Source organism: Dyella sp. NPDC103356 (assembly GCF_055584465.1).
In genome coordinates this window covers 1-230,686 of the sequence record NZ_JBVJLZ010000003.1, presented here as the reverse complement: position 1 = coordinate 230,686, position 230,686 = coordinate 1, and the positions used below count along the sequence as shown (strand labels likewise).

The following is a 230,686-nucleotide window of genomic DNA, read 5'->3' as shown; positions in this document are numbered from 1 at the left end:
GTGGCAGGTCCGGGCGGCGTCGCCGCGCGCCTGAGCGGCCGTCCGTTGCTGGTGCACGAGCAGAACCGCGTTGCCGGTTATACCAATCGCAAGCTGGCCGGCTATGCGCGTCGCGTACTGGCCGGTTTTGCCGACGCCTTGCCGAACGCCGAATGGGTGGGCAACCCGGTGCGTGCGGCGATCGGCGCGTTGCCGGCGCCCGCCGAACGTATGGCTGGCCGCAGCGGTCGCCCGCGTTTGCTGGTGTTGGGCGGCAGCCTCGGCGCGCGCGCCTTGAACACAGTGTTGCCGCAAGCGCTCGCACAACTGGCGCCGGCGCAGCGCCCCGAAGTGCTGCATCAGTGCGGCAACCGTGGTATCGACGAAGCGCGCGAAGCCTATGCCAAGGCCGGGGTGGACGCGCAGATCGTGCCGTTTATCGAAGACATGGCCGGCACGTATGCATGGGCGGATCTGGCCATATGCCGCGCCGGCGCCTTGACCCTGGCCGAATTGACCGCCGCCGGACTCGGCGCGGTGCTCGTGCCGTTTCCGCACGCGGTGGACGACCACCAGACCCGCAACGCCGAGGCGCTGGTCGCCGCGGGTGCGGCCGAATTGATTCAGGAGCGCGATCTGGACGTACAGGCTTTGGCGCAGCGCATTGAAGCGCTGCTGGACAACCGCGGCAAGTTGATCGCGATGGCGCAAGCCGCGCGTACGCTGGCCAAGCCCGACGCCGCGCAGGTGATCGCGCGCGCCTGCATGGAGGTGGCCGCATGACGCCGCGTCGCCTGCATGCTCACGAAGAACTGATGTCCACGTTCCAGCGGGTGCACTTCATCGGCATCGGCGGTGTCGGCATGAGCGGTATCGCCGAAGTACTGCATAACCTTGGTTATGCCGTATCCGGTTCGGATCGCTCCAACTCGCCGACCGCGCAGCGTCTGCAGAACCTCGGCATCACGGTTCATGTCGGTCACGCCGCGGAACATATCGGCGATGCTGACGTTGTCGTGACGTCCAGCGCCATTGGCCAGGACAACCCCGAGTTGGTCGCCGCACGCGCCGGGCGCATTCCGGTGGTGCCGCGCGCGGAGATGCTTGGCGAGCTGATGCGTTTCCGTCGCGGCATCGCCATTGCCGGAACCCACGGCAAGACCACCACGACCAGCCTGGCCGCCAGCGTGCTGGCCGAGGCCGACTACGATCCGACCTTTGTGATCGGCGGCCAGTTGAATGCCGCCGGCGCGAATGCGCGCCTGGGCACGGGGCAGTACATCGTGGCGGAGGCGGACGAGTCCGATGGTTCGTTCCTGCTGCTGTCGCCGGTGATCGCGGTGGTGACGAACATCGACGCCGATCATCTGGAGAACTACGGCGGTGACTTCGCCCAGGTGAAGAAAGCCTTCGGCGATTTCCTGCATCGCCTGCCGTTCTATGGCCTGGCTGTGCTCTGTGTCGACGACCCGGAAGTGGCCGAGCTGGCCAAGCACACCACGCGTCGCGTGATGACCTACGGCATCGACACGCCCGATGCGGACGTGCGTGCGTCGAACCTGTCGCAGAGCGGCTTCGAGATGCATTTCGACCTGCACCTGCCGGGCCGCGAAGGCAGCCTGCCGGTGACACTGAACCTACCGGGCCGCCACAACGTGCTCAACGCGTTGGCCGCGGCAAGCATTGGCTGGCAGCTTGGCGTGGAAGCCGAAGCGATTGCGCACGCACTCGCCGGTTTCCAGGGCGTGGGCCGTCGTTTCCATCGACGCGGCGAGATCGCGCTGGACAAGGGCAGCGCTCTGCTGGTCGACGACTACGGTCACCATCCGCGCGAACTTGCGGCGGTATTTTCCGCTGCGCGCGGTGGCTGGCCGGATCGTCGCCTGGTGGTGGCATTCCAGCCGCATCGCTATAGCCGTACCCGCGATCTGCTCGACGATTTTGCCAACGTGCTGGCCGATGCCGACGTGCTGGTGTTGACCGATGTCTACCCGGCCGGCGAAGCACCGATTGCCGGTGCCGACGGTCGCGCACTCGCGCGTGCGGTGCGCGCGCGCGGCAAGGTCGATCCGGTGCTGATCGAGCATCCACGCGAATTTTCCGAAACCCTGCCCACGCTGTTGCGCGACGGCGATCTGCTGTTGCTGCTTGGCGCCGGCGATATCGGTTCGGCCGCAGTAGAGCTGGCCAATGCCGGGCATTTGAGGACCAAGAAGTCATGAAGACGATCAACGATCCCGCCCAGTTCGGTCGCGTCGCCGTAGTGATGGGCGGCAGCTCGGCCGAGCGCGAGGTATCGCTGGATTCGGGTCGCGGCGTGCTGGCCGCGCTCAAGGCACGCGGCGTCGACGCGCACGCGATCGACGGTATTCCGGCCCTGCTGGACGCCGTGCGTGCCGGTCATTTCGCGCGCGTGTTCAATATCCTGCACGGCGGCGGTGGCGAGAACGGCGAATTGCAGGGTGCCTTGCAGTCGCTGCGTGTGCCGTTCACCGGTTCGGGCGTGCTCGGCTCGGCGCTGTCGCTGGACAAGATCCGCGCCAAGCAGGTGTGGCTGTCCATGGGTTTGCCGACGCCGCGCTACAAGGCGTTGCCGCGCGGTGCCGATGTGCATGCCGCGGCGCGCGAAGTGGGCTTTCCGTTGATCGTCAAACCCGCCTGGGAAGGTTCCAGCGTCGGCGTCACGCGCGTTTTCAAAGCGGAAGATCTCGATGCGGCCGTCGAGCTGGCGCAGCGTTATCCCGGCGACATGCTGATGGAGACCCTGATCGAGGGCGATGCGCGCGAAGGTGGTGAATTCACCGTCGGCGTGCTTGGTCGCGACGTCCTGCCGACGATCAAGATCGTGCCCAAGGGCGAGTACTACGACTACAACGCCAAATATATCGCCGAGGACACGCAGTACATCTGCCCCGGTCTCGACGGCGCGGCCGAGCAGGAAATGCGCGAGCTCGCGCTGACCGCGTTCGATGCGTTGGCCTGCTCCGGCTGGGGACGCGTGGACGTGATGCGCGACAAGCACGGCAAGAACTGGCTGCTGGAAGTGAACACCGCGCCCGGCATGACCTCGCATTCGCTGGTGCCCAAGGCCGCCAAGGTCGTCGGTATCGACTACGAGACGCTGTGCTGGCGCGTGCTGGAAACCAGTTTCGATCGCGACGGAGGTAACGCGTGAGGGGAGCAGTCCGCCTCGTTGCCTGGTGCCTTGCGCTTGCGCTGGTCGCGCTGCCGATCGTCGGCGTCCTGCGTGGCTGGTTTGCGGTCAATCGCTGGCCGGTGACGGAGTTGACCGTGCAGGCCGAGTTCAAGCACCTGACGCCCGAGCAGATTCGCACTGCCGTGTTGCCGAGTCTCGGCAAGGGCTTCTTTGCGCTGGACCTGGATGCCGTGCAGCGCTCGATCGAGGCGATGCCCTGGGTCGAGTCGGTGGAAGTGCGCAAGCATTGGCCCGACACGTTGCTGCTGCGCATCTACGAGCGCCAGCCCTTCGCCAAGTGGAACGAAGGCAAGCTGATCAGCCGCCAGGGCATGGTGTTCGACGCGCCCGATGCCGCCGCCAGTGCGAACCTGCCGGATCTGCACGGCCCCGACGCACGCCTGGCCGAGGTGGTGAGCTTCTACGCGGAAACGCAAAAAGCCTTCACCAACACCAAATTGAAAATCACCGGCGTTGCGCTTACCGAGCGCGGCAGCTGGAGCCTGACCACCTCGACTGGCGCACAGATCGTCGTCGGCGATCGCGATCAGGCGGGCCGGCGCTTGCGCCGCTTTCTCGACGTCTACCCACAGCTGATGGCAGGCCACACCGATGGCTTTGCCTACGCCGATCTTCGCTATACCAACGGATTCGCCGTGCGATGGCCTTCGCAGGCGCCTGCCGTCAATGCTGGAGGCACGCCCCGCACATGAAACCCAGGAACGATAAGCAACTCGTCGTCGGCCTCGATATCGGCACCTCGAAAGTGGTGGCGATCGTCGGCGAGTACGAACCGGGTGAACCGATCGAGGTGATCGGCATCGGCACGCACGTGTCGCGCGGCTTGAAGCGCGGCTCGGTGGTCGATATCGAATCGACCGTGCATTCGATCCAGCGGGCGGTCGAAGAGGCCGAGCTGATGGCCGGCTGCGATATCCGCTCGGTCTACGCATCGATTTCCGGCAGCCATCTGGAAACCAGGAACTCGCACGGCACCGCGCCGATCCGCGATCGCGAAGTGACCCCCAGCGATCTGGACCAGGTGCTCGAAGCGGCCAGCGCCGTGGCGATCCCGGCCGATCGCAAGGTGCTCTATAAGGAGTCGCAGGAATATCGCATCGACGGCCAGGACGGCATTCGCTCGCCGGTTGGCATGAGCGGCGTGCGCCTGGAAGCCAGTGTGCATCTGGTCACCGGTGCCGCGGCCGCCGTGCAGAACATCAGCAAGTGCATCCAGCGCTGCGGCTTGTCGGTCGACGAACTGGTGCCGTCCTCGGTGGCCAGCGCGAAGTCGGTGCTGACCGATGACGAACGCGAGCTGGGCGTGTGTCTGGTGGATATCGGTGCAGGCACCACGGACATTGCGATCTACACCCAGGGCTCGATTCGCTATACCAAGTCGTTGCCGGTCGGCGGCGATCAGGTCACCAACGATATTGCTTATGGCGTGCATACACCGACTGCACACGCCGAAGAAATCAAAATCAAATACGCCTGCGCTCTGGCGCAGCTTGCCCATGCTGAAGAGACCATCCAGGTCCCCAGCGTAGGCGATCGTCCGCCGCGTCGCCTGGCTCGCCAGTCGCTCGCACAAAGCGTGCAGGCGCGTTACGAAGAGATCTTCGAAATGGTGCAGGACGAGCTGCGTCGCTCGGGCTACGAAAGCCTGGTTGCCGCGGGCGTGGTGCTCACCGGTGGCGCTTCGCGCATGGAAGGTGCGCTGGAGCTGGCCGAAGAGATCTTCCACAAGATGGTTCGCATCGGTGTGCCGCAGCATGTCAGCGGTCTCGGTGAAGTCGTCGCCAATCCGTTGCATTCCACAGGCGTGGGCCTGCTGTTGCATGGCGCGCGCGCAGGCGGCATGCGCTCGGGCGGACCGGTGGGCGGCAGCGTGGGTGGTCTGGTCGAACGCCTGCGCGGTTGGTTAGCAAAGAATTTCTAGTTTTGGAAATCCGACGGCGCGGGATGCGCTGTCCTGGGCACAGGGAAAAAGCCCGACACCACGGACCGGCAGGAGGTGTCGTAGCCGTGGTTACAACGACAATGATGCGTCTCTACGGAGGACGGGAAATGTTTGAACTGATCGAAAAACTCGCACCTAACGCAGTTATCAAGGTCATCGGCGTGGGCGGTGGCGGCGGCAATGCCGTGGCACACATGCTCAATGCCAATATCGAAGGCGTCGAATTCGTCGTCGCCAACACTGATGCGCAGGCGATGAAGAGCTGCGGCTCGCGCACGCACCTGCAGCTGGGCGGCAACGTCACCAAGGGTCTTGGTGCCGGCGCCAACCCGGAAGTGGGTCGTCAGGCCGCACTGGAAGACCGCGAGCGCATCGAGGAAATGCTCGAAGGCGCGGACATGGTCTTCATCACCGCCGGCATGGGTGGCGGTACCGGCACCGGCGCAGCGCCAGTTGTCGCACAGCTGGCCAAAGAGAAGGGCATCCTCACCGTAGCGGTGGTGACCAAGCCGTTCCCGTTCGAAGGCCGTCGCCGCATGCAGGTCGCCCTGAAGGGTATTGAAGACCTGTCGCAGCACGTCGATTCGTTGATCACCGTGCCGAACGAAAAGCTGCTCTCGGTGCTGGGTCGCGAAGTGACCCTGCTCAATGCCTTCAAGGCAGCCAATGACGTTCTGCAGGGTGCGGTGCAGGGTATCGCCGACCTGATCACGGCCCCGGGCCTGATCAACGTCGACTTTGCCGACGTGCGTACCGTGATGTCCGAAATGGGCATGGCGATGATGGGCTCGGGCACCGCTCGTGGTGACGATCGCGCCCAGGCGGCCGCCGAAGCGGCGATCAACAACCCGCTGCTGGAAGACGTGAACCTCAACGGTGCCTGCGGCATTCTGGTGAACGTCACCGCGGGTCCGAACCTGACGATGCGTGAGTTCGACGAGATCGGCCGCGTGATCCACGACTTCGCCAGCGAAGACGCCACCGTCGTGATCGGCACCTCGCTCGATCCGGAAATGCAGGACGACGTCCGCGTCACCGTGGTGGCCACCGGCCTGAACCGTGCCGCCGCCGCCCGTCAGCCGGGTCGCCATCAGGCACCTCAGCAGGTGGAAATGCGCCAGCGTCCGCGCCCGGTCGTGCTGCGTACCGGTACCGGCAACGAAGTGGTCGACTACGCCCAGCCGGAAACGGTGGCCAACCATGTCCGCACCGAGTCGGCGCCGGCCAAGAGTGCCGATCCGAGCTTCGACTACCTGGACATCCCGGCCTTCCTGCGTCGTCAGGCCGATTGAGGTCTGGATACCGAGAAATACTGAGGTAAAAAAATCTTAGAAAAAAGTGAACAAAAGCTCGAACTGACTGTCAGTAACCTGTCGTGACGGGTGTCGAGGTTTTCCTCGCGCCCGCGCTGACTCTCCGTGTGAGGGTTGGTCAGGGTCCGCTGACGCAGCTTTGAAAGAAGCGATTTCATCCAGTTGTTAGGTGAACGCTTTCCCAGACTGTGCGTTTTCGGATGACGCATGATGAGCGGCGTACGGATTACGACCGCTGGATCCGACCCCTTTGCTGGACTTTCCCGTCCCGGCACAGGGGTCGAGTCGATTTTTAATCCATTGATGGAATTGAGATTTTTGTCTGCTTGGCGCTGAATGACTTTCATTCACAGATGAAAGAAGTATGAAAGTGCGAACAGACTGTACGGTACGGTTTGCTATTTTATAGGTTAAGACTGTGTTAGCATCCGTACCCTGTTGGCTGCTGCCCCTATAGCTAGGTACTTAAAAAATGATCAAGCAGCGTACGCTCAAGAACATCATTCGCGCCACTGGCGTCGGTCTGCATACCGGCGACAAGGTGTACATGACGCTCCGCCCCGCCGCACCGAACACTGGCATCGTTTTCCGTCGCACGGATCTTTCGCCGCCTGTTGATATCGCCGCGCGTCCCGACAAAGTCGGTGATACGCGTCTGTCGACCACGTTGGTCAATGGCGACGTGCGCGTGTCCACCGTGGAGCATCTGCTCTCCGCGATGGCGGGTCTGGGCATCGACAATGCCTACGTCGATCTGTCGGCACCTGAAGTGCCGATCATGGACGGCAGTGCCGGTCCGTTCGTCTTCCTGCTGCAATCGGCTGGCATCGAAGAGCAGCCTGTTGCCAAGCGCTTTATCCGCATCAAGAAGCCGATCAAGGTGCAGGAAGGCGATAAATGGGCCAGTTTTGAGCCATTTGAAGGCTTCAAGGTCGGCTTCTCGATCGAGTTCAATCACCCGATCATCAGCAAGCGCACTTCGCGCGCCGAGATCGATTTCTCGACGACCTCCTTCGTGAAGGAAGTCAGCCGCGCACGTACGTTCGGTTTCATGCGCGACATCGAGATGCTGCGCGAACACAACCTCGCGCTCGGCGGTTCGATGGATAACGCCGTGGTGCTGGATGACTATCGCGTGCTCAACGAAGACGGCCTTCGCTACGAAGACGAATTCGTCAAGCACAAGATCCTCGACGCGATTGGCGATCTGTATTTGTTAGGTCACAGCCTGATCGGTGCGTACTACGCGCACAAATCCGGTCATGAGCTCAACAACAAGCTGCTGCGCACCTTGATGGCCGACGCTTCCGCCTGGGAAGAAGTCAGCTACCAGGACGATCCGGCGACCTCGCCGATCTCCTACGCGCATCCGGCTCAGGCGATCTGATTCGCCCTGGCATCTGACGCAGCGGCTCCGGCCGCAACAAGAAAGGCCGCGCCTCTGAGCGCGGCCTTTTTTATTTGGGGTGCGCTAACTGCCTGATGCCACAAAAAATAACAAACGGACGTATGGTTTTGCCTGTGCGGGGCGATTGAAGTCGCCCTCCGAAAATCCGGGCGTCTCAAGGTGGGGTGAGCCGTCTGGAAAGCGTTCCGCATTGGCGCGACTTTTTCCTTTTGTGATATACCTCGCCCTTTCGCACGGCCGCGGTTCACGTACCGATGACATCGCCACTTGGTCAACGGGGTTCGCGTGGTATAAACCTCCCTCGCCACCGGGGGTGGCTGGTCGAATCGGCGCGGGAGCGCCGCGTGTCGGAACGAGCCGGGATGTCGGCTAGGGGGTTCCGCCGGTCCGGGAAGCAGAAATATCGGCGACGGACGCCAGTTCCAGGAACAGTTCCCGTAATTCGGGGTCAGAGGTTGATGCTGCAGCAGCCTTTAGGTGATTGGCGGCGGCAGCAGAAAGCGGTTTTGTCCGGTCCGGCTCGGTTTGAGTTGGCGGAAGGGGGGCCACTTTCACGGTAACCACGTTGGCGTGCACGCCTAGGGCGTGTGCGGCTGAGAGTATCTGCGCCTGAGAAAGACGCAGTCTCGATGCCCAGGCCGGCGAGGGAGCCAAAAAAACAAGGCGGCCGTCGCGCAGGTTGGCGAAACGAACCTGCTCGCGGAGCGGTGACGGCAACGTCTGGCGCAGTGCACGATCCAGCGCCTCCAGCTCGCCGGCTCTCTTTGCGAGAGCCGCGACGGGGCCAAATTCGGTCACGGACTTGGGTCCGCGACTGACAGGGCCGGAGGAGGGTGGGTCGTTACGCTGCATGTGATGCCGACATCTCGGATGTGGAAATTCAATGCAAATCATACTTGTATCACGCACCAAGAAGGTGCCGAAAACTTTGGATCTGGCTGATCGGCGCCTGCGCTATCGGCTACTGGGTGTAGCAGTCGGTGCCGTCGTGGGCTGTGCGGGTTTCGGTGCGCTGGTGGCCTTGGCGCTGGCCAGTCCCCGTGACGGGGCGATTGCCGAAATCGGACAGCTACACAAGCAGGTCACCCAGCAGAATGCCCAACTGGCCGACATGCGCAAGGATGCACAGCGTGAAGTCGACGCCCTGGCCATCAAGCTGGGCCAACTGCAAGCCCAGTCCACCCGGCTCAATGCCCTGGGCGAGCGTCTCACCCAGGTAGGCAAGCTGGACGACGGCGAATTCAATTTCGACGAGCAACCGCCGGTCGGTGGCGTCGAAGATACGTCCGACAGTCCCTATGCGTTGCCGCAGACGCTGGACAAGAGCATCGACGAGTTGGCCAAGCAGTTCGACCGGCAGCAAGCCCAGCTTTCGGCGCTGCAGAGCTTCCTGCTCGACGCCAAGATCGACTCCAATCTCAAGCCGACCGGCATGCCGCTCGACGGCTATATCTCCTCCTATTTTGGTGGCCGCCCCGATCCGTTCAGCGGGCATGCCGCTCATCACACCGGTATCGACATCGCAGCCCCCACCGGCACGCCGGTGCAGGCCGTGGCCGAAGGCATGGTCACCTACGCCGGTGTTCGCAATGGCTATGGCAACGTGGTCGAGATCGACCATGGCAACGGCTATATGACCCGCTACGCTCACAACAGCCAGCTTGAAGTTCATCCGGGTCAGCGCGTGCATATCGGCGATGTCATCGCCAAGGCCGGCTCGACCGGGCGTTCTACTGGCTCGCACCTGCATTTCGAGGTCTGGTACGACGGACGGGTGGTCAATCCGCTGGCGTACGTAAAAAGTCACCGATAAGCGAGGCCGGCGGCTACGCCGCCTGTGAAGCCGCTCGCTTCGCGTCGCTGTAAAGCCGGCCTCTGCGCGGCCTGAAAAGGGGAGGAGCGAGAGCCGCACTGGCGCTTTAGCTCTTCCCCTTTACTCTTTCCAGGTTGCGTAGCAACCGGCTTTACAGCGACGCGAAGCGAGCAGCTTCACCCCCGCAACCCTTGAAAACCCTCGACTTTGCCGCCACCCCATCCCCAGGAAAAAGCGGCAAGTTGGGATCGTCGCCTGACCCTAGTATCATCAATCCTTTCGTCCCGGCCGCTTTCATAGCTACCGGGCGTTCCTGTCTCCAGATCCGGAAGATCGATGTTTAATCGTGCCTTGACGAGCCTTTTCGGTAGCCGCAACGAACGTGTGCTGCGCCAGCTGTCCAAGACCGTAGCGCGTATCAATGCGCTTGAGTCGGAGTTCGAAAAGCTCAGCGATGAAGCGCTGCGCGGCAAGACCGATGAATTCAAGCAGCGTGTCGCCGCGGGCGAGTCGCTGGACAAGATCCTGCCGGAGGCGTTTGCCACGGTGCGCGAGGGAGCCAAGCGCGTGCTCGGCATGCGCCCCTACGACGTGCAGTTGATCGGCGGCATGGTGCTGCATTCGGGCCGCATCGCCGAAATGCGTACGGGTGAGGGCAAGACCCTGGTGGGTACGCTGCCGGTGTATCTGAACGCGCTGGAGAGCAAGGGTGTTCACGTGGTTACCGTGAACGATTACCTGGCACGTCGCGACTCCGCGCAGATGGGCAAGCTGTACAACTTCCTCGGCTTGTCCGTGGGCGTGGTGTGGCCGGGCATGGATCACAGCGACAAGCACCAGGCCTATGCTGCCGACATCACCTACGGCACCAACAACGAATTCGGTTTCGACTATCTGCGCGACAACATGGCCCTGTCCAAGGACCAGCGTTATCAGCGCGGCCTCAACTACGCCATCGTCGACGAAGTCGACTCGATCCTGATCGACGAGGCGCGCACGCCGCTGATCATTTCCGGCCCGGCCGAAGATTCGCCGCAGCTGTATCTGTCGGTGAACAAGATCGTGCCGAAGATGATCCGTCAGGAAAAAGAAGACGGTGCCGGCGATTACTGGGTCGACGAAAAACAGAAGCAGGTGCATCTGTCCGAAGAGGGCATGTCGCACGCCGATGAGTTGTTGCGTCAGACCGGCGTGATCGATGCCGACAGCGGCTTGTACGACTCGAAGAATCTCGCTGTCGTTCACCACTTGAACGCTGCACTGCGCGCCAACGCGATCTATCAGCGCGACGTCGACTACATCGTGCGCGATGGCGAAGTGATCATCGTCGACGAATTCACCGGCCGTACGCTGCCGGGCCGTCGCTGGTCCGACGGTCTGCATCAGGCGGTCGAGGCGAAGGAAGGCGTGCCGATTCAGCGCGAGAACCAGACGCTGGCCACGGTGACGTTCCAGAATCTGTTCCGCATGTACAAGAAGCTGGCCGGCATGACCGGTACGGCCGATACCGAAGCCTACGAGTTCCAGCAGATCTACGGCCTGGAAGTGGTGGTGATTCCCACCCACAAGGCGATGATCCGCAAGGACAATTCGGACATGGTCTTCCTTGGCCAGGAGGTCAAGTACCGTGCCGTGATCGAAGACATCAGGGATTGCCACAAGCGCGGTCAGCCGGTGCTGGTCGGTACCACCTCGATCGAAGTGTCCGAGCTGCTGTCGAACCTGCTGCGCAAGGAAGGCATCCCGCACGAAGTGCTCAATGCCAAACAGCACGAGCGCGAAGCGCACATCGTGGCCCAGGCCGGTGCGCCCGGTTCGGTCACCATCGCCACGAACATGGCCGGCCGCGGTACCGATATCGTGCTCGGCGGCAGCCTCGAGGCGGCGCTGGCCGCGTTGCCCGAAGACGCTAACGACATCGATCGCAAGCGCGCCAAGGCCGAGTGGCAGAAGCGTCACGATCAGGTACTCGAAGCGGGCGGCCTGCACATCATCGGTACCGAGCGCCACGAGTCGCGTCGTATCGACAACCAGCTGCGCGGTCGTTCCGGCCGTCAGGGCGACCCGGGTTCGTCGCGCTTCTACCTGTCGCTGCAGGACAACCTGCTGCGCATCTTTGCCGGCGATTGGGTCGGCCGCTGGATGCGTATGTTCGGCATGAAGGAAGACGACGCGCTGGAAGATCGCATGATCAGCCGGCAGATCGAGAAGGCGCAGCGCAAGGTCGAGCAGCACAACTTCGATATTCGCAAACACCTGCTGGAGTTCGACGACGTCGCCAACGATCAGCGCAAGGTGATCTATGCGCAGCGCGACGAGCTGCTCGAGACCGACGACGTCTCGGCGACCATCAACGACATCCGCGAAGACGTGGTCGACAACCTGGTCCGTCGTTACGTGCCGCTGCACAGCATCGACGAGCAATGGGATGTGCAGGGCCTCGATCGTGAGCTGGAAAGCGAATTCGGTGTTCATGCCGACTTGCGTCATTGGCTCGAACAGCAAACGGAAGCCGATGACAACACGCTGCTAGAGCATGTGCGCCAGAGCGTCGACAAGCTGTTCAAGGACAAGGAGCAGCAGATCGGTTCCGAGCCCATGCGCCAGCTGGAAAAGCACATCATGCTGAGCGTGGTGGACAACGCGTGGAAGGAACACCTGGCAAGCATGGATTACCTGCGTCAGGGCATCTATCTGCGTGGTTACGCGCAGAAGCAGCCCAAGCAGGAGTTCAAGCGCGAGTCGTATGAGCTGTTCTCCAGCATGCTCGATCGCATCAAGGCCGAAGTGGTGCAGATGCTGGCGCGCATCCGTATTCGCAGCGAAGAAGAGGTCGCCGCGATGGAAGCCGAGCAACAACGTCTGGCCGAGCGCTTGCAGCAGCAGATGCAGGCGACGGGCGGCGGGGCTCCGCTGGGTGCGCTGAGCGCACCGGAGCTGGGCGAGATTCCGATGCCGTCGATCGAGAACGAAGTGGTGCAGCGTGACGGCCCGAAGGTCGGCCGCAACGATCCTTGCCCCTGCGGTTCTGGCAAGAAGTACAAGCACTGCCATGGGCAGCTGAGCTGAGTCCACGAAAAAGCCGGCGCAAGCCGGCTTTTTTTTATGCTTCTCTGTAGGAGCGACTTCAGTCACGACAAGTCGTTTAAGTCACCACGGTTAGGGACTAAAGCAAAACTCTAATAACCTCAGTGTTCCCATCGTCATCCCGGCGCAGGCCGGGATCCAGTGACTTTGTGGTCAGTTGTCGCGAGAACCCAAAGAGTCTGCTCTATCGCTAGAACCGGAGCCTGACGCCACTGGATCCCGGCCTACGCCGGGATGACGGCTAGGGAGAGTTTCCCGAGGTGCCCGGTCGTCGCTACTGCGGCAGCGTCTTTAACGCTGAACTTCAATCGCCCCCGGGCATCTTCTTCCGATGCGGCTCTGCATCCACCGTGATGTACGCCGGCTCGTCGTTCGCCTCCAGGCGAATGGCGGTGAGCTTGCCGCCCCAGACGCAGCCGGTGTCGATGGCGTAGATGCCCAGGCCGGAAAAACGGCCGAGGGTCGACCAGTGGCCGCAGACGATGCGCGTTTCGCGACGACGCATGCCGGGCACTTCGAACCAAGGGTACATGCCGGGCTTTTGCGTGCCGGGGATGCCCTTGCTTTCGAAGTCGATGCGGCCGTGCACGTCGCAATAGCGCATGCGGGTAAAGGTGTTGATCGATGCGCGCATGCGTTCGATGCCTTGCAGGCGGCTGGACCATGCCGCCGGGCGGTTGCCGAACAGGTTTTTCAGGATGCGTGGATGGCGTGGGCTCGACAGCTCGCGCTCGACGTCTTGTGCCTGGCGCAATGCCTGACGCAGCGTCCAGATCGGCGCCAGGCCGGCATGCACCATGGTCCAGCCCAACTGCTCATCGTGATGCATGAGCTTCTGGCCGCGCATCCACTCGAACAGTACCGGCGCATCTTCGGCAAACAGGACTTCGCGCAGCTCCGGGTTCACCTTGGACTGCGCATCCGGTCGCCGTTGTCCGATCGCCAGCAGGCTGAGATCGTGGTTGCCCAGGGTGACAATGACGTTGTCGCGCAGGCTATGGATCAGGCGCAGAGTGTCGAGCGACTGCCCGCCGCGGTTGACCAGGTCGCCGCAGAACCACAGCCGGTCGGAAGCCGGGTCGAAACGTAGTTTTTCCAGTAGACGTTGCAGCTCGGGATAACAGCCTTGTACGTCGCCGATCGCATAGGTAGCCATCGGCGCTAGTGCAGCGTGCGCGGAATGGATAGCGTGAAGGCGGGGATCGGCGCTTCGAAATGCGTGCCGTCGTCGGCGAGCATCTGATAGCTGCCCTGCATCGTGCCCACCGCAGTCTCCAGCACCGCGCCCGAGGTGTACTCGTAATCGTCGCCCGGCCGCATCCACGGCTGTTCGCCGACGACGCCATCGCCACGCACTTCTTCGATCTTGCCATTGGCATCGGTAATCAGCCAATGGCGTGTCAGGAGGCGCGCGGGTACCTCGCCGTTATTGCGCAGGGTGATGGTGTAAGCGAACACGTAGCGATTGTCAGCGGGCTTCGATTGATCGGGGACGAAGCGGGAAGCGACCTGCACGTCGATCGTGTAGGGGGATTTGTCATTCATGAGGCGATTGTAAGCGTTGCTGCCATGCATGGCGCAAGCATGCCTCATGCACGGGGGAATTCCGTGCGGATCGACGCCAGGCGGCGGGATTACTGAACCGGGACCTGGGCCAGCCGTACGAAGTCCGCTGGCGAGAGCGCCTCGGCACGGGCCTTGGGGTCGACATCGGCCGATCTGATCGCCTCAGCGTCCATGACCTGCTTGAGGGCATTGCTCAAGGTCTTGCGACGTTGAGCGAAGGCGGCCTTGACCACCGCGTAGAGTCGGGCCGGGTCCGCCTGAGGCAGGCGCTCGGGCGGCAAGGGGACCATCCGGACGACAGCCGAATCCACCTTCGGCGGCGGCCGGAACGCGCCGGGGGGGACTTCGAACAGCGGCTCGATCCGACAGACCAGCTGCAGCATCACGGATAGACGTCCATACACCTTGCTGCCCGGTTCGGCGGCCATACGGTCGACGACCTCTTTCTGCAGCATGAAATGCATGTCTTGGATGGCGCCTGCGTGCTCGACGCAATGGAACAGGATCGGGCTGGAGATGTAATACGGCAGGTTGCCGGCCACGCGGAGCTTGTCGACGCCGCGTTCGCGCGCGAGCGCGGTGAAGTCGACCTTGAGCACGTCCGCGTGAATCACTTCGAGCTGGCCCACCGCTGCCGCGCGGGCCTTGAGGTCGGGGATCAGGTCGGTATCGAGCTCGATCGCCGTCAGCTTGCCGGCCGCGGCGAGCAAGGGCAGCGTCAAGGCGCCTTCGCCTGGCCCGATCTCGACCACCACATCAGCCGGCTTGGGCGATATCGCGCTGACGATGCTCTCGATGTAGCGCTTCTCGTGCAGGAAGTGTTGGCCGAAGCTTTTCTTGGGGCGAGCAGTCATGGGGCGTCAGGAGTCAGGTGTCAGGAGTGAGGAGCTAAGGCCGGCACATCGGCAGGCTTTATCGCGCGGACTTGATCAAGCTAAGCGCCATCTTGGCCGCCGCAATGAGACTGGCCGGGTCGCCGCGCCCGGTGCCGGCCAGATCCAGCGCGGTACCGTGGTCGACCGAGGTGCGGATAAACGGCAGCCCCAGGGTCAGGTTCACGGTGCGGTCGAACGCTTCGCTCTTGAGTACCGGCAGGGCTTGATCGTGATACATCGCCAGCACCGCATCGTAGCGCTCGCGCTGGGCGGGGACGAAGGCGGTATCGGCAGGCAGGGGGCCAAGCAGGTCCATGCCTTCGCCGCGCAAGGCATCCAGAGCGGGAATGATGGTGTCGATTTCCTCGTGGCCGAGATGGCCGCCTTCGCCGGCGTGAGGGTTGAGGCCCAGCACCGCGATACGTGGCGATGCGATACCGAATTTGGTGCGCAGTTCGCGATGCACGATGCGCAAGGTTTGATGCAGTAGGTCCGTGGTGATCGCCGCCGGAACCCGCGCAAGCGGCAGGTGGGTAGTCGCAAGGGCGACGCGCAGCTCGGGACTGGCCAGCATCATCACCACGTCGGCGCTGGCGCGCTCGGCAAAGAATTCGGTGTGCCCGCTGAAGGGGATGCCGGCATCGTTGATCGATGCTTTCTGCAGCGGCGCGGTGACGATGGCGTCGTAGCGATCGGCCATGCAGCCATCGGCGGCTTCGGCCAGGGTGGCCAGGACATGCCGGGCGTTGCGCGGGTCGGGCTTGCCTGGAATCTCCTCGATGCCCAGCGGCACGTGGCGAATGCGCAGGCTGCCTGGCTGCCGCTCGGCCACTGGTGCGCCATCGTCGTCGATCAGTTCAATGGTTGTGCCGCAGCGTGCCGCGGCTCGGCGCAGCAGGTCACGATCGGTGACTGCAACGAAATTGGCCGCCAGCGAGCTGGCGGCCAACCGGATCAGCAGTTCCGGTCCGATCCCTGCCGGTTCGCCGGCAGTGACCGCGAGCCGGGGCAGGGGCGGACGGTTGCTCATGCGAACATCAGGACTTGCCCGTGCCGCTCTGGCCGCCATTGGGCAGGTTCGGATCGCGCAGTTCGGGCACCAGCACGTTGATGTACGCGCTGGAGCGCATTTCGCGCAGGTAGTCGTCGTAAGCCTGCTCGGCCTTGCGATTGCCGATGGCCTGACGCGCCTGATCGCGCTCGATGTCGTTGGTACGGTCGCTCTGGCGCGTTCCCAGCAGCTGAATGATGTGCCAGCCCGCTTCGGTCTGGAACGGCTGCGAGACCTGGTTGTCCTTCAGCGAGGTCAGCTGCTGCGCGATAGCGCCGCCCCATGCCTGCTGCGGGAACCAGCCCATGTCGCCACCGGCGTTGGCGGTGGTGTCGTCCTTGGAGTTGTCCTTGGCCAGCTTGGTGAAGTCGCCCTTCTTGGTCGTGATCTGGTTGTACAGATCCTCGGCCTTCTGGCGCGCCTGCTCCGGGGTCATCAGCTCGCTGGGTTTGATCAGGATCTGGCGGGCGTGGTACTCGGTGATGACCTGGCGGCTCGGTGCGCGCTGGTCGATCAGCTTGAGGATGTGAAAGCCGGTCGGGCCGCGCAGGGCCGCGGTCACGTCGCCGGGCTTGAGCGTGCTGATCGAATCGACGAAAGCCGGCGGCACTTCGTCCATACGGCGCCAGCCCAGATCGCCGCCGTCCAGGGCGTCCTGGGCGTCGGAGAAACGGATCGCCGCTGCCTTGAAATCCATCCCGCCCTTGATCGCATCGACGGCCTGCTGGGCCTTCTTTTGCGCCGCTTCGATATCGGCCGAGTTGCCGCCCGAGGGCACGCTGATCTGAATGTGCGATAGGTGGACTTCGCCGGCCTTGTAGGTGGGGCTGGCGAGCAGGTTGTTGATCTCGCTATCGCTGATACTGACCTGGTCGCGCACCACGCTTTCATGCAGGCGCTGGGCGACCAACTGGTCGGCGAGTTGCTTGCGGAACGCCACGAAGCTCGAACCGTCCTGCTCGACGGCGGCGCGCAGCTGCTCCGGCGACATCTTGTTCTGCTGTGCCACGGCGGCCACGGCCTGGTCGATATCGGCGTCGGACACATGGATGCCCTGGTCGTCGGCACGCTGCACTTGCAGCTTCATCAGGATCAGGCGGTCGAGCACCTGGCGGGCCAGGACGTCCTGCGGCGGTAGCTGGCTGGGGTCGCTGGCGTACTGCTGCTGGACCGAGCGCATCGCCTCGTTCAGCTCGCTCTGCAAGATGATGCCATCGTCCACCACCGCCACGATGCGGTCGAGCGGCTGATTGCCCTGCGGCGCCTGCGACTGCGGCAGCAGCTGGGCGTGGGCGGGCAGGACGGTCGCGGTGGCAATCGCGAACAGGAACAACGCGAGGGGCTGCTTCATCAGTCGGGGGCCTTCAAATCGCCCCTGTGGGCGATGCGGGTGGCAAAAAGGGAAGTTATTGATAACCAAGGATACCACGGCGGAGGATGCCTTCCGTCTGACCGTTGAACGCGCCCAGGCCCTTGAATTCGAGTTCGACCATGATGGCCGTGTTGGCACTCGCGGTCGTGGGATTGTAGAGATTGACGTTGTTGACGTAGTGGCGCCCGACCAGGCGAACAGCTACGCAGCAACTGTCGTACTCCACCCCGGCCAGCGCCTGCACGGTCTTCTTGTCCAGTACCGAGTACGTCCAGTCTCCCACCAGACGCCAGCGATCGGAGATCGGATAGACAATCGAGGCGTCGTATTGTTCCAGCAGGACCTGCGTGGTGCCGGGTGTGCGACGGAAACGATAGGAGAAGTTGAGTACGCCATCGGTTTTGATGCGGCGTTGCAGCTCGAACGCACCCATATCGGTCTGGCGGGTATTGGGATTCCACTGGTACGAGGCGTTGGCGCGCCAGTCGTCGTTCAACTGCGAAGTGATCTGAGCGACGTAGTCCGAGCCGTTGTAGTTGGTCGCCGTCGGGATATCGATCGCTGAATTGCCCACCGGCAGCTGGACGCGCTGCTGAGTGAAATAACGAATCTGGCCAAAGCTTACCGACAGACGCTCCACGCCATTCTCGTCGAGCAGGCGCGAGGTCAGCGCAGCGGTGAGGTTATTCGCGTTCATCTGCCGGTCTGCGCCGGAATACTGGTTGGGCGAGAACAGCTGCCAGTAGTCGAACGACATCAGCGAGGTATCGAACAACGGCAGGTTGTTCTGGTTGCGATAAGGCACGTACAGGTAATACAGGCGCGGCTCGAGCGTCTGCGTATAGTTGCTGCCAAACAGGCTGGTATTGCGGTCGAAGATCAACCCGCTGTCCAGGCTTACGACCGGTAGCGAGCGGCTAGGCGTGCGACTTGTGAACGGCGAAATATCGCCCGTGCCCAACTGCTGGGTATAGCCGAACTGGCGGTAATCGCCATCGAGCTGATAGGTCGTGTAGCGATACGCTACTTTCGGACGCACGAACCAGTACGAACCCTGGAAGTCTGCCGAGATATACGGATAGATATCGATGCGCTTGCCGTCCAGCGCATTGTTTCCCGGGCCCACCGTGACGCTCTGGTTGACCGGATTGACGGTGAAGTTGGACCACGAACTCTTGCTAAAGGCTACTGCCTCGGTTTGCGCGCCAACGTCAAACCAGCGATTGAGTGGGATATCCAGATTCAATGTTGCGCGAGGCAGGCGCTTATAAGGTTCTATCGAATCGGGCAGCGTCGGGTCGACGTTCTGATAGATGTCGCCGCCGAACGAGGCATTCCACCAACTACCACCCGCGTTCAGATAAGCGTTCGAGGCCAGGATTTCAGTGGAAGACTGGTAAATGTCGTTGCCGAAATCGCGCAGATAGTTACGGTCGGACGTACGGTTGATGTTCAAACCCAGGGACACCGGTCCCCAGATATGCGAGCTGTTGACCCACTTGATCAGGTAACGATCTTCACCCTTGGTCTGATCAACCACGCCCACGTCGTTCTTGCCCGTGTCATTGGGCATGTATTCCAGGTTCAAGATACCCGTGGTGCCCGGGAAAATGTTCAGGTAGCGAAACTCGGTCGCCAGCAAAAAGCCACGGTCGCTGTAGATGCGCGGGTCCAGCGTCGCATCGTAGTTCGGTGCCAGATTCAGATAATACGGCGTGCTGACCATGAAGCCCGAGCGGCTGGAGTTGCCGAGCGTCGGATACAGAAAGCCGCTCTTGCGCCGGTTGTCGATCGGGAAGGTGAAATAGGGCAGGTACAGGAACGGGACATTACCTACGCGCATGGTGGCCTTGCGCGCCACGCCCACGCCGGTGTCCTTGTTCAAGGTCATGTCCTTGGCCTTGAAATCCCACAGATGGTGGCCGACGTCGCAAGTGGTATAGACCGCGTTCGTGTAGTGGCTGTGCTGGGCATCGAGCATATGCCCTTGCGTCGCCGTGCCGTTGCCGCGCGACTGCAGCAGCTGGTAGGTGACGTTATCCGCGGTGCCGGTGCTGGCATCGTTATTGCCGCGCATGTGGTCGGCTTTGATCAGCTCGCCCGCTTCCTGGTAGCGGACATTGCCTTTGGCGTCGTAGTCGGTCGTATCGTCGTTATAGTCAGCGGTATCCGACTCCATACGCTGGTCCGCACGCTCCATCTTGACCCGGCCTTCCAGGTGATAGACGGTCTGGTCGGAGCTGTCGACCTGTTCGGCCCACGCATGCGTATTGGACGTGTTGCGTAGCGTGGAATCCTTGGTCAGCGTGGGGTCGTAGAACTCCAGCATCGCGTTGGGCCGGCAGATCGCGTAGTTGTCCGGGCGCGGCGGGCACAGGAAGGTCCCGAGCGGGCAGACCGGTACGGTGCCGTCCATCGACGCCTTGCGATGCTGTCCCTGGCTGTTCTTTGCCTCAGCACCGGGGGCGCCGATCAAGGCGAGGGCAGCGGCTACTGCCAGGAGGCGGCGCGGGGGCAGAGGGCGTCGTGTCACGATGGGCAGTCTGTCGGCTTGTGAAGGGTCGTAAAGCTAGCAGAAAGCCCCCATTTAAGGCAGAGAAGCTTTAAGCCAACCTAGCGGGAGATTCAGCCATGAGCGATTCAAAACTGAACAAGACCGATGCCCAGTGGCGCGAGGAACTCAGCCCCGAGCAATATGCCGTCTGCCGTTGCTCGGCCACCGAGCCACCTTTCAGCGGCAAGTGGTATGAGCACAAGGCCTCAGGAACGTATGTTTGTGCGGCCTGCGGGGCCAAGTTGTTCGAGTCCGATACCAAGTACGACTCCGGCTCGGGCTGGCCGAGTTTCTATCAGGCGATGGATAAAGCCGCCGTCACCCTCCATGAGGACGAAAGCCACGGCATGCGCCGGGTCGAGGTCCGCTGCGCCCAATGCGATTCGCACCTGGGGCATGTATTCCCCGATGGTCCGAAGCCGACGGGTATGCGGTATTGCATCAATTCGGTGGCGTTGGATTTCACGCCCGAGGGCTGAGAACACCATGGATCGGGCGACGCTCATCACGTTCACTTTTGTATTGATTTGTCCGAGAAAAAATCGTCCTAAAAATCAATAGGTTTAGGGAAACTCCAAGGCCCTCGCGCTTACACTTGTCAAGCCTTTTGGGGCTGTTACAACAAGGAGTTTTACCTATGGACAAACGCTTAGTTTTTGCTGTGCTTCTTGGTTCAAGCTTGACGGGGGCGCTTGCACAAGCGTCCTCTTTTGCCTGGTCGGGAACACCGGGGCTCACCCGGTCGGGCGCGATCAGCGCCACCATGAGTCGCGGTCGCCTTTGCATCGAGGTAAAGGATGGCAGCGCGGAAAATGGCGCGACCATACAAGTCGCGCCATGCGATGCGTCAAGCGCGGGTCAGCAATGGATGGCTTACGACCCGCTCGATACCGGTGAGCAATATCATCTTTGGTCGATGGCGTCCGGCGCGTGCATGCAGGTTCAGGATGGTTCGCCAGAGAACGGCGCAGGCATCAGCCAGGAGGAGTGCAACGGCGACTGGTCACAACGCTGGATCCTCAAGCCCTGGGCTCAAACAGGTACGCCGCGCTTCCCGGGCCCGATGACGATCGTCAACGCCGCTACCGGAAAATGTCTGGAGCTCTCGTCGCTCACTCCGCGGCCAGGTCAGGAAGTGTCCCTTGTCCAGCGCACCTGTGCTTCTCCGGTGACCATTCGGGGTGCGTTTCAGGTCTGGTCGGCAGATAGCTGGTTCTGACAGCACGCTGCCGTCAGGTCTGCAGGCTTTGAATATGAGCGCTGGCGCTTGCCGCCAGTGCTCTAAGGTTATAGCCGCCCTCGAGACTCGACACGATGCGCCCCTTGGCATGCAAGCGAGCCAGATCGACCAGGCGCTCGGTGATCCATGCGTAGTCCTCGCTCCCGAGGTGCAGGTCGGCAAGAGGGTCGTCGCGATGGGCATCGAAGCCTGCCGAAATCAGCAGCAATTGCGGCTTGAACCCTGTTATGCGCGGCAGCAGCACGTTCCCCCACAATTCGCGGAAGGCGTATGAGCCGTCGCCTGGCGACAGCAGTCCATTGACGATGTTGCCGACACCGCGTTCGTCTTCCCGTCCGGAATCGGGGTACAGAGGAGACTGGTGGCTGGATACGAACAACACCCGGGGGTCCTGCTCGAAGATGGCCTGCGTGCCGTTGCCATGGTGAACGTCGAAGTCGGCGATGGCGACCCGTTTCAGACCGTATGCGTGAATAGCGTGGGCGGCTGCCACCGCAATATTGTTGAACAGGCAAAAACCCATCGCCTGATCGCGGGTGGCGTGGTGGCCCGGTGGGCGCACGGCACAGAAGGCGTGCTCGCCCTCGCCATTCATGACCGCGTCGACGGCAGCCACCGCAGCGCCGGCAGCGCGCAGGGCGGCTTCGGCGGACGCGGGCGACATCAGGGTGTCTTCGTCCAGCCGCAGCGTGCCTTCGGCAGGCGCGCTGCCAAGAATGCGATCGATATGGCCGGCGTCATGTACGCGAGCGAGTTGTTCACGCGTGGCGCGCGGCGCCTCGATACGATCCAGTGCGGCGAAGCGATCATGGTCGAGCGCATCGAGTACGGCGCGCAGCCGCGCCGGCGATTCAGCGTGGCCAAGCCCCGGATCGTGCTGCAAACAGATCGGGTGCGTGTAAAGGCGCAACACGATTACCCGGCTTTGGGTTTGCGACGGCGTTCGTGCTGCCACAGCACTTCGCCATGGCCGCTGGCGCGCGCCAGCACCCGGCACAACACAAACAGCAGGTCGGAAAGGCGATTGAGATAACGCTGCGCCTGCGGACGGATGTCTTCTTCGCGGCCCAGCGCAATCACCTCGCGCTCGGCACGACGGCACACCGTGCGAGCCAGATGGCAGCACGAGGCGGCCATGCCGCCACCTGGCAGGATGAAATCCTTCAGTGGCGGCAGGGGATCATTGAAGCGGTCGAGCACCTGTTCCAGGCGATCGATATCGGCGTCTTCGATCATCGCCATGCCGGGAATGCACAGTTCGCCGCCCAGGTCGAACAGGTCGTGCTGCACCTGGGTGAGTACTTCGCGCACCTCGTCGTCGACGCCATCGTTGGCCAACACCATGCCGATCGTGCTGTTGAGCTCGTCCACGGTGCCGTAGGCGGCAACGCGCAGCGAATCTTTGCCGACGCGGGAGCCGTCGCCCAGGCCGGTGCTGCCGTCATCGCCGGTGCGCGTATAAATCTTGGAAAGTCGATTGCCCACGATGGATTACTGCTTCGCGTCGTGCTGCTGCCCGGCCTTGAGCGTGCCGGCCAGCTGAGTTACCACCACGTGCAGCACGGCGCCGACAGCCACATAGATTGCGGTCGTCTTGAGGAACAGCAGGTACCAGTCGCCGAAGTTGGCGAACCAGTTGGCCATGCTGCGCGGCTGCGGCACGGTGGCGCTCATCCAGTAGTAGCTGCCGTTGGTCAGCAGATAGCAGACGAACTCGCTGACCAACAGGGCGGCGATGGCCAAGCCCAGGGTGCGCAGGCCAAGGCCGCGCTGATGCTTGGCCAGCCAGCTACCGCCGATCCACAGGCTGAGATACGCCGGCGCCAGCATCCAATAGGCCGCCGACACGCAGTAGTGGTCGAAGAAGCTGATCCCGGCATGGGTGATGACGAAAAAGTCGACCAATACGGCAAGCGCCATCAGGATCGGGAAGGCCCAGCGGGTCGAGCCACGCAGCCAGTAGCCGCCCAGGAAGAACACCGCCCAGGACGCGTCCGGCAAGGCATCGAAGTGGTGCAGGCGGGTGGCCGACATGACCAGCGCGAGCGCCAGGAAAATGCCGATGCGTTGCGTTTGCTTGGGTGCCATGAGCGCTCCGGGTGGGGTCTTCGATCGTACGGTTAAGGCGGCTAGTTTAGCTCACATCGGGCGTGTGCTCGGCGATGGAGCCCAGTGACGTGCGTAACGCGTATCATCGCCGCCATGCATGCCTCGGACTCTCCCCCCTTTGCAGCCCCGGTCCTGATTGTCGGCGGCGGCCTGGTCGGCGCCAGCCTCGCCATCGCCCTGGACACGGCCGGTTGTGCGGTCACCCTGGTCGAAGCGGCCGCGCCGCGTGTCGATACCCAGCCCAGCTACGACGAGCGCAATCTCGCCTTGGCCCGGGCCACGGTCAACGGGCTGACGTCGATCGGCGTCTGGCGCCACGCGGCCGATCGCGCCACGCCGATCCGTCATATCCATGTCAGCCGGAGCGGCGAATTTGGCAGTGTGCGCATGGACGCCGAGCGCCAGGGCGTCGATGCGCTGGGCTGGACCCTGCCGGCACGCGAGCTCGGCCAGGCGTTATTGCGCCGGCTGGACGAGTGCCGCCACCTGACCCGCCTGGCACCGGCCACGTTGCGTTCGCTCCAGTTGCAGGCCGATGGCTGGCTGGCACATATCGATACGCCGGAAGGTCCGCGCCAGTTGCATGCGAAGCTGGTGGTGGGCGCCGACGGCACGCAGTCGTTTGTGCGCGAGCAATTGGACATTCCCGCCGAATCGCTCGACTACGAACAGACCCTGTTCGTTTGCACCGTCACGCCTGAGCGCGAACATGGGAACCGGGCCTTCGAACGCTTTGCCGACAACGGGCCGATCGCTTTGCTGCCGTTGGCCGAACGTCGCTGCGGGCTGGTGCTGACGGTGCCGGCCGAGGAAGCCGGCGAAGTGGCGTCGATGGACGACGAGCGTTTTGTCGCACTCGCCCAAGAGCGCTTTGGCTGGCGTCTGGGGCGCCTGAGTCGTCCGGGCAAACGATACCCGTACGCGATCCATCGCGTTGCGGCGGAGCGCCTGGTCGGCAACCGCGCCGTACTGGTTGGCAATGCGGCGCAGACGGTGCATCCGATCGGCGCCCAAGGCTTCAACCTGGGCTTGCGCGATGCGCTGACGCTTTCGGAACTGATTGCCGAAGCGGGCGACCCGGGCGATGCGGCTTTGCTGCGTCGTTACGCCGAGCGCCGTGCGGAGGATCGCGAGGGCACCATGGCCATGAGTCATGGCTTGGTGCGTCTGGCCTGCCTGCAGCAGCCGTTGCTTGGTCCGTTGCGCTCGCTGGCGATGCTGGCATGCGATCGTCTGCCGCCACTGCAGGATCTGCTGGCGCGTCGGGGCATGGGTTTTCGTGGTCAACCGCCTCGCGCTGTATTGGAACGCCTGCCATGAACAGCAGTTTCCGCAGTGATGCCGCGCGACGTCGTGGCCCGGCGCTGGATGTCGCCATTGTCGGTGGCGGTATGGTGGGTGCGGCCGCGGCCTTGAGTCTGGCCCGCGCCGGGTTTGCCACCGCCTTGTTGGAAGCGCGTGAGCCGGCGCCGTGGAAAACAAGCGACGAAGTCGATCTGCGTGTCGTAGGTCTGGCCCCTTCGTCCATAGCCTTGCTCGACGAGCTGGGCGTATGGCCGTCCATTCGCGATGCACGCTGCGGTCCGTACTCGCACATGCATGTATGGGACGCCGAAAACGGCGCGGCAATCGATTTCGACGCGGCCGACGAAGATCGTCAGCTACTCGGCTATATCGTTGAGAACAATCTTGTGCAGTGGATGCTCTGGCAGGCGTTGGAGCCGGCCGGCGTACGCCGGCTGTGTCCGGCCAAGGTGCACGGCTTCGAGGTACGCGAGGATCGCGTGCAACTGGAGCTGATCGATGCCGAGCCGGTCGCAGCACGGCTGCTGGTTGCCGCCGATGGCGCCGGTTCGCCGCTGCGCGACATGGCCGGCATCACCACGCGAGGCCGCGACTACGGCCAGCGCGCCATCGTCGCCCACGTGCGTACCGAACGTGCGCACCAGAACACGGCATGGCAGCGTTTTCTTCCGACCGGTCCGCTGGCGCTGTTGCCGTTGGCCGATGGTCGCAGCTCGATCGTCTGGTCCTTGCCCGAAGCCGAAGCGCAGCGTGTGCTGGCGCTGGATGATGTGGCATTTTTGAACGAGCTTGGCATCGCCAGTGATTTTCGCCTTGGGCCGATCCTGGCGACGACGCCGCGCGCGGCATTTCCTTTGAAATTGCAGCTCGCCGAACGCTATCAGTCCGAACGCTTCGTGCTGCTCGGCGACGCTGCCCATGCAGTGCATCCGTTGGCCGGACAGGGCGTGAACCTGGGGCTGCGCGACGTCACCGAATTGCGCGACACCTTGCGCGTCGCGCGTGATGCCGGCCGGGATATCGCCGCCGAACACGTATTGCGCCGCTATGCGCGCCGCCGTCGCAGTGCCGACACGCTCGATGCGCTTGGTTTCGACGCGCTCGCTCGCGTCTACGCATGGCAGGCGTCGCCGGGCGTGGCGGCGCGCGGTCTGGGCGTACGGCTGCTCGATCGCCTGGGGCCGCTGAAGCGGCGTATTGCGGCACACGCCGCGGGGCGTTGAACCATTTGTCGCTGTTTCGCTATTGACTGAACTTTCGCCACCCGAGGACAGAACCATGCGTATGGCTCGTTTAGCTTGTCTGTTGTTGCTGGCCGGTTGTTCCTTCGCCGCGCAGGCGAAGATGGTGCACAAGCCGGTCGAATGGACACAGGACGGCACGCGTTTCCACAGCGTGCTGGTGTATGACGATGCGGTCAGCGCCAAGCGGCCTGGCCTGGTGATGGTGCCGAACTGGTATGGCGTGAACGATCAGGCGCTGGAAAAGGCCGACGGCATTGCCGGTAAGGACTATGTGATTCTCGTTACCGATATGTACGGCGAGAAGATTCGCCCGACCAACGATAACGAGGCGATGGCGGCGGTAAAGCCACTTTATGGCAATCGCGCCGAGATGCGTAAGCGTGTGAATGAGGCACTCAGTCAGCTCAAGGCACAGGCCAAGAGCGCGCCGATCGATCTGGCGCATCTGGCGGCGATCGGTTTCTGCTTCGGCGGCTCGACCGTGCTCGATCTTGCGCGCAGCGGTGCCGATGTAGCGGCCGTCGTGTCCTTCCATGGCGCCTTGCAGACCGACGACCCGTCGCTGGCCAAGAACATCAAGGCACGCGTGCTGGTCATGAACGGCGCCGACGACAAGGGCACCATGCCCGACGCGGACAAGTTCATGGACGAGATGCGTTCAAGCCCGGCCGATTGGCAGTTCGTCGTGCTCGGCAATGCAGTGCATTGCTTTACCGAGAAAGGTCAGAACTCGCCGGGTTGCAAATATGACGAGCGTGCGGCGCAGCGCAGCTATCGGTTGATGCGCGATTGGCTGCATGGCGCGTTTGCCGGCACGCCGTAAAACATCGAGGACTTTCTCGATCTTTGTAGGAGCGACTTCCGTCGCGACTGAAGTCGCTCCTGCAAGAACTTGCTGGCCTTCTGAGATTTTATCGAAGCTTTCTTCAGGCGGTCTGCAGTGCCTGTGTCAGAACTTGCGTTCTACCGAATAATCGGCCAAGGCGCTGAGTGCATCGCGATAAGTCGATGGCGGCAGGTGATCGAGTGCGCTACGTGCGGCATCGGCATGCATGACGGCACGCTCGTGCGTGCGTTCCAGTGCACCTGAGTCGCGGATGGCGGCAATGATGCGATCGAGCGAATCCAGGCCGCCATGTTCGATCGCATGGCGCAGCGATTGCGCCTGCTCCGGGCTGGCGTTCTTCAGCGCGTAGATCAATGGCAGGGTAGGTTTGCCTTCGGCCAGATCGTCGCCGATGTTCTTGCCCAGGGTATCGGCGTCGGACACGTAGTCGAGCAGGTCGTCGGCGATCTGGAAGGCGTAGCCCAGCTCCATGCCGTAACGGCGCAGCGCGGCCACCTGAGGGTCCGGCAAGCCACCGAGAATGCCACCCAGTTCCGTTGCGGCCGCGAACAGCACGGCCGTCTTGCGTTCGATCACGGCGAGGTAGGCTGCCTCGTCGACGTCGGCATTGCCGATGTTGAGCAGCTGCAGCACTTCGCCTTCGGCGATCGTGTTGGTGGTGTCGGCGAGAATGCGCATGATGCGCATATCGTCCAGCTCGACCATCAGCTGGAACGAGCGCGAATAGAGAAAGTCGCCGACCAGTACGCTGGCTGCGTTGCCCCAGAGCGCATTGGCAGTCTTGCGGCCGCGACGCAGGTCCGACTCGTCCACCACGTCGTCGTGCAGCAGCGTCGAGGTATGGATGAATTCGATAACAGCGGCCAGCTTGATGTGTTGTTCGCCGCGATAACCTGCCGCCGCCGCGGAAAGTACGTGCAACATCGGGCGCAGGCGCTTGCCGCCGCTGGCGATGATGTGGTCGGCGATCTGGTTGATCAGGACCACGTCCGACGAGAGACGTTGACGGATCAGCGTATCGACGCGCTGCATGTCGGCGGCGGCGAGCGCGCGCACGGCGGCGAAGTCGGCGGTACGGATGGCGTCGGCAGGTATCGTGGTCATGTGGGAGTCGCAGTTACGAATGAGCCAGATTATAGACGTAGAGCAAGGCCAGTCCGCGACTGAGGCTTTCTGTCCGGAACTATTAGGTGGGTGCTGTTGCGGCGCGTGGGCGTTGCAATAGCTTAAACTTGCGCCATCGGAGGGCTGGGGCCGGTACGCAGGAAAGCGACCTGGTAGGGTCCGTTACCGGCGCTAATCCAGCGTTTGCAATTCGGCCGCCGCGCCCCCAGATGGGGCGAAGCGGGGGGAATAAACCGATCGAGGCGTCTGCCGATGGCCAGCCAAATTATCGCTCTGATTGCGGAGTACGGCGCCCTCCTGGTGTTTTTCAATGTCCTGGTCGAGCAGGCCGGCCTGCCTGTGCCCGCCGTGCCGACCATGGTGGTCGCCGGTGCCCTGGCCGCCAATGGCCAGCTGCCCTTGGCCACGGTCGTGGCGGCTGCGGTGCTCGGCTGCCTGCTTAGCGATCTGGTCTGGTACTGGGCCGGACGTCGTTATGGATCCGGCGTCATGCGCACCATCTGCCGCATTTCGCTCTCCCCCGATTCCTGCGTAAAACAATCCGAGCTGCGCTTTCAGCGCTGGCGCGGGCGCGTGTTGCTGATCGCCAAGTTCGTGCCGGGCCTGTCGACGGTGGCGCCCCCCCTGGTGGGCGCCATGGGGTTGCGGCCCTGGGCATTCATAGCGCTGGACGTGGCCGGCTCGCTGATCTGGGCGGGTGTCGCCATCGGCCTTGGCTACGTCTTCTCGGCGCAGATCGATCATGTGCTGAACCTGCTGGCCAGCGCCGGCACGGTCGCGCTGGAAATCATCGCTGTACTGCTTGCTCTTTATATCGCCGCCAAGTGGTGGCAGCGCAGGCGCCTGCTGCATTCGTTGCGGATGGCGCGCATTACGGTCGACGAGCTGTCCGGCGCGATTGCGTCCGGGGCGTCGCCGATCGTGGTCGACGTGCGCTCCTCGGCGGCGCGGGTGGTCGACACGCGGATCATTCCGGGAGCCGTCCTGGCCGACCTGAAAAGCATGGAACAGGCGCTGCACGATATTCCGACCGACCGCGAGCTGATCATCTACTGCAACTGCCCGAACGAGACCTCCGCCGCGATCGCGGCCAAGGCGCTGATCGATCGGGGGTATCGTCATGTGAGGCCGCTGCTTGGCGGCCTGGATGCGTGGGATGCCGCCGGTTACGCGATCGAGCATCTGGCGCCTGAGAAAGATGAGGGTGTGATGATCGTGCCGACGCATACGGTGGCTTGATCTAGGGCAAGAGCGCCCCCTCACCCCAGCCCTCTCCCCCGGCAAAGCCAGGGGAGAGGGGGCACACTGAGGTGAGTTTGGATATTGCGCGCTTTTAGCTCCCTCTCCCCTGGCTTTGCCGGGGGAGAGGGCTAGGGTGAGGGGGGGGTTTTTACATCCCCGATGTAAAAATTTACGCGTTCTATACGCCACCCGCCCAAACCGCTACCCCTTTCTTATGTGCCGATTCCTATAGTGCGCGTCGTTGCACTACCTCCTTCGATCGGCATCCCATGGATATCGTCTATCTGCTGTTTTGTTTAGTGCTCAGTGCGGCCAGCATCGGCTTTCTGCTGATCTGCGACCGCCTCGGCAAACGTCCCTGACGCGAATCCTCGCGTAAGCCACCAGGAATTCCCATGACCTTTGTTTATGTCGTGGCCACCGTTATTGCGGTGGCGCTGACGGGCTACCTGTGCGTGGCCCTGCTCAAACCGGAGTGGTTCGAATGACCACGAACGATATTCTTCAGGTAGCCATCTATCTGATCGTGCTGTTGCTGCTGGTCAAGCCAGTGGGGCAGTACATGGCCTTGGTATTTGCCGATACGCCCAATCGCGTCAATCGCCTGGGTGCGGGTGTGGAGCGCCTGTTGTATCGCGCCTCGGGCATTCGTGCCGAGGACGACATGGGCTGGCGTCGCTATGCGATGACCATGCTGCTGTTCAACATCGCCGGCCTGCTGGTGGTGTACCTGTTGCAGCGCGTGCAGCAGTGGCTGCCGCTGAATCCACAGCATTTCGTGGCAATCACGCCGGACTCGGCCATGAACACGGCCATCAGCTTCGCCAGCAACACCAACTGGCAAGCGTATTCCGGCGAGAACGCGATGAGCTATCTCACGCAGATGCTCGGCCTGGCGGTGCAGAACTTCCTCTCCGCCGCGACCGGTATCGCGGTGCTGATTGCGGTCATTCGCGGCTTCACGCGCAAGAGCTCGTTGAGCATCGGCAATTTCTGGGTCGACATGACGCGCAGCGTCTTGTACATCCTGCTGCCGTTCTCGCTGGTCATGGCGTTGCTGCTGGTTTCGCAGGGCGTGGTGCAGAACTTCAAGGCCTACGTCGACGTGCCGCTGACCCAGCACATCGTACAGGTGGAGCAGGTCAAGGATGCCCAGGGCAATGTGCTCAAGGATGCGGCCGGTCATGACGTGACGAAAGAGTCGCCGGTCGATACGCAGAGCTTGCCGATGGGGCCGGCCGCATCGCAGATTGCAATCAAGCAGCTGGGCACCAACGGCGGCGGCTTCTTCGGCGCCAACTCCGCGCACCCTTACGAGAACCCGACGCCGCTTGCCAACTTTATCGAGATGCTGGCGATCTTCCTGATTCCGGGCGGTCTTTGCATCACCTTTGGCAGCATGGTCGGCGATCGGCGACAGGGCTGGGCAATTCTCGCCACCATGCTGCTGATCTTTGTGCCGCTGGCCATCGGTGCGGTAGCCGCCGAGCAGGCTGGCAACCCGGCACTGCATGGTCTGGCTGTCGATCAGCAAGCCACCGCGTTGCAGCCGGGTGGCAACATGGAAGGCAAGGAAACGCGCTTCGGTATCGCCGCCAGCGGCCTGTTCACGGCGATCACCACGGCCGCTTCCTGCGGCGCGGTCAACAATGCTCACGACTCGCTCACTCCACTGGGTGGCCTGGTACCGATGTGGCTGATGCAGTTGGGCGAGGTGATCTTCGGCGGTGTCGGTTCGGGTCTTTACGGCATGCTCGCGTTCGCAGTCGTCGCGGTGTTCATCGCTGGCCTGATGGTGGGCCGTACGCCCGAATACCTCGGCAAGAAGATCGAAGCGTACGAGATGAAGATGGCCAGTCTCGCCGTGCTGTTGCCGTGTGCTCTGGTCGTGATCTGTACTGCGATTGCGGTGATGGCACCAGCGGGTGTCGCCGGTGTCAGCAACCCCGGTGCGCATGGCTTCAGCGAAGTGCTCTATGCGGTCAGCTCGGCCTCGAACAACAACGGCAGCGCATTTGGTGGTCTATCGACCAACACGCCGTTCTGGAACGTCTTGCTGGGCGTGTGCATGTTCTTTGCGCGCTTTCCGCTGGCCATCGCGATGTTGGCCATGGCCGGCTCGCTGGCCGCCAAGCGCCACGTACCGCCGTCGGCTGGCACCTTGCCCACGCATACGCCGCTGTTTGTCACCTTGCTTGCCTGCGTGGTGATCGTGGTTGGCGCGCTTACTTTTCTTCCGGCTCTGGCACTTGGCCCGATCGCCGAATACCTGATGTCAGGGCATTGATTCGATGACTACTCAAACCCATGCCGTGCGCGGCTTCGACCGCGACTTGATTCTCAAGGCCGTGGCCGATTCGTTCCGCAAGCTGTCGCCGCGGCTGCAGTTCCGCAACCCGGTGATGTTCGTGGTGTTCGTATGCAGCGTGTTGACCACGCTGCTATGGATCCAGGCCCTGGCCGGCCACGGCGAGGCGCCGACCGCGTTCATCTTCTGGGTCAGCGTCTGGCTGTGGTTCACGCTGCTGTTTGCCAACTTCGCCGAAGCGCTGGCCGAGGGCCGCGGCAAGGCCCAGGCGGCCGCATTGCGCAGCTCGCGCAAGAACGTCATGGCCAAGAAACTGGCCGGTCCGCAGCGCGATGCGGCGATCACCTTTGTCGAGTCGAGCGAGCTGCGCAGCGGCGACCATGTACTGGTCGAAGCCACCGAATTGTTGCCCGGCGACGGTGAAGTCGTGGTCGGCGCGGCCAGTGTCGACGAAAGCGCGATTACCGGTGAATCCGCGCCGGTGATTCGCGAATCGGGCGGCGACCGCAGTGCAGTCACCGGCGGTACGCGTGTGCTTTCCGACTGGCTTGTCGTGCGCATCACTAGCAATCCGGGCGAGAGCTTTCTCGACCGCATGATCGCGATGGTCGAAGGTGCCGCGCGCCGCAAGACGCCGAACGAGATTGCGCTGACGATCCTGCTGGCCAAGTTCACGCTGATCTTCCTGCTGGCGTGTTCCACTTTGCTGCCGTATTCGATCTATAGCGTTCAGGTCGCCGGCAAGGGCAACCCGATCACGCTGACCGTGCTGGTTGCGCTGCTGGTCTGCCTGATTCCCACCACCATCGGTGCCTTGCTGTCGGCCATCGGTATTGCGGGCATGGATCGCATGATCCGCGCCAATGTCATCGCCACCTCGGGACGTGCGGTGGAAGCGGCCGGCGACGTCGACGTGCTATTGCTGGACAAGACCGGCACCATCACCCTGGGCAACCGCCAGGCGGTCGCCTTCATGCCGGCACCGGGTATCGAAGAAAGCATCCTTGCCGACGCGGCGCAGCTGGCCTCGCTGGCCGATGAAACACCCGAAGGCCGCAGCGTGGTCGTGCTGGCAAAAGAACGCTTCGGCTTGCGCGAGCGCCAGCTCGAAGCCGGTCACGCACAGTTTGTTCCGTTCACCGCGCAAACCCGCATGAGCGGCGTCGACATCGGCGAGCGTCATATTCGCAAGGGTGCGCTCGATGCGGTTGAACGCTATCTGGATTCGCTGGGTAGCCATCTGCCTCCGCTGGTCAAGCGGATGGCCGAAGACATCGCGCGTCGTGGCGCCACTCCGCTGATTGTTACCGAGGGTTCGACGGCGCTGGGCGTGATCGAGCTGAAGGACATCGTCAAGGGCGGTATCCGCGAACGCTTCGCCGAGATGCGCCGTATGGGCATCAAGACGGTGATGATTACCGGCGACAACCCGCTCACTGCCGCGGCGATCGCCGCCGAAGCCGGCGTGGACGATTTCCTTGCCGAGGCGACCCCGGAAGCCAAGCTGAAATTGATTCGCAGCATCCAGGCCGAAAACCGCCTGGTCGCCATGTGCGGCGACGGTACCAACGACGCTCCGGCGCTGGCCCAGGCCGACGTGGCGGTGGCGATGAATACCGGCACGCAGGCGGCCAAGGAGGCCGGCAACATGGTCGATCTGGACTCCAATCCGACCAAGTTGATCGAGGTGGTGGAGATCGGCAAGCAGATGCTGATCACGCGCGGCGCGCTGACGACCTTTTCGATCGCCAACGATATCGCCAAGTATTTCGCGATCATTCCGGCGGCGTTCGCCACCACCTATCCGGCGCTCAATGCGCTCAACGTGATGCATCTGGCTACGCCGCAGAGCGCCATTCTGTCGGCCGTCATTTTCAACGCATTGATCATCATCTTTCTGATTCCGCTGGCACTCAAAGGCGTCAAGTACCGCGCATTGGGCGCGGGTGCGCTGTTGCGTCGCAATTTGCTGGTCTATGGCCTCGGCGGCATCGCCGTGCCGTTCGTCGGCATCAAATTGATCGACCTGTTGCTGGTGCTGTGCGGTCTCGCCTAATTCCCGACAAGGATCAAAGCAAGCGATGAATACCCTGAAGCTCTCGGTTTCCCTCCCCGACGAAACACACCCCGATATGGAGTTGCGTCTGTCGGCCAACGACTCGCCCTGCGATGTGGTGATTGCACTCCCCATGCACGCCAAGGTACGCGTCGCGCCAAACGATAGCGAGGCGACGCAGCAGGACGATGAATATGTACGGGGCGGGTACGCCGGGATCTAACGCGAAGGCTCGATAGTGGGCGCGTCTGAAACCGCGCTCGCCAAAAGCTTCGGATTGTTGTTTCAACCACCAGAGGCGGTCCGTTGCGGGACCGGATTCGAATTACTATGTCTGTAAAGAAAGTTCTAGCTGTTGCCGTGATGATGGCGCTGATCCCCGTTGGCAAGGCGTTGGCCGATGACGCGCCACAGGCGGCGAGCCAGGCCTTGGGGCCGCCTGCCGCAAGCCAGCCCGCGAGCGACGATTGTTCGCACGGGTTTGGCTCGCGCCTCGCCGCGGCCTACCGTGAAGATGCTCAGCCGTCGGACCCGAACGCTCCCGCCGCTCAGCGCCGCGCGATGGATGCGCCGCTCGACTCGCCGCCGTTCCCCAATGGCGAATGGCAGCTCGGTGGCGTCGCTGCGCCCATCGGCGTGCCGGTGGCCTACGGCCAGTACCCGCTGCAAAAAGCGCTCGCCTGCACCAGCCTCGGCAACTGGATGAAGCGCAACCGTGTCGAGATCAACGGTTGGATCAATCCGTCGGCCAACGTGAGTTCGTCCAGCTTCACGAACTATCCGTTGTCGTATGCGACGCGGCCTAACCGCGTGGAGTTCGATCAGCTCGTCATCAACCTTACCCGCGTGGAAGACACGGTCCAGACCGATCATGTGGATTGGGGTTTCAACATTTCCACCTTGTATGGTTACGACTACCACTACACCGTAACCAAGGGCGTGTTCAGCAACCAGTTGCTCAACCACCCCAATTCGAACGGTCCGTTGGCTGGCAAGGTCTATGGCATCGATCCGATGCTGTTCTATTACGACCTCTACATCCCCTCCGTCGCCGAGGGCATGGTGATTCGTTTCGGCCGTTACTTGTCGCTACCCGACATCGAGGCGCAGTTCTCGCCGCAGAACTACCTGGTCACGCATTCGATCCTGTACACGGTCGATCCGTATACCCAGACCGGCATCATGACTACGACGCGGCTCAGCCAGCAGTGGACGTTGCAGCTTGGCATCAATGGCAGCAACGACACGGCGCCGTGGAATCATTCGGCACGGCCGGCATTGCAGGCCTGCGTACGTTGGGTGTCCAAAGACAACAACGACATGCTGTATCCCTGCGTCAACAACTGGAACACGTCCGACTACAACTACAACAACGTGCAGATGTACGTGATGACCTGGGGCCATCGCTTCAGTTCCAAGGTGCATATGCAGACCGAGGCCTACTACATGTACGGCCGCAATATTCCGGGCTTCGGGCCGGATGGCGAGCCGGGCGTCGTGGCTTCGTCGCCGTATCCGGGCAAGGCGGGCGAATACGGTGCGGTGAACTATCTGAACTTCGAGTTGAACTCCAGCAACATGCTGACGTTCCGCAACGAGTTCTACAACGACCAGAAGGGTCAGCGCACCGGGTATGCCACGAAATACAGCAGCCACACCCTGGGCCTGACGCACTGGGTATCGTCGGATCTGGAAATTCGTCCGGAAATCCGCTACGAGCATTCGTATGAGGTGAACGCATACAACGCCGGCAAGAAGAACTACCAGGCAGTCGCCATCGTCGACGCCATCCTGCACTACTGAGGTAAACACCGTGAAGCAGCTACGCCCCATCGTTACGATGCTTTTGTTGATGACGCTGATCACCGGCGTCATCTATCCCCTGGTCGTCACCGGTGCGGCGCAGCTGCTGTTTCCGGCCAAAGCCAATGGCAGCCTGATCGAGCATGACGGCCATGCCGTCGGTTCGAGCCTGATCGGCCAGTCCTTTACCGACCCGAAGTATTTCTGGGGCAGGCCGTCGGCGACCGCACCGATGGCCAATAACGGCAATGCATCGACCGGTTCCAACCTTGGCCCTACCAATTCGGCGTTGACCGATGCCGTCAAGCAGCGCATCGATGCGTTGCATGCGGCCGATCCGGGCAATAGCGCAATCATCCCTTCGGATCTGGTGACCGCATCGGGCAGTGGACTCGACCCGGAGATCACTCCCGCCGCGGCGCAGTATCAGCTCGCACGTGTGGCCCGGTTGCGTGGTTTGAGTGAGGATCAGGTGCGTGGCCTGGTGGCAGCGGCCAGTTCGGGTCGTCAGTTGGGCGTGCTCGGCGAGGCTCGGGTGAATGTGCTGCAGCTCAACCTTGCACTGGACGACCTGCAAAAGCGTTAGACTTTTTGGAAACTCGCGCTTTGCGGGAAAAGCTTAACCCTACGGACAAGGCCATGCAGCCAAAAAACAGAGATTCATCCTGCATGGTCGCTTCCCGGATTGCGGGGGCATGATGGGTACGTCCGGGCCTTCCCGCGAAGCGCGAGCCGACGCTTTGCTCGATGCCGCCAGCGAAGATCGCGAGCGTCGCCTGAAAGTCTTTCTGGGCGCAGCTCCTGGTGTCGGCAAGACCTTTGCGATGCTCTCTGCGGCAAGAGAGCTCAAGCGCCAAGGCATCGACGTCGTCATCGGCCTGGTCGAAACCCATGGCCGCGCGGAAACCCAGGCCTTGCTGGAAGGGCTGGAAGAACTGCCGCGCCGTCCCGTCGAATATCGCGGCAAATCGTTTACCGAATTCGATCTCGATGCGGCACTCGCGCGGCGACCGGCGGTGGTGCTGGTCGACGAACTCGCGCACCGCAACCTGCCTGGCAGCAGGCATGAGCGGCGCTGGCAGGACATTGCCGAGCTGCTCGAAGCGGGCATCGAGGTCTATACCGCGCTGAACGTGCAGCACCTGGAAAGCCTCAATGACCAGGTGCGGCGCATTACCGGCGTCACGGTGCGTGAAACGGTACCCGATGCGTTTCTCGATCGCGCACGCGACATCGTGCTGGTCGACCTTCCGCCACGTGAATTGATCCAGCGCCTGAAGCAGGGCAAGGTCTATGTGCCGGAAACGGCCGCTGCCGCGCTGGATGCGTTCTTCTCACCCACGAATCTCGTCGCTCTGCGCGAACTGGCGGTGGACACGGTTGCCGGGCATGTCGACAGTGACCTGCGCGAACACATGCTGGCGCGCGGTGGCGTCATGCCGGTCCGCCGGCGTGTTCTCGCGGCGATCGATGGCCACACGCAAAGCGAGTATCTCGTACGCATCGCGCGACGTATCGCCGAACGTCGCGGCGCGCCGTGGAGCGTTGCCTTCGTCGATACCGGTAGCACCCTGGACAAGGCACGGCGTGAACGCCTCGACAGCGCGATGCGGCTGGCACGACGCCTGGGCGGCGATGCCGTAGTGTTGCGCGGACATGCCATTGCCGATGAGCTGATCTCACATGCGGACCGCGAAGGCATAGGCCAGATCATCCTGGGACGCACGCGCGAGCGGCCGTTGGCGCGCATGCTGGGCCGCTCGTTGACGCAGCAGTTGCTGCGCTACGGCGCACACCTTGAATTGACCATCATTGCCACACCGGCCGAACGCGCGCAGTCGCGCCGACGCCTGCGCATGCCGGGTGGGCGAGGGCGGCGCGGCGAGTACGTCTACGCCACGCTCGCCACGCTGGTGGCGTTCGGTTTGTCGTTTATCGCTGATCGTTATCTGTCCGTAGCGAATCTGGCATTGATCTTCCTCACCGCTGTTCTGGTGGTGGCGGTGCGTACGCGCATGGCCGTGGCGGTCTACACCGCCGTACTGTGTTTTCTTGGCTACAACTTCTTCTTCGCGCCGCCGCGCTACACGCTGGCGATCTCAAATGTGGACGATCTGCTGGCAGTAACCCTGTTTCTGGTCGCTGCGCTGGTGTGCAGCCGGCTCGCTACCCGTTTGGCCAGTCAGGTCGAGTCGATGCGCGCTGCGCATGCCCATGCGCGTGCCTTGCTGGCGCTCGGACAGCGTTTGTCGACCAGCACCGATGCGTCCGGCATTCGTGAAGTGGGCGCCGCGGCATTGGCGCATGCCCTGCGTTGCGACGTGGCCATACTCGCGCGAGACGCATCCCAGATACTGCACGTGATCGCTACCGCACCGCGCGATTTTCATCTCATCGCACAGGATCTCGCCGCCGCCGAGTGGAGCGAGCAGCATGCCGAGCAAGCCGGTCGTTATACCGATACCTTGAACGCCGCGCCGTGCTGGGTGCTTCCCCTCGGCGGTGAAGGCACGCATCTGGGCGTGGCTGCATTGCGCTTCGACGCCGAGGCGGGTGAACCCGATCCGGACAAGCGCAGCCTTGCCCTGGCGATGGCGCAGGATATCGGCCAGGCGCTAGAGCGTGCGCGCTTGACCGATGAGCTGGAAGGCGCGCGTGTGCAGGGCGAAACCGAGCGCCTGCGCAATGCGCTGCTCTCGTCGGTGTCACATGACTTGCGCTCGCCGCTTGCCTCGATGATCGGATCGGCCGGCACCCTGTCCAGTTACGGCGATCAGTTGCCGAAACAGGAACGCCAGGAACTGCTGGACGCTATCCTGGGCGAAGGTCAGCGGCTGGATCGCTATATCCAGAACCTGCTCGACATGACCCGTCTGGGCCACGGCACGCTCAAGCTCAATCGCGACTGGACCGATGCGGCCGAGATCGTCGCCGCTGCGGTGAGCCGCCTGCGCAAGCTGTTTCCGGATCTGCGCGTGGAAACGGCCCTGCCGCCGGATACCGTGCTGCTGTTCGTGCACCCGGCACTGATCGAGCAGGCGCTGTTCAATATCCTGGAAAATGCAGCGCGCTTCTCGCCACCCGATCAGCCGGTACGCGTACTGGTGCGTGCTCATACGGACAAGCAGCAGATCACCATCGACGTGATCGATCGTGGTCCGGGCATTCCCGAAGACGAGCGCGCGCTCATCTTCGACATGTTCTATTCCGTCTCGCGTGGGGACCGCGCGCCGCAAGGCACCGGCCTGGGGCTGGCGATCTGCCGGGGCATGATCGGCGCCCATGGCGGCAGCGTCGAGGCCTTGCCTGGCGACGGCATCGGCACGACTATCCGCATTACGTTGCCGCTACCCACACCGCCATGACCGCTGCCATTCCCTGCGTGCTCGTGATCGACGATGAGGCGCAGATCCGCAAATTCCTCGACATCGGCCTGCGCGCCGAGGGCTACGAGGTATTGCTGGCGGCCAACGGCGAAGAGGGATTGGCGCTGGCGGCCACGCGCAGCCCGGATCTGGTCATCCTGGACCTGGGCCTGCCTGACCGTGAGGGCCACGAGGTGCTGGCCGACCTGCGCCAATGGAGCCAGTTGCCGGTACTGGTGCTTTCCGTGCGCGACACCGAGAAAGAAAAGGTGCGTGCACTGGACGCAGGCGCCAACGACTATGTCACCAAGCCTTTTGGCATCCAGGAGCTGATGGCGCGCCTGCGCGCATTGCTACGCAATCGGCCGGGCGAGGTCGAGGCGCTGCCGCGTTACGACGATGACCGCCTGCATGTCGACCTGGCCCAGCGCGAGGTGACTCTCGACGGTCAGGTATTGTCGTTGACGCGCAAGGAATACGCCGTGCTGGCGATGTTGCTGCGCCACAGCGGTCGCGTGGTGACGCAGCAGCAGTTATTGCGCGAGCTATGGGGGCCGACACATGTCGAGGACACCCACTACCTGCGTATTGTGATCGGCAAGCTTCGCCAGAAGCTGGGCGACGACCCGACGACGCCGCGCTGGCTGAAAACCGAGCCTGGGGTGGGCTACCGGTTTTTGGCGTGAGTCTGGAGCGGGGCGGGAAGCTCCATCCGCGACTAGTGCTTGCCCGCCGCCACAGCGTCTGCATGCAACTTGAGTATCCGTCGCAGTTCGAGAATGGCGGCTGACGTCTCCTGCACGCTATGCCATGCCGGTATCGCCAACTCGGAGTCGGCGCCGTCCAGGTGTGCGCTCCGATACGGCACCACGCCATCGCTGGAGTCGACCAGTGGGCCGTTGGGCTTATACACGCCGACGATCGTGTGGTAATGCACCGCCGGCGAGATGGGCAGATCCGCAGCCGCCTTGACGAAGGGATCGCTGTCACTGAGGTTGTCGATGCTGGTGGGAATGCGTGCAGGCGTACCGTCGGGCGTATCGTTCTTGAGCAAGTCGGAGAAACTGGCGACTTCCTTGATCACATTGACGGGCAGTCGAATCAGGTTGACGATCAGGCGCGCAAGGCGATATTTCGCCACTGGCGTGCCTCGATGCGGGGAGGCCATGAATACCGCGCGTGTGACCTGCGGCATCGGCTTAAATTGCAGATAGGGGGCTAGACGCTGGCGCAGCCGCGCCTGCTTGGCGGGAGACAGATCGGAGCGGGTCGGGATGACGTTCCACAAGTGATCGCCGCTGGAGGACACCAGCAGTCGCGCGATCACGCCGCCCATGCTGTGTCCCACGAGTACGACGTTGTTCGATGCGCGCGCCTTGCCGCCCGGATCGAAATGCCGGAACGTGGCGTCGAGCGCCTTGCGAATGCCGGCAAGGTTGACCGCGATCGGCGCATTGGTGGGGTAGTAGACCTCCCACACCTGGTAGTTCTTGCGCAACGCCTCATCACCCATGACCTCGTTGGCCACATTGATCCAGGCCTCGGGGCTGCTCGCCAGGCCGTGCAGCATGACGACGGTAAGCCGGTTCGGATCATAGGGCTGCATCAGCAGCACGCGCGGCGTCGTGATGCCGCCTTCCCTGCCAAGCAGGGAACGGATCGACTGGCTGGCGAAGCCGGATCGGGCCAGCCAGATGCCATACGGGGCCGTGAAATCCGCGGCGAGCGGGACCGAGCGGCCGCCGACGGCAATCGTGTCGTCGCTGTAGGGATTCCTGGCCATGAGTTGGATGCGCCGGGTTGCCAATACCGCATCCAGCGTCGTGCCATCGAACACCAGGGCACCGGTGGCCGGCACATACTCCGGTTCCCGCCACGGGATGTCGTCATTGGCGGTGACGGGCGGTGTGACGGCCACGAACTCGGTGCCGAAGCCGTCGCGTCGATAGACGTTGCGCACGCCGTTGAACCGCAATGTCGAGGCGGGGATCAATTCCGATGGCGCGTTAACACCGCCGGCCAGGCGCAGGTCGGCCTGAGGCGGCAAAAAGGTCCAGTTGGCCAGTGAAGCCTGCGTCCACCCCGGTGCAAGGTGCGGCAATTCCTGGAAGAGTCGTGCAATGGCGCGCTGGGCGGAAAAATTGTAGAAGCCGATGACCTGTACCTGGCGCAACTCGAATACGCGGTCTTCAGGGCGGCGCTGCGTATAAAAAAGATACGCATAGGCATAACGCGACGCCTGCAGGAACGCATCCAGGGTCGAGTCGTCCATCTCGGCGTCCTTGTCGGCGCGATCGTTACGAATCGCCTTGCCCAGCCAGAGTTCGGAGAGCGCGGAAAGCCGTTGTTCGTCGTTGAGCCCTGCCGACGCCTTTACCGTATCCACGCAGGCGTCGAAAGTCTTTGCGCAGGTATCCGGGTTGAGTGCGACCACATTGAGCGACTGCAGGGTCTGGTCGCTGACCCGACCGGTAGCGATCACATCGTTGCGTTGGCCGCTGATGTATTCGTGTGATTTGACGCGACTCACCCCGACCATCGCGCATGCGCTCAGGCATAGCGACATCGCGAGGACAACGTATCGTGCGATCCAGGTCCTCGATCCAGGTGTCATGGAGCCCTATGCCGATGTATTCGGGGAGTGGGCGGATTCTAAGCCAATCATGCATTGCCTTGATGTCTTCAACATTGCACCCTTGTCAGGGGCGTCCACACACCGCGGGAAAGAGACGATGAGCATAGGGCGGAGGATGGGCAGGGCGGCGCTGGCGGGCCTGGTGGTGCTTGTCACGGTACTGTCCGGGCTATGGGGCGCCCTGGCGCTCTGGTATCAACTGCCCCTGGGGTCGGTCATGCGAACCGTGGCGGCCGCCGTCTGGCTGATCGGCGCGATTGCGCTGCTGGTGTTCGCCGCTATCCAGCGCAGCTGGCTGCCGCTGGCGGCTTATGGTCTGGCCTATCTTGTTCTGCTGGGATGGTGGGCGACGATCAAGCCGTCCAACGACCGGGTCTGGTCCGACGACGTAGCGCAGCTACTCAGCGGCACGGTGCAAGGCAGCCAGGTCACGCTGCAGCATGTGCGCAACTTTACCTGGCGTACGGACGACGACTATGACGTTCATTGGGAAGCGCGCCAGTACGATCTGGAACATCTGGTGTCGGCCGATGCAGTGCTGTCGTACTGGGGAAGTCCGGCGATCGCGCACGCGATGATTTCCTTCGGCTTCGACGACGGACGGCATGTGGTCTTTTCCGTCGAGATTCGCAAGGAGCGTGGGGAGAGCTATTCGCCGATAGGCGGGTTCTTCCGCCAGTTCGAAACGATTCTTGTCGCAGCCGACGAGCGCGACATCATCCGCGTGCGAACCAATGTGCGCGGCGAAGACGATTACCTGTATCCATTGCAGATGGACAAGCAGGCGATGCATGCGCTTTTTCTATCGTATGTGCAGGCGGCCAACGAACTGGTCGGCACACCGACGTTCTACAACACCTTGACGTCCAACTGCACCACGATCGTCTACCGCATGGCCAGGCAGATCAGCACGGATCTGCCGCGAGACTATCGTTTGCTGTTGACCGGCTATCTTCCCGAGTATTTCCATGACGTGGGTGTCGTGGATCGGAGTATCTCGGTCGATCAGCTCCGTCAGCGTAGCCGGATCACCGAGCTGGCCAGGCGCAGCGGTCCGGCGGATGATTTTTCAAAAGCGATTCGCGCGCGCGCAGAGTGATCCGTACCGATGCATCTACGGCGGCGTCAGGTGTAGTTCTGCTTTTTTTGAATATTTGTCATCGAATAATTTCGTGATTAAAATCAAATATTTAAAATAAATTCTAAAGAACTGTTTGCGGTGTGCGAGGAGAATTCGCCTACGGAACGCGGGGTTATTCTCCTTCACTCGAAAGACCCGCGTCCGTAGGTCGGTAGCTACCGACTTTCATTCCCACAGGATTGATTGGATGAATCTGAAGCTTCTCTCTTCCGCACTGCTGGCTGCGGCGCTGGCTGCGCCGTCCGCGTTTGCCGCCGATGGCATCATTACCTTCAATGGCGCGATTACTACGACATCGTGCCTCATCAATGGCGCTGCGCCCGGCGCGCCGGCATCGAGCTTCACCGTTACCATGCCGACCGTGAACACGTCTTCGATGCCAAACATCAGCGATACCGCCGGCGCGACGGGCTTTCGCATTCGGATCGGCGGTGCTGGTGACACCAACTGCACCAACGGTACGAGGGTGTACGCTCACTTCGAGCCTGGTCCGACCGTGGATCCCACGACGGGATCGCTGATTCTGCAGGGCGCAGGCGCTGCGGCCGGCGTGCAGATCGAGTTGGCCAATAAGCTCGGCAGCAAGATCGACATCTTCAATGATCAGGGCAGCTCGCAGATCAAGGAAGTTGTCGCAAACAATGAGGCGACGCTTGCGTACATCTCGCGTTACGTGCGTACCGGCGCCGTTACGGCCGGTCCGGCGAACAGCTCTGTGATGTACACGGTCAGCTACGAAGCTGCGCCGTCGCCGTAAACGCGCCGCCAAGCGTCTTTACTCGGGTGGCCGGCCCATTCGGCGGCCTCCCTTTTGCAAAGCATCGATCATCTTCCTGATGTTGGATATTGTGTCGTGAAAAAAAGGAAGATCGCACTTAAGTGCGTGATGGCATTGATCTCGGGGTTTTTCATTGCCAATCAGCCGGCGAACGCGGGCGTGGTGCTTAACGGTACGCGATTCATCTATGCCTATCAACTCGCGGCTTGGCGACTGCGCGGGCACCTGCACGAGGACAGGGGAGACATCTGGACCCGTGTCGCCAACTACCACTCGCGGACGCCTCGTTTCAACGAGCGGTATCGCGCACAGTTAATGCGCAGGGCATATGACTGGGAACAGTGGCTGAGTGCGCAATTTCCCGTTCGCATCGTCAACGAGATTGCCAAGGCTGCCGAGTAGCGGCAACGGCCAAGCCAGCTAATCGTTCAATCATTTGAGAAAACAAGCATGAGTCATCCCTTTTTCTTCAGGCGTCATCGCATGGCGCTCGTGTTGCTGGCATCCACTGCGTTCCAGATCGCCCCCGCCTGGGCAGGCTGTTCGATCGCCAGGACGCAACAATTTCCGATTCAGCGAAGCAGCGCTCTGATTGTGGGAAGCGGAGTTCAGGTGGGGGAGGTTGTTTCGGAGAGCGTGGTCAGCGGGCCCAATCTAACGCAGCTGATCTGTTTTCCGGGGGATGCGCGCTTCTACAGCGGATTGATGGCGTCCGCGCCAAGCGATCCATCCGTGATCCCGTTGAAAGTGAATGGGCGGGATTCCGGGTTTGGCGCACGCTTTGCCATCAAGGAAACGGGCGATCCTGATTTTCAGGTCTTGCCCATCGACCGGCGCCAGACATTCACGGTTCAAACCACGATCAATGGCAACGCCCAGCTACGCTACCAGCTTGTACGACTGCCTGGACCTATCCAGTACGGCCAATTTGAGCGGGGAGTGCTGGCGCAATCCGTCGTCACGCTGGCGGACAACGTCAGGCGTGGCGCGTACCGCACCATAAGTATGGATAACCTGACCATCGCGCGGCCAAGCTGTTCGATCACCAACGACTCGCTGACTCAGTCGGTATCGCTGGGCACGCATGCCATCGGCAGCATGCCACGAGTCGGCGACGGGTCTCCCTGGCGTCCTTTCCGGCTGGTCATGAAGGAGTGCGACGATCCGCAACATGTCATTGCAGATATCACTTTCGGCAAGAGCTCTGACGCCGATCGAACCAATGGCTCTTTGTTCTCGCTCGACGCCAATAGCGCGCAGGGCGTGGGCATCGAAATAGAAGGTCCCGCAAATGTCGCCGTTGTACCCGGGAGGATGACATCGTTGCCCGCGGTCGGTACTGGGCAGGACTTTGGTTTCCGTGCGCGCTATCAACGTACGACAGCAGCAGCCAGGGCGGGTACGGCGAACAAGGCGCTGACGGTCACGGTAGAGTTCCGTTGAATCTTCGCCGCGGTTTGAGGGTAAGCGGCGGCTGCGCCATATTCGCCCTGGTGCTGACCTGGTCGGTGCTCGGCGTGGGCTATCTGACCGGCATGCGCCTGAACTTCACCGGTAGCTTGCCCAAGGGCCTGTACTGGACGACGGATGCGCCGGTGGGCCGAGGCAGCTACGTCATGTTCTGCTCTCCGCCGGAGAACGCGTTCGCGGAGGCTGCCGCCCGTCGTTATTTCTCGCCGGGCCATTGTCCTGCCGGGTATCGCCCACTGCTCAAGCGCGTGGCCGGAGTTTCCGGGGATAGGGTGGCAGTGGCCCAAGACGGAGTACGCGTCAATCGACGTCTCCTGCCCTGGAGTAGGCCGCTGGATGCTGACCTGGGCCAACGGCCGCTGCCGCACCTTGCCGGCAAGGATTTTCTGCTTGGTCCGGACCAACTTTGGGTGATGTCCGATACGCAGCCTTATTCTTTCGATAGCCGTTATTTCGGGCCGATCGAGCGCGGTTGGATTCGAGCGATCGTGCGTCCGGTGGTGACCTGGGGCCCGGGTGGCATGTTCGGCCCGCCCGCGATCGACCCTGCTGTTGCCCCGTTGAGGATTTTTTCAATCCGATGAACAGCTTGGGATACCCATGCGGATCCCCGGGCGTTCGCCCACAAAGCCCGTCTGCCGTCCAGTCTATATTCGTGAGACGGCCTGCCCGTATCATGACGGGCCAAACCATCCCGGCCGCAAAAGCCCCTCAAGCTGCGGCCGGCTCACAGAGGACATCCATCCATGGCACGTGGCATCAACAAGGTCATTATCGTCGGCAACCTGGGCGCCGATCCGGAAACCCGCTACACCGGCAACGGCACTGCGATCACCAGCATCCGCATCGCCACGTCCGAGTCGTGGACCGACAAGCAGAGCGGCGAAAAGCAGGAACGCACCGAGTGGCATCGCGTCAAGCTGTTCGGCCGTCTGGCCGAGATTGCCGGCGAATACCTGAAGAAAGGCCGTCAGGTCTACATCGAAGGCTCGCTGCGTACTGACAAGTACACCGACAAGGACGGCGTCGAGCGTTTCAGCACCGACATCATCGCCGCCGAAATGCAGATGCTTGGCGGTAACGCCGGCGAAGGCGGTGGCACGGGTGGTGGTGGCGGTGGTGGCGGTGGTGGAAACTATCAGCGCTCGCAGGGCGGCGGTGGCGGCGGTCAGCGCCAGGGCGGCGGAAACTACGGTGGCAATCAGCGTGGTGGCGGTGGCGGCGACTACGGCAATCAGCGCGGCGGCAACGATGCACCGCGTAGCGCGCCGGCACCGGCTGACAATAGCTTCGATGACGACGATATTCCGTTCTGATGCATACCTGAGACACACAAGGTAGATTTTCAAACAAAGCCCCTGATCCTTCAGGGGCTTTGTGTTTGCAAAACACGCTTGTTCGCCTTCCCGGCCGGGTGCTGGTCAGAACAGGTCGGCCGTAATGGTGAAGTTGAAGTTGCGCGCCGGAATGGTCCAGTACAGCGGCGTGCTATCCGCGGCCGTGGTGCCGGCCAGCGCATTGATGGACGTGTTGTTGAACAGGTTGTTGAGCTGTACGCCGATCTTGATATCCCTGACGTCACTGATGTGTGGATCGAACCGGTAGCTGGCCGCCAAGTTGGTGATCGCATAGCCGCCGATCGGCGTGTCGTCGGTATTGTTGGCCGTGTAATAGGTCTTGCCGACAAATTTGTCGATCAGCGACGCATACACCGACCCATTGCTATAGATGACGCCCAGCGCGGCGGTCTTGTGCGGAGTATTCGCGTTCCACAGATTGTCGGTGGTCTGGATGGCGCGGTTGAGCGAACCGTTGGCGTAGACGCTGAAACCGCCACCCAGCATGTAGGTGCCTTCGAGCTCCAGGCCTTTGTAATGCACGCCACCGCCGTTGTAGTACTCCGTGATGCCGCCAACATGTTGGCTCTGCACGAAGTTGTTGAAGTTGATCTTGTAGACGTCGCCGGACAGCGTCAGGCGGTCGCTGCTCCAGGTGGTGCCAAGCTGGATATTGGTGGTCTTTTCCGGTTGCACGATGCTGTCGGAAGCTGCCGGATTGGGGACATAGAACAGATTGAGATTCGGCGCCAGGAAACCCTTGGCCCATTGCACATAGGCCGTCCAGTTTGAGTTGAACGCGTAGTGGAATGCGGCCGAGGGCAGGGTGGCGTTCCAGTCCTTGGAGTAGTTCAGCGGGGTCTCCGTCTTCTGGTTGACCGGTGCGTCGATGGTGCGCTTGAAGTAGTTGTACTTCACGCCGCCGACAAAGTAGGCGTTGTCGGTAATGTTCCATTGGTATTCGACAAACGGCTGGATGGTGACCAGCGTGTTATTCATGATGCGATCGGCCGAGGCCAATGCCAGCGAAGGCGCGCCCGGTGCAATCACGGGGTTCAGTGCATCGAGCGTGTCGTCGAATTCATACAGCCAGCGCAGATCGGCCTGATGGTCGTACCACACGCCGGTGCGCACTTCGCCCGGTCCGAGGTCTTTGCTCAGGCGGAAGATGTCGCCCCACGAACGGTTGGTGTTGCGCATGTGCTGGCCGGGGACGTTGTCCGGCGCATAGACGGTTCCGTTGGGTGTTTCGCCATTGGGATCTTCGCCATTGAAGCCGAAATGGTTGTAGCCGTAGGTATAGGCCTTGTTGTCGATCGTCCAGCCGGCAAACTCCGAGTGCAGGCCGATGTAACCCAGATTGGTGTTGATCTTGTCCTGGTTATACCGGTAGTAGGCCTGGCTGGTCGGGTCGTTATTCAGCGCATAGTTCGAGCCGAACTGCGCTATTTGCGCCTTGGTGGCGCCGAACGGAACATACTGGTTGAGTTTGTTCCACAGGGCGGCGAAGGTCAGCGTGGTGTTGTCGCCCAACGGCTGCACGATCTTCGCAAACACGCTTTGGCGGCGCTGGCCGGCATTGGTCAGGTAGCCGTCCGAGTCGCTGTTCTGCACGTTGATGACGGCGCTGGTGCCGCTGTTGGTGAAGTGGCCGGTATTGATGCGAGCGCCCTCCACGGCAGTTTCCCAGCTACCGAGGCTGAAGTATGGGCTGATACCGAACTCGTTGCGCGGATCGAGCGTATCGACCGCAATCGTGCCGCCGAACGTGGCATTGCCAAGCGTGCCGGCCGTACCAGGGCCACGATCGACCAGCACGCTGCTGGTTTCCTGGCTGGTGAAATAGGACGTGGAGTGATGCGTGAAGTCGTTGGAATCCATCCACGGGATGCCATCGAATGTCACGTTGTATTGACCATCCTGGAAGCCGCGTATGGACACCACGGGTGCTTCCATCAAGCCGGAGCCATTGGGCGTTACGGCATATACGCTCGGTGCGATGGAGGCAACGTCCGCGTAGTCGCCCGTCGGCGCAATATTCTCCTGAATATACGTGCTGCCGATAATTGACTGCGGCTGTGTGGCGATCGTGGAACCCTGGGTCGGTGCAATATCGGTGACCGCCGAATTCGCCGTCACTTGCATGCCGGCCAGTGTTTTGGCGTTGGTTGATGAGTTGTTGTCGTGTGAATTATGCGAGGGAGTTGAGCCACTCGCCGTAGCGCTGCCGTTGTTGATCACATCCTGTGCCGAAGTCGGGTCAGCCATGGCCATGGCAACGCACAAAGCGAGATAAGCCGGCGCACAGCGGCGCAACGCGTGATTCGATCGTGTCATTGTTTTTCCGGTGTTGGCGGGGTGTGGAAGGGCCGACACCGTAGGGGTGCTATATGACGTTTGGATAACAAAAAGATTAATTGGCCACTTTTAAAGTGCGAAAGATAATGCGCTAAGTTTAAACTAAGTCTTGCCTTATTTATGCCATGAAAAACTCGATTATTTAATAATATTAATATTAATGTAAGGAGATGCTAAGGGGCGAGCAAGCCAATCATGATAAATAATGGAGTTTTTTCATCGTGCAGATGAAAATTAATTGATCCGCAATTTTTTGGTGCGATTGCGCGGCGCGGATGGGCCCTTGCGCGCGGGTGCACGGTCCAGATATCCAGATAGGCATGCCGGAACACCCCTTGTGACGCATACAACGCCCGGCGACTCTTGGTGCTCCTCGCGCGCATCCCGAACGATGGGCCATCGACATGGCGGGCGTGCTTTAGAAAATTTTGACGCGCGGCGCACATTGTCCTGAAGCCTGCCGCCGGGGCGTCATCGCCGGTTCGACTCATCGGCGCGGCGATGAGTGCTTCGGGTGGCGTGTCGATCTTCCAGCGAAGAACGACGCCTCCGAGCGACCGTTCGTTCGGCTTCCCGTCATGCCCTTTTTAGACGCGATGAACGGGAAATCGAGTTGGCCACGCCACGTCGCGTAGCTCGATATTTTGCCCCTCAGAATAGATGACGCCTCGTATTCAACCTGCTATAAAGCTACATACGAATATTTGTATGACAAATAGCTGCATGGCCGCTGGTGAAACGGCACACGCGGCGCCCGGTGAGTCGAAGGGCAGCGCAATGTCATTGATAACGGTTCTTATTTTGGAACAGAGCCAGCTGACTTGATTCCGCCACGTACCTCGCCTCGAGGCTATCCCGCCATGGGGAACGCACCCGAAAGGAAACACAGCGAATGGTGAAACTCGGAACTGTACGCAGTTTGCATCATCAGGTGATCCAGGAGCTGGGGCGGTTAATCGTCAGCGGTGAACTGGAGCCGGGTAAAAGCCTGCCTCGCGAGGAAATCCTGGCCGAACGCATGAGTGTCAGCCGCACCGCGTTACGTGAGGCGATGAAGGTGCTTTCAGCGAAAGGACTGATCGAATCGCGCCAGAAGACGGGCACGCGCGTACGCGAAGAGACGTACTGGAACCAGCTCGACTCGGATGTGCTGGCCTGGCGTTGTGCCTCGATGCCTACCGAAAGCTTCGTCGACAAACTGGTGGAGATGCGCGAGATCATCGAGCCGGCTGCCGCGGTCAATGCCGCGCGGCGGCGCAGCGACGAACAACTGGAGGCCATCGCAAACGCTTACCAGGCCATGGCTGCCGCCGAGGATCTCGAGGCCTGGACCACCGCCGACCTGGCTTTTCACGAAGCGGTGTTGCACGCGACGAACAACGAATTGCTTACGTCGCTGTTCTCGGTGATCGAGACGGCACTGGGTACCTATTTTGTGCTGTCGGCGCGTAACTCGGCCAATTTCAAGAACGCGTTACCGCAGCATTTCAAGGTCTACGAGGCGATTCGTCGCCGCCAGCCGGAAGTGGCTCGCCAGGCGATGATCAAGATGGTTTCCGACTCGCGCAGCAATATCAAGAAGCAGCAGACGGAACGTGCGGCCAAGGCCGCTTCCGCGGCAAGTGCAACGTAAGTCGCTCCCGCAAACCAGCAATGCTCGGCTAGTTTGTAGGAGCGACTTCGCAGAACCTCGGAAACTTCAACAAACCTCAGTTTTTCCTATCGTCATTCCGGCGTAGGCCGGAACCCAGTGGTATCGGTTTTTAGTTTTCGCGATGGAGCTGCCTCTTGCAGGCTCTCGCGACAACCGATCGCAAAGCCACTGGGTTCCGGCCTGCGCCGGAATGACGAGTAGGAAGGAGTTTTTCGAGGTTCCCTTCAATCGTGGAAAGCCGCGACTTTACCGAGCCGCGGCTATAAGATCCCTCGACGTCCTTATTGCCCGATGCGATACATCACGGTCGCATGCGGCGCCAGATCCGTCTTGATCGAGCCATCACCCTTCGTCTGGGTGTGTGCCCACAGATCCCGTACGTTGTAGCTCTGGCCGGCTTTCAGGCCCAGCTCGCTGGCTTCAACGGTGACGCCATGCGCCGCATCGGTTTCATTGAACACGGCGACAGCACGGCTGCCATCCTTGAGTGGCTTGACGATGACGTGAATGCCGCCCGCGTCGCGCACCTGATGGCCCTGGACGCCGAGCGCATCCTGGTCTACTGCAATGACATCCTTGTTGAGCAGGATCTGCAACGCATCGGGCTTGATCGTGCGCAGATCCGTACCGATCAGCAGCGGTGCCGCCATGATCGACCACAGGCTGAAATGACTACGGTATTCGACGTCGGTCATGCCGCCATTGCCCACTTCGAGCATGTCCGGGTCGTTCCAATGGCCAAGGCTTGCATAGCGGTCCAGCACCACGTTTTCCTTGAAGTTTTTCAACATCGAGGCGTAGCTGTCGCTGATGTCTCCGGTGGTGCGCCACGAGCCGGCATCGACTGGCGGCTTGCCGGCCCACAGCCAAGGCTTGTTCTCACCCCATTCGCACATGCTGAAGAAAATCTGCCGGCCGCTTCCGCGCAGCGCCTCCGCCATGGCGGTATAGCGTTTATGGGCATCGACTTTCTGGTTGTTGCAGTTGTCGTACTTGAGGTAGTCCACGTCCCAGGAGGCGAAGGTCGCCGCGTCGTCCTTCTCGTGGTCAAGGCCGCCGGGAAAGCCACGGTTTTCCTTCAACGGCTCGCACGTGGAAACGCCGGCACTGGAATACAGGCCGAACTTCAGTCCGTGCTGATGGATATAGGCGGCAAGCGCCTTGATGCCGCTGGGGAAACGCTTGGGATTGGGCTGCAGGTGCCCGTCCTTGTCGCGCTGCCAGTTCGCCCAGCAGTCGTCGATATTGACGTACTGATAACCCGCATCGCGCAAACCGAGGCTGATGAACTTGTCAGCGACGCCGCGAATCATCGCCTCGTCGAACTCGTCGCGACAGTGGGTGGAATTCCAGTTGTTGAAACCCATCTGCGGCAATGCAGGCGCGCCCGCGTCCGCGTGTGCCGGCATGGCAGTCACCGCAGTGGCAGCAACGAATGCGAATGAAACTGCCGTACGCAACAAGCTCGGAATGGAATCTTTCATCGATGTTCCCCGTGACTGTTTGAACGAAATCGGATCATGCGTCATGGCATCGGCACGGTAGGCGTGCTGAGCATGGGTTGCTTGAGCGTGGCGAGCGTCGGCTGGCCTTCCACCAGCAGATCCAGCACCACCAGCTGATTCCCGCTGGGCTTCAGCCAGACACCGGGTATATACAAGGTGCGCTGTGGGCCAATGCTCCAGGTGCGGCCCAGCGGGTGCCCGTTGAGCCAGACGAAGCCCTTACCCAGGCCGGCGGTATCCAGGAACGTATCTGCAGCAGCGCTTCCGGAAACCGGCGCATTGAATGTGCCGTGATAGAAACACGGGGCGTGCCGGCAGGGGCCGCGGGTGTAGTGCAACGCGCTACTGTCGTTGAATGGCAACGAATAGATCTGCCAGTCCTGCAATGCCTTTCCTTGCAGGGTGACGGATCCCAGAATGCCCTTGCGCTCGGTGAGCAGCTTCTCGCCGAAGTTGATGCGTCCGTCGTTCTGCACGAGCAGATCGAGCGTGTCGCCCTTGGCGAGCTTGAGTGTCAGGCGATCCTGCTTCAGCCGGCGGTCGAGCGTGCCGACGCGTTTGCCGTTGACGTAGACCTGGGCATAGTCGTGCAGACCATCGACTCGCAGTTCGCCTGAGGCATCGGTGGCCACGCGCTTGCGATAGAGAATGTCGCCGTACGCCTGGTCCAAGGCTTCCATGGTCTTGAGTTCGTGCGATGCGGTAGGCGTCGGCAAGACGTCCCACAGTGACACGGCCTCATCCAGTTTGATGCCATCGATCGCCTGGGTGGGCGGTGTGGCCGGTACCGGGGGTAGGGTGGCGCCGGTTTCCTTGGCGATCACCTGGCGCGCGGCATCGTACTTCGGCGTGGGCCGTCCGCTTTCATCCAGCGGGCTGTCGTAGTCGTAACTCGTTACGTCAGGCTGGTAATTGTCGTCGTCCCAGTTGGCGCCGTTCATCCAGCCGAACGAGGTACCGCCATGGAACATGTAGAAATTGACCGAATAGCCTTGCTGCAATATCCAGGTCAGCTCGCCGGCGACTTTCTTGGCATCGGCGACGTGATGCGGCGCGCCCCAATGATCGAACCAGCCGACCCAGTACTCACCAGCCATATAAGGCCCGGTGGACTGCCACGTATGCAGCTTGGCGAACTTCTCTTGTGCGTGACCGACGCCGAAGTTGATCACCTCGAGCAAGCCCGGGAGCGAGCCCGGCTGCTCGGCGCTATCGGAGGTAAACAGCAGTGATTTATCGAAGCCGCTGTCGACAATATCGCGACGAATCTGCTGCAGATAAGGGCTATTGTCCTTGCCGAAGCTGCCGTACTCGTTCTCTACCTGCACGGCGATGATGTTGCCGCCATGCGTCAGTTGCAGTGGCGCCAGTTCCTGGCCCAGCCGGTGCAGCCAGCGCTGTGCAGGCTCCATGAATTTCGGATCGGTGCTGCGCACCTGGGTACCCGGATCCTTCAGCAGCCAGGCAGGAAACCCGCCGAACTCCCATTCGGAACACACGTAGGGACCCGGGCGAAGAATCACATACAGGCCTTCCTGCTGCGCCTCGCGAATGAATTCGGCTACATCGTTTTGCCCGCTGAAATCGTAGTGGCCCGGTGTCGCTTCGTGCGCGTTCCAGAACACATAGGTCGTGATGGTGTTGAGCCCCATTGCCTTGGCCATCTTCAGACGCGCGCGCCAATACTCACGCGGTACGCGCGCGTAATGCATTTCGCCGGAGATGATTCGGAACGGCTTGCCGTCGAGCATGAACTGGCCCTGCTCGATGGCAAGGGCATGATTGGAAGGCGTCGGTGCCGCAGACAGGTTGCCGGCGAACAACGCGCCAAGCAGCGCACCGGTTAAGACGTGCCTCAATGAACTCACTGGCATACCTCGTTGACCCAGGAGAAAGCTTGATATCCGCCAGGGGCGGCACCGACTTCGGCCCCGGGATCATCCGCGGGGCCGAAGTCAGTCAAGCAGCGCTCATTCCATCGAGCAAGTTAGAAGGTGCCGCGAACACCGACCGTGTACACCGTGCCATCCGCTTCGGCATAGAGGAACCGGTTCGGATAGACGGAGTAGTCGTACAGGTGCTGATGGGTCAGGTTGGTGCCAGACATGAACACCGTCACGTGCTTGTTGATGTCGTAGCTCGCGCTCAGGTCAAGCTGGCCATAGGCCTTTCGTGTGTCCGGCTGTGCACCGGCGCCGTACGAAATGCTGTTCAGATACGCGCCGCGCCAGTTGTACGCAAGACGCACCTGGACCGGGCCCTTCTCGTAGTACAGGCTCGCGTTGGCCGAGTTGCCGATGCCGGGCACTGCGAACTTGCCCGACGCGGCGATCGTGCCCGGATTCAGGTTTGTACTGCTGGACACGTGCGTGTAGTTGGCCAGGAAGCCCAAGCCATCGAACGGATCGGGCAGGATGTGCGTGAACTGGTAGTTGAAGGTGAACTCTTCGCCATAGATCTTCGACGAGTTCAGGTTGATCGGCTGAGTCAGCGTCCAGATCAGCGGCTGTCCGTTGGCCTGGTTGGTCAGGAATTCCACCGGCGTGCTGACCAGCGTGCTGAAGTTGCTGACCTTCTTGTAGAAGCCTTCCAGCGCGATGTAGCTCGCGTCGTCGATGTACCACTCCAGACCCATGTCGAAGTTCCGCGAGGTATACGGCTGCAGCTGCGGATTGCCTTGCGAGATGGTCAGCGAGTTCGGGCGGGTGCCGAAGCTGCGGTTGTAGTACAGGTTGCTCAGTTCCGGCGGGGTCAGTGTCTTGGATGCCGAGAAACGATAGATCAGGTTATCGAGCAGGCTCAGCTTGAAGTTCAGCGACGGCAGCCACTTGTGATAGCCGCCATCGGCGGACTGCGGCGCCAGCGGGCCATAGGCGACCTGGCCATCGCTGGTGTCGTTCGGATCGATGTAGTAGCTGATCGGCGGCTGGCCGATCGCCGTGGACGTGGAGTTGATGTCGAGATAACGCACACCCACATCCAAGGCCCAGGGCTTCTCCCACATCGTGCCTTCGAAGAGCGCCTTGCCGAAGAACGTCTTCTCGTTCTCCGACACCTTGTTGTAGCTGCCCGGGTTGGGCGCCGCGTTCAAGGTGCCGCCGTTGGCGGCCAGGCCGGCAAGCAGCGCCGCGCGCTTATCGGGGGTCAACTGGTTGTACGCCGCAGGCGTAGTCAGCCAGTTGAGATAGGCACGTGGATCGTACTGGATCCACTGCGCCGGCAAGCCTGGTGAGGACACGCCATGGATCTTGTCGGGCGCCGTGTAGACATACGCACCCACGGCATCGGGCGGAACGGAGATGCTGTAGCCGCAGTAGGCGTTACACAGGATGCTGTTGGGCGTGCTCCAGTTGATCGACTTGACCGAATCGTCGGTGACCCCCGCGCCAAACGCCAACTCGGAAAGCACGCCATCCTTGAAGCTCTTCGTCAGCTTGAGCTGATACTGGTTAACTGTATTGGTGACGTTGCTACCGGAGCCGGCATTGCAGCAGTGCGCATTCAGGTTTCCAAAATCCGTCGTCGACAGGATATTGGAATAACTCGGCGGTTCACTGCTGCCGCCATTGGTCCAGGTCGGATTGGTTCCAAAGTTCTTCGCGCCGATGACAAGAAAGTAACCATCGGGACTCTGCTTGTTCCAGGCCTTGGAGTTGGAGATATCCAGGCTGAGCTTGGTCGATTCATCGATATCGAAGCCCAGGTTCAAGCCATTCTGCGTGCTCTTTTCGTAGCTTGGGTTGTACGACATGACATAGTCGTTCGCCATGACGTTGGGGCCGGAACCCATGCGCACCCAGCTCAGCGCCGTGTTGTTGGCATCGGTCGTGATCGACTGGATATCGGCGGTGTTGCCGTACTCGCCGAACTCGTGCTCGAGCGGGTCGACCTTATAGCTCGAATACAAGGTGTCGAACTGAACGGTCAGCCGATCGAACGGCTTCCAATCGATGGCGCCGCTGAAACCCTTGCGCGTACGCGTCTCGTCGACGACGTTGCTGGCCAGGGTCTCGGGCACCGCGACGTTGGTGTAACCGGCAGTGCCGGGGCCAGGAGAGAGCTGGGAAATGTTCTGGTTGGTGTACCAGGAGTTGGCCTGCGTATTGAGCTGCGTGTCGCTGCGCTTGTAATACGTTGCCGAAGCGATCCAGCCGAAGGTGTGGTCCGAGTTCGTCCAGCCGAAGACACCCGATGCCTTGGGCGTGGTCTTGCCCTGCCAGTCGCCGGTCAGGTTGCTGTTGACGCCCGCCGCGCTCCACGCGCCATGGATGCCGGTGAAGTCCAACGGCCGCGCGGTCTGAATATTGACCACGCCACCGATGTCGACCTCGGGAATGTCCGCCGATGAGGTCTTGTTGACCTGGGCGACGCTGATGATTTCAGAAGGCAGCACATCGAAGTTGAAGGCGCGCGAGCCGGATGCCGTGGCCATCTGGCGATCGTTGACCGTGACGGCGACAAATTCGGGTCCAAAGCCGCGGATCGCAATCTGGCTCGATTCGCCACCGCTGCGATTGACCGATACACCGGGCACGCGCTGCAAAGCGTCAGCCACGTTGGGGTCGGGGAACTTGCCCGTCTCTTCGGCCGAAATCGAGTCGACGACGTTGACGGCGTCCTGCTTGATCGCCTGTGCTTTGCGGATCGCGGCCAGCTGACCCGTGACGGAAACCGCATTCAGCTCGGTGACCTTCTTGTCCTTATCGTTCGTCTTGCCTGACGCGTCCGTGCTGGCCTGATCGGGCGAGGAGGAAGATGGCGTGCCGGCTGGCGGCGGTGTCGGACTCGTTTGCGCGTGTCCCTGCATGCTGTAACCGGTCAAGCAGGCGACTCCCGTCACCATCAGCGCTCGGCGAATAACGATCGCCAACTTCGTATGTTGCATGACAACCCCTCCCCAATCTATGTGGAATACCCGTCAGACATGCACGCAATGCTTCGTTGTCCCTTTTCTGCCGGGCCGAGGCTATGCGCAATCCAGGCTGTCGGCGCCCCCTGCGCACCTAGCCGTCCATCTATCCTGTAAGACAGGCTGCGGCTGCCCGCGGCCAATTGTCTTATTTTAAGATAATACTAAAGAGGGGTGGCTCAACAAGCTGCGCCGCAGCATGGCCTGGCGCCGTCCGGGCCTCCTTAACTTATGGGGCCAAGACTCCGGCAAGGTGCCCGGCGCGTGGGGTGCCGCGAAGGTCGGCGCTCGCTCTTGCCGGGGTGGATGGGTCTGCGTCTGGAGCACGACACGAGAAGTCGCCTTCCGGTGTCCGCTGCGTTCTTTGAGCAGCAGCCCATGGGTTTTGGCTGAGTCCAGTTTCAAATGGCACCGAATGTGCAAGAGCCATGAGGCCAGCCAGGATCATGCACTCGAAAGATTGGCCACTTTTCATATTTGGCTTGCGTTGTAATGAGCGGGGAATATATGCCGCCTTTTTTACTTAACTACAACGTCATTGATTGATTGCACAAATAACAAGCCCCTAATCCCGGGGGCATTTCTCAAAAGGGGATACGCGATGAGTTACGGAATTAATAGGTCCCATGCCCGCACGAAGATGTTGGTGAGAGCAACCCTGTTCTTCGCCGGCGCCGCGATGATGTCCAGTGCCATGGGCACCACGCTCTATGGCGGCGGATCCACGCTGCCTGTCGGCGCCTACTTTGGATGGAATGCCCCCAATCGTCTGATCTTGCCGGCCGATGTGGATGCCAGCTCAATATTCGGCGCGTGGGCTGGTGCGTCCAATCATGTGCAGTACTGTCAAACCGGCAGCGGCAATGGCAAGCGCGTGATCAACGGCGACACCAGCGGATCGCCGTCTCTGACCGCCACCGGCATCTGCGATAACAATGTGTTGCTGCTCACCGGGTTCAGTGTCCCGACGACCGCCGTGGTGCAGCCGGATTTCATCGATTCGGGCGTGCCGTACTGGTCAGCGGAGTACGCGACATTCATAGCCAACAAGGGGACGGCGCGCGGCGAGCCCGTCCAGTTCCCGGCGATCGCGGCCTCCATCGCCATCGTCTATAACAACTCCAGCCTGTCCAGTCAGCTGAACCTGACTCAAGCACAGGTCTGCGGCATCTTTGCTGGCACCATTACCAACTGGCACGACTTGAACTCGGCCTTTATGTCCAAGGCCATTAAGGTTGTCTATCGTGCGGACGATAGCGGCAGCACGTTCAACTTCTCCAATTACCTGACTGCCGTTTGCGGCATTATCGGTGGCGGCCACTTTCAGACCAGTCAGAATTTCTTTTCGCCCGCATCCGGTTCGGTGATCGCTCTGGTTCCCCTGAATACCGCTACGTCCAAGATAGGCGCCAACGGCGATGCCAACGTCATCGTCGCCGTCAATGCAACCGACGGTGCGATCGGTTACGCCGGTACCGGCGACGCGCTCGATCATTCCGGTATTGGCATCAACCCGGTGGGTCACGCGACTATCGATGGCAAGGATCCGGTGACTGATTTTCCAGCCACATTCCCGGTCACGGTCCTATATGACCGAGTCATCGTTAGTACGAGCCCCACTGTCATGCTGGGCACGCAGACGCCGAACTCGACGGCGAACTGCCTGGGTATCGTCGATCCGAATACCTATGCGATACAGCCGTCGACCCGCTACCCGATCGTCGCGGTGACCTACCTGATCGCTAACCAGAAGGGCAACGCGACGGATCTGACGGCACTGCGCAGCTTCATGATCTATGCGCAAAACCATGCGATCGTCGAACCGGGTTTTGCCCAACTTACAGGTACAGGCATCAACACGCTCAAAGCTCTCAGCTGTCTAGCGAATTAGTTCAGATAAACGATTCCTGCTTCCAGGGAGAAGGGGTTATCCCTTCTCCCTTTTCGCTCCTGTGAAGCGTCTAAAGAGGGGCGCGTGATGATGGGTGACGATCAGAGTGGCTCTCACATTAGTGCCTGATAATCGTGGTGCAAGTCACAATAGAAATAATGACCGACTTTATTTTTGATGTGTCGCTCACAACACGCATGGTTGTAATGCGAGAGGCTTAATGGGCTTTAAAAAAGCCATTTCTCATTAACCATCAACGCGGAATCCGTGTGCCCACGGAGGGCCAGTCATGTCCTCGATAAATACCGTACTCGATCACTTTCGCTATCAAGTCGACCTGCACCCTGATGCACCCGCCCTCATCGATCGCCGTCGCCTATTGACCTATGCAGAGCTCGATAAGCGCAGCGATGCTGTTGCAGATTTCCTGATCCAAAGAGGCGTAAAGCCCGGCGATCTTGTGCCGCTATTGGCCGGCCGCTCGTCGGAGGTCATCATTGGATTGCTCGGGATCGTCAAGGCCGGTGCCGCCTACGTGCCGATCGACGAAACCTATCCGGCGCTAAGACAGCACTACATTGTTGAACAGACGGGTGCTTCCCTGGCGTTATCTACTGCGGGGTCATCTGCGATAGGGCAGTGCAAATGCGTTGCCATCGAAGCGTGCAGCGCCATCAGCGAGCCGAGTGGCAAACCGGTCGAGCGCCTGCGCGAGGCGCTTGCGCCAGAACAAGCGGCCTACGTGATTTTCACGTCGGGCACCACCGGAATGCCGAAAGGCGTGGTTATCGAACACCACTCATTAGTCAATCTGGTTACGTGGCATAACCGGGAGTTTTCGGTCTCGTCGCAAAGCCGGCTCACGTTGATGGCGAAAATCGGCTTCGACATATCTCAGTGGGAGATATGGTCAGCCTTGTGCGCTGGTGCACCGCTCTATCTGCTGGACGACGCCTTGCGCATCGATGCCGACATGCTGGCAGATTTCTATGCGCGCCATGCCATTACCCATGCGTTCGTGCCGACGGTGATGGTGCGCGATGTCGTCAACGCGACCTCCGCGGTACAGACCACCCTGAGTTATTTGTTCACCGGCGGCGAGAAGCTCAATCCCATCGATACCGATCGCGTGGACTATCAGCTCGTCGACTACTATGGCCCCACCGAGGCCACCATCTTTGCCACCGCCAGCCGCGTGATCAGCGCCAGCCGGGGTATGCCGTCCTCCATTGGCCTGCCGATTGCCGGCGCGGAGGTCCTGATTCTCGATGACGTTCTGTCCGACGTCCCGGCTGGCGATCCTGGCGAGCTCTTCATTGCAGGCCCGGGGCTGGCCAGGGGCTATTTGAACAACAGCGCATTGACGGACGACAAGTTCATCGTCCGCGATGGGAAGCGTCTCTATCGCAGCGGTGATCTTGCCCGTTTCCTGCCCGACGGCAGCATTCAGTTCCTCGGTCGGCGCGACGAACAGATAAAGATCCGCGGCAACCGTGTCGAACTTGGCGAGATCGAAGCTCAGCTTTCGTTATTGCCGCAAGTCAGGAAGGCCGCCGTCGGAGCGACCTCGCCACGTGATCCTTCCAGGAAAGAGATCGTTGCGTTCCTGATCGTCGATAGATCCACGGGTGACAACGACAGCGCATTGATTGCCGCCATCAAGGAAGAGGTAAAGGTCGTCCTTCCCGACTACATGCTTCCCGCCAGTTACCTCCTGGTCGATGAGTTTCCTCTCACCTCGAACGGAAAAACCGACAAGCAGGCCTTGCTGCAACGCCATGCGATGAAGCTTGCTCCCGTATCGGGTGCCAGGAAGGCGGCTTATGAAGGAGGGCAGGCGGTCATCGCCGACATCTTCAGCGAATTGCTCGGGCATGACGATTTTGGTCCAAACGACAGTTTCTTCGAGATTGGCGGTCATTCGCTGCTTGCGGCTCACTTGATCAAGGACATCTCGGACAAGCTAGGCATCAAGGCTTATATACGCGACATCTACGAACACCCCAGTGTCAGCGCGCTGCACGCCGAGCTGCAACGCAGAACGGGAACTTCGGCCCCTGCTGTCGATGCGGAGCCGATTCGTGCCTTGCAGGATGATGTCTATCTGCCAGAGGGCGTGGTGTTCGATCAGCCCAGTCAACCAGGCCAGATCGCCGCGCCCAAGCACGTCTTTCTCACCGGCGTTACCGGATTTGTCGGCATCCATCTTCTGCAGGAGTTGCTCGCTACCACTCGCGCGGCGATCCATTGTCCCATTCGAGCGCAGAGCGAAGAGCATGCGCAATTGCGCCTGGAAGAGGTGTTGAGCAAGAACGATATCCAGCTAAGGCCGACGGAGCTGCTTCGCATTCGAGTCTATGCCGCCGATCTGGCTCAGCCGGAATTCGGCCTCGCCTCATCGGACTATCGGTACCTGTGCAGCACAGTCGACATGGTCTATCACTCGGCCAGTGCCGTGAATTTCATCCAGCCGTACTCCTATATGAGGAGGGACAACGTGCAAGGGCTGAGGGAGGTCATTCAGTTCGCAGCAGCGGGGAAACTCAAGCCGCTGGCGCTGTTGTCGACGATCTCCGTCTACAGTTGGGGCCACTTGCACACGGGCAAGCGCGTGATGCTGGAGAGCGACGATATCGACCAGAATCTGCCGGCCGTCATCACCGACATCGGTTATGTGCGCAGCAAGTGGGTGATGGAAAAGGTTGCCGATCTGGCGGCAAAGAAGGGGCTGCCGCTTATGACCTTCCGGCTCGGCTATGCCACATTCCACAGCAAGACGGGTGTCTGCGCCGAATACCAGTGGTGGTCGCGGCTGGTCAAGACCTGCCTTACGCAAGGTACCGTGCCGGCGTTGCGTGACCTGCGCGAAGGCCTGACCACCGTGGATTACATGGTGCGCGCGATCGCGCATATTTCGCGCAATCCCGCTGCGCTGGGAAAGAAATTCAATTTGATTCACTCGCGGGAGAACAATCTTACGCTGCAGGACTTCTTCGACAAGCTCGAAACCGATTTCGGTTTTCCTTTCCGGCGAATTCCTTATGCGCAGTGGCGGGCACAGTGGGAGCCCGACTATCAGGCCCCGCTATATCCGCTGCTGAGCCTGTTCAAGGATGTCATGTATGACGGGCAGTCCACCGTGGAGCTCTACCAGAATACTTATGAATGGGATTGCAGCAATGTTCACGAGTTCCTGCGCGGTAGCGGCATCACGGAGCCGGTATTCGATAAAAGCGAACTGCAGCGTTACCTCAATCGCTCGATAGGGATGGCCACGGCCTGAAACTCCGCGGCGCAGAGAGTGCCTCAGGCACTCTCTGCGTCGAGGCGCAAGTGGCTGGCATGCGATGCCTATCATGCCCCCATCGTCCCAGTACTGTTCAAAGACCACTATGGCAAGCGCTATGCTTGGTGGCTGGCGGCTCGAACGGATATCGACCTTCATCGCCAGACGTCACACGCCATGGGTACCGGGACCTTATGCATACGAATGAGCAAGCGTTGAAGCGTGGCCTGAAAGAGCGCCACATTCGCCTGATGGCCTTGGGCTCCACCATTGGCGTGGGGCTGTTCCTGGGTTCGGCCAACGCCATCAAGCTCGCCGGACCGGCAATCCTTGTTTCTTACGTGCTGGGCGGCCTTGCGATCTTTTTCATCATGCGCGCGCTGGGTGAGATGGCCGTGCACCACCCGGTAGCCGGCTCCTTCAGTCGCTATGCCCAGGATTACCTTGGCCCCTTGCCGGGCTATCTGACCGGTTGGAATTACTGGTTCATGTGGCTGGTGACCTGTGTGGCGGAAATCACCGCCGTCGGCGTCTACATGGGTGTCTGGTTTCCCGATGTGCCTCAATGGATCTGGGCGCTGGCCGCACTGGCGGCGATGGGCGCGGTGAATCTGGCCGCGGTCAAGGCGTATGGCGAGTTCGAGTTCTGGTTCGCCATGATCAAGGTGGTAACGATCGTGCTGATGATCGTGGGCGGCGGCGCGATGATCGTGTTCGGCTTCGGCAATCACGGCGTAGCGACCGGCATAAGCAACCTGTGGGCGCATGGCGGCTTCATGCCCAACGGCGCGCAAGGCGTGCTTATGGCGCTGCAGATGGTGATGTTTGCCTATCTTGGCGTGGAAATGATCGGGCTGACGGCCGGCGAGGCCGACAATCCCGACAAATCGATTCCCGATGCGATCAATTCCGTGTTCTGGCGCATCGTGATCTTCTATGTCGGCGCGCTGTTCGTGATCCTGTCGCTTTATCCCTGGAACGAGCTGGGCACACAAGGCAGCCCCTTCGTCATGACCTTCGAGCGGCTGGGCATCAAATCCGCGGCAGGCATCATCAACTTCGTGGTGCTCACCGCGGCGCTTTCGTCCTGTAATGGCGGCATCTACAGCACGGGCCGCATGCTCTACAACCTGGCCCAGCAGGGGCAGGCGCCGCGGGCGTTCGCGGTGACATCACGCGAAGGCATTCCACACAGGGCGGTGCAGGTCTCCATCGTGGCGCTGTTGCTTGGTGTGCTGCTGAACTACCTGGTGCCGGCGAAGGTTTTCGTCTGGGTTACCTCGATCGCGACCTTCAGCGCCATCTGGACCTGGGTCATCGTGCTGATCACGCAGATGACATTTCGACGCCGTCTGAGTGACGGCGAACGCGATCGCCTGAAGTTCCGCATGCCGTTCTATCCCTATGCATCGTGGTTCGCACTGGCGTTTCTTGTGCTGGTTGCCGGATTGATGGCTTATTTTCCGGATACGCGTGTCGCGTTAATCGTTGGGCCCCTCTGGCTTGTTGTGTTGACCGTGCTGTATTACGCATTCGGGCTCGGCAAGGGTGGCCTCGCCGAAAACGCGGGCTAACCTGCTGACGTAGCCGGAGAGCTTGCTGTAGCGATAGTGCGATCGAGGTGATTCGAATTCCCTCGGTCGCCCTGTACTTGATATTGCTACGCAATATATTGCGTTTTTGCTGTTGAGCTGAATCTCATTCCTTGAGCGCGGCCTTGTGTCTAATGGCTGCATGACTTGGTTTTCATGATTCGCCTATGCCGTGCGGGGCGTCGGCGTGATCGAGGCGTGAGGCATCGCCTCAGATACCCATGTCTGTTGTGGCCGTGATGTCGGTAGTGCAGTCGGTCTCGTCGATACGGCGATTTCTTCCGTGATTTTCGCGGAAGGCGAGCGCTTATTCGGTGTGTCCGCTTTATCTCTATTTTCTAAAGGGGAAAACGATGGAACGTAATAAGCTTGCACAAACCAATTCAAAAAATGACACGAAAAAATCCACGCTTCATTTGCGTGGCCTTGCGGGCGCCGTAGCCATGGCCATGGCGGTCTTGCACGCGTCCGCCGCATTGGCGAATACGCCGACCTTGACACCGGTGACCTTGGCTAATGCTCCCGGTGGCGCACAGGGCCTGATCGGGAATGCCTGGACGGTGACCCAGGGCAGCGATGGCCACCTTTATGGTGTAGCGGCGGGCGGCGGCGTCACCAGGGGCGGTGGCGTTTTCGGTGTCGATCCTGCGGGCAACTACACCGACATCTACGAGTTTCCCAGGAACCAGAACGTGCAGTCCCTGGGCGGTCTGATGCAGGCCAGCAATGGTCTCCTTTACGGAATGACGGTCAATTCATCGGCCAGCAACGCCTCGGCCGGTTCCATCTATAGCCTTTCGCCCGATGGGCAGTACACGACGCTGTACAACTTCGCACCGCAGACGTCGAACGGCCTGTTGGAACGCAACGCCGACGGTTCGTCTCCCGAAGCCAGTTTCGTGCAGACAGCGGATGGGACACTCTACGGAGTGGCCTATACCGGAGGCGTCAACAGTGACGGGACACTGTTCTCGCTCTCGCCGAGCGGCACGTTTACGTTGCTCTATACCTTCGGAGGCGCCACCGCCAACACGGTCGGCATCAATCCGATGGGTGCGCTGGTGGTTGGCAAGGACGGCAATCTCTACGGTACTACACGCTTTGGCGGTGCCAACAATGTCGGTGCCATATACCAGGTGACGCCACAAGGTGTAGTTACCGCATTGCAGTCTTTCCCGACCCCACAGGTAACCGGTTCTTGCGGTTCGCCATCTCCGCCCAATAGCGGCGCGTTGACCTTGGCTGCCGATGGCAAGTTGTACGGTGCGCGTTGCGCCGGTGGCGCCAACGGTACCGGCATGCTGTTCAAGTTCGATCCGACGACGGCGACGATCACCTCGCTGTACAGCTTTGCCGCCGGCTTCAACGTCAATGTCGGTGGCTCCGCACCGACCAGTTCGCTCGCGTTGGGGCCCGATGGCAACTTGTATGGCACCGCCAGTTCCGGCGGTGCCAATGCGACGGGCACGATATTCGCGCTAACCCAGGATGGCGCGTATCACACGCTGTACAACTTCAGCGCGTCAGGTACGGCCGATGGCAGTTACCCATGGCCGCTTATCATCGGTGTCGACAACAACTTCTATGGGACAACCGTGACCGGCGGCAGCGCACGCGCCGGTACCGTGTTCAAGATGGCACCGTTCCGTCAGAACGACATCGTGTTGACGCATGCGGCCGACTCGACCTTGGACGTACGCCCGGTCAATGCACTGGGCACGCAGCAGATTCTGCAAACCGTGGCGGCTGGCTATTACCCGGTAGGTGTCGCCGACTTCGATGGTGATGGCGTGCCGGACATCCTCTGGACCAGCGCCAACAACGATCTATACCTCTGGCTCGGTGGCAAGGGTGCATCCAACGGCTTCAAGGCTGTCTATGCGGGGACCTATCCCGCCGGCTGGAACGTTGTCGGCACGGGGGACATCGATGGCGATGGCAAGGCGGACATCTACTGGATCGATCAGGATACGCACCAGTTCGGCTATTGGCTGATGAACGGTGCAACGCGTACCGCGCTTTACAGCACGTCGTTCACGCCAGGCTATTTTCCGATTGCCGAAGGAGACTTCAACGGTGACGGCAAACTGGATGTGCTTTGGAGCAGTGCAAATAACGACCTGTACCTGTGGTACAGCAACGTGCAGGGTACGAGCGTCGGTTTTACCAGCGAGTATGCTGGCACCTTTGCCAGCGGATGGAGCGTGGTGGGTGTCGGCGACCTTGATGGCGACGGCAAGGCGGACCTTGTCTGGAACAAGACCGACGGTAGCCAGTGGGGGTATTGGCTGATGGACGGCAGCCAGCGCAAGGCGCTGGTGGCGATCGACAACACCGGCGCGAACGGGCAGATCGTCGGTGTCGACGATTACGACAGCGACGGTCTGGCGGATCTGGTGTGGAGCGATGGCAACCACTTGTGGTTGGCTACGAATGCCGGGACGTGCGCAACCCAGTGTTCGTTCAATCTCACCTCGTTGGCGGCACCTGCATCCGGCAGCGTGGTGTTCAAGAAGAACATTCCCTGAGTGAGCGTCTGCTGGTCAGAAAAGAACAAGCCCGCCGTGAGGCGGGCTTGTTCTTTTGAGGGATCGCTACCAGCGATAACGTGCTGACACGGTGACTTCGCGGGGATAGCCGTAGTAGCACCATGCTGCACTGTTGCAAGCTGTGATGTAGGTGCGGTCGAAGAGATTGGCAGCCGTTACCTGGAAGCGCCAGTTTTCAACGTCGTAGTGGGCGTTGGCGTCGTACAGCACATAGCCGCCGGTACGGAACAGGTTGTTCGCATCGCCATAGTGTTCGCCGATGTATCGCACGCCGCCGCCGAAGCCCAGACCGGCGAGTGCGCCTTCATGCAGCGAGTAGTCCGCCGAGATCGATGCCTGTCGCTTGGGTACGAGTGCGACCTGCTTGCCCAAGGTGGCATCGTTGGCCCGCGTGACCTTGGCATCGGTGTACGCGTAGGCGGCGGTCATGGCGAAGTTGTCGGTGACGGCGACGTTCGCTTCCAGCTCCGCCCCGCGCGTACGCGTCTGACCTTGCTGCAGCGAGAAGAACAGATGATTCGGGTCGACCGTCAACGCGTTCTTCTGCGTCAATTGGTAGACCGCCGCGGTGATCAGCGAGCGGCCGTCGGGCGTCTGGTACTTCACGCCGCCTTCGTACTGATCGCCGGTAGTCGGCTTGAATGCCTCGCCGGCAAAGGTGGTGCCTACCGTCGTCTTGAACGAGTGCGAGTACGCCAGATACGGCACCAGGCCGATGTCGGTGGTGTAGTTGAGTCCCAGGCGGCCGGAGAAGGCATTGTCTTTCTGCGTGCGCGCGCTGCCGGCGATATCGTCCTTGACGTCGTTGGTGACCCAGTCGTGCCGGCCGCTGGCGACGATGCCCCACTTGCCCAGGGTGATCTGGTCCTGCACGTACGCACCCAATTGCTCGAGCAGGTTGTCCGTGTGCGTGGTGAAAGGCGTGGCCGGTAGCGGTGCGCCGTAGACCGGGTCGAAAATGTCGATCGAAGGCGCGCTGCCAAAGCCCGAACGGTAGTCGTTGCGGCTGTGCAGGTAATCCACGCCCATCAGCACGGTGTGCTGCACGTCGCCGGTGTTGAAGCGCGCTTCGGCCTGGTTGTCGACGGCGAACACATGTGCCTGGTCGATCAGCGGAAAGTTGTAGCGGTCGAGCGTACGCAGGTCGGCTTCCAGGCCAAGGGCACCGATCGAGCGATGATCGACCTTGGCGTTCTGTATGCGCAGGTCCTGACGTACCGACCAGACATCGTCGAAGCGATGAGTGAATTCGTAACCGTTCGACATATCGGTCTTGTGGTAGTGGTCGTAATCCGGCTCGCCCGGATTCACATCGCGCGGAATGCGGCCGTTCGGATTGGGATAGAGCGTACCTTGCGACGGCAAGAAGCCGCCCACGCCATTGGAAAGGCTGCGCTGGTAGCGCGCGAGGATTGTCAGCGACGTGTCGTCGTCAGGCTTCCAGGTGAGACTGGGCGCAAAGTAATAGCGATCGTCCTGTGAGTGATTGAGGTTCGAATCGCCCTTGCGCGCCAGGCCGACCACGCGGTAAAGCCAATGACCATCGCTGTCGAGCTGGCCGCCGGTGTCGCCCGCGAGCTGCTTCTGACCGAAGCTGCCCAGGGTCGCCTCGATTTCGTGCGGTGCCTCCAGGCTCGGGCGCTTGCTGGTCATGTCGATCATGCCGCCGGGCGGTAGCTGCCCATACATGGCCGATGACGGGCCCTTGTTGACCTCGACACGTTCCAGGCCGTAAGGCTCGATGCGCGAATCGCCGGTCCAGTCGCCATTGGCCAGGGCGAGACCATCGAGAAAGCGGGCAGGGTCATAGCCGCGAATCAGGATCCAGTCGCTGCGCGGATCCGCGCCGTAGCTGCCGCCCACGGCGCCGGCCATGTAGCGCACCGCTTCATCCAGGCCCTGTACGCCGTAGGTGTGCATGCGATCGGGCGTAACCGTGCTGACCGATTGCGGTATCTCCACCGTCGGTGTGACGGTCTTGGTCGTCGAATAGACCACATTGATCGCGTCCAGGGCCACGCTGTCCTTGGCTTGCGTGCCCGTTTTTTGCGTGGCCTTGGTCTGCGTCGTATCGGCGGTCGCATCGTCGGCAGCGTGCACCGGGTGCGCGAGCGCGAACGAGATGGCGACCAGAAGCGCGCTTCTGGAGAGTGTTTGACGCATGACGATGACCTTGTACGAGAAACCGCAGCCCGGACCGGCTGACGGACAGATAGGGTCTAAATGATAGTGATTCTTATTACATAGTCAATCGCGATGGGCTAAGCCGCCCCTAAGTCCATACCCTCATGCTGAGCGGACCTTCCTTTTTACGGTGCCCCATGTCTCCTTTGAATCGCGTTGCTCTCCTGGTTGGGATGCTTGGCGCAGGCTTGCTGCCTTGCGCGGCGGACGCTGCAACGCCAGCGACTGTATTGGGTGTGATTCAGCGTTTGCCCTTGGGCGGTACGGGTGGCTGGGATTACCTGAGCTTCGATGCCCAGCGGCAGCATTTGTTTGTCAGCCGCGGTGATCGCGTATTGGTGATCGATACCAGGCAGATGCGCCAGGTCGGCAGCATCGACAACACCTCCGGCGTACATGGCATCGCCATCGCGCAAGATCTGAAGCAGGGTTTTGTCAGCGACGGTCTTACCGCTTCGGTAACCGTGTTCGACCTGGACTCGCTCAAGACCGTCGCGACGATCGAAGGCACGGGCGAAAAGCCCGATGCGATCGTTTACGAGCCCGGCTCGCATCGCGTCTGGACGTTCAACGGCAAAAGTCATAACGCGAGCGTGATCGATCCGGCGAGCAAACGTGTGATCGATACCGTGGCCTTGCCCGGCAAGCCGGAGTTCGCCGTCACCGATGCGGACGGCCATATCTTCGTCAACATCGAAGACAAATCCGAACTCGTGCAGATCGACGCCGGCAGCCACAAGTTGCTGCAGACCTGGTCGCTGGCACCCTGCGAATCGCCGAGTGGCTTGGCGATCGACATTGCGCATCATCGCCTGTTCTCGGTCTGCGACAACGAGAAGATGGCTGTGACCGATAGCGTCACCGGACATCTGGTCACCACCGTGCCGATCGGCTCCGGGCCGGATGCCGTGGTCTTCGATGCCGGCGATGCGACGGTCTACAGCTCCAATGGCGAAAGCGGCACGATTACCGCCGTGCATGAAGACGACAGCGATCATTTCAGCGTCAAGGCGACCGTGCCCACGCAGCCGAGCGCGCGCACACTTGCATTGGATTCGCAGCAGCATCGGCTGTATTTGTCGGCCGCGACGTTGAGCAAGGATCAGCCGGCGGGACAGCGTCCTACGATGGTGCCGGGGAGCTTTACTGTGTTGGTGGTGGGGCGGCACTGAGGCTGAAAAAGCGCCACCTATTTGTCATCCCGGCCTGCGCCGGGATGACAATAGAAACTGAGGCGATTACCCGCCAAAAGAATCCGGCATCAACGTCTGCCAGCTCCCATCCTCATTCTCGATACGTATCTCGGTAGCAAAACCCTTGATCGCATCCGTCCGTGCCCGTTCCACGGCATAGCGCAATGCTTCCTTGTCGTTGGAAAAGCGTTGATCCGGCGTCGAGGCTATCGAGACGATCCAGTCGCGGCCTCGCGCCGGCGGGTGTCTCACATAGATAGTGGTCTGGCGGTCTGGCATATGTGCGGTCATAGGTTGAGTTGAACTGTTTGGCCGTGACGAATACCTCAATGTCCGCACATGCGAGTGATGCCCCATCGTTGAGGCCGCTCCAGCGGCATCGCGCTGCAATCAACTATTTTTCTCAGCGGCGGCCGGCGTTCTTATGCAAGGCCCGCATGACGCTGCGCACCATGGCCTGCGCTACTTACTCCAAGAAACCGCTTAATAGCGCCGCAAGAGGGCCCTGTTGCACTCACTCTTGCTTCAATGCGTGCACCTGTGCTCATAGGGTCTTTCGATTAGTTTTTCTCATGTGCTGATGTCAAATCGTCCGTGTGCAATGGCCGGCACTTTGACTACCTTCCATCGCCATCGATGGGAGCGCCGTAGTTACTGCCTCCCGTTCAACGTACTGAACGCATAGGTCCGAACTTGCTTTTACTTGAGCACGACGCGAAAGAACTGGTGCACCCCCTGGGTATTCCGATTCCGCCAGGTGTATTTGTCGATAGCGGGGCGCTCGACAGCCTGGCGCTCGACGACGGGGCATGGGTAGTCAAGGCGCAGGTAGGCGTTGGTGGGCGTGGGAAGGCTGGGGGCATCGGCTTTGCCGCATCGAAGGTCGAAGCTGCCGACTTCATCCGCAAACATGCCGACGCAACGATCAAGGGGCACCGCGTCGCCGGTTTTCGCATCGAGCGAAAGGTGGACTTCGTACGCGAGGTGTACCTGAGTTTCATGGTGGACGCGGCCGAGCGCGGCATTCGCGTGATGCTTTCGGCCCAGGGCGGCGTGGATGTCGAGGCGCATGCGCAGCATGCCGATGCGATGTTGAGCGCGGTGGCGGCACCGGATCAGGCTTCGCTCGTGGCGGCTGCACATACTTTGTTGCGCGATCTGCCGAACGATCTGCACAAGCCGCTGGGCGATGCCGTCGAAAAGCTTGCACGCGCATTTCTGCGCCTCGATGCGACCTTGCTCGAAGTCAATCCGTTATTCGTCCTGGCCGACGGCAGCTGGATGGCCGGCGATATGAAGCTGGGTGTCGATGAGAGCGCGTTACCGCGCCAGCCGGAACTGGAACAGGCGATCCGCGCACGTCCGGACGCGTACCGCGAATCGAACTTCAAGCTCGAGCACGATTTCGACTATGTCGGTATCGATGCGCATGGCCAGGTCGGTCTGCTGACCACCGGCGCCGGGCTCAGCATGATGTTGATCGATGAGATGCTGCAGGCAGGGCGTCGTCCTTTCAATTTCTGCGATGTGCGTACCGGCCAGTTGCGTGGCAGTCCGGCGCGACTGATCGAGGTGCTGCAGCAGTTCACGCGCGGCCCGGACATCGCTGTGGTGCTGGTCAATGTCTTCGCGGGCATCACCGACCTCGGCGAATTCGCACAGCTGTTGCTTGCTGCGCTCGATGCCGTGCCGGAGATCAAGGTGCCTGTGGTCGCGCGGCTGATCGGCAACAACTTCCCGGTGGCCAAGCAGCTGATCGAGCAATCGGGGCGCCGGATCACGGTGGAGTTCGATCTCGACAAGGCCTTGCAGAAAGCCGTCGAACTGGCGGGGGTGGCGGTATGAGCGGTTTTCATCTCGACCCTCGCGCCAAGGTGCTGGTGCAGGGCGCCACCGGCCGCATGGGCAGCCGCCATACCGAGCTGATGAAACGCTATGGCACGAATATCGTCGGCGGCATCGCCGGCGCCAATGCCCGGCGCGACGTATCCGATACGCCGCTGTTCGGTAGCTGCGGCGAAGCGGTGGCTGCCACCGGCGCCACGGCAAGCGTCACCCTGGTACCACCGATGGATGTGCTCGGTGCGGTGGGCGAGGCGCTCAATGCGGGCATCAAGTTGATCGTGTCGCCGTCCGAAGGTGTGCCGGTTCGCGATGCCATGGCCACCTACGCGATGGTCAAGGAACATGGCGCGTTCTGGATCGGGCCGTCTACGCCGGGTCTGGCCATTCCGAACCGGATGAAGCTGGGGTTTATCCCCGATGTATCGCTCAAGCCCGGACCGTTGGGCGTGATGTCCAAGAGCGGCACGCTGTCTTATGAAACCTGCTTCCGTCTGGCCAGCCGTGGCATCGGCCAGTCGGCGTGGGTCGGCGTCGGCGGCGATCCGGTCAAGGGCATGCGCTTCGCCGAATTGCTGCCGTTCTTTCAGCAGGACAAAGAGACGCGCGCCGTGCTGGTCCTTGGCGAAATCGGCGGCACCGAAGAAGAAGAGCTGGCTGCGGAAATCGAGCGGCTGGCGTTCAACAAACCCGTGTTTGTCCTGTTGGCCGGCTCGTCCGCGCCCGAGGGCGTGACGATGGGCCATGCCGGTGCGCTGATTCAGGGCGGACGCGGAACCATTCAATCGAAGACGTCAGCGCTGCGCGGTGTCGGTGCGCACGTCTTTACCAGTATCGAAAGCCTCGTCGAGGGAGTGACTCGCTCCGATGTCTAACGTCATCACCCGTCATCACACCGCCACGCCGCTCGGCATATCGCTCAGCAAGGAGCAGCGCCACCGCATTGCGCAGGTGCGCGAGCTCGTGCAGGGCGAGTTCAAGGGGCGCGGAAAAGAACTGCTCGATGGCTCCTTCCCCTGGGAGAACATGCGCAAGCTGGCCAATATCGGCGTGCTCGGCATGGCGGTGGCCAGGCAGTACGGCGGCTCCGAACTGGGCGTGTTCGACACCGCACTGGTGCTGGAGGAAATCGCCAAGGGCTGTTACATCACCGCCATGGCGGTGCTAGGCGAGGTGGGTACGCAGACCCGCGTGATTTCCGCGTTCGCTCCCGAACGCATCAAGCAGGCATATCTGCCGGCGGTATGTACCGGCGACTGCGTGCTGTCGATCTGCCTGACCGAGCCGCACGCCGGCACCGATGTCGCCAGCTACACCACCAATGCGCAGATTCGTGGCGACAAGGTTGTCTTGAACGGGACCAAGTCGTTGATCAGCCGCGCCGAGGAGGCCGGACTGTTTGTGGTGTTCACGCGTGTTGACGGTCAGCCCGGACTCGACGGTATCGGTTGTGTCCTGGTGGAACAAGGGACCCCCGGCTTGGCGTTGACCTCGAAGGTTCATACGCTCGGCGGCGAGAACCTGCACGAGGTGACGTTCACGGATTGCGAAATTCCGCTCGATCAGCTCGTCGTGCGCCAGTCAGGCTTGAAGTCGCTACTGTCGGCATTCAATACACAGCGCTGCCTCAATCCCAGTATCTCGCTCGGCCTGGCCGAGGGCGCGTTCGACGAGGCGGTGTCCTATGCCGCCGCACGCAGGGCCTTTGGTCGATCGATCGGCGATTTCCAGGGTATGCGCTGGAAGCTGGCTGACATGTTCATTGCGATCGAAGCCGCGCGCGGTCTGCTTTACCGCGCATGCCTCTCGGCCGATCCCTTTCCCGATGCCTTGCTTGCAGCGACGGCCAAGATTCGCTGCAACGAGATGTCGCTTGAAGTGACCAGCGAGGCGCTACAGATACACGGCGGCTTCGGTTTCACCGACGACAGCGTCGTATCGCGCCTGTATCGTGGCGCGCGCTACGGAACCCTGGGCGGCGGTACCTCCGAGACCCTGCGCGACCTGATCGGCAAACGGGTTACCAGCAGTTTCGACGCGAAGGAGGGCATTTCCGGTCTGTCCTTCGCGCAGCCTCTCGAAAGCGGTTTTGTTTAGGAGTCAGAAGCATGGGCAACAGCATCGACATCACTGCGAGCGACGGGCATCGCCTGTCGGCCTATGTGGCCGAACCGACCGGAGCGACTGTCGGCTCGCTGGTGATGCTGCAGGAGTTCTTCGGCGTCAACGCGCATATTCGCGAGATGGCCGAACAGTATGCGCGCGACGGCTATCACACGATCGCACCGGCCATTTTCGACCGCGTCGAGCGTGACGTGGAACTGGGTTACGACCCGGCAGGCATGCAGAAAGGGCGCGAACTGCGCGCTAAGCTCAATCTCGACCAGACCATGCTGGATATCCAGGCGGCGATCGATGCAGTCAAGCCTTTCGGGCCGGTAGCGGCGTTGGGTTACTGCTGGGGCGGTTCGCTGGCCTATCTGGCGGCTGCCCGCCTGGACGGCGTGGTCTGCGCCGTTGGTTATTACGGTGCGCAGATCGCAGGCCACGCCAACGAGACGTTGCACGCGCCGGTGCTGCTGCATTTCGCCGAGCACGATGAATACATTCCGCTCGCCGACGTGGAGAAGATCCGCCAGGCGCATCCGGAGATCGAGATGCATCTCTACCCGGACACCGAGCACGGCTTCAGCTGCAACGACCGCCGTTTCTACGAGCCCAAATCCGCCGCGCTGGCGCGCGAGCGTTCGCTGGCTTTCCTTGCGCGCCATCGGCTGCGCTGAAACAACGTACGAGTAACCCGATCATGCGCGTCGATTTCCATACCCACATCATCCCGCCGCCGGACAAGCTGCCTGATTGGAAGGCGCAGTTCGGTCCGGGGCGCTGGCCCAGTCTGGTGCCGCAGACGGACGATTCGGCCATGCTGATGATGGGGGAATCCACCATCATGAAGCTGGACGATCGGTTCTGGTCGCTGGACCGCCGCCTGATCGACATGGAACGCCAGGGCGTTGATCTACAGGTGATCTCGCCCATTCCGATGCTGAGTTGTTATTGGGCTGCTCCTGAAGCGGGGCAGGCGGTGGCGCGTTTCCTCAATCAGCATATTGCCGAGCTGGTGGCCACCAAGCCGGACAAGTTCGCCGGCATGGGCACGGTACCCCTGCAGGATGTCGATCGCGCGATCGAAGAGCTGCGTTTTCTGCGCGAGCAGCTGAACATGCGCGCGGTGCAGATCGGTAGCTGCCCGGCCGGTCGCGACCTGGACGATCCGCTGCTGTTCCCCTTCTTCGAGGCGTGTCGCGACCTGGGTGTGGCGGTCTTCGTGCACCCGATGCAACCGTTGATCGGCGGCGAGCGCCTGGCGCGTTATTACCTGCCGAACATTGTCGGCAATCCGCTCGAAACCGCTCTGGCCATGACGCGACTTATCGTTGGCGGCGTGCTGGAGAAATTGCCGGACCTGCACATCTGCTTCGCGCATGCGGGCGGTGCTTTCCCGCTGGTGCTCGGTCGTGTCGACAAGGGTTTTGCAGTACGCGCGGAAATGCGCGAGAACATCCAGCGCAAGCCCAGCGAATATGCACGGATGATCTATGTCGATGCATTGACCTTCGACCCGGCCAGCCTGCGCCTGGTCGTGGACAAGCATGGCAACGATCGCGTGCTGATGGGTACCGATTATCCGTTCGGCCTGGGTGAGATCGATCCGATCGGCGCGATCAAGGATGCCGAGCTTTCCGAGGAGGTCACGCGCGCGATCATCGAGGGCAACGTCTGGGCGTTCCTGGGCGAGCACCGCTAGGTCTCGATGAATATCTTCCATGCCAATCAGGTCGGAACGGTGCCCCGCGCGTCGGCGACCGGCGAACACGAGAGAGTGATGAAGCCAGTCGAATCCATCGAAATCGACACGCTGGTCGACGGCCAGAAAATCGGCGCGCTGGTCATTCGTATCGTCGTTCTTTCGCTGTTGGTGCAATGCGCCGATGGCTTCGATCTGGCGGCCATGTCCTATGCCGCGCCCGAGTTGATCCGCTCCTGGCACTTTCCGGCGTCGGAGCTGGGGCCGGTGTTCAGCGCGGGCCTGGTCGGCATGGCCGCAGGAGGCCCCTTGTTCGGCTACATCGGCGACCACTATGGCCGCCGCATCGCCATCCTGCTTTCGACCCTGGTGTATGGCTTGTTCAGTCTGCTGATCGTGGCGTCGCCCGATCTGCACATCATGCTGGTGCTGCGTTTCGTCTCCGGCGTGGGCCTGGGCGGCCTGCTGCCCAACACCGTCGCATTGAACGCCGAGTTCGCGCCCAAGCGACTACGCGCCACGCTGATCATCATCATGTTCATGGGGCTGGCGGTCGGCGGCATCCTGCCTTCGGTGGTCGCTACGACCTTGCAACATGCATTCGGTTGGCGTGCGTTCTTCTTTGTGGGTGGCATTGCGCCACTGCTGCTCGCTGTCATGCTGTATTTCATGCTGCCCGAGTCGATCAAGTTCCTGGTCGCCAAGAAGGGCGCGAGCAAGCAGGCCACCGCATTGGCCGCCCAGTTGCGCCCGGATCTGGCGATTACGCCGCGTACCCAACTGCTGGTGTCAACGCCGAGCCAGGGCGCCCATACCTTTTCTCCGAAGCTGCTTTTCACGGATGGGCTGGGCTGGATCACGCTGCTGGTGTGGCTGTTGTTTTCCGCAGCCCTGGTGGTGAATTTCTTCGTCAACAGCTGGATGCCGACCCTGTTTCGCGCGGCGGGCCTGACCAGCGATGAGACCGCGGTTACCCAGGCGGCCTATTACGTCGGCGCCATCGTCGGTGGCTTGGTGATCAGCCGGCTGATCGATCGCTGGGGCATTGTCGCCATTGCCGCCTATTTTCTTATCGGTGGTCCGGTGGTGGCGGCGATCGGTACGGCCGGCTTGTCGCATGTCGCATTGACCGGCGTGGTGTTTCTTACCGGCGCTTGTGTGCTCGGCAGCCAGTTGGGCATGAATGCGGTGACCGGCATGATCTATCCGACCAGCATTCGCTCCAAGGGAGCGGGTTGGGCGAGCGCTATCGGCCGCATTGTCTCCACCGCAGGCCCGGTGGTCGGGGGCTGGCTGATCGCGCGTCACACGCCGCTGCCGCAATTGTTCCTGGTGCCGCTCATCCCGCTGTTGGCTGGCGGTATCGGTGCGCTGTTGCTGATCTACCTTTGCTATCGCCGTTTTCGCGGCTTGCGTCTCGATGAGACGGCAGCCGGCACGGACGCGCGTTCCTAAGATTTGTTTAAACCAGATAGTTGTCGAGGACTTCTCCCATGACAGATATGCATGCCGACGTAGCACCGGTCGAGACCGAAGCGGAGTTGCGCAAGAAAACCGCGGTCATGTGCCGGATGTTGAACCTGCAGGGTTCGATCGGCATGTTCGGCCATGTGTCGATTCGCGTGCCTGGCACCGATCGCATCCTGCTCAGCCCTGGTGCGGGTTCGGAGAAAGGGCTGGTGCAGCCCGAGCAGGTATTCGTGTTCGATATCAACGGCGAGATCCTCGAACACCCTGGTGGCGAGATTCCATTGGAGTGGCGCATCCATACGCAGATTCACCGCGATCGCCCGGAAATCATGAGTGTCACGCATCTGCATGCGCAGCACTCGACGCTGCTGGGCATTGCCGGTCGTGATGTCGTTCCTGTGTTTCTGCATGGTGCCTTCCTCTATACGGGCGTGCCGACCTGGAATGATCCGCGCCTGGTGGTTTCCGATCCGCAAGCGGCATCGCTGTCGGCGGCGCTGGGCAAGAACGTTGCGGTGCAGATGCGCGGTCATGGCAGCGTAGTGGTCGGCGAGACGGCGGAGATCGCCTTTTTCCGCAGCACGTTTTTTGAAGAGAACGCACGCAAGCAGGTGGAGGCGGAGATTCTCGGTGGCGCCTTGCCGCTTAGCCAGGAAGAGGCCGCGGACTGCGCGCGCGGCACGTTCAATCCACGCTTGCTGCGCTTGTTGTGGTCGTACTACGAACGTCAGTCCGAACAGGCATTGATCGCCATGAGCAGAACCTAAACACGACGGCCGCACCGGCCAGCGTGCCGGCCAGCCGGTCGCAAACAAAGCGTTTGTTTTCAGGCGGGCGACAAGCCTGTCGGGGTAAGTGCGCAAAAAAAATTGGCCACCTCCCGGGGCGACAAGGATGCATACGGATCAAGGACGGAGGGAGGAAGCCAGTAATCACGTCACCAAGGGGAGGGTAACTATGTCCAAGCATCATCCATCGCGAACGCGGATCCGTGCCACGAGTGCGGCCGCGTTCGTTTTTCTGACGGGGGCGCTGTGTGCGCCTGTTCATGCGGCGGACGCGCTGCAGAACGATCCGCCGCAACAGCGCATCGATTCGCCGCCGCCGAACACCAATATGCAGGACTGGTGGCATCAACAGGGCATGACCGGCGATTGGGGCGGCGTGCGTTCGAAGTGGCGCGATGCCGGTGTCGACATCTTCTCCGGTTATCAGGTGCAGTCGGCCGATGTCACCAAGGGCGGCGCCAAGCAAGGGACCTCGACGAACAACCAGGTGATCCTGGGCGCCAATTTCGACATGCAGAAACTGGCGGGTATCGACAACGGCATCCTGACGTTCGCCGTGTCCGATCGCTACGGCTCCAATGCCTCATTGCTGGCCGGTACCCGTGTCACGATCGAGAGTAACTATGGCGAGGGCGAAAACTTCCGTCTGGCGAACCTGAGCTTCAAGCAGACCGTGTTCAACGGAAAGCTGGCCTATCAGATCGGTTATTTTCCGGCTGCGGCGGAGTTCGATTACAACCCGCTGCTTTGCAGTTTTCTGAACCAGGGGTTCTGCGGTCATCCCAACTCGCTCGCCGCCGACTCCAGCGGTTTCCAGAATCCGCCCGGTGCGCAGATGGGTGCGCGCGTCACGAGCTTTTTCCGTCCGGACTGGTACCTCAAAGTAGCGGTGTTCGACGTCAATCCGACGCGTTTCACCGACCCTGACCAGGGCTTCCGGCTCGACGCCCGCGGTTCGACCGGTGTGATCTATCTCTCCGAACTGGGCTGGAGTCCAGGCCTGGGCGAGGACAAGCTGCCCGGCCATTACAAGATCGGTGCGTACTACGACACCAGCCGTGCGCCTGATGTGGTCAACGCGAAAATCCAGCACGAAGGTCGCTATAGCGGCTGGCTGTCGCTCGACCAGATGATCTTCAACTTCGGCGGCGACAACAAGCGAGGCATGGTGCTGTTCGGCAACTGGACCGAGAGCAACCACAGTACGTCGCAGATCGCCAGTTACGATTCGCTGGGCTTCCTGTTGCTCGGTCCGTTTGCCAATCGCGCGGACGATGTACTGAGCGTGGGCTGGGCCAAGTCGTATCTCAATACGCGCAAGTTCAACGCGCAGGTCGCGGCAAAGCCGAACTTCGGCTACCTGGGCGCGGAGCAGTACGTCGACGTGTCCTACAAGATCCAGCTCACGCCCTGGATGTTCCTGACGCCCGACGTGCAGTACCTGATTCACCCTGGCGTATTCAGCGCCAAGCGTTATCCCAACGCCACCGTGCTTGGCGGCGAGATCTCGTTCAAGTTCTGAGCGTGGCGCGCGTCCGGCGCACCACGTCTATTCGCGCACCGGAAAGCGGGTGCATGCAAACAGGAGACGAAAGCAATGGCTGATTGGATCACGCTCACCGCTGCCGACGGGCATGACATGGATGCCTATCGGGATGGCCCGGACGATTCGCCCTATTGCCTGGTGGTCTTGCAGGAGGTGTTCGGCGTGAACAGCCATATGCGCTATGCCTGTGCGCAGCTGGCCAAGGCGGGTTTCTCGGTGATCGCGCCGGCTCTGCTCGATCGCGCCGAGCGCAAGGTCGATCTCGGTTACAGCCCGGAAGACCTGCAATACGGTTTCGCCCTGCGCGCGCAGGTACCGGAGTCGGCCTCGATGATGGATATCGAGGCCGCACGGGCAGCGTTTGGTGCACGCAAGGTCGGTGTGCTCGGATACTGCTGGGGCGGCCGGGTTGCCTGGTTGGGTGCTACTCGCAGCGATGCCTTTGCAGCATCGGTCGCCTGGTATGGCGGCGGCATCGTCAATCACAAGGACGAGGTGCCACGCTGCCCGGTGCAGATGCATTTCGGCGAAGTGGATCATTCCATTTCGATGGCCGACGTCGAGGCGATCCGCGCGGCGCAGCCGGGTATCGACATTTTCGTGTACGACGGCGCATCGCATGGCTTCGGTTGCGAGGAGCGGCCGACGTTCGACCAGGCGTCATATGACCTGGCGCAGTCGCGCACGTTGGATTTCTTCCACAAGCATCTGGCCTGACCCGCCATGGCCGGACGCTTCTTCGAACAATTCCAGGTCGGCGACCGCTTTGTGCACGACATCCACCGCACCGTGACAGAAACGGACAACCTGCTGTTTTCCACGTTGACGCACAATCCGCAGCCGCTGCACCTGGATGCCGAATACGCGCGGCAGAGCGAGTTCGGCCGCATCGTGGTCAACAGCACCTTCAGCTTCAGCCTGATGATCGGCTTGAGCGTGGGTGACACCACCTTGCGCACCATGCTGGCGAACCTGGGCTACGACCGCGTGAAGACGCCGCAGCCGGTCTTTATCGGCGATACCCTGCACGCGGAGACCGAGGTTGTCGATCTGCGCGACAGTCGTTCACGGCCAGAGGCGGGGATCGTGGTGTTTCTGCATCGCCTGATCAATCAGCGCGACGAGCTGGTCTGCGAATGTCAGCGCACGGCATTGATACACAGGAGCCCGACATGAGATTGCGCTCATTGTTGTTCGTACCCTGCGATCGCGCCGAACGCATGGTCAAGGCCGCACAGTCGGTGGCCGATAGCGTAGTGCTCGATCTCGAAGACTCGGTGGCGCCGGACCGAAAGGCCGATGCTCGCATCATCCTCGCCAGGTTTCTGGCGACCCAGACGCGCCATACCTTGCTGTTCGTACGCATCAATCCCTTGCAAAGCGGTCTGGCGCGCGCGGATGTCGAATGTCTGGCCGATTATCCACCCGACGGCATCGTATTGCCCAAGGCAGCGGGGCGCGAATCGATCGCTCAACTCGATGCGCTATTGGGCCGCGTCGGACTGGCGCATTTGCCGATCCTTCCCATAGCGACCGAGACGCCCGCGGCGATCTTCGAACTGGGAACCTATCGCGATGTCTCGCATCGTCTGTTCGGTTTGACCTGGGGAGCGGAAGACCTGTCTTCGGCGGTCGGCGCCGTGGCGGTGCGCGAGGCAGGGCGGTTTACTTCACCCTATGAGCTGGTGCGATCGCTGTCGCTGTTTGCCGCGCATGCGGCAGGCGTGCCGGCGATTGAAACGGTGCATCCCGATTTCACGGATATCGAACGTCTTTCAGCGGTGGCGACGCGTGCCGCACAGGATGGTTTCACCGGCATGATGGCCATTCACCCCGCGCAGCTCGATACCATCCATCGCGCGTTCGAGCCTTCCGAGCAGGCGCTGGCGCGTGCTCGCGCTATCGTGGCCGCCTTTGCAGAAAACCCGCAGGCTGGCGCGGTGTCGTTACGGGGCGAGATGGTCGATGCGCCGCATCTGAAGCTCGCACAACGGATGCTGGACCAGCGCTAGCCCAGGTTGGCCAGCAGCCAGTTGGAAAACTCCCTCACCTTGCTGTCTTTTGCGCTGTTGGTGGGCGTGACCAGGTGATAACCCAGGTCGCGTCTCAGCACCGGAGCGCACGGGATGATCAGGCGGCCTTCGCGTAGATCGTCTTCCACGTAATTCTTCTGCAGGATGGCGATACCGCTGCCTTCGATGGCGAAGCGGTGCACGATGCCCAGGTCCTCGAACGAAGTCAGTTGCTTGAGCGCGTTTTCGTCGTCCACGCCGGCACAGCTGAACCAGTCGGGCCAGTCGTTGACGCGTGCGTGGGTCTGCAATAAAGGCTTGCCGACCAAGTCCCGCGCGGTCTTCAGGTGCAGCGTTTTTGCCAAGGCCTTGGTGCAGACCGGGATGAGCTCGTCGGCGAACAGCAGGTGGCTGGTCAGCCCTTTCCAGCGGCCGCGACCGTAACGGATGCCGATGTCGATATCCTGATTTTCGAAATCGACCAGGCTTGCGCCGGATACCGAGACCAGCCGCAGATCGATATGTGGAAACTGTCGGCTGAAAGCGGGCAGGCGTGGTGTCAGCCAGCGGCTGAGCAGCAGCGGATAGCCTTTGATCGTAAGCGTCGTGCGTGGCGACACAGCGGCGCTGAAGCTGGCGGTTGCCCTGCGCACATCATCGAACGCGGCATGCAGCGTTTCCGCATAGGCAGCGGCGTTGGGCGTCAGCTCCAGCTGGTTGCTCTTGCGTTCGAAAAGCTTCGCGCCGAAATACTCTTCTAGCACGGCAATCTGGTGGCTGATCGCCCCCTGGGTAACGTTGAGCTCACGCGCGGCCTTGGTGAAATTCAGATGGCGCGATGCGGCCTCGAATGCCAGCAAGGGATTGAGCGGGGGCAGCGAACGCATCGGTCATCTCGGTGGACGTGAATCGTGTGATGAGTATAGGCGCGCACGAAATCCTTGAAATCTTGCTACGCCGCATAGCGAAATCCCCCCTATTCGTGATCCCGGCGAAGGCCGGGATCCAGTGGCTTCGGTTCCCGGTTTTCGCGATAACCGACTGCAAAGTCACTGGATCCCGGCCTGCGCCGGGATGACGATGGGAGGAACCGGGGTTATTCGGATGAGCCGGTCTCGCCACTGGCCATTTGGCCTATCAAGATTTTTCGATCCCCCGCCGATAGCCACCCCATGGCCGGACGATAACCGGTCCAAGTACGGGTAGTAGGCAGTAGGCATGACAGGGGCAAAATCTATGAAGACCATGAAATCGCGTTTTGCCGCGATCCTGGGCGTGGTTGCTATCGGGCTGGTGGCACTCACGGTCTTTGCCTCTTTGCAAAGCCGGTCGACATTATTGGCCGAGCGTAAGCAAAACCTGCGTGGCTATATCGATGCCGGGCAGGCCATTATCGATCGCTATGTGGCGCTGGAATCGTCCGGCAAGCTCAGTCGCGCCGATGCACAGCGCCAGGCGATGGACGAGCTGCGCGCGATGCGTTGGGACAACGGCACCGGGTACTTCTTCCTGATCGATTCCGGGCCGGTGATGCTGATGCATCCGGTATCGCCCAAGATGGTCGGCAGCAATGTGGGCGACAAGAAAGACACCAACGGCAAGGAACTTTTTCGCGCCATGGTGGCGCTCGACAAGCGCGAGGGCCATGGTTTTATCGACTACACCTGGCCCAAGCCCGACGGCAAGGGCGCGCTGCCGAAGATCAGCTACGTCAGCATGACGCCGGCATGGGATTGGCATCTGGGCACGGGTGTGTACATCGAAGATGTGCAACAGGCCTTCTACCGTGTGCTGTTGGAGTTTGGCGCGTTCGCCGCACTGGTGGCCTTGCTGGTTTTCGGCGTGGTGCTGATCGCGGTGCGTGGCGTGGGCCGCAGCATCGGCGGCGAGCCGCACATGGCCATGGCGATGGCGCAGCGCATTGCCGACGGCGATGTGCGTGCGCATGGCGATGAGTCGTTCCATGAAGGCAGCGTGCTGCATACGCTCGCCGGGATGCGGCAGCGCCTGGCCGATATCGTCAGCGACGTGCGCCAGGGTGCCGACATCGTGCGTAGCGGCGCCGAGCAGATCTCCCAGGGCAACGACGATCTTTCGCAACGCACGCAGGAGCAGGCCGCGGGGCTGGAAGAAACCGCATCGTCGATGGAAGAGCTGACCGCGACGGTGCGCCAGAATGCCGATAACGCCAGCGCCGCCAATCAGCTGGCGCGCGATGCTCGCGACGAAGCGCGCCAGGGCGGTGACGTCGTGGCCAAGGCCGTGCACGCGATGGACGAGATCGGCGACTCGAGCCGGCGCATCGGCGATATCGTCGGCCTTATCGACGAGATCGCTTTCCAGACCAACCTGCTCGCGCTCAACGCGGCGGTGGAAGCAGCGCGTGCCGGCGAGCAAGGGCGAGGTTTTGCAGTCGTAGCCACCGAGGTACGTAACCTGGCCCAGCGCAGTGCATCGGCGGCGCGCGAGATCAAGGCGTTGATTCACGACAGTGCCGAGAAGGTCGAAAGCGGCAGCCGACTGGTCAGTCACTCGGGCAGGGCGTTGCAGGACATTCTTACCAGCGTCAGCAAGGTGTCGGACATCGTTGCGGAGATCGCGGCGGCAAGCCAGGAACAATCGGCCGGCATCGAGCAGGTCAATCGCGCCGTGCTGCAGATGGACGAAACCACGCAGCAGAATGCCGCGTTGGTGGAAGAGGCCGCCGCGGCCAGCCGCGCGATGCGCGAGCAGGCCGACCACCTGGCCAGCCGGGTGGCGTTCTTTCAGCTCGCCGAATCATCCTCGCCAGCGTCCGTGTCTGACATGGCTCGACAAGGCGAAGAGCGTTGGCGCGATGCCGGCGCCATGGACATGCACGGCGGTTTTGCCTCGGCGTAACGCCGGGCAAAAAGAGCCGGGCATATAACCCGGCTCCTGGCTTTCGACATGCTGCAGATCAGCGCCGCAATGCGCGCGGATACGCCCGCAGATGATAGACACGGTGCACATGTCCGGCGCCCAGCCAACCACCCACGGCCGCCGTGACCAGGCCGATCAGCAGGCCGCACACCAAGGCCCACAAGCCGGCGGCGAGATTGTGCGCGGTGCGGTCGGCGGTGCTTTTCACATCCGCGCGGGCCGCGTTCGTTTCAGCCGATAGCCCGGCCAGCGTCTGCGCGGCGGCGGCATGCGTTACGCCCGCATTGGCCGAGAACAGGCTCGCTGCGGTTTCGTCCTTGCCTGCGAGCAGCGCCGCGACGATAGGCATCGCTGCACCGTGATCGCGTGACGCGGGCAATCGCGATGCGATATTGGCGTCGAGTACGGCTACCGAGCCGTCTCCCATCAAGGCTGCATGGGTATCGGGGCCGCCTTGCATGGGACCGTGCTCATCGTGCCCCATCGACATGCCGTTATGCGCATGCATGGCACCGGCCAGTCCTAGGGCAAGCCACAGCATGGATGCGGTGACCGACAGCCCCCATACGGCAACGCCGTGCAGGCTGCCGATGGTCTGATCGTCATGGGCGTCGAACCAGCTGGTAAACAAGCCACCGACAAACAGCGAGGCGGCCCACACCAGCACGATCCAGATGCCGCTGCCGATACCCACGGCCTTGGCCCCGCCGCCCATGTGGTCGGCGTCGAATGCGGAAAAGCCCATCGCCAGGCCGGCGAGGTAGAGCAGGGCTGCTACGCCGGTTGCCACCAGCCAGCCGGCAAAGACAGCGCGAAAGTTCATGGCCCGCCAGGTGGCGGGATCGTCATTGAGCGATGCAATGGCAACGTCGGTCATCGTGAGTTCTCCTTGGCGGTGGCGATCAGGCGCAACCGCGCAACAGGCCGATCAAGATGAGCACCGGTAGCGGCACGCCCAACAGCCAGAGCAGGACGTAACCGATCCCGCCCTTGCTTTTTGCCGGTCCAATCGAATCGGTAGGTTTCTGTGTCGTATTCATGGCCCCTCTCTCTATGCGTGAAAAGCGTCGTGGCTTGTTAAGTACGCTCCGCACGGTGACCGAGCTGTGCAATTCATGCGTCGCAGGCGATGACATAACGGGGTAGTTCAATCGCCTGGCAAGAGCGGCCAGGGCATTCCTGTGCCTGCACGGCGAAGATGATGCAAGCTAAATCAATGGGTTATACGGCGCGCCAGGAATTTACTAAAATTAGTAACATGAGCCCGACACCCATCCAGCAACGCCTCCTGCAGTATCTGCGCCGGCATATCGCCGACCATGGCTATCCGCCTTCGCAAATGGAGATGGCCGCTGCCCTCGGCCTCAAGCAGAACCGTTCGGCGCGTTTGCATCTGGAAGCGCTGGCGCGCCTGGGTCTGATCGAGCTGATCGATGGCACGGCGCGAGGGGTGCGATTGATCGAGCCGCCACAGGATGCATCGCGCGTCTTGCAGGTGCCCTTGCTGGGCCGTGTCGCCGCCGGCCGGCCGATCGGTTCGGATACCGACGTGCAACGACATGTCGCGCTCGATCCCGGCCTGTTTCGCCTGAAGCCCGATTACCTGCTCGAAGTCGTCGGCGATTCGATGTTGCTCGACGGCATCCTGCCGCACGATCTGATCGGCGTGCAGCGCGCATCCACGGCGCGCAACGGGCAGATCGTGGTGGCGCGCATCGATGGCGAATTCACCGTCAAGCGTTGGGAACGTCATGGCGGCGCCATTCGCCTGCTGCCGCGTAATCCGTCCTATGCGCCGATCGAGGTCGACCCGCGCACGAATGACTTTGCCCTGGAAGGCCTGTTCGCTGGTTTGATCAGGCCGGCGTGATGGGCCAGGTCGTCGCCATCGACAGCCTGCTCGATGCGCGCCGCATCTGGCGCGGGCAACCGCATGCGCGTGCGCCATCGCAGCAACCTACCGGCTGGGCGGCGCTCGACGATGCGCTGCCCAACGGCGGCTGGCCCGAGTCGGCGCTGAGCGAACTGCTGTTGCCGCTGGATGGCGTGGGCGAATTGCGCCTGTTATGGCCGACCCTGGCGCGTCTTTCGCAGGCGCACGACGCCGGCATGATCGCGCTGATCGCACCGCCGTATCTGCCGTTTGCCACGGCATGGGCGAATGCCGGCGTACGCATGCGGCAGGTGCAGGTGATCCGCGCCGACACGCGCGATGTGTTGTGGGCCGCCGAGCAGTGCCTGCGTTCGGCCGCTTGCGCGGCGGTGCTGTGCTGGCCGCAGCAGGCAGACGATCGCGCCTTGCGACGTTTGCATCTGGCGGCCGAAACCGGGCAGTGCCTGGGCTTTGCCATGCGCTCGGCCAGTGCCGCGGCGAATCCGTCGCCGGCTGCCTTGCGCATCGCCATCGATGCGCAGCCAGCGCAGTTGCGCGTGCTCAAGTGTCGTGGCGGCAATCCGCCGACCTTGCCCATTCCGTTTGCAGGATGAGGGCCGGGCGATGTTGTGGGCATGCATTCTCCTGCCGCAACTGGCGCTCGACGGCGTCGTGCGCCGGCACGCCACGCCGGACGAACCGCTGGCCCTGATTGCCGGACCGGCGCAGCGGCGCGTACTACGCAGCGTCAACGAAGCGGCCAAGGCTGCCGGATTGCGTGCCGGCCAGCCCCTGAGCGTGGCGCAGGCGATCTGTGCGCGCTTCGATGCGGTCGATTACGACGCGGCCGATGTCGATCACTGGCACGACTTTCTCGCTGCATGGGCGTATCGCTACGGCTCTCTGGTCAGCCGCGAATTCCCCGCGGCCCTGCTGATCGAAGTAGAAGCCAGCTTCAGGCTGTTCGGTCCCTGGTCGCGCCTGGAAGCGCAGATGCGCGAGGATCTGCGCGAGCTTGGGTTTCGTCATCGCATCGTGCTCGCGCCTCATCCCTGGGCGGCCCGCGTGCTGGCCAATGTGCACGATGGCGTGGCCATTACCGCTGCTCATCCGTTGCAGCAGGCGCTCGATCAGTTGCCGATAGCGCGCTGCGGTTTACCCGGCGATGTCGCGACTAGCCTTGCACGGATGGGACTGCGCCATCTGCATCAGGTCTTTGCGCTGCCGCGCGCTGCATTGGGCCGGCGTATCGGTGAGCAGGCGCTCGATCACCTGGATCGTTTGCGCGGTGCGCTGGCGACACCCTTGCGCTACTTCCAGCCATCGGACGCGTTCGAGTCGCGGATCGAATTCAACTACGAGGTCAGCTCCAGCCAATCCCTGCTGTTCCCCTTGCGTCGTCTCACCTCCGACCTGGGCATGTACCTGGCCGGTCGCGATGGCGGCGTGCAGCGTTTCCTGTTGCGCTTTTCGCACGAGCGCGGGGCGGCTACCGAGTTGCCGATCGGCCTGCTCTCGGCCGAACGCGATCCTGCGATGCTGTTCGAAGTGGCGCGCAGTCGACTCGAACAACTGCAACTGCCTGCGCCGGTGCGCATGATGGAACTGTTGGCGCACCAGCTGCCGCCCTTCGTTCCTGCCGGGCGCGATCTGTTCGACACGCGACCTCAACAGGCGATGCCGTGGGAGCAACTACGCGAACGTTTGCGCGCACGGCTGGGCGATGAGGCTGTACATGGCGTGGCCATGCGTGCCGACCATCGGCCGGAACGTGCATGGCAAACCGCCGAAGCCGATATCGATGCCATGCCGCAGCTGCCGCGTCCCGGCTGGTTGCTGGCGCAGCCGATTCCATTGCGTGACACGCATCTGCGTATTCTTGCCGGCCCCGAGCGCATCGAAAGCGGTTGGTGGGATGGCGATGTACGCCGCGATTATTACGTCGTCGAAACCAGCCAGGGCCAACGTGCCTGGGCATTTCGTCCGCCGGGCGAACAGGGTGCGTTCATGCTGCATGGGTGGTTTGCATGAATGCGGAACTGCCCGATTACGCCGAGCTGCATTGCCTGTCCGCCTTCAGCTTCCAGCGCGGCGCGTCGATTGCGATGGAGTTGTTCGAGCGCGCCGCGGCACTGGGCTACAACGCCTTGGCGATTACCGACGAGGGATCGCTGGCCGGCATCGTGCGTGCCAAGCAGGCGGCGGATGCGACCGGCATCAAATTGATTGTCGGCAGCGAGGTGCGCATCGACAACGGCCCGAAACTGGTGCTGCTGGTGGAGAACCGTGAAGGCTATGTGGCGTTGTGCCGGTTGCTGACGACAGCGCGCATGCGTGCGAAGAAAGGGCAGTATCGGTTGCTGCGCGAGGATATCGCCTATACGGATGGACTGCTGGCGCTCTGGCTGCCGGATGATGTCGGCGATGTGGCAGAAGGTGCATGGCTCAAGCAGGCGTTTCCACAACGCGCATGGTTGGCGGTGGAACTGCATCGCGGTCCTGATGATGCGGCCCGTCTGACCGCGTTGACGGCACTGGGCCAGCAGCTTGGCTTGCCGTTGGTAGCCAGCGGTGACGTACACATGCACGTGCGGTCGCGACGGAAATTGCAGGATGTGATGACCGCCATCCGTCACAAGACCACGCTGGCCGAAGCCGGCTATCGGCTCTTTCCCAATGGCGAGCGGCATCTGCGTACGCGCAAGGCGCTGGCGGCGGTGTATCCGCGAACCTTGCTCGACGAGAGCATGCATATTGCCGAGCGCTGCGTTTTCGAATTGACCACTGAGGCGCTGGGCTATACCTATCCGAGCGAACTGGTGCCGGCCGGACACACCACCACGACCTGGCTGCGGCACCTGACCGAGGAAGGTATACGCTGGCGTTGGCCGCACGGTGAATCGAAGGAAGTACGCAAGACCATCGAGCTGGAATTGGACTTGATCCAGACGCTCAAGTACGAGTCGTTCTTTCTCACCGTGCATGACGTGGTCTGGTTTGCGCGAAACGAAGGCATTCTTTGCCAGGGCCGCGGCTCGGCGGCCAATTCTGCCGTGTGCTACGCGCTGGGAATCACCTCGGTCAATCCTGACGAGATGAAATTGATGTTCGGGCGATTTCTATCCCAGGAACGCAACGAACCGCCGGATATCGACGTCGACTTCGAGCATGAGCGGCGCGAGGAAGTGCTGCAGTACGTGTTCAAAAAATACAGCCGGCAACGCGCGGCGTTGGCGGCCGTGGCGATCCAATATCGCGGCCGCAGCGCCATTCGCGATGTCGCGCGCGCCATGGGCGTTTCCCAGGACCTGTCAGGAGAGCTGGCCGGCATGATGGATCGCTGGGCCGTGGACGTGCCCATCGACCAGCATCTGCGCGAGCGCGGCTTCGATCCCGATACGCCGTTGCTGCGCAACGTGGTCGACCTGACCGAGCAGTTGATCGGCTTTCCGCGCCATCTCTCGCAGCACCCCGGCGGGTTCGTCATTTCCCAGCAGCCGCTCTACACGATGGTGCCGACCGAGAATGCGGCCATGGACGATCGCTCGGTAATTCAGTGGGACAAGGACGACCTGGAATACCTGGGCTTGTTGAAGGTGGATTGCCTGGCGTTGGGAATGCTTACCGCGATCCGGAAAACCTTCCGCATGCTTGGCGATACCGGACGTGGCGATTGGACGCTGGCGCGTATTCTCGGTGAAAAGGGCGATTGCAAGAAGACCTACGAGATGATCTGCAAGGCCGACACTATCGGCGTATTTCAAATTGAATCACGTGCACAGATGGCCATGCTTCCTCGTCTCAGGCCGGAAAAGTTTTACGATCTGGTGGTCGAGGTGGCGATTGTGCGGCCGGGACCGATCCAGGGCGATATGGTGCATCCGTATCTGCGTCGAAGGCAGGGATTGGAGCCGGTCGACTATCCATCGGAAGCATTGAAGGATGTACTCGAGCGCACACTGGGCGTACCGCTTTTCCAGGAACAGGTGATGAAGATTGCCGTTGTCGCGGCAGACTATACGGAAGGGGAGGCCGACGAATTGCGGCGTTCGATGGCGGCATGGCGACGCAACGGCCATATCGAGCGGCACCGCGAAAGATTGATCGGCGGCATGCTGAAAAACGGCTATGAGCCTGAATTCGCCGAGCGCCTGTTCCGCCAGATCCAGGGCTTCGGCGATTACGGCTTCCCCGAATCGCATGCCGCCAGCTTCGCCTTGCTCGCTTATGTCAGCAGCTGGCTGAAGTGCCACGAGCCGGCGGCATTTACCTGCGGCCTGATCAACTCGGCGCCGATGGGTTTTTACACGGCCGATCAATTGCTGCAGAACGCGCGGCGGCACGGCGTGAAGGTATTGCCGGTGGATGTGCGCTACAGCTACTGGGATTGCACGCTCGAAGATGCACACGATCCGGGCAGGCAGCCGGCCATTCGGATGGGGCTGCGACTGGTTACCGGATTTCGTGAAGACGTAGCCAATGCGATTGCCGAAGCGCGTGACCAGGCCATGTTCACCGACGTGGCCGATCTATGCCGCCGCGCGCGCATCGATAACCGTCACAGCGGTTTGCTGGCTGATGCGGGCGCATTGCGTGCGCTCGTTGGTCATCGCCATCGGGCACGTTGGGCCGTAACAGGTGTGGAGCCGCAACGGCCGTTGTTCGGCGAAGTGCCCGAGCAGGAGGAGATCCATCTGCCCCTGCCGACCGTCGAGGAAAACATGCTCGCCGATTACGCCATGACCGGCACGACGCTGGGGCCGCATCCGCTGAAGTTGCTGCGCGCCCAATTGCGTGCGCGGCGCTGTCGTGGCTCGGCTGATTTGCAGGGATTGCCGCATGGGCGGTTGGTGCGCACAGCCGGCTTGGTGACCTTGCGACAAAAGCCGGGCACATCAAGCGGAGTCATCTTCATGTCGCTGGAAGATGAGGATGGCACGACCAATGTAGTCGTATGGCATGACCTAGCTGTGCGACAGCGGCGCGTGCTGCTGGAGTCGCGATTGATGGCGGTGGAAGGGCGGCTGGAGACCGAGAGCGGCGTGCGGCACGTGATCGCGCATCGGTTGGAGGATTTGTCGCCGATGCTTGGCGCATTGGCGGTCAGTTCGCGTGACTTTCATTAGTGCGCTGAAGAGCCCCCCTCACCCCAGCCCTCTCCCCCGGCAGAGCCAGGGGAGAGGGAGCAAAAAGCGCGCAAGATTCAAGCTTGCCTCAGTGTGCCCCCTCTCCCCTGGCTTCGCCGGGGGAGAGGGCTGGGGTGAGGGGGCGCTCTTCAACCACCCTCAATCAAAATTCCACCGCGCCCCCAGATTCAATCCCCAACCACGCGTACCGGCACTCCCCAGATCCTTCTGATAATCCGCCTCGCCATAGAACGACAGCTGCTTGCCGAAGCTATACGTACCGCCCAGCCCCAACTCCGCCGCACGTCCATAGCTGCCACCGATAAACGTCTGATTGATCGCGGGCGCATCGGCGGCGGCCACGTTCACCTGCGGCCTGCCACCCCAGCCCTGGATATAGTTCAGGCGTAGATACGGCGTGGTGTAGCGGCCGTTGCTATCGATCCAGGTGCGATCCAGGCGTACGCCGATGCGACCGATGTTCTGGTTGTAGTCGTCGTAGCGCACCAGCGCATCACTCTGGTCGGTCAGGTTGTGCAGCAGCAGGTGCGTACGGGTCAACTGCAATTGCGGTTCCAGCTCCCAGCCGCTGTCGAACTTCCACGGATAACCGGTTTCCAGCGACGCGGTCCAGCCGGTGCCACGCAGGTGGCCAATCGACTGGCGGCCGGCGGTATCCACGTCGCCGTTGTAGCGATCGCCCGAAACCACCGCATCCACATAGAAGCCGCTGACATCCTGCCAGGTGAGATACATGGCAATGCTGTTGTTGTAGTACTTGGTGCGGCTGAAGCCATCGGCCGCATGCGGCTCGACGCGCGTGGTGCCGTGTGTATAGGCCACGCCGCCCCGAAAAGTCGACTTGTCCGAGTCGACATCGAGGACATTCGCGCCGATCTGCAAGGCGCGCGTCTGCTGATCGTAGTTATAACCGTACTGCCGGAAACTGCGGTCGGTACTGTAGTCGTAGTCGCCACCGATAAAGCGTGCGAACGCTTCCCCGTTGATGTTGCTGTCCAGCGCGCTTTCGTCGCGTATTTCGCCCAGGCGCTTGTGCAGGTTGTCCAGCACCTGCATGCCATAACTGGCCAGGGCCGTTGGCGCGGCGATATAGGAAGGCACCTGCGGGGTCACCGCACGGCGGCCCGGTGCACAGTTATCGATGCCATTGACGACGCAACCGTCGTCGGGAAGCACTGGTGGTGCCGGCGGTGGTGCGGTGACGGTGTTGTCCGGTGGCAGTGGCGGGTTGGCGGGTGCGCCCGGTGGTGGCGTCGGTGGTGGGTTCGACGGTGTCGGTGGAACACAATTGGTTTCGCAAATGTAGATATTGGCCAGGCGGTAATCCCAGAACTGATTGCCGCTGCCGGCGACGACACGTTGGTCTGCGGCGCTGGCGCCGGGTGCGAAGGCGTAAAGGCCGTACTGCCAGGGACCCACGGCAAGAAAGCCGCCGGCCAGGCGAAAAGCATCGGCCGTCGATGTGCCCGCCACCTGCACGACCGAAATACCTTCGTTCGCATCCACCGCGCTGTTGTGGTTGAAGTCGGTCAGCTCGCCGGTACTAGCCGCCGATGGCGTGATGTTGAGAATCGTCGGGCCGCCGGGTGTGGTGACATTGCCTCGCACCAGCAGGCGATCGGTGAACTGATCCGTCAAGGCGCCGCCGAAGTTGAGCGTGCTGATCATGTTGATCTGGCCGCCTTGCGACACGTAGTCGCCGGCGATATCGAGGCTGTTGCCGGGAGAGCCGGCGCCGTTGGTCAGATCGATCAAGCCGGCGTTCGTGACCTGCGCCGAAGTTGCCGATGCTCCGGAAATCACCGGATGCACATTGTCGCCGGCAAACAGCGTCGAGCTGGCGTCGATGTTGACATCGCTGTTGGCGAGCTTGAGGTTATCGGTCAGCGTAAACGCGGTGCCATTGCTGAAATTGATCGTGTTCCAGCCGCTGCCGAGATTGACGCCCTTGCTGAGATCGTCGGCCGCAAACGAACCGCCGCGCGACTGGATGGCATCGAGGTTGAGCGTATTGCCGCTGCCGGTACCCGCGGTGAGATGCGTCGTGGTGCTCAGGTCGACACCCTGAAGCGTGGCCGTGTTGTTTGCGCCGTCGCCCATGGTGAGACTGCCGGCCAGCGAACCCGCAGTCCACAGAAACTGGTCGCTGCCCGCGCCCGTGGCGATATCGCCGGTTACCGAGCCGCCGCTCAGATTGACCGTGTCGTTGCCGCCACTGCCACGCAAGGCCGGCCCGGTCGTGCTGCTTGCCTGGATCGTACCGGTATTGGTGAACGTGGTGCCGCTGCCATTGGCCAGATCGACCACGGGCGACGCTGTGCTGGCTGAAACCAGCGTGCCGGTATTGGTCGTGCTCGACGCCGTGCCCGCAACCAGAGCAGAGCCGCCTGCTGCGTTGGTGACGTTGACGTTGGCCGCCGTGGTCACCGCACCGGTCGTCAGCGCCTGGATGCCGGTGGCGCCGACGCCGTTGGCATTGACGACATAGCCGGCGCCAAGGTCGAGATCGCCGCTTGCGGTGGTGCCATCGGCATGGCGGAAAGCAAAGCCGGTACCGCTGCCGGCGACATTCATGGTGACCGTCGAGGCCGGGTCGAATGCCGTCGCTGTGCGAATACCGGCGCCGTTGCCGGTGTTGATGGTGAGATTGCCGAGCGACACGCTACCGATTTCCGCGGCGTTTTCTATGCCGTTACCCGTACCGTCGGTGGTGATGGTGGCATTGCTCGCCGTCAACGACGTGGCACCGGTATCGAGCAGGATGCCATGTGCGCTCCCATGCGTGGTCAGGCTGCCTCCTTCGCCATCCAGCGTGGTCTGTGCGCCGTTCAACAAGCGAACGCCGGCTACGCCGTCATCGACGGTCGTGTTGCCCAGACCGAGAATCTGCGAATTGGCTCCCTCGACCTGGATGCCGGTGCCATTGGCAACATGCAGCGTGCTGTTATTGGTCAACGTGCCGCCGCTTTGCAACAGGACACCGGTGCTGCCCGTGCCGGTCATATTGACGGCGGCATTGTTGACGAAGGTGCCGAGGTTGCGCGCGATAAAACCGGTGGCGCCGTTGCCGCTGCCCGTCACTGTGCCCGTGTTGGTCAAGGTCGTGGCAATCGGTGTGCCGATCAATGCGCCGTTGATACCTGTGCGCTGTCCGTCCACCACGCCACCGATGCCGGCGCCGGTCACATTGATGACCGTGCCCGCACTTACCGTACCGCTGGAACCGCCATCCATCTGTACGCCGATCGCGCCGGCGCCGGAGATATTGAAGGTGGCGCTACCGGTAATGACGGCGCTGCCCGCGCCGGATCCGTCGATGGCATGTGCGCCGGCGCCCGATGCGGTCAATACCGGATTGCCGCTCAGGCTCAATGTCGCGCCATCGTCGATGCGGTAAATGCTGGATCGATCCGTGCTTGCATTCAACGAGCCCGCGGCGCTGACGATCTTGGCGCCCGCGCCTTGTGCATGGAAGGCGATCTGATCGGTATTACTGAATACCGGCGTAGCGCCGGCCGCTACGTTGACCGTGCCACCGTTGATCGCCTCGGCTCCGATCGCGCCGACGCCATTCAACTGCACCTGCGCGCCGGCTTGCAGGTTTGCCACCGCACGCGAACCGGTGGCGACGGCACCGCGCGTGCGATCGGCCACGCTACCGCCGTTGACCGAGAGCACGCCGGTATCGTTGGCTGTCGTCGTGGTATTGGTAGCGCTGCTGTCGACCAGGATGCCGGTCCCACCATCGATCACCGAAATATTGCCGCTGTTGGTGCCGGTGGCGCCCGACTGCACGCTGATACCGGTCGAGTGTGCACCGGTAAACGTGATATCGCCGGAGTTGGTGAACTTGGCCTGGTTGCGTGCGATATATCCGGTGAGGTTGGCGGTGCTTGAGGTCAAGGTGGCCGCGCTGGTCAATGTAGTCGTAGCCACGGGAGAGCCGCTGGCAGCACCCGTGAGCGTGTGCTTTTGACCATCGGCGATGCCTGCGACGGAACCTACACCGGTCAGCTGCACGTTCGTGGCCGCATCGATCGAACCGGTAGCGCCACCTTCGACGATCACGCCGGTGGCGCCTGCGCCGGATACGTTGATCTGCGCATCCTTGGTGCTTACCACCGAGGGTGCACCGGTGCCCAGTACGGCGAGCGAATTCTGTCCCGATGCGGTCAGGTTCAAACCGGTACCGTCGAAGTTTGCGCCGCTCTCGACACGAAACAGTGTCGAGCCGGTCGTAGTGACGTTCAACGTCGGACTGGCGACATTGATCTTCGCGTTGGGACCGAAGGCAAAGAACGCGATCTGGTTGGTGCCGTTGGAAAAGGTCGGCACCGCTGAGGCAGCTACGTCGATTGTCGCGCGACCGCGTGCGTGAATACCGATGGCACCATTGCCGAGCAAATCGATGGCGCCACCGACGGTTGCCGTGGCGGTGCCCGAAGCCTGACCCTCCACCCACACGCCAAAATTGCGCGTGCCGCTGCCAGGGTCGGCCCCGCCGGCAACATTGATCGTGCCGGTAGATGTTGCATTCGACGCCGTCGCATTGGTGCTCAGTACCTTGATGCCGACGCCGTTGACGCCGTTCAAGTTGATGGTGCCGGTATTGCTGACGCCGCCCGAATTGGTGACCAGGATGCCGTCGTTTTCGCGAGGCACGGTGGCAGCGGCGCCATTGATATTGATCGTGCCACTGTTGACCACATTGGCGTTGATGCCGCCGTTGACGGTGATGCCGGCGGCATTCTGCGTCTTGCTACCGATCGTGATCGTGCCCTGATTCAGCGCAGTGGCATTGCCGTTGACGGTGATGCCGGCGGTCAACGAACCCTGATTGATCGCGACATCGGCGGGGTTCTGCGACGCGCTGGTCTGCGGACCGCGGCCGATATAGATCGTGCCGGTGCTGGTATTGGTAAACGACGCCGTCGGATCATTGAGCAGTACGCCGGTCATCGAGCCATTGGACTTCGAACCGGTCACGCCAACGTTGATGATGCCGCTGCTGGTTGCGCTGGTACCCGTACCTAAACGAATGCCGGCGGAAGCGCCGGCACCGTTGGTTGCACCCGTTGCCAGATTTAGGATGCCGTTATTGCTGAAGGTGGCTTGGGCGGCCACGTCGACCACGTTCGAGCCGAAGGCGCCATCGACGGTCGAGCCATTGGGGTTGAGGAAGAAATTGCCGTTGATGACACCGTTGTTGTCGCCATGCGTGGCGTTGCCGGTCAGCAGCATCGCGGTGCCGTCGCCAGCGGTGTGCGTGGCAGCCAGGGTGCCGTTGTTTGCCACCTGCGCACCGGCTTCGGCGCGGATCGCGCCATTGTTCGAGTTGGATACTTCCAGCGTCTTGCCGGCGGCGATGGTGCCCGATGCCTGCGCGCCGATCAGATGCATCACGATGCGGTCGCCGATCGGCAGGGTCACCTCGTCCGGCGCGGTGGCGCTGGCGGTATAGCCGATCGTCTGGGTGGACGAGGTATAGGCCTTGTTGAAATTGGCGTTGTATTGCGTGGGATCGAGGTTGCCGCTTCGCAGCTGGCTGATCAGCCAGTCGTTGTAAGTGCGCAGGTCCGCATCGTTGTTGACCGTATGCGTGCTGGTGACACCGTCTGCGGTGGTGACTGTAAAGGTGCCCCCATAGGCGGACACATTGGTGACACTGAAGGTCTGCGTGGTCGTCGGTGCCACATCGCCGATGAAGCTGATGCGGTTATTGGAATTCCAGTTGATGGTGCTTGCATTGCCGCCGGAGCCATCGGCGTAGAACAGCGAGGACTGCTTGGCGGCGATGGTCCATGCATTGGTGCTGGCGGTGGACAGCGAGCCGGCGGCGCCGCCGATATTGACGTTGAGCGTACCGCCACCCGTGCCGACGGTCGCTACGCGCATGTCGATGTACTGTGCCCCGTTGACGTTGACGTCGTCGGGTACTGTCGTGGCATTGGTTACCGGTGCGACCGGTACCAGATTGGCCGTGGCGAACGTGGAGGTTACGCGTGTGCCGCCGGTGATCGGGTCGGGCACCGTCACACCGAAGTTCTGCGAGCCCGGATTGAGCCGCAATGCGCCGATCCATTGCGATCCGGAAAGTATCCGGTTGATCGCCAGCAAGGCGCCTAAGGTGGTGTTGCGCGCACCCGAATCGCCGGTGACGAATTGCTGCGGGCCGCTCAGGTTGACCGTGGCGCCTGCCGCGACGATTGTCGCACCGACTTCGTTGTCGTTGGTTTGCGGGTTGTATTGAGCGAGCGTTACGTTTTGCGCGAATGCGCTGCCGCCGCTGCACAAGGCAAGCAGGGTGCAGGCGAGCAACGTATGTCGAAAGGGACGAGGCAAAGACCTCGAAGCGGTGCCGTGTCGTGATCTGGCCAGTTCGGATGCCACCACCCAGGCGCCCAAGCCAGCACTCCAAACCACCCGATAGACCATATTCATAAGCATCAACCTCTTCCAAGAAGATTGATTACCTCATGGGATCGGCTGGTCTATGGCGGGCCAGACGCTCGCACGAGCGGGTTCGAAGGCCGTGATGTCGCGGCCCTCACATGAGTCATGCGATGCACAACCCTTGACGCCGTTGCTTTACGAATCAGCCCCCAAACACATGCCCGCGCTGGCGCAGATGCATCTGATAGATGTCTATATAAACGTCAGTTACGTAATACGCAATCACGGAAAGGCAATTTACGGTTGGATGAGCGCCGCATTGCAATGGAGTTCGTGAAATCGCAAGAAACGCCGGTTTGGCCGGTGTATTACATGATGATTATGTGAAGTCGTCGGAGCTGTGGAGTGCGCGCGAGACGGACGTGCACCCCTGATAGTGGCGATCGGACCATCCGTACAGGTAGGGCCGATTTTTCATACTTTTCCTATATCCCGGCATACCCGCTCGGCGCGACGATGTGTCTCAACGAAGGGCACTGACTCACGAGCGAGGCAGCGATGATTACGAACCGAATCGAATATTGTGTGGCTGGCAGTCGCCGCAACGGTTGGAAGGTTCTGCGACAGAATCGCCAGCTGGCTCACCGTAGGGACATGTTCGACGCCGTGGCCCTGGCCACCCATATTGCCGAGCGCGAAGCCCGGACCGGTAGTTCTGCGGTCAAGGTGACGCTTGCGGATAAACACTCATTCACTGAGGCGGAGACATCGCTTCGGTAACCGGCTTCCGACAACTGTGCAGGGCAGGATGCCCGTCTCCCTTCGCTGAGAGCATGGTCTGTCCGGAAGATGTGTGATCTGACCCCCTGCAGGTCACACGGATGGGATTCCCCTGTCCCATCGATTGCAACAATGGACGTTGCGGCTGGCCCGGGCGCAAGCCCGGGCCATTTTTGCCTCGACGGCGTCAACAAGTTCGGTGCTAGCCGAGCCAAGGACCATCACCCCTGATAAGTCCATAGCCCTTGTTGACGCCATCTTGGCTTTGCGGCTGGCGGGGCGATCTTACAGTAGGTTTTCCCCCGCGTAGAGTAGTCATTCGGGCCGCGCTCCTGCCTCTTTGGAGGTTCGTTCATTTTTGTGAAAACGCCGGTCGATCCGGCCGCTTGCGACGCAGAACGGCAGGAATCTGCGATTTATGCGCCTCTTTTGACACTCCAAAGGCGGATTAGCCCCCGATTTTGCTCGGCATATGTCTTGCATCGGGGTGCTCAGCAAGACTGAAGCGAGGTAGCCCCATGACCGATGACATCCGATTCGTGCGCCGTGTCAGGCGACTGCGAACCTGGGGGCTGGGCGTGGGTTTCCTCTGCGTGGGTATGGTTTTCCACGAAAACCATACCGGGCCGATTCCATGGCTGCTGGCGATCTTGCACGCCTTTATCTGGCCCCAGGTCGCTTACTGGCTGGCGATGAGCCATCGCAACCCCAAATTTGCCGAATACATCAACCTGGGGGTGGATTCGGCGATGGGTGGCGTGTGGGTGGCGCTGATGCAGTTCAATCTGCTTCCCAGCGTACTGCTGATCAGCATGCTGGCGGCCGATAAATTGAACGTCGGCGGCTGGCGGTTATTGTTGCGAACCTTACCGGGGCAGTTGATTGCCTGTGCGTTTGCCGCCGCGCTCAACGGTTTCCAGATCCGGACTGCCAGTTCGCCGATCGAGATTCTCGCTTGCGTACCGTTTTTGTTGATCTACCCCAGTGCGATCAGCCTGTCCGCCCATGGCCTAGCGCGCCGGGTCATGCAACAGAACCTGATGCTGCGGGAGATCGGCCGTACCGACATGCTGACCGGTCTGGCAAGTCGCACGCATTGGAGCGACTTGGCGTATACCGAGCTGAAAACCGCGCGTTCACGCGGGCATTCGTCGGTGATGCTGATGCTGGATATCGATCATTTCAAAAGCATCAACGATCATGGCGGTCATGCCGCCGGCGACGAGGTGCTGCGTCAGTTTGCGAACCTGCTCAAGCAGTCGGTTCGTGGCATCGATACGGCGGCACGCTTTGCCGGCGATGAATTTGTCGTGCTGCTGCCGGGTGCGAACGCGGAAATTGCCGCGCATATCGCCGAACGGATCCGTCTGCGCACAGCGACGATCCGTTCAGGTGGTATCGAGTGCTCGGTCAGTGTCGGTATTGCGATGCTCGAAGGGTGGATGCCGAGCGCGGAAGCCTGGGTGGATGCGGCCGATCAAGCGCTTTATCTGGCCAAGAGCCGTGGGCGTAATCGGGTGATGACGTATGACCACGAGTATCAGTTTGTGGAGCCGGTGGTGTAGCGAGCGTCGAGTCGAGTGCGGATTATTTGTGCGTGCGACTCCCGGGAATTCCCTGAAAACCTTCCTAGTCGTCATCCCGGCGCAGGCCGGGACCCAGTGACCTTATGATCGGTTATCGCGAGAACCAACAAAAATCTGTTCTATCGCGAAGATTGGAAACCGAAGCCACTGGGTCCCGGCCTGCGCCGGGATGACGAGGAGGGGAGGTTTTTATGAAGTCGCAGTAGTCAGGTTGCCTACTTGACGTTCAACACATCATTGCTCCGATCCGCTTCCGGCAACTTGTGCTCCGGATCGAGCGTGGCCGATACCACCTTGTGCGTGCCGTCCACATGCAGCGTGAAGCTGCGATGCTGCTGCCAGGTTTCCACCGGAATGCGCACCACGCTCTTGCTGCCGTCGTCGTAACGCACTTCGAGCGTATTGGGCAGCACCAGCTGATCGAGATTGGCGAGCGTCACATCCGCGCCCTGGCTCCAATCGCCATGGCTGGGCGCGACCTTTTGCACGGCCATGTCGAACTGCCAGTTGTTGGTGTACCAACCGCGCCAGAACCAGCCGAGGTCTTCGCCGGTCTGGCTTTCCATGAAACGGAAGAAATCAGTGGGGCTGGGATGCTTGTATGCCCAGGTCTCGATATAGCGCCGGAAGGCCGGATCGAAACGCTCCGGCCCAATGATCTGTTCACGCAGCAACACCAGACCGAAAGCCGATTTGAAGTACGTCATCGGGTGGCGGTACTTCTCCGGCACCATGTCCGCGCCGATCAACAACGGCTGCGCATCGGCATCCTTCATGACCTGCGCCATCTCGTCGGCAGGGTTGCCGCCGCCGGGCGCATATTCGCTATCGCGCTTGGGTGCGAACTCGCCGTGGTTGAACGCATCGTCTTCGTAGACGTCGATAAAGGTATTGAAGCCTTCATCCATCCACGCGTTACGGCGCTCGTCGGTACCCACGATCATCGGGAACCAGGTGTGGCCGATCTCGTGCGCGATGATCATGTGCAGCACACGATCCTTCACCACCTTCGAGTCGAAGGTGATGCCGGGGTATTCCATGCCGCCCGCCGTACCGGCCTCGTTGATCGCCACCGAGTAAGGGTAGGGATACCACTGTTTGGAGAAGTACTCGGTCGAACTCTTCAGGTATTCAGTGGCGCGGCCCCAACGATCGTTGCCGGCGCTTTCCACCGGGTAGGCCGACATCGCCAGGGCGGTCTTGCCCTGTGGCAGGTTGATCCGTGCCGCGTCCCAGACAAAGGCCTTGGATGCGCCAAAGGCGACGTCGCGCGTGTTGTTCATGCGAAAGCGCCAGGTCAGCGTGCCGCTTTGCTTCGGACGGCTGGATGGCTCGTTCACTTCCTGCGGCGAGCGGATCATCACCGTCGTATCGCTGTGCCGTGCCTGCTCCAGGCGCTGCTGTTCGGTGGCGGTCAATACGTCCTTGGGGTTGAGCAGCTCGCCTGAGCCGACCACGATCATGTCCCACGGCACGGTGACGGCGTATTCGAAATCGCCGTATTCGAGATAGAACTCGCTATTGAGATAAGGCGCCGTATCCCAGCCACGCAGGTCGTCGTAGACGCACAGCCGCGGATACCACTGAGCGATTTCGTAGATATCGCCGTTCTTGGTTTCGTTGTAATCCATGCGGCCGCCGAACTCGCCCGGCACGGTAAAGCTGTAGCGGATATGCACGCGCACGCTACCACCAGCGGCTTTTACCGCTTCGGGGAGACGGATCTGCATGCGCGTATCGGCGACGGTCCATTCGGCCTTCTGGCGATGACCATGGGCGTCTTCCACCTCGATCGACTCGATCTGGTAGCCATCGGTGAACTCGGTCGGGAATTTCCCCGACGTGAACGCGCCGCGCGCATCCTTGCGGTAGCGATTCTGTTCGACGTGCAGCCACAGTACGTCGAGCGCGTCGGGGCTGTGGTTGGTATAGGTAATGAGCTCGTCGCCGCTGAGCTTGCGTGTGCTCGGATCGAGCGTGGCGTCGATCTTGTAGTCTGCGCGGTTCTGCCAGAACAGCGGCCCGGGCTTGCCGCTGCCCGAGCGATACGCGTTGACGGCTTGCGGATAATCGAACGGGGCGAACGTGTCGCGCGGATCGAAGCGGGGCTTGGCCGTATCGGCGGCGATCGCACTGCCCGCGGCAAGCAACAAAGCGGCGCCGATGGCGCCGGAGAGCGTCGAGATCATTTTCATGCGAAACCCTGTGGGGAAGGAGGAGCCTTCCTGGCGTTACAGCGTCTGACGCGCCGCCTCGCATCGGCGAGGCGACGCGTCATATCGCTTACGGTACGCCGCCGGCGCGGATCAGCGCCAGTACCTCGTAGCACGCGCCCATGGTGTGGTAATCCACCTTGCCGGCCGGGCTCTTTTCGTCGTCGTACTTTTTGTTGTCCTGGGTCAGGATGCGATACCAGGCGCCGTATTTGTGGTCGACGAAGTGCTGCCAGCTATAGGCCCAGATCTTCTCGTACCACTGGTCGTACTTGGCATCGCCGGTGCGTGCGTGCAGCAGCGCTACCGCAGCCAACGACTCGGCCTGTACCCAGAAGTACTTGTCGCCATCGCAAACTTTTCCGTCCGGATCGAAACCGTAGACGATGCCGCCATTGGCGTCGTCCCAGGCGTGTTCCAGCGCGGTATCGAACAGGTGCTGCGCCTTGGGCACCAGCCACTTTTCTTCGCGATTGCGCTCGAGCAGCAGCGGTTCGAGGATCAACAGCAGCTTGGCCCACTCGGTCTGGTGACCGGGCTGGAAGCCCCAGGGGCGGAACAGATGCTTGGGGTTGTCGAGGTTGTACTTCCAGTCGACATTCCAGTGAATGTCGTAGTGTTCCCAGACCAGGCCGCCGTGGGTGGCCGGCTTGTCGGCGGTCTTGGCGGCCTGACGCTGGGTCATGTTTTCGGCCAGTGTCAGCGCGCGGTCCAGATAGCGCGGGTCGTCGCTGGCCTGGTACGCCGCGAGCATCGCCTCGCACATGTGCATGTTCGCGTTCTGGCCGCGGTAGCCGCTGAAGTTCCAGTTCGCATCGCATTCGTCGCGATACAGGCCGGCGTCCGCGTCCCAGTAATATTTCTCGAGCAGGTTCCAGGTTTCGTCCATCCACGGGATGACGTCCTTGACGCCTGCCTTGAGCGCGGTGGAGTAGGCCAGCAGTACGAAGGCCACGCCGTAGCAGTGGTAGGTGAGGTCTTCCGGCTTGCCGTCGCGGATGGTCCAGGCATAACCGCCGTTGGCCTGGCGATGCACCTCGCGCAGATACTTCAGGCCGTGATGGACCGCATCGAGATAGTCCGGCTTGCCGAACTCGATCGAGGCCATGGCGTAGTTGAAGACGAAGCGCGTGCTGCTCACCAGGTGGCGGTGGCTGCGGTCGTAGATGGTGCCGTCGTCTTTGAAGTAGTGGAAAAAGCCGCCGTTCGGATCGATGCAGCGCGGGTGGTAGAACACCATCGTGTGCTTGATGTGGTCAAGCAGAAAGGACTCGGAACGGAAGTCGGGAGCAGTGGGGGTGCTCATGCGAAGCTCTCCATGAATTGAATGACTTCGGACTCGCTCGGCATGGCCGTGAACGAGCCTTGGCGCGTTACCGTGAGGGCACCGCAGGCGGCGGCAAAGCGCAGCGTGGCGTGCAGGTGCGGCAGCTCGCCGACCAGGTGGTCCAGCCGATCGTCGCCTTCGAGCGTGGACAGGCGATGCAGCAGGCCGCCGACAAAGGCATCGCCAGCGGCGGTGGTGTCGACAGCGGGGACGGAGAACACCGGCATCTCGCCTTCGGCATCGGGGTGGAACCAGCGCAGGCCTTTGGCGCCATCGGTAATGATCAACAGGCGTGTCTTGCCCTGCCAGAGCTTCTCCAGCACGGCCTCTTCGCCATCGACGGCGAGGTAGTCGAGTTCTTCGGCGCTGAGCTTGACCACGTCGGCCAGTTGCAGGGCCGGCCACACTTCCGGCCGCGCATCGACGCCATCGGGCCATAGTGCCGGACGCAGATTGAGATCGAAGCTGATCAGCGCACCGGCTTGGCGCGCACGGCGCATGCCGTCGCGCGTCGCTTCGGCCAGGGCGGGGTCGGTCATGCTGTTGGAGCAGACATGGAACACCGCCGCCTGGCGAAAATCGTCCTCGCGAAAATGCTCGGGCCGGAACAACAGGTCGGCCGAGGGCGGGCGATAGAAACTGAAGCTGCGTTCGCCGTGGGCATCGAGCGCGACGAACGCCAGCGCGGTACGCGCTTCGTCCGTGCGGGCTACGCCGGCACAGTTCACGCCGGCTTGCTGCAGGCTATCGAGGAGGAAATCACCGAACAGGTCCTTGCCGAGCATGCCGGCAAAGGCGCCGTTACCGCCGAGGCGCGCCACAGCCACCGCGACATTCGCCGGCGCACCGCCGGCGAATGGAACGAAACTGCGGGGGAAACCTCTTTCGTCACGACCTTCGCTGTGGAAATCGATCAGTGCTTCACCGAAACAAAGGATGTTGCCTGGCATCGATAACTCTCAACGGGCCGTATTCGGAAGTTTGGATTCGTCGATCTTCGAGCCGCGCGCACCGTAAAACAGGATGTAGGCGTAGCAGATCAACGGGAGGAAGAACGCGTGCTGGATGCCGATCGAATCGGCAAAGTGGCCTTGCAGCGGCGGAATCAGCGCACCGCCGACAATCGCCATGATGAGCAGGCTCGATGCCTTGCCCGTCAGTGGGCCCAGGCGCTCGATACCCAGCGCAAAAATGGTCGGGAACATGATCGAGTTGAACAGGCCGATGGCCACGATCGACCACAATGCCACATCGCCGGTAGTGGACATGGTGGTGACAACCAGCAGCATGTTGATCACCGCGAAGATCGCCAGCAGCTTGCGCGGCGACATCGCAGCCAGCGCCGCCGAACCGATAAAGCGGCCGACCATCGCGCCGCCCCAGTACAGCGATACGTAGTGCGCGGCTTCCTGCTCGCTCATATGGCCGATGTTGGGCATCGACAGGTAGTTGACCATGAAGCTGCCGATCGACACTTCCGCACCGACGTAGCAGAAGATCGCCAGCACGCCGAAGAACACGTGCGGGATCTTGAACGCGTCGAGCAGGCTGTGGCGGCCGTCGTCAGCCGACGCGGTGGTTTCCTTCAGGGCCGGCAGGTTGAACAGATAGACGAACACGGCCAGCAGCACCAGCACGACAGCCAGGCCGATGTATGGGCCTTGCACCGCGCCTGCTTCATGCATGCGATAGGCGACCTGGTCGGCTTGCGACATCTTGGCGATGTCGGCCGCGCTCTTCACCGTAGTGGAAAGAATCAACACGCTGCCGAACCACGGCGCCAGGAAGGTACCGAACGAGTTCAGTGCCTGCGCCAGGGTAAGGCGGCTCGAGCTGGTCTTCTCCGGGCCAAGCAGCGCCACGTAAGGGTTGGCGGCGACCTGCAGGACGGTGATGCCGGTTGCCAGCACGAACAGCGCGCCGAGGAAGAACGGGTAGGAGCGCATGCCAGCGGCCGGCCAGAAGATCGCCGCACCGATGCCTGCCACTACCAGGCCTGCGACGATGCCCTTCTTATAGCCCAGCCTTGCCACCAGCCAGCCCGAGGGCAGCGCCATCAGAAAGTACGCGCCGAAAAAGGTGAACTGGATCAGCATCGCCCGAAAGTAGTTCAGCTCGAACACGGCTTTCAGATGCGGAATCAGGATGTCGTTCAAGCATGTGAGGAAGCCCCACATGAAGAAGATCGTCGTCATGACTCCCAGTGCCAACGGGAAGTCGGTATAGCGAGCCTTGCCGCCTGAGGCGGTCGAGCTCGACGGTATAACGGGAGGGGTGGGGGCCATGATCTTGGGAGTCCTCGCGAGTTAAGGGGAGCGGAGTGGGCCGCTGCTTTCGCGTACGACCAATTGCACCGGAGCAGTAGTAGTGCTGGCATCGGCCTGCGGATTGCGCAGCCGGGCCAGCAGCAGTTGCGCGGCCTGGCGGCCACGCGCGCGCGGGTTGGTAGCCAGGGTGGTCAATGGCGGCATGCTGAAAGCAGCTTCGGCAATATCGTCAAAGCCCGTGACGGCGAAGTCATGACCGGTCTGCAGGCCACGCTGGGCGAGGCCCAGCATCAAACCCAGCGCGACTGCGTCGTTGTAGCAAACCGCGGCGGTAGGTGCCGGATCGGCGCGGAACAGCTCCTCGCTGCGATGCGCGGCATCGACGCGCGTGGGGGCGGTCTGTACGCGCCAGTGCTCGGCGACCGGCAAGCCGGCAGCCTCCATCGCCTGCAGATAGCCGGCATAGCGCTGGCTGCAGGAACTGGAATCGTTGTGGCCGCCAAAAAAAGCGATGCGCTGGTGTCCCTGGGCAATCAGATGCTCGGTCGCCACGCGTGCGCCGCGCTGGTTGTCCAGCATCAGCCGGTCCCAGTGTGCGTATTCGGGCAGGCTGCCGCCCAGTTCGCGGTTGAACAGCAACACCGGCATCTGCGGACCGACCGTTGCCAGCACGCGGCTGGCCTCGCTGCCTTCGGCCGGCGAGAGGATGATCCCGCCGGGGCCATGCTCGATCAGCGAGCCGAGCACGGCCTGTTCGCGGTCGGTCGATTCGCTGGTGCTGCCCAGCAGCGTGACAAAGCCTGCCGCACCTAGCGTTTCGTCGACGCCTGCGGCAAATTCGGCAAAGAAGGGGTTGCCCAGCTCGTTGATCACCAAAGCGATGCTCGACGAAGTGCGGCGACGCAGATTGGCAGCGGCACGGTTATAGACATAACCTTGCCGGCGCAATTCTTCTTCCACGCGTGCCCGCGTGTGCTTGTTGACTAAGGGACTTCCCCGTAAAACTAGTGAGACAGTCGCTCGTGACACCCCGCAGCCGGCGGCGATATCCGTCAGAGTGACCTTACGACGAGCAGGCGGTAGGCTTTCCATCGTCAATCATCTGCATTGGAACGATCCAAATGTAGCTAAACCCGCGCCTACAGTACATCGCGCAGCGCAACATGCGCGACGTGGTCGACACATGTTAGCTTTGGGTTTAGACCGATCCAAATTTGCCTTGACGTAGGGGAACCCATGATCGCTGCTCGTGCTTCGCTCCGCCTCTTGCCCGGTTTATTGGCTGTGGCGCTGGCTTTTCCCGCCCATGGCGCCCAACCGTCCGGGCACGCGGCCGAGGTCGATCCGCGGATCGGTACGGGCGGGGACGGGCATACCTTCCCCGGCGCGACGGTGCCGTTCGGCATGATCCAGCTGTCGCCGGACACGGCCATGCCGGATTTCAAGCATGCCTACAAGTGGGCCGCCGGCTATCAATACGGCGACCCGACCATCATGGGTTTCTCGCATACGCATTTCTCCGGTTCGGGCCATTCGGACCTGGGCGATGTGCTGGTGATGCCGATTGCCGGCGACGTACGGCTCGATGCCGGCGACCCGGCCAAGCCCGGCAGCGGTTATCGCTCGCGTTTCTCGCATGACAGCGAAGTGGCGCAGGCCGGCTATTACGCCGTGACGCTGGCCGACTACGGCGTGCGTGCGGAATTGACCGCCGGCCGCCGCGTGGGCTGGCATCGTTATACCTATCCGGCAGGCAAGCCGGCGCACGTGCTGCTCGATCTGCGCCCGAGCGTCTACGACTACCAGGGCAAGGTGCTGTGGTCGTCGCTGCGCGTGCATCCGGACGGCACCGTCACCGGTTGCCGCCAAACCAATGGCTGGGCGCCTGGCCGCGAACTGTGCTTCGCGATGAAGTTCTCCGCACCGATGGTCTCGCGCACGCTCTACAACCGCGAGACCGATGCACCCTACAAGGGTTTCAAGGGGCCGGGCCATCAGCCGGAAGATCATGATGCGCAGAGCGGCCGCGCGCTGGTGGGCGTGTTCGACTTCGGTAACCTGGGCAAGCCGCTGGAAGTGAAGGTCGCGATCTCGTCGGTCAGCGAAGACAATGCAGTGGCCAATCTGTTGACCGATGGCGATGGCTGGGACTTCGACAAGCGCCGTAACGACGCGCGCGAGAGCTGGAACAAGGCGCTGGCGACGATCGACGTCGACGCCCCCGAGGCGATGCGCACCAGCTTCTACACCTCGCTCTATCACGCCATGTTGTCGCCGACGCTGAGCACCGACGTCAACGGCGAGTTCCGCGGCCCGGACAATGCCGTGCACAAGGCCAATGGTTTCGAGTTCTATTCGACCTGGTCGCTGTGGGACGTCTACCGTGCGCAGCAGCCATTGATGGTGCTGCTGCAGCCGAAGATGAGCACCGAATTCGTTCAATCGCTGATCGCGGCGCGCGAGACCAGTCCATTCGGCATCTTGCCCGTGTGGGCCTATCAGGGCCTGGAGACGTGGTGCATGATCGGCTACCACGCCGTGCCGGTCATCGCCGATGCGTACATCAAGGGCGTACGTGGTTTCGACGCCAAGCGTGCGCTCGATGCGATGGTTGCCAGTGCTACTTACAAGCCGTATGGCGACCTCGGCGATTATATGAAGATCGGTTATGTGCCGATCGACAAGGAACCCGAGGCGGCATCGAAGACGCTCGAGTACGCCTATGACGACTGGTCGATCGCGCAGATGGCCAAGGCGATGGGCAAGACGGATGTCGCCTCGACGTTCGAAAAGCGCGCCACCAACTGGCGCAATGCATACGACGCCAAGACCGGCTTCATGCGTGCACGCAAGACCGATGGCCAGTTCCGCGAACCGTTCGATCCCGATGTCGCCGGTTACGGTAGCGATTACACCGAAGGCAACGCCTGGCAGTACTCGTGGTACGTGCCGCAGGACGTCGCGGGCCTGATCGGAGCGATGGGCGGCGATGCCAAATTTGCCGCCAAGCTCGACAGCGTGTTCGATGCCAAGGTCGACCCGTCGCACTTCAAGAATGTCGAAGACATCACCGGCCTGATCGGCTGGTACGCGCACGGCAATGAGCCGAGCCATCACCTGGCCTATCTCTATGACTATGCCGGCGCGCCGTGGAAGACGCAGGGTCGTCTGAAACAGATCATGGACAGCCAGTACGCCCCGCGCCCCGATGGCCTGGCCGGCAACGACGACCTTGGCCAGATGTCGGCCTGGTACGTGTACACCGCACTTGGCTTTTATCCGGTCACGCCGGCGAGCGATCAATATGCAATTGGCCGTCCCTTTGTTTCCAAGGCCACGGTGCACCTGCCCAATGGCAAGCAGTTCGTAGTGACCGCGTCGCCGCTGGACGACGCGCATCCTTATGTCGGCAAGGTCACCTTGAACGGCAAGCCGCTCGATCGCGTGTATCTGCGGCACGGTGAAATTACGGCGGGTGGCGAGCTGCATTTCACGATGCAGGCCGAGCCGAATCGTGATTGGGGCAAGGATGTGGCTAGCCGGCCGGCGGGCATGAGTCCTTACGCGCAGTAACGAGAAACGTTGCCGCGAGCACCCGCCCCCTCACCCCAACCTTCTCCCCCGGCGAAGCCAGGGGAGAGGGAGCAAGTAGCGCAAGTGCGAAACGCTGAGCTCACCTCAGTCAGCCCCTCTCCCCTGGCTATGCCGGGGAGAGGGTTGGGGTGAGGTGGAGGCTCCACGTCCTCAGAACAGGTGGCCCAGCCCCCCACTTTCTGCAACCATGGGCGACATGCCCCGTTCCTATCTGCGCAAGTTCCCCCACCGGGTAAAGACGGCGATCAGCCTGCGCTGGCGGCTTGGCGGCCTGCTGTTTGCCGTGATGGTCATCGTGGCCTTGCCCTATCTGGTGACGCGCAACTCATCGCGTGAGGCGATCGATGCGGCCGAGCTGGTGGCCCATTCGCAGGAAGTAAAGTCGATCACGTTCCGCATCGCTTATGCCACGCGCAACAGCGAGGCGGCGGTGTATCGCATCCTGCAAGGCGACAACGACGCGATCGTGCGCAAGCGCGCCTTGCAGGCCGAGGACGAGACGCCCGGGCTGCTGTCCCGCTTGCGCGACATGACGCGCGATAACCCGGATCAGCAGACCCTCATCGGCTCGCTTTCGACGGTGGTCAATGGCCGAATGGCGCTGATGCAGCAGGCGCGGCTGCGCTACGTGCGCGGCGATACCGATGGTGCCAGTGGCGCCATGCGCGACGCGGGCGAATTGTTCAAGCTGGACGACCTGATCGAAAACATCGTCCGCAACGAGGACGCCATTCTCGGCAGCCGCCTTGCCAATGCCGAGAAGCAATCGTTCGACAGCAGCGTCGTGCTGGCCATCACGGCCCTGGCGCAGGTCTTTTTGCTCGGCATCGTGGTGATCGTCTCCGAGCGGCAGATTTCCCGGCGCCTGCATGCGGAGCGACGCGAGGGTCAGGCCGTCATGCGTTCGCAGATGATCGTGCAGGCGGTGCGCGAACCGATTGCCCTGCTCGATGCGAGCTTGAGTACCTTGCTGGTCAATGCGGCATTTCGCGAGCTTTATGGTCTGTCGGCGACGCAGAACTCGCTCAAGCTGGCCGACATCGGCGACGGTGCCTGGAACGATGTGTCCCTGCTGCAGCGCCTGCGCGACGTGCTTTCGCTCGATCGCGAACTTTGGGATTACGAACTGACCCAGCGCACCGCCGGTGGTATCGATCGCCACGTCGTGATCAACGCGCGCCGGCTCGAACAGGAAGGCAGTGACGACCTGGTCCTGTTGCTGACCGTGAGCGACATGACCACGCGCGCGCTGGCCGAGCGCGAGGTCAAGGAGCTCAACCGCCAACTCGAAGGCAAGGTGCAGCAGGTATCCGACGTCAATCGGGAGCTCGAAGCGTTCAGCTACTCGGTGTCGCACGACCTGCGTGCGCCGCTACGGCATATCGCCGGCTTCGCCGGCAAGCTCGGTCGTCATCTGGGCGAGCAGTCGGATGAGCAGACCAAGCATTACCTGCACGTGATCAGCGATGCGGCCCAGCGCATGGGCCTGTTGATCGACGATCTGCTGGTGTTCTCGCGACTGGGCCGCGGCGCCCTGCGCCTGCAGCCGGTGGACATGCAGTCGCAGGTGGACGAGGCGCGTGCGCTGGCCGAGAGCGACGTGGATGTCGCCGGGCGTCACATCGTGTGGCATGTCGCGTCGCTGCCGATCGTGATCGGCGACGAGAACATGTTGCGCACGGTATGGCAGAACCTGCTCGGCAACGCGGTCAAATACACCGGCCATTGCGAGGTCGCTCGTATCGAGATCACCGTGGAGCGGGCCCGTAACGGCGACTACGAATTTGTGGTGGCCGACAACGGCGCCGGTTTCGACATGCAGTACGCGGGCAAGCTGTTCGGCGTGTTCCAGCGACTGCATCGCGCGTCGGAGTTTCCGGGGAACGGCATCGGCCTGGCCAATGTGCGGCGCATCGTCGCCCGCCACGGCGGCCGGGTCTGGGCCGATGGCCAGCCCGGGGAAGGAGCGCGGTTTCACTTCACCCTGCCGGCTTCCGAACTGGCAGAGTCTTTCACGCAGGCACGCCAATGACACGTTATATCCGCCCCATCTTGCTGGTCGAAGACAGCCTTGCCGATGCAGAGCTGGCCATGGACGCCCTCAAGGACGCCAACCTGATCAATCCCATCGTGCACCTGGAGGATGGCGTCGACTGCCTGGACTACCTCTATTCGCGCGGTGCGTTTGCCGGCCAGGGCATCGTGGAGCCGGCAGTGGTGTTACTCGACATCAAGATGCCGCGTATGAACGGTTTGGATGTGCTGACCCAGATGCGCAGCGACGAAAGGCTCAGGCAGGTTCCGGTGGTCATACTTTCTTCGTCACGTGAAGAAAGCGACCTGGCCCGCAGCTGGGACCTGGGTGTCAACGCCTATGTCATCAAGCCGGTCGACGTGGATCAGTTCTTCGATGCGGTCCGCACGCTGGGCCAATTCTGGGCGGTGCTCAATCAGCGTCCGGATAAGGATTGAGCGTAGGATAGCCATGGGGATCGATGATCTGACTGCTCCGTGCCCGCTCCGTGCGAAGTGCTCGTCATCTGCTGGTGCCCCAAGGGGGCAATACGTAGTCGTTCTTATGTTATTTACTTGAGCCTCTTCCATGTCCGAAAGCGGTATTCGCATCCTGCAGATCGAAGACAGCAAGCTCGACGCCGAGCTGGTCTTGTCCGAGCTCGATGCCGACGCGATGAGCTACGAGTCACGGCTGGTCGACGACGAGCCGAGCTTTCTCGAGGCGCTCGAGGAGTTTCGGCCCGATATCGTGCTGTCGGACCTGAGCATGCCGGGCTTTTCCGGTCAGCGGGCGCTGGAACTTCTGCGCGAACGCGACCAGGACCTGCCTTTCATCTTCATCTCCGCGACGCTGGGTGAGGAAGCCGCGATCGAAGCATTGCGCAACGGCGCAACCGATTACATCCTCAAGCAGAATCCGGCGCGGCTGGTCAGCGCCGTGCGCCGGGCCTTGCGCGAAGCCGATGCCCAACGCGCGCGCCGTCGCGCGGAGGCCGAGCTGATACGCGCCCAACGTTTCGAAAGCCTGGCCATGCTGGCCGGCGGGCTCAGTCACGACTTGCGTAACCTGTTGCAGCCGCTGTTGCTGGCAGGCGACAGCCTGCAGGATTATCAGGACGACCCGCGTCTGGCGCGGCTGGGCAAGCTGGTGCGCGATTGCGGCAAGCGCGGCCTGGACATGGTGCAGTCGATGCTGTCGTTCGCACGCGGCGCACGTCGGGCCGAACAGGTGCGGATCGGCGCCTTGCTGGACGCGCTGCGCCTGCTGCTGCAGGGAAGCGTGCCCAGGTCGATTTCGCTGGAGATTGCCTCCGAGGACGAGCAGCTCGCTTTCGAAGGCAACCACACCGAGCTGCAGCAATGCCTGCTCAATCTGTGTCTCAACGCGATCCAGGCGATGCCCCACGGCGGCCAGCTGCGCGTGGAAACGGCACAGGTCGAGTTGCCGCCGGAGTTCTTTCTCGATATCGAAGAACGGCGCAACGGGCCGTACTTGCGGATCACCGTCACCGACACCGGCGTAGGCATGGACCAGGACGTACTGGCGCGTCTGTTCGAGCCGTTTTTCACCACCAAGGAGGCCGGCACGGGCTTGGGCCTGTTGTCGTGCAAGCGCATCATTGCCAGCCATGGCGGCGTGATGCGGGTACAGAGCTCGGTAGGCAAGGGCACCTTCTTCAGTCTCTATATCCCGCTGGCCGAACTGATCATCGATGCTGCCGAGATGGACGACGAGCATGGTTTGCAGGGCGAGGCCGAGCGCGTACTTGTGGTGGTGGAGGAGGCGGCGCAGCTATCGCTGCTGAGCGACACCCTCGATGCCTGGGGCTATCAGGCTCATGCCACCCAGAGCGGTACAGCGGCGTTGCAGTGGATCGAGGCGCACGGCGTGCCGGATCTGGTCGTGATGGATGCCGATATGAATCTCTTCACCGGCGTACGCACGCTTGCCGCGCTGATGGAGCATGGATACAACCGCGGCGTCGTTTTGCTCGCCCGGCCGGATCGGCCACTGGACATGGCGGAGCTGCCCTCGCTGGAACACCTGTACCTGGTCGACAAGCCGATTTCGACACGGCGGTTGTTGAAGGTGTTGAGGGAAGCGATTCAGACCGGGAGTCGGGGGCGGTGACGTTGCGTCACGGCTGATCGCGACGGAAGGGAGCCTCTAAGAACCCTTTCCTATCCGTCGTCCCGGCGAAGGCCGGACAAGCGCTTGCGCGCAGAACGCCCGGAAGGCGGCCCCGAAGGGGCGAGCGAAGCGAGTAACCCAGTGCCTTGCGTTTCAACGTACTGAAGTCACTGGACCCCGGCCTTCGCCGGGGCGACGATGAAGACTGAGGTTATTCGAGGTCCTCTTCAGTCGCGACCGTTCCCTCAATCGATCCCTAGCTTCTTCAACTTGTACCGCAATGCCCGGAACGTAATCCCTAGCTTCTTGGCCGCGGCCGTCTTGTTGTAGCGGGATTCTTCCAGCGCCTTGATGATCGCGGTGCGCTCGAGATTGCTGATGTAGTCGTCCAGGCCGCCGTCGCCGGGATGTTGTGTCGGCGCTGCCGCCGTTGGAGCTGCCACCGCGGCCTGGCCGGCTTGCGGCAAGGGTGGCATGTCGCTACGGCTGCTACGCTGAGGCAGCATCAGGTCGCTGACATCAATGGTTTCGCCGTCGGACATGGCCATCGCGCGCTCGAGGATGTTTTCGAGTTCGCGCACGTTGCCGGGGAAGTCGTAACTTTCCAGCGAGACCAGTGCGGCAGGCATCAAGCTACCGGGTGCCGAGCCGCTTTTGGCGGCAAGCTGGCGCAGGATGAAATTGGACAGCAAGGGCACATCGCCGCGGCGCTCGCGCAGGGGCGGTACGCGCAGCTCGATCACATTGATGCGGTAGAACAGATCCTGGCGAAACTGGCCCTGTTCGACCAGTCCGGCCAGGTTCTTGTGCGTGGCCGAGAGAATGCGCACATCGACCGGGACTTCGTCGCGCCCGCCGATCGGGCGCACGGCCTTTTCCTGAATCGCGCGCAGCAGCTTGACCTGCATGTGCAGCGGCAGCTCGGCCACCTCGTCCAGAAACAGCGTGCCGCCGTGGGCGGCCTGGAACAGGCCTTCCTTGTCGTTCACCGCGCCGGTGAAGCTGCCTTTGCGATGTCCGAAGAATTCGCTTTCCATCAGCTCGGAGGGAATCGCGCCACAATTGACCGGCACGAACGGCCCAGTGGCGCGCGGCCCCTGCTCATGAATCAGCCGGGCCACCAGTTCCTTGCCCACGCCCGATTCGCCAGCGATGTAAACCGGTGCCTGGTTGCGTGCCAGCTTGCCGATCGTCGAGCGCACCAGTTGCATGGCCGGCGAGTCGCCGATCAGGCGATCGCTCGAACCGGCTCCCTTGGCTGCCGCGCCGCTGCGCTTTTCATCGGCCAGCCGGAGCGCCGTACGGACCAGCTGACGCAGCATCTGGATATCGACCGGCTTGGAGACGAAGTCGAACGCCCCCGCCTTGAGTGCATTCACCGCGGCATCGACGTTGCCGTAGGCCGTGATCATGGCCACCGGGGTGTCGGGGTGGCCGGCGGCGATCAGCTCGATCACCTCCTGGCCGTTGCCGTCAGGCAGGCGCATGTCGGTAAAGCACAGGTCGTAGCTGCGCTCGCTCAATGCGCGCCGAGCTTCGCCCACGGTCCCCACCGCTTCCACCTTCAGGTCCATACGACCCAGGGTGATGGTAAGCAGCTCGCGAATATCGCGTTCGTCGTCGATGACCAGTACGGTCTGTTGGCTCATGGCGCTGGCAAGTTTCCTGAATATCTAGGGAGGATAACGCCCGCATCGGACACGTCAAACCCTGATTATCTTACGGTCTTGGTGACCGGTGTCGTAGTAGTGGTCGCTGAGGCGCCCCCAGGCTCGATTCGAGGTGGAATGACCGCATTGATCACCGCGTCATCAGGAGGCCGATCAGGGGTTGGCCATAGGCGACGAAGGGCGGTTTGAGCCGGTTCTCATCCGCCCGCATGGATATGTGCAACCAGCGGCAGGGGAGCCGGGTTCACTTCAAGGCTCCCGGGAGCGCGATAAGGCAGGCCCTGCCGCTTCGGTCAGAGCTCTTTGCGTGTCAGTCGGGCCTTGCCGTCCGCGCCATGGTCGATGGTGATGTCATAACGCTTGCCCCGGAACTGGACACCCTTGAGTTCGAGCGACGTCCAGGCTTGCGGCAGCGCCGGTGGATAGGCCTGGGCCAGTCCGTTCTCGTCGATGCGCAGACCGCTCAATCCGTAGACGAAGCTCTGCACGAAGCCGGCCGATGTGGCAAGGATATAGCCGGCGTTGTTCGCCACCGTCTCGGTGCGTACGTTGAACGGTGGTTTCAGGAAGCCGGAGAGGTTTCGTCGGATCCAGTCGCCGGCACCCTGCGCATCGCCCAGTTCCGCCGAGCCGACCGCCAGCATCACCATCATCATCTCGTTCGGATCGTCGCCATGCTCCTTCAGCTCGTGTAGCTGGAAGTCGAAGTCGTTGCGGCGTACCTGCGGCGACATCGGCAGATCGAGGTTGGGATACATCAGCCACGCCAGCGACGATCCCATCCAGGTGATCTTGTCGTGCGGCACCGAGGCGTCGAAATCGAGATGGCGCTGTGCTGTCTCATCAAACGGGATGATCATCTTGTCCGCGATCACACTCCACTGCGGATCGGCCTTTGCGCCGACTTTCGCCGCCGCCTTGACCGCGATGCGTAACGCCTTCTGCGCGGCGGCGTTGGTGAACGAATCGTTCGGTACGTCGTTATAGGCTTCGTCCGGCGATGTGACGTGATGGATTTCGTAGCGATCGTGCGCCTTGTCGTAGCTGACGCGACTGGCCCAGAATGTCGCGATCTGTTCGATCACCGGCCAGCCATACTGCTTGAGCCAGGCATCGTCGCCGGTGGCGTTGTAGTACTGCCACTGCGCGATCGCGATGTCGGCGTTGACATGGATCTCCCGGTAGACCTCATAGGCAAAATGCGGGGTGAAGTCCTTGCCGGTTTCCGGATCGGCTTCCCAGGGATACATGGCGCCCTTCGCGCCGAATTGCGCCGCGCGCGCCTGCGCGGGGCCGAGCGTGCGATGACGGAACATCACGATCGGCTTGGCTCGCTCCGGGTGCAGCAGGAGCAAGGCGGGAAAGACCCACGAATCGCTGTCCCAGAACGCATGCCCGGCATAGCCAGGAGTCAATGCGCAGGCACCCATCGGCCAGCTCGTGCCCGTGGTGGTGTTCGATAGCAGGTAGTAGAGATCCGAATGCACCGCCTTCTGTACATTGGCATCGCCGTCGACGCGGATGTCCGATTCCCAAAGCGTGTGCCAGGCGGCCTGATGCCGGGCCAGCAGCGTATCGAAGCCGGTCGTACGTGCCTGCTCGGCCAGGGCCCGATCAGCCTTCGCGTCGCCACCCCAACCCTCGCGCGACGCGGCGATGTATTTGGTGAAGCGGTAGCTCTGACCCTTGCGGACTTTTGCTTTCAGATTGAGCGAAAGCTTGTACGGCGTCCGCTCCAGTTGCACGTCCTCGACGTCGAGTCCCTTCGGCAATTCGACGGCGACGGCCTGCGCGACCGCCACGCCTTGCTCCGCGCGACCGTCCAGCCATAGCGTTAGCGTCTTCGTATCGCCGCCGGTGGACTGGATACGCACCACGCCCGGATACCACACCGCGGCGCGATCGGGTGTGGGCACCGGCTTGTTGTCCAGATTCTGTCCGCTGGCGATGACTGCGGCGATCATCTCGTCACCGGTCATCTTGGCGATCGGGAAACGTGGCTGATGCTCGGACCACAGACGGATCGGAAACGTGAGCTCAACGCTGCCGTCGAACTGTGGCGTGATGGTGAGACGGGTGGCCGCCAGATGATTGGCGTCCTGGCTGACGAACGTGGCGACCTCGACGTCGGTGGACTTGTTGGCGTAGACGAAGCGGTACGTCGTGTTCAACGTCGCGCCATACATGTCCAGCGTCTGCGCATAGTGGGTGAAAATCTCCTTGGCCACGCGCGTGCTGTTGAGCCAGCCGCCGCCCGGGTTGTAGTCGATCTCGTTCCAGCCGGGCAGCGCCGCCGGGCGTGCGATATCGTCCTTGGCATAGTCCATCGTCGCGACCATGTAGCCCATGGTTGGCCCAGTGCCGCGCACCGAGGTCATGGTGGAGAAATAGCCGTTGGCCAGATAGCTCGGGAAATAACCGTCGAATTGATCCGAGGTGCCGGTGAGCACGAAGCTGGGGTCGGTCGCCGCGCCAACGCGGGTGGCTACCAGGAGCAGGCTCAATACAAGTGCGCGCGGCAAATGTCGGATAAAAGAGTTCATGCGGGTCGTCGATCTCATGCGGCGCCCTCGGGCGCGGGCAGGGAAGGCGTTCCGGCGCGATCGGTCTCGCGCTTGAACAAAAACAGGGTCACCAGGATCAGCGTCATCGGCACCAGCGAGAAATAGAATGCATGGATGCCGCCGAAGCTGGCGAACACCAGCGCGGTGATACGCGAACCGAGTGTGCCGCCAAGCGCGGAAAAGATCACGATGAGACCGGTCATCGCCGCATGCGTCGGTTTCGGTAGCGAGCTGAGCGCGACGGAATTGATGACCGGATAGATCGGTGCCATCAGCAGGCCGATCAAGGGAATGAGATAGGCCGCCAGTGGTGCGTCGAGCCAGCCCGACGGCGCGAAGGATGGACTATGGCTCGCCAACGGCAGCACGGACAGGATCAGCACGCCCATGCCGATCACGCACAGATTGAGCAGCGTATGCCAGTGCATCCGGCGCAATAGCTGTCCGGCAAGAATGCGCCCCAGCGCAGTGGTGCCGGCCAGGATGCTCGCCATCTGGATGCTCATGGCGTTGGGCAGCTTGAGAATCTCGTTGTTGAACGTTGGCAGCCAGGTACTGAAGCTCTGCTCGATCAGCACGTAGAGAAACGCCGAAAGCAAGAACACATAGACCAGCGAGCGCATCATCAGCCGGTACATGTCGCGCATCGCCTGTCCGATCGACAGCCGTGCCTCGCCATGCGCGGCCGACTCATCGAGTTGCGCGCCGTAGAGCAAGGCGACCGTGCCCAGGCAAAGGACGGCTAGCAGCCAGTACACGTTGAACCAGGATGGGTTGGCAGGATTGGCGTGATCGATGAAGGCGCTGAATATCCAGCCGCTGGCCAGCACGCCAAGCATGAACAGGCCTTCGATGGTATTGGTCAGCCGGCCGTGCTCGGCCTTGTCGCGCGTGAGCAGGCCGATCGATGAATACACCGATACCTTGGCCAATGCGAATGACACACCGATGCAGGTGAACAGCAATTCGGTGGTGTGAAAGCTCGGGTAAAGCGGCATCAGCATGCAGGCGCCGCCGACGATGCAAAGCGCAAGCATCATCGCGCGCCGGTAACCGAGTCTGGGCAGGAATGAGGCAACCAGAAACGACGTCACGGCAATCGGCAGATCCTTGAACAACTCAAGCAGGCTGGCCTGCGGCTTGTCGATGCCGAAGGTGTGGATCGACTGCAGAATGACCGTGCCGACACTGTTGAGAAGAATCGCGAACACCATGTAGATCGTCGCCAGCGCGACGACCATGCGGAACCGGCTCATGCACACCTCGATCTGCGGTGAGAAAAAGAACCCCGGGTGCCGTCATGGCGACACCCGGGGAACGCGGAGGGGAGTGCGCTTAGAACTTGTACTTCACCTGCAGATTGACTTCGCGGCCCTCGATCGAGCGGGCAAGGATCACGCCGCCGCTGCTGGCGAAGCCGAACAGGCGCGAGTTGCCTTCGGTAATGCCGATCTCGTTGGTGATGTTCGTGCCCTGCAGGTTGACCTGCCACGCCTGGCCGATATTTGCGGTCGCGCCGAAGCTCCAGTCGTGATACTGGCCGAGCGGTTGCTGCTCGATCAGATCGCCGGTGCGATTACCCACATACTCGTAGGTCACCCAGAACTTCATGCTGCCCCACGCCGTCGGGAATTCGTAGCCGGGGGTCAGGCGGCCCTGGAACGTCGGCTGGCGCTGCAGTTGCATGCCATCGAGGCTGGCGCATTGCGAGCTGCCGTCCTGGGCGGTATACGGCGTACACGCGGCGCTATGCGTGTAGTGGCCATCCATGTAGTCGCCGCTGAACTGCACCGAGAAGCCTTCGAACGGCTTGAGCACCGTGGTGAAGTTGATACCCTTGGTCGCCGAGCCGTAGTCGAACGAGAACTGCTGGCCGTTGCCCTGGGTGATCGTGTACGGCACGTTGTAGAACAGCTTGCGGTAGGCGTTGACGTCCAGATAGATCCAGTCGGCCTGGTACTTGAAGCCGATTTCCATGTTGTGGATCTTGTTGACCGGCTGGCTGGGCAGGCCGCGCAGATCGTCGAAGCCGGGGAAGTGCACGCCGTCGTTGATGCGCGCGTACACGCTCATATTGCTCTGGATTTCGTAGTTGACGCCGACCGTCCAGGAAGGCGCGGTCTTCTTGTAGTTGATGTACGAATTGCCGGCGACCACGTACTGCGAGTTGTTGTTGTAAAGCGTAGTCGGATTGGCATCCAGGTCGCCGGTCGCGGTGTTCTGAATGCGGCCGCTGGCTTGCTGGCGCTCGGCGCGGATGCCGGCGTCGAACAACCACTGGTCGACCTTCCACGAATCGGTGACGAAGAATGCTGTGTTGAAGCCGTTCCACGCCTCGCGGATCGCCGTGGACGGACCGCTCACGAAACCGCCGGGATTGGACAGCACGTCGCCATTGCCCAGGTTGACGGCGATCGGGCTCGGGTTGTTCTTGGCCTGCAGCAGCATGTTGTTGCCGAGGAACCAGGTGTCGTGATCGCTGTAGACGGCCGAATAGTTGCCGATCGTCAGCGTATTGCCTTCGAAGATTTCCTTGCTCAGGTGGAACTCGTTCGACACGCCCTGGATGCGCTTGCGCACCGACCAAAGGCCTTGCGTGGTGACGTTCTGGTTCATGTCCGCCGCCTGGCCGTTATTGGTGTAGACGGCGGTGGCGGTGGTGTTGGCCGGCAGGTTGTTGGAGACCAATGCGTCGGCGATATAGCTGCTCAGCGTCTGCGGATTGGCGCCGGTGCTGAAGAAGGCGATCGTGTTCATCTGACCGCCGGTGAAGTTGAACTTGTCGGAGATGCTCCAACCGTTGCCAAAATCAAAATCGAGATTGCCACCCAGCGAAAGGATGTCGGCACCGCGTCCCTTGCCCAGATTCAAGCCCTGGCCACCCGGTTGGCAACCGGGCGTGTTGCAGGGTGTGGTCTGGATCCAGCTGTACTGATTGGCCTTGCTGCCAAAGGTGCCGGTCAGCGGATCGAAGCCCGGGTAGCCGTCGAACTGACCGCGGCCGGGGTTGAGGATGGGCGTGTCGGTGACGAACTGATTGTGGTCCTTCAGGTCGCGCGCGTAGAACATCAGCGAGCCGCTGTCGCCGAAGTTGTGAGTCAACGTGGCGGTGAGCGAGCCGCCCTTGTCGGCAGAGAACTGCGGGTCGCGCACACCGTCGGACTTGCGCCAGAACCCGCCGACGCTGCCATACCAGCCGTCGGCGACCTTGAAGCCGTAGAAGCCGTCCAGACGCACCATGCCTTCGGAGCCGTACGTCACGCCGACATCGCCACTGGGTGTGTCGGTACCTTCGCGCAGGATGAAGTTGGCGGTCAGGCCAGGCTGGCCGTTGCCGTACAGCACGGCCGGGCCGCCGAGCACGAATTCGGCGTGGTCGATGGTGTCGTCGAGACGGAACATCGACGAGTTCTCCATGAACGACAGCGTCGACATCGGATACAGCGGCGAACCGTTGAGCTGAAAACTCACGAAGGGCGCGTCACCACCGCCCGGGAAGCCGGCCACTTCGATGTTCGCACCGGTCTGGCCGCCGGAGGATTCGGGAAACACGCCAGGCGCCATCTTCAGCAGATCGGCCGAGCTCTTTGGGTTGAATTCACGGATCTGGTCGAGCGTCGCCGAGGTGATCGAGTACGACGTGTCGATCTTCTTCAGACCGCCTGCCGCCGCCGTGCCGGTCACCACGACCTGATCCAGGTTGGTAGTGTTCTTGTTCTGCGGCGGGGGTGGTGGCGGCGTTGCGCCCTGCGCCTGTTGCGGCGAGGGCGGTGCCGCAGGGGCGGCGTCTTGTGCGTACAGCGAAGTGGCCAACAGCCCGGCGATGCTGGTGACGAGCAGCCGGCGGGTCATGCGTTGCATATTCATGATGTTCCTCCCCATCAAAGAAAAAATACTGTTGTTGTGTTTCTTAAGGAGCGGTACTGCTGCTCAGTACGGTCATGTTCCTGAGCTGTCAGCCATGGCTTGCGCCGAGGTGGTCCGTCTGGTTGAAGCCGATTCGAGGTAACGTCGGATGTCGAAGGCGTCGATGCCCGGCAGAACGTCTTCTGCGCGGCCAAGCACCTTGGGGTCGCCCACGCCGACGGCACGCATGCCGGCGGCGAGGATGCTTTCGATGCCTGCGGCCGCGTCCTCCACACCCAGGCAATGCTCCGGCGTCACATGCAAGGCGGCAGCGGCAGCGAGAAAGATTTCCGGGTCCGGCTTGGAGTGCGTGACTTTGGCCGCATCGACCACGTAATCGAACAATTCGGCGATACCCATCTTTTCGAGCAGCGTGGGCGCATTGCGGCTGGCGGACGCGAGTGCGGTCTTCAGTCCCGCGGCACGCACCGATTCGACCGCGGCGCGAGCGCCGGGCAGCAGGTCCTGCGGACCGAAGTGCTGGATCTGTTCGACGTAATAAGCGTTCTTGCGATCGCCCAGCGCCACTTTTTCCGCGTGGCTATACGTCTTGTCGCTGCCTTCGAGCAGGATCTCCAGCGAACCCAGACGGTCCACGCCCTTGAGGCGCTCGGCCGTGCGGTTGTCGAACGGCACGCCCAGTTCATCGGCCAGTCGTTTCCATGCCGCCAGATGCACGACGGCGGTATCGGCAATCACGCCATCGAGGTCGAAGATCACCGCCTTGAGGTCATCGTGCGATGCGCTGCTGTCTGCACGGGGCAGCGACAGGGTTTCGCCGGCACGCAAGGTGTATTCGATACCGTCGTGATAGAAGGTCAACAGATCGCCGCGACCGAGCGTGTAATGGACGCCTTCGCCGCTGACGTTCACGCGCAACTGCGCGTTGCCCCAACGTACGCCGAACCGGTACCCGTTCCATGCCACGGGCAGTCGCGGGCTGAGCGCAGGCTTGCCATCGATGACGCGCAAGCCGCCAAAGCCCCAGCTGAAAGTAAGCCAGCTACCGGCCATCGCCGCCATGTGGATGCCGTGCGCGGCGTTGCCGTGGGAGTCGTCCAGATCCACGCGCAGCGTATCGATGAAGTAGCGATACGCCTTGCCGGTCTGGCCCACTTCCGCCGCTACCACGCCGAACGTCGATGCGGACAAGGTGGAGTCGTGGATGGTGACGCCCTCGTAGTATTCGAGGTTGCGGCGTTTGGCGTCGCGGTCGACGTTCTCGCCGGCGAGCATCAAGGCGAGCACGGTATCGGCCTGCTTGCATACCTGATGGCGGTAAATGGTCATCGGATGCAGGCGCAGCAATAGCGGCTTCTTTACCTCTTCGGCGCGCACATGCAGGCGCGGCAATTCGAGGAAGTTGTCGTCCTGCGGAAAGATGCCCAGTTGCTCGTCCACCGGCAGATACATCACGTCGGCGGCGCGGCGCCACTGTGCGATTTCGTCTTCGCCCAAGCCGATCCGTTTGCACAGCTGTGCATACTGCACCGGCGCGACACCGGCCATCCACACGGCGGTGGCGGCGGCATCGTTCAGATGCTTCTGCGCCATGCGATTGGTGTAATGGTTGTTGTGCACCAGCGCGGAGTATTCGTCCGGCCCGGTCACTTCATGGATGCAGAACGCCCCGCCGCGGCGCGGGTTGAAGTGGCCGATATCCAGCCAGATACGCGCGGTTTCGAACAGCATCTCCGCGCCGCAATCGCGCAGGAAATCGAGATCACCGCTGGCGTCGACATACAGGCGAATCGCCCATGCGACCGCTGCATTGATGTGGTACTGCGCCGAGCCGCCAGGAAAATACGCCGAACATTCGTCACCGCTGATCGTGCGCCAGGCATACAGCGCACCGTGCGGATGGTTGAGTTCGCGCGCATGCAGGCGCGAACGTTCCAGCGTGCGATACCGGTAGCTCAGCATGCTGCGTGCAAGCGCAGGCGAGAGCGTCGCCAGCACCGGCAGCATGAAGATTTCCGCGTCCCAGAAATAATGGCCCTCATAGCCTTCGCCGGTCAGGCCCTTGGCCGCGGTGCTGCCGCTGCCGTCGCGCGAGCTGGACTGGAACACATGGAACAGGTTGAAGCGCAACGCCTGCTCGCTTTGCGGATCGCCATCGATGGCGATGTCGGCGTCCTGCCATAAACGCTCCAGCTGCGTGGTCTGTCGTGCGAGCAGGGTGGCGAAGCCTGTTTGCATGCCACGCTGCAGTGCTGCCTCGGCGCGTGCAAACAGTTCGGCGTGCGGCTCGCAATCGGCCGGACGCGTCCAGGCGTACGCGGCGTATTTTTCGATAGCGACACTGCTCCCCGGATGCAGCGTGCCGTCGTATATCTGCATGACGCCGTGGGGCACCAAGGCCGCATGACGGAACGCCAGACTGTCGTCCAGCAGGGTATGGCCCTGTGCGCAGATCGTGCGGATGTCGCTGTGCGTGGTTTGTTGCCCGACCCAGGCCAGGGTTTCTTCGGCGAAGGTATCGGTATTGCTCAGGCCGCCGTCGAGACGGGTACCGATACGTGGATCGTGTCCCTGTTCGACCGCGTCGCGCGCGGTGCTGATGGCCGACTCGAGCGTGATCGGGCCGTCATAGTCGACCGAACTCACCCGATAGCGGATCGCCAGCAGGCCGGGCTCGTCCAGACAGACGATCCTTTCGGCGACGATGTCGAGTGTGAAGCCCTCCGGCGAGCGCCAGCGCAGGTGGCGGCGATAGGTTCCCGAGCGCAGGTCCAGCGAGCGGGAGAAATCCAGCCATTCGCCGTCTTCAAGCCGCACCGGGGTATCACCCAGACGCAGGTGGATACGGGTCGCGTCGGCGGCCGGAACGCGGGTGTCGGTGTGCGCGGCGAAGCCCGGGAAGCGTTCGTGGTACTCGATCGGGGTGCGTTCCCACACGCCGGCCAGGAAACTGCCCTGGGTCGGGCTGTCACCTTCCTCCAGGCCGCCGCGCACGCCCAGGGAGCCATTGGAAAGCGCAAACAGGCTCTCGTCCTGGGCAAAGCTGCCCGGGTCGTTGAAGCGACGGGTCAGCACCCAGGGATCGGTTGGCGTGGTGCTGGACGGTACCTGCGCCGTGGCTTTGGCCGGCACCGAGTCATGGTGTTCCAACGGAAATCCCCTTTTTGGTCGTGCTGTGTCTGGTCGCGATCCGGCGGATGGGGCGACTTATTGCGGATCGCTTCCCCGGCGCGGCGGGAGCATTACAGCAAATGATATCGATATCAAGATATCGATATCATTTGCTGTGGCGCAGCATTTTCTTATGTTTTACGGGGGGTTAGCTTTGGATGAGGCTGCTCGTGAAGGAATTCACTCACTTAGCCGCCAAAGCGCATACAAGGGTGAAGGTTCCACCGCCGGTATTTGTAGGGCACCATCAGCACAGGATTCATGGGGTCTGGTCTTGAGCGGCAAACACGGGAAAACACCAGCGCGGGACACGCTACCTGCCAACCTGACCATGGCCGATCTGGCTCGGTTGGCGGGGGTTTCCAAGATCACCGTATCGCGCGCACTCAGCGACAGTCCGCTGGTCAACCGCGAAACGCGCGATCGCCTCCAGGCGCTGGCCAGGGAGCACGGCTACAAACTCAATGTCAGCGCGCGCAACCTCCGTCTCCGCCGCAGCTACACGGTGGCGGTCATCGTGGAGATGAAGCCGAGCCACGACCGCACCATGTTCGATCCGTATCCGTTGGTGCTGCTGGGCGGCATCTCGCAAGAGCTCACCGCCGCCGGTTACAGCGTCTTGCTGACCACGCGCCAGGGCGCTACCGCGGCGGCGGTGCAGGCCGCCGACGGCATGATCCTGCTTGGGCAAGGTGTGCGGCAGGATGCGGTGCGCCGCTTCGACAAGCTGGGCCTGCCGATGGTGGTGTGGGGTGCGCAGGCCGAGCACGATGAACACACCGTAGTCGGCAGCGATAACCGCGAGGGCGGCGCTGTCGTGGCCAGGCATTTTGTCGGCCAGGGTCGCCGCAATCCGGTATTTATCGGCAACCCCGGGCATCTGGAAATCTTCGAGCGCCTGACTGGCTTTGTCGATGAATTGGGATTGCATGGCATCAAGCCGCTGCTGATCCGTCGCGATGAGTTCACCGTCGCCTCGGGTATCGACGCGATCGAATCGCTCGCTGCGCGCGACGTTTCGTTCGATGCGGTGTTTGCCTGCAGCGACTTGTTGGCGATGGGGGCGATTCGTGCGCTGGAGGCATTGGGGCGCAAGGTGCCCCATGACGTCGCGGTCGTCGGCTACGACGACATGCCGCTCGCGGCGAGCTTCATGCCGCCGTTGAGTTCGGTGCGTCAGGATTGGCAGGAAGGCGGCACGCTGCTGGCGCGCAAGGTGTTGGGGTTGATCCAGGGCGAGACGGTGCAGTCAGAAGTTTTGCCCGTGGAGTTGGTGGTGCGCGCTACGTGAGAGCGCCCCTTCACCCCGGCCCTTTGCGAGGTGTAACCCATGTCCCCGAACACCTGTTACCTATGTCTCCGGTCCATGCACTTTGCCGGGGGAGAGGGTTGGGGTGAGGGGCGCTCTTACGCCTCGGCTTCCACATTCTTCCCCTTATACGACGGCGTCAGCACCAGCCGAAAACAGCTGCCACCACCCGCTACGCGTACGTACTCCAGCGACGCCTGATTGGCCTCACTCATCTGCCTGGCCAGATACAGCCCAAGCCCCGTGCCGTATTCGTGCGTCGTGTAAAACGGCTCGAAAATCTGTGCCGCCACTTTCGGTGCGATACCCGGACCGCGATCGATCACTTCGAGAATCGGCACGCCATGTTCGCCGTGTCGCGCTACGACCATTACACGCGCCGGCTGGCCCGGCATGCGGCCATAGCGCAACGCGTTCTGCACCAGGTTCCACACTACCTGTTGCAATTGCTGCGGGTCGGCCAGCGCGGCGACCGGCTCATTGCCGGCGATCACGCGCAGCGAGTCTTCGCCCAGGTCGTTGCCTTGGCGATATTCCTCGACAAAACCGAGCGCCCAGCGGCCGAGATCCAGCGTTTCCGGGCGGGAGCGTTCGCGCCGCGATAGCTGCAGAATGTTTTCGATGATCTCGTTCAGGCGCACGCAGTGGTTGTTGATGATCTCCACCATGCGCTGATCGGTGCCATTGAGGTCGGTCGACTCGGCAAGCAACTGTGCGGAGTAGCGGATCGCCGCCAACGGATTGCGAATTTCATGCGCGATCGATGCGGACAGGCGGCCCAGCGAACTGAGCGTGAGCTCTTCGGCGCGACGCGACACCAGCGACGTGTCGTCGAGGAAGATCAGCACGTGCGAGTCGTCGTTGGGCGCCAGACGCGTAAAGCGCGGCACCACCTCGGGCACCCCATCAGCCAACTGGGTTGAGGTCTCGTCGAGCTTGCCGGAGGTCATCCAGTGATACAGGCGACGCGACAATTCGGGCGCGAGGCGGCCCAGGTCGCGCTGATCGGCGGAAGGGTTGCCCAGCAGCATCCACGCCGATTCGTTGATCTGGTGGATGCGGTTGGCATCGTCGACCAGCAGCACGCCGGTCTTCATGCGACGAATGATCAGTTCGTTCACTTGCGACAGGTTGGCCAGGTCGATGCTGCGTTGCTCGGCCAGCGCCTCGGTCGCGCGCATCTGCCGACTCAGGACATGGCAGAGCAGCGTACTGGCGAAATAGGCCAGGCCGAACAGCCCCGATTCGAGCAGCTCGCGGTCCATATTGGCGTCGGCACTGGGCAGTTCCACCGCCGAATGGCCGAGGATGCCCAGGGTGGCCAGCGCGGCGAAGAACAGCGACAGGCGCAGCGGCAGGATCAATGCACCGGCGCTCAGGTTCACCGCCAGCATCATGGCGATGCCGATGCGGGCGTCGTGCATGGACGTCACCGCCAGGACGGCGGCGACGATATCCACGACCAGGGTGCCCGAGACCACCAGACGGCTGCGCTGCGTGCCCCGACGGGTCAGGAGCAGTACCACGATCGTAAACAGCAGGAAGACCAGCGCTACGTCGCGGGCGAAGCCCACATCGTTGAGCTTGGGCCAGCCCAGGCCGGGTGGGCTGAACGCCAGCCCGACGTAGATGAACGCCTGTACCAGCCGGAAATAGTTGAGAAACGACAGTTCGTGGCGGATCGCCTCGGTGGCCTGGCGGGGTGCGGACGGGACAGGCGGTGCGGTGGATGACACCAGGGCGGCACTCGATGGCGTGGGCGATGCGCTCAGTATAGGAATGGGGCGGGGGAACAGGGAACGGGGGATGGGGAACTGCGGGTTGCGCCACCTTTTAGCTCGTGGCTCTGAGCGGGGAAGTCACGGAATCGGTAGGGATTTTGTTCGCCAGGGCCGGGTTGCCGCCCGTTGCACCGCAACAACCCTTTGCCATCGACCCCCGCTTCCGCGAAAATACCTGGCCGTATTGCGCGGTTTTTCGTCATGCGAAGGCATGACGGCAGCGCACTGCATGCCGGCAGCGCGTTGTAGTACCGCCGTCCGCTTTCCTCACCCATGCCGGTGGATCGGCATGCGGTTTTCACTGTTTCCCCCGTTCGCTCGAGGTATCGAATGAATTTCCACGAGTACCAGGCTAAAGAACTGTTCGCGCAGTACGGCATTGCCGTGCCGCCGGGCAAGGTTGCCAACTCTCCCGACGCCGCTGTCGACGCCGCCAAGCACCTTGGTGGCACGCAGTGGATGGTTAAGGCTCAGATCCACGCAGGCGGCCGCGGCAAGGCCGGCGGCGTCAAGTTCTGCAAGAGCTTCGATGATGTCCGCGCTGCCGCCAAGGGCATGCTGGGCACCAACATGGAAACCTACCAGTCCGCCGGCCGTGCGCTGCCGGTGAACCTGGTCCTGGTCACCGATGCCACCAACATCGCCAAGGAGCTGTACCTGTCGATCCTGGTCGATCGCGACACCAAGTCGGTGTCGTTCATTGCCTCCAAGCACGGCGGCGTGGACATCGAACAGGTCGCCAAGGACACGCCCGAAGACATCCACACCATCGTGGTGGACTTCGTCGAAGGCCTGCAGCCTTACCAGTGCCGTCAGCTCGGCTTCGCGATGGATCTCAATCCGAAGCAGGTCACTCAGCTGACCAAGATCATGCTGGGCCTGTACAAGCTGTTCAACGAGAAGGACCTCGCGCTGGTCGAGCTGAACCCGCTGGCGATCCTCGAAGACGGCAACCTCGCCGCCCTCGACGGCAAGGTCAATTCCGACGACAACGCCGAGTTCCGTCATTCCGACCTGGCCGCCATGCGCGACCTGACCCAGGAAGACGCGGCCGAAGCGGCTGCCGTGCAGTACAACCTCAACTACGTCACGATGGACGGCACCATCGGCTGCATGGTCAACGGCGCAGGCCTGGCCATGGCCACGATGGACGTGATCAAGCTGGCGGGCGGTGAGCCGGCCAACTTCCTCGACGTTGGTGGCGGCGCCACCAAGGAGCGCGTGACCGAGGCGTTCAAGCTGATCACCTCGTCCGACAAGGTGAAGGCCATCCTGGTCAACATCTTCGGCGGCATCGTCCGCTGCGACATGATCGCCGAAGGCATCATCGCCGCGGTCAAGGAAGTGGGTCTGAAGATTCCGGTGGTGGTGCGCCTGCAGGGCACCAATGTCGAACAGGGTCGCGAACTCCTGGCCAACTCCGGCCTGGCGATCACGCCGGCCGACGATCTCAACGACGCGGCGCAAAAAGCCGTGGCCGCCGCGAAGTGAGGAGCATCCAAGCATGAGCGTTCTCGTTAACAAAGACACCAAGGTGATCGTGCAGGGCTTTACCGGCCAGCAGGGCACCTTCCACGCGCAGCAGGCGCTGGATTACGGCACCAAGGTTGTCGGTGGCGTAACCCCGGGCAAGGGCGGCAGCCAGCATATCGGCCTGCCGGTCTTCAACTCGGTTGCTGACGCCGTGGACGAAACCGGCGCCGATGCGTCGGTGATCTTCGTGCCGCCGCCGTTCGCGGCCGACTCGATCCTCGAAGCGATCGACGCGGGTATCCGCGTGATCGTCGCGATCACCGAGGGCATCCCGGTGCTGGACATGCTGCGCGTCAAGAACGTGCTGGCGCAGCATCCGGAAACCGTGCTGATCGGGCCGAACTGCCCCGGCATCATCACCCCGGGCGAGTGCAAGATCGGCATCATGCCGGGTCACATCCACCTGCCGGGCAAGGTCGGTATCGTGTCGCGTTCGGGCACGCTGACCTATGAAGCCGTGTTCCAGACCACCAACGAAGGCCTGGGCCAGTCGACCTGTATCGGTATCGGCGGCGACCCGATCAACGGCCTGAGCTTCATCGACTGCCTGAAGATGTTCCAGGACGATCCGCAGACCGAAGGCATCATCATGGTCGGCGAAATCGGCGGCAGCGCCGAAGAAGACGCCGCCGAGTTCATCGGCGAGTACGTCAAGAAGCCGGTCGTGTCGTTCATCGCCGGTGCCTCGGCCCCGGCCGGCAAGCGCATGGGCCATGCCGGTGCGATCATCTCCGGTGGCAAGGGCACCGCTGCGGCGAAGTTTGCCGCGCTGGAAAAGGCCGGCGTCACCACGGTGAAGTCGCCTGCCGATCTGGGCAAGACGCTCGCCAAGCTGATGAAGTAAGCATCGTCTGTCGATGATGAAAAAGGCCGCGATATGTCGCGGCCTTTTTTTTGGCAATGCTTAATCCAGCGGGATGACGGCTTTGGCGTAGGCGGACATGGCTGTCGCGCGTTCGCGCCATAGCCTGGCCATATCCGCCGTTTCCGCGTTTCCACGCGGCAAGCCGTGCTCGTCGGTCAGGAGCGGGCTCGAGTAATAGGCCGTACTGTTCCCGCAGAGCGCGCTGCGCGATTTGCCATTGTCGTAACCGAACTGATAGCTTTTCTGCCCGGTATTGCAGTGACTGCCACCGACGTTGTGAGCGACCTCATGGCGGAAAGCGCCGGGCGCATTCACGTGCTGGATGCTGAAGCGTCCTGGCACAAAAGCCCACCCCGACGCGGTACTGCCGCCGGTTCCGCCGTTGAAAAAGCCGGCAACAAGGTCCGGGCTGTATTGCTTCATGCCATTGGCGAACAGCTTGGACAGTTGGTTCAGTGTCCCGTTGGTTCCTGTGTTGATTGGATAGTCATGCTCGATGATCTCGATACCCACGAGGCGTAGTCGCGCGTTGGTTACATTCGAGTTGCGCAATCTCAGATTTACCGATTCGACTTGTCCGAGCGCGTAAGCCATGGGGTCGCCGACGCGGTCCGCGGCGGATCTGGAGAAACCTGCCAGCAGATCGATGATCGCAACCCCGTTACTGTCCACGTCGCCCGTTGCCAGAGAGGTCTTTACCGATAGAGATTCCGGTTGCTCCAGCGTGTCCGTCTTCATGTAGTCATTCGCCGGCTCTTCAATGAACGTTTGTGAGCCGTCAGCGTCGCCAACGACAGTGCCCCGCCCATGCGATGTGTCGACCAGCGCCACGAAGCTGCCGTCCTCCTTCCTGACGACAATGAGTGAGCCGTCATCTTCGCCGGAGGCACTTAGAAGCTTTGCACTTTCTATCCGGTAATCTAGATATTGCTGCGTTGCTACCACACCTGCTGGAGCGTGATCGGACAGCATGGGTGAATTCATGAGCTTTCTGTCGACTCGCAGCGCATCGGCACGCAGGAAATGCCCCTTGAGGTCCTGGGCATGACTTTGCTGCGGAGATATCGAAGCGAGGCTGGCAAGTGAAAGGGTGGCGACCGAGCAGAGCATCTTGCGCATGTGGAGACTCCGTTTTTTTGGAGCTTGTATGCTGCTTCTTATGGTGCGATTGCGTTGTAAGGCAAATTAGATTGCCTGTGAGCGATTCAGTCAGCCGCGTTTGAAAGGGAACGACCGCCGCAAGAGAGCGCCACATCCGACAAAGCCTGGATCAATACCTTTCAGGCTTGCGTAGCGTGGTTGCGGCAGCTCGTTGCAATGCGTTACTGATCCAGCCTAATGTTTCCGCACGGATCGACCAATGCTGCCAATACAGCGGCACGTCCAGCCAGCGGCGTGGGGCAAGTACGCGCAGCGTTCCGGATGCGAGACGTTCGCGGGCCATGGATTCGGGCGCCATCGCCCAGCCGAGGCCCATCGCGGCGGCATCGACGAAAGCGGTGGACGACGGCAGATAGTGCATCGGCGGAGTTACTGACGCGTGCGTCACGCTACGGATGAAACGGCTTTGCAGTTCATCTTTGCGGTTGAATACCAGCATCGGCGCAGCATTCAGCGCGGCGGCATCGAGTTTCTTGCCGATATGGCGCTCGACGAATTGGGGTGATGCCACCGGCAAATATCGCATGATGCCAAGCGGCTGCACGCTGCAGCCCTGTATGGGATGGGCGTCGGCGGTGACTGCGCCTAGCACCGCGCCTTCACGCAGCAGGTTGGTGGAATGGTCCTGGTCTTCGACGTGTACGTCGAACAGCAAGCCGTGCTGCTTGTGCAGGTCGGCAAGTGCGTCGAGAAACCAGGTTGCCAGGGAGTCGGCATTCACGGCGATCGCGATGGTGGTCGTTGGGACTTCATGTTGCTGCATGCCGAAATCGTTCAGCGCTTCGGTCTCCAGCAGACGCATTTGCTGCAGGCTGCGTAGCAGTCGCTTGCCGGCATCGGTGGCGCGGCAAGGCGACTGGCGCAGCACCAGAATCTGACCCAGGCGATCTTCCAGCGCCTTGATGCGTTGGGATATGGCCGATGGGGTCAGCGACAGGCGCAGCGCGGCGCGCTCGAAACTGCCCTCGTCCAGCACGGCGGCAAGGGCGGTCAGCTGAGGGTGGATCAGGCTCATGGCGGTTGCCCGTAGATTAATAAAACTAATCTTATGTAAGAAAAATGAGTTTTACTAAATCGGGTGCTTCCCAGAAAGTGGCGTCTTGCCCGCTGGAACTCCCTATGTCCCTCAATGCCTATTTCGCCGGCCTCGGTGCCGGCGCCGGCCTGATCGTTGCGATCGGCGCACAGAATGCGTTCGTGTTGCGGCAGGGTCTGCAGCGTCAGTACGTGGCCGCCGTGGTCCTGATATGTGTCGTGGCCGATGCGACCCTGATCCTCGCGGGTGTCTCGGGCATGGGGCTGGCCATCAAGCAGCAGCCCGCCTTGCTGCAATGGCTGAGGTATGTGGGCGCGGCGTTTCTTGCCGTCTATGGCCTGATGGCCGCGCGCCGGGCATGGCAAGGGGAAAGCGGCTTGCGGCCAGCCGACGCGGGAGCGGCCAGTTTGGGTCGTGTGCTGTTGGCCTGTCTGGCGTTTACCCTGCTCAACCCGCACGTGTACCTCGATACGGTGGTGTTGCTGGGGAGTCTGTCGACGCATTACGTCGACGGCGGCAACTGGCGCTTCGCCTGGGGCGCCTGTACCGCGAGCCTGCTGTGGTTTTCGGCGCTTGGTTTCGGGGCACGCATGCTGTTGCCGATGTTTCGCGCACCCCATGCCTGGCGGGTGTTCGATATCCTGGTCGCGTTGCTCATGTTCGGATTGGCCGCGTTGTTACTGGTGCAGCCGCTGGCCTGATACAAGGCGGCGTGGCATCGGGTGCGGGCCTTGCAAAAAACCGATGCGCTACCATTGATGGCTCCAGTCCCGACACGCAAGAAACCATCCATGACTGCTCTACGCCTGGCGCTGGCCCAATTCGATTTTCCGGTCGGCGCGGTAGCCGCCAATGCCGCCAAGGTGCGTGAATTATTGGCCCAGGCGCGAGCAGGCAAGGCCTCGCTGGTGGCGTTTCCGGAGCTGACACTGAGCGGCTATCCGCCCGAGGATCTGCTGTTGCGGCCGAGCTTCCTGGCTGCTTGTGAGAACGAGCTGCAGGCGCTGGCGAAAGAAACCGATGGCGTTGCCGCGGTAGTGGGTCACCCACATAGCGAGGGCGAGGTCTATAACGCAGCCTCGTTGCTGCGTCACGGCCGGGTCGAGGCGACGACGCACAAGCAGGCGCTGCCCAACTACGGCGTATTCGACGACAAGCGCTATTTCCGTCCCGGCCACGAAAGCATGGTGGCGACGATCCACGGCGTGCACGTGGGCGTGCTGATCTGCGAAGACGTCTGGCAAGCCGAGCCGGCTGCCATGGCCGCCGCGGCCGGCGCCGAACTGATCGTAGTGATCAACGCGTCGCCCTGGGACAGCGCCAAGCAGCAGGCCCGCGAAGCGGTATTGACCGAGCGCGCGAGGGAAACCGGCTGCGCCTTCGTTTACCTCAACACGGTCGGTGGCCAGGACGAGGTGGTCTATGACGGCGGATCGTTGTTGGTCAATGCCGACGGCAGCATCGCCGCGCGCACGCCGACCTTTACCGATACCTTGCTGTGGGCCGAATTCGATCCGCAAACGCGCAGCCTGACCGCACACGACTGGTCGCCCGCGGATCAGCCGCCCGCCGAAAGCACGCTTTACCGGGCACTGGTGCGCGGTATTCGCGACTACATCGACAAGAACGGTTTCGGTGGCGTCCTGCTCGGTCTCTCCGGCGGCATCGACTCGGCGTTGACCCTGGCCCTGGCGGTCGATGCACTTGGCCCCGATCGCGTCACTGCGGTGATGATGCCTTCGCGCTACACCTCGCAGCTATCGCTCGACGGCGCGCGCATCCAGGCCGAGAAGCTCGGCGTGGCCTATCACGTGATCTCGATCGAAGAGACCTACGAGTCCTTCGTCAGCGCGCTGACCCCGGCTTTCGCAGGCAAGGGGCCGGATATCACTGAGGAAAACCTGCAGTCGCGGACCCGTGGCGTGATGCTGATGGCCTTGTCCAACAAGCATGGCCGCCTGCTGCTGGCCACGGGTAACAAGAGCGAGATGGCGGTCGGCTACGCGACCTTGTATGGCGATATGTGCGGAGCCTATGCGCCGCTCAAGGATGTCTACAAGACGGTGGTCTATCGGCTGTCGCAGTGGCGCAACAGCGTGGAAGGCGAGGGCGGCTGGGCCATTCCGCCGGCCGTGATCGAGCGTCCGCCGTCGGCGGAATTGCGCGACAACCAGACCGACCAGGATTCGCTGCCGCCCTATGACGTGCTCGACGCGATCCTTACCCATTTCATCGAAGACGAAGAGTCGCAGGCCGAGATCGCGGCGCGTGGCTACGATCCGGAAACGGTTCGCCGCGTCGTGCGCCTGGTGCTGATCAACGAATTCAAGCGCCGCCAATCCGCCCCTGGTCCGCGCGTTACGACGCGTGCCTTCGGTCGCGAACGTCGCTATCCGATCACATCGGGTTGGCGATGATGGGAGAGGGCAACGCGACCGCGCTGTTTTTCTCTCTCACGCCTCACTCCTGACAACTCGCTCCTAAAAAGCACTTGACGCCACACGCACATTCTTGAAATTATCCCCGACTCGTTTCGAGGAGTGCGCCAATGATTGCCATCGCCACGCACGCGTCCATCGTCATCGCCATCCGGCAGCTTGCCGTCTGCTAAGCCGTTTACCGGCTCAGCCTATCTCTGGTTGACGACTTCGTCCTGACGGACGCGTCTTTCTTGCGGTCTTCTTCCTGCGCTTAAGTGCGTGGGCGTGATTTGCGTCGTTCGGTTTCTTCGGAAATCGGAACGCGCCTGCAGAGTGCCTTACATCCATGACTACCCATAACCACATGGCATTGCGCCGTGTTGCTGCTTACCTGCGTGCCCGCATGGGTTCGCCCGATGACCGGCAACGTGTCGCATCATTTAGCTACCTGTTCGACGAGGCGAGCGCCGAGCCGGCGCGCAACTACGCCACGCCCGACGACAGCGCCGATCCTTGCGAGGCGGAGCTTGCCGCGTTGTGCGAAAGGTTCGACGCCCGGCAGCGTGTGCCGCGGCTGGAATATATCCACGATCTCGCACCGGCAGTCCTGCCCAGGCTGGTGGCTGCGGGCTTTACCTCATCGCCGCCGCTTGCCTTGATGACCTGTTCCCGTGGGAGCCTCACCATGGATGGTGATATCGAGGGACTGCAGTGGTCGCTTGCCGAAAACGATGCGGATCTCTACGCGGCGGCCGAAGTACAGAACCATGCCTACGGCGTGTCGGTCACCACGGCGGCCGATCTGCAGCGGTTGCGAGAGTTGCTGAAGAAGGGCGGTGCGGTAGCGCTCGTGCGTGCCCGCGATAGCGACACCGTATTGGGGGCGGGGCTGTTCACGCCGCCGCATGATGGCGTGACCGAGATCGCCGCCATCGGTGTCCATGCTTCGGCCAGGCGCCGAGGTATCGGTGCCGCCCTGGCAGCGTTGCTGGCCGACCACGCGCTCGTGCAAGGCATCGATCTGCCGTTCCTGATGTGCGAAGTGGCCAACGAGGACGGGGTCTATCGCCGGGCGGGATTCGAGCGTTTCGGTGAAGTCGTTTGTGCGTCGCGTTGATGGTGCTGGCCAGGCGTAGCCAGCAAGGTCACTCCACCAACAAAAAAGCCGGCAGTCTGACTGCCGGCTTTTTCTTTTGAAGCGTCACACCTGACGGGCTGTGTTGCGCTTAGTGATGTCCCGAGAACGGAATCATCTTGCGCAGGGTCGACGGCGGATGCGGCCACTTGGTATCGGTCAGATACGGGTGGTCGGGATAGTTGGCGGCCAGCACCTGGCGGGTCTGGTCGGCCAGGCCCTTCTGGTCGAGTGCGAGATAGCTGCGCGTGAGGATGGCCAGTGCATCGCCGGTCTGCGGCGACTGCTGGTAGTGCTCGATCACGTACTGGGCGCGGTTGGCCGAAGCGATATAGGCCTTGTTGCGCAGGTAGAACTCGGCCACGTTGATTTCGAACTGGGCCAGCACGTTACGCAGGTAGATCATGCGCTGGCGCGCATCGGTGGCGTAGGCACTGTCCGGGAAACGGCGGGTCAGTTCGGAGAAATCGTCGAACGCCTGCAGGTTGTAGCCCTGGTCACGGCGGGTCTGGTTCTCGTCACGCTTGAGCAGACGCTCGATCGCGCCCGAGGTGCGGTCGAAATTGATCAGGCCACGCAGGTAGTAGGCGTAATCGACGTGCTTCTGGGTCGGATACGTCTTGATGAAGCGGTTGATAGTGGAATACGCATCATCCGGCTGGTTGTCCTTGTACTGCGCGTACGCCAGGTCCAGCTGGGCCTGCTCGTTGTAGTCGCCCGACGGGAAGCGCGCGATCAGGCGCTGGTAGGCCTTGACGGCGGCCGAGTAGTCGGCGTTCTCGAGCGAGTTATGCGCAGTCGTGTAGAGCTTTTCCACCGGCATGGTATCGATGTTGTCGCGCTTGTGGCGGAACATCGAGCAGCCGCTCATCGATACAGCGATGATGAGCGCAATAAAGAGTTTTAGAGCCGGCTTGGTTAGGCGCATGAGGTAGAATTTCTAGGTGTTGAACGGTGGATGATAGCTTATAGAGCCGAGACTCGGGACCCGGGACCCGAGCCCCGAAAGATCGCCAAGCGCAGCAAATACTTACGCGCAGGCCTCACTCATCGATGTCCTCAAGATCAGTCCACGGATTTTTCGCGAGTCTTTAAGTCCCGAACCCGAGTTCCGCCCCATGACCGCAGTGCGTCACGAAGCCATTGTCCCCTTGTCGGCCGCAGGTCGAAGATTCGACCAGGCCTTGGCCGAGATGTTCCCCGACTATTCCCGTTCCCGCCTGACCGGCTGGATCAAGGACGGTGCGGTAACCCTGGACGGTGCCAAGGCGCCGCCCCGCCAGCTCCTTCGCGGAGGCGAGAAAGTGCTGCTGGAGGCGGTATTGGCCGTCGAGGTCAGCTCCCAGCCCGAGGCCATCGACCTGGATATCGTCCATGAGGACGATTACCTGCTGGTGCTGAACAAGCCGGTCGGCCTGGTCGTGCACCCGGGCGCGGGCAATCCTGCCGGTACCGTGCTCAATGCCTTGCTGCATCACGATCCCAAGCTGGCCGAACTGCCGCGCGGGGGCATCGTGCACCGCCTGGACAAGGACACCTCCGGTCTGATGGTGGTCGCGCGCACCCTGGCGGCGCACACCGGCCTGGTCGACATGCTTTCGCGCCACGAGGTGGAGCGTCAGTACGAAGCCATTGTCGTCGGCACCATGGTGGCAGGCGGTACGGTCGATGCCGCGATTGGCCGCCACATGGGCGACCGCCTGCGTCAGGCCGTGCGCGACGAGGAAGACGGCAAGCATGCCGTCACCCATTACCGGTTGCGGGAGCGTTTCCGTGCCCACAGCCTGATCCAGTGCAGCCTGGAAACCGGCCGTACCCATCAGATCCGCGTGCATATGGCGCATATCGGCCATCCGCTGATCGGCGACCCGCTCTACGGCGGTGGCCTCAAACTGCCTAAAGGGGCGACGCCCGAACTGGTCGCGGCCTTGCGTGGATTCCGTCGTCAGGCCTTGCATGCCGAACGACTGGCGTTCGAGCATCCGGTGACGCACGAGCCGCTGTCGTTCAGTGCCGAGCGGCCGGCGGACCAGCAGTCCTTGATCGACGCGATGCGCCACGATCTGGCCGAGCACGGGCATAACGACTACTGATCGGCGGCGCATCGATGTTTCGGGGCCGACTGGCCTCTTGTGCGATGCTCCGCACCTTCCCCCTCACGACAAGCGCCCGTTCCATGACCGACGACGCCTGGCTCTTTCCCGATTGGCCCGCACCGCGCGCGGTACATGCCGCCGTGACCACGCGGCAGGGGCCGGGCGTGTCCGCCGCGCCGTTCGATCGCTTCAATCTGGGGCTGCGCAGTGGCGACAGCAGCGATGCTGTGTTCGCCAATCGCAGCGCATTGCGCGAAGTCCTGGGGTTGCCCGCCGCGCCGCGCTGGCTGCATCAGGTGCACGGCACCGCGGTGGCCGAACTGGGGCCGTTACCGAGCGAGCAGGAGCCGCAGGCGGATGCGGCCGTGTCGCATTTGCCGGGGACGGTGCTGGCCATTCTTACCGCCGATTGCCTGCCGGTGCTGTTTTGCAGCGGCGACGGGCGACAGATCGGTGCAGCGCATGCGGGCTGGAAAGGTCTGGCTGCCGGCGTGCTGGAAGCCACCGTGGAGCAGATGCAGATCGCGCCGCAACGTCTGCTTGCCTGGATCGGGCCGTGTATCGGCAAGGCATCGTATGAAATCGATGCGCCGGTACGGGAGGCGTTTGTCACCGGGGATGCGGCTGCGGAAGGCTATTTTGAAGCGACCCGGCCGGGCCATTGGTTGTGCGATATGGCCGGGTTGGCGCGCCATCGACTGCATAAGATCGGCGTGGAGCAGATCTATGGTGGCGGTTTCGATTCGCGCACCGACGAGCGGTTCTATTCGTATCGGCGCGATGGGGCAAAGAGCGGGCGGTTTGCCAGTTTGATCTGGCTGGGTGGTTAAGCGCGAGCGTCTCGGAAAGCCTCTCCTAATTCGTCATCCCGGCGCAGGCCGGGACCCAGTGGCTTCGGTTTTAGGTTTTCGCGTAAGAGCAAATGCTTGGTGACTCTCGCGGCAGCCGACCGCAAAGTCACTGGATCCCGGCCTGCGCCGGGACGACGAATAGGGAGAATGAGGTAATTCCAGCGGCGCTAAGCCGCCAGCGCATCCAAAAACGACTTCCGCCACGCGGTGAGATCGTGCTTCTGCAGTATCTCCATCATCGCGTGCCAGCGATTGCGCCGTTCCTTCAGCGGCATTTTCAACGCACGCTCCAGCGCATCCGTCACTTCCTCGGTATCGGCGGGATTGACCAGCAACGCCTGTGTCAGCTCCTCGGCCGCACCGGCAAAGCGCGACAACACCAGTACGCCGGGATCCTTCGGGTTCTGACTGGCCACGTACTCCTTCGCGACCAGGTTCATCCCGTCACGCAGCGGTGTGATCAAGCCCACGCGCGCGGTGCGGTAGTAGCCGCTCAACACGCTGTGCGGATAAGAATTATTGACGTAGCGCACCGGCACCCAGTCGGGTGCGGCATACAGGCCGTTGATATGCCCCGCGCTACGTTCCAGCTCGCGGCGAATCTGCCGGTACTCCGGCACGGTGGAGCGCGAAGGCGGAGCGATCTGCAGAAAGGTGACCTTGCGATGCAATTCCGGCGCTCGCTCGAGCAGGCGCTCATAAGCCTGAAAGCGTTCGGGCAATCCCTTGGAATAGTCCAGGCGGTCCACACCAATAATCAATGCACGATCGTCCAGGCTGGCACGCAACTGCCCGATTTCCTCTTCCTCGGCCAATGCGCGCTTGGCCATCTCGGCGACCTGATGGGTATCGATGCCGATGGGAAAGACGCCGGCGCGAAAGATATGGCCGTTGCTGGCGCGCATGCGATGGCCCGGGCGCATCACGGCGTGCGCTTCATGCAGGAAATAGTCTTCCAGTGCGCGCAGATCGCGTGCGGTGTGCAAGCCGATCAGATCGTAGCTGGACAAGGTTTCCAGCAGCTCGCGGTGCTGCGGCAGCGCAATCAGCAATCCCGCCGCAGGCAGTGGTGTATGCAAAAAGAAACCGATGCGGTTGCGCACGCCGCGCTCGCGCAGCATCGAGGCCAGGGGGATCAGGTGGTAGTCGTTGATCCAGATCATGTCGTTCGGCTCGATCAAATCGGCCAGCCGATCGGCGAACACGGTGTTGACGCGCAGATAGCCCGCCAGATGGCCACGGTTGTAGTCGACCAGATCGGGTCGATAGTGCAACAGCGGCCATAGCGTGCGATTGGCATAACCGTCGTAGAAGTGATCGTGGTCTTCCTTGGAAAGATCGATGGTGGCGTACTCCACCTCGCCGTCCTTCAAGTGATGCAGCTGCCCGGCGGTGTGTTTGGCTATCTTGCCGCTCCAGCCGAACCAGAGCCCGCCGCGCTCGCGCAACGCGTCACGCATGGCCGACGCCAGACCGCCGGTGGCGGTCTGATTGGGCAAGGCGACACGGTTGGATACGACGATCAGGCGATTCATGTTTTTTCCTGTGGCGAGGGGAGGATTCGGGCGGTGTGGCTACATCGCATCTTCCCAGCGACGGGAGAGGCGCATGGCGGCCTGGATCAGGCCCACCAGCGAATAGGTCTGCGGAAAGTTGCCCCACTGTTCGCCGCTCTGCGGCGCGATGTCTTCGGATAACAAGCCGAGCGGATTCAGGTGCGAGAGCATGTTTTCGAACATGGCGCGTGCCTGGTCGCGGCGGCCGGTGGCGGCGAGCGCTTCGATGTACCAGAACGTGCAGATGTTGAAGCTGGTTTCCGGTGCGCCGAAATCATCGGGCGCGATATAGCGGAAAAGGTAGTTGCCGCGGCCAAGCTCCTTGCCGATCGCATCCACGGTTGCTACGAAACGCGGATCGTCGGCCTTGAGAAAGCCGATGTCGGCCAGGAGCAGCAAGCTCGCATCCAGGCGTTCGCCATCGTAGGCATCGGCGAAATAGCCCTTTTCTTCATTCCATGTGCGCTCGACGATGCGCGCATGCAGCGCTACGGCCTCTTCGTGCCAGTAGCGCGCACGTTCATCCATGCCAAGCTCCGTGGCGATATGCGCCAGGCGATCGCATGCCGCCCAGCACATGGCTGCCGAATAGGTGTGTACGGAGCTGCGCCCGCGAAATTCCCACAGGCCGGCATCAGGCTGCTCGGCCATCTTCAAGGCCATATCGCCCATGCGTTCGAGGCGCGCAAAGGTGCGTCGATCGCCCTTGCTCTCAAGGCGTTGATCGAAGAACAGTTGCGCCGACGCCAATACCACCGAGCCGTAGACGTCGTTCTGCCGTTGCCTCCACGCGTCGTTGCCTACGCGCACCGGTCCCATGCCGCGGTAGCCGGCTAGACTGTCCACTTGTGTTTCGGGAAGCTCGTGTTCGAACAGGATGCCGAATACCGGACCTATCTCTCGCTCGTCATCGGCGGCAATCAGATTGAACACGTAGCGGATGTATTCCTCCATCGTGCGGGTAGCACCCAGACGGTTGAGTGCCCGCACGGTAAAGGCCGCGTCGCGCAACCAGCAGTAGCGGTAGTCCCAATTGCGTGCCGAGTCGGGCGACTCGGGGATCGAGGTGGTCAGCGCGGCGACGATCGCGCCGGTTGCCTCGTACTGGCACAGTTTCAAGGTGATGGCTGCGCGAATGACGTACTCCTGCCATTCGTAAGGTACCGAGAGATAGCGGACCCAGTCGCGCCAGTAGGCAAGCGTATTGTTCAGCGTGTGATGAATGAACTCCGCCGGGCTCTGCGTCAGCGTTTCGTCGGGGCCGAACACGAAATGTGCGCCGCGGTCCAGGCCGAACGGCAGGCCGCGCTCGATCAGCGGCGAGGCTACGTCCGAGGTGAGCCGCATCACCGTATTGCTCAGCATGTAGCGAATGTGATTGCTGCCGGACGTCGTCTGCGGCGCGCTGGCACCGTAATCGCACAGTGGCCGCAGCAGCACGCGGATGCGTGGCGAGCCGGCAATCGGCTGCACCCGGCGCGCGATGAGCACGGGATGATAAAAGCGCCCATGAGCACGATGACGTGGAGCGAAGTCGGTGATCTCGATCGCGCCACCGTGCTTATCGTACAGACGCGTCTGCAGCACCGCCGTATTAGGAAGATACTCCTGCTCGGCGCGGTCGAAATCTTCCAGCGCAATCGTCCAGTCACCACCTTCGCGTCGGGGTGACAGCAATGCGCAAAAGCTCGCGTCATCGTCAAAGCGGGGCAGGCAGCACCACACGATGCTGCCGTGCGCGTCGATCAATGCAGCAACGCTGCCATTGCCGATCACGCCCAGCGATAGATTCGCCTGGACGGCGCGAGCCGCTTCAGGAGCGGCTGTGTCGACGAGTTCCTCCGGGGTATTGGTCATCTAGCGTCGCTCCTAAGGCGTACAAGACACGGGCGAGCCAGGCTTGCACCGCGGTGGGACCGGACAAGGTGTATTGCGCCAGGCTGGGTTCGCGCTGGCCGACCCGAATGCTGATGCCGTTTTCCAGATTGGCGGTGGCGAAGCCGTGCTCGTCGGTGAAATCGTCGCCGACGTAGACCGGCATGCGCCCCTGGAACGGCGGCCGTGCCAGCAGCTCGGCCACGGCCTGTCCCTTGTCCATGCCGGCTGGCTTGAGTTCGATCACGTGGTGGCCCAGTTGCAGCTCGTAGTCGGGTAAATCCTTGAGCAGCGTTTCACTCGCCTCGCGCAACGCGCGCATGCCTGGATCACCGCTGCGGTCATGGAGTGCGATCGCTATACCTTTGTCTTCCAGCATGACCTGAGGAAACCGCGAAGCCATGCCATGGACTGCGTGGCGAAGGCGTTGCTGTTCGGCATGATCGAGTTCTATCTCGCGTTGGGCCCCATCGGCATGGCGTAGCTGCAAGCCATGTACACCGGCCATGGCCCAGGGCGGCGCGCCGAACAGGCGTTGAAGATCTTCGATCCGCCGGCCGCTGACCAGGGCGAGCGCACCGCCCAACGCGGTATGCAACTGCGACAACAGCGCCATCAGCGTCTTGCTGACATGGACCCGTTCGGGCCGATCGGCAAAGTCGATAAGGCTGCCGTCGACATCGAGAAACAGCGCCCAGGCTTCGTGGGCTACCGGCAGGGGCGGCGCCGGTAACGGCGTGGATGCGGGCATGAGGGGATTCGCTTGCACTATCACCTCATCGAGCGTAACAAAGCCGATGTGAAGGCGATCTTTCACCTAAACGAAAGCTTGCCGAATCGTGTCGATTACGCTTGAACCGTTAAGCTTTTGTCCATACATCCGTCCACAGTGGCGGCTTGCCGCCAAAACCTATTCATTTCAGCGGGGACCACTCCATGCGGATGGACAAACTTACTTCGCGCTTTCAGCAAGCGCTGGCCGACGCGCAATCACTTGCGGTCGGTCGTGACAACAATATGCTCGAGCCGATGCACGTCATGGCGGCGTTGCTGGATCAGCAGGGCGGATCGACGGCGCCTTTGCTGACGCAGGCTCAGGTGAATGTGCCGGCGCTGCGACAACGCGTCGCCGAGCAGCTCGAACGGCTGCCCAAGGTCAGCGGGCAGGAGGGCAATATTCATGTGGGCAACGAACTGACGCGTCTGCTCAACCTGACCGACAAACTGGCGCAGCAGCGTGGCGATCAATTCATCGCCAGTGAGCTGTTTGTGCTCGCAGCGCTCGAAGACAAGGGCGAGCTCGGTGCTGCGTTGAAAGCCGCCGGCGCCACCAAGGCGAACCTCGAAGCGGCCATCGACAAGCTTCGTGGCGGCGAAAAAGTGCAAAGCGAGAATGCCGAAGAGCAACGCCAGGCACTGGAAAAATATTGCGTCGACCTCACCGCGCGGGCGGAGAACGGCAAGCTCGACCCGGTGATCGGTCGCGACGAGGAAATCCGTCGCACGATTCAGGTCCTGCAGCGCCGTACCAAAAACAATCCCGTCCTGATCGGCGAGCCGGGTGTCGGCAAGACCGCCATCGTCGAAGGGCTGGCGCAGCGCATCATCAAGGGCGAGGTGCCCGAAGGCCTGCGTGACCGCCGTGTGCTCGCGCTGGATATGGGCGCGTTGATCGCGGGCGCGAAATTTCGCGGTGAGTTCGAAGAGCGTCTCAAGGCCGTGCTGAACGACCTGGCCAAGCAGGAAGGTCGCGTCATCCTGTTTATCGACGAGCTGCACACCATGGTCGGTGCGGGCAAGGCCGACGGCGCGATGGATGCCGGCAATATGCTCAAGCCCGCGCTGGCGCGTGGCGAGCTGCATTGCATCGGCGCCACCACGCTGGACGAATATCGCAAGTACATCGAGAAAGACGCCGCCCTGGAACGCCGTTTCCAGAAGGTCTACGTCGGCGAGCCGAGCGTGGAAGACACCATCGCCATCCTGCGCGGCCTGAAGGAGCGCTATGCCGTGCACCACGGCGTGGAAATTACCGATCCGGCGATCGTCGCTGCGGCCACGCTTTCCAACCGCTACATCACCGACCGTCAGTTGCCCGACAAGGCGATCGATCTGATGGACGAGGCAGCATCGCGCATTCGCATGGAGATCGACTCCAAGCCGGAAGAACTCGATCGGCTCGAGCGTCGTCTGATCCAGTTGAAGATCCAGCGAGAAATGCTGAAAAAAGAAAGTGACGAGGCGTCGAAAAAGCGTCTCGCCGATTTGGAAAGCGATATCGAAAAACTCGAGCGCGAGTTCTCCGATCTCAACGAGATATGGAAGTCCGAAAAGGCCGCGCTGCAGGGAGCGACCAAGGTCAAGGAGCAGATCGAGAAAGCTCGCGTGGAACTTGAAGCCGCGCAGCGTCACCAGGACTACGCGAAGATGAGCGAGATCCAGTACGGCCGGTTGCCGGAACTGGAGAAGCAGCTTGCCGCCGCGCAGGCCGCGGAAAAGCAGGACTTCAAGCTGGTACAGGATCGCGTTACCGAAGAGGAAATCGCCGAGGTCGTATCGCGCTGGACCGGGATTCCGGTGAGCAAGATGCTCGAAGGCGAGCGCGACAAGCTGTTGCAGATGGAGTCGGCGTTGCATCAGCGCGTGGTCGGCCAGGATGAAGCGGTGCGTGCGGTGTCCGATGCAATTCGCCGTGCGCGTGCAGGCCTGTCCGATCCCAATCGCCCTTACGGCTCGTTCCTGTTTCTTGGTCCTACGGGCGTGGGCAAGACCGAACTATGCAAGGCGCTGGCGGAGTTCCTGTTCGATACGCAGGATGCGATGGTGCGCATCGACATGAGCGAGTTCATGGAAAAGCATTCCGTGAGTCGCCTGATCGGTGCCCCTCCGGGTTATGTCGGTTACGAAGAGGGCGGGTATCTGACCGAAGCCGTGCGCCGTCGTCCCTACAGCGTGATTCTGCTGGACGAAGTGGAGAAGGCGCATCCGGATGTGTTCAATATCCTGTTGCAGGTGCTCGACGATGGTCGTCTGACCGACGGACAGGGTCGCACCGTCGACTTCCGCAACACCGTTATCGTGATGACCTCCAACCTGGGCTCGCAGATGATCCAGGAGCAGGCCGGCGATAGCGAAGCCGACTATATGCAGATGAAGGCGTCGGTACTGGCGGTGGTGCAGGCGCACTTCCGTCCCGAGTTCATCAACCGCCTGGACGAGCTGGTGGTGTTCCGTCCGCTGGACAAGAAGCAGATCAAGTCCATTGCAAAAATCCAGCTAATCTACCTGGAGAAGCGCCTGGCGGAACGTCAGTTGAAACTGGAGATATACGACAAGGCGCTGGAACTGCTGGGCAATGTCGGCTTCGATCCGGTGTATGGCGCGCGGCCGTTGAAGCGGGCGATCCAGCAGCAACTGGAGAACCCGCTGGCGAAGCAGATTCTTGAAGGGCGCTTCGAGGCCGGAAATACGATTGTGGTGGATGCCGAGGGCGGGCATCTGGTGTTCCACAAGGAAGCCTGATGCCAATGGGCCCCGACGTAAGTCGGGGCCTTTTTCTATCGCGGCTCGCTAAAACTATCCGCCCCATTCTCCATATGCCCGGCCATCCGTCGCGCCCATCCGCTGGCCTCGGCCACCGATACGCTCAAGTCATACCAGTTGGCAAAATCGCTCAGGTCCCAGCTGTCCACATGACTGCCATGCGCGCCAACCGAATAGATACGCACATCTTGTGACACATAGCCGTTGCGCACGGTGAACGTGCATGCGCTGCTGCCCGCATTGGTGAGCGTCAGTTGCACGCGGTTGTTGTCCGGGTCGTAGGCCAACGTGATCTCCGGCATGACGGCCGCACTGGCGACGCTTCCTTGCCATACGCGCAGAAAGCCGTTCGGCCCATGCGCTTCAAGCTGATAGATGCTGTTGGTATACGTCTTTGCGCTCCAATAGTCGGAGAGCGATTTGCCTGCCTCCACCGTGTAACGCCAGGGACCGTCGTTCCGATTGGCGGCGTACACCTGAAACACCGCACCCGCCGCGCCGGTGTTGTTGAACGCGAGTACATAGCGTCCATTCGATGTGCTGACGCTGCCCTGGATATCCATTTCATACGGCAACGCGCGTGCCGGTCGTGTTGCCGTCGATTCGGCTGTGGGCATCGACGGCGTGGAAGGAACGCTGGGTGACGGTAACGTCGAGCACTCGCTATCGGCTTGCCCCGGATAGCCGCTGGTGACCGGCAGGCTGGGCCAGGACGTGTTGCCGGAACTGAAATCGAACGCCGAAGTCAGGTCGCCGCAGACCGCGCGACGCCAAGCGCTGATGTTCGGCTCGGCGACCCCGAAACGGGTTTCGAGAAAACGCAGGACCGACGTGTGATCGAACACTTCCGAGCACACCCAGCCACCGCGCGACCACGGCGAAATCGCCATCATCGGCACGCGAAATCCCAGGCCGATCGGCTTGCCGCCAGTGATTTCGCCCGTGGTGCTGACAGTGGAGAGGCCGTTCGCCGACGAGGCCGGCGGCGTTGGCGGCGGTACGTGATCGAAGAAGCCGCCGTTCTCGTCGTAGTTGAGGATGAATACGGTCTTGGCATACACCGCCGGGTTGGCGACCAGCGCGGCCAGCAACTGCGCCGAGAGGTTCTCGCCATAGGCCGGTTTGTAGTTGGCGTGCTCGGAGAGATAGTCCGGCGCCACGATCCACGACACCTGCGGCAGGGTGTTGTTGGCGACGTCGTTGGCGAATGCAGTCACCAGATCGGGCACTGTCGCCATGCCGCGGTCGTACAGCGGTTGGCCGGCTTTGGCTTTTTTGAAGGGCGCAAACCAGGCCAATGCGTTGTCGTCGAAATTGTTGCTTTGCTGATAGACCTTCCAGCTAATGCCGGCGTTCTGCAGGCGCTCGGCATACGTGGTCCAGCTGAACCCGGCGCTCGGCTCGGTGTTGTCCAGCGTGGCTGCCTGGCCGACCGACAGTCCGTTGCTGCCGGTAAAGAAATGCAGCCGGTTCGGGTTGGTCTGGGTGAGCGTCGAGCAGAAATACTGGTCGCAGATGGTGAAGCTGTCGGCCAGTGCGTAGTAGAACGGCAAGTCGGCACGCTGGAAGTAACCCATGCCCAGACCGGCAGCGCGCGCGGTATTCCAGGCATCGAACTTGCCGCCGTTCCAGATCGCGGTGTCGACCGGATAGCTCATCGCCGGGGCGCTGATGCAGATACCGCTGGTGGTGCTGGTGTCCATGTGGAAGGGCAGCATGTAGCCCGTGCTGCTGCCGTCGGGCTGATGCCAGACATTCTGCTGACCACCTGGCAACGGCGCCGGCACGCGGTCGGCAAAGCCGCGGACCCCGGCCAGGCTGCCGAAGTAATGGTCGAACGCACGGTTCTCCTGCATGAAGATCACCACGTGCTGCACGTCGGTGATATCGCCATTGACCGTGGCGGCAGGGGTGGCCAGGGCCTGGCGGATGACCGGGGGCAGGGCGGACATGGCGGCCAGGCCACCGGCCGAGGCCGCGGTCATCTTCAGGAAGCGGCGTCGCCCGGTGTTGTCGGGCCTGATGTCATCGGGCCTGATGTCACTGGGCTTGATATCGTCGATCTGGCTCATGGGGGGCTCCGTGAGTGGCGTCGGCTATGCGGTCGGCGCTTAGGACAACTCACGGACGTTGCAGCCCGATGCCACTCACGGGTCAGTTTTTAGATAGTCGCCGGCCATGTGACGCGGGTTGTCCAGTCCCCCGCCGTTACACATTGCACTCACGGACCCATCGCGCTGCTGCTAAGATCGCCGCGCCTCAAGGTGACTGTCGGCAATGGAGCCGGCGGTTGAAACGGGAATTCGGTACGCCCTCGATGGGTCAAGCCGAAGCTGCCCCCGCAACGGTAGGCGAGCAAACGAACCGCAAACAGCCACTGTGCTCGATAGCATGGGAAGGCGCGGCTCGGGAGGGTAGATGCCCTCGCTCGCAAGCCCGGAGACCGGCCTTGGAGGTATCACCGGACAGGCGGCGGGCCTAGTCGGGGCCGCTGCGACTTGCCGGTACCTGCTCTCACGCTCCTGTCCCCATGCCATTGACGCCGCGCGGGTAGGCGCGGTCCAGGGAGCTAACGCTGTGCCAATCCGTTCTTCGACTTTCCGCCGCGCCGTGCTGGCGGCCGCCTTGCTTTCCGTGTTTTCCCCGGCCTTCGCGGACGATGCCGGCACCACCGATCTCAATCAGGTCGTGGTCACCGCGTCGCGCACCGCGCAGACGCAGGACCAGACCCTGGCGCCGGTCACGGTGATCGATCGCGCCGATATCGAGCGTCTGCAGCCGGCGTCGATCGTCGCCTTGCTGCAGGGCACGCCTGGCATCCAGCTATCGAACACCGGTGGCCAGGGCAAGCAGACCTCGGTGTATATGCGCGGTACCAATGCCGATCAGGTGCTGGTGCTGGTCGATGGCGTGAAGATCGGTTCGGCCTCGGCCGGCGTGGCCGCGCTGCAGGACATCCCGCTGGAGCAGATCGAGCGCATCGAAATCGTGCGCGGCCCGTTTTCCAGCCTGTACGGTTCCGAAGCGGTCGGCGGCGTCATCCAGATTTTCACCCGCCGCCCCGATGGCGCGTTCGTGCCGCATGCCAGCTTCGGCGTCGGCACCTACGACACGCTGAAGGGCTCACTGGGTGCGGCCGGCAAGCAGGGCGCCGGCTGGTACTCGATGGAGGTTTCGCACGACCAGACGCATGGCTTCAACGCCTGTCGCGGTCCCGGCGGCTGCTTCACCATCGAGCCGGATAACGACGGCTACAAGAACGACGCACTCACCTTGCAGGGTGGCTACAAGTTCAATGAGCAATGGGATGCCGACGCGCGCTTCTTCGAAGCTCGCGGTCGCAACGAATACGACGGTACTTTCAGCAACAGCGCCAAGACCGAGTCGCAGGTGGCGGGCGGCCGGGTGCATTACAAGCCGTCCGATCGGCTGACGCTGACCCTGGCCCTGGGGCAGAGCAAGGATTTCAGCAGCGATTATCTGGATAACGTCTACGTCGACACGTTCAATACCCGTCGCAAGCTCGGCTCGCTGCAGGCCGATATCAGTGCCGGCGGCGGCCTCTACAGCGTCGGCTTCGACGTGCAGCACGACAACATCCAAGGCAGCACCGAGTATGTCGTCGACCGGCGCACCGATCGCGGCGTCTTCGGCCAGTGGCAGCAGACTTTCGGCAGCCAGCAGTTGCAGGCCAGCGTGCGGCGCGACGATGACACGCAGTTCGGCGGCCGCAATACCGGCTCGCTGCTGTGGGGCTGGGACTTCACCCAGTCGCTGCGCCTGACGGCAAGCTACGGCACGGCGTTCCATGCGCCAACCTTCAACGAGCTGTACTACCCCGACTTCGGCAATGCGGACCTGAAGCCAGAGCGCTCGCGCAGCGGTGAGCTGGGCCTGCGCGGCACGCACGGCTGGGGCGGTTGGTCGTTGAATGCCTACGAGACCAAGATCAGCGACCTTATCGCGTTCACCGGCCCCAATTTCCTGCCGATCAACGTGGACCGCGCACGCATCCGCGGCGTGGAAGCTACAGCTCATACCGAACTGGTCGGCTGGACCGTGCAGGGCACGTTGAACTGGCTCGATCCGCGCGATGAGAGCAACGATTTCGATCACGGCAACCTGTTGCCGCGCCGTGCCAAGCAGACGGCACGTTTCGATCTGGACAAGAAGATCGGTGCGTTCAGCTTCGGCGGCAGCTATTTCGTCTCGGGCAAGCGCTTCGACGATACCGAGAACGACACTCGACTGGGCGGCTATTCGCTGACCGACCTGCGCGTGGCCTATGCGCTGGATCGCGATTGGCGTCTGCAGTTCAGTGCCAACAATATTTTCGACAAGCGTTACGAAACGGCAGCTTTCTTCAATCAGCCACGTCGCAACTACATGTTTACCGTGCGCTGGCAGCCGGCCCAGTAAGCGTCGCAAGTAACACGGCCAAGAGGTAACAGACGGTATGAAAGCACTCTCCCGAACGCATAACGCGATGATCCTGATCTTGCTGGTCGCCTGCATGATCGCTACGCGATTCAAGCATTTTGGAGATGCCATGCATCTGCCCGATGCCTCGATGGCCGTGTTGTTTATCGGCGGCATTTACCTGCGCCGGCACCTGGCGTTTGCCGGCTTTGTTACCTTGGCGGTGCTAGTGGACTGGGTGTCGGTCAGCTATGCCGGCGTGAGCGATTTCTGCGTCACGCCGGCCTATGCGTTCCTGCTGCCGGCCTATGCGGTGCTTTGGTACGGCGGGCGCGCCTGTGGTGCCGGACGTTCGTTCTTCGGCAGCCTGGCGTTCGGCTTTGTGGCGGCATGCTTGTCGTTTGCGATTTCCAACGGCGGTTTCTATTGGCTGGGTGGCCGCTACGCGAACCCGCATGTGGCTGAGTATGTCGCGCGGCTATGGCAGTGGGGGCCGCTGTTCGTACGTACTACCATGGCTTACATCGTTGTAGCTCAGTTAGTTCGCCTTGGGGTTGGTTATCTGGCGAAGGGTGGCGCGCTTGTCGCGACTGAAGTCGCTCCCACAGATAAGCACCCGGGCGGTCACTAATGGGAACCTCTGGTTTCTCTTATCCGTCATCCCGGCGGAGGCCGGGATCCAGTGTCTTGCGCTTCAACGCGCTAAAGACGCTGGGCCCGGCCTTCGCCGGGGCGACGATGAAAACTGAGGTCATTCGAGGTTCCCTTATGTCGAACGTATTGCCAATCAAGCAGACATCCACGCTGTGGATCGTCGGCATCGCGCTGGCGATCCTGATGACCTGCACACGCGGCCAGCATTTTGCCAGCGTGCATGCGCTGCCCAGCGCATCCTGGGCGGTGTTCTTCCTGGCGGGTGCCATGTTGCGACGCTGGTGGGTCTTCGCGTTGTTTTTCGCGCTGGCATCGGTGCTGGATTTTGGCAGCCTCGCTGCCGGCACGATCACCGACTGGTGCCTGAGCCCGGCTTATTGGGTACTGGTGCCGGCCTACGGCACGCTATGGGTATCCGGGTGCTTCTATGCCCGCTGGCATGAACTGCACTGGCGCAGTGTGCCGCGACTGGCTTTGGTGGTGCTGGTATCGGTGCTCTTCACTTATCTCATTTCCGGTGGCGGCTACTACATGCTCTCGGGGCATTACACGCCGACGTTTGCCGGCTTTGTGCCGCGCATCGCGCATTACTACCCGCATTGGCTGGGTGTGACGGCTGGCTACGTGGGCTTTGTGTTCGCGCTGCATGCAGTAATCGTCCTCGCCGCCGAACGCATGGCTGGATCACCGCGGAGCGCACGCGCATGATCGATAAAACCGAACGCGACGCCATGACCGCCGATGAGCGTTATCGCGAACGCATGCAGCGCAAGAAGGAACTGGTCGATCGCAAGATCGCCCGGGCGACCATCGAGCGTGGTGTATTGGTGGTCAATACCGGTAACGGCAAGGGCAAGAGTTCGTCGGGCTTTGGCATGCTGGCGCGCTCGCTGGGACATGGCTTTCGCTGCGGTGTCGTGCAGTTCATCAAGGGCAGCTTTTCGACCGGCGAAGAGGCTTTCTTTCGCCGCTTCGGCGAAGATCTCGATTACCACGTGATGGGCGAAGGATTCACCTGGGAAACCCAGGACAAGGCGCGTGATATCGCCGCGGCACAGGCTGCCTGGGATATCGCCGCGCGCATGCTTGGCGATGCGTCATACGACTTCGTGCTGCTCGACGAGTTGAATATCGCCCTGGTCAAGCAGTACGTCACGCTCGATCAACTGTTGCCGGCACTGGCTGCGCGCCCGCCGAATCAGCATGTCGTCATCACCGGGCGCGGCGCACCCGATGCCTTGATCGAGGTCGCCGACACCGTGACGGAGATGCGCGTGGTCAAGCACGCATTCGAAGCCGGCATCAAGGCGCAAAAAGGTATCGAGCTGTAACTATGAGTGAACATCGTTGCCCGGCCTTGCTGATCTCCGCGCCTGCCTCGGGGCAGGGCAAGACCAGTGTCACCGCGGCGCTGGCGCGTTGGCACCGGCGGCAGGGCCGCCGCGTAAGGGTATTCAAGACCGGCCCGGATTTTCTTGACCCGACCGTGCTGACGCGTGCCAGTGGTTCGCCGGTATACCAGCTCGATCTGTGGATGGGCGGAGAAGAAGACGTGCGTGCGCGGCTTTACGAGGCTGCTGGTGACGCCGACTTGATCCTGATCGAAGGCGTGATGGGGCTTTTTGATGGCAGTGCATCGAGCGCGGATCTCGCGATGAAGCTCGGCATCCCGGTGCTTGCGGTGATCGATGGCTCGGCGATGGCACAGACGTTCGGCGCGATCGCAACGGGCCTGGCGCGTTATCGTCCCGGCCTGCACGTCTATGGCGTCACCGCCAACCGCATCGGCAGCTCGTATCACGCGCAGTTGCTGGCCGAAAGCCTGCCGCCCGATCTCACCTGGCTGGGTGCGTTGCCGCGCGATCCCGCGCTGATGCTGCCCGAACGTCATCTCGGTCTGGTGGCTGCGGGTGAGCAGGGCGATATCGAGGCACGTCTGGATGCGTTGGCGGATGCCTGGGCAACGTATGCGAAGGAAGTACTGCCTGCGCCGGTGGGTTTCCCTGCCACCCATCGTTCGCCTTCGCCGCGCTTGCTGGAAGGAAAGCGCATTGCTGTAGCGCATGATGCGGCGTTTTGTTTTCTCTATCCGGCCAATCTCGATGTGCTGCGCGAGGGTGGTGCGGAGCTGGTGTTCTTCTCACCGATCGCGGGTGAGTCGCTGCCGGCGTGCGATGCGGTGTGGCTGCCGGGCGGCTATCCGGAATTGCATCTGGCGGCGCTCGCGCGTCACGTGAGGCTTCGCGATGCGTTGCATGCTCATGTCGAAGACGGCAAGCCGCTGCTCACCGAATGTGGCGGCATGTTGTATGCGCTCGATACCTTGACCGATCGCGATGGCGTGACCTATCCCATGGCCGGCCTGCTGCAAGGCCATGCGGTCATGCAGGCGCGCCTGAGCGGCCTGGGCATGCAATCGGTCGAGTTGCCCGAAGGGACACTGCGTGGACATACCTTCCATTACGCCAAGGCGGAGATCACCACGTCGCCGTTGGCGTTGACGGTCAACCCGGATAAAGGCCCCAGTCGCGAGGGTGTGTATCGGCGCCAACGCATGACCGCGAGTTTCATGCACCTTTATTTTCCTTCCGATCCCGCCGCGGCCATGCGTTTGTTCCTGCCATGATCGCGCTGGCCATGCTGGTTGCGGTGCTCCTGGATCTTGCGCTGGGCGAGCCGCGACGCCTGCATCCGCTGGTGCTGTTCGGTCGGCTGGCGACCTTCAACGAACATGCGCTATATGGCGACGGCCGCTTCAAGGGCATCGCTGCATGGTGTGCATCGGTCTTGCCGCCGGTGCTGCTGACTTGGCTGATCGCGCATTTTTTGGTGATGTATTCGCCCTGGGCCTGCTCGGCCTTTGGTGCGCTGCTGCTGTATCTGGCGATCGGCTATCGCAGTCTTGCCGAACATGCCCGTCCAGTTGCGCAGGCGCTGTACGACGGTGACCTGCACGCAGCACGCGCTGCCGTGTCGCGTATTGTCAGCCGCGACACCGGTGCGCTCGATGAAACGCAGGTGGCCGCGGCGGCGACGGAGTCGGTCCTGGAAAACGGTGCGGATGCGGTCTTTGCCGCCCTGTTCTGGTTTGCCTTGCTTGGCGCGCCTGGCGTGGTGCTTTATCGCCTGTCCAATACGCTGGATGCGATGTGGGGTTATCGCACGCCGCGCTATGAAAATTTCGGCTGGGCGGCAGCGCGCATCGACGATGTGCTGAATTTCATTCCAGCTCGACTGACCGCAGCGACATACGCGCTATGCGGTGACGCGAGTCGTGCATGGCGATGCTGGCGCAAACAGGCGCCGGCCTGGGACAGCCCGAACGCCGGTCCAGTGATGGCTGCGGGTGCCGGCGCATTGCGCGTGCGCCTGGGCGGACCCGCGCCCTATCACGGTGTCATGGAAGAACGTCCCCGTCTGGGCGAAGGCGAGCCTGCATCGGCGGCGTCGATCCAGGCAGCGTTGCTATTGGTGAGTCGCGGTTTGGTGTTGTGGTTGCTGGTTGCGCTGTTGTGGGCGCTGGCCGGCCAAGGAGGCACGCATGCTTGAACACGGTGGACGGCTACTGCAGGCCTCCAGGACCTACAACATTCCTTTGTCCGACTGGCTGGATCTTTCCACTGGCGTGAGCCCTTACGCGTGGCCGGTGCCGCCAATCCCGCCGCTGGCGTGGCAGCGCCTGCCCGATGACGATGACGGGCTGATCGACGTCGCGCGCGATTATTACGAAGCGACCTCCCTGTTGCCTTTGGCCGGTTCGCAGGCCGCCATCCAGTGCTTGCCGATGCTGCGCGCGACGACCAACGTCGGTGTGCTTGCCCCCGGTTATGCAGAGCATGCACATGCCTGGCGACGCCAGGGGCATCGCGTCACCTTGGCATCGGCACGCGACTTGATCGCGCACGCCGATCACTTCGACGTGATCGTACTGATGCATCCGAACAATCCGGCGGGCGATCGCTTCACCGTCGACGAGTTGCTGGCGCTGCACGCGTCGCTGGCGGCACGCGGCGGTTGGCTGATTGTCGACGAGGCATTTATCGACGCGACCCCCGAGCACAGTTTGTGTCCCTATACCGGCCGCGAAGGCTTGATCGTGCTTCGCTCGGTGGGCAAGTTTTTCGGCATGGCCGGCGCACGTGCCGGGTTTGCGTTTGCGACCACGCCTTTGCTCGATGCGCTGCGCGAACGACTGGGGCCCTGGACGTTGAGTGGGCCCACGCGTCATGTACTCAAGCTCGCCCTGGCCGACGATGTCTGGCAGGCCGGTGCCGGCGATCGTCTGCATCGCGAAAGCCAGCGCCTGGCGCGCTTGTTGACCAGGCACGGCTTGCCGCCAACCGCGGGCACGGCTTTCTTTCAGTGGTGCTGCGATACGCGCGCATTGAACTTGCATTGGCAGCTGGCGCAACGCGGGGTTTTCACACGCTGGTTCGAGACGCCGCAGAGCCTGCGTTTTGGATTGCCGGGTGACGATGCGGCCTTTGAGCGGCTGGATCGCACCCTCGCCGAGGTGCTTGCGTGAACGCGCGGGTGCTGATGGTGCAGGGCTGTACCTCCGATGCGGGCAAGAGCACGGTGGTCGCCGCCCTGTGCCGTTGGCTCCATCGACGCGGCGTGGCAGTGGCGCCATTCAAACCGCAGAACATGGCGCTCAACTCCGCGGTCACCGTCGATGGCGGCGAGATCGGACGCGCGCAAGCGGTGCAGGCGCAGGCGGCCGGCTTGACGCCGCATACCGATTTCAACCCGGTGCTGCTCAAGCCGAATTCGGATACGGGCGCACAGGTCATCGTCAACGGCCACGCCGTGGCGAACATGGATGCACGCGGTTATCACGAGTACAAGCGCATCGCGATGGATGCAGTGCTTGCCGCTCACGCGCGGCTGCTGCAGCGCTATGACGCGCTTATCGTCGAAGGCGCCGGGAGCCCGGCCGAGATCAATCTGCGCGATCGCGATATCGCCAATATGGGCTACGCCGAGGCGGTGGACTGCCCGGTCATTCTCGTTGCCGATATCGATCGCGGCGGTGTATTTGCGCATCTGGTCGGCACGTTGGCTCTGTTGTCGCCGAGCGAGCAGCAGCGCGTCGCTGGCTTCGTGATCAATCGCTTTCGTGGCGACATCGCATTGCTGCAACCGGGGCTGGATTGGCTGGAGCGGGAAACCGGCAAACCGGTGCTGGGCGTGTTGCCGTACCTGCATGGCCTGCAACTGGAGGCTGAGGATGCGATGCCGCGCGAACGCGTGCCCAACGCCATGGCGCGTTTGCGCGTGGCCGTGCCCGCCTTGCCGCGCATCAGCAATCACACCGATTTCGACGCGCTGCGTGCGCATCCGCAGATCGACTTTCGCTTTGTGGGGCCGGGCGAGGCGTGGCCGTCCTGCGATCTGATCGTGCTGCCCGGCTCCAAATCCACGCGGGCCGATCTGGCCTGGCTGCGTGCGCAAGGCTGGGACACGGCCATCGCTCGTCACCTGCGCTACGGCGGCAAACTCATCGGCATCTGCGGCGGGCTGCAGATGCTTGGGCGTGCCGTGCACGACCCACATGGTATCGAGGGCGAGGCCGGCTCCAGCGATGGGCTGGGTTGGCTCGACCTGGAGACGACGCTGGAGCCCGGCAAGCAATTGCGTCAGGTCAGCGGAAGCCTGGCGTTGGACGATGCCACGGTGCGCGGCTATGAAATCCATTGCGGCATCAGCAGCGGTCCCGACCTGCAGCGGCCATCGAGCCGGCTGGAGGATGGCCGTGTCGATGGCGCGATATCGGACGATGGCCAGGTGCTGGGGAGCTACCTGCATGGCCTGTTCGACGCTCCCGAGGCGCAGGCGGCGTTGTTGCGATGGGCCGGCGTGCAGGACGCGGTAGCGGTGGATATGGCCGCCGAGCGCGAGGCAAGCCTCGATCGCCTGGCCGATACCATCGACGCCCATATGGATACGGCCGCATTATCGCGTCTGCTGGGCCTGGAGACCGCCGCATGACCTCACCTGTTTTGATACTTGGCGGTGCCCGCTCCGGCAAGAGTGCGCTGGCCGAGCGCCTGGCCACCGCGTCGGGCCGCGAGGTGGTGTACGTCGCCACGGGGCAGGCCGGCGACGGTGAAATGGCGGCGCGTATCGCCCATCATCGGGCGCAGCGGCCAGCGCATTGGCTGACCATTGAAGAACCGGTGAAGTTGGCCGATAAGCTTGGCGACCATGCGCGCGAGGATCGCTGTTTGCTGGTGGATTGCCTGACCCTGTGGCTGACGAACCTGCTTTGCGACCCCGATCCGGGTTGCTTCGAGCGCGAGCGCGCCGCCTTGCTCGAGCGTCTGCCGCGGCTGCCGGGCGAACTGTTGCTGGTGAGCAACGAAGTAGGCCTGGGCATCGTGCCGATGGGGGAGTTGAGCCGCCGTTTTGTCGACGAGGCCGGCCGCCTGCATCAGGCTATCGCTGCGCTGTGCCCGCGTGTCTTGTTTGTAGCGGCGGGTTTGCCGCTGGTATTGAAGGCCCCCGCCCTGGAAGGAAACGTGCCGTGAATATGTACTGGTTACAGCAGCCCGCCGCGGCATGGAACGAGGTCGCGGCGGCGGCTGCGACCGAACGCCAGTCGCAACTGACCAAGCCGCCGGGTTCCCTGGGCGAGCTGGAGCGACTGGCCATCCGGCTGGCCGGCATGCAGGGCGTGGTCAAGCCGCGCGTCGACCAGGTCTGGATCAGTATTTTCGCGGGCGATCACGGCGTCGTTGCCGAAGGTGTCTCCGCGTTTCCGCAGGCCGTTACCGGGCAGATGATCCTCAACTTCGCCGCTGGCGGTGCCGCGATCAGCGTGCTGGCACGCGAGCTCGGCGCCACGCTTGAGGTGGTCAACCTGGGTACGGTGAACGATCCGGGCGAGCACGCGGGTGTGCGTCGCGCGTTCATCGCGCCGCAGACGGGCAATTTCTGCGATGGCCCGGCCATGACCGAGGCGCAGTTCGCCCAGGCGCTGGCCGCGGGCGCACAGAGCGTGCAGCTGGCAAAACAGGCCGGCGCACAGTTGTTTATCGGCGGCGAGATGGGCATCGGCAATACCGCCGTTGCCACTGCGCTTGCGTGTGCCTTGCTGGACGAGTCGCCGGTGAATCTCACGGGTGCCGGTACCGGTCTTGATGCGGCCGGCATCACGCGCAAGGCAGCCGTCATCGAGCGCGCCCTGCAGCGCCATGGCGATCTGCGCGATCCGCTGGCGATATTGCGCTGCCTGGGCGGCTTCGAAGTGGCTGCACTCGCTGGCGCGTACATTGCGGCGGCCCAGGCGGGCATGCCGGTTTTGGTGGACGGTTTCATCAGTACCGCGGCGGCGCTTGCGGCAACGCGCATCCATCCGGGCGTGCGCGAGTGGATGCTGTTTGCGCATCGCTCGCATGAGCGCGGCCATGCGCGTCTGCTCGACGCTTTGCAAGCCTCGCCCTTACTTGATCTCGGTCTGCGTTTGGGCGAGGGAAGCGGGGCGGCCACGGCAGTGCCCTTGCTGCGGCTTGCCTGCGCACTGCACGGCGGTATGGCGACGTTTGCCGAAGCCGGGGTGGCGGACGCATGACCGGATCGATCGAGCTGCTGCGGCATGGCGATACCGGTCAGCGCAGTTACCGGGGGCAGCTCGATGACAGCCTGAGCGCGGTCGGCTGGGCTCAGCTGCGCGAAGCGGTGATGGGACGGGAGTGGGATACCGTGGTGTCCTCGACCTTGCGCCGTTGTGCCGACTTTGCTGCCGAGCTCTGCGCCACCCGGCATCTGCCGCTGCGCCTCGACGCGCGGTTGGCCGAGTATCACTTCGGACATTGGCAGGGCGTACCGATCGAGCAACTGGCCGAGCGGCAGAGCGACGCCTTGGGCCGCTTCTGGCGCGACCCGGTGCGGTATCCGCCGCCGGGCGCCGAGCCGTTCGAAGCGTTCCGTCAACGCTTGAGCGAGGCGCTCGATACCATCAGCTACGGCGCGTCGGGCCGGCGCGTGCTGGTGGTGACGCATGGCGGCGCGATCCGCCTGTTGCGTTGTGTGGCCGAGTCGCGCGATTTCGGCGAGATGGCCAGTATCGATGTGCCGCATGCCTCGCTGCACCCCTTGGTGTGGCCAGCGCGATGATTCGCGCGCTGCTCGTCGCGCTGGGGTTTCTTACCCGCGTGCCGGTGCCGTCCAGGGTCTTCGACGACACTCGCGCGACCCGTCAGTCGCTGGCCTGGTACCCGGCCGTCGGTGCCGTGATCGGAATCGTGCTGTGGTTGCTGGCGCAGCTGCTGCACGCATGGCCTCCCTTGTTGTCCGCTGCGGTGATCCTGATTGTCTGGATCGGCCTCACCGGTGCCTTGCACCTGGATGGGCTGGCCGACAGCGCCGACGCGTGGATCGGTGGCATCGGCAGTCGCGAACGCACCCTGGAGATCATGAAGGATCCCCGTTGCGGACCGGCTGGCGTGGTCGCGCTGGTGGCCGTGCTCTTGCTCAAATTCGCCGCGTTGGCGAGTGCTCCGATCAGTGGCGGCATGGCCTTGTTGTTGGCTCCGGTACTTGCCCGCGCCGCGTTGACCCTGGCGTTTGTCACGACGCCGTACGCACGCGCCCAGGGTCTGGGTTCGGCCTTGCGCGACGCACCGCGCAGTGCGTGCTGGCTCGGTATCGTTGCGGCAGCGGTAGTCGCCCTTTGCTTGGGCACGCGCGGGCTGGTGGCGCTGATCGCCGCCGCGGTCCTGTTTGCCTTGTGGCGCCATGCCTGCATGCGCCGCCTGGGCGGTTTCACCGGCGACACCTGCGGTGCCCTGGCGGAAATCATCGAAGCCGTGGTACTGGTGGCCCTGGCCGCTACGGCCTGACGTCCCCGGCATTTCATTTTTCCCCCACTCGAACGTCCTATATCAAGACCGGGGCCATGGCTGGCTGTCGCGCAACAGGAGACGAACGCGAGCGGTTTATCGATATGCAGCCTAGACACCATGGATAAACCAAACGAGGGCGACGACGCGAACGAAGGAAACCCCAGGGCCGGACGGCATCACGAGCACATTCGTGCGTTGTACGAGGAACACCATCGCGCGCTGGTCGCGTTCCTGCACAGCCGGCTCAGCTCCAGCGCCGATGCGCAGGAGGTAGCACAGGAGGTGTACGTGAGGTTGCTCGCGCTGGACGACATCTCGCATGTCGATTCGCCCAAGGCTTTCCTGTTTCGCATTGCCGCCAACCTGTCGCTCGACCACCTGCGCAAGCGCGCGGTACGGGCGGCTGCGCCAGTCGACCCGGACGACAACGACTGGCATGTCACATCCGTCCCGGAGCAGCACGCTTCGGCTGTTCAACAATGGAAAGTCGTGCAGCAGGCCTTGCGCGAACTTCCCGCCAAAACCAGCAGGGCGTTTGTCATGCATGTCATCGAAGGACGCGATTTCAGCGTGATCGCCCAATCCATGAAACTCAGTGAGCGCATGGTGCGCTACCACGTTGGCAATGCCATGGCGTATTGCCGCGAACGTATCGAAGCGGAGGTGCCTTAAATGGTGACCATAAAGCCGGGCGCCGATGACGGGCTGACCCGTACCGCTGCCGAGTGGTGGACGCGTCTGCGCGAGCCGGAGCCCTCGCCGCAGACCATCGAGCAGTGGCAGGCATGGCTGGAGGCCGATCCACGTCATGCTCAGGCGTTCGAGCAGGTTTGCCTGCTGGGCGAGAGCCTGCATGCGGCCGATGCGTCGACGCGTGCCTCGCTTCAGCAGGCGTTTGCGCCCATCGAGCGGCGGCGGTCGCGCTGGTTGGCGGGCCTGGCTATCGCGGCCAGCCTGGTCATCGCCGCGCTGGGTTGGCGTATGGCCGCACAGGGTGGTTTTGGCGATGGCGCCGACCTGCAGCGTTATGCCAGCGACGTAGGCCAGAACCGGGATATCCGGCTATCGGATGGCTCGACCATTGAACTGGGCGCGGCATCCAGCCTGACCGCCCGCTATGCCAAAGGGCAGCGCGCGATCGAGCTGAGCGCCGGCGAGGCGTTTTTTACCGTGTCGCATGAGCGCGACCGCCCCTTCGTGGTGGCTGCCGGCCCGGTGGAGATCGAGGATCTGGGGACGGCCTTCAATGTGCGCCGTACGGGCCAGCAGGTGACCGTGGCGGTGACCCAGGGCCGGGTCCGGGTGCAGGCGCCGGCGGACAAGAAACAGCCCGGCATGGAGCTGGTGGCGGGGCAACAGGCGAGCTACGACCCTCGCCGCGGGGTGTTCAGCATGTCCTCGGTCGCGGTCGACCATGTGGCTGTCTGGCGGGACAACCGGCTGGAGTTCGTCAACGAGCCGCTGTCGACGGTCATCGCCAACGTCAACCGCTACAGCCGCCGTCCCGTTCAGATTGCAGACCCCCGGCTGGGCGAACTGACGTTCACAGGCACGGTCAAGATCAATACCATTGACAGCTGGATCGGCGCCTTACCCCGGGTTTTCCCAATGCAGGTAAGCTCGTTCGCCGACCATGTGGTGCTGACCAGCTCGGTGCGGTAGAGCGATTGAACGGGACGGAAGGGTAGCGATGAACAAAGGGGGAGCGGTTTGCCGCCACACGATCAGCACGCGGTGACGATGTTTGGACGGGGCGCGTCGCGCAGGTTGCGGTGACGGCCCGGCGAAAGAACAACGGTCTTAAGCGACTCGCGCTGCAAGGCGCGGGCGGTGTGCTGGTGTTGTCTCTTTTTGTGGCTGCCGATACCCGCGCCGAGCCGGCGGTGAGTCGTTCGATGCAGGCGTTGGTGACCTTTTCGATTCCCGCGCAACCCTTGTCCACGGCGCTGATGTCGTTGGGCAAGCAGGCAAACGTGCAGGTGCTCACTGCCAGCGACTCGATTGCCGGCCTGCGCTGCGATGGTGCCTCGGGCACGCTCACCGTGCAGGCCGCACTGGCAAAACTGCTGGCGGGCACCAATCTCGAATACGAAACCTTTGACGCCCAGACCGTCGTCGTGCGGCAGCGATCGTTCGTGCCGGCGATGTCGTTCGAAAGCCAGCTGGTCGGTGCCGAACCGAGCATTCCCATCGTAACGTCGTTGTCCGCAATCCGCGTGCCGGGCGTGGCCTTGGGCGACTTTGGCTACAAGGCCGATAGCACCCGCGGCGCAACGCGTACCGACACCAGCCTGGCCGATATTCCGCAGTCGGTCAGCATCGTCACGCGTGACCTGATCGATTCGCAGCAGGCGATCAACGTATCCGACGTGGTGCGCAATATCGCCGGCGTCAACTATGTCGACGGCTTCGGCGGCCCGCCGCTGTTTCGCATCCGCGGCTTCAACGTCGGCAACGGCATGACCGACGGCCTGCCCAACGGCGTGGCGCGCATCGAAGATCTGCCGCCGCTTATCGGCATCGAACGCGTTGAAGTATTGAAAGGGCCCGAGGCGATCCTGGGCGAGTCGTCGGTCGACAACAATTTCGGCGGCTCGGTCAACATCGTGATGAAGCAGCCGCAGGCCGAACCGGTACGCGAATTGAGTTTTTCATTGGGCCAGTACGACGGCGCGCGCGCGGGTGTCGACTTCGCCGGTCCGCTCGATGCACGCGGTGTCTGGACTTACCGCTGGATCGCCTCGGCCAACTATGCCGACCGCACGGCGCAGGGGTACCGCGGTCAACGTAGCGGTTACGTGGCGCCCTCGATCGCATGGCAGAACGATGCGACGCGCGTGACATTCGGCCTGGAATACGTCAACAACCGCATTCCGGTGACCGACCACTCGGTGCTGTTGGGCGATTCGCTCGATACGGCAGTACCCTTCGGTATTCTGACGGGCAATGCGAGCGATCATGCAGTGTTTCGCACGATGCGCGCGGTGTACAGCGTCGAGCAGAAGCTGGGTGACGATTGGAAGTTCGAAAGTCGCGGCCAATATGTGGATCAACGCAACAGCGGACAGGACTGGTCGTTCGCCGATGCGGATCTGGCCGGCTACGCGAACGCATCGGCTCAATTGTTCAACTATTCCGATGCGTTCTACACCCTGCAGAATGACCTTTCGGGGAGTTTCAGCCAGGGTGACCTCACGCATCATGTCGTGCTCGGCGTTGACTATGCGAGAACGCGCGCGGGTACGGGCGACGATCAGGGTGTGCTGACCGTCAGCCGCCCGATCGAAGTCAATGTGTTCTCGAATATGGCCTTACCCTCGGCGCGTACGCAAAGCGTAGACGCGGGCATCGGTGTGGTGCAGACATTAGGCGGCGCCTGGTCGACCAATACCGGCGTGTTCCTGCAGGACCAGATCGCCATCGGCGAGCAGTGGGATGTGTTGGCGGCGGTACGACGCACGACCTACGACCTTTCCACCCGCACCGACGGTGCAGCAACGCAGAAGCTGCGCAAATCCAGATGGGTGCCGAAGCTGGGCGTGGTCTACAAGCCGCTGCGCAATGTTTCGCTTTATGCGTCTACGGCCACCGGTTTTCAGGCCGACTCGTTGATCGGCGAGACCGGTCAACCTTTGCCGCCCTCGGTGTCGCGCCAGATCGAGGCTGGCGCCAAGATCGACCTGTTCGATCAGCGCGCCCGCCTCACCACGGCGTGGTACCGGATCAAGCTCGATCACAGCGTCGACCTGGTGTCCCCTGATCCGCCGTTTTTCGCGATCCCCGGACCGGGACAGACCAATCACGGCATCGAAACGGAGTTCACCGGGCAGATCACCCGTGGCCTGGATGTCACGGCGAGTTTCACCGACGCACGCATCCATAACGACGACAACAGCATCGTTACCGGTTCGCCGCAGCGGCAAGGCAGCTTCTGGGCGAGTTATCGATTCCAGCGCGAAAGCCTGCAAGGCTGGGGCGTGGCCGGCGGCATCTTTGCGCGCAGCCGCAGCGTGGGTAGAACCAGTGGCGACCTGGCGTATTTCAATATCCCGGGCCAGGCAAGCGTCGAGGCCAATGTGTCCTATAGCGCTGCGCATTGGCGCGCGACCTTGGGCGTGAAGAATCTTTTTGCGCGCACGCTGTACGCGGTCAACTTCGATCAGACCTTTGTGCCGATCCGCGAAGGTCGCGTGTTTCTGTTGAGCGGCGTTTACGATCTCTAGCATTACGCGCGTGCCATGGCGCCGAACGCTGCTGGGCGATGGGTCACCTCGATCGTCGTTGTGCGTGTTTGCTCCACCGTTCCATGCGGATATCCGTCGAAGGCACGTACAAGCAGCGCGCAGGCTTCGCGACGAAAAGCTTCGCGGCGTTGCTCGAGCAGGCGGCGGCGTTGCGATGTCGCCTGTGGGTAGAGCGGCTCGTCCAATGGCATGTCATAGCAACCCGCTTCGGTAAGCAGGCCGCCATGGGCTTGCAGGAAGCTGTCATCGTTCGATACGGGGCCGCGAGAGATGCGTGCCGTCCGCGCCACCGCGCGGATCTCTTCGATGCCATGGCAATGTGCGAGTGCGCGAACCAACGACAGCAACAGATCCTTCGGATGCAGGCCGCAACTACCGCGAACGAACTCACGCGTCGACTCTTCGGCCATATACGACCACGCACCCTGGATCGAGCCGATCAGCAGGCCCTGTGCCCCGGCGAACGTCACCACGCAAGAAGCCAGCGCCTCTTTGTATTCGTTCAACAGGTAGATGCCCAGCTCGCCGGCGTTTCCGTCGACCGGTTTGCGCAGATGCAGATACGCTGGCACGGCGTTTTCCAGGCGTAGCATGGCCACGCGTACGTCGTGGCCCTTGATGATGCGTTCGCGCATGCGCTTGGGGAATCGGCTCGACAGGAAGTCGTAGTGCGCGTCGATGATGCACAGTCGTTCGTGGGCACCGAAGTGGCGGCTGATGTAGGGGCGGTGCCAGCGATCGTAGAGCTTGGGGTCGGCTTCGGCGGCGCGACGTAATGCTTCGGAGCCCTGCAGGTATTCGAGCCAGCGTACCTGTTGGGGGAAGTGGCGTAGCCAGCGGTACAGGCGCACCTCGGAGTGAAGCGGGCTGCCTGTGCGGCCGGCGCGCCATGCGCGGAGCCAGAGTGCATAGGTGGCTTTAGCTTCGCCGATCATGGTGTGACTCGCGTGGTAGGACTCTAGCTATGACGCGCGAGAGTGGGAATTTTGAAATGGGTCCGGGAAAGGCTTTCCTCTTTAGGCAATATTTTGCGAAGACAAGACCGCCCATCGCATTAAGTGGCCTCGTCAGTGCATAAAATGCAGCCGGTTCTTTTGGAAATCATCTGAGGTTTTGGCAAGGTGCGGTTCTGGCAGGAATGACAACGCGCCGGATTGATTCGATCGCATGGATGCTCATGTTGCTGGCACTGTCGTTGCCATTTCAGATGTCGTTGGCAACGGTTGTGCTTTTCGCCAAGCCTGCGACAGTTAAAATATTCGTTGCTCCGACCGTGCGGGAGCAGGAAGGGCCGTAAGACAAGTCTGCCTCTGGAAGCAAAGATGAAGATATGCTTTGTCGTGCCGACTATAAAATTCGATGTCTCCACACCCTTGTCCAGCCCGCTGGGTGGTGTCGAATCGTCAGTAAGCTATCTCGCGCATGCACTCGCGCGCCGAGGGCATGCGATTTACTTGCTCAGTCACAACGATAATCCGGGCATGCAGCTCGGTTGTCATTGCCTTAATATATGGGACCATTGGGAGAGGGCATATTTTGACGGGGAGGACTTCGATGTTGTCGTTCTTGTCCATCGTCTGGAATTCATGCTCCCACTTTCTCGCGAGCTCTTGACGAGCGGCACGCCGATCGTATTTTGGTGTCATCTCGGTGCGGATCGGCCCGAATTGCAAAGTCTTATGGATCGGGAGCTGGTTGGCCGTATTTCGGCACTTGTGTGCGTGTCCCATCATCAGAAAGATGGCTTGCAGAAAGCATTCCCCTTGCAGGAAAAGTTATCGGTTGTTATCCGCAATGGACTTACGCCGAGCTTTGTGGGCTTGTTCGAGTCGGCGCAGGCGCTCAGGTCGCAAAAGGGAAATGCGGATGTCATTGCTTATACGAGCATTCCATCTCGGGGCCTGGATGTGCTTATTGACATCATGGAGAGTCTTCCAAGTTCCATTTCGCTGACGTCTTATTCTGGTATGGCCGTCTATCGCGAAAATGACGATGATCACATGCCGCTGTTTGAGCGCGCGCGCGGTCTGCCCAATGTAGAGCTGGTCGGCCCGCTTCCACAGCCAGTGCTGGCTGATCGTCTAAGGAGCGCGTCTTTCTTTGTCTATCCTTGCACGATGGCGGAAACGTTTTGCATTGCCGCTATGGAGGCGATGGCGGCCGGCCTGGAGCTGATTGTTACAGATCGTGGCGCATTGCCTGAGACTTGTGGGGGATTTCCGGCCTACGTTTCCTACCAATGGCTCGATTCGGATTCAGTGGCGGCCAAACAATATTTTCGCGAGGTGTTGCTGGCTAAGCTGGCTGAGAAAAAGGCCGACATGGATGGCTGGGCCGAGAAACAATTCCAGCAAGCTGTGGCCGTTTCTACAAGCTCCCGTTGGGAGCTTCGTGCGGCCGAATGGGAGCACATGTTGACACAATTGATCCGGAGATAACGGCCGGAACTTGCGTCGTGTTTATAACGGCCAGGGTACTGTCCTGGCCGTTTTTCTGAGCTTTATGGAACGCTTGCGATGACTATGAAACAAAGGTCTCACCAGCGATATGCCACCTTCCCGTACACATACGCGCCGTCAAACCCGAACGGTGAAAACACCGAGTAAGGCAGCGATCCACCATTGTCGTTCGCTGCAATCACCCGATCCGGGTAGGTGTTGAATACGTTGTCTCCGCCGACGGTAAAGGTCCAGCGGTCCACGTTGTAACTCACGGCCAGATCCAGCAGCCATTTTGCGCCGAAGGTCTGATCCAGCGATGCGGTGGTGGAGTTGTACGACACGAAGCTGCCGTAGCGGGTCAGGGTGCCGTTGAGGCTCCAGTGGCCTACGTTGTACATCTCGTTGAGGATCAACTTGCTGCGTGGCGTGGTGTCGGCGAGCAGGCCGAACTGGTCGCGGCGGTCGATGCGCTTGAGGTTGAGGCCGAGGGCGTTGAGCGCGGCGGGATTGGGTTTGACGTCGGTGACTTTGTTCTTGTTGTAGTTGTAGCTAAGGGTCGAGGTGAGGCTGCCTGCGTCGCCGAAGTCCGAGCGCCAGCTCGTCACCAGGTCGACGCCGCGCGTGCGCGTGTCGACTGCGTTGGTGAAATACGAGATGCCGCTGTAGTTGATGCCGGTGACGCCGTTGGCGGCAAGATAGGCCTGAACGGCGGGCGAGGTGGTGGCCAGGTTGCTCGATAGCGTGATGCGATTGTTGATCTTGATCTGGTACAGATCGACGCTGATGTTCAGCGGATCGAGCGGATTCCAGACCATGCCGAAGGTGTAGTTATGCGATTTCTCCGGCTTGAGTTTTTGTCCGCCGAGCAACTGGCCCACTTGGCTGGTCGCCGAGACCAGGCTGGTGTTGTAGATGCCTGACGGCAGGCCGAGCGAATTGCCCTGGCCGAAGAACAGCGATGAGGTCGATGAGTAGAACTGCTGTGCCAGCGACGGTGCGCGGAACCCGGTCGACGCGCTGGCGCGCAGCGCAAAGCGATCGGTGAAATCGAAACGGCCGGCCAGCGAGCCGGAGGTGGTGTTGCCAAAATCGTTGTAATCCTCGTGCCGTACCGCCAGTGATGTGCCCAGGCGATCGGTGAGATTGGTTTCCAGGCTCAAATATTCGGCGACATCGTGGCGGCTATACGAGCCGGCGTTGGCGGGTTGGAATCCCGCAAAGCCTTGCGCGCCACCGGCAACGCCGGACGTGCCGACATACCACGATGGCGCATCGCCCGCATCCAGCCGGTAAGTCTGGCGCAGGTACTCCGCGCCGAACGCCAGCGTGACCGGATTGGGTAGCCAGCCGACCGACAGTTCCTTGGCGATATCCACGTCGAAGGCTTGCTGGCCCGCGGCGAGAATGCCGTCGTGGAATTGCGTCGGGCTGGAGCCGAAATCATGCAGCCACGCACGGTTGACGCTGTTGAGTGTCTCGTAGGAAACACGGTTGCCGCCGTAGTTGGCGCTCACGTCCCAGCGCCAGCCGCCGGATGTCTTGCCGCGCAAACCGAGCACCAGCGACTGGTCGATCGAGTCGGAATTTTCCAGCGGCAGGTAACCGTTGGGATAGATCGACGGTACGGAGTTCGCATTGGCCAGGCTGCGGAAAAACGCCGGCGACGTACTGTCGCGATGACCGTAATGCCCGAATGCGTAGAACTGCACGCCGAGGGTGATGTCGTACTGCGCGTTGAGCAGCACGTTCTGGTCTTTCACGGCAGGGTCGCCGTAGCGTTGCGTGACGCCTTCGAATGCGCGTGCGCGAGTGACGCCGGCGCGGTTGGTGTAATCCTGATTGCCGTCCTGCACGGTCAGGCGCAGCCAGCCCTTGTCGTTGTTGAGCGGAATGCCGAAGTTGGCCGAGCCTTGCCACTGCCGGCCGTCGCCGGCGGAGTACTGGCCGCCGGTGACGTCCACCGAGCCGCCCTGCGCGCCCTTTTTCAGCACTACGTTGATCACGCCGGCAATAGCGTCCGAGCCGTACTGGGCCGATGCACCGTCGCGCAGCACTTCTATATGGTCGATCGCGGCGATCGGGATCGTATTGAGGTCTACCGCCTGCGAGCCGCGGCCCAATACGCCGTTGGTGAGCAGGATCGCGCCCGGGTGCCAGCGCTTGCCGTCGACCAGCACCAGCACCTGATCGGGCGAAAGGCCGCGAAGCTGGGCGGGGCGCTGCGAATCGGCGGTGTCGGCTGCGGCCGGGCGAGGGAAGGTCAATGAAGGAATGATGCGCGCCAAGGCGGTCGACAGCTCGCTGGTGCCGGTTTGCTGGAGCACCTGGCTGGAGACGACGTCGATCGGCGTGAGCGAACTGCTTTCGGTGCGGTTGTCGGCGCGGGTGCCGGTGACGATGACCGTGCCGAGATTCTTGGCTTTGTCGGTGCTCGGCGGATTGTTGTTGGCGTCTTGGGCGACCGCGTGGGTGCCCAGCGCCAGCAGGGCGATGCCGATCAGTGCCGGCAGTTTCTTTTGCTTATGAACGTACATACGTGTGAAAACTCCCCGGGGGTTTGGTGCGTTGCAGCAGGTCATGCAGGCTAGAGCTCCAAGTCCTTGCGAGTCAATGATAGACGTCTAGACGTCTATATGACGTATCCTTCTAACCATATGCCCCATGGCTGCCGTATTCCGCCGGAAAGGCCGCCCGGCCGGGTCCCAAGGAGCCCGGGACATTGAAATTCGCCCCGCGGCCCAGATAATGGGCGGCTGGCCACCCTGTCCGAAGCGGCGGCCGATGGATCGATCCGGAGTCACCATGCCCATCTATGAATTCGAATGCTGCGCCTGCGGTCACCGTTTTGACCGCCTGCAGAAGCTTTCCGACCCCGATCCGGAGGCCTGTCCGACCTGCGGCGCGCCTCGCGTACAGCGCCTGATCAGCGCCCCGTCGTTCCGCCTGTCGGGCAGTGGCTGGTACGAGACCGACTTCAAGAAGGACGGCGACAAGAAGCGAAACCTGGCCGGTGACGCGGCGGCACCCGCCGCCAGTCCGGCGCCCGCTCCCGCCCCGGCGCCAGCCCCCAGCAGCTCGTCGAGCGACTGATTCCCCAAGCTGAATCGCAACATTCTGCGGGGGTGGCGACGGTATTTCCGACCCGCCCGGTTGTCGCTACCTTGGCGCCACCAACCACAGCAGGGAAGTCCGGCGTGAAAGCGACCATGAAAATTGTTCTGATGGCCATCTGTATGCTGGCGGCAGCCGCGGGAATCACGCCGCGCGACGCCCAGGCCCAGCGCTATGGTGGCCGCAATGACGAGGTGTACTGCGCCAGCAACGACGGGCGGGGCACCCGCTGCCAGATGCCCTGGCGCGACTCGGTACTGTCCCAGCAGATGTCGCAGGCCGGCTGTATCGAAGGCCGTACCTGGGGGAGCGACCCCTACAGCGTATGGATCAAGGATGGCTGCCGCGGCAACTTCCGCGATGCGCGTGGTGGCTACGGCGGTGGCCGACCGGGTTATGGTGGCGGCGGCGACCGTGGTCCGGGCCGCGAAATCTACTGCGCCAGCAACGATAGCCGCGGCGCGCGCTGCCAGATGCCCTGGCGTTACTCTGAGTTGTCCCGCCAGATGTCCAGCGCCAGCTGTATCGAAGGCCGTACCTGGGGCAGCGACCCCAACAGCGTATGGGTGAAGGACGGCTGCCGCGGTCAGTTTGTCGAAGCGCGTGGCGGACGTCCGCGCTGGTAACAGCCTCGTTCCACATTTGATGAAAGTGACCCATCAGCCCCGGCCCATGCCGGGGCTGATGCGTTTGTAGCTGCACGACCGGGGCCGTCGCATCGCCTCGTGTGACGGCGGGTGCTACCATTGCCGGCCTTTATTCGTCATTTTTCGGCACTTGCCGGGAGCTTCAAGCGCATGCGCACGCATTACTGCGGCCTCATCGATGAGTCGCTGGTTGGTCAGACTGTTACCCTGTGTGGTTGGGTAAATACGCTTCGCCTGCAGAGCCATGTGGCCTTCGTCGATCTGCGCGATCACGAGGGCATTGCCCAGATTGTGGTCGAGCGCGATAACGCCGATGCGTTCGCGATCGCCGGCGAGATCGGTTACGAGTACTGCCTGCGCGTCACCGGCACCATCCGCAAGCGTCTGTCGGCCAACGACAAGCTCAAGACCGGCACGGTCGAGCTGCTGGCCGAGAAGGTCGAGATTCTCAATGCCGCGAAGGACCTGCCGTTCGCGCTGCACGAGAGCCCGAACGAAGACATGCGGATGACCTACCGCTACCTTGATATGCGCCGCCCCGAGATGCAGAAGATGATGCGCACGCGCATCAAGCTGGTGCAGGCCCTGCGTCGCTATCTGGACGCGCGCGGCTTCCAGGACATCGAGACGCCGATCCTGACCAAGGCAACCCCGGAAGGCGCGCGCGACTATCTCGTGCCCAGTCGCGTCCATCCCGGCCAGTTCTATGCGTTGCCGCAGTCGCCGCAGCTGTTCAAGCAGATCCTGATGATGGCCGGTTTCGACCGCTACTATCAGATCGCCCGTTGCTTCCGCGACGAGGACCTGCGCGCCGACCGCCAGCCGGAATTCACCCAGCTCGACCTCGAGTTCGCGTTCGTCGAAGAAAAGGACGTGCAGGATTTCGTCGAGGCCTTGATCCGCCATGTTTTCAAGGAGGTGCAGGGTGTCGAACTCGACGCCACCTTCCCCCGCATGACCTGGGCCGAGGCCATGCGCCGTTTCGGTTCGGACAAGCCGGATCTGCGCATCGCGCTGGAGCTGGTCGACGTCGCCGATGCGCTCAAGCACGTCGAGTTCAAGGTGTTCGCCGAGCCGGCCAACGATCCGGCCGGTCGTGTCGCTGCGCTGCGCCTGCCGGGCGGGGCGACGCTGACGCGCAAGGAAATCGACCAGCTCACCGAATACGTGGCCAAGTACGGCGCCAAGGGCCTGGCCTGGCTGCGCGTGGACGACCTGTCCAAGGGGCGCGAAGGCATCAATTCGCCGGTGGCGAAGTTCCTCGACGACAACGCGCTGAACGCCTTGCTCAAGGCGACCGATGCGCAGAGTGGCGACATGGTGTTTGTTGGCGCCGGCAAGTGGAAGACGGTTACCGATTTCATGGGCGCGCTGCGTCTGAAGGTCGGCAAGGACCGTGGCCTGGTCGACAGCAGCTGGAAACCGCTGTGGGTCACCGACTTCCCGATGTTCGAGTACGACGAGGAAGAAAAGCGTTTCGTCGCGCTGCATCACCCCTTTACCGCGCCCAAGGTCGACGACATCGGCGATCTGCGCGCGCATGCCGCCACCGCGGTGAGCCGCGGTTACGACATGGTGCTCAACGGCAACGAGATCGGCGGTGGCTCGATCCGTATCCATCGTCCGGAAATGCAGAGTGCGGTGTTCGAGCTGCTGGGCATCGGCGCGGAAGAGGCCGAGGCGAAGTTCGGCTTCCTGCTCAAGGCCTTGAAGTTCGGCGCTCCGCCGCATGGCGGCCTGGCGTTCGGCATCGACCGCATTGCGGCGCTGATGGCGGGTACCGAGTCGATCCGCGACGTGATTGCCTTCCCCAAGACCACCAGCGCACAGGATCTGATGACCGATGCGCCGTCGGCGGTGTCGGAGCCGCAATTGAAGGAATTGCACGTGCGCACGGTGGTCACAGAGTAAGCCTCGTCACGATTACCGCTCATACCTGCGGCTATCCTGAGGGCCTCTCGATCACCAGCCAGCCCATGTCCGATCACGTCATCTTGCTGCATGGCCTATGGATGCGCGGTTTCGCGCTGGCCATGCTGCATCGCCGCCTGATGGAGGCGGGGTTTCGCGTGCATCGCTTCGACTATATGAGCGTCGCCAGCCAGCAGCAGCGTGTGCTGGGACGGCTGCACGACTTGATGCGGGAGCTGTCGCCACCCGCCCGGACGGTGCATCTGGTCGGTCACAGCCTGGGCGGTTTGCTCGCCTTGCGCGCCTGCACACCGGACGAAAACCTGCCTTCCGGGCGGATCGTCTGCATGGGTTCACCGGTCATGGGCAGCTCTGCGGCGCGACGGCTGGCCGGCATGGGGCGTGGCGGCGAGGCGATGCTGGGGCAGAACCGCGCCCTGCTGGAAAACGGCCTGGAGCAATGGATCGGCCAGCGCGAGGTCGGCATGATTGCCGGCTGCATGCCGATCGGGCTGGGTGCGATGCTGGGCCCCATTCCCGGCGAACACGATGGCACCGTGGCCGTCGCTGAAACCCGGTTGCCTGGTCTCACCGATCATTGTCTGGTCGAGGCAAATCACACCGGACTGCTGTTTTCACCCGTGGTTGCCCGGCAGGTGACGCATTTTCTGCGCGAAGGGCAATTCGAGGCGGGGATCGGCAGGCGCTAAGGCATAATGTCGCACCCTGGGGTCACCCAGCTATTTCTCAACCTGTGACGAACGGCTAAAATTCGCCGCTTGTCCGCTCACCGCTGCAGGAATTGTCATGGGTAGAGGCCCGTCCATCGAAGGTCGCAAGAACGCCGAAGACGCCAAGCGCGCCAAGGTGTTCACCAAATTGATCCGCGAGATAACGGTGGCGACGCGCGCCGGTGTGCCTGACCCGTCTTCCAACCCGCGCCTGCGTGCGGCCGTGGACAAGGCCTTGTCGGCCAATATGACCAAGGACACCATCGAGCGTGCGATCAAGCGCGGCTCGGGTGCCGATGGCGGCGCTGCGATGGAAGAGCTGCGTTACGAGGGCTATGGCCCGGGTGGCATTGCGCTGATCATCGACTGTTTCACCGACAACCAGACCCGTACCGTGGCCGATGTGCGTGCCGTGCTGAACAAGAACGGCGGCAACCTGGGCACGACCAATTCAGTGGCCTTCCAGTTCACCCGTTGCGGCGAGCTGGTATTTGCCACCGGCGGTGACGAGGCCAAGGAAGAAAAGGTGCTCGATGCCGCGCTCGATGCCGGTGCCGATGACGTCATCAATGAAAATGGCGAAAGCACGGTGATCTGCGCGCCGGAAAACTTCGAGTCGGTGCAGCATGCGCTGATCGAGGCCGGCCTGCATGCCGAGCATGCAGGTGTCACCATGCGGCCAAATAACCGCGTGGCCGTGACGTCGGAAAACGTCGAGGCGCTGCAGACCCTGATCGACAAGCTCGACGCGCTGGACGACGTCAGCGAGGTCTCGCACAACGCCGCCCTGCCGGCCGGGGTCCACGCTTAAGCCGTAACGGGTTTTCCCCGCTTACGCGCCTACGCCTACCGTCATGACCCGCATCATCGGCATCGATCCGGGTAGCCAGCGCACCGGCGTGGGCATCATCGATGTAGATGATGCCGGCCGGCTGTCACATGTTTTTCATACAGCGCTTGCCGTTTCCGGCGAGGCCACCTTTCCGCTGCGGCTCAAACGCATCTTCGACGAACTCTGTGACATCATCGCCGCGCATCAGCCGGCCGAATGCGGGATCGAACGCGTGTTCATGGCGCGAAATCCCGATTCGGCACTGAAGCTGGGGCAGGCGAGGGGGGCCGCGATCTGCGCGGTGGCGAGCCGAGGCATTGAAGTGCACGAATACGCGGCAACCGAAGTTAAACAAGCCGTGGTCGGTAGCGGCCGTGGCGACAAAACCCAGGTGCAGCACATGATGGGTGTCCTGCTTGGCCTCAAGGGCCCGTTGCAGGCCGACGCCGCCGACGCGCTCGCCGTTGCCGTCGCGCATGCGCATACGCGTTCCAGCATCGCTCGCGTCGGCATTCCCCGTACGGCTTGGAGAAGGCGTCGATGATCGGCCGACTACGCGGCATCCTGGTATCCAAACAGCCGCCGTGGCTGATGATCGAAGTGGGGGGCGTGGGCTACGAGCTCGAAGCGCCGATGTCGACCATCTACGACCTGCCGCAGACCGGCAAGGAAGTGACCCTGTTGACGCATTACGCGGTCAAGGAAGACAGCGTCGCGCTCTACGGCTTTCTGCACGAATCCGAGCGCGCGCTGTTCCGCAACCTGCAGAAGGTGAGCGGCATCGGCGCGAAGATTTCGCTGGCGGTGCTGTCGGGCGTATCGACTGCCGAATTCGCACGGTTGGTGCAGACCGGCGATGTCGTCGCACTCACCAAGATTCCGGGCATCGGCAAGAAGACTGCCGAGCGCATCGTGGTGGAACTGCGCGATCGCGTCGATGGCTTGACCACCGGCATCACCGGCCTGGGCACGAAGACACCGGGCCTGCCGCTCGATCCTGCCGCCGAAGCTACGGTGGCATTGCAGCAGTTGGGCTACAAGCCGGCTGAAGTCACGCGTTTGGTGCAGAAGGTTGCCGCCGAGGGCGACAGCGCCGAATCGATCATTCGCAAGGCGCTACGCGCCGCTCTCGGGAGTTAGAGACGTGGGTCATCACATTAACCAGTCGGATGCTTCGATGGATACGAAGCGCAGGCTGGCCGCTCTGGCGGCAGGCGCCATTGGTGTCGTGTTCGGCGACATCGGTACCAGTCCGCTTTATACGATGCACGAGGTGCTCGGCACGCACGGCATGAAAGTCACGCCCGAGACCGTGATGGGTGTGCTGTCGCTGGTGTTCTGGTCGCTGATCATCGTGGTGTCGCTCAAGTACGTGCTCTTCGTGATGCGCGCGGACAACAAGGGCGAGGGCGGCATCATGGCGCTGATGGCCCTGGCGCAGCGTTCGATGGGCAGTTCCGCGCGGGCGCGCTGGATACTGGCGGTATTCGGCATTTTCGGCGCCGCGCTGTTCTACGGCGACGGCGTGATTACGCCGGCCATGTCGGTGCTGGGTGCCGTCGAGGGTCTGGAAATCGCGGCCCCGGCGTTGACCGATTACGTGGTGCCGATCTGCCTGGTCATCATCGTTTTCCTGTTCGCCCTGCAACGCTATGGCTCGGCCAAGGTCGGTGCGATGTTCGCGCCCATCATGGGCATCTGGTTTGTCGTGGTGGCCTGGCTCGGTGTGCGCCAGTTGCTGGGCAATCCGCAGGTGCTCTATGCGGTCAATCCGATGTATGCCGTGCGCTTTATCGTGACGCATGAACTGCAGGCCTTCATCGCGCTCGGCGGCGTCGTGCTGGCGCTGACCGGCGCCGAGGCGCTTTACGCGGACATGGGTCATTTCGGCAAGCGACCGATTCGCCTGGCCTGGTCGTTCTTCGTATTGCCGGCGTTGTTGCTCAACTATTTTGGCCAGGGCGCGCTGCTGATCAGCAATCCCAAGGCGATCGACAATCCGTTCTACCTGATGGTGCCGGAAAACCTGCTCTATCCCATGATCGGCCTGGCCACCGCCGCCGCGGTAATCGCCTCGCAGGCGGTGATTTCCGGTGCGTTCTCGATGACCCGCGAAGCGATCTCGCTGGGTTACGCGCCGCGCATGCGCGTGGTGCACACCTCGCGCGAAATGTCCGGACAGATCTTCGTGCCCTGGATCAACGGACTGCTGCTGGTGTTGGTGCTGGCGGCGGTGATCGGTTTCCGCAGTTCGGCCAACCTGGGTGCCGCTTACGGTATCGCGGTGACCGGCACAATGACCATGACCACGCTGCTGGCGCTGGTCGTGGCACGCAAGCAGTGGAAGTGGAACTGGTTTGCGGTGATCGTCGCGGGCGCGTTCCTGTTGACGGTCGATCTCGCGTTCTTCGGCGCCAATGCGTTGAAGATCGCGCACGGTGGCTGGTTCCCGCTGGTGCTGGGTGTGGTGGTCTTTGTCATGATGACCACCTGGCGTCGTGGCCGCGAACTGGTGGTGCGCGAAATCAAGCAGTCCGGTCTGGCGCTTGAGCCGTTTATCGACAATATCCACGAGCATCCGCCGCTGCGTGTGCCGGGTACCGCGGTGTTCCTGACCGCCAACCTGGATGCGGTGCCACACGCCTTGTTGCATAACCTCAAGCACAACAAGGTGCTGCACGAGCGCAATGTGCTGCTGACGGTCGAGATGCTGGAAACGCCCGTGGCCGATTTCCAGGAGCGCATCGACATTCGCCATTTGAACGGCGAGTTCTATTGTCTGAGCCTGCGCTTCGGTTTTGCCGAAGACCCGAATATCCCGCTGGCCTTGACCCAGTGTTCGCGCGAAGGCCTGCCTTTCGACATGATGGATACCACGTTCTTCCTGTCGCGCGAAAACATCGTTGCGGACAAGCGCCGCCCAGGTATGGCGTTGTGGCGCGACAAGCTGTTCGCGTTCATGGCGCGCAATGCGATGCCGGCAACGGCGTTCTTCCAGATTCCCGGCAACCGGTTGATCGAGCTTGGGGCGCAGGTAGAGATTTAGTTTCCAGAAGGCTACTAAAGACCTCAGTCTTCATCGTCGCCCCGGCGAACGCCGGGGTCCAGCGTCTTCAGTGCGTTGAGCCAAAGGCGCTGGATGACCAGCTTCGCTGTTGTAAAGCGCCTCCGGCGTTCGCCGGGATGACGAGTAGGGGAGTTTTCTTAAAAGGCAGCGTTTTTTGTTTCCGCACCCCGGAGCGTCAGACACCTATAATGCCGGGCATGACCGATCACCCCCGCATTGTCACCAACGCCGCGCAGATGGACGACGAGGCCCTCGAGGCCAGTATCCGTCCCAAGCGGCTGGCCGAGTATCTAGGCCAGCAGGCGGTGCGCGAGCAGCTGTCGATCTATATCGAGGCGGCGAAAAAGCGCGGCGGTGCACTCGACCATGTGCTGATCTTCGGGCCGCCCGGCCTGGGCAAGACCACCTTGAGCCACGTGATCGCCAACGAGCTGGGCGTCAATGTCCGTTCCACCTCCGGGCCGGTACTGGAGCGGGCGGGAGACCTGGCTGCGCTGCTGACCAACCTCGAAGCGCACGATGTGTTGTTCGTCGACGAGATTCATCGCCTGTCGCCGGTGGTCGAAGAGGTGCTCTATCCGGCGATGGAAGACTTCCAGATCGACATCATGATCGGCGAAGGCCCGGCCGCGCGCTCGATCAAGCTCGACCTGCCACCGTTTACGTTGATCGGCGCCACCACCCGCGCCGGCTTGCTGACGGCGCCGCTGCGCGACCGCTTCGGCATCGTGCAGCGTTTGGAGTTCTATACGCCCGCGGAGCTCACCGCCATCGTGCGTCGTTCGGCACGCATCATGGGCATCGCCTGCGAGATCGACGGTGCGGAAGAAATCGCGCGGCGTTCGCGCGGCACGCCGCGTATCGCCAACCGGCTGCTGCGCCGCGTGCGCGACTATGCCGAGGTGCGCGCCAACGGCCAGATCACGCGCGAAGTGGCCAATGCCGCCATGAGCATGCTCAAGGTCGACGCCGAAGGTTTCGACGATCTGGACCGGCGCCTGCTTGCCACCATCATCGAGAACTTCGATGGCGGGCCGGTCGGGGTGGAATCCCTGGCCGCGGCGCTCAGCGAAGACCGCGGCACGCTCGAAGACGTGGTCGAACCCTATCTGATCCAGCAGGGATTCCTGGTCCGCAGTGCCCGTGGTCGCATGGCCAGTGCCAAGGCCTGGCGGCACCTGGGCCTGACACCGCCGCCGCGCCAGACCCCGGTGGCGGACCTGTTTTCCGGCGAGGGGGAAGGGTAGACGCCCCTTCCGCGTGGACGATGGGTGGCGATTTCACCCCGTCGCCACCCGATGCCCGTTACTCGTTCTTAGTATGCCTATGACCCCCACCGACACCCCTGCCGTCCTGTTCACCTGGCCTGTCCGCATCTACTGGGAAGATACCGACGCCGGTGGCGTGGTCTATCACGCCAGCTACCTGCGCTTCCTGGAGCGGGCCCGCACCGAGTGGCTCAGGAGCCTTGGCGTGCACCAGTCCGGGATCAAGGAGGAGGGTGGGCTGGTGTTCCTCGTGCGCGAGATGCAGCTGGATTTCCTCAAGGCGGCCCTGCTGGATGATGAACTGCAGGTGACGGTCGCAGTCAAAGAACGGCGCGCAGCCAGTATCCTTTTCGCCCAGAGCATTTACCGGGCCGGCGGCACCGAGCTGCTTCGTGCCACGGTCCGAATCGCCTGCGTCGATACCCGTCGCATGCGCCCGGTGCAAATTCCAGCTGGCCTTATCCCCGGCCTGTAAAAAAACTTTCAGTGACCTTTTGGCCTTAAGTGGCGGAGTACCCCCAGCAATGAACAGTGGATTGGACATTTTCAAGCTGATCGCGGAAGCGAGCATCCCTGTGAAGCTCGTGCTGCTCGTGCTGCTGGTGTTCTCATTCATGTCGTGGGTGATCATCGTCCGCAAATATTCGCAGCTCAAAGCGGCGAACGAGAATGCCGAGTCGTTCGAGGAGCGCTTCTGGTCGGGTGCCGATCTGGCCCAGTTGTTCCGCGAAGTGAGCAATCGCGGCGCCAGCAACGGTGGCCTGGAGAACGTCTTCGAATCGGGCTTCCGCGAATTCGCGCGCCAGCGCCAGCGTCGCGTGCACGACATGCGCGTGGTGATCGAAAGCTCCGAGCGTGCGATGCGCGTGGCCGGTACGCGCGAGATCGGTTCGCTGGAGCGCAATCTGGAGTTCCTTGCCAACGTCGGTTCGATCAGCCCGTACGTCGGCCTGTTCGGTACGGTGTGGGGCATCATGGGCGCGTTCCAGGGCCTGGGTGAAATGAAGGACGTCACCATCGCCGTGGTCGCTCCGCATATCTCCGAAGCCCTGATTGCTACCGCAATGGGCTTGTTCGCCGCGATCCCGGCGGTGTGGGCCTATAACCGCTTCGCCAACAAGGTCGAGCGCGTGGCGTCGCGCTACGAGGTGTTCCAGGAAGAGTTCTCCTCGGTGCTGCAGCGGCAGATCCAGACCGACGACCCCACGGCCTGAGCGAGGCTTGCATCATGCGTAATTCAGCGCGACACAAGCGCCTCAAGCTCAAATCCGAGATCAACGTCGTGCCCTATATCGACGTGATGCTGGTGCTGCTGATCATCTTCATGGTCACCACGCCGATGCTCAATTCCAATGTCGACGTGAACCTGCCACAGGCCAACGCCAAGTCGCTGCAGGACAAGAAGGACCCGGTGATCGTGTCGGTCGGCCAGGACGGCAAGCTGTTCCTGACGCTCGGCACGGCCAAGAAAGAGCCGATCGACGAGGAAGGCCTCAAGGTCAAGGTTGGTGCCTTCGTCAAGCAGAATCCGGACGTCAGCGTGCTGGTGGCGGGTGATCGCGACGGCAAGTACGACGGGGTCTACCAGATCCTGACCGATTTGCAGCAGGCCGGTGTAGCCAAGGTCGGCTTGATGAGCCAGCCTGATGCGGGCGGGAAGAATGGCGCGAAATAGTCCCGACACCCATCGCAAGGGCACGCCCCTCGCGGTCGTCGTTTCGGCCATCCTGCATCTTGGCATCGTGGGGTTTCTGTTCCTCGCGACCTTGTCGTGCTCGACGTTCGAGAGCGCGTTTGCCGTGCTGCATCTGCCCGACTCGTGGAATCCGATCACCTGCGCCAAGCCGCTGCAGCTGCCGGGCGAGCCGATCGAGGCCGTGCTGATCGGGCCGACCGGTGCGCCGCCGCCGAAGTCGCAAAACGTCAAGCCGGTACCCAATACCACGCCGCCGCCACCGACCGTGCCGCCCCCGCCGACTCCGCCGCCGCCCAAGCCGACGCCGCAGCCTTTGCCGCCGCCGCCCGAGCATCCTGATACGAAGGATCAGGAGCGGGTGGTGCAGGACGCTGCGCAAAAGGCCGAGGACGCCAAGCGTGAGCAGGAAGAGAAGCAGCGCCAACGTCAGTCGGAGCTGGATGCCGAGGCGGCCAAGAAGAAGGCCGAAGAGCAGAAGAAGGTCGATGATCTCTTCGCCAAGCTCGATGCTGCCCAGAATCAGAGCAAGAAGGCCGACGACAAGGCAAAACAGGCCAAGCAGCAGCTCGCCGACCTGAAAAACGCCAAAGACAATGGCTTGCCCGACCAGCCCTTTGCCCCGGATCGGCAGACCGGCACCAACGGCAATGACAACAGCCTGCTGGCCCAATACCAGGCGGCGATTCAGAACGCGGTCACGCAGAACTGGCTACGCCCGGATAACATGCCGAACACCGCGTGCATCGTACATATCGTGCAATTGCCCGGGGGCGACGTCATGAGCGCCAAGGTCGACTCGAGTTGTCCTTATGACGATGCCGGCAAGCGTTCGATCGAAAACGCCGTGCTGCGCGCTCAGCCGTTGCCCTACAAGGGCTTCGAGAAAGTGTTCCAACGTGAAGTCACTTTCACCTTCAGGCCGCAATGATCGACCGTATCCGCCACCCCAGGATGCTGCACATGCCCCCGCTGCCCCGTAACGGGGTGGCGAAAGCGCGTTCCAGCGTCAACTCGATTTCACCTCCAGGCCGCAATAATCCAAGCCTATGCGCAAACTAAGCTCACGTTTTGCTCTCCTTCTGCTGGTCGTGGCCGCGCTTGTCGCCGGTCCCGCGGCAGCCCAGTCGCTCAACGTCGATATCGTCGGTGGCCTGAAAACCGCCACGCCGATCGCGGTCGTGCCATTCGCCCAGGCGGGCGGGGCGCCCCTGCCGACCGACGTTGCCGACGTCATCCGCAACGACTTCAACCGCTCGGGCAAATTCCGCTCGCTGGCCAAGAGCGAGATCGTCGAGTTCCCGTCCAAGGGGGCCGACATCAAGTTCGCCACCTGGCGCCTGCTCAAGCAGGACTTCATCACCATCGGCCGCATCAGCGACGCCGGTGGCGGCATGCTGCGGGTGGAATACGAGCTGTGGGACGTCAACAAGCAGCAAAGCCTGCTGGCGCAGGCGTTCACCGCGCCGGCCGGTGACCTGCGTGGCGTCGCGCACCAGATTGCCGACCAGATCTACGAAAAGATCACCGGCGTACGCGGCGCGTTCTGGACGCGCATCGCCTACATCACCGCCGTGGGCCTGGGCAACAACACCACCTATTCGCTGATCGTGGCCGATTCGGATGGCTACAATCCGCAGGTTGTTGCGCGCTCGCGCGAGTCGCTGCTGTCGCCGTCATGGTCGCCGGATGGCCGCAAGATCGCCTATGTCTCCTTCGAAAGCGGCAACTCGGCGATCTACGTGCAGGACATCACCACCGGTTCGCGCCAGCTGATTTCGGCCCATCCCAAGGGCATCAACGGTGCGCCGGCCTGGTCGCCCGATGGCAGCAAGCTGGCCATCTCACTGTCCTATGTGGGCAACCCGGAAATCTTCGTGCTCGACGTGGCCAGCCGCTCGGAAACGCGCCTGACCAACAATCTTGCGATCGATACCGAGCCGGTATGGTCGCCGGACGGCCAGAGCATCTATTTCACCTCGGACCGCTCCGGCCGCCCGCAGATCTACCAGATGTCGGCCTCCGGCGGTAACCAGGAGCGGGTCAGTTTCCAGGGCCAGAACAATGCCAATGCCTCGGTAAGTTATGACGGCAAGCAGCTTGCGATGGTGCAGGGCAACGGGAACGTGTATCGTATTGTCATTATGGACCGCAGTCTGGGTGGGCAGGTGCGACCCATCTCGCCGGGACCGATCGACGAGTCCCCGAGCTTCGCCCCCAATGCCAGCATGCTGCTGTATGCCGCTACCGAAGGACGCCGTGGTGTTCTGTATGCCGTCTCCAACGACGGGCAGGTTCGCCAGCGCCTCGTACTATCCGATGGCGACGTGCGCGAGCCGTCGTGGGGACCGTATCGGCAGCGTTGATGGTCCGATGGATTTCGCCAGGACGCCCGTAAGGCGTCCTGGTTTGGGTGAGCCGGGTGAAGCCTGCGAGGGCGACCAGGCTTTCACGGTTGTCAATGGCGGCTCGCGCTGCCATTGGTAAGGCCTGCGGCTGCAAGACAGCGCACCGCAGGCTACAAAGTGTCAAAATAACAGCCGGTCCACCGGCGATACGCTGTCCCGTAACCGCAATCGTCATTGACTGTCGGAACTCAAACCCGTTTGAAGGAACGTCCACCATGAATAAGACCGTTCGCGTCGCCCTGGTCGCCCTGCTCTGTGTTGGCGCGGCCGCCTGCCAGAAGAAGCAGGAAGTTAAGCCTCAGACCACGCAAGACCAAGCCCAGACCATGCCGCAGAGCCAGCCGGAATCGGGCAAGTTTGGTCCCGATGATCTGGACACCAACGCATGCCTGCGTCAGCGCGTTGTGTACTTCGATTTCGACAAGACCGAAATCAAGCCGGAATTCCAGCAGATCATGGCGTGCCACGCCAAGTACCTGCAGGACCGTCCGATGGCTAACATCCGTCTCGAAGGCAACACCGACGAGCGTGGCACGCGTGAGTACAACCTCGGCCTCGGCGAGCGCCGCGGCAACGCCGTGTCCAGCGCGCTGCAGGCTGCCGGTGGTTCGGCCAGCCAGCTCAACGTGATCAGCTACGGCAAAGAAAAGCCGGTGTGCCGTGAGCACAACGAAGACTGCTGGGGCAAGAACCGTCGCGTCGAGATCGTCTACACGGCGAAGTAATGAACAAGCAACTGGCTACTAGCTTTACGGCCAGGCTCGGCATGGCGGGTGCGTTAGCATCCGCCATGCTTTTTGCTTTGCCGGCACAAGCACAGGATTCCCGTTTGAGTCTGGCCGACCGTGTCGCCCGTCTCGAACAGCAGGCGCAGAACCAGGACCAGGGCGGTATCGGCATGGTCAACCAGGTCCAGCAGTTGCAGCAGCAGGTGCAGCAGTTGCAGGGCCAGATCGAGGAGCTTCAGCACCAGGTGCAGGAAGCCCAGGACAAGAACAAGGCGCAATACGTCGATCTCGATTCGCGACTGGGCCGTCTTGAAAAAGGTGGCAGTCCTGCCGCCGCCAACAACCCGCCGCCTGCAACGGATACGCCGCCAGCTGCCGACAACGGCAAGCCTCAGGGCGGCGTGCAGGTGAGTGCCTCGCGGCCGGCTGCGGCATCCAGCAATGGCGGCAACGCCAACCCCGCAGGTGCACAAGCTGCTTACGACGCTGCCTTCGGCGCGATTCGTGGCGGCGACTACGTCAAGGCGTCGCGCGGTTTTCGCGACTTCCTGCAGCAGTATCCGGACAGTAATCTCGCCCCCAACGCTTATTACTGGTTGGGCGAGTCGTATTACGCCACGTCCAATTACCCGGTGGCGCTCGAAGCTTTCCAGCGGCTGGTCTCGCGCTATCCGCAAAGCGACAAAGCGCCCGATGGGCTGCTGAAAGTGGCCTATACCCAGATCGAACTCAAGCAGAACGATGCCGCCAAGGCCACGCTCAAGTCCGTTCCTGTGAAGTATCCGGGTTCCAAGGCCGCGGGCCTGGCCCAGGATCGTCTGCGCCGGCTGCAAGTGCAGTCGGCCAACTGAGGCCGCGCAGTGAACGTGCATGATGCGAGCGTGGAGCAGCCCACGTCGACGCCGGCCCTGGCCGAACGCCTGCGCATCACCGAGATCTTTCATTCGGTTCAAGGCGAAGCCGATGCCATCGGTTGGCGCACCGTCTTCGTTCGGTTGACCGGCTGTCCGCTGCGCTGTGTCTGGTGCGACACCGAATATTCGTTCTACGGCGGTGATTGGCGTGGCATCGACGACATTCTCGTCGAGGTCGCCTCGCACGAAGTGAAGCATGTCTGCGTCACCGGTGGCGAGCCGTTGGCGCAGAAGCGCTGCCAGATCCTGCTGACCCGCCTTTGCGATGCCGGTTACGACGTCTCCTTGGAAACCTCGGGTGCGCTGGATGTGTCGGGCGTCGATCCACGCGTGCGCAAGGTGATGGACCTGAAGGCACCCGATTCGGGCGAGAGCGCGCGCAATCTTTGGTCGAATATCGAGCACCTGCTGCCGCACGACCAGGTCAAGATCGTGATCGCCAGTCGCGCCGATTACGAATGGGCGCGCGGCAAAGTCGCCGAGCTCGGCCTGGCGCGCCGCTGCATGGTGCTGTTCTCGCCGGTACACGGCGCAGTGCAGCCGCGTGAACTGGCCGAGTGGATCATCGAAGACAAACTGCCGGTACGTTTCCAGATGCAACTGCATAAGCTGCTTTGGAACGATGAGCCGGGACACTGAAGAGCGGTAAGACCGGCCGCTGCGCGGCCTGAAAACGGTAAATGGTCAACAGGAAAGCGTTGCCATTCCGCAGGCTCTTCTCATTGACTGTTTACTATTTACAGGCCGCGCAGCGGCCGACTTCACGATCAAGACCATGACTACATCCGAACGCAAAAAAGCCGTCATCCTCGTTTCCGGCGGCATGGACTCCGCTGTCACCATCGCCATCGCGCGCGAGCAGGGCTACGACGTGTATGCGTTGAGCGTGGCGTACGGGCAACGTCATAGCGCGGAGCTGGAAGCCTCCGAGCGCGTGTCGCGCCTGTTGGGCGCGGTGGCGCACAAGACGGTGACGGTGGATCTGCGCTCGATCGGCGGTTCGGCGCTTACCGCCGACATCGATGTGCCGCTGGATACCGATCAGCAGGCCGATGCCGCAACGATTCCGGTGACCTACGTCCCGGCGCGTAACACCATCATGCTGTCGATCGCGCTGGGTTGGGCCGAGGTACTCGGTTCGAGCGATATCTGGTGCGGCGTCAACGCGGTGGACTATTCCGGCTATCCCGACTGCCGCCCCGCCTTTATCGAAGCCTTCGAGCAGCTCGCCAATGTGGCGACCAAGGCGGGCGTCGAGGGTGCCGGCATCCGCATCCATGCGCCGCTGATGAAGATGAGCAAGGCCGATATCGCGCGCGAAGGCGCACGCCTGGGCATCGACTTTGCCCAGACCGTCAGTTGCTATAAGGCCGACGCCCAGGGCCGCGCCTGCGGCCATTGCGACGCTTGCCGGCTGCGTGCCCAGGGCTTCCGCGATGCCGGGCTGCCCGACCCGACGCGCTACGTCTAAGCCCTGGTCCGCCTTGGAGCTTGTGCCAAAGCGGCATAGCCCATAAAATTGCGGGCTCACTACGTTCCGGGCCGTTAGCTCAGTTGGTAGAGCAGCGGACTTTTAATCCGTTGGTCGATGGTTCGAATCCATCACGGCCCACCAATAAGAAATCGGCGACTTAAACTCATTCCGAGTTTCCTGCAGGTCGCCTGTATTTAGCCCTGGCTTCGTCAGGGCTTCTCGATTCCGACCGCTTCCACGCTGCAAGCGCCGCCAACTCGATTGGCGGTGCTCGACAGGGATGCCTCCACGTCGGCGAGAGTATCGCGCTCGATTTGCGCAGGCTATTGAGTCATTCCCGCTGGCTGGGCGCTTCACTTGGTGCGTAACCGACATGCGCCCTGGATGCACGGCGAGACGCTGTGTCCAAGGCATGGCCAACGCGCTACGCCGCTCCGATAACTTTCATTCCGCCGTTACGCAGCAGATCGGCTGCAATGGGCAAGCGCCATTGCGGAGCTGCTTCGCAAGGATACGCATGCCCGGATTCCAGGGCATGAAATCAGGGTTCGACAACATGGCCAGACATTGCCTCGACTCCTAACATTTGCATCACCCCGTCGGCACGGGGCCAGCTATTTGAAGCAATTATGCCGCTGTCACTCGCTATTTCTGCTCTCTATGCATCGACTTTCGGATTTTCTGCAATGGCTGCGGGAAAACGGCAAGGGCGACAAAGAGGGTGGCAGCCATACCGGTGCTTCGCGAAACCAAACATCCCTGATGTGATCTGGAGAATCCTTATGAACAACCTTCATTTCGTTCCTGTCGCCGAATCGACCGGCCATGCTGCCCAAATCTTCGCAGCGATCAAGGCCGCTGTAGGCATGGTGCCCAATGCCTATGTGGGTATCGGCAGCAATAGCCCGCACGCACTGGAAGCGGCGCTCAATCTCGATGCCGCACTCAAGAAGAGCAGCTTGATCGGTCGTGAGGTAGAGGCGGTCAAGCTCGTCGTGAGCGACGTCGCCGACTGCGAATACTGCCTGGCCGCCCACACGATGATTGGGAAGATGCAAGGTCTCGATGCCGCTGAGATATCGGCGCTGCGGCGCGGGCAAGCAACCGGGGATGCCAGGCTCGATGCGCTGGCGTCTTTCACGCGGGCACTTGTCGAGACTCGCGGCACCGTCCCCGCCGGCGTACTCGGAAACATTCGCAGCGCCGGTTACACCGATGCGCAGCTCGTCGAGGTGATGCTCGCCGTCACGAGCATCACCTTCACCAACCTCTTCAATCGCGTCAACGGCACTCCACTTGATTTTCCGCCAGCGAGCTGGGCGGGCGCAGTGAGAGCAGCGGGCGAGCCATCGCCATGCCAACAGCGAGCACTCTGAAAACGTAAAACCCCATCGAAAGGAACATACCCGTGAATATTGAACATGCTTTAACCACAACGATCGACATAAACGGAACTCCGTTTGCCTACCGGGAAGCCGGCATCAAGGGAGGTGTGCCGATCATCCTTCTTCACCATCTGACAGCCGTACTCGACGACTGGGATCCGGCTGTCGTCAATGGCCTGGCAGCCAATCATCACGTTATTGCGTTCGATAATCGTGGCGTGGGCCGGTCCGGCGGCACGACACCCACGTCGGTCGAAGAGATGGCGCGCGATGCGATTGCCTTCATTCGCGCGTTCGGCCTGAGCAAGGTGGATCTGCTCGGCTTCTCGTTGGGCGGCTTCATCGCTCAAGTGATCGCGCAGGAGGAGCCTGACCTCGTTCGTAAGCTCATCATCGCCGGATCCGGTCCTGCGGGTGGTGAAGGTATCTCGAACATGGGTGCGGTCTTGCAAGATGGCGTGGCAAAGGCCGCCGCCTCGGGTAAACATCCGAAGCACTTCCTGTTCTTCACGCAAACCGACCATGGTCAAGCCGCGGCCAATGCGTTCCTCGCTCGCTTGGGTATGCGCACGGAAGATCGGGATGCCGCGATAAGCAACGAAAGCATTCATGCTCAGCTGACGGCCATTTATGCCTGGGGACAAGGCGACCCGTCCAAGCTGAGTGGAATCCATCATCCCGTTCTCGTTGCCAACGGCGACGATGACGTGATGGCGCCGACGATCAATTCATTCGAGTTGGCGCGCCGGCTCCCCAATGCGCAGCTCAGCATTTATCCGGATGCCAGCCACGGCGGAATTTTCCAGTATCACGCCGTTTTTCTTCAGCAGGCTCTCGACTTCCTTGACTGACGGATTGGCCGAGACGGTAACCTGATCACCGTCTCGGCCGATCGCGGCGCCGTGCGCACCCCAGTGCGGTCCGTGAAAGACCAAGGTTTTGGCGTGTGCTGCGTCACGCAGCTATGGATCGTTTTTGTACCGTCATCAGCTCGCGTGCCGCCAGGCCTCGGGCATGGCTTCATGCTCCTGATGATTGTGCCCGGCGACGGTCGATCTGGGCACCTCGAACCAGAAGGTGCTGCCGCGGCCCGGTTCGGAGCGCAGGCCGATATGGGTCTGCAGAATCTGCGCGAGGCGTTCAGCGATGGAAAGGCCCAGGCCATAGCCTTCGTGAGCGTCACCTTCGTCGCCATCCAGGCGGACGAATTCTTCGAAGATGCGTTGGTGCTCGGCGGCGGCAATGCCGGGGCCGTTGTCGCGTACCTCGATACGGATGTTTTCGCCACGACGACGTGCCGCGACGAGGACGCGGCCGTTCGGTGCGTTTGCCAATGCGTTGTTGACCAACTGTTGCAGCAGGCGGGCACAGAGTTCGGCGTCGGCATGCAGGCGATGGTGGCTGCCTCGCCAGACGAGGATGACGTGCTGTCTCGAGGCCGTTTCGCTGAGGCTCTGGCGGTCGTGCATGAACAGTTCTGCGGCGGCGAACGGCACTGGCTTGCTGCTCACCACGCCGGCATCGAGCCGCGAGATTTCCAGCAGCGCGTCGAGCAGGCGCGTCATCGAACCGATGCTGTTGCGCATCTGCCCGAGTACCGATTGTTGTTCTTTGTCGCTGCCCAGGTGCAGGAAAGCGGCAAACAGTTGCAGGGCTTGCAGCGGTTGGCGGAAGTGATGGCCGACCAGTGCGACAAAATGCGATTTGCTACGTGCCAGGGCCTGCGCCTCACGTTGTTGACGGACCGCCTGCAGGGAGCTGCTACGGCGGATGGCGACCAGATCGCGGCGCTGCGTAGTCAGCGCACTGTCGATTCGGGTCAATGATGCATGCAGGCGTTCGAGTTCGTTGCCGGACATCTGCTCGGCAGCGGCCCGTTCGTCGCGACGTGGCAGCAGGTCGTCCAGCGCATGCTGCAGACGATCGAGCGGATCGACGATACGTCGCCGCAACGACCAGCGGGCCAGCCAGGCCAGCACGGCGATACCGATGGCGCACAGCAGGCCGCCGGCACCGGTCAACCATTGCGCACGTCGCAATGGCCAGGGATCGACCTGCATCGTGATGGTGGCCACTGCCTGCAACGGCGGTGTGGGCAGCGCGCGTGCGTAAATCTGCAAGCTCTGCGCGTCGCTCTCACCCGCGCCATACAGTCGACCGTCGGCGAGTCGCAGTTCGAGGTAACGGATGCTTTCAGATGCGCCGTCGCGTAAGCCGTTATCCAGGATGTGCTGCGGGGGCGCACTTTCCCAGGCAAGCGCCGAGCTGAGGCGTTCGAGTTGCAGACTGATGCCGCTGCGTTGCCGTTCGGCAAGCAGGGAGGCGCGTTGCACGGTCAATGCTGCGGTCAGTACCAGAGCGGCGAGGGCACAGGGCAGAATGGCATCGATCAGCAAGCGCGGCAGCAGTCCGTCCGGCGAGCGCTTCATGATTCCGCCTTTTCGCGGTTGTGTGGAATAGTTCGGCCCATACCGACCCGCGACGCCTTGGCGAGATGTCTTAAGAAGCGCTGCATGGCATCGGAGTCTGTACGAGTAGGAAAGCCGGAGGCAGGGCAATCGTTTGCCCAAGCTTCACTCTAGAGAAGTGTGAAGGGCTATTCGATACACAGTTCGTACTATTCTGCGGCGGCCTATGGCGAATGGCATAGGTCGCTCTTTTGTGCTGAAAGTTGCCTGCGGCGGTTTCTTTGCCGCCGACGGAGGGCTGTCGGATAGCTTAAGGTGTGCCGTCGGTATGTGCGGCCAGATTCAGCGGGCGATTGCTCTTCAACTGGTTGATCAGCAGCTCGTGCGCCGCTTCGATCTTCTGCAGTCGCGCTTTCATCGCATCGCTGTTGACCCATTGCGCGCTCAGGGCGCGTCGCTGGTCCAGCGTGTAATCGATATCGGCAAATGCCGTGAGTACATCGTTGCCGGCGGGGCGGAAGCCGCTGATATCGTGGATGAGCTGCAGCTTGGCCACTTCTTGTGGGGCATTGCGCCCCTTTCCGTAGCTGATCAGGAATTGCGTCACGCGGTCGCGTAAATCGGCAGGCAGATCGGTGCGCACGATAATCACGGCGTGCGGAATCAGCGACGATTTCCATATCACGCGCAGGCGCGCGTACTGGTCGGGAAAGTGTTTGGCGAAGCGTTCGAGGTCGGCGGTGTTGTTGGTCGCCAGATCGGCCTCGCCGTTGACCACGGCCAAGGCGTTGTTCTGATGGTTGTCGATCAGGACGTTGGAAAAAAACGTATCCGAATCGAGCTTGCGGCTGGCAAAGAGCTGTGTCTCCGGTACCAGGTAACCCGACACCGACAGGGCTTCGCCACGCGCATAGCGCCAATGGCCCGGCTTGGAAAAGATGTCGTCGAGTTTATGGATCGGGGAGTCTTTCTCCACGATCAGGACGGAGTAGTAGCCGAGCGTTCCGTCGCCGCGGGTCAACTGGGCCACAACCTGCATGCGATCCTGCGTCACCGCCTGCAAGGCCAGCCGGCCGGAGACGAAGGCGTAGTCGATGCGCTGTTCGGTCAGTGCCTGGGCAAGGCCCTCATAGGTGCTGACCGATACGCTGCGGATCGGTCGCTGCAAGGCATGGCTCATGTCGTCGAGCATGGGCCGCCACGCCTCCAGCGATTCGGAGGGGCCGCCCATGGGCAGCACACCGAAGGTCAGGGGCTGTGGCGTCTTGTCCGCGGCTCTGGCCGGCGCGACGGAAAGGCATAGCAGGATGAGCAACAGGCAGGCCAGCCACGCCGCCCTGGGCGAGCCCGGATAAGCCCCTGCGTTGATGCGTTCGTTGCGCAACGTGTTCGACTCCCCTGCAATCCTTGGGCGCTGTCGTGGCTATACATTCCTGCCGTCGACGGAGCATACGCCGCCGCGGCGCCACTTGGGTGACAAACCGTTTGCAACGAAAGGCTAGGGTCCTGCCAACCGACGGGACGCTACCACCGCCTCGACCCGGTTGCGCACGTTCAAGGCACGGAAAATCGCCGCCAGGTGAATCTTCACGGTGCCTTCGCTGATGCCCAGGTCGCGTGCGATCACCTTGTTCGGCTTGCCTTGCGAGAGCAGCCAAAGCACGTCGATCTGGCGGTCGGTCAGCAGCTGGCGCAGGCGCTCTTCCAGGCTGGCCGCATCACTCTGCGGCGAGACGACCGGTGGCGGCTGGGCCACTTCGCCGGATTCGTCCAGCATCATCGGCGGCACATAGACGCCGCCGGAGAGCACCAGCCTCACCGCCGACAGCATCACATCCGGAGAGTACGCCTTGGGAATAAAGCCTTGCACGCCGATGGAGAGCAGGTCTTTCATCAGCGAAGGGTCTTCCGACCCGGACAGCACGATCACCGGTACGCCGGGCAGGCTTTCGATGGTCTCGGCCAGATGGGCATGGCCGTGCGACCCCGGCATGGCCAGGTCGACGATCGCCAGTGCGGGCGCGGGTTCGTTGTGCAGAGCCTCGCGCAGTTCCTTCACGTCCTTGGCGATCGAGAACTCAGTATCGGGCCCAAGCTCGGCTAGCTTGAGCTTGACCCCTTCGACAATCAGTCGATGGTCATCGGCAATCAGTATCCGCATGTCGTCCCCCGCAGCCCGCCACGGTTAACAACCCGTCCGGCCACCCGCGCAACATAGCCTTACCGAACGATGTCAGCAAGCTGCATGAACATGGGCAAATGGCCTAGCTATCGACCATTTGGCCTAGGGAATCCAAACGTTCGGTTCCACTTGTCGCTGCGAATTTGCCAGCGGAGCCGGGTTATGGGGCATGCGCGTCGATCAGGCTGTCAAATGGCTCTGCGTGCGCGACATGGCCATTGCTTCGCGCAGTTGCTCGGGCGAGACGGGTTTGTAAAGCACGGGAATCTTCGCCGCCATGATCTCGCGCAACCGGTCGCTGCGGGTTTCACCGGTGATCAACAGGCGTGCAAAGGCCGTTGGCGTGTCATGACCGTAGTGGCGATCGAGTGCGGCCAGTACGTCCAGCCCGCTTTCTCCCTCGCGCAGGCGCAGGTCGGAAATCACCAGGTCCGGCGGGGTAGACCAGGTGTCGGCGACTTCCAGCGCCTGGGTCCGGTCTTCGGCGACCACGACGTCGCAACCCCAACTGCGCAGCAGATAGCGGATACCGGAGAGAATCGCCGGTTCGTCGTCGATGACCAGCACGCGCATGCCCGATACATCCTGCAGGTGTTCTTCGATCAGTGGATGAAAGGTTTGATGCGCCGGTGCGCTGGGCAACTGAAAGCTGAAAACGCTGCCGCGATTGACCCGCGACTTGAGCGTGACCTGGGTGTCCAGCAGTTCGGCCAGGCGCTGCACGGTCGCCAGGCCAAGGCCGAGGCCGCGACGCGGTCCACTATCGTGCTCACCCAGGCCGTGCATGTCGATGCGGTAGAACTCGTCGAAAACGCGCACCTGGTGTTCCTCGGCAATGCCGCTACCGGTGTCCCATACGTCGATACGTATCGTGCCATCGAGTTGCTTTCGTGCTCCCACAAGCACGCCGCCCTGGCCGGTATAGCGCAAGGCATTGCTGACCAGGTTGTTGAGGATGCGCGCGAGCATCGTGCGATCCGTGCGCACCCACAATGGCGTGGCGCGCATGACCAGGCGCAGCTCGTGTTGCTCGGCAATCAGGCGGAAGTTTCGGCTGACCTCTTCGAACACGTGATCGAGCGGAAACTCGGTGATCTCAAGCTGCATCGCTCCGGTTTCCAGGCGCGACAGATCGAGCAATTCGCTGAACAGGTGATCGAGCGCTTCGACACATTCCTGGATATGCGCAATGCGATCCAGGCGTACCGGATCGCGTTCGTCCACGGCCAGCGAGGACGAGAACAGCGTCAATGCATACAGGGGTTGGCGCAGATCATGCGAAGCGGCGGCCAGAAAGCGTGCCTTGGCTACGCTGGCAGCTTCGAGCGCGGCATTCTTGCGCGCCAGCTCCAGGGTGGCGTGCTCGATTTCCTGTTCCATCCCGCGTTGGACGTCGAACAAGGCGGCGGCGGCGCTGTTGAAGCCGTGCTGCAGTTCGCCGATCTCGGTGCTGTCGGTCACTTCGACTTCCACCCGCCGATCGCCGCGGCCCAGCTGATGTACCGCCGCAGCCAGCCGGCGCAGCGGTGCACTGATCCAGCGGGCCGCCTGCCAGCCCAGAATGCCCGCGACGAGCAGGCTGAGCACCAGTGCGATCAGGGCGTTGCGCAGGCTGGATCGTTGCGCGGCAATGGCTTCGTTGAGGCTGACATCGACCAGCACCGAACCGATTACCGGATGATCCGGTAGCGCACCATCGACAACCGTGCGCACGACGGTGAGGGTTTCATTGCGTACACGGTCTTCACGCCCCAAGGCGTCGGCAACAATCTCGCCGTCGGCTGCGCGAATCTGCACATGTGCGACATGCGGCAGTTCGGCGATCGATTGGGCGATCCGCGCCAGCTCCCGTCGCTGCATCTGGCGTAGCGGGTCGGCGCAAACGGAAGCGGTCTGGATGGCGATCGTGTCAGCGGTGCTTTGCGCCATGCTGCGCAGCGACGCGAGCTGGTGGCGGGTGAGCATCGTGACCAGGAACACGGCCGTGACCAGGGTCGGGACGAGCGCAACGAACGCCAGCCGCTGCATCAGCGACGTGCGCCGCCATAGACGACCGATCCAGGTGTCCTGACCTGTGCTCACTGCCGTTTCCCCGTGTCGGCTTCTGGGGCCGAGACTAGCGCGAAATCATGGGAGCAGGGGTGGTTTTTTGGATAGTGGCCGTCGGTAATAGAACGGCTATGGCGTGAGTCTTTACGAATGGTCCGCCATTCGTTCGCTGCGCAGAGGGCTTACTCTGCAGGGGGCAACTGCGCGCGTTGGCGGCGCGAGCGCGTAAGGCGCTCTACCAGCAGCGGGAGTAGCGCCAGCAACGCGATACCACCCAGTGGCCATAGCACTTCGTGCCGCAATAGCAGGGCAGGGCCCAGCTTCGCGCTGTGGCTCAATGCGGTGCCAAGCCCCGCGCCCACCGAGGTCTCGAATACCAGCATGACCGTGCCACCCAGAAAGGTGGCGCCGATAAACAGCCATAGCGGACAACGCAGCCAGGCCAGGCTGATCGTCACCAGGCCAAAGGGTACGACCGGTACGAAGCGCAGGAACATCGTGTAGCTGACCGGATGATGCGCGAATCCGTGCTGCAGTTTTTCCACGATCGCGGGCGGATGCTTGGCTCCGGCGCCGAACGCATAGCGGCTGGCAAGGAAAAGGATCAGCGAGCCCAGGGTGACGCCCACCGAGGAGTACAAGGTGCCCTCGACCACGCCGAACGCAAAGCCGCCTGCAAAGATCACGATGATGGTGCCGGGGATGCCGGTGGACATTGCCAGGGTCAGCAGCCCGATATAGACAATGCGGCTAAGCCAGGGAGCGGCAGCGATGTCGCTGCGCAGCTGTTGTTGATGGGCGACCAGTTGCTCCGGGTGCAGCCGGTCCAGGATGCCCGAGCCGAACAACACAATGCCGGCCAGCACCAGCAGGATCAGCGGCAGCGCGGCGCGCAGGCGACTCAATACTTCGGTCCGGTCTGGCCGTACTCGGCCAATACAGCGCGTGCCTCATCACGCAGGATGTCGCGTCGCACCGCAATGCCGCGCCGTTCGAGTTCGCCGATCCAATCGGCCGGCAACGGGCCTTCGTCGAATTCGGTCAGTTCCTCGACGTCTTCGGCACGCGCACCGATCAGCAGTTCGTCGACACCGGCCCATACAGTTGCGCCGAAGCATTGGCAGCACGGTTGAGAACTGGTCGCCAGCGTGTAGCGGCCGCCTTGCTCGTTGAGCCGGTGCGTCGACAGGCGCTGCTGGGCGGCCATGTAGGCGAGTATTTCCGCATGCGCGATCGAGCAGCTCTGTGGCACCACGCGATTGGCCGCCGCCGCGATCAGGCGGCCTTGGTCGTCGAATACGGCCGCGCCGAAGGGGCCGCCGGTGCCATGCGCGATGTTGCGCCGGGACAGCTCGATCGCCAGCGCGACGCGTTCCTCGTCGCTATGGTAGCGACGCTTTTCGTCGGCCACTTCTTCGAGCCACGGCGGCAGGGTCAGGTGTACCTGGATCGGTAGCATCGTTTTCAACCCGACTGTTTTGCCCAGGTATCGCGCAGGGTAACAGCGCGATTGAACACCGGTGCGTCCGTGCGATGGTCGATGCGATCGGCGACGAAGTAACCCAGGCGTTCGAACTGGAAGCGCTGCTCCGGTAGCGCCTGCGCCGCGGCCGGTTCGACCCAGCCGCGTACGAGCCGCTTGGCATCCGGATTGATATGCTCGATCCAGCTCTTGCCGTCGCTTTCGTCATCGGGCGCGGACACGTTGAACAAGCGGTCGTACAGGCGGACTTCAGCGGCCACGCCGTGGCGCGCACTCACCCAATGGATCGTACCCTTGACCTTGCGGTCCGCGCCCGGCATGCCCGAGCGCGATTCCGGGTCGAGCGTGCAGCGCAGCTCGATCACGTTGCCGTCCGCGTCCTTGACCAGCTCGTCGCACTTGACGATGCCGACGCCGCGCAGGCGTACTTCGCCCTCCGGCTTCAGACGATGGAAACCCTTGGGGGGCACCTCGGCGAAATCCTCACGCTCGATCCACAACTCGCGCGCAAAAGGCACCTGGCGCGCGCCGAAGCTCTCGTCTTTGGGGTGATTGGAGAACAGCAGCGTCTCTTCGTGGTCTTCGGGCAGGTTGGTAAGGGTGAGCTTGAGCGGATCGAGCACGGCCATGCGGCGCGGTGCGTGCGCGTCGAGATCTTCGCGTACGCAATTTTCGAAGATCGCGTAATCGATCACGCTGTTCTGCTTGCTGATCCCCAGGCGCTCGATCAACAGGCGAATCGCTGCCGGGGTAAAGCCGCGGCGGCGCAGGCCGCGCAGCGTATTCATGCGCGGATCGTCCCAGCCGTCGACCAGCTTTTCGCTGACCAACTGCGCGAGCTTGCGCTTGCTGGTGATGGAGTAGCTCAGATTGAGGCGCGAGAATTCGATCTGGCGCGGTTTGGCCGGTTCGGTCTGAAACCCGGCATCGTGCAGGTGCTGCCACAGCTCCGGATGATTGACCAGGTCGACCTTGTCGACGAACCAGTCGTACAGCGGGCGGTGATCCTCGAACTCCAGTGTGCACAGCGAATGCGTAATGCCTTCCAGTGCATCGGACAGGCAGTGCGCGTAGTCGTACATCGGGTAGATCGGCCACGCGTTGCCGGTGTTCTGGTGCTCGACCTTGCGGATGCGGTAGATCGCCGGGTCGCGCATGTTCATATTGCCCGAGCTCATGTCGATCTTGGCGCGCAGCGTCTTGCTGCTGTCGGCGAACTCGCCCGCGCGCATGCGACGGAACAGGTCGAGGTTCTCCTCCACCGGGCGATCGCGAAACGGTGAGTTGCGACCCGGCTCGGTCAGCGTGCCGCGATAGGCGCGCATGTCATCGGGGTTGAGGTCGTCCACATAGGCCTGGCCGTCCTGGATCAGCTTGAGCGCGCCGCGATAGAAAACCTCGAAATAATCCGAGGCATGGCGCAGGTCGTGCCACTCGTAGCCCAGCCAGCGCACGTCGTCCTTGATGCCCTCGACGAACTCGGGGTCTTCCTTGCCCGGATTGGTGTCGTCCAGGCGCAGATTGCACCAGCCGATGAACTCGGCGGCGATACCGAAGTTCAGGCAGATCGCCTTGGCGTGGCCGATATGCAAATAGCCATTGGGCTCGGGCGGAAAACGCGTCCGGATGGCGTGATGCTTTCCGCTGGCCAGGTCGTCGCGAATGATCTGGCGAATGAAGTCGCGCGGCTGACCCTCGCCCGAGGGCGCGGCGGAGGTGGCGGGCGGGTTGGCCAGGGGAGATTCGGTCGACATCACTGTGAAAACTCGGGACGCGTAGCGGAAACGGATGATTCTACTAGTTCTGGCGGATTTGACGATCCGCCGCCGAAAACCTGCTTTGTGGCCGGCGGGCTTGCTCCGGCCCGTGGCGACGGGTAGCTTGCAGCCATGCGCATTGCCTATCGAGCCGAAAACCTGATCGACGCCCACCTGGTCAAGGATGCGCTCGAGCGTGCCGAGATTCCGGCGTTTATCAGTGGCGAGTACCTGACTGGCGCGGTTGGCCAGCTCCCCGCCATGGACTATGTGGCGGTCATGGTGGCCGAAGACAATCTGGCCGCCGCCGAAGGGGTGGTGCGCGAGGTCCAGTCGCAGCTTGCCGAGGCGCGCGAAGTGCTGGCATCGATGGATCCGGACGCGGACCTGGATGGGTCGTTCGCCAGCGCCTGCTGAGCCCGGTTGGCTGGGGCTGGATTGATCATGGATGTAATCTCAGGGGCATGAACAAGCCCATCTCTCCGATCGAATCCCTGATCCGCGCCGTGCCGGATTTTCCCAAACCCGGCGTGACCTTTCGCGATATCACCCCCTTGCTGGCCGACGCCGGCGGCTTTGCCCGCTGCATCGACGCGATGGCCGAGCCCTGGCAAGGCAGCGAAATCCAGGCGGTTTGCGGGATCGAGTCGCGTGGTTTCATTTTCGGGGCGGCATTGGCGCAGAAGCTCCACGCCGGTTTCGTGCCCTTGCGCAAGCCCAACAAGCTGCCGCCGCCGGTCGTCGAGGTGGAGTACCAGCTCGAATACGGCGTCGATCGCCTGCAGGCACGTAACGATGCGCTACGTCCCAACGAAAGGGTATTACTGGTCGATGATGTGCTGGCAACCGGAGGCACCCTGGCCGCTGCGCGGACACTGGTCGAGAAGCTTGGCGGTACCGTTTGCGGCGCTGCCCTGGTGATCGAACTGACTGCGTTGCAGGGACGCACGCGATGGCGGGACGACGTGCCGCTGCACGCCTTGTTGCGTTATTGAATTTCACGTCGACCGGTACCAGATATCCGCTACTTTCCCCGAACCTTTTAGGAGGCCGCCATGCTTGGAATCGGTGCCTGGAAACAACGCATGCCCCAACCGCAGGATGCGCTGCCGGGGCGCGATACACCTATTCGTCCCACCCACCCGCATCACGTCACGGGACGCTCGCTGTTGCCTGAGGCTTTCCCCGGCAGCGAAGTATTGGTTGTCGGCATGGGCTGCTTCTGGGGCGCGGAACGGAAGTTCTGGAGCATCCCTGGCGTTTACAGCACGTCTGTCGGTTATGCCGGCGGCTACACGCCCAATCCGACCTATCGCGAAGTCTGCTCGGGCGAGACCGGTCATACGGAAGTAGTCCAGATCGTATACGACCCCAAGACCGTCGACGTCGGCAGCTTGTTGCGCACGTTCTGGGAAAGCCACGATCCCACCCAGGGCATGCGTCAAGGCAACGACGCGGGTACGCAGTACCGTTCGGCCATCTATGCATCGAGTGCCGAACAGCTCGATGCCGCCGAGGCATCCAAGCGTGAGTATCAAGTGCAGCTCTCACATGCAGGTTACGGCGCGATCACGACGGAAATCGCCATGGCCGGCCCGTTCTATTTCGCCGAGGACGAGCACCAGCAATATCTGTCCAAGCATCCGGATGGTTACTGCGGTTTGGGTGGCACGGGCGTGGTTTGTCCGATCGGGCTCGATGCGGCCTGAGCTGAGGCCATTCGTGGCCCATTGATTCGCGGCTCATTGAAAAGCGGGGCTCTCGATGAGCCCCGTTTTTTACAATTCGATGTTTTAAACGATTCAGCGTGAGCCTGGACTCAAAAAGTTAGCCCTGACACGCTACCATCGGCGCCTGATTGCCGAAGGATCGTGCATGCCCAGGTTTCTTCTATCCACTATCTGGTTGTTGCTGGCTCTTGCCGTGGCGGGCTGCGATGTGCCGCAAGCGGCATCGGGCGCGTCGGCGCAACAATCGAAGTATTCGCTCGGTAGCATTTTCAAAGACCCCAAAGCACAGGCGCTTGCCTTGGCTGCCGAACAGGGGAACGTGGCCGAAGTGCAGCGATTGATGAAGCAAGAGCACGTCAATCCGGATGTCATTTTCAGTGACGACGACAGCGGCATGCCGTTGATTGCGTGGCCCGTGTTTACGCTGAAGCCGGCCGGCCTGAGGGCGATGCTGGAAAATGGTGCAAATCCGAACGCAAGAAAACCAGGGCACACGGTTAAAAAATTCAAGGATGGAAGTGTTTCGGACCACTTCAATTATGACAATGCCATGGTTTGGGCTGCCAAGCAGGACGACCCGATCTATCTGCAACTACTCTTGGACCACGGCGGCGATCCCAATACGCTTAACGGAAATGGAGAAACCTTGTTGTTCCAGGCTTTCATCTGGCACAACCAGTGGAAAAATGTGCAGTTACTAGTGGAACATGGCGCTAACATCAATGCGCCGACTACAGGTTGGTCACTCTTGTCCGACTATACGGCCGAGGGAAATTTTGAGGCGGCTGACTGGTTGTTGCAACATGGCGCCGACCCTACGGAAGGGCGCCCAATCGGGTCTTCGTGGCCACCGGCTCCCAACGCTTTCCCGATCATCGAGTCCATCTTTTGGCATCCCGGCAATCCAAAAGACCCGTCGTGGCAACGTAAATGTCAGCAGTGGCTGCTGCAGCATGGTTACAGGCGGCCGCCGATGCCGGACAATTTTCGTGACATGCGTAAATCTTTCGGTTTGCCCTCCGACGAAAAAGATATTCCTTTACTTTAAAGACAGTTGATCAAGGAGTGATGACATGGCTAGCGATCCGCAGCAAGAGCAGGCGTTGCTACAGCGTCTCCAGCACGGCGATACCGCTCAGCAACGTGAAGGCGCTCAGTTGCAGAAGCTTTATCACGATCGCCAGATGGGACTGTTGGCGGCGGATGTTTATGCGTCGGCCATGGGGCAAGGGCAACCTCCTCCGGGTTGGATACGCGCCAGCGAGCATCCCGAGAAACTTCACGAATTAGCTCCGAATCTGCACCTGAGCGATGCCCAGGTCGGGGAGTTGTTGCATCCCGACAAATCTGGTTTTCGAGCAGAGATATATTTGCCCGATCCAAAGGTCCTTGGCGCTGGGTACGAGCCGGTCGTAGCTTTCAAAGGATCCGCCAACAGCGTAATGACGCCCAACGGATTGCGAGACACCACCCAGGAAGACTTCTTAGCGAATAACTTCCCGCAGTCGGTCGGCATGGAAACCGACTACTACGATCGAGCCATGGGCTTAGCCACGCAGTTGCAGCAGCGTGGCCTTAAGTACGAATTGACCGGTCATAGCCTGGCGGGCGGTATGGCCGCGGCAGCCTCCGCTGTCACCGGCAATCATGCAACAACCTGGAATGCTGCTGGGCTGCATCCGGATACGGCCAAGCGTTTCGCCGAGCAGCATCCCGGCACTACCGTTCATGATGTGAACAAAAGCGTCATCTCGTACCAGGTTCAAGGCGAGCTCCTCAACAACGGCGTGCAGGGCAACATCCATGGCCTGGATTACCTGCAGAAGCAGGAACTCGGCGCGGTGCTGCAGGAAGGCAGCCAGCTGTTGAATCAGGTCCCACAGGCCCGGGAGCTGCTCAAACAGGATCTGGACAAGAACATGCCGCCCGAGGCACAGAAGACCGTGCACGAATTCATCGACAAGGTGGCAACGGGCGACACCAACAAGATGCTGCGCGAGCTTCCGCTTGCGGCAGGTCAGCAGCAGCCTCTGTTGGCGCCGATGATGCCAGCCGGCCCCGATGGCTCGGTGTTGATCGCCCGAAAGAACCAGATGTCGTTGCCCGAAGTGACTTATCTGGCGACGCCGCTGCTCGAGACGGCCGGTGCGGTGGCCAAGGGTGCGCAGATGGGGCATCAGGCGGGCGAGGTCGTCGCTGCCGGAGGCAAGATGACAAATCAGGCATTGCATGCCACCGGCGATGGTGTGCGGAATGTCACCGAAATGGGTGGCCAGGCAGCGCGCTCGGTTACTCAGGCGGGCAGCCAGGTGACGCAGGGAGCCGAGCATCTCGTGGGTGCGGCGGCGGCTCATGGCCGTGTAGCCATAGGTGAGACGAGCGCACGCGTCACCGAGGGTCTGGGGAGCCTTGGACAGTTCACGGCATCGCTGGAAGCCGATGCCTTGCGCAAGGTCGGCAGCGTCTTGCCCGATGGCGCGCAGAAGTGGGTGGACAATCAGGCCAAGCAACTGGATCAGGTTGGCGATACGGTTCATCGCGCCGGGCAGGGCCTGGCCGCCGATGCGCGTCGTGATGCGCATGCCGACGCCGCAACCATTCGCGGTGCTACCCGCTCCGTGCAGGCCGCCACCGATCAGGTCGCTACGCGCGTGGGCAATCTGCAGCACGACGCGATTGCCGGTGCCGGCAAACTGGCGGGCAGTGGGCTGGATGCGACAGGAAATGCGGTGCAGAGCGTGGCCGGCAAGGCGCCGGCAGTCGGCACTGCCGTGGGTGGCGCGGCCGGTCTGGGCGTGGCGGCTGCCTATGAGTTCAGGCCTTCCAACTATCCGCGCCTCGTGGGTGCGGCGGTCGCCGTAGCGAACGGTAAAGCGGCAGGACAGGAAGCGCTGGATCGCCATGGCATGACGACCGTGCTGCCGAGCATGGAGAGCCGCATCGAGAACGTTGAACGCGAGGCGCGTCAGACGTTGCAGCGCAGTGCTCCGCCAAAGGCTCAGAACCAGGAAGCGCCCCGCCTGGACGATCCTGCGCACGCGGGTCATGCAATGTATAAGCAGGCGCGCGACGGCGTGCATAAAGTCGACGCGCAGATGGGGCGGACATCGGACCAGCACAGCGACAATCTTGCCGGCGCGCTGACGGCGGCAGCGAAGGCCGGTGGTCTCAACCGGATCGATGCGGTCGCACTAAGCGACAACGGCGCAAAGGCATTTGCTGTGGAGCACGTGATCCCTAATGCGCTCTCGCGCGATGCGCATGTCGAGACCGCACAGGCGGTGAACCAACCGCTCGCTCACAGCACGGCGCAGTGGCAGCAAGCGGCGCAGCAACAGACGCAGACTCAGGCTCAAACGCAGACGCAGACGCAGCAACAGCAGCAGGCCAATCCGCAACAGTCGGCGATTAGCATGGGTGGTCGCTGAGATGAATGCTGCCGGTTTGGGTCTCGAATAACTTCCTATCCGTCATCCCGGCGAAGGCCGGGATCCAGTGACTTTGTGGTGGGTTGTCGCGAGAGCGATCCAGCATTTGCTCTACCGCAAAAATCGGAAACCGAAGCCGCTGGATGACCAGCTTCGCTGTTGTAAAGCTCCTCCGGCCTTCGCCGGGATGACGGGTTGGAGAACCGAGGTTATTCGAGTTTTACCCGCGTCACTCAGACCTGCACACGCGTCGCACGTCCACCCTCGATATGCGGCTGCATCAACTCCGCCGGAAGGCTCTTGATCACGTCGGTAAAGCGCTTGAGGAACGTCGTCATCGACGAACTCTTGCGCCAGACCAGCGCAAGGCGGCGACTCGGCGCGTGCCCGGAAAATTCCAGCAGATGCACGTTGTCGGTGCGCGCCATCGGCGGTTTGATCGCCAGCGTGGGCAGCAAGGTAATGCCGACATTGGCTGCAACCATCTGTCGTAGCGTTTCCAGACTGGTCGCGCGAAAGCCGGTTTTTTCACCCGCACCGGCCAACTGACAGACTTCCAGCGCCTGGTCGCGCAGGCAGTGCCCGTCTTCGAGCAGCAGCAGGTTTTCGTCTTCCAGGTCGCTGAGTTTCAGGCGACTCTTTTTCTGTGCCAACGGATGCGCCTCCGGCACCGCCAATACGAAAGGCTCTTCGAATAGAAATTCGCTATGCAGACTGTCTTCGTGCACCGGCAGGGCGAGCACGCCGGCGTCGAGCGAGCCTTCGCGCAGCATGCGGATGACGTGCTCGGTTTTCTCTTCGATCAGCAGCAGTTCCAGGCGCGGAAAACGCGTGCGCACCAGCGGCACCAGGTGCGGCAGCAGATACGGACCAAGCGTGGGGAACACGCCCAGGCGCAACGAGCCCGACTCCGGGTCGCGCGTGCGTTGCGCGATGGCCTTGATCTCGTCGATCTCCGAAATCACGCCGCGTGCGCGACGGGCGATCTCCCTTCCGGTTTCCGTCAGCAGCACTTTGCGCGGCGTACGTTCGACCAGTGCGACGCCCAGTTCGTCTTCCAGTTTCTTGATCTGCGTGGACAGCGTGGGTTGGCTCACGAAGCTCGCTTCCGCCGCGCGACCGAAATGCCGATGCTCGGCCAGTGCTACGAGATAGTGCAGGTCGCGAAGGTTCATGGGCTGCGTAAAGCTCGATAGGGTATGTCTATCATTATGATACTAACAATCAATTTGAGCAATGAATGTCGGGCGCGTATCTTTCGTTTTGTCGGGACGCAGCCAGGTTGGCAATCAACCGCTCTCCCGCACGGCGCGCGCCATCCCCTCCCCCCGCCAGGTGCGCGCCAACTCCAAACCGATAGCGACCCTTTGTGGCGCTATCGGTTTTTTTTTGCCCGAAGTTCAGTGGGTTCCCGCGCAAGCCTTTTTCGTGTCGAACCAGGCCCATGCCTTATGGCACTGTGTCCGAAGTCATGCTGCTCCTAGCGTGGCGGCTCGTTTTCACCCCTAGGGAATCCCCAGCCATGCGTCAGTTCGTACGTCCGCTCGTGCTTACCGCGCTCGCCGCCTGTTGCGGCACCGCGCTTGCAGCTTCCGCTGCCAACGATCAGCCGCACGGCAAGCTGCCGCGCTGGGCGATGCCCGAGTCGTACCAGCTGAGCTTCAAGGTGGATCCGCGTCAGCAGGATTTTTCCGGCAGCACCACGATCAAGCTCAAGCTCACCCAGGCGTCCGATCACATCTGGCTGCATGGCCGCGAATTGAAGGTCTCCAAGGTCGTCGTGACCGATGCCGCCGGCAAGAAGCACAACGCCAAATATGTCGAGGTCGCGCCGGATGAAGGCGTAGCGAAGATCGATTTCGGCAGCAGCTTGAAGCCGCAGGAACTGAGTGTGGCGATCGAGTACACCGCGCCGCTCAACCAGCAGCTGCAGGGTTTGTACAAGGTAAGCCACGAGGGCCAGCCCTATGCGATGACGCAGATGGAGCCGATCAGCGCGCGCTATGCGTTCCCCGGTTTCGACGAACCGTCCTTCAAGACGCCGTTCGATCTGACCCTGACCATTCCCAATGACGAAGTCGGCATCGCCAACACCAAGCAGGTGAAGGAAGAACCGGCCGGCGACGGCTGGAAGAAGCTGAGCTTCTCGCAGACCGAGCCGCTGCCGACCTATCTGGTTGCCTTTGGTGTCGGCCCGTGGGATGTGGTCAAAGGCCCGGATATCTCGGCGACGGAATTCCGTAATCACAGCACCGAGCTGCGCGGTATCGCCGCCAAGGGTGAAGGCCATCGCATGCAGCATGTGCTGGGCGAGACGCCGTCGATTATCCACACGCTGGAGAACTACTACGGCTTCGGCTATCCGTGGGACAAGCTCGACCTGCTCGCCGCACCCGACTTCTCCGCCGGCGCAATGGAAAACCCGGGTTTGGTGACGTTCCGCGACTGGCTGCTGCTGCTCGACAAGGACTCCCCGGCCAACTACGTGCGCGGTTCGTTCAACGTTACCGCGCATGAGCTGGCGCACCAGTGGACCGGCGACACCGTGACCATGGGCTGGTGGGACGACCTGTGGCTCAACGAAGCCTTTGCCACCTGGATGCAGCAGAAGGTGACGCAGAAGGTGCACCCGGAATACCGCGCCGATCTCGACCGCGTGCGGGGTGCACAAGGCGCGATGAACAACGACAGCCTGGTGACCGCGCGCAAGATCCGTCAGGAGATCACCGGCAACGGCGACATCGAAACCGCGTTCGACGGCATCACCTATCAGAAGGGCGCCAGTGTGCTCGGCATGTTCGAGGGCTACGTCACCGAGCCGGTGTTCCAGAAGGGCATGCGTGCCTACATCCAGGAGCACAAGTTCGGCAACGCGACCGCCGACGATCTGATCGATTCGATCGCCAAGGCGGCTGACAAGGGCGATGACTTCAAGGCCGCGTTCCGCAGCTTCCTCAATCAGTCCGGTGTGCCGTACGTGCAGACCAAGCTGACCCAGGAAGGCGGCAAGACCGTGTTGCATCTGACCCAGAGCCGCTACCTGCCAGTCGGCAGCGCCGGCGATGCCAATCGCGTGTGGGGCGTGCCGGTATGCGTGCGCTACGGTGCGACGAGCGGCAGCAAGGTGGCCTGTGAACTGCTGAGCCAGAAGGACGGCTCGATGGTCCTTGCCGACGCCGCCAAGAACACCTGGGTGATGCCGAACGCGAACGGCTCGGGCTACTACCGTTTCGGCATGGACAAGGCCGACCTTGGCGCGCTCGGCAAGCAGATCGGCAAGCTCGACGATGCCGAACAGCTCGCCTATGCCGATGCGATCGGTTCGGGTTTCCGTCACGGCGATCTCGATGCCCATGATGTATTGGCTGCACTCAAGCCGCTGACGGCTTCCAAGACGCGCGAAGTAGTTACCGCGCCGTTGACTGAAATCGACTGGATTTACGAAAACGAAGCGGTCACCGATGCACAGCGCGCCCACGTGCAGAGCTGGGTCAAGGCGGCTTATCTGCCGCGTCTGCAGCAGCTCGGCTACAAGCGCAAGGCCGGCGAGCCGGACGGCGATTCGCTGCTGCGTAGTGCCCTGGCCGAAAGCCTGGCGCTGGATTACTCGATTCCCGAGGTCCGTGCCGAGCTGCTCAAGCAGGGCGATGCAGCGCTCAAGACCAAGGCCGATGGCAGTCTCGACCTGGCCGCCGCCGATCCGGATCTGCTTGGCAGCGCGCTGGGCGTGGCGGTGCAGGAGCGCGGCAAGCCGGCGCTCGACGAGCTGATCGCGCAGTTGCCCAAGACCAGCGACCCGGCCTCGCGCAATGCCATGCTGCAAGGCATTGCGTCGGTCAAGGATCCGGCCGATGCCGAGCGTGCACGTAACTTTGCGCTTGGCAAGGACGTCAAGGTCGGCGAGATGGCCGCCATCCTGCGTGGCAATCGCGACACCCAGACCAGTCGCGACGCGATCTGGAACTGGTCGGTGGCCAACTACGACAAGATCATCGCCCGTACCGGCAGCTTTGCTGGTGGCCGTCTGCCCAGCATGATGGGTGGTGGCGGTTGCTCGCAGGCCGAGGCTGATCGCCTGGAGGCGTTCTTCAAGCCGCGTCTGAAAGACGTAACCGGTGCCGAGCGCGGTCTCGCCCAGACGCGTGAGAACACGCTGCTGTGCGCCGCACTCAAGGCCAAGCAGGATCCCGCCGCGATCACGCGCTGATCGACCGGGTAGATCGAAACGACGCCGGGCGGTGCGAACCGCCCGGCGTTTTTATTGGCTCCGGGCCAACCCCATTCAGCTGGACCCGCCGTTGCACCTACACTGAGCCGTGCCATGGGGGCAGGGGAGAGACAGGTATGCGTCGTTGGTTTGTTTTGGCCGTGCTATGGATCGCGGCATCGCCGCTGTTTGCGCAGGACATCCCGTCGCCGTTGCGCGATTGGCAGGGCTGGGTGCTTCACGACCTGCCGCAGCATGCCTGTCCTTTTCCCGCCGATCAGCAACCACAGGCAGGGACCTATCGATGTGCATGGCCTGGGAGGCTGGCACTGGACGCGGACAAGAGCGGCGCGCGCTTCAGCCTGGATGTTCATGTCGACGCGCCAGGCTGGATCGCATTGCCGGGCGACGCGCGCTACTGGCCACAGCAGGTCACGGCCAACAACAAGCCTGTACCGGTATTGAAGAACGACGACCAACCGCAGGTGTGGCTGGAAAGCGGCGACTACAGCCTGCGCGGCAACCTGCCATGGAGCGAGCGTCCCGCCGATCTGGTCGTGCCCGAAACGATCGGCCTGATTCATCTCAAGCTCGATGGCGCCGAGGTCACGCGTGTCGAACGCGACGGCGATCAGTTGACGCTGGGCGAGGCGGCGGCAACCCAGCGCGCCGCCGATGCTTTATCGGTACGCGTGTATCGACACCTGCAGGATGGTCTTCCGGGGACGCTCGAAACAAGGGTGATGCTCAATGTCGCCGGCAGCGCGCGTGAGCAATGGCTGGGACCGGCGTTGCCCAAGGGCTTTGTCGCCACCTCGCTCGATGCCGATCTGCCGGCACGCCTGGAGAACGACGGTCGCCTGCGCGTGCAACTGCGGCCCGGCGACTGGACTGTGACCTTGCATGCCCGCGCGGTGGAGCCGCTGCAGCAGGTGGACTTGCCGGCGACGTCGGCGCCTTGGCCTGCGCAGGAAATCTGGAGCTATTCCGACCAGCCAGAGCTGCGCAGTACGCGTGTCGACGGGCAGGGTACGGATGCTGCACAAGGCGGCGTGCCGAGTGAATGGCAGGCATTGCCCGCCTATGTGATGGACAAGAGCCATGGTGTCACGATCGAGCTGGGCACGCGTGGCGGTGAAGGTGGGCAAGGCGATCGGCTGACCTTGACGCGTGAGCTGTGGCTGGACTTCGACGGCAGCGGTTTGAACGTGACTGATCACGTGGATGGCGAGCTGCACAATACGCAACGGCTGAACGTCGCCGCGCCCTGGCAGTTGCAGCGCGCGTCGCTCAATGACATGCCGTTGCTGATCACTTCCGGCAGCGATCAGCGTGAAGGTATCGAGGTACGCAACAAGAAGATCGATCTGTCTGCCGGTCTTCGTTTGCCCACCCATGCGGGAACATTGTCCGCGGCCGGTTGGCAGGTGCCATTCGAGCATATCGATGCCACGCTGCATCTGCCTTACGGCTATCGCCTGCTTGGCGCTCCCGGTGCGGATCATGCGCCTGACACCTGGGTCGCTCGCTGGAGCCTGCTCGATCTGTTCGTCGTCGCGTTGATCGCGCTGCTCACCGGTCGCTGGCTGGGCTGGTCGTGGACCTTGGTGGCGGTCGGGTTTCTCGTATTGTCGCAACACGAAGTCGGCGCGCCGCGCTGGACGTTGGGCGTCGCGCTGGCGCTCGCCCTGTTGATGCGTGCGTTGCCGGCAGGCCGCTTGCACGGTGTCGCGCGGATCGGCGCAGCCGCCGCGCTGCTATTGGGCATCCTGTTCTCGTTGCCTTTTGCGGCAACGCAGATGCAGTACGCACTGCATCCTCAACTGGACCAAGGCGAATTTTTGCCGGAGGATGCCGTGCAAATGGTCAAGCCGTTACCGGCGGCGGAGCTCGCCCCTGCACCTGCACCTGCACCGCCGCCGCAGGCTGAAATGCTCATGGGCAACAACGGAATAGTGGGCGGCGTGGCCGCGCCGCCCAAGGCCATGAAGGAGCGGCGTGACGCTGCCAGCCTGTCGAGCATCACGGTGTCGGCCGCACGCATGCCGACGTCTGCAAAGGCCTATGACTTCGACACGCGCAGCGTGATCCAGGCCGGCCGCGGTACGCCACACTGGGACGTCGGCAACGACTACGTCCTGGGATGGTCTGGCCCGGTGACGGTGGACCAGACGATGCGACTGGTCATTGCACCGTCATGGCTGGTCCGCTTGTTGCGCGTAGCGATGCTTGCACTGCTGATCGTGTGGTTGGCCCGGCTTGCGCTGTCGCTATGGCATACCTCCGCTGGCTCATGGCCGCGTTGGCGCATGCGTGGAGGCGCTGGTGCAGCGTTGCTGGCGATCGCCTTGCTGCCGCACGGCGCCCATGCGCAAGCGCTGCCAGACCAGGACCTGTTGAACCAACTGCATGGCCGCCTGGTCGAGGCGCCCAAGTGCGTGCCGCAATGTGCCGCGGTAGCGCAGGCGACCGTGCAGGCCAACGGTGACGATATCGTTGTCGACATGGAGGTCCATATCGGCGCCACCGTGGCGTTCCAGTTGCCACATCCCGATGACGCGCTGGCGCTACAAACCGTCACCGCCGATGGTCATGGCGACGCGCCGTTGGGGCGCGACGGCGATGAGCTATGGCTGCGGCTGGACCGTGGCGTGCACAAGGTCAGCTTGCGCTATCACGCCAGCAATGCCGATACGGTGGGTTTGCTGTTCTCGGACGCACCCCAGCGCGTCGTCTTTGCCGGGCAGGGCTGGTCTACCGAAAGCATCGATGCAGGGCGTCTGCTCGGCGACAGCCTTGCGCTGAATCGAGTGCGCAGTGCGAGCGGTGCAAACAATCAGCCACAAGCCACGCAGACGTTTCCGCCCTATGTGCGTGTCACGCGTACCGTGATGCTGGACGTGGACTGGACCGTGCGTACGCAGGTCGAGCGCATCGCACCCACCGAGGGCGGTTTCAGTCTCGATGTACCTTTGCTTGCAGGCGAGCACCCCACCGGCGAAGACTTGCGCGTTCATGACGGGCATATCGGGGTCACCTTCAATGCCGGACAGAACACGGTTGAATGGAGCAGCCGCCTCGATCACGTCGATAAGCTCGTATTGAAAGCGCCTGGCCTGGGCGAGCGCGCGGAGATATGGGTGTTGCAGGCAGCTGCCATCCTGCACGTGGACAGCGAAGGTGTGCCGGGAAGTAGCGACGACGATGGCTTGAGCTTTCATCCGCTGCCCGGCGAACAATTGCAATTGACGATCAGCCGGCCAAAAGCGGTCGCCGGACAAAGCCTGGCGTTCGATCAGGTAACGATCGACCAGCAGACCGGCGAGCGGGCGACCGATACGACCGTGACTTTGCGTATTCGCAGCACACGTGGCGGCGAGCACGCCATCACCTTGCCTCCCGGCACCACCTTGCTCAACGCACACCGCGACGGCGTCGCGCTCAACCTGGGTATCCGCGACGGCAAACTTGGACTGCCGCTGTTGCCGGGCGACCACAATTATGTGATCGGCTTGCGTGAGCCGCATGGTATGACGACGTTACTGCGGACATCATCGTTCGATCTAGGAGCATCCGCGGCCAACATCGATGTGCATGCGGGTCTGCCGCACGATCGCTGGGTGCTGTGGACATGGGGACCCACCGACGGTCCGGCGGTGTTGTACTGGCCGCAGTTGATCGTGTTGTTGGTCGTTGCGTGGCTGCTTGCCCGCTATGCCCCAACCCCGTTGCGTTTTCATCAGTGGCTTCTGTTGGGTCTGGGTTTTTCCGCCATGGCCTGGGGCGCGTTCGCATTGGTTGCGGCCTGGCTGATCCTGTTTGGCCTGCGTGCGCGCTACGAACTGACAGAAAAATCCAGGGTATTTTTGTTTAACGTGATTCAAGGCTTTTTGATCGCCTTCAGCGTTGCCGCATTGGTTGTGCTGATCGGCGCGGTACCCAGTGGCCTGCTCGGCCTGCCCAATATGCATATCGTGGGTAACGACTCGTCGGCAACGAGCTTGAACTGGTTCATCGATCAGGCTACCGGGCAACTCCCGCGCGGCAGCGTCTTCAGCGTGTCGCTGTGGATCTACAAGATCGCCATGCTGGCGTGGGCGCTATGGCTGGCCAATGCCTTGATCGGTTGGATACGCTGGGCGTTCGCGGCCTGGAGCCGTGGCGGTTACTGGCAGAAACGCATGAAGATCACGCAGGAAGAAGATAAGGCATGACCGATGTAAGACAGGCATTGACCGAAGGCTCGCAGCGCATCGAACGCAGCGAAGCCGAGCTGTTGCTGCTGTACGCGCTGGACAAACCGCGCAGCTGGTTGATCGCGCACGATACCGATCCGCTCGACGCAACGGCGCTGCGCACTTACCGCGCCATGCTCGAGCGTCGTGCGGTCGGTGAGCCGATCGCCTATATTGTGGGCCGGCGCGGTTTCTGGTCGTTCGACCTGGAAGTTTCTCAGGCCACGCTGATCCCGCGGCCGGAAACCGAGTTGCTGGTCGAGCTTGCATTGCAACGGCTGCCGACCGATGTGCCTGCATCGGTGGTCGATCTCGGTACCGGCAGCGGCGCGATCGCGCTGGCGCTTGCCCATGAGCGCAAGCGCGCGCACGTCGTGGCGACCGATCGCAGTGTCGATGCCCTGGCCGTGGCCGAACGCAATGCGCAACGACTCGACGTACGTCTCGAATGCGTGCAGGGTGACTGGCTCGAACCGTTGGCGGGCCGGCGCTTCGACATGATCGTATCCAATCCGCCTTATATCGAAGCCGATGACGTGCATCTTGGACAGGGCGATCTGCGCTTCGAGCCGCCACGCGCGCTATCGTCAGGCCCCGATGGCCTCGATGCCATACGTCAGATCGTTCAGGACGCGCCGGCGCACCTGGAGCGAGGCGGCTGGCTGCTGATGGAGCATGGCTGGAATCAGGGCGATGCCGTACGGCAGGTATTGCAGGCGGCAGGCTTTGCGGACGTAACGACATTCCGCGACCTGGAAGATCGCGACCGGGTCAGCGGTGGTCGCTACGGCTGACTCGATCATGCACCCGGGTGATATACACGCTCGGTATGTTCCTTCAGTTGTTCCGGCCAGAAGTAGACGGTGCGCAGGCTGCCTGTCGTGTAGCGCTCGGCTTCGTCATTGAAGTGCGGTGATTCCGGGTGGCCGCTTTCACCACCCGCCGTCACCGCACGCGCCTGCACTTTCGGGCCGAATTCGACCACGGCGACAAAGCTGTTGCCGCTGGTGCCGTAATAGCGTTTCGTGCCAGGCCAGCGGTGCGCGCCGAACGAGGCGAGCGAGCCCCAGCGCGATGAGGTGAACGGCACGGGGATGCTGGGTTTGGCGTCGTTGAACGGTTGCACGATGGCGCCGTCGATACGCTGGAAGCGGTTGACCTCGCCCCACGGCACGCCCCAGCTACCGAAATCTTTTTCAAGACGATCCGATGCTTCGCCGAGCGCCAGCAGACGCGCCTGGCTACCCGCCTTGGTGGCCATGACGTCGTAGATCGACAGGCCTTCGTGGGTGTCGAAGGTATCGACCTTGTCCCAGAGCATGTCGCCCCAGAACACCGCCAGCGTGGTCGGCATCGAGGCGATGCCCCAGCGATAGTCCCAGTGACGCAGCAGGGCAATCTGTCCGGCGAGCTTTTTCTTCAGCGGATCATTTGCCGGCAGGGCATCGTAGTCGGCGAGTAGCACGGGTATCTGGCGCGCGAACGCGGGCAGATAGGAATCGAACGCAGCACTGATCAGCGATGCCATGGTGAAGTCGGACTGGTCGCTCAGCACGCGCGTGGCGTGGAGACCGCGCGGGTTCTCGCCCGCGCTGTCCATGTAGCGCGGATAGTCCTCGCGCTTGGGGCTGTATTGCGCGGCGGCCGAGTAGGGCCAGTTGTTGGTATTGGCGATCCATCCGTTGGCCGGGTTGAGCAGATGCGGCGCTTCGTTCAATGCGTGCAGGCCCTTCCAATCCGTTGCCGGATCGCTGCCGTCCACGGGCTTGGTGTAATCGAATCGATCGTCGCGCCGCGGAATGAATTGTGGATGCAGGTACGCGATCTCGCCCTTGTCATCGGCAAAGATGGTGTTGTTGGAAGAGTTGGCCTTGAGCTCGGCGACTTTCATGTAGCTCGCATAGTCGCTGGCCTTGGTGCGCAACCAGCTCTGTTCGAGCGCCTCCATCGGTTTGTTCATGAGTGCGATGGCGATCCATTTGTCATCGGTCGCGCGCACGATCGGGCCGTGGTGGCTGGCATAGACGGTAAAGCGGCGGTTGCCCATGGAGCCATCGGGCTTGCGGAAGGGCACGTCGATCGTGCGCGTGGTTATCGGTCGAAGCTCGTTGCCGTAGCGATAGAATGGTTTGCCATCCTTGCGCACGATCGTCTCGGCGAATTCGTCGACGACATCGGCACCGGTAGAGGTGTGCATCCACCCGATGTGATGGTTGAAGCCCTGGTAGACGAAGAACTGGCCCCAGGTCACCGCGCCGTACGCATCCAGTCCCGCGTCGCTGCTCATCTGCAGCTCGGAACGGAAAAAGAATGACGTATGCGGGTTGATCAGTAGCAGGGCATGTCCATCCGCGCTCAGCTTGGGCGCGATCGCGATGCCATTGGAACCCGAAGGTTCCTGCCAGCTCGACGGCGTTTCGACAAAGGCGACCGGTTCACCATCGTGGCCATAGAAGGCTTGCAGCCTGTCGAGCGATACCCGTTCGATATCGCCGCCGATGCTGCCTTCGCTGAAACTCAGCGCCATCCACGGTTCGAAATGCGTGATGACGCGCGGGTGCGTCTGCGGGTGCGTGGCGAGGTAATAGTTGAGGCCATCCGCCCAGGCGTTCATCAGGTCTTTCAGCCAGCGCGGGCTGGCGGCGTAGCGTTGCTTGAGCACCGTCGGGTCGATGAACAGCTTCATGCGCAGATCGCGCCAGAGTGCCGATTCGCCGTCGGCCTCGGCGAGCCGGCCAAGCGCATTGAGGTAGTTGGTCTCGACGCGGTTGAAGTCGTCTTCCGCCTGCGCGTAAACCATGCCGAACACCGCATCCGCATCGGTCTTGCCGTGCACATGGGCGATGCCCCAATCGTCGCGAGTGATCGTGACGGCCTGTGCCTGTGCTTGCCAGCGCACTGCGTCGGCTGTCTGTGCCTGCGTCTTGCAGCTTGGCGCAAACGCTAGAAGGCAGGCGAGCGCGAGGGAATAAGGCGAACGGAATCGGCGGGTGTCGGGATGCATCGCTGTTCGCTTGGCCTCGGCAGAGCGTCCGATGATATCGCCTGCCTCCCGCGCGGGAGAGGCAGGCATGTCGAGCCTTTACTTGGTGCCGAACATGGCCGCGGCATCGGCCTTGAAGGCTTCGCCACTGGTCGAGCGGCTATAGAACATGTGACCACCCGGGTAGACGGCCAGCTTCACGCGTTGCGCCTGGCCGAACGCCGGCATCTGATTGATGATCAGCTGCGAGGTATAGAACGGGCAGGACAGATCGTTATAGCCGTGCGCGATCAGTACCTTCATGTTCGGATCGTTGGCGATCGCCTTGCGCAGATCGGTGACGGGTTTGTCGTCGCTGGTGCCACGATCCCAAGCGCGGTTGACTTCGTACGACAGTGCTTCGTAATGGGCCTCGGTCTTCCAACCCACCTCGCGCGTGACAAAGTCGACCATCGCGCTGGTGGCCGGAGCCAGCAGGGCTTCGAGAATCGGATCGCCCGAGGCGCGCTGCGCCGAGCCGGGGAAGGGGTCCCAGGCGGTGACGTTGGAATCGTAGACGCTGCCGATCTTGCGATCGGAGCGATGGATCTCGCGCAGGAAAGTATCGACGTCTACACGGCCATCCAGTTTGGCGACCAGCGCCTGGTCAAGTCCGGTATAGCCGGACACCTTCTGTACCATGCGGCCGATCGCGCCCGGGTCCGAGCGGCCGGCAAGGAAATCGGTGACAAACTGCGTGCGCACGTAAGTTTCGACGTCGTTCATCGCTTCGGGCGTGAGCTTGCCCTGCGATTCCAGGTGCGCAGCCGTCATCGATGGCAGGTTGATCATCCATGACAGCGGCGACAGTGAATCGTCGTCACCGATGGCGGCGGGATCGAGATAGGGCGACACCATCACCAGGCCGCTGACGCCCACACCCATCTTGGTCTGCAGCGCATAGGCGATGCGTGGTGCGCGATAACCGCCGTAGCTTTCACCCATCACGTACTTGGGCGCGCGCAGGCGGCCGTGTTCGACCAGCCAGTCGTAGACCACGCGCGACAGGTAGGTAATGTCCGTCTCGGTCGAATAGAAGTCTTTCTTGGTGCTGGCTTCGTCTTCCAGTGACCGCGAAAAGCCGGTACCGACCGGGTCGATAAACACCAGGTCGCTCATGCCCAGCCAGGTGTTGGGATTGTCCTTGGAGACGGCCGCATCGGACGGCGCATCGCCATCGACGCCGAACTGGATGCGCTTGGGGCCGATCGCGCCCATGTTCAGATACACCGAGGACGCGCCGGGGCCGCCGTTGAAGGCAAACGTGACCGGGCGGCGCGGGTCCTTGCCCGGCACAACATAGGCGGTAAATACCACCTCGGCGATCTTCTTGCCCTTGGCGTCGCGCACCGGGATGGTGCCCACGGTAGCGTCATACGAAATCGTCTTGCCATCGACGCGCACGCTCTGATGCACGGTCTTGTCGGCGGGTAGCGGCGGCAAATCGTTATCCGATTTCTTGTCCGCTTCGGCTTCCGCCGCAGGCTTCTTGTCGGCGGCGATGGCGCTGGCCCAAGGGGTCAGGGTAAAGCCGGCGACGAGCATGGCTGCAAGCCAGGCGATGCGGTGCTTGGCTGGGGCCGCTGAGATGGATATGCCAGTTTGACGAACCATAGGGTCTCTCACGATTGATTGTCGGCGACACACGCTGGCCTTCGACGAGGCTGGCGCATGGGCAAACGGTATACATGAGCCAAGAGGCCTCGTCGCAACAGTGCAAGAAGGCATGGGCGGGACCCTTTACGGTCTGGCGTCCGAATCCACCGCTGTAGGCGGTGCCATGGATATTGGGTAGGCCAGGCATGAGGCGACACGCTTTTGCCGTACTTCTCTCAAACCGGGTATCGCTGTTTGGATTGAATCGGCATGCCGTAACTTTCTACGACGACCAAGGACGGTGTCATGAAAATAAATACTCTGGCGAAAGTGATGCTTTCGCTGGTCAGCCTGGTTGTCTGCGCGCAGACCTGCCTGGCGGCCGCTACGCAGGCAAGGGAATCGGGTGAGTTCAAACATCCAGGGGTTTTTCTGGATGCCGCACAGATCGAGGCGGTACGGAAAAATATCTCTGCCGGCTCGAGCGTGACCATGCAGGCGCTCCAGGCCATGCAGAAGTCGCCGCTGGCGAGCCTCGATTACCAGCCCAAGCCCTGGGCTGTGGTCGAATGCGGCAGCTTTTCCAAGCCCGATCTGGGCTGTACGGACGAGAGCAACGATGCTCAGGCGGCCTATACGCATGCGCTTCTTTGGGCTTTCCTTCGCGACGCGCGGCATGCACGCAAGGCCGTGGAAATCATGGACGCCTGGTCGACGACGCTCACGGGAGGACATACCAACGCCAACGCTCCTTTACAGGCGTCGTGGAACGCGCAGTTGTGGCCGCGCACCGCCGAAATCATTCGTTACACCTCGGACGCGTGGGCTCCCCAGGCCATCGCTCGTTTCGAAACGATGTTGCGCACCCAATATCTTCCCAACATCGTGGCGATGGGGCGATGCCACGTATTCAACTGGCAAGCCAGCGCGATCGAGGCGCGTGCCAATATCGCCATCTTCACGGATGATCGCGCCGGTTTTGAGGAGGCTATCGGCCTGTGGCCCGAACGCGTGCGCAGCAGCCTGTATATGAGTGCGGATGGCGCCGTTCCCCAGTCGCATTCCTGGTGCCCCAAGCAGGGTGAGGCACTCATCAAGGACTGGTTTGGCCAGCGAACCTTCGTGGACGGACATGCCCAGGAGACATGCCGGGATCTGGAGCACACGGCCTATGGCCTGGCGGCATTGATCAACGTTGCCGAAACCGCGCGTATCCAGGGTGTCGACCTGTATGGTCCGGAAAAAGCGCGGCTTATGGCCGCGATGGAATATCACGCCAGACTGAAGAACCGTTCCGGTGTGCCGGACTGGCTCTGCGGTGGGACATTGAAGGGCGATCTGACCGGAACCATGGAGGTCGGCTACAACCACTACGTAGGCCGGGAGGGCAACGAGCTACCCGAAACGTCTGCGTGGCTCAATGCGCGGCGCCCCATGAAGGGCTACTTCCATTATCTGTGGGAAACCATGACGCATGCGCAGACAGCGCCCTCGCGTTGAGCTACGCAGCACGAAAGTTTGCGAGGGCATCGCCGCCCGAAGAAAGCCGGCCGCTGCTGAAGAGCAGGCGCTGGCCGACGGGGTATCCCTGTCGGTCAGCCTAGGGCTGCGGACGAGCGATCGGCCAACTGCGGGAAGCGCGCCCGGATTGCCGTGCGAATGCTTGGCAGGTCCAGCCCAGCCATGGTCAGCACTTCTTCGCGGCTGCCATGTTCAAGGTAGCTGTCGGGCAGGCCCAGGTGCAGGATCGGCTTGACGATGCCATGGGCGGCCAGACATTCGGCGACACCGCTGCCGGCGCCGCCGGCGATGGCGTTGTCTTCGAGCGTGACGAAGGCGTCGTGCGTCTTGGCAAGGTTGACGATCATCGCTTCGTCCAGCGGCTTGACGAAACGCATGTTCACCAGCGTAGCGTCCATTTCGGCGGCAATTTCCGTCGCCGGCGCGAGCATGGCACCGAACGACAGGATGGCCAGGCCGTGGCCGCGACGACGCATCTCGGCCTTACCGATCGGCAGGGTGTCGAGCGCCTTGTGAATAGCCGCGCCGGTGCCGGTGCCGCGCGGGTAGCGGATCGCCGCGGGGCCGGCATAGTGGAAGCCGGTGGTCAGCATCATGCGGCATTCGTTTTCGTCGGCCGGCGCCATGATCACCATGTTCGGCAGGCAGCGCAGAAACGACAGATCGAAACTGCCCGCATGCGTGGCGCCATCGGGGCCGACCACGCCGGCACGGTCGATTGCGAAGGTGACATCGAGATTCTGCAGTGCAACGTCATGAATGGCCTGATCGTAGGCGCGCTGCAGGAAGGTCGAGTAGATCGCCACCACCGGCTTGGCATCCTCACAAGCCATGCCCGCGGCAAGTGTCACGGCATGTTGCTCGGCGATCGCCACGTCGAAATAGCGGGTGGGGTATTCCTTGGAAAAACGCACCAGGCCCGAGCCTTCGCGCATCGCCGGCGTAATGCCGAACAGGCGCGTATCGGCGGCGGCCATATCGCACAACCAGTCGCTGAAAATATCGGTGTACGTGGGTTTGCTCGGCGCGTTCTTTTTCACTAGGCCCGCTTGCGGATCGAACGGACCCACCGCGTGGTATTCGATCTGCGCCTGTTCGGCGGGCGCGTAGCCCTTGCCCTTGGTGGTGATGACGTGCAGCAGTTGTGGACCAGGCAGGTCTTTGACCGTGCGCAGGGCCGCCAGCAATTGCGGGATGTTGTGACCGTCGATCGGGCCTGTGTAGTGAAAGCCCAGTTCTTCGAACAGCGTGCTGGGCACGAACATGCCCTTGGCGTGCTCTTCCCAACGCTTGAAGAAGCGGCCGAAGAACGATTGCTTCGGGATGGCGCGCTTGGCGCGCTCGCGCCACACATTGAGCGTGCGGCTGGACATCGCGCGCGCCATCATCTTGGTCAGGGCGCCGACGTTCTCGCTGATCGACATGCCGTTGTCGTTGAACACCACCAGCATGTTCGGTTCGACGTCGCCACCGTGGTTCAGCGCCTCGAAGGCCATGCCGGCGGTCATCGCGCCGTCGCCGATCACCGCCACAACCTTGCGGTTGTCGCCCTTGCGCTGCGCGGCGATCGCCATGCCCAGCGCGGCCGAGATCGAGGTCGAGGAATGGCCGACACCGAACGTGTCGTACTCGCTTTCTTCGCGGCGCGGGAACGGCGCCAGGCCGTCCTTTTTCTTGATCGAGGTAATGCGATCGCGGCGACCGGTGAGAATCTTGTGCGGATAGCACTGATGCCCGACGTCCCACACCAGGCGATCGCGCGGCGTTTCGAAAACGTGGTGCAGCGCGACCGTCAGCTCGACCACGCCCAGACCCGCGCCGAAGTGGCCGCCGGAACTGGCGACCGATTCGATCAGGAATTCGCGCAGCTCATCGGCGACGGCGGGTAGCTCTTCGTCGGGGACGCGGCGCAGATCGGCCGGCGCATCGATCTGCGCCAGGTGAGGGAAGCGGGTAAGGTCGGTCATGGGGCGTATTGTTGAACCAGCGGCGGGGCGGGGCAAGGGCAGGGAAGTGAAAAAGTCATGTCCGAGCGTCCGTTATCCAAGGGCTGGCGCCGTTCTGCACGCCCTGCGCACGGCCTGGCCGGCAGGCTGCAGGCTGGCCACCGGGACGCCCTCCATGAGCATGCACACCACCTTCGGCCGTTTTGCGGCGGCTACCGCACGCTATTCAGGTAAGCCGGCGGCCTTCGTCGTCGCCGCCTTGCTGATCGTCGTCTGGGCCGCCACCGGCCCGCTTTTTGGTTTTGGCGATACCTGGCAGCTGGTAATCAACACCGGGACCACGATCATTACGTTCCTGATGGTGTTCCTGATCCAGAACACACAAAACCGCGACACGTCAGCCTTGCAGATCAAGCTCGACGAGCTGATTCGCTGCAGCAAGGCGCATAACGCACTGCTGAACCTGGAGGAGTTGGACGACCAGACCCTGGAGCGTATCCGCCGCCATTATTGCCACCTGGCCGAGCTGGCACGCGACGACCTGGAGCATTTCGAGGACAGTTTGCGGCCCGGTGACAAGCGTTGAGTGCCCGGCGGGCGCTCAACTCATCTGGTGGCGGCGATTGCGCGGCAGGTGATTGACCAGGAATTCCATCTGGTCGGCCAGGATGTTGCGGTTAGACAGGATCAGGTGCTCGACCCAGCTTGGCCGGTAGGGCACCGCCAGCAGCGGCATATTGGCCTGCTGCGGTGTGCGGTTGCTCTTTTTCAGGTTGCAGGCCAGGCAGGCGCTGACCACGTTTTCCCATTCGTCCTTGCCGTGCTTGGAGATCGGCATGACGTGGTCGCGGGTCAATTCGCCACGGCTGAAATGGTTGCCGCAATACAGACAGATATAGCGGTCGCGGGCAAACAGCGCGGTATTGGTCAGCGCTGGCGCGGGGTCGATGGCATGGTCGCGGCAATGGCCGGTGCTGGCGACGATCGGATGCAGCCGCAACTGGCTCTGCTCGCCGCTGTCGCGGTTATGGCCGCCATGGACCGTGATGCAGGGGTCGCCCAGGGTCCAGGCCACCGCCTCGCGCACATAGAGGCAAACAGCGTCCTGCCAGCTGATCCAATCGAGGATACGGCCGGCTGCGTCCAGCGACAGCACACGGGTCGAATTCAGATCGGCGACCCGGTTTGGCACTTCCATCAGCATGTCTCGTCCTTCAAGCAAAGCGAAAGGTCGGTTTTTGCGATGTTGCGATGTCGCGCAGCATAGACCATTTCGTATTGCAAAACTTGTGCAAGCCGCTGATCGGGCTGGCCGAATCCCCGGGCGGCATAGGGATTTCCGGGGCCACCAAAGCGCTGATATAGTGGGCGTCCATCTGTAGACCCGACGCCGGGTTATTGGGAGGGGATGCCATGGGTGGCAGCCCCGGCACGGCGGGGCAGAGGTAAGTGACGTGGCTGAAGTTCTTTTCTACGAGCGCCCTGTGCCGCTCAACCGTACCCAACATAAGGATCTGCGCCTCAAGGGTTTGCAGAGCCTGAAATTTGCTTCCAATGTGCATTCCGTGCCGCTGACCGGCGTGGAATTTGCGTTGGCCGCACGCGACATGCCGATCCTGTTCGCCGGGGCGAGCGTGGAAGACGCCGGCCCGATGGCCTTGCTGGGTCTGCGCCAGAACGAAAACCTGTTCGTCGATGCCAATGGCGTGTGGGAAGCCAACACCTACGTACCGGCTTTCGTGCGCCGTTATCCGTTCGTGCTGGCCGAAAAGCCGGCCGGCCAGGAAGGCGACGATTTCACCGTGTTCCTGGACGAGGCCTATGAAGGTTTCGGCAGCAACGACGGCGACCGTCTGTTCAAGGAAGACGGCACCGATAGCGAGATTCTCGCCAATGCCGTGAACTTCCTCGGCGAGTTCCAGCAGCACGTCGGCCGCACGCAGTGGTTCATGCAGCAGCTGCGCAAGCACGACCTGCTCGAACCGCGCAATATCCGCCTGGAAAAGGACGGCAAGACGATCAACTTGAACGGCCTGTTCGTGGTCAACGAGAACAAGCTGCGCGAGCTGGACGAAAAGACCGCCCACGAGTTCCTGCGCGAAGGCGTGTTCGGCTGGATCTACTCGCATCTGCTGTCGCTGGCCAATATCGACCGTGCGGCCCAGCGCCTGGATTCGCGCGAGTCCAAGGAAGCAACGAAGAACTAAGCGTCTTCGCAGCATCTGTATGAACGAAAGTGGCGCTTCGGCGCCACTTTTCGTTTTGGCGTCCGGTCAGTGAACCGGCTTGGCCATGCGTACCAGGTCGGTGCCGAAGCCGGCCGCTTCATACAGCGCACGGGCACGCTCGTTGCCCGGCAGCACGGCCAGGGTAATCAATTGGCAGCGGTGTTCGCGTGCCCACTCCTGGGTATGTTCCAGCAGTGCCTTGGCCACGCCCCGGCCTTCGTGCGCCGTGACCACGGCCAGGTCGGAGATGTGGCAGTTGCTGCGGCCGGTGAAGAAATCCTGCGTCTTCTGCAGGTGAATAAATCCGACACGTTCACCGCTATCGTCTTCGGCGATGAACAGGTAGCTGTTGGCGGGCTCGTCTTCGAGATGGCGCAACAGGTCCTTGCGGATGCCGTCGATGCATTCGTGTCGGCGGCGCCAGGCGGGCAGCGGGAAATCGACGAAGCGGGGAACCAGGCCGAGAATGAAATCGTCATCGTCTTCGGCCAGGCGGATCAAAAACGTCGTATCGCTCATGGGTAAACCGGGCAGCGTTGAGGGACGTGCTGGTTCTACACCTTTCAAAGCGTTTCGCGAAAGTCCCGAACGCACTGGCATGCGTTCGGGACGTAAGGCTCTGTTATGCCACCGAAGGCAGCGTATCTACGCCAGCTTCGATCGAGGCCTTGTGCGTCAGGCAACGCGGCAGGATGCGGCTGAAGTAGAAGTTAGCCGTATCCAGCTTGGCCTGTCTGGCGTTCGCCGACAGGCTGCCGGCCGCAGCGGCGCTGCGTGCCCACATGTAGGCAAGCGACGCGTAGCCGGAGTAGTACAGGTAATCGACGGCGGCAGCACCGAGCTCTTCCGGGTTGCCTTGCACGCGCTGGGCGAGCTTGAGCGTCATTTCGCCCCATTCCTTGGCGATGACCGAGAGCTGGCCGATCAGTGGACGGATCGATTCATTGCCGGCGTGCTGCTGGCAGAAACCGGCGATCTCGCCGAGGAAGTGCTTGAAGCCGACGCCTTGCAGCTGAAGAATCTTGCGGCCGAGCAGATCGGCCGCCTGGATGCCGGTGGTGCCTTCGTACAGCGTGATGATGCGCGCGTCGCGTACGAACTGCTCCACGCCATTCTCGGCGATGTAGCCGTGGCCACCGTAGATCTGCAGCGCTTCCTTGGTGCTTTCCTGTGCCAGCTCGGTGACCATGCCTTTGGCGATCGGGATCAGGAACGCCACCAGCTCGCTGGCCTTGTTGCGCTCTGCTTCGTCGTTGGCGCGACCTTCGATATCGGTCTGCAGGGCGGTATAGAGCAGCAGCGCGCGCGAACCTTCGACGATCGCGCGCTGCGTCAACAGCATGCGCCGCACATCCGGCTGCACCAATAGGTTGTCGGCCGGCTTGTCGGGGAATTTCGGGCCCGACAGCGCACGCGACTGCAAACGCTCGCGGGCATAGTTGAGGCTGTTCTGCAGCGCACGCTCGGCCAGCGCCAAGCCCTGCACACCCACCGACAGGCGCGCTGCGTTCATCATGGTGAACATCGCCGCCAGGCCCTTGTGCGGCTGGCCGATCAAAAAGCCTTCGGCGCCGTCGAAATTCATCACACAGGTGGCCGAGCCGCGAATGCCCATCTTGTGTTCGATCGCACCAGCGGCGACCGCATTGCGAGCGCCCAGCGAGCCATCGCCGTTCACCTTGAACTTCGGCACGATGAACATCGAGATGCCGCGACTGCCGGCCGGCGCGTCGGGCAGGCGGGCCAGCACGAGGTGGACGATGTTTTCGGCCAGGTCGTGTTCGCCGGCGCTGATGAATATCTTGGTGCCGCTGATGCGATAGCTGCCGTTCTCGGCGGGTTCCGCGCGGGTCTTGAGCAGGCCCAGGTCCGAGCCGGCCTGCGGTTCGGTCAGGCACATGGTGCCGGTCCAGCGGCCTTCGACGATCGGCTTGAGGTATTCGTCTTTCTGCGCGTCGGTGCCGTGGATTTCCAGAGCGTGGCAGGCGCCTTCGGACAGCAGCGGATACAGGCTCCATGCGAGGTTGCCGGCCTGGAAGATTTCCATCGTCGCGGTGCCTAGCGCATTGGGCAATGCCTGGCCGCCAAATTCCTCGGCCTGGGTCAGGCCGGCCCAGCCGCCGTCGGAGAAGGCGCGGAACGCTTCCTTGAAACCCTTGGGCGTGGTGACAGTCTGGGTCGCCTTGTCGTAGCGGCAGCCTTCTTCGTCGCCCGGCCCATTGGTCGGCGCCAGCACCTGTTCGCTCAGACGGCCGGCTTCTTCGAGCACGGCATCGAGCAGGTCGCGGGTATGGCCGTCGCCGCCCTGCAAAGCCGTCAGCTTCTGCTCGGCGCCGAGTACGTCATAAAGGGCAAAACGCAGATCGTCGAGCGGGGCCTTGTAGATCGTCATACAGGTAAGTCCTCGAAAGCTTGGGTCGTGATCGGTGCTACCGCATCAGCGATAGGTATTGGGAATGCCGGGGACCGGCGAGAACCAGTCGTTGCCGTGAAACGCAAAATCGCGAGAGTCTTTTTCCTGCTCCGGCTTGGCGTTGGCGCGTCCGGTGACGGAGTAGCCCAGCGAACCCGAGCTACCCTTGGCGGCCAGGGTCTTGATCGCCGCGGTCATATCCGCTGTCGGCAGCACGTTGACTTCGGTGACGTCGCCGGCGAAGGCGGGGATATCCAGATCGAAGCCGGCATGGATGCGCACCGGGATGCCGTCGGCCACTTTCAGCTCGCCATCGATCGAGTGGAAATCCATGCTGCCGTAGCTGTTGTTCTGGATACGCACCGTCAACTGCCATTGCCCGTCCGGGCGCACCTTCATCTCCTGGATCGTCACCGAAGGCGGGAACACGCTCTTTTTTGGCGGGCCGCAGGCGGCCAATCCAGTGACGAGGGCACCCAGGGCGATCAGGCGGAGGATTCGTTTCATGAAATCGGACCTCAAACGATTGTTTGAATATAGCAGAATAGCGAGGAGTGAGTGGAGGGGAGTGAGGAGTGAGAGAAGAGCTTCCACGCCCCTCGAAGTTCCCTGCTGCAGAAGGGTTTGGGGTGACAGAGAAGTAGCGAGCGAGGGAGCTGTCAGGCCCCAAGCGCGCGCTCTCACTCCTCACTCCTCTCCACTCACTCCTAAATCTAAGGCATCATCTGGAATTCCCATCAGATCAGATCAGACATTCATGACCCGACGCATTGTTGCCCGCCGCTCGCCGATCCATGGCAATGGCGTTTTTGCCGTGGATACCATCGCCAAGGGCGAGCACGTCATCGAATACAAAGGTACGTTGATGACCGACGCCGAGGCCGACAAGATGTACGGCGATGGCGGCGAGACGGGGCACACGTTCCTGTTCACGCTCAACGACGAATACATCATCGACGCCAACCGCAAGGGCAATACGGCGCGCTGGATCAATCACAGCTGCGACCCCAACTGCCAGGCGCTGATCGACGAAAGCGAGAGCGGCGACCCGCGCAAGGACAAAGTGGTGATCGAGGCGATCCGCAAGATCAAGCCCGGCGAAGAGCTCACCTACGACTACGGCATCGTGCTGGATATGCCGCACACCGCGCGCCTGAAAAAGGTCTGGGCCTGCCGCTGCGGCTCGCCCAAGTGCATCGGCACGATGCTCAAGCCCAAGAAAAAGTAACGCCAGGCTAAGAATCGGGTGGGCCGGCCAGCCGCATTGAAGCGGCGCAAACGACCGGCCTATACTCGACGCTCAAGTGTCCGCCGTGGGGGCCGGGCACGTGAGCGCAGCTAGGGAACGGGGATTCATGGAAGTCAGTCCGTATGCGGCACCACCGTCGCGCGTCGATGACGTCGCGCCCGGTGGGCTTGACCTGGAAGTGCACAAGGCAGCCTGCGGCGAGCGGTTGGATACCGCTATCGTGATCAACGATTGATCCCCGCCTGATGCTCGACACCATCCGTCAGATCGAAACGCCCGAAGGCGTGTTTTTGCGGCTACCGGCAGCAGGTGCCTTGCCGCGGGCGCAGGCGTGGATGATCGATTTCGCCGTGCGCGCCGCGGTGTTCTGGGCGGTGATGATTCCCCTGTCCATGTTCGGGCGAGCCGGTATGGGTATCGGCGCCCTGATCATGTTCGTGCTGACCTGGATCTATTCGGTCGTTTGCGAGGTGTGGTTCAACGGGCAGACGCTGGGCAAGCGCGCGATGTCGCTGCGCGTTGTCAGCGCCGATGGTGCACCGATCACGCTGGTGCCGTCGGTCGTGCGAAATCTGCTGCGCGTGGTGGACATGCTCCCGGGCGTGTATGGCGTGGGGCTGGCAAGTACCTTGATCGATCCGTATGCGCGTCGGCTCGGCGATGTGATTGCCGGCAGCATGGTCATTCATACTGCCGAGCTGCATGGCGGTACGCAGGTCCCGGTCGTGCCCGCGGAGGTGCCTCCGGTCGGCTTGTCCAGCGAAGAGCAGGCGGCCATCGTCGACTTTGCCGAACGCTGCCCGCAACTGACGCCGCAGCGGCAGCGCGAACTGGCCGATCTGTTATCGCCCTTGACCGGGCAGATGGGCGACGCTGGCGTGCGGCGTCTGGTCGCCTATGCGAACTATCTATTGGGGCGGCCATGAAACAGGAACGTTTCGTCGCGCTGCACACGCATGAGTGGGATGAACTCGAGGCCTGGTTGCGGCAGGTGGAGACACGCCCCAACCCGACCATGCGCACGCCTCAGGCGGTATCGTTTCCGGGCACATACAGACGTCTATGCCACCACCTGGCACTCGCCCGTGCACGCGGCTACAGCCGGGAAGTCACCGAACGGCTGCAGCGTATCGTCGATCGTGGCCATCGTCTGCTCTATCGGCCACCCGCGCCACGCTGGCAGCGCGCGGCGACGTTCCTGGTCGCCGGTTTTCCGCGTCTGGTACGCAAGGAATGGCGTTGCATGGCATTGGCCGCCGCCTTGCTTTATCTACCGGCGCTGTTCTGCCTGGTACTGGTGATGATCAAACCGGAGTTCGCGCACAACGTCTTCGGCAGCAAGGAGTTGAACGAATTCGAGCAGATGTACGACCCGAGCAACAAGCATATCGGTCGCAGCAGCGGTACCGATCTGGGCATGTTCGGCTACTACATCATGAACAATGTCAGCATCGCTTTTCGCACGTTCGCGTCCGGCCTGGTCTTCGGCATTGGCGCTGTCTATGTGCTGGCGATGAATGGTGTGATCCTGGGCGCTTTGGCCGGGCACTTGGACAATATCGGTTACGGCGCGCCGTTCTGGCGTTTCGTCGTCGCGCACTCCTCGTTCGAACTGACCGCAATCATGATCGCCGGCGGCGCCGGGTTGCGACTGGGGCTGACCTTGCTGGCGCCGGGCCGGCAGCGGCGCGGACCGGCCATGGTGGCGGCCGGCTGGGTCGGTGCGCAGCTGGCCTTGGGCGCGTTTGCGATGCTGGTGGTCGCCGCCTTTATCGAAGCCTTCTGGTCGTCGGTCGCATCGTTCCCCGACTGGTTGAAATACGGTAGCGCCGCCTTGCTATGGGCCTTGGTTGTGCTCTGGCTGTGGCGTGGCGGGGCGAGGGGCGACGATGGAGCTTGAACGGATCGGTGTCGTTCTGCGTCCACGCACGTCGCGCGAAGCGGTCGACCTCGGCGTGGCGATGCTGCGCGAGCATGCCGTTGCAGTGTGGTCGGCGTGGTTCGCTCTTACGCTGCCGATCGCGGTGATCTGTATCGCAGTGGGTTCGCTGGTCGGATTGCCCTGGCTGGGTCTGCTGCTGTTGTGGTGGATGCTGCCCTTGTTCGACCGCTTGCCGGTGTTCGTGCTGTCGCGTGCGGTATTCGACCGCGCGCCGGGTTGGCGCGAAACCCTGCGCAGTCAGCGGAAAATGCCCTGGGGCGGTACCTTCGCATCGTTAAGCTGGCGTCGCTTCGATACCCATCGCGCCTTGCGCCTGCCGCTGGAGTTGCTCGAAGGCCTTACCGGCAAGCAGCGTGGGCCGCGCTGGCGCGTATTGCGGCGAAACATCAGCGGTTCGGCCGCGATGCTCACCTACGGCTGCCTGCTATTGGAACTGGTGCTGTTCTTCAGCGTGTTTCTGTTGATCGCGCTGTTCGTGCCGCACGAGCTGGTTTCCGATCCGTTCGGTGGCCTGTTTCGTCACAACCCGCAGGATTCGTCGGAAAGCTTGTCGATCTTCGTGTCGATCGTCGGCTACTTCGCCATGAGCGTGATCGAGCCGTGGTATATCGCGTCGGGTTTCGGGCTTTACCTGACGCGGCGCACCCAACTCGAGGCCTGGGACATCGATCTCGCGTTTCGCCGCATGCGTCACCGGCTGATGAATGCCGGGCGTGCATTGGCGCTGGTACTTGCCTGTCTGATTTTTCCGCAGCTATCGCATGCGGCCGACGAGAAAAAGGCGGCGCAACCGCAGCAAAGCGTACAGCTCGACAAGGTGTTCGATCCGCTGAAACAGGGTGGCGACAGCGCGTTCGGTCGGGCCGCGTCGCAGGCCTATGAAGACAAGCGCTTCGGACGGCCGATCAAGAAACTCGAATGGGTGCCGCGCCAGCTCTTCGATGAGTCCAAGCCCGAGAAAGTGAATCTTGAGCCGCCTGCTGTGGGCAACCTCTTTGCCGGCGGCATCAATATCCTGCTGTGGTCGCTGTTGGCGGTGGTCGTCATCATGCTGGTGATATTCGGAATGCGGCACCTGCGCCTGCGCGCCCCGGTCATCGGCAAGCCGAGCGAGAAGCTGCATACCAGCGTCACGGAGTTGCCGACCGAAGCACCGCTTCCGGACGATCTGGCCGGCGCGACACGCATGCTGTGGCGCAGTGGAAAGCGGCGCGAAGCGCTGGCCCTGCTGTATCGCGGTTGTGTCGAACAGGTTGCCGCCGCATCCCATAACGACGTACCCGACGACGCCACCGAGGCCGAATGCCTGCGACGTGCACGTGCACTGGATAATGAAGAGCACCGTCAGCGTGCCGTGGCCATCGTGCGTACCTGGCAGTACGCCGCCTACGCCGATCGCTTTCCCAGCGAGCATGAAATCGATGCGCTGCTGACCGGCTGGCCGGCGCAGACAGGGCGGGTGGCATGAACCGCGTAACGGTCTCCATCGTGCTTGTGGTCTTGACCTTGATCGGTCTTGGCACGTTGGGATTCTTCCGTGCGTACGAGCGTAAGGAGGTCGAGACCTACGAGCCCGCCCATGGCGAGGCGCGCTACAACCGTTTCTTCGCGCTGCAACGCACGCTCGAGCAATTGCACGTGCCGGTGAAGTCGGTCACGTCGTTGAATCCGGTGCAGGTTCCCCTGAAACCCGGAGACACAGTGGTCCTCGGTGCCGGACTCACGCGCATCGATAACGCCGATGCCGAACGCCTCGCCGACTGGGTAAGCGATGGCGGCAACCTGATCCTGGAGCCGGGCTCGGCCGAGATCGCCACGCATACGCCGTTGTTCGATCATCTGAAGCTGATTCAGTCCAAGAGTGCGGGTTTCAGCTGCACCAAGGTCGTCACCGGCGAGGGCAAGAGCGATAGCTTCGATCTTTGCGGTACGCGCATGCAGCCGCGAAGTCGCGAGGACATTGACGCATCGATCGGCGATGCCAAGACGGGATATGTGTTCCTGCGCTTCCAGGTCGACGACGGTACCGTGAGCCTGCTGGGCAGTCTCGGCGCCCTGAGCAATGAAGGGCTGCGCGGTCAGGCGCAACAGCGCTTCGTGCGGCGCCTGCTCGATCCGGGTTTTGGTGAGGGACGTGTCTATCTGATCTATGCGCTGGATGGTCCGTCGTTCTGGATGAAATTGCTGACGCAAGGATGGCCGGCGCTGCTCGCATCGAGTCTGTTGCTTCTCGCCTGGGCGGCGGCGCGAGGCGAGCGCCTGGGGCCGATGATTCCCATGCCTCCGATACAGCGACGTGCCTTGCTGGAACATATCCAGGCGGCCGGCGAATTCCTGTTTCGTCGCGATAGCGGCTATACCCTGCACAGCATGGCCTGCCGCACGGTGCTGGCGCGTGTGCGCCGCATGGATCCGATTTGCGTCACGCTCGACGGCGACGCGCTTTACGAGCGCCTTGCCGAACGTTACCGCCTTGATCCCGCGCTGCTGGCGCGGGCCTTCCAGACACCCGCGAACGCCATGGCGTTTCGCGACAGCCTTGCCATCCTGGCGCGACTCAGGAGCCGCCCATGACCACCGATACCGCCCCCATCGTCGACAGCGAATCGACCCTTCCGCCGTTGCCGCTCAGCGAGCTGGCCGCACGCACAGTCGCCTTGCGCGAACAGGTCGCACGCGCTTTCATCGGCCAGAGTGACGTGTTCGACCAGGTGCTGCTGGCGTTGCTGGCCGCTGGTCACGTCTTGATCGAGGGCGTTCCCGGCCTTGGTAAGACGCTGCTGGTGCGTGCCTTGTCCGCCTCGGTCAGTTGCACGTTCGGACGCATCCAGTTTACGCCCGACCTGATGCCGACCGATGTCACCGGTCACGCCGTCTACGATCCGAAGGCCGAGCGTTTCCAGATTCGTCGCGGCCCGGTATTCGCCAACATGTTGCTTGCCGACGAAATCAATCGTGCGCCGGCAAAGACGCAGGCGGCCCTGCTCGAATCGATGCAGGAGGGGCAGGTCACCATCGAAGGCCGTCGCTTCCCGCTGCCTGCACCTTTCATGGTGGTGGCGACGCAGAATCCGATCGAGCAGGAGGGCACCTATCCGCTGCCCGAAGCGCAGCTGGATCGTTTCCTGATCAAGGTGGTGATCGGCTACCCGTCGCTCGACGATGAAAAACGCATGGTCGAGGAAGTGTTGAGTGGGCGCATTGCTGCGGGGCTGGATGTGTCGCGTGTCGAGCCGGTGCTGGCATTGAATGAATTGCAAGCTTTGCAACAAGGCGTCGCGTCACTGCATGTCGATCCGGCGGTGGTCGACTATGCCGTGCGCATTACGCGCGCGACACGTGAATGGCCGGGTGTGATCGGCGGCGCGGGCCCACGCGGAGCCCTTGCCCTGGTGCGCCTGGCGCGCGCGCAGGCGGTGCTGGATGGCCGCGATTTCGTCACGCCCGACGATGTGCGCGCTGTCGCGCTGCCGGCGTTGCGTCATCGCCTGATGCTGGCACCCGAGGCGTTGATCGAGCGGCAACGAGCCGACGATGTGTTGAAGGCCTTGTTGCACAAGGTGGCTGCGCCGCGCCAATGATGCGACCGGGGCTGACGCTGTTGGGACTTCTGTTCGGCTGGACCGCTGTCGGCGTTCTGGCCAGCATCGGCTGGGTCCCGTTGTCTTGGTGGCTGGCATTGGGCGGGCTGCTGGTGCTGTTGGCGGCGATCGACGGTTGGCGCCTTTATCGCGAACCCAGTCCGCGGATCGTGCGCGAACTACCGCCGGTGGTGCCTCTGGTCAGCGAGTGGAAAGTCGGTCTGCATGTGCGCGCTGCTGCCAGGCGTGCCCAGACGTTCGATCTGCATGACCTGCACCCGGGCGAGTGGCCGGTGCGCGGTATGCCGCGTCGACTGAGTGTTGCGCCCGGTCGTGAAGTGACGCTCGATTACGCCGTATCGCCAAGCGGTCGCGGACAGTTCCGTTTTGCCGGCTGTCATGTGCGGCTGCGTTCGCCATGGCGTTTATGGACGCACCGGCGTATCGCAGGCGACGAGGCAAGCTTGCGCGTCTATCCCAATTTCGCGCCGCTCGCGGAAATGGCGGGTCTGAGCGTCGAGGTGGCTTCACGTAGCGTCGGTGCACGTTTGCAGCGGCGCCGCGGCGATGGCACGGAGTTTCAGGAGTTGCGTGACTACCGCATCGGCGACAGCCTGCGCAAGATCGATTGGAAAGCCACGGCACGCATCGGTCGACCGATTTCCCGCGAGTACCGCGACGAGCGCAACCAGCAAGTGGTGCTGTTGCTCGATGGTGGCCGGCGCATGCTGGCGCAGGACGATCGTCTATCGCATTTCGATCATGTGCTGAATGCGTCGCTCGCCTTGGCCTATATCGCACTACGTCAGGGCGATGCGGTGGGCATGCTGGCGTGCAGTGGCGAGGACATGCGCTGGCTGCCGCCACAGCAGGGCAGCGGTGGCATGGATATGCTGCTTGGCGCCGGTTACGACCTGCAGGCACAGCCGGTGGCAACCGACTACGTCAGTGCGGCCAGCACATTGCAATTGCACCAACGTCGGCGTGCTTTTGTTGTGCTGATTACCAATGTGCGCGACGAAGACGATGAAGAGTTGCGCATGGCTGTGTCGATGTTGTCGCGTCGACATCTTGTGCTGGTGGTGAGTCTGCGTGAGTTGGCGCTCGACCAGGCCGCTGGGGAGATTGGCGAAAGTGTGGAGTCGGCGGTGCGCAGTGCATCGGCGATGAGCTATCTGGCTGAGCGTGAGGCGATGCATGAGAAATTGCGGCGGGAAGGGGTGGCGGTGTTGGATGTGACCTGTAATGAGTTGTCTGGGCGGTTGATTGAGCGGTATCTGGCTGCCAAGCGGGATGGGCGTTTGTAGGGAGTTTCAAAACACTTCCCTCATCGCCGCCTATCCCTCTCGTCATTCCGGCGAAGGCCGGAATCCAGTGGCGACAGTGCTCGGTTCTTGCCTGGGTGTTCGGGCGACCTGGCCGCTTACGCAGCGGGCGTTTCGAACGCCTGCCGGCGTCCGAGTCACTTTCTCTTTGCTGGCCCACGCTTGCGCGTAGCGCATGCGA

The 230,686-nt window shown here is 62.2% G+C and carries 177 protein-coding genes, 1 tRNA gene and 1 riboswitch (1 of these 179 cut by a window edge); of the genes, 121 read left to right on the top strand and 57 right to left on the bottom strand.

The features are described 5' to 3' along the window. The 7 genes from murG to lpxC form a co-directional block, all read left to right on the top strand. A protein-coding gene (gene murG / locus ACZ6WW_RS07865) for an undecaprenyldiphospho-muramoylpentapeptide beta-N-acetylglucosaminyltransferase (RefSeq protein ID WP_465273711.1) crosses the window boundary here: on the top strand, window positions 1–762 show its 3' portion. 312 nt of this gene lie to the left of the window's left edge; 762 of the gene's 1,074 nt are visible here — the last part of the coding sequence; its start codon lies beyond the left edge, outside the window; it ends in the stop codon at window positions 760–762. Further along, window positions 759–2,201: a UDP-N-acetylmuramate--L-alanine ligase gene (murC, locus tag ACZ6WW_RS07860; protein ID WP_465273710.1), complete on the top strand. Its 1,443-nt coding sequence runs from the start codon at window positions 759–761 to the stop codon at window positions 2,199–2,201. The genes murG and murC overlap by 4 nt, the downstream gene beginning before the upstream one ends. Beyond that, window positions 2,198–3,154 carry a D-alanine--D-alanine ligase gene (locus tag ACZ6WW_RS07855; RefSeq protein ID WP_465273709.1) on the top strand — a complete coding sequence of 319 codons (957 nt, stop codon included), beginning with the start codon at window positions 2,198–2,200 and terminating at the stop codon, window positions 3,152–3,154. The genes murC and ACZ6WW_RS07855 overlap by 4 nt, the downstream gene beginning before the upstream one ends. Continuing rightward, window positions 3,151–3,888 (top strand): cell division protein FtsQ/DivIB, encoded by a 738-nt coding sequence (locus ACZ6WW_RS07850; protein ID WP_281850323.1) that lies wholly within the window; start codon window positions 3,151–3,153, stop codon window positions 3,886–3,888. Before ACZ6WW_RS07855 ends, ACZ6WW_RS07850 begins: the two co-directional genes overlap by 4 nt. Further along, window positions 3,885–5,117, top strand: coding sequence for a cell division protein FtsA (ftsA, locus tag ACZ6WW_RS07845; RefSeq protein ID WP_465273708.1), 1,233 nt, complete (start codon window positions 3,885–3,887; stop codon window positions 5,115–5,117). The genes ACZ6WW_RS07850 and ftsA overlap by 4 nt, the downstream gene beginning before the upstream one ends. 128 nt (window positions 5,118–5,245) lie before the next feature. Next, complete coding sequence (ftsZ, locus tag ACZ6WW_RS07840; RefSeq protein ID WP_465273707.1) at window positions 5,246–6,430, top strand: cell division protein FtsZ; 1,185 nt, start codon at window positions 5,246–5,248, stop codon at window positions 6,428–6,430. 493 nt (window positions 6,431–6,923) lie between these two features. Then, entirely contained in the window at window positions 6,924–7,838 is a 915-nt protein-coding gene (gene lpxC / locus ACZ6WW_RS07835; RefSeq protein WP_281850320.1) for a UDP-3-O-acyl-N-acetylglucosamine deacetylase, read from the top strand. Window positions 7,839–8,228: 390 nt separating this feature from the next. On the opposite strand, the gene ACZ6WW_RS07830 is transcribed toward lpxC, so the two are convergent. Further along, window positions 8,229–8,657, bottom strand: a complete 429-nt coding sequence (locus tag ACZ6WW_RS07830; protein ID WP_465273706.1) for a DciA family protein — start codon at window positions 8,655–8,657, stop codon at window positions 8,229–8,231. A gap of 85 nt (window positions 8,658–8,742) precedes the next feature. Here ACZ6WW_RS07830 and ACZ6WW_RS07825 point away from each other — a divergent pair, with 85 nt between their 5' ends. Together ACZ6WW_RS07825 and secA are read left to right on the top strand one after the other, a co-directional pair. Continuing rightward, complete coding sequence (locus tag ACZ6WW_RS07825) at window positions 8,743–9,672, top strand: peptidoglycan DD-metalloendopeptidase family protein (RefSeq protein ID WP_465273705.1); 930 nt, start codon at window positions 8,743–8,745, stop codon at window positions 9,670–9,672. A 336-nt stretch (window positions 9,673–10,008) separates the two neighbouring features. Then, entirely contained in the window at window positions 10,009–12,741 is a 2,733-nt protein-coding gene (gene secA, locus ACZ6WW_RS07820) for a preprotein translocase subunit SecA (protein ID WP_281850317.1), read from the top strand. A gap of 322 nt (window positions 12,742–13,063) precedes the next feature. On the opposite strand, the gene ACZ6WW_RS07815 is transcribed toward secA, so the two are convergent. The 6 genes from ACZ6WW_RS07815 to ACZ6WW_RS07790 all read right to left on the bottom strand — a co-directional run bounded on the left by ACZ6WW_RS07815 (window position 13,064) and on the right by ACZ6WW_RS07790 (window position 20,156). After that, complete coding sequence (locus ACZ6WW_RS07815) at window positions 13,064–13,915, bottom strand: symmetrical bis(5'-nucleosyl)-tetraphosphatase (protein WP_281850316.1); 852 nt, start codon at window positions 13,913–13,915, stop codon at window positions 13,064–13,066. 5 nt (window positions 13,916–13,920) lie between these two features. Beyond that, window positions 13,921–14,304: a Co2+/Mg2+ efflux protein ApaG gene (gene apaG / locus ACZ6WW_RS07810; protein ID WP_281850315.1), complete on the bottom strand. Its 384-nt coding sequence runs from the start codon at window positions 14,302–14,304 to the stop codon at window positions 13,921–13,923. An 89-nt stretch (window positions 14,305–14,393) separates the two neighbouring features. Next, window positions 14,394–15,179: a 16S rRNA (adenine(1518)-N(6)/adenine(1519)-N(6))-dimethyltransferase RsmA gene (rsmA, locus tag ACZ6WW_RS07805; protein ID WP_465273704.1), complete on the bottom strand. Its 786-nt coding sequence runs from the start codon at window positions 15,177–15,179 to the stop codon at window positions 14,394–14,396. Between the two features lie 58 nt (window positions 15,180–15,237). Then, window positions 15,238–16,230 carry a 4-hydroxythreonine-4-phosphate dehydrogenase PdxA gene (gene pdxA, locus ACZ6WW_RS07800; protein ID WP_465273703.1) on the bottom strand — a complete coding sequence of 331 codons (993 nt, stop codon included), beginning with the start codon at window positions 16,228–16,230 and terminating at the stop codon, window positions 15,238–15,240. Window positions 16,231–16,237: 7 nt separating this feature from the next. After that, complete coding sequence (locus ACZ6WW_RS07795) at window positions 16,238–17,602, bottom strand: peptidylprolyl isomerase (RefSeq protein WP_465273702.1); 1,365 nt, start codon at window positions 17,600–17,602, stop codon at window positions 16,238–16,240. 55 nt (window positions 17,603–17,657) lie between these two features. Next, window positions 17,658–20,156, bottom strand: coding sequence for an LPS-assembly protein LptD (locus tag ACZ6WW_RS07790; RefSeq protein ID WP_465273701.1), 2,499 nt, complete (start codon window positions 20,154–20,156; stop codon window positions 17,658–17,660). A gap of 98 nt (window positions 20,157–20,254) precedes the next feature. Between ACZ6WW_RS07790 and msrB the strand changes: the two genes are divergently transcribed. Together msrB and ACZ6WW_RS07780 are read left to right on the top strand one after the other, a co-directional pair. Next, window positions 20,255–20,656 carry a peptide-methionine (R)-S-oxide reductase MsrB gene (gene msrB / locus ACZ6WW_RS07785; protein ID WP_465273700.1) on the top strand — a complete coding sequence of 134 codons (402 nt, stop codon included), beginning with the start codon at window positions 20,255–20,257 and terminating at the stop codon, window positions 20,654–20,656. A 158-nt stretch (window positions 20,657–20,814) separates the two neighbouring features. Further along, on the top strand, window positions 20,815–21,396 hold the full coding sequence (locus tag ACZ6WW_RS07780; RefSeq protein ID WP_281850309.1) for an RICIN domain-containing protein: 582 nt from the start codon (window positions 20,815–20,817) through the stop codon (window positions 21,394–21,396). A gap of 13 nt (window positions 21,397–21,409) precedes the next feature. On the opposite strand, the gene ACZ6WW_RS07775 is transcribed toward ACZ6WW_RS07780, so the two are convergent. From ACZ6WW_RS07775 to ACZ6WW_RS07765, 3 genes are read right to left on the bottom strand one after another with little or no spacing between them, the layout of a single operon-like run. Then, the gene (locus ACZ6WW_RS07775; RefSeq protein ID WP_465274043.1) at window positions 21,410–22,327 is read right to left on the bottom strand and encodes a histone deacetylase family protein; all 918 of its coding nucleotides are present in this window, start codon (window positions 22,325–22,327) and stop codon (window positions 21,410–21,412) included. Between the two features lie 5 nt (window positions 22,328–22,332). Further along, window positions 22,333–22,902: a cob(I)yrinic acid a,c-diamide adenosyltransferase gene (locus ACZ6WW_RS07770; RefSeq protein ID WP_465273699.1), complete on the bottom strand. Its 570-nt coding sequence runs from the start codon at window positions 22,900–22,902 to the stop codon at window positions 22,333–22,335. Window positions 22,903–22,908: 6 nt separating this feature from the next. Further along, window positions 22,909–23,505, bottom strand: a complete 597-nt coding sequence (locus ACZ6WW_RS07765; protein WP_465273698.1) for a hypothetical protein — start codon at window positions 23,503–23,505, stop codon at window positions 22,909–22,911. 114 nt (window positions 23,506–23,619) lie between these two features. Between ACZ6WW_RS07765 and ubiH the strand changes: the two genes are divergently transcribed. The 3 genes from ubiH to ACZ6WW_RS07750 are packed head-to-tail and all read left to right on the top strand — an operon-like array spanning window position 23,620 to window position 26,898. Then, the gene (gene ubiH, locus ACZ6WW_RS07760; protein ID WP_465274042.1) at window positions 23,620–24,846 is read left to right on the top strand and encodes a 2-octaprenyl-6-methoxyphenyl hydroxylase; all 1,227 of its coding nucleotides are present in this window, start codon (window positions 23,620–23,622) and stop codon (window positions 24,844–24,846) included. Further along, a complete protein-coding gene (locus ACZ6WW_RS07755; RefSeq protein WP_465273697.1) occupies window positions 24,843–26,054 on the top strand; it encodes a UbiH/UbiF/VisC/COQ6 family ubiquinone biosynthesis hydroxylase in 1,212 nt (403 codons plus the stop codon). Before ubiH ends, ACZ6WW_RS07755 begins: the two co-directional genes overlap by 4 nt. A gap of 55 nt (window positions 26,055–26,109) precedes the next feature. Next, complete coding sequence (locus ACZ6WW_RS07750; protein ID WP_465273696.1) at window positions 26,110–26,898, top strand: dienelactone hydrolase family protein; 789 nt, start codon at window positions 26,110–26,112, stop codon at window positions 26,896–26,898. Window positions 26,899–27,024: 126 nt separating this feature from the next. Here the strand turns inward: ACZ6WW_RS07750 and ACZ6WW_RS07745 are convergent, their stop codons facing one another. Continuing rightward, window positions 27,025–28,026 (bottom strand): polyprenyl synthetase family protein, encoded by a 1,002-nt coding sequence (locus tag ACZ6WW_RS07745; protein WP_465273695.1) that lies wholly within the window; start codon window positions 28,024–28,026, stop codon window positions 27,025–27,027. Window positions 28,027–28,299: 273 nt separating this feature from the next. On the opposite strand from ACZ6WW_RS07745, the gene ACZ6WW_RS07740 reads away from it, so the two are divergent. The 9 genes from ACZ6WW_RS07740 (at window position 28,300) to ACZ6WW_RS07700 (ending at window position 39,507) form a co-directional block, all read left to right on the top strand. After that, window positions 28,300–29,286 (top strand): DedA family protein/thiosulfate sulfurtransferase GlpE, encoded by a 987-nt coding sequence (locus tag ACZ6WW_RS07740; RefSeq protein ID WP_465273694.1) that lies wholly within the window; start codon window positions 28,300–28,302, stop codon window positions 29,284–29,286. A gap of 398 nt (window positions 29,287–29,684) precedes the next feature. Next, complete coding sequence (kdpF, locus tag ACZ6WW_RS07735) at window positions 29,685–29,777, top strand: K(+)-transporting ATPase subunit F (RefSeq protein ID WP_281850299.1); 93 nt, start codon at window positions 29,685–29,687, stop codon at window positions 29,775–29,777. Beyond that, window positions 29,774–31,576, top strand: coding sequence for a potassium-transporting ATPase subunit KdpA (gene kdpA / locus ACZ6WW_RS07730; RefSeq protein ID WP_465273693.1), 1,803 nt, complete (start codon window positions 29,774–29,776; stop codon window positions 31,574–31,576). Before kdpF ends, kdpA begins: the two co-directional genes overlap by 4 nt. 4 nt (window positions 31,577–31,580) lie before the next feature. Further along, complete coding sequence (kdpB, locus tag ACZ6WW_RS07725; protein ID WP_465273692.1) at window positions 31,581–33,653, top strand: potassium-transporting ATPase subunit KdpB; 2,073 nt, start codon at window positions 31,581–31,583, stop codon at window positions 33,651–33,653. Window positions 33,654–33,678: 25 nt separating this feature from the next. Continuing rightward, a complete protein-coding gene (locus tag ACZ6WW_RS07720; protein ID WP_465273691.1) occupies window positions 33,679–33,876 on the top strand; it encodes a hypothetical protein in 198 nt (65 codons plus the stop codon). 107 nt (window positions 33,877–33,983) lie between these two features. Further along, on the top strand, window positions 33,984–35,456 hold the full coding sequence (locus ACZ6WW_RS07715; RefSeq protein WP_465273690.1) for an outer membrane beta-barrel protein: 1,473 nt from the start codon (window positions 33,984–33,986) through the stop codon (window positions 35,454–35,456). Window positions 35,457–35,466: 10 nt separating this feature from the next. Then, a complete protein-coding gene (gene kdpC, locus ACZ6WW_RS07710; protein WP_465273689.1) occupies window positions 35,467–36,042 on the top strand; it encodes a potassium-transporting ATPase subunit KdpC in 576 nt (191 codons plus the stop codon). Between the two features lie 112 nt (window positions 36,043–36,154). Beyond that, on the top strand, window positions 36,155–38,821 hold the full coding sequence (locus ACZ6WW_RS07705) for an ATP-binding protein (protein WP_465274041.1): 2,667 nt from the start codon (window positions 36,155–36,157) through the stop codon (window positions 38,819–38,821). Next, window positions 38,818–39,507 carry a response regulator gene (locus tag ACZ6WW_RS07700; protein WP_465273688.1) on the top strand — a complete coding sequence of 230 codons (690 nt, stop codon included), beginning with the start codon at window positions 38,818–38,820 and terminating at the stop codon, window positions 39,505–39,507. The genes ACZ6WW_RS07705 and ACZ6WW_RS07700 overlap by 4 nt, the downstream gene beginning before the upstream one ends. Window positions 39,508–39,539: 32 nt before the next feature. Here ACZ6WW_RS07700 and ACZ6WW_RS07695 read toward each other — a convergent pair whose 3' ends face one another. Continuing rightward, on the bottom strand, window positions 39,540–41,360 hold the full coding sequence (locus tag ACZ6WW_RS07695) for an esterase/lipase family protein (protein WP_465274040.1): 1,821 nt from the start codon (window positions 41,358–41,360) through the stop codon (window positions 39,540–39,542). 193 nt (window positions 41,361–41,553) lie between these two features. Between ACZ6WW_RS07695 and ACZ6WW_RS07690 the strand changes: the two genes are divergently transcribed. The 6 genes from ACZ6WW_RS07690 to ssb all read left to right on the top strand — a co-directional run bounded on the left by ACZ6WW_RS07690 (window position 41,554) and on the right by ssb (window position 46,161). Further along, complete coding sequence (locus ACZ6WW_RS07690) at window positions 41,554–42,555, top strand: Lnb N-terminal periplasmic domain-containing protein (protein WP_465273687.1); 1,002 nt, start codon at window positions 41,554–41,556, stop codon at window positions 42,553–42,555. 229 nt (window positions 42,556–42,784) lie between these two features. Further along, window positions 42,785–43,354: a fimbrial protein gene (locus tag ACZ6WW_RS07685; protein WP_465273686.1), complete on the top strand. Its 570-nt coding sequence runs from the start codon at window positions 42,785–42,787 to the stop codon at window positions 43,352–43,354. Window positions 43,355–43,450: 96 nt separating this feature from the next. Beyond that, window positions 43,451–43,777, top strand: coding sequence for a hypothetical protein (locus ACZ6WW_RS07680; protein ID WP_465274057.1), 327 nt, complete (start codon window positions 43,451–43,453; stop codon window positions 43,775–43,777). Between the two features lie 48 nt (window positions 43,778–43,825). Next, window positions 43,826–44,818, top strand: a complete 993-nt coding sequence (locus ACZ6WW_RS07675) for a fimbrial protein (protein ID WP_281850288.1) — start codon at window positions 43,826–43,828, stop codon at window positions 44,816–44,818. After that, the gene (traF, locus tag ACZ6WW_RS07670) at window positions 44,815–45,429 is read left to right on the top strand and encodes a conjugative transfer signal peptidase TraF (protein ID WP_465273685.1); all 615 of its coding nucleotides are present in this window, start codon (window positions 44,815–44,817) and stop codon (window positions 45,427–45,429) included. The genes ACZ6WW_RS07675 and traF overlap by 4 nt, the downstream gene beginning before the upstream one ends. Before the next feature lie 162 nt (window positions 45,430–45,591). Beyond that, entirely contained in the window at window positions 45,592–46,161 is a 570-nt protein-coding gene (ssb, locus tag ACZ6WW_RS07665; protein ID WP_465273684.1) for a single-stranded DNA-binding protein, read from the top strand. Between the two features lie 105 nt (window positions 46,162–46,266). Here the strand turns inward: ssb and ACZ6WW_RS07660 are convergent, their stop codons facing one another. After that, window positions 46,267–48,519, bottom strand: a complete 2,253-nt coding sequence (locus ACZ6WW_RS07660) for a TonB-dependent receptor (RefSeq protein WP_465273683.1) — start codon at window positions 48,517–48,519, stop codon at window positions 46,267–46,269. 913 nt (window positions 48,520–49,432) lie between these two features. Between ACZ6WW_RS07660 and ACZ6WW_RS07655 the strand changes: the two genes are divergently transcribed. Then, window positions 49,433–50,173, top strand: a complete 741-nt coding sequence (locus ACZ6WW_RS07655; RefSeq protein ID WP_465273682.1) for a FadR/GntR family transcriptional regulator — start codon at window positions 49,433–49,435, stop codon at window positions 50,171–50,173. 302 nt (window positions 50,174–50,475) lie between these two features. On the opposite strand, the gene ACZ6WW_RS07650 is transcribed toward ACZ6WW_RS07655, so the two are convergent. The 3 genes from ACZ6WW_RS07650 to ACZ6WW_RS07640 form a co-directional block, all read right to left on the bottom strand. Then, window positions 50,476–51,678: a glycoside hydrolase family 27 protein gene (locus ACZ6WW_RS07650; protein WP_465273681.1), complete on the bottom strand. Its 1,203-nt coding sequence runs from the start codon at window positions 51,676–51,678 to the stop codon at window positions 50,476–50,478. Window positions 51,679–51,719: 41 nt separating this feature from the next. Further along, a complete protein-coding gene (locus ACZ6WW_RS07645) occupies window positions 51,720–53,567 on the bottom strand; it encodes a glycoside hydrolase family 35 protein (RefSeq protein WP_465273680.1) in 1,848 nt (615 codons plus the stop codon). Between the two features lie 119 nt (window positions 53,568–53,686). Next, window positions 53,687–56,584, bottom strand: coding sequence for a TonB-dependent receptor (locus tag ACZ6WW_RS07640; RefSeq protein ID WP_465273679.1), 2,898 nt, complete (start codon window positions 56,582–56,584; stop codon window positions 53,687–53,689). Between the two features lie 670 nt (window positions 56,585–57,254). Between ACZ6WW_RS07640 and ACZ6WW_RS07635 the strand changes: the two genes are divergently transcribed. The 4 genes from ACZ6WW_RS07635 to ACZ6WW_RS07620 all read left to right on the top strand — a co-directional run bounded on the left by ACZ6WW_RS07635 (window position 57,255) and on the right by ACZ6WW_RS07620 (window position 65,905). After that, window positions 57,255–58,499, top strand: a complete 1,245-nt coding sequence (locus ACZ6WW_RS07635) for a PstS family phosphate ABC transporter substrate-binding protein (protein ID WP_465273678.1) — start codon at window positions 57,255–57,257, stop codon at window positions 58,497–58,499. A 289-nt stretch (window positions 58,500–58,788) separates the two neighbouring features. Then, window positions 58,789–61,782 (top strand): non-ribosomal peptide synthetase, encoded by a 2,994-nt coding sequence (locus ACZ6WW_RS07630; protein ID WP_465273677.1) that lies wholly within the window; start codon window positions 58,789–58,791, stop codon window positions 61,780–61,782. Window positions 61,783–61,979: 197 nt separating this feature from the next. Beyond that, on the top strand, window positions 61,980–63,359 hold the full coding sequence (locus ACZ6WW_RS07625; RefSeq protein WP_465273676.1) for an amino acid permease: 1,380 nt from the start codon (window positions 61,980–61,982) through the stop codon (window positions 63,357–63,359). A gap of 371 nt (window positions 63,360–63,730) precedes the next feature. Beyond that, a complete protein-coding gene (locus ACZ6WW_RS07620) occupies window positions 63,731–65,905 on the top strand; it encodes a choice-of-anchor tandem repeat GloVer-containing protein (protein ID WP_465273675.1) in 2,175 nt (724 codons plus the stop codon). 66 nt (window positions 65,906–65,971) lie between these two features. On the opposite strand, the gene ACZ6WW_RS07615 is transcribed toward ACZ6WW_RS07620, so the two are convergent. Beyond that, complete coding sequence (locus ACZ6WW_RS07615; RefSeq protein ID WP_465273674.1) at window positions 65,972–68,089, bottom strand: TonB-dependent siderophore receptor; 2,118 nt, start codon at window positions 68,087–68,089, stop codon at window positions 65,972–65,974. A 158-nt stretch (window positions 68,090–68,247) separates the two neighbouring features. Between ACZ6WW_RS07615 and ACZ6WW_RS07610 the strand changes: the two genes are divergently transcribed. Then, complete coding sequence (locus ACZ6WW_RS07610) at window positions 68,248–69,282, top strand: YncE family protein (RefSeq protein ID WP_465273673.1); 1,035 nt, start codon at window positions 68,248–68,250, stop codon at window positions 69,280–69,282. Between the two features lie 66 nt (window positions 69,283–69,348). Here ACZ6WW_RS07610 and ACZ6WW_RS07605 read toward each other — a convergent pair whose 3' ends face one another. Further along, entirely contained in the window at window positions 69,349–69,582 is a 234-nt protein-coding gene (locus tag ACZ6WW_RS07605; protein WP_465273672.1) for a DUF2188 domain-containing protein, read from the bottom strand. Window positions 69,583–69,996: 414 nt separating this feature from the next. On the opposite strand from ACZ6WW_RS07605, the gene ACZ6WW_RS07600 reads away from it, so the two are divergent. The 11 genes from ACZ6WW_RS07600 to ACZ6WW_RS07550 all read left to right on the top strand — a co-directional run bounded on the left by ACZ6WW_RS07600 (window position 69,997) and on the right by ACZ6WW_RS07550 (window position 80,769). Beyond that, window positions 69,997–71,148 (top strand): ATP-grasp domain-containing protein, encoded by a 1,152-nt coding sequence (locus tag ACZ6WW_RS07600; RefSeq protein WP_465273671.1) that lies wholly within the window; start codon window positions 69,997–69,999, stop codon window positions 71,146–71,148. Further along, entirely contained in the window at window positions 71,145–72,020 is an 876-nt protein-coding gene (locus ACZ6WW_RS07595) for a succinate--CoA ligase subunit alpha (RefSeq protein ID WP_465273670.1), read from the top strand. The genes ACZ6WW_RS07600 and ACZ6WW_RS07595 overlap by 4 nt, the downstream gene beginning before the upstream one ends. Beyond that, on the top strand, window positions 72,013–73,242 hold the full coding sequence (locus ACZ6WW_RS07590; protein ID WP_465273669.1) for an acyl-CoA dehydrogenase family protein: 1,230 nt from the start codon (window positions 72,013–72,015) through the stop codon (window positions 73,240–73,242). Before ACZ6WW_RS07595 ends, ACZ6WW_RS07590 begins: the two co-directional genes overlap by 8 nt. Before the next feature lie 11 nt (window positions 73,243–73,253). Further along, entirely contained in the window at window positions 73,254–73,928 is a 675-nt protein-coding gene (locus tag ACZ6WW_RS07585; RefSeq protein ID WP_281850269.1) for a dienelactone hydrolase family protein, read from the top strand. Window positions 73,929–73,951: 23 nt separating this feature from the next. Beyond that, entirely contained in the window at window positions 73,952–74,953 is a 1,002-nt protein-coding gene (locus tag ACZ6WW_RS07580) for an amidohydrolase family protein (protein ID WP_465273668.1), read from the top strand. A gap of 78 nt (window positions 74,954–75,031) precedes the next feature. Then, on the top strand, window positions 75,032–76,408 hold the full coding sequence (locus tag ACZ6WW_RS07575) for an MFS transporter (protein WP_465273667.1): 1,377 nt from the start codon (window positions 75,032–75,034) through the stop codon (window positions 76,406–76,408). A gap of 38 nt (window positions 76,409–76,446) precedes the next feature. Next, complete coding sequence (locus ACZ6WW_RS07570) at window positions 76,447–77,190, top strand: class II aldolase/adducin family protein (protein WP_465273666.1); 744 nt, start codon at window positions 76,447–76,449, stop codon at window positions 77,188–77,190. A 190-nt stretch (window positions 77,191–77,380) separates the two neighbouring features. Further along, the gene (locus ACZ6WW_RS07565) at window positions 77,381–78,733 is read left to right on the top strand and encodes a carbohydrate porin (RefSeq protein WP_281850265.1); all 1,353 of its coding nucleotides are present in this window, start codon (window positions 77,381–77,383) and stop codon (window positions 78,731–78,733) included. A gap of 75 nt (window positions 78,734–78,808) precedes the next feature. Continuing rightward, on the top strand, window positions 78,809–79,474 hold the full coding sequence (locus ACZ6WW_RS07560; protein WP_465273665.1) for a dienelactone hydrolase family protein: 666 nt from the start codon (window positions 78,809–78,811) through the stop codon (window positions 79,472–79,474). A 6-nt stretch (window positions 79,475–79,480) separates the two neighbouring features. Beyond that, window positions 79,481–79,933: a MaoC family dehydratase gene (locus tag ACZ6WW_RS07555; RefSeq protein WP_465273664.1), complete on the top strand. Its 453-nt coding sequence runs from the start codon at window positions 79,481–79,483 to the stop codon at window positions 79,931–79,933. Further along, on the top strand, window positions 79,930–80,769 hold the full coding sequence (locus ACZ6WW_RS07550; RefSeq protein ID WP_465273663.1) for an HpcH/HpaI aldolase/citrate lyase family protein: 840 nt from the start codon (window positions 79,930–79,932) through the stop codon (window positions 80,767–80,769). Before ACZ6WW_RS07555 ends, ACZ6WW_RS07550 begins: the two co-directional genes overlap by 4 nt. Here ACZ6WW_RS07550 and ACZ6WW_RS07545 read toward each other — a convergent pair. Further along, a complete protein-coding gene (locus ACZ6WW_RS07545; RefSeq protein ID WP_465273662.1) occupies window positions 80,766–81,656 on the bottom strand; it encodes a LysR substrate-binding domain-containing protein in 891 nt (296 codons plus the stop codon). The genes ACZ6WW_RS07550 and ACZ6WW_RS07545 overlap by 4 nt on opposite strands. 349 nt (window positions 81,657–82,005) lie before the next feature. On the opposite strand from ACZ6WW_RS07545, the gene ACZ6WW_RS07540 reads away from it, so the two are divergent. Next, on the top strand, window positions 82,006–83,649 hold the full coding sequence (locus ACZ6WW_RS07540) for a methyl-accepting chemotaxis protein (RefSeq protein WP_465273661.1): 1,644 nt from the start codon (window positions 82,006–82,008) through the stop codon (window positions 83,647–83,649). A 58-nt stretch (window positions 83,650–83,707) separates the two neighbouring features. On the opposite strand, the gene ACZ6WW_RS07535 is transcribed toward ACZ6WW_RS07540, so the two are convergent. Together ACZ6WW_RS07535 and ACZ6WW_RS07530 are read right to left on the bottom strand one after the other, a co-directional pair. Then, on the bottom strand, window positions 83,708–84,547 hold the full coding sequence (locus ACZ6WW_RS07535; protein WP_465273660.1) for a hypothetical protein: 840 nt from the start codon (window positions 84,545–84,547) through the stop codon (window positions 83,708–83,710). A gap of 25 nt (window positions 84,548–84,572) precedes the next feature. Further along, window positions 84,573–84,710 carry a hypothetical protein gene (locus tag ACZ6WW_RS07530; protein WP_281850258.1) on the bottom strand — a complete coding sequence of 46 codons (138 nt, stop codon included), beginning with the start codon at window positions 84,708–84,710 and terminating at the stop codon, window positions 84,573–84,575. A 218-nt stretch (window positions 84,711–84,928) separates the two neighbouring features. Between ACZ6WW_RS07530 and lexA the strand changes: the two genes are divergently transcribed. From lexA to ACZ6WW_RS07510, 4 genes are read left to right on the top strand one after another with little or no spacing between them, the layout of a single operon-like run. Beyond that, entirely contained in the window at window positions 84,929–85,540 is a 612-nt protein-coding gene (gene lexA, locus ACZ6WW_RS07525; RefSeq protein ID WP_465273659.1) for a transcriptional repressor LexA, read from the top strand. Beyond that, entirely contained in the window at window positions 85,540–86,157 is a 618-nt protein-coding gene (gene imuA / locus ACZ6WW_RS07520; protein ID WP_465273658.1) for a translesion DNA synthesis-associated protein ImuA, read from the top strand. The genes lexA and imuA overlap by 1 nt, the downstream gene beginning before the upstream one ends. 10 nt (window positions 86,158–86,167) lie before the next feature. Then, window positions 86,168–87,574, top strand: a complete 1,407-nt coding sequence (locus tag ACZ6WW_RS07515) for a Y-family DNA polymerase (RefSeq protein ID WP_465273657.1) — start codon at window positions 86,168–86,170, stop codon at window positions 87,572–87,574. Further along, window positions 87,571–90,669 (top strand): error-prone DNA polymerase, encoded by a 3,099-nt coding sequence (locus ACZ6WW_RS07510; RefSeq protein WP_465273656.1) that lies wholly within the window; start codon window positions 87,571–87,573, stop codon window positions 90,667–90,669. The genes ACZ6WW_RS07515 and ACZ6WW_RS07510 overlap by 4 nt, the downstream gene beginning before the upstream one ends. A gap of 159 nt (window positions 90,670–90,828) precedes the next feature. Here ACZ6WW_RS07510 and ACZ6WW_RS07505 read toward each other — a convergent pair whose 3' ends face one another. Then, entirely contained in the window at window positions 90,829–97,137 is a 6,309-nt protein-coding gene (locus ACZ6WW_RS07505) for an autotransporter outer membrane beta-barrel domain-containing protein (protein WP_465273655.1), read from the bottom strand. Between the two features lie 1,244 nt (window positions 97,138–98,381). Here ACZ6WW_RS07505 and ACZ6WW_RS07500 point away from each other — a divergent pair. Continuing rightward, entirely contained in the window at window positions 98,382–99,428 is a 1,047-nt protein-coding gene (locus tag ACZ6WW_RS07500; RefSeq protein ID WP_465273654.1) for a sensor domain-containing diguanylate cyclase, read from the top strand. 236 nt (window positions 99,429–99,664) lie between these two features. On the opposite strand, the gene ACZ6WW_RS07495 is transcribed toward ACZ6WW_RS07500, so the two are convergent. The 5 genes from ACZ6WW_RS07495 to ACZ6WW_RS07475 form a co-directional block, all read right to left on the bottom strand. Continuing rightward, a complete protein-coding gene (locus ACZ6WW_RS07495) occupies window positions 99,665–101,644 on the bottom strand; it encodes a M1 family metallopeptidase (protein ID WP_465273653.1) in 1,980 nt (659 codons plus the stop codon). 88 nt (window positions 101,645–101,732) lie between these two features. Next, window positions 101,733–102,968 carry an AGE family epimerase/isomerase gene (locus ACZ6WW_RS07490; RefSeq protein ID WP_465273652.1) on the bottom strand — a complete coding sequence of 412 codons (1,236 nt, stop codon included), beginning with the start codon at window positions 102,966–102,968 and terminating at the stop codon, window positions 101,733–101,735. Further along, window positions 102,965–103,939: a carbohydrate kinase family protein gene (locus tag ACZ6WW_RS07485; protein WP_465273651.1), complete on the bottom strand. Its 975-nt coding sequence runs from the start codon at window positions 103,937–103,939 to the stop codon at window positions 102,965–102,967. The genes ACZ6WW_RS07490 and ACZ6WW_RS07485 overlap by 4 nt, the downstream gene beginning before the upstream one ends. 9 nt (window positions 103,940–103,948) lie before the next feature. Beyond that, complete coding sequence (gene fucP, locus ACZ6WW_RS07480; protein ID WP_465273650.1) at window positions 103,949–105,274, bottom strand: L-fucose:H+ symporter permease; 1,326 nt, start codon at window positions 105,272–105,274, stop codon at window positions 103,949–103,951. Window positions 105,275–105,295: 21 nt separating this feature from the next. Further along, window positions 105,296–106,348, bottom strand: coding sequence for a LacI family DNA-binding transcriptional regulator (locus ACZ6WW_RS07475; RefSeq protein WP_281850248.1), 1,053 nt, complete (start codon window positions 106,346–106,348; stop codon window positions 105,296–105,298). Between the two features lie 144 nt (window positions 106,349–106,492). Between ACZ6WW_RS07475 and ACZ6WW_RS07470 the strand changes: the two genes are divergently transcribed. The 4 genes from ACZ6WW_RS07470 (at window position 106,493) to ACZ6WW_RS07455 (ending at window position 112,997) form a co-directional block, all read left to right on the top strand. Further along, a complete protein-coding gene (locus tag ACZ6WW_RS07470; RefSeq protein ID WP_465273649.1) occupies window positions 106,493–108,829 on the top strand; it encodes a GH92 family glycosyl hydrolase in 2,337 nt (778 codons plus the stop codon). A 217-nt stretch (window positions 108,830–109,046) separates the two neighbouring features. After that, window positions 109,047–110,882: a sensor histidine kinase gene (locus ACZ6WW_RS07465; protein WP_465273648.1), complete on the top strand. Its 1,836-nt coding sequence runs from the start codon at window positions 109,047–109,049 to the stop codon at window positions 110,880–110,882. Next, window positions 110,879–111,322 (top strand): response regulator, encoded by a 444-nt coding sequence (locus ACZ6WW_RS07460; protein ID WP_281850245.1) that lies wholly within the window; start codon window positions 110,879–110,881, stop codon window positions 111,320–111,322. The genes ACZ6WW_RS07465 and ACZ6WW_RS07460 overlap by 4 nt, the downstream gene beginning before the upstream one ends. A 130-nt stretch (window positions 111,323–111,452) precedes the next feature. Continuing rightward, on the top strand, window positions 111,453–112,997 hold the full coding sequence (locus ACZ6WW_RS07455; RefSeq protein WP_465273647.1) for a response regulator: 1,545 nt from the start codon (window positions 111,453–111,455) through the stop codon (window positions 112,995–112,997). 245 nt (window positions 112,998–113,242) lie between these two features. On the opposite strand, the gene ACZ6WW_RS07450 is transcribed toward ACZ6WW_RS07455, so the two are convergent. The 5 genes from ACZ6WW_RS07450 to pgmB form a co-directional block, all read right to left on the bottom strand. Beyond that, complete coding sequence (locus ACZ6WW_RS07450) at window positions 113,243–114,646, bottom strand: sigma-54-dependent transcriptional regulator (protein ID WP_465273646.1); 1,404 nt, start codon at window positions 114,644–114,646, stop codon at window positions 113,243–113,245. A 314-nt stretch (window positions 114,647–114,960) separates the two neighbouring features. Further along, complete coding sequence (locus ACZ6WW_RS07445; protein ID WP_465273645.1) at window positions 114,961–117,210, bottom strand: glycoside hydrolase family 65 protein; 2,250 nt, start codon at window positions 117,208–117,210, stop codon at window positions 114,961–114,963. A gap of 14 nt (window positions 117,211–117,224) precedes the next feature. Beyond that, on the bottom strand, window positions 117,225–118,487 hold the full coding sequence (locus ACZ6WW_RS07440) for an MFS transporter (RefSeq protein WP_465273644.1): 1,263 nt from the start codon (window positions 118,485–118,487) through the stop codon (window positions 117,225–117,227). A 79-nt stretch (window positions 118,488–118,566) separates the two neighbouring features. Continuing rightward, on the bottom strand, window positions 118,567–121,098 hold the full coding sequence (locus ACZ6WW_RS07435; RefSeq protein WP_465273643.1) for a TonB-dependent receptor: 2,532 nt from the start codon (window positions 121,096–121,098) through the stop codon (window positions 118,567–118,569). Window positions 121,099–121,170: 72 nt separating this feature from the next. Next, window positions 121,171–124,248: a beta-phosphoglucomutase gene (gene pgmB, locus ACZ6WW_RS07430; protein WP_465273642.1), complete on the bottom strand. Its 3,078-nt coding sequence runs from the start codon at window positions 124,246–124,248 to the stop codon at window positions 121,171–121,173. Window positions 124,249–124,600: 352 nt separating this feature from the next. Here pgmB and ACZ6WW_RS07425 point away from each other — a divergent pair, with 352 nt between their 5' ends. Beyond that, entirely contained in the window at window positions 124,601–125,560 is a 960-nt protein-coding gene (locus tag ACZ6WW_RS07425; protein ID WP_281852961.1) for a LacI family DNA-binding transcriptional regulator, read from the top strand. Between the two features lie 116 nt (window positions 125,561–125,676). Here the strand turns inward: ACZ6WW_RS07425 and ACZ6WW_RS07420 are convergent, their stop codons facing one another. Next, a complete protein-coding gene (locus ACZ6WW_RS07420; protein WP_281850238.1) occupies window positions 125,677–127,314 on the bottom strand; it encodes a sensor histidine kinase in 1,638 nt (545 codons plus the stop codon). 375 nt (window positions 127,315–127,689) lie between these two features. Between ACZ6WW_RS07420 and sucC the strand changes: the two genes are divergently transcribed. Further along, window positions 127,690–128,850, top strand: a complete 1,161-nt coding sequence (sucC, locus tag ACZ6WW_RS07415) for an ADP-forming succinate--CoA ligase subunit beta (RefSeq protein WP_281850237.1) — start codon at window positions 127,690–127,692, stop codon at window positions 128,848–128,850. Between the two features lie 13 nt (window positions 128,851–128,863). After that, window positions 128,864–129,736 (top strand): succinate--CoA ligase subunit alpha, encoded by an 873-nt coding sequence (sucD, locus tag ACZ6WW_RS07410; RefSeq protein WP_281850236.1) that lies wholly within the window; start codon window positions 128,864–128,866, stop codon window positions 129,734–129,736. A 60-nt stretch (window positions 129,737–129,796) separates the two neighbouring features. Here sucD and ACZ6WW_RS07405 read toward each other — a convergent pair whose 3' ends face one another. Next, entirely contained in the window at window positions 129,797–130,876 is a 1,080-nt protein-coding gene (locus tag ACZ6WW_RS07405) for a hypothetical protein (RefSeq protein WP_465273641.1), read from the bottom strand. Window positions 130,877–131,027: 151 nt separating this feature from the next. Further along, the gene (locus ACZ6WW_RS07400) at window positions 131,028–131,933 is read right to left on the bottom strand and encodes a LysR family transcriptional regulator ArgP (RefSeq protein WP_465273640.1); all 906 of its coding nucleotides are present in this window, start codon (window positions 131,931–131,933) and stop codon (window positions 131,028–131,030) included. Window positions 131,934–132,037: 104 nt separating this feature from the next. Between ACZ6WW_RS07400 and ACZ6WW_RS07395 the strand changes: the two genes are divergently transcribed. The 3 genes from ACZ6WW_RS07395 (at window position 132,038) to ACZ6WW_RS07385 (ending at window position 135,491) form a co-directional block, all read left to right on the top strand. Then, window positions 132,038–132,655 carry a LysE/ArgO family amino acid transporter gene (locus ACZ6WW_RS07395; RefSeq protein WP_465273639.1) on the top strand — a complete coding sequence of 206 codons (618 nt, stop codon included), beginning with the start codon at window positions 132,038–132,040 and terminating at the stop codon, window positions 132,653–132,655. Window positions 132,656–132,745: 90 nt separating this feature from the next. Then, window positions 132,746–134,371: an NAD+ synthase gene (locus ACZ6WW_RS07390; RefSeq protein WP_465273638.1), complete on the top strand. Its 1,626-nt coding sequence runs from the start codon at window positions 132,746–132,748 to the stop codon at window positions 134,369–134,371. Between the two features lie 349 nt (window positions 134,372–134,720). Continuing rightward, on the top strand, window positions 134,721–135,491 hold the full coding sequence (locus tag ACZ6WW_RS07385; protein WP_465273637.1) for a GNAT family N-acetyltransferase: 771 nt from the start codon (window positions 134,721–134,723) through the stop codon (window positions 135,489–135,491). 109 nt (window positions 135,492–135,600) lie between these two features. Here ACZ6WW_RS07385 and ACZ6WW_RS07380 read toward each other — a convergent pair whose 3' ends face one another. Beyond that, window positions 135,601–136,437, bottom strand: a complete 837-nt coding sequence (locus tag ACZ6WW_RS07380; RefSeq protein ID WP_465273636.1) for an outer membrane protein assembly factor BamD — start codon at window positions 136,435–136,437, stop codon at window positions 135,601–135,603. Between the two features lie 190 nt (window positions 136,438–136,627). Here ACZ6WW_RS07380 and rluD point away from each other — a divergent pair, with 190 nt between their 5' ends. Both rluD and pgeF read left to right on the top strand, forming a co-directional pair. Further along, complete coding sequence (gene rluD / locus ACZ6WW_RS07375) at window positions 136,628–137,602, top strand: 23S rRNA pseudouridine(1911/1915/1917) synthase RluD (protein WP_465273635.1); 975 nt, start codon at window positions 136,628–136,630, stop codon at window positions 137,600–137,602. A gap of 83 nt (window positions 137,603–137,685) precedes the next feature. Next, complete coding sequence (gene pgeF, locus ACZ6WW_RS07370) at window positions 137,686–138,435, top strand: peptidoglycan editing factor PgeF (protein ID WP_465273634.1); 750 nt, start codon at window positions 137,686–137,688, stop codon at window positions 138,433–138,435. A gap of 188 nt (window positions 138,436–138,623) precedes the next feature. On the opposite strand, the gene otsA is transcribed toward pgeF, so the two are convergent. The 3 genes from otsA to otsB are packed head-to-tail and all read right to left on the bottom strand — an operon-like array spanning window position 138,624 to window position 142,638. Continuing rightward, a complete protein-coding gene (otsA, locus tag ACZ6WW_RS07365; protein ID WP_465273633.1) occupies window positions 138,624–139,991 on the bottom strand; it encodes an alpha,alpha-trehalose-phosphate synthase (UDP-forming) in 1,368 nt (455 codons plus the stop codon). 39 nt (window positions 139,992–140,030) lie between these two features. Beyond that, entirely contained in the window at window positions 140,031–141,869 is a 1,839-nt protein-coding gene (locus tag ACZ6WW_RS07360) for a glycoside hydrolase family 15 protein (protein WP_465273632.1), read from the bottom strand. Further along, entirely contained in the window at window positions 141,826–142,638 is an 813-nt protein-coding gene (otsB, locus tag ACZ6WW_RS07355) for a trehalose-phosphatase (RefSeq protein WP_465273631.1), read from the bottom strand. Before otsB ends, ACZ6WW_RS07360 begins: the two co-directional genes overlap by 44 nt. Before the next feature lie 185 nt (window positions 142,639–142,823). Here otsB and clpB point away from each other — a divergent pair, with 185 nt between their 5' ends. Next, entirely contained in the window at window positions 142,824–145,409 is a 2,586-nt protein-coding gene (gene clpB, locus ACZ6WW_RS07350) for an ATP-dependent chaperone ClpB (RefSeq protein ID WP_465273630.1), read from the top strand. 35 nt (window positions 145,410–145,444) lie between these two features. Here the strand turns inward: clpB and ACZ6WW_RS07345 are convergent, their stop codons facing one another. Further along, window positions 145,445–147,502: a phosphocholine-specific phospholipase C gene (locus ACZ6WW_RS07345; protein ID WP_465273629.1), complete on the bottom strand. Its 2,058-nt coding sequence runs from the start codon at window positions 147,500–147,502 to the stop codon at window positions 145,445–145,447. Window positions 147,503–147,676: 174 nt separating this feature from the next. Beyond that, a riboswitch (cobalamin riboswitch) is annotated at window positions 147,677–147,896 on the top strand. 111 nt (window positions 147,897–148,007) lie between these two features. Here ACZ6WW_RS07345 and btuB point away from each other — a divergent pair. From btuB to ACZ6WW_RS07270, 15 genes are all read left to right on the top strand, one after another. Continuing rightward, on the top strand, window positions 148,008–149,849 hold the full coding sequence (btuB, locus tag ACZ6WW_RS07340; protein WP_465273628.1) for a TonB-dependent vitamin B12 receptor: 1,842 nt from the start codon (window positions 148,008–148,010) through the stop codon (window positions 149,847–149,849). A 37-nt stretch (window positions 149,850–149,886) separates the two neighbouring features. After that, entirely contained in the window at window positions 149,887–150,480 is a 594-nt protein-coding gene (locus tag ACZ6WW_RS07335; protein WP_465273627.1) for a hypothetical protein, read from the top strand. A 137-nt stretch (window positions 150,481–150,617) separates the two neighbouring features. Then, window positions 150,618–151,211: a hypothetical protein gene (locus ACZ6WW_RS07330; protein WP_465273626.1), complete on the top strand. Its 594-nt coding sequence runs from the start codon at window positions 150,618–150,620 to the stop codon at window positions 151,209–151,211. A 23-nt stretch (window positions 151,212–151,234) separates the two neighbouring features. Continuing rightward, window positions 151,235–151,834 carry a cob(I)yrinic acid a,c-diamide adenosyltransferase gene (cobO, locus tag ACZ6WW_RS07325; RefSeq protein WP_465274039.1) on the top strand — a complete coding sequence of 200 codons (600 nt, stop codon included), beginning with the start codon at window positions 151,235–151,237 and terminating at the stop codon, window positions 151,832–151,834. A gap of 2 nt (window positions 151,835–151,836) precedes the next feature. Then, a complete protein-coding gene (locus tag ACZ6WW_RS07320) occupies window positions 151,837–153,129 on the top strand; it encodes a cobyrinate a,c-diamide synthase (RefSeq protein WP_465273625.1) in 1,293 nt (430 codons plus the stop codon). Next, on the top strand, window positions 153,126–154,052 hold the full coding sequence (gene cbiB, locus ACZ6WW_RS07315) for an adenosylcobinamide-phosphate synthase CbiB (protein ID WP_465273624.1): 927 nt from the start codon (window positions 153,126–153,128) through the stop codon (window positions 154,050–154,052). The genes ACZ6WW_RS07320 and cbiB overlap by 4 nt, the downstream gene beginning before the upstream one ends. Continuing rightward, window positions 154,045–155,028 carry a threonine-phosphate decarboxylase CobD gene (gene cobD / locus ACZ6WW_RS07310; RefSeq protein WP_465273623.1) on the top strand — a complete coding sequence of 328 codons (984 nt, stop codon included), beginning with the start codon at window positions 154,045–154,047 and terminating at the stop codon, window positions 155,026–155,028. Before cbiB ends, cobD begins: the two co-directional genes overlap by 8 nt. Further along, window positions 155,025–156,494 (top strand): cobyric acid synthase, encoded by a 1,470-nt coding sequence (locus ACZ6WW_RS07305; protein WP_465273622.1) that lies wholly within the window; start codon window positions 155,025–155,027, stop codon window positions 156,492–156,494. Before cobD ends, ACZ6WW_RS07305 begins: the two co-directional genes overlap by 4 nt. Beyond that, a complete protein-coding gene (cobU, locus tag ACZ6WW_RS07300; protein ID WP_465273621.1) occupies window positions 156,491–157,033 on the top strand; it encodes a bifunctional adenosylcobinamide kinase/adenosylcobinamide-phosphate guanylyltransferase in 543 nt (180 codons plus the stop codon). Before ACZ6WW_RS07305 ends, cobU begins: the two co-directional genes overlap by 4 nt. 2 nt (window positions 157,034–157,035) lie before the next feature. Next, entirely contained in the window at window positions 157,036–158,076 is a 1,041-nt protein-coding gene (gene cobT, locus ACZ6WW_RS07295) for a nicotinate-nucleotide--dimethylbenzimidazole phosphoribosyltransferase (RefSeq protein ID WP_465274038.1), read from the top strand. Beyond that, window positions 158,073–158,621, top strand: a complete 549-nt coding sequence (locus ACZ6WW_RS07290) for a histidine phosphatase family protein (RefSeq protein ID WP_465273620.1) — start codon at window positions 158,073–158,075, stop codon at window positions 158,619–158,621. The genes cobT and ACZ6WW_RS07290 overlap by 4 nt, the downstream gene beginning before the upstream one ends. Further along, window positions 158,618–159,346: an adenosylcobinamide-GDP ribazoletransferase gene (locus ACZ6WW_RS07285; RefSeq protein ID WP_465273619.1), complete on the top strand. Its 729-nt coding sequence runs from the start codon at window positions 158,618–158,620 to the stop codon at window positions 159,344–159,346. The genes ACZ6WW_RS07290 and ACZ6WW_RS07285 overlap by 4 nt, the downstream gene beginning before the upstream one ends. A gap of 120 nt (window positions 159,347–159,466) precedes the next feature. Then, complete coding sequence (locus tag ACZ6WW_RS07280) at window positions 159,467–160,021, top strand: RNA polymerase sigma factor (protein WP_465273618.1); 555 nt, start codon at window positions 159,467–159,469, stop codon at window positions 160,019–160,021. Next, window positions 160,022–161,011, top strand: a complete 990-nt coding sequence (locus ACZ6WW_RS07275; protein ID WP_465273617.1) for a FecR family protein — start codon at window positions 160,022–160,024, stop codon at window positions 161,009–161,011. Window positions 161,012–161,121: 110 nt separating this feature from the next. Further along, on the top strand, window positions 161,122–163,572 hold the full coding sequence (locus ACZ6WW_RS07270) for a TonB-dependent siderophore receptor (protein ID WP_465273616.1): 2,451 nt from the start codon (window positions 161,122–161,124) through the stop codon (window positions 163,570–163,572). A gap of 2 nt (window positions 163,573–163,574) precedes the next feature. Here the strand turns inward: ACZ6WW_RS07270 and ACZ6WW_RS07265 are convergent, their stop codons facing one another. Further along, a complete protein-coding gene (locus tag ACZ6WW_RS07265; RefSeq protein ID WP_465273615.1) occupies window positions 163,575–164,528 on the bottom strand; it encodes a DUF535 family protein in 954 nt (317 codons plus the stop codon). 387 nt (window positions 164,529–164,915) lie between these two features. Here ACZ6WW_RS07265 and ACZ6WW_RS07260 point away from each other — a divergent pair, with 387 nt between their 5' ends. Beyond that, window positions 164,916–166,031, top strand: coding sequence for a glycosyltransferase family 4 protein (locus ACZ6WW_RS07260; protein ID WP_465273614.1), 1,116 nt, complete (start codon window positions 164,916–164,918; stop codon window positions 166,029–166,031). Window positions 166,032–166,129: 98 nt separating this feature from the next. Here ACZ6WW_RS07260 and ACZ6WW_RS07255 read toward each other — a convergent pair whose 3' ends face one another. Continuing rightward, window positions 166,130–168,568 carry a TonB-dependent receptor plug domain-containing protein gene (locus ACZ6WW_RS07255; protein ID WP_465273613.1) on the bottom strand — a complete coding sequence of 813 codons (2,439 nt, stop codon included), beginning with the start codon at window positions 168,566–168,568 and terminating at the stop codon, window positions 166,130–166,132. Window positions 168,569–168,836: 268 nt separating this feature from the next. Here ACZ6WW_RS07255 and ACZ6WW_RS07250 point away from each other — a divergent pair, with 268 nt between their 5' ends. The 21 genes from ACZ6WW_RS07250 to ACZ6WW_RS07150 all read left to right on the top strand — a co-directional run bounded on the left by ACZ6WW_RS07250 (window position 168,837) and on the right by ACZ6WW_RS07150 (window position 187,054). After that, window positions 168,837–169,124: an FmdB family zinc ribbon protein gene (locus ACZ6WW_RS07250; RefSeq protein WP_281850207.1), complete on the top strand. Its 288-nt coding sequence runs from the start codon at window positions 168,837–168,839 to the stop codon at window positions 169,122–169,124. A 116-nt stretch (window positions 169,125–169,240) separates the two neighbouring features. Beyond that, on the top strand, window positions 169,241–169,771 hold the full coding sequence (locus ACZ6WW_RS07245) for a DUF3011 domain-containing protein (RefSeq protein WP_465273612.1): 531 nt from the start codon (window positions 169,241–169,243) through the stop codon (window positions 169,769–169,771). A gap of 171 nt (window positions 169,772–169,942) precedes the next feature. After that, window positions 169,943–171,703, top strand: a complete 1,761-nt coding sequence (aspS, locus tag ACZ6WW_RS07240) for an aspartate--tRNA ligase (protein ID WP_465273611.1) — start codon at window positions 169,943–169,945, stop codon at window positions 171,701–171,703. Between the two features lie 65 nt (window positions 171,704–171,768). Then, window positions 171,769–172,413 (top strand): alpha/beta fold hydrolase, encoded by a 645-nt coding sequence (locus ACZ6WW_RS07235; protein WP_465273610.1) that lies wholly within the window; start codon window positions 171,769–171,771, stop codon window positions 172,411–172,413. Window positions 172,414–172,510: 97 nt separating this feature from the next. Further along, on the top strand, window positions 172,511–173,245 hold the full coding sequence (locus ACZ6WW_RS07230; RefSeq protein ID WP_465273609.1) for a YebC/PmpR family DNA-binding transcriptional regulator: 735 nt from the start codon (window positions 172,511–172,513) through the stop codon (window positions 173,243–173,245). Window positions 173,246–173,288: 43 nt separating this feature from the next. After that, window positions 173,289–173,810, top strand: a complete 522-nt coding sequence (ruvC, locus tag ACZ6WW_RS07225; RefSeq protein ID WP_281850202.1) for a crossover junction endodeoxyribonuclease RuvC — start codon at window positions 173,289–173,291, stop codon at window positions 173,808–173,810. Continuing rightward, window positions 173,807–174,406 carry a Holliday junction branch migration protein RuvA gene (gene ruvA, locus ACZ6WW_RS07220; protein ID WP_281850201.1) on the top strand — a complete coding sequence of 200 codons (600 nt, stop codon included), beginning with the start codon at window positions 173,807–173,809 and terminating at the stop codon, window positions 174,404–174,406. The genes ruvC and ruvA overlap by 4 nt, the downstream gene beginning before the upstream one ends. Window positions 174,407–174,443: 37 nt before the next feature. After that, a complete protein-coding gene (locus ACZ6WW_RS07215; protein ID WP_465273608.1) occupies window positions 174,444–176,312 on the top strand; it encodes a potassium transporter Kup in 1,869 nt (622 codons plus the stop codon). Between the two features lie 218 nt (window positions 176,313–176,530). After that, window positions 176,531–177,580, top strand: a complete 1,050-nt coding sequence (ruvB, locus tag ACZ6WW_RS07210) for a Holliday junction branch migration DNA helicase RuvB (RefSeq protein WP_281850199.1) — start codon at window positions 176,531–176,533, stop codon at window positions 177,578–177,580. A 79-nt stretch (window positions 177,581–177,659) separates the two neighbouring features. Beyond that, window positions 177,660–178,076: a tol-pal system-associated acyl-CoA thioesterase gene (gene ybgC / locus ACZ6WW_RS07205; protein ID WP_465273607.1), complete on the top strand. Its 417-nt coding sequence runs from the start codon at window positions 177,660–177,662 to the stop codon at window positions 178,074–178,076. 49 nt (window positions 178,077–178,125) lie between these two features. Beyond that, window positions 178,126–178,815: a protein TolQ gene (tolQ, locus tag ACZ6WW_RS07200; RefSeq protein WP_281850197.1), complete on the top strand. Its 690-nt coding sequence runs from the start codon at window positions 178,126–178,128 to the stop codon at window positions 178,813–178,815. Between the two features lie 14 nt (window positions 178,816–178,829). After that, window positions 178,830–179,276, top strand: coding sequence for a protein TolR (gene tolR / locus ACZ6WW_RS07195; RefSeq protein ID WP_281850196.1), 447 nt, complete (start codon window positions 178,830–178,832; stop codon window positions 179,274–179,276). Beyond that, entirely contained in the window at window positions 179,263–180,225 is a 963-nt protein-coding gene (tolA, locus tag ACZ6WW_RS07190) for a cell envelope integrity protein TolA (protein ID WP_465273606.1), read from the top strand. Before tolR ends, tolA begins: the two co-directional genes overlap by 14 nt. 118 nt (window positions 180,226–180,343) lie before the next feature. Then, window positions 180,344–181,660 (top strand): Tol-Pal system beta propeller repeat protein TolB, encoded by a 1,317-nt coding sequence (gene tolB / locus ACZ6WW_RS07185; RefSeq protein ID WP_465273605.1) that lies wholly within the window; start codon window positions 180,344–180,346, stop codon window positions 181,658–181,660. A gap of 257 nt (window positions 181,661–181,917) precedes the next feature. Continuing rightward, complete coding sequence (pal, locus tag ACZ6WW_RS07180; protein ID WP_465273604.1) at window positions 181,918–182,427, top strand: peptidoglycan-associated lipoprotein Pal; 510 nt, start codon at window positions 181,918–181,920, stop codon at window positions 182,425–182,427. Continuing rightward, a complete protein-coding gene (ybgF, locus tag ACZ6WW_RS07175) occupies window positions 182,427–183,281 on the top strand; it encodes a tol-pal system protein YbgF (RefSeq protein WP_465273603.1) in 855 nt (284 codons plus the stop codon). The genes pal and ybgF overlap by 1 nt, the downstream gene beginning before the upstream one ends. A 9-nt stretch (window positions 183,282–183,290) precedes the next feature. After that, window positions 183,291–183,983 carry a 7-carboxy-7-deazaguanine synthase QueE gene (gene queE, locus ACZ6WW_RS07170; RefSeq protein WP_465273602.1) on the top strand — a complete coding sequence of 231 codons (693 nt, stop codon included), beginning with the start codon at window positions 183,291–183,293 and terminating at the stop codon, window positions 183,981–183,983. A gap of 136 nt (window positions 183,984–184,119) precedes the next feature. Next, window positions 184,120–184,815 carry a 7-cyano-7-deazaguanine synthase QueC gene (gene queC, locus ACZ6WW_RS07165; RefSeq protein ID WP_465273601.1) on the top strand — a complete coding sequence of 232 codons (696 nt, stop codon included), beginning with the start codon at window positions 184,120–184,122 and terminating at the stop codon, window positions 184,813–184,815. A gap of 68 nt (window positions 184,816–184,883) precedes the next feature. After that, window positions 184,884–184,959 (top strand) — tRNA-Lys (locus ACZ6WW_RS07160). A gap of 488 nt (window positions 184,960–185,447) precedes the next feature. Continuing rightward, window positions 185,448–186,194, top strand: a complete 747-nt coding sequence (locus tag ACZ6WW_RS07155; RefSeq protein WP_465273600.1) for a carboxymuconolactone decarboxylase family protein — start codon at window positions 185,448–185,450, stop codon at window positions 186,192–186,194. A gap of 32 nt (window positions 186,195–186,226) precedes the next feature. After that, a complete protein-coding gene (locus ACZ6WW_RS07150) occupies window positions 186,227–187,054 on the top strand; it encodes an alpha/beta fold hydrolase (protein ID WP_465273599.1) in 828 nt (275 codons plus the stop codon). Window positions 187,055–187,189: 135 nt separating this feature from the next. On the opposite strand, the gene ACZ6WW_RS07145 is transcribed toward ACZ6WW_RS07150, so the two are convergent. From ACZ6WW_RS07145 to ACZ6WW_RS07115, 7 genes are all read right to left on the bottom strand, one after another. After that, window positions 187,190–188,632, bottom strand: coding sequence for a sensor histidine kinase (locus ACZ6WW_RS07145; RefSeq protein WP_465273598.1), 1,443 nt, complete (start codon window positions 188,630–188,632; stop codon window positions 187,190–187,192). Window positions 188,633–188,921: 289 nt separating this feature from the next. Next, window positions 188,922–189,995 (bottom strand): phosphate/phosphite/phosphonate ABC transporter substrate-binding protein, encoded by a 1,074-nt coding sequence (gene phnD / locus ACZ6WW_RS07140; RefSeq protein WP_465273597.1) that lies wholly within the window; start codon window positions 189,993–189,995, stop codon window positions 188,922–188,924. Window positions 189,996–190,109: 114 nt separating this feature from the next. Beyond that, window positions 190,110–190,772 (bottom strand): LuxR C-terminal-related transcriptional regulator, encoded by a 663-nt coding sequence (locus ACZ6WW_RS07135; protein ID WP_281850185.1) that lies wholly within the window; start codon window positions 190,770–190,772, stop codon window positions 190,110–190,112. Window positions 190,773–190,973: 201 nt separating this feature from the next. Next, complete coding sequence (locus tag ACZ6WW_RS07130; protein WP_465273596.1) at window positions 190,974–192,875, bottom strand: ATP-binding response regulator; 1,902 nt, start codon at window positions 192,873–192,875, stop codon at window positions 190,974–190,976. 149 nt (window positions 192,876–193,024) lie between these two features. Further along, a complete protein-coding gene (locus ACZ6WW_RS07125) occupies window positions 193,025–193,747 on the bottom strand; it encodes a TVP38/TMEM64 family protein (RefSeq protein WP_281850182.1) in 723 nt (240 codons plus the stop codon). Then, the gene (locus ACZ6WW_RS07120; protein WP_465273595.1) at window positions 193,744–194,301 is read right to left on the bottom strand and encodes a nucleoside deaminase; all 558 of its coding nucleotides are present in this window, start codon (window positions 194,299–194,301) and stop codon (window positions 193,744–193,746) included. Before ACZ6WW_RS07120 ends, ACZ6WW_RS07125 begins: the two co-directional genes overlap by 4 nt. 5 nt (window positions 194,302–194,306) lie before the next feature. Next, window positions 194,307–196,079 carry a glutamine--tRNA ligase/YqeY domain fusion protein gene (locus tag ACZ6WW_RS07115; RefSeq protein ID WP_465273594.1) on the bottom strand — a complete coding sequence of 591 codons (1,773 nt, stop codon included), beginning with the start codon at window positions 196,077–196,079 and terminating at the stop codon, window positions 194,307–194,309. 135 nt (window positions 196,080–196,214) lie between these two features. Here ACZ6WW_RS07115 and ACZ6WW_RS07110 point away from each other — a divergent pair, with 135 nt between their 5' ends. The 5 genes from ACZ6WW_RS07110 (at window position 196,215) to ACZ6WW_RS07090 (ending at window position 201,240) form a co-directional block, all read left to right on the top strand. Then, complete coding sequence (locus tag ACZ6WW_RS07110; protein WP_465273593.1) at window positions 196,215–196,499, top strand: putative signal transducing protein; 285 nt, start codon at window positions 196,215–196,217, stop codon at window positions 196,497–196,499. A 47-nt stretch (window positions 196,500–196,546) separates the two neighbouring features. Continuing rightward, on the top strand, window positions 196,547–197,077 hold the full coding sequence (locus ACZ6WW_RS07105) for an adenine phosphoribosyltransferase (RefSeq protein ID WP_465273592.1): 531 nt from the start codon (window positions 196,547–196,549) through the stop codon (window positions 197,075–197,077). Between the two features lie 60 nt (window positions 197,078–197,137). Then, window positions 197,138–197,791, top strand: a complete 654-nt coding sequence (gene msrA, locus ACZ6WW_RS07100) for a peptide-methionine (S)-S-oxide reductase MsrA (protein WP_465273591.1) — start codon at window positions 197,138–197,140, stop codon at window positions 197,789–197,791. 166 nt (window positions 197,792–197,957) lie between these two features. Further along, a complete protein-coding gene (locus ACZ6WW_RS07095; RefSeq protein WP_465273590.1) occupies window positions 197,958–198,860 on the top strand; it encodes an ankyrin repeat domain-containing protein in 903 nt (300 codons plus the stop codon). A gap of 25 nt (window positions 198,861–198,885) precedes the next feature. Further along, the gene (locus tag ACZ6WW_RS07090) at window positions 198,886–201,240 is read left to right on the top strand and encodes a Tle-like phospholipase domain-containing protein (protein ID WP_465273589.1); all 2,355 of its coding nucleotides are present in this window, start codon (window positions 198,886–198,888) and stop codon (window positions 201,238–201,240) included. A 233-nt stretch (window positions 201,241–201,473) separates the two neighbouring features. Here ACZ6WW_RS07090 and oxyR read toward each other — a convergent pair whose 3' ends face one another. Continuing rightward, the gene (gene oxyR, locus ACZ6WW_RS07085) at window positions 201,474–202,415 is read right to left on the bottom strand and encodes a DNA-binding transcriptional regulator OxyR (RefSeq protein ID WP_465273588.1); all 942 of its coding nucleotides are present in this window, start codon (window positions 202,413–202,415) and stop codon (window positions 201,474–201,476) included. 347 nt (window positions 202,416–202,762) lie between these two features. Here oxyR and ACZ6WW_RS07080 point away from each other — a divergent pair, with 347 nt between their 5' ends. The 3 genes from ACZ6WW_RS07080 (at window position 202,763) to prmC (ending at window position 210,476) form a co-directional block, all read left to right on the top strand. After that, window positions 202,763–205,447: a M1 family metallopeptidase gene (locus ACZ6WW_RS07080; protein WP_465273587.1), complete on the top strand. Its 2,685-nt coding sequence runs from the start codon at window positions 202,763–202,765 to the stop codon at window positions 205,445–205,447. Between the two features lie 137 nt (window positions 205,448–205,584). After that, window positions 205,585–209,661, top strand: coding sequence for a hypothetical protein (locus tag ACZ6WW_RS07075; RefSeq protein ID WP_465273586.1), 4,077 nt, complete (start codon window positions 205,585–205,587; stop codon window positions 209,659–209,661). After that, a complete protein-coding gene (gene prmC, locus ACZ6WW_RS07070) occupies window positions 209,658–210,476 on the top strand; it encodes a peptide chain release factor N(5)-glutamine methyltransferase (protein WP_465273585.1) in 819 nt (272 codons plus the stop codon). Before ACZ6WW_RS07075 ends, prmC begins: the two co-directional genes overlap by 4 nt. Window positions 210,477–210,481: 5 nt before the next feature. On the opposite strand, the gene ACZ6WW_RS07065 is transcribed toward prmC, so the two are convergent. Next, on the bottom strand, window positions 210,482–212,686 hold the full coding sequence (locus ACZ6WW_RS07065) for a penicillin acylase family protein (protein ID WP_465273584.1): 2,205 nt from the start codon (window positions 212,684–212,686) through the stop codon (window positions 210,482–210,484). Between the two features lie 78 nt (window positions 212,687–212,764). Next, a complete protein-coding gene (locus ACZ6WW_RS07060) occupies window positions 212,765–214,318 on the bottom strand; it encodes a S10 family peptidase (protein ID WP_465273583.1) in 1,554 nt (517 codons plus the stop codon). A 288-nt stretch (window positions 214,319–214,606) separates the two neighbouring features. Between ACZ6WW_RS07060 and ACZ6WW_RS07055 the strand changes: the two genes are divergently transcribed. Continuing rightward, window positions 214,607–215,800, top strand: coding sequence for an alginate lyase family protein (locus tag ACZ6WW_RS07055; protein ID WP_465273582.1), 1,194 nt, complete (start codon window positions 214,607–214,609; stop codon window positions 215,798–215,800). A 95-nt stretch (window positions 215,801–215,895) separates the two neighbouring features. Here ACZ6WW_RS07055 and dxs read toward each other — a convergent pair whose 3' ends face one another. Further along, entirely contained in the window at window positions 215,896–217,788 is a 1,893-nt protein-coding gene (dxs, locus tag ACZ6WW_RS07050) for a 1-deoxy-D-xylulose-5-phosphate synthase (protein WP_465273581.1), read from the bottom strand. A 154-nt stretch (window positions 217,789–217,942) separates the two neighbouring features. On the opposite strand from dxs, the gene ACZ6WW_RS07045 reads away from it, so the two are divergent. Continuing rightward, on the top strand, window positions 217,943–218,353 hold the full coding sequence (locus tag ACZ6WW_RS07045) for a low affinity iron permease family protein (protein WP_465273580.1): 411 nt from the start codon (window positions 217,943–217,945) through the stop codon (window positions 218,351–218,353). 15 nt (window positions 218,354–218,368) lie between these two features. Here the strand turns inward: ACZ6WW_RS07045 and ACZ6WW_RS07040 are convergent, their stop codons facing one another. Then, entirely contained in the window at window positions 218,369–218,971 is a 603-nt protein-coding gene (locus ACZ6WW_RS07040; RefSeq protein ID WP_465273579.1) for an HNH endonuclease, read from the bottom strand. A gap of 250 nt (window positions 218,972–219,221) precedes the next feature. Between ACZ6WW_RS07040 and ACZ6WW_RS07035 the strand changes: the two genes are divergently transcribed. Then, on the top strand, window positions 219,222–219,974 hold the full coding sequence (locus ACZ6WW_RS07035; RefSeq protein WP_281850166.1) for a SapC family protein: 753 nt from the start codon (window positions 219,222–219,224) through the stop codon (window positions 219,972–219,974). 66 nt (window positions 219,975–220,040) lie between these two features. Here the strand turns inward: ACZ6WW_RS07035 and ACZ6WW_RS07030 are convergent, their stop codons facing one another. The 3 genes from ACZ6WW_RS07030 to ACZ6WW_RS07020 all read right to left on the bottom strand — a co-directional run bounded on the left by ACZ6WW_RS07030 (window position 220,041) and on the right by ACZ6WW_RS07020 (window position 222,915). Then, on the bottom strand, window positions 220,041–220,514 hold the full coding sequence (locus ACZ6WW_RS07030; protein ID WP_281850165.1) for a GNAT family N-acetyltransferase: 474 nt from the start codon (window positions 220,512–220,514) through the stop codon (window positions 220,041–220,043). A gap of 103 nt (window positions 220,515–220,617) precedes the next feature. After that, on the bottom strand, window positions 220,618–222,387 hold the full coding sequence (locus ACZ6WW_RS07025; RefSeq protein WP_465273578.1) for an acyl-CoA dehydrogenase C-terminal domain-containing protein: 1,770 nt from the start codon (window positions 222,385–222,387) through the stop codon (window positions 220,618–220,620). Between the two features lie 45 nt (window positions 222,388–222,432). Beyond that, window positions 222,433–222,915 (bottom strand): hypothetical protein, encoded by a 483-nt coding sequence (locus tag ACZ6WW_RS07020; protein WP_465273577.1) that lies wholly within the window; start codon window positions 222,913–222,915, stop codon window positions 222,433–222,435. 250 nt (window positions 222,916–223,165) lie between these two features. Between ACZ6WW_RS07020 and ACZ6WW_RS07015 the strand changes: the two genes are divergently transcribed. The 8 genes from ACZ6WW_RS07015 (at window position 223,166) to ACZ6WW_RS06980 (ending at window position 230,487) form a co-directional block, all read left to right on the top strand. Continuing rightward, window positions 223,166–223,636: an SET domain-containing protein gene (locus ACZ6WW_RS07015; RefSeq protein ID WP_281850162.1), complete on the top strand. Its 471-nt coding sequence runs from the start codon at window positions 223,166–223,168 to the stop codon at window positions 223,634–223,636. Window positions 223,637–223,763: 127 nt separating this feature from the next. Beyond that, entirely contained in the window at window positions 223,764–223,892 is a 129-nt protein-coding gene (locus tag ACZ6WW_RS07010) for a hypothetical protein (RefSeq protein ID WP_465273576.1), read from the top strand. 10 nt (window positions 223,893–223,902) lie between these two features. Continuing rightward, window positions 223,903–224,583 carry an RDD family protein gene (locus tag ACZ6WW_RS07005; RefSeq protein ID WP_281850160.1) on the top strand — a complete coding sequence of 227 codons (681 nt, stop codon included), beginning with the start codon at window positions 223,903–223,905 and terminating at the stop codon, window positions 224,581–224,583. After that, the gene (locus ACZ6WW_RS07000) at window positions 224,580–225,557 is read left to right on the top strand and encodes a stage II sporulation protein M (RefSeq protein WP_465273575.1); all 978 of its coding nucleotides are present in this window, start codon (window positions 224,580–224,582) and stop codon (window positions 225,555–225,557) included. Before ACZ6WW_RS07005 ends, ACZ6WW_RS07000 begins: the two co-directional genes overlap by 4 nt. Then, window positions 225,547–227,067, top strand: a complete 1,521-nt coding sequence (locus ACZ6WW_RS06995; RefSeq protein WP_465273574.1) for a DUF4129 domain-containing protein — start codon at window positions 225,547–225,549, stop codon at window positions 227,065–227,067. Before ACZ6WW_RS07000 ends, ACZ6WW_RS06995 begins: the two co-directional genes overlap by 11 nt. Further along, window positions 227,064–228,173 (top strand): hypothetical protein, encoded by a 1,110-nt coding sequence (locus tag ACZ6WW_RS06990; RefSeq protein ID WP_465273573.1) that lies wholly within the window; start codon window positions 227,064–227,066, stop codon window positions 228,171–228,173. The genes ACZ6WW_RS06995 and ACZ6WW_RS06990 overlap by 4 nt, the downstream gene beginning before the upstream one ends. Continuing rightward, complete coding sequence (locus ACZ6WW_RS06985) at window positions 228,170–229,180, top strand: AAA family ATPase (protein ID WP_281850156.1); 1,011 nt, start codon at window positions 228,170–228,172, stop codon at window positions 229,178–229,180. Before ACZ6WW_RS06990 ends, ACZ6WW_RS06985 begins: the two co-directional genes overlap by 4 nt. Then, window positions 229,180–230,487 (top strand): DUF58 domain-containing protein, encoded by a 1,308-nt coding sequence (locus ACZ6WW_RS06980; protein WP_465274037.1) that lies wholly within the window; start codon window positions 229,180–229,182, stop codon window positions 230,485–230,487. The genes ACZ6WW_RS06985 and ACZ6WW_RS06980 overlap by 1 nt, the downstream gene beginning before the upstream one ends. Window positions 230,488–230,686 lie beyond the last annotated feature (199 nt).

Excerpts from the sequence above, each read along its gene's own strand:
- murC (WP_465273710.1), top strand. The coding sequence starts at position 759 with ATGACGCCGCGTCGCCTGCATGCTCACGAAGAACTGATGTCCACGTTC.
- ACZ6WW_RS07855 (WP_465273709.1), top strand. The coding sequence starts at position 2,198 with ATGAAGACGATCAACGATCCCGCCCAGTTCGGTCGCGTCGCCGTAGTG.
- ftsA (WP_465273708.1), top strand. The coding sequence starts at position 3,885 with ATGAAACCCAGGAACGATAAGCAACTCGTCGTCGGCCTCGATATCGGC.
- ftsZ (WP_465273707.1), top strand. The coding sequence starts at position 5,246 with ATGTTTGAACTGATCGAAAAACTCGCACCTAACGCAGTTATCAAGGTC.
- lpxC (WP_281850320.1), top strand. The coding sequence starts at position 6,924 with ATGATCAAGCAGCGTACGCTCAAGAACATCATTCGCGCCACTGGCGTC.
- ACZ6WW_RS07825 (WP_465273705.1), top strand. The coding sequence starts at position 8,743 with ATGCAAATCATACTTGTATCACGCACCAAGAAGGTGCCGAAAACTTTG.
- secA (WP_281850317.1), top strand. The coding sequence starts at position 10,009 with ATGTTTAATCGTGCCTTGACGAGCCTTTTCGGTAGCCGCAACGAACGT.
- ACZ6WW_RS07815 (WP_281850316.1), bottom strand. The coding sequence starts at position 13,915 with ATGGCTACCTATGCGATCGGCGACGTACAAGGCTGTTATCCCGAGCTG.
- apaG (WP_281850315.1), bottom strand. The coding sequence starts at position 14,304 with ATGAATGACAAATCCCCCTACACGATCGACGTGCAGGTCGCTTCCCGC.
- rsmA (WP_465273704.1), bottom strand. The coding sequence starts at position 15,179 with ATGACTGCTCGCCCCAAGAAAAGCTTCGGCCAACACTTCCTGCACGAG.
- pdxA (WP_465273703.1), bottom strand. The coding sequence starts at position 16,230 with ATGAGCAACCGTCCGCCCCTGCCCCGGCTCGCGGTCACTGCCGGCGAA.
- ACZ6WW_RS07795 (WP_465273702.1), bottom strand. The coding sequence starts at position 17,602 with ATGAAGCAGCCCCTCGCGTTGTTCCTGTTCGCGATTGCCACCGCGACC.
- msrB (WP_465273700.1), top strand. The coding sequence starts at position 20,255 with ATGAGCGATTCAAAACTGAACAAGACCGATGCCCAGTGGCGCGAGGAA.
- ACZ6WW_RS07780 (WP_281850309.1), top strand. The coding sequence starts at position 20,815 with ATGGACAAACGCTTAGTTTTTGCTGTGCTTCTTGGTTCAAGCTTGACG.
- ACZ6WW_RS07765 (WP_465273698.1), bottom strand. The coding sequence starts at position 23,505 with ATGGCACCCAAGCAAACGCAACGCATCGGCATTTTCCTGGCGCTCGCG.
- ubiH (WP_465274042.1), top strand. The coding sequence starts at position 23,620 with ATGCATGCCTCGGACTCTCCCCCCTTTGCAGCCCCGGTCCTGATTGTC.
- ACZ6WW_RS07755 (WP_465273697.1), top strand. The coding sequence starts at position 24,843 with ATGAACAGCAGTTTCCGCAGTGATGCCGCGCGACGTCGTGGCCCGGCG.
- ACZ6WW_RS07750 (WP_465273696.1), top strand. The coding sequence starts at position 26,110 with ATGCGTATGGCTCGTTTAGCTTGTCTGTTGTTGCTGGCCGGTTGTTCC.
- ACZ6WW_RS07745 (WP_465273695.1), bottom strand. The coding sequence starts at position 28,026 with ATGACCACGATACCTGCCGACGCCATCCGTACCGCCGACTTCGCCGCC.
- ACZ6WW_RS07740 (WP_465273694.1), top strand. The coding sequence starts at position 28,300 with ATGGCCAGCCAAATTATCGCTCTGATTGCGGAGTACGGCGCCCTCCTG.
- kdpF (WP_281850299.1), top strand. The coding sequence starts at position 29,685 with ATGACCTTTGTTTATGTCGTGGCCACCGTTATTGCGGTGGCGCTGACG.
- kdpA (WP_465273693.1), top strand. The coding sequence starts at position 29,774 with ATGACCACGAACGATATTCTTCAGGTAGCCATCTATCTGATCGTGCTG.
- kdpB (WP_465273692.1), top strand. The coding sequence starts at position 31,581 with ATGACTACTCAAACCCATGCCGTGCGCGGCTTCGACCGCGACTTGATT.
- ACZ6WW_RS07720 (WP_465273691.1), top strand. The coding sequence starts at position 33,679 with ATGAATACCCTGAAGCTCTCGGTTTCCCTCCCCGACGAAACACACCCC.
- ACZ6WW_RS07715 (WP_465273690.1), top strand. The coding sequence starts at position 33,984 with ATGTCTGTAAAGAAAGTTCTAGCTGTTGCCGTGATGATGGCGCTGATC.
- ACZ6WW_RS07705 (WP_465274041.1), top strand. The coding sequence starts at position 36,155 with ATGGGTACGTCCGGGCCTTCCCGCGAAGCGCGAGCCGACGCTTTGCTC.
- ACZ6WW_RS07700 (WP_465273688.1), top strand. The coding sequence starts at position 38,818 with ATGACCGCTGCCATTCCCTGCGTGCTCGTGATCGACGATGAGGCGCAG.
- ACZ6WW_RS07695 (WP_465274040.1), bottom strand. The coding sequence starts at position 41,360 with ATGGTCGGGGTGAGTCGCGTCAAATCACACGAATACATCAGCGGCCAA.
- ACZ6WW_RS07690 (WP_465273687.1), top strand. The coding sequence starts at position 41,554 with ATGAGCATAGGGCGGAGGATGGGCAGGGCGGCGCTGGCGGGCCTGGTG.
- ACZ6WW_RS07685 (WP_465273686.1), top strand. The coding sequence starts at position 42,785 with ATGAATCTGAAGCTTCTCTCTTCCGCACTGCTGGCTGCGGCGCTGGCT.
- ACZ6WW_RS07675 (WP_281850288.1), top strand. The coding sequence starts at position 43,826 with ATGAGTCATCCCTTTTTCTTCAGGCGTCATCGCATGGCGCTCGTGTTG.
- ssb (WP_465273684.1), top strand. The coding sequence starts at position 45,592 with ATGGCACGTGGCATCAACAAGGTCATTATCGTCGGCAACCTGGGCGCC.
- ACZ6WW_RS07660 (WP_465273683.1), bottom strand. The coding sequence starts at position 48,519 with ATGACACGATCGAATCACGCGTTGCGCCGCTGTGCGCCGGCTTATCTC.
- ACZ6WW_RS07655 (WP_465273682.1), top strand. The coding sequence starts at position 49,433 with ATGGTGAAACTCGGAACTGTACGCAGTTTGCATCATCAGGTGATCCAG.
- ACZ6WW_RS07650 (WP_465273681.1), bottom strand. The coding sequence starts at position 51,678 with ATGAAAGATTCCATTCCGAGCTTGTTGCGTACGGCAGTTTCATTCGCA.
- ACZ6WW_RS07640 (WP_465273679.1), bottom strand. The coding sequence starts at position 56,584 with ATGCAACATACGAAGTTGGCGATCGTTATTCGCCGAGCGCTGATGGTG.
- ACZ6WW_RS07630 (WP_465273677.1), top strand. The coding sequence starts at position 58,789 with ATGTCCTCGATAAATACCGTACTCGATCACTTTCGCTATCAAGTCGAC.
- ACZ6WW_RS07625 (WP_465273676.1), top strand. The coding sequence starts at position 61,980 with ATGCATACGAATGAGCAAGCGTTGAAGCGTGGCCTGAAAGAGCGCCAC.
- ACZ6WW_RS07620 (WP_465273675.1), top strand. The coding sequence starts at position 63,731 with ATGGAACGTAATAAGCTTGCACAAACCAATTCAAAAAATGACACGAAA.
- ACZ6WW_RS07615 (WP_465273674.1), bottom strand. The coding sequence starts at position 68,089 with ATGCGTCAAACACTCTCCAGAAGCGCGCTTCTGGTCGCCATCTCGTTC.
- ACZ6WW_RS07610 (WP_465273673.1), top strand. The coding sequence starts at position 68,248 with ATGTCTCCTTTGAATCGCGTTGCTCTCCTGGTTGGGATGCTTGGCGCA.
- ACZ6WW_RS07605 (WP_465273672.1), bottom strand. The coding sequence starts at position 69,582 with ATGCCAGACCGCCAGACCACTATCTATGTGAGACACCCGCCGGCGCGA.
- ACZ6WW_RS07595 (WP_465273670.1), top strand. The coding sequence starts at position 71,145 with ATGAGCGGTTTTCATCTCGACCCTCGCGCCAAGGTGCTGGTGCAGGGC.
- ACZ6WW_RS07590 (WP_465273669.1), top strand. The coding sequence starts at position 72,013 with ATGTCTAACGTCATCACCCGTCATCACACCGCCACGCCGCTCGGCATA.
- ACZ6WW_RS07585 (WP_281850269.1), top strand. The coding sequence starts at position 73,254 with ATGGGCAACAGCATCGACATCACTGCGAGCGACGGGCATCGCCTGTCG.
- ACZ6WW_RS07580 (WP_465273668.1), top strand. The coding sequence starts at position 73,952 with ATGCGCGTCGATTTCCATACCCACATCATCCCGCCGCCGGACAAGCTG.
- ACZ6WW_RS07575 (WP_465273667.1), top strand. The coding sequence starts at position 75,032 with ATGAAGCCAGTCGAATCCATCGAAATCGACACGCTGGTCGACGGCCAG.
- ACZ6WW_RS07570 (WP_465273666.1), top strand. The coding sequence starts at position 76,447 with ATGACAGATATGCATGCCGACGTAGCACCGGTCGAGACCGAAGCGGAG.
- ACZ6WW_RS07565 (WP_281850265.1), top strand. The coding sequence starts at position 77,381 with ATGTCCAAGCATCATCCATCGCGAACGCGGATCCGTGCCACGAGTGCG.
- ACZ6WW_RS07560 (WP_465273665.1), top strand. The coding sequence starts at position 78,809 with ATGGCTGATTGGATCACGCTCACCGCTGCCGACGGGCATGACATGGAT.
- ACZ6WW_RS07555 (WP_465273664.1), top strand. The coding sequence starts at position 79,481 with ATGGCCGGACGCTTCTTCGAACAATTCCAGGTCGGCGACCGCTTTGTG.
- ACZ6WW_RS07550 (WP_465273663.1), top strand. The coding sequence starts at position 79,930 with ATGAGATTGCGCTCATTGTTGTTCGTACCCTGCGATCGCGCCGAACGC.
- ACZ6WW_RS07545 (WP_465273662.1), bottom strand. The coding sequence starts at position 81,656 with ATGCGTTCGCTGCCCCCGCTCAATCCCTTGCTGGCATTCGAGGCCGCA.
- ACZ6WW_RS07540 (WP_465273661.1), top strand. The coding sequence starts at position 82,006 with ATGAAGACCATGAAATCGCGTTTTGCCGCGATCCTGGGCGTGGTTGCT.
- ACZ6WW_RS07535 (WP_465273660.1), bottom strand. The coding sequence starts at position 84,547 with ATGACCGACGTTGCCATTGCATCGCTCAATGACGATCCCGCCACCTGG.
- ACZ6WW_RS07530 (WP_281850258.1), bottom strand. The coding sequence starts at position 84,710 with ATGAATACGACACAGAAACCTACCGATTCGATTGGACCGGCAAAAAGC.
- lexA (WP_465273659.1), top strand. The coding sequence starts at position 84,929 with ATGAGCCCGACACCCATCCAGCAACGCCTCCTGCAGTATCTGCGCCGG.
- imuA (WP_465273658.1), top strand. The coding sequence starts at position 85,540 with ATGGGCCAGGTCGTCGCCATCGACAGCCTGCTCGATGCGCGCCGCATC.
- ACZ6WW_RS07515 (WP_465273657.1), top strand. The coding sequence starts at position 86,168 with ATGTTGTGGGCATGCATTCTCCTGCCGCAACTGGCGCTCGACGGCGTC.
- ACZ6WW_RS07510 (WP_465273656.1), top strand. The coding sequence starts at position 87,571 with ATGAATGCGGAACTGCCCGATTACGCCGAGCTGCATTGCCTGTCCGCC.
- ACZ6WW_RS07505 (WP_465273655.1), bottom strand. The coding sequence starts at position 97,137 with ATGCTTATGAATATGGTCTATCGGGTGGTTTGGAGTGCTGGCTTGGGC.
- ACZ6WW_RS07500 (WP_465273654.1), top strand. The coding sequence starts at position 98,382 with ATGACCGATGACATCCGATTCGTGCGCCGTGTCAGGCGACTGCGAACC.
- ACZ6WW_RS07495 (WP_465273653.1), bottom strand. The coding sequence starts at position 101,644 with ATGAAAATGATCTCGACGCTCTCCGGCGCCATCGGCGCCGCTTTGTTG.
- ACZ6WW_RS07490 (WP_465273652.1), bottom strand. The coding sequence starts at position 102,968 with ATGAGCACCCCCACTGCTCCCGACTTCCGTTCCGAGTCCTTTCTGCTT.
- ACZ6WW_RS07485 (WP_465273651.1), bottom strand. The coding sequence starts at position 103,939 with ATGCCAGGCAACATCCTTTGTTTCGGTGAAGCACTGATCGATTTCCAC.
- fucP (WP_465273650.1), bottom strand. The coding sequence starts at position 105,274 with ATGGCCCCCACCCCTCCCGTTATACCGTCGAGCTCGACCGCCTCAGGC.
- ACZ6WW_RS07475 (WP_281850248.1), bottom strand. The coding sequence starts at position 106,348 with ATGGAAAGCCTACCGCCTGCTCGTCGTAAGGTCACTCTGACGGATATC.
- ACZ6WW_RS07470 (WP_465273649.1), top strand. The coding sequence starts at position 106,493 with ATGATCGCTGCTCGTGCTTCGCTCCGCCTCTTGCCCGGTTTATTGGCT.
- ACZ6WW_RS07465 (WP_465273648.1), top strand. The coding sequence starts at position 109,047 with ATGCCCCGTTCCTATCTGCGCAAGTTCCCCCACCGGGTAAAGACGGCG.
- ACZ6WW_RS07460 (WP_281850245.1), top strand. The coding sequence starts at position 110,879 with ATGACACGTTATATCCGCCCCATCTTGCTGGTCGAAGACAGCCTTGCC.
- ACZ6WW_RS07455 (WP_465273647.1), top strand. The coding sequence starts at position 111,453 with ATGTCCGAAAGCGGTATTCGCATCCTGCAGATCGAAGACAGCAAGCTC.
- ACZ6WW_RS07450 (WP_465273646.1), bottom strand. The coding sequence starts at position 114,646 with ATGAGCCAACAGACCGTACTGGTCATCGACGACGAACGCGATATTCGC.
- ACZ6WW_RS07445 (WP_465273645.1), bottom strand. The coding sequence starts at position 117,210 with ATGAACTCTTTTATCCGACATTTGCCGCGCGCACTTGTATTGAGCCTG.
- ACZ6WW_RS07440 (WP_465273644.1), bottom strand. The coding sequence starts at position 118,487 with ATGAGCCGGTTCCGCATGGTCGTCGCGCTGGCGACGATCTACATGGTG.
- ACZ6WW_RS07435 (WP_465273643.1), bottom strand. The coding sequence starts at position 121,098 with ATGAATATGCAACGCATGACCCGCCGGCTGCTCGTCACCAGCATCGCC.
- ACZ6WW_RS07425 (WP_281852961.1), top strand. The coding sequence starts at position 124,601 with ATGGCCGATCTGGCTCGGTTGGCGGGGGTTTCCAAGATCACCGTATCG.
- sucC (WP_281850237.1), top strand. The coding sequence starts at position 127,690 with ATGAATTTCCACGAGTACCAGGCTAAAGAACTGTTCGCGCAGTACGGC.
- sucD (WP_281850236.1), top strand. The coding sequence starts at position 128,864 with ATGAGCGTTCTCGTTAACAAAGACACCAAGGTGATCGTGCAGGGCTTT.
- ACZ6WW_RS07405 (WP_465273641.1), bottom strand. The coding sequence starts at position 130,876 with ATGCGCAAGATGCTCTGCTCGGTCGCCACCCTTTCACTTGCCAGCCTC.
- ACZ6WW_RS07400 (WP_465273640.1), bottom strand. The coding sequence starts at position 131,933 with ATGAGCCTGATCCACCCTCAGCTGACCGCCCTTGCCGCCGTGCTGGAC.
- ACZ6WW_RS07395 (WP_465273639.1), top strand. The coding sequence starts at position 132,038 with ATGTCCCTCAATGCCTATTTCGCCGGCCTCGGTGCCGGCGCCGGCCTG.
- ACZ6WW_RS07390 (WP_465273638.1), top strand. The coding sequence starts at position 132,746 with ATGACTGCTCTACGCCTGGCGCTGGCCCAATTCGATTTTCCGGTCGGC.
- ACZ6WW_RS07385 (WP_465273637.1), top strand. The coding sequence starts at position 134,721 with ATGACTACCCATAACCACATGGCATTGCGCCGTGTTGCTGCTTACCTG.
- ACZ6WW_RS07380 (WP_465273636.1), bottom strand. The coding sequence starts at position 136,437 with ATGCGCCTAACCAAGCCGGCTCTAAAACTCTTTATTGCGCTCATCATC.
- rluD (WP_465273635.1), top strand. The coding sequence starts at position 136,628 with ATGACCGCAGTGCGTCACGAAGCCATTGTCCCCTTGTCGGCCGCAGGT.
- pgeF (WP_465273634.1), top strand. The coding sequence starts at position 137,686 with ATGACCGACGACGCCTGGCTCTTTCCCGATTGGCCCGCACCGCGCGCG.
- otsA (WP_465273633.1), bottom strand. The coding sequence starts at position 139,991 with ATGAATCGCCTGATCGTCGTATCCAACCGTGTCGCCTTGCCCAATCAG.
- ACZ6WW_RS07360 (WP_465273632.1), bottom strand. The coding sequence starts at position 141,869 with ATGACCAATACCCCGGAGGAACTCGTCGACACAGCCGCTCCTGAAGCG.
- otsB (WP_465273631.1), bottom strand. The coding sequence starts at position 142,638 with ATGCCCGCATCCACGCCGTTACCGGCGCCGCCCCTGCCGGTAGCCCAC.
- clpB (WP_465273630.1), top strand. The coding sequence starts at position 142,824 with ATGCGGATGGACAAACTTACTTCGCGCTTTCAGCAAGCGCTGGCCGAC.
- ACZ6WW_RS07345 (WP_465273629.1), bottom strand. The coding sequence starts at position 147,502 with ATGAGCCAGATCGACGATATCAAGCCCAGTGACATCAGGCCCGATGAC.
- ACZ6WW_RS07335 (WP_465273627.1), top strand. The coding sequence starts at position 149,887 with ATGAAAGCACTCTCCCGAACGCATAACGCGATGATCCTGATCTTGCTG.
- ACZ6WW_RS07330 (WP_465273626.1), top strand. The coding sequence starts at position 150,618 with ATGTCGAACGTATTGCCAATCAAGCAGACATCCACGCTGTGGATCGTC.
- cobO (WP_465274039.1), top strand. The coding sequence starts at position 151,235 with ATGACCGCCGATGAGCGTTATCGCGAACGCATGCAGCGCAAGAAGGAA.
- ACZ6WW_RS07320 (WP_465273625.1), top strand. The coding sequence starts at position 151,837 with ATGAGTGAACATCGTTGCCCGGCCTTGCTGATCTCCGCGCCTGCCTCG.
- cbiB (WP_465273624.1), top strand. The coding sequence starts at position 153,126 with ATGATCGCGCTGGCCATGCTGGTTGCGGTGCTCCTGGATCTTGCGCTG.
- cobD (WP_465273623.1), top strand. The coding sequence starts at position 154,045 with ATGCTTGAACACGGTGGACGGCTACTGCAGGCCTCCAGGACCTACAAC.
- cobU (WP_465273621.1), top strand. The coding sequence starts at position 156,491 with ATGACCTCACCTGTTTTGATACTTGGCGGTGCCCGCTCCGGCAAGAGT.
- cobT (WP_465274038.1), top strand. The coding sequence starts at position 157,036 with ATGTACTGGTTACAGCAGCCCGCCGCGGCATGGAACGAGGTCGCGGCG.
- ACZ6WW_RS07290 (WP_465273620.1), top strand. The coding sequence starts at position 158,073 with ATGACCGGATCGATCGAGCTGCTGCGGCATGGCGATACCGGTCAGCGC.
- ACZ6WW_RS07285 (WP_465273619.1), top strand. The coding sequence starts at position 158,618 with ATGATTCGCGCGCTGCTCGTCGCGCTGGGGTTTCTTACCCGCGTGCCG.
- ACZ6WW_RS07280 (WP_465273618.1), top strand. The coding sequence starts at position 159,467 with ATGGATAAACCAAACGAGGGCGACGACGCGAACGAAGGAAACCCCAGG.
- ACZ6WW_RS07275 (WP_465273617.1), top strand. The coding sequence starts at position 160,022 with ATGGTGACCATAAAGCCGGGCGCCGATGACGGGCTGACCCGTACCGCT.
- ACZ6WW_RS07265 (WP_465273615.1), bottom strand. The coding sequence starts at position 164,528 with ATGATCGGCGAAGCTAAAGCCACCTATGCACTCTGGCTCCGCGCATGG.
- ACZ6WW_RS07260 (WP_465273614.1), top strand. The coding sequence starts at position 164,916 with ATGAAGATATGCTTTGTCGTGCCGACTATAAAATTCGATGTCTCCACA.
- ACZ6WW_RS07255 (WP_465273613.1), bottom strand. The coding sequence starts at position 168,568 with ATGTACGTTCATAAGCAAAAGAAACTGCCGGCACTGATCGGCATCGCC.
- ACZ6WW_RS07250 (WP_281850207.1), top strand. The coding sequence starts at position 168,837 with ATGCCCATCTATGAATTCGAATGCTGCGCCTGCGGTCACCGTTTTGAC.
- ACZ6WW_RS07245 (WP_465273612.1), top strand. The coding sequence starts at position 169,241 with ATGAAAATTGTTCTGATGGCCATCTGTATGCTGGCGGCAGCCGCGGGA.
- aspS (WP_465273611.1), top strand. The coding sequence starts at position 169,943 with ATGCGCACGCATTACTGCGGCCTCATCGATGAGTCGCTGGTTGGTCAG.
- ACZ6WW_RS07235 (WP_465273610.1), top strand. The coding sequence starts at position 171,769 with ATGTCCGATCACGTCATCTTGCTGCATGGCCTATGGATGCGCGGTTTC.
- ACZ6WW_RS07230 (WP_465273609.1), top strand. The coding sequence starts at position 172,511 with ATGGGTAGAGGCCCGTCCATCGAAGGTCGCAAGAACGCCGAAGACGCC.
- ruvC (WP_281850202.1), top strand. The coding sequence starts at position 173,289 with ATGACCCGCATCATCGGCATCGATCCGGGTAGCCAGCGCACCGGCGTG.
- ruvA (WP_281850201.1), top strand. The coding sequence starts at position 173,807 with ATGATCGGCCGACTACGCGGCATCCTGGTATCCAAACAGCCGCCGTGG.
- ACZ6WW_RS07215 (WP_465273608.1), top strand. The coding sequence starts at position 174,444 with ATGGATACGAAGCGCAGGCTGGCCGCTCTGGCGGCAGGCGCCATTGGT.
- ruvB (WP_281850199.1), top strand. The coding sequence starts at position 176,531 with ATGACCGATCACCCCCGCATTGTCACCAACGCCGCGCAGATGGACGAC.
- ybgC (WP_465273607.1), top strand. The coding sequence starts at position 177,660 with ATGACCCCCACCGACACCCCTGCCGTCCTGTTCACCTGGCCTGTCCGC.
- tolQ (WP_281850197.1), top strand. The coding sequence starts at position 178,126 with ATGAACAGTGGATTGGACATTTTCAAGCTGATCGCGGAAGCGAGCATC.
- tolR (WP_281850196.1), top strand. The coding sequence starts at position 178,830 with ATGCGTAATTCAGCGCGACACAAGCGCCTCAAGCTCAAATCCGAGATC.
- tolA (WP_465273606.1), top strand. The coding sequence starts at position 179,263 with ATGGCGCGAAATAGTCCCGACACCCATCGCAAGGGCACGCCCCTCGCG.
- tolB (WP_465273605.1), top strand. The coding sequence starts at position 180,344 with ATGCGCAAACTAAGCTCACGTTTTGCTCTCCTTCTGCTGGTCGTGGCC.
- pal (WP_465273604.1), top strand. The coding sequence starts at position 181,918 with ATGAATAAGACCGTTCGCGTCGCCCTGGTCGCCCTGCTCTGTGTTGGC.
- ybgF (WP_465273603.1), top strand. The coding sequence starts at position 182,427 with ATGAACAAGCAACTGGCTACTAGCTTTACGGCCAGGCTCGGCATGGCG.
- queC (WP_465273601.1), top strand. The coding sequence starts at position 184,120 with ATGACTACATCCGAACGCAAAAAAGCCGTCATCCTCGTTTCCGGCGGC.
- ACZ6WW_RS07155 (WP_465273600.1), top strand. The coding sequence starts at position 185,448 with ATGCCGCTGTCACTCGCTATTTCTGCTCTCTATGCATCGACTTTCGGA.
- ACZ6WW_RS07145 (WP_465273598.1), bottom strand. The coding sequence starts at position 188,632 with ATGAAGCGCTCGCCGGACGGACTGCTGCCGCGCTTGCTGATCGATGCC.
- ACZ6WW_RS07135 (WP_281850185.1), bottom strand. The coding sequence starts at position 190,772 with ATGCGGATACTGATTGCCGATGACCATCGACTGATTGTCGAAGGGGTC.
- ACZ6WW_RS07120 (WP_465273595.1), bottom strand. The coding sequence starts at position 194,301 with ATGCTACCGATCCAGGTACACCTGACCCTGCCGCCGTGGCTCGAAGAA.
- ACZ6WW_RS07115 (WP_465273594.1), bottom strand. The coding sequence starts at position 196,079 with ATGTCGACCGAATCTCCCCTGGCCAACCCGCCCGCCACCTCCGCCGCG.
- ACZ6WW_RS07110 (WP_465273593.1), top strand. The coding sequence starts at position 196,215 with ATGCGCATTGCCTATCGAGCCGAAAACCTGATCGACGCCCACCTGGTC.
- ACZ6WW_RS07105 (WP_465273592.1), top strand. The coding sequence starts at position 196,547 with ATGAACAAGCCCATCTCTCCGATCGAATCCCTGATCCGCGCCGTGCCG.
- msrA (WP_465273591.1), top strand. The coding sequence starts at position 197,138 with ATGCTTGGAATCGGTGCCTGGAAACAACGCATGCCCCAACCGCAGGAT.
- ACZ6WW_RS07095 (WP_465273590.1), top strand. The coding sequence starts at position 197,958 with ATGCCCAGGTTTCTTCTATCCACTATCTGGTTGTTGCTGGCTCTTGCC.
- ACZ6WW_RS07090 (WP_465273589.1), top strand. The coding sequence starts at position 198,886 with ATGGCTAGCGATCCGCAGCAAGAGCAGGCGTTGCTACAGCGTCTCCAG.
- oxyR (WP_465273588.1), bottom strand. The coding sequence starts at position 202,415 with ATGAACCTTCGCGACCTGCACTATCTCGTAGCACTGGCCGAGCATCGG.
- ACZ6WW_RS07080 (WP_465273587.1), top strand. The coding sequence starts at position 202,763 with ATGCGTCAGTTCGTACGTCCGCTCGTGCTTACCGCGCTCGCCGCCTGT.
- ACZ6WW_RS07075 (WP_465273586.1), top strand. The coding sequence starts at position 205,585 with ATGCGTCGTTGGTTTGTTTTGGCCGTGCTATGGATCGCGGCATCGCCG.
- prmC (WP_465273585.1), top strand. The coding sequence starts at position 209,658 with ATGACCGATGTAAGACAGGCATTGACCGAAGGCTCGCAGCGCATCGAA.
- ACZ6WW_RS07065 (WP_465273584.1), bottom strand. The coding sequence starts at position 212,686 with ATGCATCCCGACACCCGCCGATTCCGTTCGCCTTATTCCCTCGCGCTC.
- ACZ6WW_RS07060 (WP_465273583.1), bottom strand. The coding sequence starts at position 214,318 with ATGGTTCGTCAAACTGGCATATCCATCTCAGCGGCCCCAGCCAAGCAC.
- ACZ6WW_RS07055 (WP_465273582.1), top strand. The coding sequence starts at position 214,607 with ATGAAAATAAATACTCTGGCGAAAGTGATGCTTTCGCTGGTCAGCCTG.
- dxs (WP_465273581.1), bottom strand. The coding sequence starts at position 217,788 with ATGACCGACCTTACCCGCTTCCCTCACCTGGCGCAGATCGATGCGCCG.
- ACZ6WW_RS07045 (WP_465273580.1), top strand. The coding sequence starts at position 217,943 with ATGAGCATGCACACCACCTTCGGCCGTTTTGCGGCGGCTACCGCACGC.
- ACZ6WW_RS07040 (WP_465273579.1), bottom strand. The coding sequence starts at position 218,971 with ATGCTGATGGAAGTGCCAAACCGGGTCGCCGATCTGAATTCGACCCGT.
- ACZ6WW_RS07030 (WP_281850165.1), bottom strand. The coding sequence starts at position 220,514 with ATGAGCGATACGACGTTTTTGATCCGCCTGGCCGAAGACGATGACGAT.
- ACZ6WW_RS07025 (WP_465273578.1), bottom strand. The coding sequence starts at position 222,387 with ATGACGATCTACAAGGCCCCGCTCGACGATCTGCGTTTTGCCCTTTAT.
- ACZ6WW_RS07020 (WP_465273577.1), bottom strand. The coding sequence starts at position 222,915 with ATGAAACGAATCCTCCGCCTGATCGCCCTGGGTGCCCTCGTCACTGGA.
- ACZ6WW_RS07015 (WP_281850162.1), top strand. The coding sequence starts at position 223,166 with ATGACCCGACGCATTGTTGCCCGCCGCTCGCCGATCCATGGCAATGGC.
- ACZ6WW_RS07010 (WP_465273576.1), top strand. The coding sequence starts at position 223,764 with ATGGAAGTCAGTCCGTATGCGGCACCACCGTCGCGCGTCGATGACGTC.
- ACZ6WW_RS07005 (WP_281850160.1), top strand. The coding sequence starts at position 223,903 with ATGCTCGACACCATCCGTCAGATCGAAACGCCCGAAGGCGTGTTTTTG.
- ACZ6WW_RS07000 (WP_465273575.1), top strand. The coding sequence starts at position 224,580 with ATGAAACAGGAACGTTTCGTCGCGCTGCACACGCATGAGTGGGATGAA.
- ACZ6WW_RS06995 (WP_465273574.1), top strand. The coding sequence starts at position 225,547 with ATGGAGCTTGAACGGATCGGTGTCGTTCTGCGTCCACGCACGTCGCGC.
- ACZ6WW_RS06990 (WP_465273573.1), top strand. The coding sequence starts at position 227,064 with ATGAACCGCGTAACGGTCTCCATCGTGCTTGTGGTCTTGACCTTGATC.
- ACZ6WW_RS06985 (WP_281850156.1), top strand. The coding sequence starts at position 228,170 with ATGACCACCGATACCGCCCCCATCGTCGACAGCGAATCGACCCTTCCG.
- ACZ6WW_RS06980 (WP_465274037.1), top strand. The coding sequence starts at position 229,180 with ATGCGACCGGGGCTGACGCTGTTGGGACTTCTGTTCGGCTGGACCGCT.